This is a genomic window from Bosea sp. (in: a-proteobacteria) (assembly GCF_023953965.1).
Taxonomy (GTDB): Bacteria; Pseudomonadota; Alphaproteobacteria; order Rhizobiales; family Beijerinckiaceae; genus Allobosea.
This window is the reverse complement of sequence record NZ_JAMLIX010000001.1, coordinates 622,876-845,044: the sequence shown is the minus strand read 5'-3', so window position 1 is coordinate 845,044 and position 222,169 is coordinate 622,876. Positions and strand designations below refer to the sequence as shown.

At 67.9% G+C, this 222,169-nt stretch carries 213 protein-coding genes, 1 tRNA gene, 2 pseudogenes and 1 riboswitch (2 of these 217 running past the window's edge); of the genes and pseudogenes, 98 read left to right on the top strand and 118 right to left on the bottom strand.

The features are described 5' to 3' along the window. Positions 1-324, bottom strand: the 5' portion of a protein-coding gene (locus M9917_RS04005; RefSeq protein ID WP_297251062.1) for a heme/hemin ABC transporter substrate-binding protein. Its footprint begins 624 nt before the window's first position; the window shows 324 of its 948 coding nt (coding positions 1-324); it begins with the start codon at positions 322-324; its stop codon lies off the left edge, out of view. A gap of 240 nt (positions 325-564) precedes the next feature. On the opposite strand from M9917_RS04005, the gene hmuQ reads away from it, so the two are divergent. The 3 genes from hmuQ to M9917_RS03990 all read left to right on the top strand — a co-directional run bounded on the left by hmuQ (position 565) and on the right by M9917_RS03990 (position 3,019). Continuing rightward, positions 565-912 (top strand): heme-degrading protein HmuQ, encoded by a 348-nt coding sequence (hmuQ, locus tag M9917_RS04000; protein ID WP_297251060.1) that lies wholly within the window; start codon positions 565-567, stop codon positions 910-912. 10 nt (positions 913-922) lie between these two features. Next, a complete protein-coding gene (hutX, locus tag M9917_RS03995; RefSeq protein ID WP_297251059.1) occupies positions 923-1,444 on the top strand; it encodes a heme utilization cystosolic carrier protein HutX in 522 nt (173 codons plus the stop codon). A 117-nt stretch (positions 1,445-1,561) separates the two neighbouring features. After that, positions 1,562-3,019, top strand: a complete 1,458-nt coding sequence (locus tag M9917_RS03990) for a hypothetical protein (protein ID WP_297251057.1) — start codon at positions 1,562-1,564, stop codon at positions 3,017-3,019. Positions 3,020-3,086: 67 nt separating this feature from the next. On the opposite strand, the gene M9917_RS03985 is transcribed toward M9917_RS03990, so the two are convergent. Continuing rightward, positions 3,087-3,809 carry a fused DSP-PTPase phosphatase/NAD kinase-like protein gene (locus M9917_RS03985; protein WP_297251055.1) on the bottom strand — a complete coding sequence of 241 codons (723 nt, stop codon included), beginning with the start codon at positions 3,807-3,809 and terminating at the stop codon, positions 3,087-3,089. Positions 3,810-3,986: 177 nt separating this feature from the next. Here M9917_RS03985 and ppa point away from each other — a divergent pair, with 177 nt between their 5' ends. The 5 genes from ppa to M9917_RS03960 all read left to right on the top strand — a co-directional run bounded on the left by ppa (position 3,987) and on the right by M9917_RS03960 (position 8,185). Next, complete coding sequence (gene ppa / locus M9917_RS03980) at positions 3,987-4,523, top strand: inorganic diphosphatase (RefSeq protein ID WP_297251053.1); 537 nt, start codon at positions 3,987-3,989, stop codon at positions 4,521-4,523. Positions 4,524-4,737: 214 nt separating this feature from the next. Then, positions 4,738-5,139, top strand: coding sequence for a succinate dehydrogenase, cytochrome b556 subunit (gene sdhC, locus M9917_RS03975; protein WP_297251051.1), 402 nt, complete (start codon positions 4,738-4,740; stop codon positions 5,137-5,139). 10 nt (positions 5,140-5,149) lie between these two features. Further along, complete coding sequence (sdhD, locus tag M9917_RS03970) at positions 5,150-5,542, top strand: succinate dehydrogenase, hydrophobic membrane anchor protein (RefSeq protein ID WP_297251049.1); 393 nt, start codon at positions 5,150-5,152, stop codon at positions 5,540-5,542. 4 nt (positions 5,543-5,546) lie between these two features. After that, positions 5,547-7,379, top strand: coding sequence for a succinate dehydrogenase flavoprotein subunit (gene sdhA / locus M9917_RS03965; protein ID WP_297251047.1), 1,833 nt, complete (start codon positions 5,547-5,549; stop codon positions 7,377-7,379). An 11-nt stretch (positions 7,380-7,390) separates the two neighbouring features. Next, a complete protein-coding gene (locus M9917_RS03960; RefSeq protein WP_297251045.1) occupies positions 7,391-8,185 on the top strand; it encodes a succinate dehydrogenase iron-sulfur subunit in 795 nt (264 codons plus the stop codon). 29 nt (positions 8,186-8,214) lie between these two features. On the opposite strand, the gene M9917_RS03955 is transcribed toward M9917_RS03960, so the two are convergent. From M9917_RS03955 to M9917_RS03945, 3 genes are read right to left on the bottom strand one after another with little or no spacing between them, the layout of a single operon-like run. Then, complete coding sequence (locus tag M9917_RS03955) at positions 8,215-9,456, bottom strand: NAD(P)/FAD-dependent oxidoreductase (protein ID WP_297251043.1); 1,242 nt, start codon at positions 9,454-9,456, stop codon at positions 8,215-8,217. After that, positions 9,453-10,235, bottom strand: a complete 783-nt coding sequence (locus tag M9917_RS03950; RefSeq protein ID WP_297251041.1) for a glutamine amidotransferase — start codon at positions 10,233-10,235, stop codon at positions 9,453-9,455. Before M9917_RS03950 ends, M9917_RS03955 begins: the two co-directional genes overlap by 4 nt. Then, complete coding sequence (locus M9917_RS03945; protein ID WP_297251039.1) at positions 10,235-10,435, bottom strand: hypothetical protein; 201 nt, start codon at positions 10,433-10,435, stop codon at positions 10,235-10,237. Before M9917_RS03945 ends, M9917_RS03950 begins: the two co-directional genes overlap by 1 nt. Positions 10,436-10,459: 24 nt before the next feature. Here M9917_RS03945 and M9917_RS03940 point away from each other — a divergent pair, with 24 nt between their 5' ends. From M9917_RS03940 to obgE, 4 genes are all read left to right on the top strand, one after another. Further along, positions 10,460-11,095, top strand: coding sequence for a TetR/AcrR family transcriptional regulator (locus M9917_RS03940; RefSeq protein WP_297251037.1), 636 nt, complete (start codon positions 10,460-10,462; stop codon positions 11,093-11,095). Between the two features lie 68 nt (positions 11,096-11,163). Further along, a complete protein-coding gene (locus M9917_RS03935) occupies positions 11,164-12,321 on the top strand; it encodes an efflux RND transporter periplasmic adaptor subunit (RefSeq protein WP_297251035.1) in 1,158 nt (385 codons plus the stop codon). A gap of 11 nt (positions 12,322-12,332) precedes the next feature. Beyond that, a complete protein-coding gene (locus tag M9917_RS03930; RefSeq protein ID WP_297251033.1) occupies positions 12,333-15,554 on the top strand; it encodes an efflux RND transporter permease subunit in 3,222 nt (1,073 codons plus the stop codon). A gap of 41 nt (positions 15,555-15,595) precedes the next feature. After that, positions 15,596-16,639: a GTPase ObgE gene (gene obgE, locus M9917_RS03925; RefSeq protein ID WP_297254689.1), complete on the top strand. Its 1,044-nt coding sequence runs from the start codon at positions 15,596-15,598 to the stop codon at positions 16,637-16,639. 3 nt (positions 16,640-16,642) lie between these two features. Here obgE and M9917_RS03920 read toward each other — a convergent pair whose 3' ends face one another. Continuing rightward, the gene (locus M9917_RS03920; protein ID WP_297251031.1) at positions 16,643-17,779 is read right to left on the bottom strand and encodes a DSD1 family PLP-dependent enzyme; all 1,137 of its coding nucleotides are present in this window, start codon (positions 17,777-17,779) and stop codon (positions 16,643-16,645) included. Positions 17,780-17,875: 96 nt separating this feature from the next. Between M9917_RS03920 and M9917_RS03915 the strand changes: the two genes are divergently transcribed. Then, on the top strand, positions 17,876-19,696 hold the full coding sequence (locus tag M9917_RS03915; protein ID WP_297251029.1) for an ABC transporter ATP-binding protein: 1,821 nt from the start codon (positions 17,876-17,878) through the stop codon (positions 19,694-19,696). A 3-nt stretch (positions 19,697-19,699) separates the two neighbouring features. Here M9917_RS03915 and M9917_RS03910 read toward each other — a convergent pair whose 3' ends face one another. The 5 genes from M9917_RS03910 to M9917_RS03890 are packed head-to-tail and all read right to left on the bottom strand — an operon-like array spanning position 19,700 to position 25,431. After that, positions 19,700-20,464 carry a 5'/3'-nucleotidase SurE gene (locus M9917_RS03910; RefSeq protein ID WP_297251027.1) on the bottom strand — a complete coding sequence of 255 codons (765 nt, stop codon included), beginning with the start codon at positions 20,462-20,464 and terminating at the stop codon, positions 19,700-19,702. A 4-nt stretch (positions 20,465-20,468) separates the two neighbouring features. Next, the gene (locus M9917_RS03905; RefSeq protein ID WP_297251025.1) at positions 20,469-21,617 is read right to left on the bottom strand and encodes an MBL fold metallo-hydrolase; all 1,149 of its coding nucleotides are present in this window, start codon (positions 21,615-21,617) and stop codon (positions 20,469-20,471) included. A 10-nt stretch (positions 21,618-21,627) separates the two neighbouring features. Beyond that, the gene (locus M9917_RS03900) at positions 21,628-22,719 is read right to left on the bottom strand and encodes an ABC transporter ATP-binding protein (protein ID WP_297251023.1); all 1,092 of its coding nucleotides are present in this window, start codon (positions 22,717-22,719) and stop codon (positions 21,628-21,630) included. After that, the gene (locus tag M9917_RS03895; protein WP_297251021.1) at positions 22,707-24,419 is read right to left on the bottom strand and encodes an ABC transporter permease; all 1,713 of its coding nucleotides are present in this window, start codon (positions 24,417-24,419) and stop codon (positions 22,707-22,709) included. The genes M9917_RS03900 and M9917_RS03895 overlap by 13 nt, the downstream gene beginning before the upstream one ends. 16 nt (positions 24,420-24,435) lie before the next feature. Continuing rightward, complete coding sequence (locus M9917_RS03890; RefSeq protein ID WP_297251019.1) at positions 24,436-25,431, bottom strand: ABC transporter substrate-binding protein; 996 nt, start codon at positions 25,429-25,431, stop codon at positions 24,436-24,438. A gap of 196 nt (positions 25,432-25,627) precedes the next feature. Here M9917_RS03890 and M9917_RS03885 point away from each other — a divergent pair, with 196 nt between their 5' ends. Beyond that, on the top strand, positions 25,628-26,128 hold the full coding sequence (locus M9917_RS03885; RefSeq protein WP_297251017.1) for a hypothetical protein: 501 nt from the start codon (positions 25,628-25,630) through the stop codon (positions 26,126-26,128). A gap of 117 nt (positions 26,129-26,245) precedes the next feature. Here the strand turns inward: M9917_RS03885 and M9917_RS03880 are convergent, their stop codons facing one another. From M9917_RS03880 to M9917_RS03850, 7 genes are read right to left on the bottom strand one after another with little or no spacing between them, the layout of a single operon-like run. Continuing rightward, a complete protein-coding gene (locus tag M9917_RS03880; protein WP_297251015.1) occupies positions 26,246-26,767 on the bottom strand; it encodes a hypothetical protein in 522 nt (173 codons plus the stop codon). Positions 26,768-26,779: 12 nt separating this feature from the next. After that, positions 26,780-27,724 carry a nucleoside hydrolase gene (locus M9917_RS03875; protein WP_297251013.1) on the bottom strand — a complete coding sequence of 315 codons (945 nt, stop codon included), beginning with the start codon at positions 27,722-27,724 and terminating at the stop codon, positions 26,780-26,782. Then, positions 27,721-28,479: an ATP-binding cassette domain-containing protein gene (locus M9917_RS03870; protein ID WP_297251011.1), complete on the bottom strand. Its 759-nt coding sequence runs from the start codon at positions 28,477-28,479 to the stop codon at positions 27,721-27,723. Before M9917_RS03870 ends, M9917_RS03875 begins: the two co-directional genes overlap by 4 nt. A 31-nt stretch (positions 28,480-28,510) precedes the next feature. Further along, positions 28,511-29,437 carry a sugar ABC transporter substrate-binding protein gene (locus M9917_RS03865; protein WP_297251009.1) on the bottom strand — a complete coding sequence of 309 codons (927 nt, stop codon included), beginning with the start codon at positions 29,435-29,437 and terminating at the stop codon, positions 28,511-28,513. Positions 29,438-29,494: 57 nt separating this feature from the next. After that, on the bottom strand, positions 29,495-30,451 hold the full coding sequence (locus M9917_RS03860; protein WP_297251008.1) for an ABC transporter permease: 957 nt from the start codon (positions 30,449-30,451) through the stop codon (positions 29,495-29,497). A gap of 1 nt (position 30,452) precedes the next feature. Then, the gene (locus tag M9917_RS03855; protein ID WP_297251006.1) at positions 30,453-31,247 is read right to left on the bottom strand and encodes an SDR family NAD(P)-dependent oxidoreductase; all 795 of its coding nucleotides are present in this window, start codon (positions 31,245-31,247) and stop codon (positions 30,453-30,455) included. A 38-nt stretch (positions 31,248-31,285) separates the two neighbouring features. Next, the gene (locus M9917_RS03850) at positions 31,286-32,788 is read right to left on the bottom strand and encodes a xylulokinase (RefSeq protein WP_297251004.1); all 1,503 of its coding nucleotides are present in this window, start codon (positions 32,786-32,788) and stop codon (positions 31,286-31,288) included. Between the two features lie 197 nt (positions 32,789-32,985). Between M9917_RS03850 and M9917_RS03845 the strand changes: the two genes are divergently transcribed. Next, positions 32,986-34,236, top strand: coding sequence for an aminopeptidase (locus tag M9917_RS03845; protein WP_297251001.1), 1,251 nt, complete (start codon positions 32,986-32,988; stop codon positions 34,234-34,236). 86 nt (positions 34,237-34,322) lie between these two features. Here M9917_RS03845 and M9917_RS03840 read toward each other — a convergent pair whose 3' ends face one another. The 3 genes from M9917_RS03840 to M9917_RS03830 form a co-directional block, all read right to left on the bottom strand. Continuing rightward, entirely contained in the window at positions 34,323-35,723 is a 1,401-nt protein-coding gene (locus M9917_RS03840) for a L,D-transpeptidase family protein (RefSeq protein WP_297250999.1), read from the bottom strand. 186 nt (positions 35,724-35,909) lie between these two features. After that, positions 35,910-36,863, bottom strand: coding sequence for an acetyl-CoA carboxylase carboxyltransferase subunit alpha (locus tag M9917_RS03835; RefSeq protein WP_297254687.1), 954 nt, complete (start codon positions 36,861-36,863; stop codon positions 35,910-35,912). 105 nt (positions 36,864-36,968) lie between these two features. Then, positions 36,969-37,736: a class I SAM-dependent methyltransferase gene (locus M9917_RS03830; protein WP_297250997.1), complete on the bottom strand. Its 768-nt coding sequence runs from the start codon at positions 37,734-37,736 to the stop codon at positions 36,969-36,971. 120 nt (positions 37,737-37,856) lie between these two features. Between M9917_RS03830 and gloB the strand changes: the two genes are divergently transcribed. Together gloB and M9917_RS03820 are read left to right on the top strand one after the other, a co-directional pair. Beyond that, positions 37,857-38,621 (top strand): hydroxyacylglutathione hydrolase, encoded by a 765-nt coding sequence (gene gloB / locus M9917_RS03825; protein WP_297250995.1) that lies wholly within the window; start codon positions 37,857-37,859, stop codon positions 38,619-38,621. A 4-nt stretch (positions 38,622-38,625) separates the two neighbouring features. Next, on the top strand, positions 38,626-39,384 hold the full coding sequence (locus M9917_RS03820; protein ID WP_297250993.1) for a GNAT family N-acetyltransferase: 759 nt from the start codon (positions 38,626-38,628) through the stop codon (positions 39,382-39,384). A gap of 9 nt (positions 39,385-39,393) precedes the next feature. On the opposite strand, the gene M9917_RS03815 is transcribed toward M9917_RS03820, so the two are convergent. After that, the gene (locus M9917_RS03815) at positions 39,394-39,849 is read right to left on the bottom strand and encodes a DUF2938 domain-containing protein (RefSeq protein WP_465246363.1); all 456 of its coding nucleotides are present in this window, start codon (positions 39,847-39,849) and stop codon (positions 39,394-39,396) included. A gap of 215 nt (positions 39,850-40,064) precedes the next feature. Here M9917_RS03815 and M9917_RS03810 point away from each other — a divergent pair, with 215 nt between their 5' ends. The 5 genes from M9917_RS03810 (at position 40,065) to M9917_RS03790 (ending at position 47,387) form a co-directional block, all read left to right on the top strand. Next, positions 40,065-41,150 carry an ROK family protein gene (locus tag M9917_RS03810; RefSeq protein ID WP_297250990.1) on the top strand — a complete coding sequence of 362 codons (1,086 nt, stop codon included), beginning with the start codon at positions 40,065-40,067 and terminating at the stop codon, positions 41,148-41,150. Between the two features lie 188 nt (positions 41,151-41,338). After that, positions 41,339-43,933, top strand: coding sequence for a DUF3772 domain-containing protein (locus tag M9917_RS03805; protein ID WP_297250988.1), 2,595 nt, complete (start codon positions 41,339-41,341; stop codon positions 43,931-43,933). 4 nt (positions 43,934-43,937) lie between these two features. Then, positions 43,938-44,447, top strand: a complete 510-nt coding sequence (locus M9917_RS03800; protein WP_297250986.1) for a CAP domain-containing protein — start codon at positions 43,938-43,940, stop codon at positions 44,445-44,447. Positions 44,448-44,606: 159 nt separating this feature from the next. Beyond that, a complete protein-coding gene (locus M9917_RS03795) occupies positions 44,607-46,097 on the top strand; it encodes a hypothetical protein (RefSeq protein ID WP_297250984.1) in 1,491 nt (496 codons plus the stop codon). 90 nt (positions 46,098-46,187) lie between these two features. Beyond that, entirely contained in the window at positions 46,188-47,387 is a 1,200-nt protein-coding gene (locus M9917_RS03790) for a winged helix-turn-helix domain-containing protein (RefSeq protein WP_297250981.1), read from the top strand. Here M9917_RS03790 and mutT read toward each other — a convergent pair. The 5 genes from mutT to M9917_RS03765 all read right to left on the bottom strand — a co-directional run bounded on the left by mutT (position 47,353) and on the right by M9917_RS03765 (position 51,448). Then, positions 47,353-47,769 (bottom strand): 8-oxo-dGTP diphosphatase MutT, encoded by a 417-nt coding sequence (mutT, locus tag M9917_RS03785; protein ID WP_297254685.1) that lies wholly within the window; start codon positions 47,767-47,769, stop codon positions 47,353-47,355. The genes M9917_RS03790 and mutT overlap by 35 nt on opposite strands. Then, positions 47,766-48,251, bottom strand: coding sequence for a carboxypeptidase regulatory-like domain-containing protein (locus M9917_RS03780; RefSeq protein WP_297250979.1), 486 nt, complete (start codon positions 48,249-48,251; stop codon positions 47,766-47,768). The genes mutT and M9917_RS03780 overlap by 4 nt, the downstream gene beginning before the upstream one ends. 17 nt (positions 48,252-48,268) lie before the next feature. After that, the gene (locus tag M9917_RS03775) at positions 48,269-49,198 is read right to left on the bottom strand and encodes a DMT family transporter (protein WP_297250977.1); all 930 of its coding nucleotides are present in this window, start codon (positions 49,196-49,198) and stop codon (positions 48,269-48,271) included. Next, a complete protein-coding gene (gene argJ / locus M9917_RS03770; RefSeq protein WP_297250975.1) occupies positions 49,179-50,429 on the bottom strand; it encodes a bifunctional glutamate N-acetyltransferase/amino-acid acetyltransferase ArgJ in 1,251 nt (416 codons plus the stop codon). The genes M9917_RS03775 and argJ overlap by 20 nt, the downstream gene beginning before the upstream one ends. Positions 50,430-50,590: 161 nt before the next feature. Then, positions 50,591-51,448, bottom strand: a complete 858-nt coding sequence (locus tag M9917_RS03765) for a peptidylprolyl isomerase (protein WP_297250973.1) — start codon at positions 51,446-51,448, stop codon at positions 50,591-50,593. On the opposite strand from M9917_RS03765, the gene M9917_RS03760 reads away from it, so the two are divergent. From M9917_RS03760 to M9917_RS03745, 4 genes are all read left to right on the top strand, one after another. Further along, entirely contained in the window at positions 51,429-51,764 is a 336-nt protein-coding gene (locus tag M9917_RS03760; protein WP_297250971.1) for a hypothetical protein, read from the top strand. The genes M9917_RS03765 and M9917_RS03760 overlap by 20 nt on opposite strands. Positions 51,765-51,809: 45 nt before the next feature. Next, the gene (secA, locus tag M9917_RS03755; protein ID WP_297250969.1) at positions 51,810-54,584 is read left to right on the top strand and encodes a preprotein translocase subunit SecA; all 2,775 of its coding nucleotides are present in this window, start codon (positions 51,810-51,812) and stop codon (positions 54,582-54,584) included. A 107-nt stretch (positions 54,585-54,691) separates the two neighbouring features. Beyond that, on the top strand, positions 54,692-55,354 hold the full coding sequence (locus M9917_RS03750; RefSeq protein ID WP_367273902.1) for an invasion associated locus B family protein: 663 nt from the start codon (positions 54,692-54,694) through the stop codon (positions 55,352-55,354). A 150-nt stretch (positions 55,355-55,504) separates the two neighbouring features. Further along, complete coding sequence (locus M9917_RS03745) at positions 55,505-56,167, top strand: GntR family transcriptional regulator (RefSeq protein WP_297250967.1); 663 nt, start codon at positions 55,505-55,507, stop codon at positions 56,165-56,167. Between the two features lie 9 nt (positions 56,168-56,176). Here the strand turns inward: M9917_RS03745 and M9917_RS03740 are convergent, their stop codons facing one another. Both M9917_RS03740 and M9917_RS03735 read right to left on the bottom strand, forming a co-directional pair. Further along, on the bottom strand, positions 56,177-56,617 hold the full coding sequence (locus M9917_RS03740) for a tripartite tricarboxylate transporter TctB family protein (RefSeq protein WP_297250966.1): 441 nt from the start codon (positions 56,615-56,617) through the stop codon (positions 56,177-56,179). A gap of 84 nt (positions 56,618-56,701) precedes the next feature. Continuing rightward, on the bottom strand, positions 56,702-57,022 hold the full coding sequence (locus M9917_RS03735) for a DUF4286 family protein (protein ID WP_297250964.1): 321 nt from the start codon (positions 57,020-57,022) through the stop codon (positions 56,702-56,704). A 174-nt stretch (positions 57,023-57,196) separates the two neighbouring features. Between M9917_RS03735 and M9917_RS03730 the strand changes: the two genes are divergently transcribed. Continuing rightward, positions 57,197-57,634 carry a carboxymuconolactone decarboxylase family protein gene (locus M9917_RS03730; RefSeq protein ID WP_297250962.1) on the top strand — a complete coding sequence of 146 codons (438 nt, stop codon included), beginning with the start codon at positions 57,197-57,199 and terminating at the stop codon, positions 57,632-57,634. A gap of 132 nt (positions 57,635-57,766) precedes the next feature. Here the strand turns inward: M9917_RS03730 and M9917_RS03725 are convergent, their stop codons facing one another. From M9917_RS03725 to M9917_RS03700, 6 genes are all read right to left on the bottom strand, one after another. Continuing rightward, on the bottom strand, positions 57,767-58,750 hold the full coding sequence (locus tag M9917_RS03725) for a Bug family tripartite tricarboxylate transporter substrate binding protein (RefSeq protein WP_297250960.1): 984 nt from the start codon (positions 58,748-58,750) through the stop codon (positions 57,767-57,769). 44 nt (positions 58,751-58,794) lie between these two features. Then, on the bottom strand, positions 58,795-60,318 hold the full coding sequence (locus M9917_RS03720; RefSeq protein ID WP_297250958.1) for a tripartite tricarboxylate transporter permease: 1,524 nt from the start codon (positions 60,316-60,318) through the stop codon (positions 58,795-58,797). Between the two features lie 4 nt (positions 60,319-60,322). Then, the gene (locus tag M9917_RS03715) at positions 60,323-61,111 is read right to left on the bottom strand and encodes an alpha/beta fold hydrolase (protein ID WP_297250956.1); all 789 of its coding nucleotides are present in this window, start codon (positions 61,109-61,111) and stop codon (positions 60,323-60,325) included. A 12-nt stretch (positions 61,112-61,123) separates the two neighbouring features. After that, positions 61,124-61,900 (bottom strand): alpha/beta fold hydrolase, encoded by a 777-nt coding sequence (locus M9917_RS03710; RefSeq protein ID WP_297254681.1) that lies wholly within the window; start codon positions 61,898-61,900, stop codon positions 61,124-61,126. Positions 61,901-62,055: 155 nt separating this feature from the next. Then, the gene (locus tag M9917_RS03705; RefSeq protein WP_297250954.1) at positions 62,056-63,075 is read right to left on the bottom strand and encodes an aminopeptidase; all 1,020 of its coding nucleotides are present in this window, start codon (positions 63,073-63,075) and stop codon (positions 62,056-62,058) included. Positions 63,076-63,656: 581 nt separating this feature from the next. After that, positions 63,657-64,715, bottom strand: coding sequence for a patatin-like phospholipase family protein (locus tag M9917_RS03700; RefSeq protein ID WP_297250952.1), 1,059 nt, complete (start codon positions 64,713-64,715; stop codon positions 63,657-63,659). Positions 64,716-65,025: 310 nt separating this feature from the next. On the opposite strand from M9917_RS03700, the gene serA reads away from it, so the two are divergent. Next, positions 65,026-66,285, top strand: a complete 1,260-nt coding sequence (serA, locus tag M9917_RS03695) for a phosphoglycerate dehydrogenase (RefSeq protein ID WP_297250950.1) — start codon at positions 65,026-65,028, stop codon at positions 66,283-66,285. On the opposite strand, the gene M9917_RS03690 is transcribed toward serA, so the two are convergent. Then, positions 66,273-66,470, bottom strand: coding sequence for a hypothetical protein (locus tag M9917_RS03690; RefSeq protein WP_297250948.1), 198 nt, complete (start codon positions 66,468-66,470; stop codon positions 66,273-66,275). The genes serA and M9917_RS03690 overlap by 13 nt on opposite strands. A 186-nt stretch (positions 66,471-66,656) precedes the next feature. On the opposite strand from M9917_RS03690, the gene M9917_RS03685 reads away from it, so the two are divergent. Continuing rightward, positions 66,657-67,649 carry an LLM class flavin-dependent oxidoreductase gene (locus M9917_RS03685; protein WP_297250947.1) on the top strand — a complete coding sequence of 331 codons (993 nt, stop codon included), beginning with the start codon at positions 66,657-66,659 and terminating at the stop codon, positions 67,647-67,649. 129 nt (positions 67,650-67,778) lie between these two features. Then, positions 67,779-68,234 carry a Fur family transcriptional regulator gene (locus M9917_RS03680; RefSeq protein ID WP_297250945.1) on the top strand — a complete coding sequence of 152 codons (456 nt, stop codon included), beginning with the start codon at positions 67,779-67,781 and terminating at the stop codon, positions 68,232-68,234. Positions 68,235-68,237: 3 nt separating this feature from the next. Here M9917_RS03680 and M9917_RS03675 read toward each other — a convergent pair whose 3' ends face one another. Next, complete coding sequence (locus M9917_RS03675) at positions 68,238-68,510, bottom strand: GNAT family N-acetyltransferase (protein WP_297250943.1); 273 nt, start codon at positions 68,508-68,510, stop codon at positions 68,238-68,240. A gap of 17 nt (positions 68,511-68,527) precedes the next feature. Next, on the bottom strand, positions 68,528-70,138 hold the full coding sequence (locus tag M9917_RS03670) for an OpgD/OpgG family glucan biosynthesis protein (RefSeq protein ID WP_297250941.1): 1,611 nt from the start codon (positions 70,136-70,138) through the stop codon (positions 68,528-68,530). 274 nt (positions 70,139-70,412) lie between these two features. Here M9917_RS03670 and M9917_RS03665 point away from each other — a divergent pair, with 274 nt between their 5' ends. The 4 genes from M9917_RS03665 (at position 70,413) to M9917_RS03650 (ending at position 75,033) form a co-directional block, all read left to right on the top strand. Then, the gene (locus tag M9917_RS03665; protein WP_297250939.1) at positions 70,413-71,030 is read left to right on the top strand and encodes a glyoxalase superfamily protein; all 618 of its coding nucleotides are present in this window, start codon (positions 70,413-70,415) and stop codon (positions 71,028-71,030) included. A 553-nt stretch (positions 71,031-71,583) separates the two neighbouring features. Continuing rightward, positions 71,584-72,729, top strand: a complete 1,146-nt coding sequence (locus M9917_RS03660; RefSeq protein ID WP_297250936.1) for a type III PLP-dependent enzyme — start codon at positions 71,584-71,586, stop codon at positions 72,727-72,729. 224 nt (positions 72,730-72,953) lie between these two features. After that, entirely contained in the window at positions 72,954-73,481 is a 528-nt protein-coding gene (locus tag M9917_RS03655) for a GNAT family N-acetyltransferase (protein WP_297250935.1), read from the top strand. 115 nt (positions 73,482-73,596) lie between these two features. Next, positions 73,597-75,033, top strand: a complete 1,437-nt coding sequence (locus M9917_RS03650; protein WP_297250934.1) for a homospermidine synthase — start codon at positions 73,597-73,599, stop codon at positions 75,031-75,033. Between the two features lie 54 nt (positions 75,034-75,087). On the opposite strand, the gene M9917_RS03645 is transcribed toward M9917_RS03650, so the two are convergent. The 5 genes from M9917_RS03645 to M9917_RS03625 form a co-directional block, all read right to left on the bottom strand. Further along, positions 75,088-76,461 carry an MFS transporter gene (locus tag M9917_RS03645; protein WP_297250933.1) on the bottom strand — a complete coding sequence of 458 codons (1,374 nt, stop codon included), beginning with the start codon at positions 76,459-76,461 and terminating at the stop codon, positions 75,088-75,090. Continuing rightward, complete coding sequence (locus M9917_RS03640) at positions 76,458-77,129, bottom strand: LON peptidase substrate-binding domain-containing protein (protein WP_297250932.1); 672 nt, start codon at positions 77,127-77,129, stop codon at positions 76,458-76,460. Before M9917_RS03640 ends, M9917_RS03645 begins: the two co-directional genes overlap by 4 nt. Before the next feature lie 18 nt (positions 77,130-77,147). Next, positions 77,148-78,047 (bottom strand): thioredoxin, encoded by a 900-nt coding sequence (gene trxA / locus M9917_RS03635; RefSeq protein ID WP_297250931.1) that lies wholly within the window; start codon positions 78,045-78,047, stop codon positions 77,148-77,150. Positions 78,048-78,129: 82 nt separating this feature from the next. After that, complete coding sequence (locus M9917_RS03630) at positions 78,130-78,660, bottom strand: prolyl-tRNA synthetase associated domain-containing protein (protein WP_297250930.1); 531 nt, start codon at positions 78,658-78,660, stop codon at positions 78,130-78,132. Next, on the bottom strand, positions 78,657-79,904 hold the full coding sequence (locus M9917_RS03625) for an MFS transporter (protein ID WP_297250929.1): 1,248 nt from the start codon (positions 79,902-79,904) through the stop codon (positions 78,657-78,659). The genes M9917_RS03630 and M9917_RS03625 overlap by 4 nt, the downstream gene beginning before the upstream one ends. Before the next feature lie 261 nt (positions 79,905-80,165). Here M9917_RS03625 and M9917_RS03620 point away from each other — a divergent pair, with 261 nt between their 5' ends. Then, complete coding sequence (locus M9917_RS03620; protein ID WP_297250928.1) at positions 80,166-80,879, top strand: orotate phosphoribosyltransferase; 714 nt, start codon at positions 80,166-80,168, stop codon at positions 80,877-80,879. A 77-nt stretch (positions 80,880-80,956) separates the two neighbouring features. Here M9917_RS03620 and hemH read toward each other — a convergent pair whose 3' ends face one another. Continuing rightward, entirely contained in the window at positions 80,957-82,021 is a 1,065-nt protein-coding gene (gene hemH / locus M9917_RS03615) for a ferrochelatase (protein WP_297250927.1), read from the bottom strand. A 294-nt stretch (positions 82,022-82,315) separates the two neighbouring features. On the opposite strand from hemH, the gene ung reads away from it, so the two are divergent. Beyond that, complete coding sequence (gene ung / locus M9917_RS03610) at positions 82,316-83,014, top strand: uracil-DNA glycosylase (RefSeq protein WP_297250926.1); 699 nt, start codon at positions 82,316-82,318, stop codon at positions 83,012-83,014. 13 nt (positions 83,015-83,027) lie between these two features. Here ung and M9917_RS03605 read toward each other — a convergent pair whose 3' ends face one another. Continuing rightward, entirely contained in the window at positions 83,028-86,564 is a 3,537-nt protein-coding gene (locus M9917_RS03605; protein ID WP_297250925.1) for an indolepyruvate ferredoxin oxidoreductase family protein, read from the bottom strand. A gap of 248 nt (positions 86,565-86,812) precedes the next feature. On the opposite strand from M9917_RS03605, the gene M9917_RS03600 reads away from it, so the two are divergent. Together M9917_RS03600 and M9917_RS03595 are read left to right on the top strand one after the other, a co-directional pair. Continuing rightward, a complete protein-coding gene (locus tag M9917_RS03600) occupies positions 86,813-87,454 on the top strand; it encodes a DUF1007 family protein (protein WP_297250924.1) in 642 nt (213 codons plus the stop codon). Beyond that, on the top strand, positions 87,445-88,461 hold the full coding sequence (locus M9917_RS03595; protein ID WP_297250923.1) for a nickel/cobalt transporter: 1,017 nt from the start codon (positions 87,445-87,447) through the stop codon (positions 88,459-88,461). The genes M9917_RS03600 and M9917_RS03595 overlap by 10 nt, the downstream gene beginning before the upstream one ends. A gap of 6 nt (positions 88,462-88,467) precedes the next feature. On the opposite strand, the gene M9917_RS03590 is transcribed toward M9917_RS03595, so the two are convergent. From M9917_RS03590 to M9917_RS03575, 4 genes are read right to left on the bottom strand one after another with little or no spacing between them, the layout of a single operon-like run. Beyond that, the gene (locus M9917_RS03590; protein ID WP_297250922.1) at positions 88,468-88,851 is read right to left on the bottom strand and encodes a nitrile hydratase accessory protein; all 384 of its coding nucleotides are present in this window, start codon (positions 88,849-88,851) and stop codon (positions 88,468-88,470) included. Further along, complete coding sequence (nthB, locus tag M9917_RS03585; protein WP_297250921.1) at positions 88,838-89,497, bottom strand: nitrile hydratase subunit beta; 660 nt, start codon at positions 89,495-89,497, stop codon at positions 88,838-88,840. The genes M9917_RS03590 and nthB overlap by 14 nt, the downstream gene beginning before the upstream one ends. Next, positions 89,494-90,114 carry a nitrile hydratase subunit alpha gene (gene nthA / locus M9917_RS03580; protein WP_297250920.1) on the bottom strand — a complete coding sequence of 207 codons (621 nt, stop codon included), beginning with the start codon at positions 90,112-90,114 and terminating at the stop codon, positions 89,494-89,496. Before nthA ends, nthB begins: the two co-directional genes overlap by 4 nt. A 12-nt stretch (positions 90,115-90,126) precedes the next feature. Then, positions 90,127-91,323, bottom strand: a complete 1,197-nt coding sequence (locus M9917_RS03575) for an amidase (protein ID WP_297250919.1) — start codon at positions 91,321-91,323, stop codon at positions 90,127-90,129. Positions 91,324-91,462: 139 nt separating this feature from the next. On the opposite strand from M9917_RS03575, the gene M9917_RS03570 reads away from it, so the two are divergent. Further along, positions 91,463-91,702, top strand: a complete 240-nt coding sequence (locus M9917_RS03570) for a hypothetical protein (RefSeq protein ID WP_297250918.1) — start codon at positions 91,463-91,465, stop codon at positions 91,700-91,702. 103 nt (positions 91,703-91,805) lie between these two features. Here the strand turns inward: M9917_RS03570 and M9917_RS03565 are convergent, their stop codons facing one another. From M9917_RS03565 to M9917_RS03555, 3 genes are all read right to left on the bottom strand, one after another. Continuing rightward, the gene (locus tag M9917_RS03565; protein WP_297250917.1) at positions 91,806-92,171 is read right to left on the bottom strand and encodes a DUF1850 domain-containing protein; all 366 of its coding nucleotides are present in this window, start codon (positions 92,169-92,171) and stop codon (positions 91,806-91,808) included. After that, positions 92,168-94,303: a TRAP transporter permease gene (locus M9917_RS03560; protein WP_297250916.1), complete on the bottom strand. Its 2,136-nt coding sequence runs from the start codon at positions 94,301-94,303 to the stop codon at positions 92,168-92,170. Before M9917_RS03560 ends, M9917_RS03565 begins: the two co-directional genes overlap by 4 nt. A 103-nt stretch (positions 94,304-94,406) precedes the next feature. Further along, positions 94,407-95,372, bottom strand: coding sequence for a TAXI family TRAP transporter solute-binding subunit (locus M9917_RS03555; RefSeq protein ID WP_297250915.1), 966 nt, complete (start codon positions 95,370-95,372; stop codon positions 94,407-94,409). Positions 95,373-95,595: 223 nt separating this feature from the next. On the opposite strand from M9917_RS03555, the gene M9917_RS03550 reads away from it, so the two are divergent. The 8 genes from M9917_RS03550 to M9917_RS03515 all read left to right on the top strand — a co-directional run bounded on the left by M9917_RS03550 (position 95,596) and on the right by M9917_RS03515 (position 102,439). Then, positions 95,596-97,230, top strand: a complete 1,635-nt coding sequence (locus M9917_RS03550) for an OpgD/OpgG family glucan biosynthesis protein (RefSeq protein ID WP_297250914.1) — start codon at positions 95,596-95,598, stop codon at positions 97,228-97,230. 128 nt (positions 97,231-97,358) lie between these two features. Then, positions 97,359-97,508 (top strand): hypothetical protein, encoded by a 150-nt coding sequence (locus tag M9917_RS03545; protein ID WP_297250913.1) that lies wholly within the window; start codon positions 97,359-97,361, stop codon positions 97,506-97,508. A gap of 8 nt (positions 97,509-97,516) precedes the next feature. Beyond that, positions 97,517-98,245, top strand: a complete 729-nt coding sequence (aztA, locus tag M9917_RS03540) for a zinc ABC transporter ATP-binding protein AztA (RefSeq protein WP_297250912.1) — start codon at positions 97,517-97,519, stop codon at positions 98,243-98,245. A 22-nt stretch (positions 98,246-98,267) separates the two neighbouring features. Then, a complete protein-coding gene (locus M9917_RS03535) occupies positions 98,268-99,143 on the top strand; it encodes a metal ABC transporter permease (protein ID WP_297250911.1) in 876 nt (291 codons plus the stop codon). 35 nt (positions 99,144-99,178) lie between these two features. After that, entirely contained in the window at positions 99,179-100,132 is a 954-nt protein-coding gene (locus M9917_RS03530) for a metal ABC transporter substrate-binding protein (protein ID WP_297250910.1), read from the top strand. Positions 100,133-100,172: 40 nt separating this feature from the next. Further along, positions 100,173-101,135 carry a CobW family GTP-binding protein gene (locus M9917_RS03525; RefSeq protein WP_297250909.1) on the top strand — a complete coding sequence of 321 codons (963 nt, stop codon included), beginning with the start codon at positions 100,173-100,175 and terminating at the stop codon, positions 101,133-101,135. A gap of 14 nt (positions 101,136-101,149) precedes the next feature. Then, entirely contained in the window at positions 101,150-102,157 is a 1,008-nt protein-coding gene (locus M9917_RS03520) for a WD40 repeat domain-containing protein (RefSeq protein ID WP_297250908.1), read from the top strand. Positions 102,158-102,163: 6 nt separating this feature from the next. Continuing rightward, complete coding sequence (locus tag M9917_RS03515) at positions 102,164-102,439, top strand: hypothetical protein (protein WP_297250907.1); 276 nt, start codon at positions 102,164-102,166, stop codon at positions 102,437-102,439. A gap of 88 nt (positions 102,440-102,527) precedes the next feature. Here M9917_RS03515 and M9917_RS21795 read toward each other — a convergent pair whose 3' ends face one another. Next, positions 102,528-103,013 (bottom strand): hypothetical protein, encoded by a 486-nt coding sequence (locus M9917_RS21795; protein ID WP_465246320.1) that lies wholly within the window; start codon positions 103,011-103,013, stop codon positions 102,528-102,530. A 141-nt stretch (positions 103,014-103,154) separates the two neighbouring features. Here M9917_RS21795 and M9917_RS03505 point away from each other — a divergent pair, with 141 nt between their 5' ends. After that, positions 103,155-104,960, top strand: coding sequence for a glucan ABC transporter ATP-binding protein/ permease (locus M9917_RS03505; protein ID WP_297250906.1), 1,806 nt, complete (start codon positions 103,155-103,157; stop codon positions 104,958-104,960). A 9-nt stretch (positions 104,961-104,969) separates the two neighbouring features. On the opposite strand, the gene aroB is transcribed toward M9917_RS03505, so the two are convergent. Both aroB and M9917_RS03495 read right to left on the bottom strand, forming a co-directional pair. Beyond that, positions 104,970-106,088 (bottom strand): 3-dehydroquinate synthase, encoded by a 1,119-nt coding sequence (gene aroB, locus M9917_RS03500; RefSeq protein ID WP_297250905.1) that lies wholly within the window; start codon positions 106,086-106,088, stop codon positions 104,970-104,972. Continuing rightward, the gene (locus M9917_RS03495) at positions 106,085-106,684 is read right to left on the bottom strand and encodes a shikimate kinase (protein WP_297250904.1); all 600 of its coding nucleotides are present in this window, start codon (positions 106,682-106,684) and stop codon (positions 106,085-106,087) included. Before M9917_RS03495 ends, aroB begins: the two co-directional genes overlap by 4 nt. 137 nt (positions 106,685-106,821) lie before the next feature. Between M9917_RS03495 and M9917_RS03490 the strand changes: the two genes are divergently transcribed. Both M9917_RS03490 and M9917_RS03485 read left to right on the top strand, forming a co-directional pair. Beyond that, positions 106,822-107,007 (top strand): histidine kinase, encoded by a 186-nt coding sequence (locus M9917_RS03490; RefSeq protein ID WP_465246319.1) that lies wholly within the window; start codon positions 106,822-106,824, stop codon positions 107,005-107,007. Further along, positions 107,004-107,933 (top strand): site-specific tyrosine recombinase XerD, encoded by a 930-nt coding sequence (locus M9917_RS03485; RefSeq protein WP_297250903.1) that lies wholly within the window; start codon positions 107,004-107,006, stop codon positions 107,931-107,933. The genes M9917_RS03490 and M9917_RS03485 overlap by 4 nt, the downstream gene beginning before the upstream one ends. 3 nt (positions 107,934-107,936) lie before the next feature. Here M9917_RS03485 and M9917_RS03480 read toward each other — a convergent pair whose 3' ends face one another. Then, on the bottom strand, positions 107,937-108,635 hold the full coding sequence (locus M9917_RS03480) for a carbonic anhydrase (RefSeq protein WP_297250902.1): 699 nt from the start codon (positions 108,633-108,635) through the stop codon (positions 107,937-107,939). A 59-nt stretch (positions 108,636-108,694) separates the two neighbouring features. After that, positions 108,695-109,036 carry a DUF167 family protein gene (locus tag M9917_RS03475; protein WP_297250901.1) on the bottom strand — a complete coding sequence of 114 codons (342 nt, stop codon included), beginning with the start codon at positions 109,034-109,036 and terminating at the stop codon, positions 108,695-108,697. A gap of 108 nt (positions 109,037-109,144) precedes the next feature. Between M9917_RS03475 and M9917_RS03470 the strand changes: the two genes are divergently transcribed. Continuing rightward, positions 109,145-110,638, top strand: a complete 1,494-nt coding sequence (locus M9917_RS03470) for an amidase (protein WP_297250900.1) — start codon at positions 109,145-109,147, stop codon at positions 110,636-110,638. Positions 110,639-110,646: 8 nt separating this feature from the next. Here the strand turns inward: M9917_RS03470 and M9917_RS03465 are convergent, their stop codons facing one another. Then, positions 110,647-112,239 (bottom strand): gamma-glutamyltransferase, encoded by a 1,593-nt coding sequence (locus M9917_RS03465; protein WP_297250899.1) that lies wholly within the window; start codon positions 112,237-112,239, stop codon positions 110,647-110,649. Between the two features lie 10 nt (positions 112,240-112,249). Then, on the bottom strand, positions 112,250-112,540 hold the full coding sequence (locus M9917_RS03460) for a YggT family protein (RefSeq protein ID WP_297250898.1): 291 nt from the start codon (positions 112,538-112,540) through the stop codon (positions 112,250-112,252). 121 nt (positions 112,541-112,661) lie between these two features. On the opposite strand from M9917_RS03460, the gene M9917_RS03455 reads away from it, so the two are divergent. Continuing rightward, a tRNA-Ala gene (locus M9917_RS03455) sits at positions 112,662-112,737 on the top strand. Positions 112,738-112,968: 231 nt separating this feature from the next. Here the strand turns inward: M9917_RS03455 and M9917_RS03450 are convergent. Both M9917_RS03450 and M9917_RS03445 read right to left on the bottom strand, forming a co-directional pair. Next, complete coding sequence (locus M9917_RS03450; protein ID WP_297250897.1) at positions 112,969-113,418, bottom strand: hypothetical protein; 450 nt, start codon at positions 113,416-113,418, stop codon at positions 112,969-112,971. 35 nt (positions 113,419-113,453) lie between these two features. After that, positions 113,454-113,669: a hypothetical protein gene (locus M9917_RS03445; RefSeq protein WP_297250896.1), complete on the bottom strand. Its 216-nt coding sequence runs from the start codon at positions 113,667-113,669 to the stop codon at positions 113,454-113,456. Between the two features lie 205 nt (positions 113,670-113,874). Between M9917_RS03445 and M9917_RS03440 the strand changes: the two genes are divergently transcribed. After that, a complete protein-coding gene (locus tag M9917_RS03440) occupies positions 113,875-115,272 on the top strand; it encodes a helix-turn-helix domain-containing protein (RefSeq protein ID WP_297250895.1) in 1,398 nt (465 codons plus the stop codon). 106 nt (positions 115,273-115,378) lie between these two features. Here M9917_RS03440 and M9917_RS03435 read toward each other — a convergent pair whose 3' ends face one another. Beyond that, complete coding sequence (locus tag M9917_RS03435; protein ID WP_297250894.1) at positions 115,379-116,041, bottom strand: 3-oxoacid CoA-transferase subunit B; 663 nt, start codon at positions 116,039-116,041, stop codon at positions 115,379-115,381. Continuing rightward, complete coding sequence (locus M9917_RS03430; protein ID WP_297250893.1) at positions 116,041-116,751, bottom strand: CoA transferase subunit A; 711 nt, start codon at positions 116,749-116,751, stop codon at positions 116,041-116,043. The genes M9917_RS03435 and M9917_RS03430 overlap by 1 nt, the downstream gene beginning before the upstream one ends. A gap of 189 nt (positions 116,752-116,940) precedes the next feature. Here M9917_RS03430 and M9917_RS03425 point away from each other — a divergent pair, with 189 nt between their 5' ends. From M9917_RS03425 to M9917_RS03415, 3 genes are all read left to right on the top strand, one after another. After that, on the top strand, positions 116,941-117,870 hold the full coding sequence (locus tag M9917_RS03425) for a LysR family transcriptional regulator (protein ID WP_297250892.1): 930 nt from the start codon (positions 116,941-116,943) through the stop codon (positions 117,868-117,870). Between the two features lie 172 nt (positions 117,871-118,042). After that, complete coding sequence (locus M9917_RS03420) at positions 118,043-119,035, top strand: ABC transporter substrate-binding protein (RefSeq protein WP_297250891.1); 993 nt, start codon at positions 118,043-118,045, stop codon at positions 119,033-119,035. 19 nt (positions 119,036-119,054) lie between these two features. Beyond that, complete coding sequence (locus M9917_RS03415) at positions 119,055-120,206, top strand: aspartate aminotransferase family protein (RefSeq protein WP_297250890.1); 1,152 nt, start codon at positions 119,055-119,057, stop codon at positions 120,204-120,206. A 62-nt stretch (positions 120,207-120,268) separates the two neighbouring features. On the opposite strand, the gene istB is transcribed toward M9917_RS03415, so the two are convergent. From istB to M9917_RS03400, 3 genes are all read right to left on the bottom strand, one after another. After that, the gene (gene istB / locus M9917_RS03410; protein ID WP_465246306.1) at positions 120,269-121,132 is read right to left on the bottom strand and encodes an IS21-like element helper ATPase IstB; all 864 of its coding nucleotides are present in this window, start codon (positions 121,130-121,132) and stop codon (positions 120,269-120,271) included. After that, positions 121,129-122,628, bottom strand: a complete 1,500-nt coding sequence (istA, locus tag M9917_RS03405; RefSeq protein ID WP_297250232.1) for an IS21 family transposase — start codon at positions 122,626-122,628, stop codon at positions 121,129-121,131. The genes istB and istA overlap by 4 nt, the downstream gene beginning before the upstream one ends. A gap of 78 nt (positions 122,629-122,706) precedes the next feature. After that, on the bottom strand, positions 122,707-123,033 hold the full coding sequence (locus M9917_RS03400; protein WP_297250889.1) for an SDR family NAD(P)-dependent oxidoreductase: 327 nt from the start codon (positions 123,031-123,033) through the stop codon (positions 122,707-122,709). A 368-nt stretch (positions 123,034-123,401) separates the two neighbouring features. On the opposite strand from M9917_RS03400, the gene M9917_RS03395 reads away from it, so the two are divergent. The 5 genes from M9917_RS03395 (at position 123,402) to M9917_RS03375 (ending at position 128,816) form a co-directional block, all read left to right on the top strand. Further along, positions 123,402-124,331: an NAD(P)-dependent oxidoreductase gene (locus M9917_RS03395; RefSeq protein WP_297250888.1), complete on the top strand. Its 930-nt coding sequence runs from the start codon at positions 123,402-123,404 to the stop codon at positions 124,329-124,331. Positions 124,332-124,417: 86 nt separating this feature from the next. Beyond that, positions 124,418-125,410: an ABC transporter substrate-binding protein gene (locus tag M9917_RS03390; protein WP_297250887.1), complete on the top strand. Its 993-nt coding sequence runs from the start codon at positions 124,418-124,420 to the stop codon at positions 125,408-125,410. Between the two features lie 23 nt (positions 125,411-125,433). Then, a protein-coding gene (locus M9917_RS03385) for an IS3 family transposase (RefSeq protein ID WP_297250886.1) occupies positions 125,434-126,662 on the top strand; the annotation gives its coding sequence in 2 pieces (ribosomal slippage) (positions 125,434-125,764 and positions 125,764-126,662; 1,230 coding nt in all). 269 nt (positions 126,663-126,931) lie between these two features. After that, positions 126,932-127,861: an NAD(P)-dependent oxidoreductase gene (locus M9917_RS03380; RefSeq protein WP_297250885.1), complete on the top strand. Its 930-nt coding sequence runs from the start codon at positions 126,932-126,934 to the stop codon at positions 127,859-127,861. A 199-nt stretch (positions 127,862-128,060) separates the two neighbouring features. Continuing rightward, entirely contained in the window at positions 128,061-128,816 is a 756-nt protein-coding gene (locus tag M9917_RS03375) for a FadR/GntR family transcriptional regulator (RefSeq protein ID WP_297250884.1), read from the top strand. A 77-nt stretch (positions 128,817-128,893) separates the two neighbouring features. Here M9917_RS03375 and M9917_RS03370 read toward each other — a convergent pair whose 3' ends face one another. The 3 genes and pseudogenes from M9917_RS03370 to M9917_RS21740 form a co-directional block, all read right to left on the bottom strand. After that, entirely contained in the window at positions 128,894-129,886 is a 993-nt protein-coding gene (locus M9917_RS03370; protein WP_297250883.1) for an ABC transporter substrate-binding protein, read from the bottom strand. Between the two features lie 181 nt (positions 129,887-130,067). Beyond that, positions 130,068-131,006: an MmgE/PrpD family protein gene (locus M9917_RS03365; RefSeq protein WP_297250882.1), complete on the bottom strand. Its 939-nt coding sequence runs from the start codon at positions 131,004-131,006 to the stop codon at positions 130,068-130,070. A 16-nt stretch (positions 131,007-131,022) separates the two neighbouring features. Next, positions 131,023-131,589: pseudogene (locus M9917_RS21740) on the bottom strand (acetyl-CoA hydrolase/transferase C-terminal domain-containing protein); the annotation flags it as partial. Between M9917_RS21740 and M9917_RS03360 the strand changes: the two are divergent. Then, positions 131,506-131,763: a hypothetical protein gene (locus M9917_RS03360; protein WP_297250881.1), complete on the top strand. Its 258-nt coding sequence runs from the start codon at positions 131,506-131,508 to the stop codon at positions 131,761-131,763. The pseudogene M9917_RS21740 and the gene M9917_RS03360 sit on opposite strands and share 84 nt — an antisense overlap. 420 nt (positions 131,764-132,183) lie before the next feature. Here M9917_RS03360 and M9917_RS03355 read toward each other — a convergent pair whose 3' ends face one another. Together M9917_RS03355 and M9917_RS03350 are read right to left on the bottom strand one after the other, a co-directional pair. Further along, on the bottom strand, positions 132,184-133,350 hold the full coding sequence (locus tag M9917_RS03355) for an acyl-CoA dehydrogenase family protein (protein WP_297250880.1): 1,167 nt from the start codon (positions 133,348-133,350) through the stop codon (positions 132,184-132,186). A gap of 39 nt (positions 133,351-133,389) precedes the next feature. Beyond that, complete coding sequence (locus tag M9917_RS03350; protein ID WP_297254678.1) at positions 133,390-134,142, bottom strand: CaiB/BaiF CoA transferase family protein; 753 nt, start codon at positions 134,140-134,142, stop codon at positions 133,390-133,392. A 43-nt stretch (positions 134,143-134,185) separates the two neighbouring features. Between M9917_RS03350 and M9917_RS03345 the strand changes: the two are divergent. The 3 genes and pseudogenes from M9917_RS03345 to M9917_RS21735 form a co-directional block, all read left to right on the top strand. Beyond that, positions 134,186-134,731, top strand: a pseudogene (locus M9917_RS03345) (electron transfer flavoprotein subunit beta/FixA family protein); the annotation flags it as partial. Next, positions 134,731-135,666, top strand: coding sequence for an electron transfer flavoprotein subunit alpha/FixB family protein (locus tag M9917_RS03340; protein ID WP_297250879.1), 936 nt, complete (start codon positions 134,731-134,733; stop codon positions 135,664-135,666). The pseudogene M9917_RS03345 and the gene M9917_RS03340, both read left to right, overlap by 1 nt. Positions 135,667-135,670: 4 nt before the next feature. Continuing rightward, positions 135,671-136,036, top strand: a complete 366-nt coding sequence (locus M9917_RS21735) for a helix-turn-helix domain-containing protein (protein ID WP_367273900.1) — start codon at positions 135,671-135,673, stop codon at positions 136,034-136,036. A gap of 96 nt (positions 136,037-136,132) precedes the next feature. Here the strand turns inward: M9917_RS21735 and M9917_RS03335 are convergent, their stop codons facing one another. Further along, a complete protein-coding gene (locus M9917_RS03335) occupies positions 136,133-137,626 on the bottom strand; it encodes a DUF6538 domain-containing protein (protein WP_297250878.1) in 1,494 nt (497 codons plus the stop codon). 227 nt (positions 137,627-137,853) lie between these two features. Further along, positions 137,854-138,804, bottom strand: coding sequence for a D-2-hydroxyacid dehydrogenase (locus tag M9917_RS03330; protein WP_297250877.1), 951 nt, complete (start codon positions 138,802-138,804; stop codon positions 137,854-137,856). Between the two features lie 242 nt (positions 138,805-139,046). Between M9917_RS03330 and ggt the strand changes: the two genes are divergently transcribed. Beyond that, a complete protein-coding gene (gene ggt / locus M9917_RS03325; protein ID WP_297250876.1) occupies positions 139,047-140,717 on the top strand; it encodes a gamma-glutamyltransferase in 1,671 nt (556 codons plus the stop codon). A gap of 12 nt (positions 140,718-140,729) precedes the next feature. After that, a complete protein-coding gene (locus M9917_RS03320; RefSeq protein ID WP_297250875.1) occupies positions 140,730-141,695 on the top strand; it encodes a 2-hydroxyacid dehydrogenase in 966 nt (321 codons plus the stop codon). A gap of 4 nt (positions 141,696-141,699) precedes the next feature. On the opposite strand, the gene M9917_RS03315 is transcribed toward M9917_RS03320, so the two are convergent. From M9917_RS03315 to M9917_RS03295, 5 genes are read right to left on the bottom strand one after another with little or no spacing between them, the layout of a single operon-like run. Further along, positions 141,700-142,416, bottom strand: coding sequence for an ABC transporter ATP-binding protein (locus tag M9917_RS03315; RefSeq protein ID WP_297250874.1), 717 nt, complete (start codon positions 142,414-142,416; stop codon positions 141,700-141,702). Continuing rightward, positions 142,397-143,161 (bottom strand): ABC transporter ATP-binding protein, encoded by a 765-nt coding sequence (locus tag M9917_RS03310; protein WP_297250873.1) that lies wholly within the window; start codon positions 143,159-143,161, stop codon positions 142,397-142,399. Before M9917_RS03310 ends, M9917_RS03315 begins: the two co-directional genes overlap by 20 nt. Next, positions 143,158-144,150 (bottom strand): branched-chain amino acid ABC transporter permease, encoded by a 993-nt coding sequence (locus M9917_RS03305; protein WP_297250872.1) that lies wholly within the window; start codon positions 144,148-144,150, stop codon positions 143,158-143,160. The genes M9917_RS03310 and M9917_RS03305 overlap by 4 nt, the downstream gene beginning before the upstream one ends. Then, complete coding sequence (locus M9917_RS03300; RefSeq protein ID WP_297250871.1) at positions 144,151-145,014, bottom strand: branched-chain amino acid ABC transporter permease; 864 nt, start codon at positions 145,012-145,014, stop codon at positions 144,151-144,153. Positions 145,015-145,063: 49 nt separating this feature from the next. Next, positions 145,064-146,257 (bottom strand): ABC transporter substrate-binding protein, encoded by a 1,194-nt coding sequence (locus M9917_RS03295; RefSeq protein WP_297250870.1) that lies wholly within the window; start codon positions 146,255-146,257, stop codon positions 145,064-145,066. 286 nt (positions 146,258-146,543) lie between these two features. Between M9917_RS03295 and M9917_RS03290 the strand changes: the two genes are divergently transcribed. From M9917_RS03290 to hemN, 11 genes are all read left to right on the top strand, one after another. Then, a complete protein-coding gene (locus M9917_RS03290; RefSeq protein ID WP_297250869.1) occupies positions 146,544-148,109 on the top strand; it encodes an ABC transporter substrate-binding protein in 1,566 nt (521 codons plus the stop codon). A gap of 115 nt (positions 148,110-148,224) precedes the next feature. Further along, positions 148,225-149,166: an ABC transporter permease gene (locus M9917_RS03285; RefSeq protein ID WP_297250868.1), complete on the top strand. Its 942-nt coding sequence runs from the start codon at positions 148,225-148,227 to the stop codon at positions 149,164-149,166. Between the two features lie 10 nt (positions 149,167-149,176). Next, positions 149,177-150,022 carry an ABC transporter permease gene (locus M9917_RS03280; RefSeq protein WP_297250867.1) on the top strand — a complete coding sequence of 282 codons (846 nt, stop codon included), beginning with the start codon at positions 149,177-149,179 and terminating at the stop codon, positions 150,020-150,022. Beyond that, complete coding sequence (locus tag M9917_RS03275; RefSeq protein WP_297250866.1) at positions 150,022-150,993, top strand: MurR/RpiR family transcriptional regulator; 972 nt, start codon at positions 150,022-150,024, stop codon at positions 150,991-150,993. The genes M9917_RS03280 and M9917_RS03275 overlap by 1 nt, the downstream gene beginning before the upstream one ends. 88 nt (positions 150,994-151,081) lie before the next feature. Next, positions 151,082-151,864 carry a DeoR/GlpR family DNA-binding transcription regulator gene (locus M9917_RS03270; protein WP_297250865.1) on the top strand — a complete coding sequence of 261 codons (783 nt, stop codon included), beginning with the start codon at positions 151,082-151,084 and terminating at the stop codon, positions 151,862-151,864. Positions 151,865-151,984: 120 nt separating this feature from the next. Continuing rightward, entirely contained in the window at positions 151,985-152,974 is a 990-nt protein-coding gene (phnD, locus tag M9917_RS03265; RefSeq protein ID WP_297250864.1) for a phosphate/phosphite/phosphonate ABC transporter substrate-binding protein, read from the top strand. 32 nt (positions 152,975-153,006) lie between these two features. After that, complete coding sequence (gene phnC, locus M9917_RS03260; RefSeq protein ID WP_297254677.1) at positions 153,007-153,816, top strand: phosphonate ABC transporter ATP-binding protein; 810 nt, start codon at positions 153,007-153,009, stop codon at positions 153,814-153,816. Beyond that, positions 153,813-154,616 carry a phosphonate ABC transporter, permease protein PhnE gene (phnE, locus tag M9917_RS03255; protein WP_297250863.1) on the top strand — a complete coding sequence of 268 codons (804 nt, stop codon included), beginning with the start codon at positions 153,813-153,815 and terminating at the stop codon, positions 154,614-154,616. Before phnC ends, phnE (M9917_RS03255) begins: the two co-directional genes overlap by 4 nt. Further along, positions 154,613-155,425, top strand: a complete 813-nt coding sequence (gene phnE / locus M9917_RS03250) for a phosphonate ABC transporter, permease protein PhnE (RefSeq protein WP_297250862.1) — start codon at positions 154,613-154,615, stop codon at positions 155,423-155,425. Before phnE (M9917_RS03255) ends, phnE (M9917_RS03250) begins: the two co-directional genes overlap by 4 nt. Next, a complete protein-coding gene (locus tag M9917_RS03245) occupies positions 155,403-156,308 on the top strand; it encodes a TIGR01459 family HAD-type hydrolase (protein ID WP_297250861.1) in 906 nt (301 codons plus the stop codon). Before phnE (M9917_RS03250) ends, M9917_RS03245 begins: the two co-directional genes overlap by 23 nt. Before the next feature lie 95 nt (positions 156,309-156,403). Continuing rightward, positions 156,404-157,747 carry an oxygen-independent coproporphyrinogen III oxidase gene (hemN, locus tag M9917_RS03240; RefSeq protein ID WP_297250860.1) on the top strand — a complete coding sequence of 448 codons (1,344 nt, stop codon included), beginning with the start codon at positions 156,404-156,406 and terminating at the stop codon, positions 157,745-157,747. A gap of 72 nt (positions 157,748-157,819) precedes the next feature. Here the strand turns inward: hemN and M9917_RS03235 are convergent, their stop codons facing one another. From M9917_RS03235 to M9917_RS03165, 15 genes are all read right to left on the bottom strand, one after another. Next, on the bottom strand, positions 157,820-158,077 hold the full coding sequence (locus M9917_RS03235) for a cytochrome C oxidase subunit IV family protein (protein ID WP_297250859.1): 258 nt from the start codon (positions 158,075-158,077) through the stop codon (positions 157,820-157,822). A 4-nt stretch (positions 158,078-158,081) separates the two neighbouring features. Continuing rightward, a complete protein-coding gene (locus tag M9917_RS03230; protein ID WP_297250858.1) occupies positions 158,082-158,639 on the bottom strand; it encodes a cytochrome c oxidase subunit 3 family protein in 558 nt (185 codons plus the stop codon). Continuing rightward, on the bottom strand, positions 158,636-159,523 hold the full coding sequence (locus tag M9917_RS03225; protein ID WP_297250857.1) for an SUMF1/EgtB/PvdO family nonheme iron enzyme: 888 nt from the start codon (positions 159,521-159,523) through the stop codon (positions 158,636-158,638). Before M9917_RS03225 ends, M9917_RS03230 begins: the two co-directional genes overlap by 4 nt. 61 nt (positions 159,524-159,584) lie before the next feature. Then, the gene (nirK, locus tag M9917_RS03220; protein WP_297250856.1) at positions 159,585-160,712 is read right to left on the bottom strand and encodes a copper-containing nitrite reductase; all 1,128 of its coding nucleotides are present in this window, start codon (positions 160,710-160,712) and stop codon (positions 159,585-159,587) included. Between the two features lie 126 nt (positions 160,713-160,838). After that, positions 160,839-161,123, bottom strand: a complete 285-nt coding sequence (locus M9917_RS03215) for a metal-sulfur cluster assembly factor (protein WP_297250855.1) — start codon at positions 161,121-161,123, stop codon at positions 160,839-160,841. Then, the gene (locus M9917_RS03210; RefSeq protein ID WP_297250854.1) at positions 161,120-161,665 is read right to left on the bottom strand and encodes a DUF2249 domain-containing protein; all 546 of its coding nucleotides are present in this window, start codon (positions 161,663-161,665) and stop codon (positions 161,120-161,122) included. The genes M9917_RS03215 and M9917_RS03210 overlap by 4 nt, the downstream gene beginning before the upstream one ends. Next, complete coding sequence (locus M9917_RS03205) at positions 161,628-163,025, bottom strand: hypothetical protein (RefSeq protein ID WP_297250853.1); 1,398 nt, start codon at positions 163,023-163,025, stop codon at positions 161,628-161,630. The genes M9917_RS03210 and M9917_RS03205 overlap by 38 nt, the downstream gene beginning before the upstream one ends. Positions 163,026-163,050: 25 nt before the next feature. Beyond that, the gene (locus tag M9917_RS03200; RefSeq protein ID WP_297250852.1) at positions 163,051-163,359 is read right to left on the bottom strand and encodes a DUF2249 domain-containing protein; all 309 of its coding nucleotides are present in this window, start codon (positions 163,357-163,359) and stop codon (positions 163,051-163,053) included. Positions 163,360-163,461: 102 nt separating this feature from the next. Beyond that, positions 163,462-163,617, bottom strand: coding sequence for a hypothetical protein (locus tag M9917_RS03195; protein WP_297250851.1), 156 nt, complete (start codon positions 163,615-163,617; stop codon positions 163,462-163,464). An 11-nt stretch (positions 163,618-163,628) separates the two neighbouring features. After that, a complete protein-coding gene (locus M9917_RS03190; protein ID WP_297250850.1) occupies positions 163,629-165,521 on the bottom strand; it encodes a VWA domain-containing protein in 1,893 nt (630 codons plus the stop codon). A gap of 10 nt (positions 165,522-165,531) precedes the next feature. Further along, positions 165,532-166,329 (bottom strand): CbbQ/NirQ/NorQ/GpvN family protein, encoded by a 798-nt coding sequence (locus M9917_RS03185; RefSeq protein WP_297254676.1) that lies wholly within the window; start codon positions 166,327-166,329, stop codon positions 165,532-165,534. Between the two features lie 132 nt (positions 166,330-166,461). Next, a complete protein-coding gene (locus M9917_RS03180; RefSeq protein ID WP_297250849.1) occupies positions 166,462-167,826 on the bottom strand; it encodes a cbb3-type cytochrome c oxidase subunit I in 1,365 nt (454 codons plus the stop codon). 22 nt (positions 167,827-167,848) lie between these two features. Next, a complete protein-coding gene (locus tag M9917_RS03175) occupies positions 167,849-168,301 on the bottom strand; it encodes a c-type cytochrome (protein WP_297250848.1) in 453 nt (150 codons plus the stop codon). A gap of 131 nt (positions 168,302-168,432) precedes the next feature. Next, entirely contained in the window at positions 168,433-169,125 is a 693-nt protein-coding gene (locus M9917_RS03170; RefSeq protein WP_297250847.1) for a Crp/Fnr family transcriptional regulator, read from the bottom strand. A 76-nt stretch (positions 169,126-169,201) separates the two neighbouring features. Then, positions 169,202-170,527, bottom strand: a complete 1,326-nt coding sequence (locus M9917_RS03165) for an MFS transporter (protein WP_297250846.1) — start codon at positions 170,525-170,527, stop codon at positions 169,202-169,204. Between the two features lie 199 nt (positions 170,528-170,726). Between M9917_RS03165 and cyoA the strand changes: the two genes are divergently transcribed. Genes cyoA through M9917_RS03140 form a run of 5 tightly spaced genes read left to right on the top strand, consistent with a single transcriptional unit; the run spans position 170,727 to position 175,480 of the window. Then, entirely contained in the window at positions 170,727-171,755 is a 1,029-nt protein-coding gene (gene cyoA / locus M9917_RS03160) for a ubiquinol oxidase subunit II (RefSeq protein ID WP_465246318.1), read from the top strand. Positions 171,756-171,772: 17 nt separating this feature from the next. Then, positions 171,773-173,773: a cytochrome o ubiquinol oxidase subunit I gene (cyoB, locus tag M9917_RS03155; RefSeq protein ID WP_297250844.1), complete on the top strand. Its 2,001-nt coding sequence runs from the start codon at positions 171,773-171,775 to the stop codon at positions 173,771-173,773. A 2-nt stretch (positions 173,774-173,775) separates the two neighbouring features. After that, a complete protein-coding gene (gene cyoC / locus M9917_RS03150; RefSeq protein WP_297250843.1) occupies positions 173,776-174,402 on the top strand; it encodes a cytochrome o ubiquinol oxidase subunit III in 627 nt (208 codons plus the stop codon). Further along, positions 174,399-174,746, top strand: a complete 348-nt coding sequence (gene cyoD / locus M9917_RS03145) for a cytochrome o ubiquinol oxidase subunit IV (RefSeq protein ID WP_297250842.1) — start codon at positions 174,399-174,401, stop codon at positions 174,744-174,746. Before cyoC ends, cyoD begins: the two co-directional genes overlap by 4 nt. A 50-nt stretch (positions 174,747-174,796) precedes the next feature. After that, positions 174,797-175,480, top strand: a complete 684-nt coding sequence (locus M9917_RS03140; protein ID WP_297250841.1) for an SURF1 family protein — start codon at positions 174,797-174,799, stop codon at positions 175,478-175,480. A gap of 15 nt (positions 175,481-175,495) precedes the next feature. On the opposite strand, the gene M9917_RS03135 is transcribed toward M9917_RS03140, so the two are convergent. The 4 genes from M9917_RS03135 to M9917_RS03120 all read right to left on the bottom strand — a co-directional run bounded on the left by M9917_RS03135 (position 175,496) and on the right by M9917_RS03120 (position 179,636). Then, the gene (locus M9917_RS03135; RefSeq protein WP_297250840.1) at positions 175,496-176,497 is read right to left on the bottom strand and encodes a 4-hydroxyproline epimerase; all 1,002 of its coding nucleotides are present in this window, start codon (positions 176,495-176,497) and stop codon (positions 175,496-175,498) included. A gap of 13 nt (positions 176,498-176,510) precedes the next feature. Next, a complete protein-coding gene (locus M9917_RS03130; RefSeq protein ID WP_297250839.1) occupies positions 176,511-177,752 on the bottom strand; it encodes an NAD(P)/FAD-dependent oxidoreductase in 1,242 nt (413 codons plus the stop codon). An 80-nt stretch (positions 177,753-177,832) separates the two neighbouring features. After that, entirely contained in the window at positions 177,833-178,795 is a 963-nt protein-coding gene (locus M9917_RS03125; protein ID WP_297250838.1) for a dihydrodipicolinate synthase family protein, read from the bottom strand. 130 nt (positions 178,796-178,925) lie between these two features. Beyond that, entirely contained in the window at positions 178,926-179,636 is a 711-nt protein-coding gene (locus M9917_RS03120) for a GntR family transcriptional regulator (RefSeq protein WP_297250837.1), read from the bottom strand. Between the two features lie 201 nt (positions 179,637-179,837). Between M9917_RS03120 and nirK (M9917_RS03115) the strand changes: the two genes are divergently transcribed. The 3 genes from nirK (M9917_RS03115) to M9917_RS03105 all read left to right on the top strand — a co-directional run bounded on the left by nirK (M9917_RS03115) (position 179,838) and on the right by M9917_RS03105 (position 183,825). Then, positions 179,838-181,379: a copper-containing nitrite reductase gene (gene nirK, locus M9917_RS03115; RefSeq protein ID WP_297250836.1), complete on the top strand. Its 1,542-nt coding sequence runs from the start codon at positions 179,838-179,840 to the stop codon at positions 181,377-181,379. Between the two features lie 322 nt (positions 181,380-181,701). Continuing rightward, on the top strand, positions 181,702-182,967 hold the full coding sequence (locus tag M9917_RS03110) for a PAS domain-containing protein (protein ID WP_297250835.1): 1,266 nt from the start codon (positions 181,702-181,704) through the stop codon (positions 182,965-182,967). Between the two features lie 111 nt (positions 182,968-183,078). Next, the gene (locus M9917_RS03105; protein ID WP_297250834.1) at positions 183,079-183,825 is read left to right on the top strand and encodes a sulfite exporter TauE/SafE family protein; all 747 of its coding nucleotides are present in this window, start codon (positions 183,079-183,081) and stop codon (positions 183,823-183,825) included. Here M9917_RS03105 and M9917_RS03100 read toward each other — a convergent pair. Beyond that, positions 183,793-184,725, bottom strand: a complete 933-nt coding sequence (locus M9917_RS03100; protein ID WP_297250833.1) for a hydrogen peroxide-inducible genes activator — start codon at positions 184,723-184,725, stop codon at positions 183,793-183,795. The two genes, M9917_RS03105 and M9917_RS03100, sit on opposite strands and share 33 nt — an antisense overlap. Positions 184,726-184,880: 155 nt before the next feature. Between M9917_RS03100 and katG the strand changes: the two genes are divergently transcribed. After that, positions 184,881-187,046: a catalase/peroxidase HPI gene (katG, locus tag M9917_RS03095; protein WP_297250832.1), complete on the top strand. Its 2,166-nt coding sequence runs from the start codon at positions 184,881-184,883 to the stop codon at positions 187,044-187,046. 59 nt (positions 187,047-187,105) lie between these two features. Here the strand turns inward: katG and M9917_RS03090 are convergent, their stop codons facing one another. From M9917_RS03090 to M9917_RS03035, 12 genes are all read right to left on the bottom strand, one after another. Beyond that, on the bottom strand, positions 187,106-187,873 hold the full coding sequence (locus tag M9917_RS03090) for an SDR family oxidoreductase (RefSeq protein WP_297250831.1): 768 nt from the start codon (positions 187,871-187,873) through the stop codon (positions 187,106-187,108). Next, complete coding sequence (locus tag M9917_RS03085) at positions 187,870-188,859, bottom strand: ABC transporter substrate-binding protein (RefSeq protein ID WP_297250830.1); 990 nt, start codon at positions 188,857-188,859, stop codon at positions 187,870-187,872. The genes M9917_RS03090 and M9917_RS03085 overlap by 4 nt, the downstream gene beginning before the upstream one ends. A gap of 5 nt (positions 188,860-188,864) precedes the next feature. Continuing rightward, positions 188,865-189,614, bottom strand: a complete 750-nt coding sequence (locus tag M9917_RS03080) for an ABC transporter permease (protein WP_297250829.1) — start codon at positions 189,612-189,614, stop codon at positions 188,865-188,867. Beyond that, positions 189,611-190,399 (bottom strand): ABC transporter ATP-binding protein, encoded by a 789-nt coding sequence (locus M9917_RS03075; RefSeq protein WP_297250828.1) that lies wholly within the window; start codon positions 190,397-190,399, stop codon positions 189,611-189,613. Before M9917_RS03075 ends, M9917_RS03080 begins: the two co-directional genes overlap by 4 nt. Further along, complete coding sequence (locus tag M9917_RS03070) at positions 190,389-191,837, bottom strand: acyl-CoA reductase (RefSeq protein ID WP_297250827.1); 1,449 nt, start codon at positions 191,835-191,837, stop codon at positions 190,389-190,391. Before M9917_RS03070 ends, M9917_RS03075 begins: the two co-directional genes overlap by 11 nt. A 5-nt stretch (positions 191,838-191,842) precedes the next feature. Further along, positions 191,843-192,922, bottom strand: coding sequence for a LuxE/PaaK family acyltransferase (locus M9917_RS03065; RefSeq protein ID WP_297250826.1), 1,080 nt, complete (start codon positions 192,920-192,922; stop codon positions 191,843-191,845). Between the two features lie 87 nt (positions 192,923-193,009). Next, positions 193,010-193,140: riboswitch (TPP riboswitch) on the bottom strand. A gap of 49 nt (positions 193,141-193,189) precedes the next feature. Beyond that, complete coding sequence (gene rfbA / locus M9917_RS03060) at positions 193,190-194,065, bottom strand: glucose-1-phosphate thymidylyltransferase RfbA (RefSeq protein WP_297254675.1); 876 nt, start codon at positions 194,063-194,065, stop codon at positions 193,190-193,192. 2 nt (positions 194,066-194,067) lie between these two features. Further along, complete coding sequence (rfbD, locus tag M9917_RS03055) at positions 194,068-194,961, bottom strand: dTDP-4-dehydrorhamnose reductase (protein WP_297250825.1); 894 nt, start codon at positions 194,959-194,961, stop codon at positions 194,068-194,070. After that, positions 194,961-195,518 carry a dTDP-4-dehydrorhamnose 3,5-epimerase gene (gene rfbC / locus M9917_RS03050; RefSeq protein WP_297250824.1) on the bottom strand — a complete coding sequence of 186 codons (558 nt, stop codon included), beginning with the start codon at positions 195,516-195,518 and terminating at the stop codon, positions 194,961-194,963. Before rfbC ends, rfbD begins: the two co-directional genes overlap by 1 nt. Positions 195,519-195,531: 13 nt before the next feature. Next, on the bottom strand, positions 195,532-196,587 hold the full coding sequence (rfbB, locus tag M9917_RS03045) for a dTDP-glucose 4,6-dehydratase (RefSeq protein ID WP_297250823.1): 1,056 nt from the start codon (positions 196,585-196,587) through the stop codon (positions 195,532-195,534). A gap of 88 nt (positions 196,588-196,675) precedes the next feature. Beyond that, positions 196,676-197,704 carry an NAD-dependent epimerase gene (locus M9917_RS03040; RefSeq protein WP_297250822.1) on the bottom strand — a complete coding sequence of 343 codons (1,029 nt, stop codon included), beginning with the start codon at positions 197,702-197,704 and terminating at the stop codon, positions 196,676-196,678. A 36-nt stretch (positions 197,705-197,740) separates the two neighbouring features. After that, entirely contained in the window at positions 197,741-199,159 is a 1,419-nt protein-coding gene (locus tag M9917_RS03035) for a phosphohexomutase domain-containing protein (RefSeq protein ID WP_297250821.1), read from the bottom strand. Between the two features lie 165 nt (positions 199,160-199,324). On the opposite strand from M9917_RS03035, the gene M9917_RS03030 reads away from it, so the two are divergent. Then, the gene (locus tag M9917_RS03030; RefSeq protein WP_297250820.1) at positions 199,325-200,029 is read left to right on the top strand and encodes a thermonuclease family protein; all 705 of its coding nucleotides are present in this window, start codon (positions 199,325-199,327) and stop codon (positions 200,027-200,029) included. Positions 200,030-200,228: 199 nt separating this feature from the next. Here the strand turns inward: M9917_RS03030 and M9917_RS03025 are convergent, their stop codons facing one another. The 3 genes from M9917_RS03025 to M9917_RS03015 form a co-directional block, all read right to left on the bottom strand. Continuing rightward, a complete protein-coding gene (locus M9917_RS03025; protein WP_297250819.1) occupies positions 200,229-201,467 on the bottom strand; it encodes a Zn-dependent hydrolase in 1,239 nt (412 codons plus the stop codon). A 172-nt stretch (positions 201,468-201,639) separates the two neighbouring features. Next, positions 201,640-202,854, bottom strand: a complete 1,215-nt coding sequence (locus M9917_RS03020; RefSeq protein ID WP_297250818.1) for an MFS transporter — start codon at positions 202,852-202,854, stop codon at positions 201,640-201,642. A 155-nt stretch (positions 202,855-203,009) separates the two neighbouring features. Further along, positions 203,010-204,422, bottom strand: coding sequence for a mannose-1-phosphate guanylyltransferase/mannose-6-phosphate isomerase (locus M9917_RS03015; RefSeq protein ID WP_297250817.1), 1,413 nt, complete (start codon positions 204,420-204,422; stop codon positions 203,010-203,012). A 165-nt stretch (positions 204,423-204,587) separates the two neighbouring features. On the opposite strand from M9917_RS03015, the gene M9917_RS03010 reads away from it, so the two are divergent. Next, positions 204,588-206,483: a caspase family protein gene (locus M9917_RS03010; RefSeq protein WP_297250816.1), complete on the top strand. Its 1,896-nt coding sequence runs from the start codon at positions 204,588-204,590 to the stop codon at positions 206,481-206,483. Positions 206,484-206,485: 2 nt separating this feature from the next. On the opposite strand, the gene M9917_RS03005 is transcribed toward M9917_RS03010, so the two are convergent. Then, entirely contained in the window at positions 206,486-206,953 is a 468-nt protein-coding gene (locus M9917_RS03005; RefSeq protein WP_297250815.1) for a hypothetical protein, read from the bottom strand. 145 nt (positions 206,954-207,098) lie between these two features. Further along, on the bottom strand, positions 207,099-207,965 hold the full coding sequence (locus tag M9917_RS03000; protein ID WP_297250814.1) for a LysR family transcriptional regulator: 867 nt from the start codon (positions 207,963-207,965) through the stop codon (positions 207,099-207,101). A gap of 187 nt (positions 207,966-208,152) precedes the next feature. On the opposite strand from M9917_RS03000, the gene M9917_RS02995 reads away from it, so the two are divergent. The 3 genes from M9917_RS02995 (at position 208,153) to htpG (ending at position 211,474) form a co-directional block, all read left to right on the top strand. After that, positions 208,153-208,797, top strand: a complete 645-nt coding sequence (locus M9917_RS02995; protein ID WP_297250813.1) for a Tim44 domain-containing protein — start codon at positions 208,153-208,155, stop codon at positions 208,795-208,797. Further along, entirely contained in the window at positions 208,797-209,507 is a 711-nt protein-coding gene (locus M9917_RS02990) for a 5-formyltetrahydrofolate cyclo-ligase (protein ID WP_297250812.1), read from the top strand. The genes M9917_RS02995 and M9917_RS02990 overlap by 1 nt, the downstream gene beginning before the upstream one ends. A gap of 65 nt (positions 209,508-209,572) precedes the next feature. Next, the gene (gene htpG, locus M9917_RS02985) at positions 209,573-211,474 is read left to right on the top strand and encodes a molecular chaperone HtpG (RefSeq protein ID WP_297250811.1); all 1,902 of its coding nucleotides are present in this window, start codon (positions 209,573-209,575) and stop codon (positions 211,472-211,474) included. A 1-nt stretch (position 211,475) separates the two neighbouring features. Here the strand turns inward: htpG and M9917_RS02980 are convergent, their stop codons facing one another. After that, complete coding sequence (locus M9917_RS02980; RefSeq protein ID WP_297250810.1) at positions 211,476-212,087, bottom strand: TetR/AcrR family transcriptional regulator; 612 nt, start codon at positions 212,085-212,087, stop codon at positions 211,476-211,478. Positions 212,088-212,402: 315 nt separating this feature from the next. On the opposite strand from M9917_RS02980, the gene M9917_RS02975 reads away from it, so the two are divergent. Then, a complete protein-coding gene (locus M9917_RS02975; protein WP_297250809.1) occupies positions 212,403-215,789 on the top strand; it encodes an acyl-[ACP]--phospholipid O-acyltransferase in 3,387 nt (1,128 codons plus the stop codon). On the opposite strand, the gene M9917_RS02970 is transcribed toward M9917_RS02975, so the two are convergent. Continuing rightward, entirely contained in the window at positions 215,786-216,697 is a 912-nt protein-coding gene (locus tag M9917_RS02970; RefSeq protein WP_297250808.1) for a LysR family transcriptional regulator, read from the bottom strand. The genes M9917_RS02975 and M9917_RS02970 overlap by 4 nt on opposite strands. 108 nt (positions 216,698-216,805) lie before the next feature. On the opposite strand from M9917_RS02970, the gene M9917_RS02965 reads away from it, so the two are divergent. Genes M9917_RS02965 through M9917_RS02945 form a run of 5 tightly spaced genes read left to right on the top strand, consistent with a single transcriptional unit; the run spans position 216,806 to position 221,372 of the window. Beyond that, entirely contained in the window at positions 216,806-217,969 is a 1,164-nt protein-coding gene (locus M9917_RS02965) for a M24 family metallopeptidase (RefSeq protein ID WP_297250807.1), read from the top strand. Between the two features lie 44 nt (positions 217,970-218,013). Beyond that, the gene (locus tag M9917_RS02960; protein WP_297250806.1) at positions 218,014-218,784 is read left to right on the top strand and encodes an ABC transporter permease; all 771 of its coding nucleotides are present in this window, start codon (positions 218,014-218,016) and stop codon (positions 218,782-218,784) included. A gap of 35 nt (positions 218,785-218,819) precedes the next feature. Further along, positions 218,820-219,803, top strand: coding sequence for an ABC transporter substrate-binding protein (locus M9917_RS02955; protein ID WP_297250805.1), 984 nt, complete (start codon positions 218,820-218,822; stop codon positions 219,801-219,803). A gap of 3 nt (positions 219,804-219,806) precedes the next feature. Next, positions 219,807-220,622, top strand: coding sequence for an ABC transporter ATP-binding protein (locus M9917_RS02950; protein ID WP_297250804.1), 816 nt, complete (start codon positions 219,807-219,809; stop codon positions 220,620-220,622). Positions 220,623-220,625: 3 nt separating this feature from the next. Then, entirely contained in the window at positions 220,626-221,372 is a 747-nt protein-coding gene (locus tag M9917_RS02945; protein WP_297250803.1) for a maleate cis-trans isomerase family protein, read from the top strand. A 510-nt stretch (positions 221,373-221,882) separates the two neighbouring features. On the opposite strand, the gene M9917_RS02940 is transcribed toward M9917_RS02945, so the two are convergent. Next, positions 221,883-222,169 carry the 3' end of a LysR family transcriptional regulator gene (locus M9917_RS02940; RefSeq protein ID WP_297250802.1) on the bottom strand. 814 nt of this gene lie beyond the right edge of the window, so 287 of the gene's 1,101 nt are visible here — the last part of the coding sequence; the start codon falls outside the window, past its right edge — the gene reads right to left on this strand; its stop codon occupies positions 221,883-221,885.

Below are 222,169 nucleotides of genomic sequence, written 5' to 3'. Positions count from 1 at the left end.
CATGATCAGCGAGGGCTTCAGCGAGAGCACGCCCTCGGCCGAGAGCGCCCGGACATAGCCGACATTGGCTTTGTCCCTCAGCGCCTGCGCCGGGTACTGGCTGGTGGAGTCGACGCCGACGACCCGGTCCTGCAGGCCGAGCGCGTAGATCACCTCGGTGATGACGCCGCCGGCGACGACGATGCGCTCCGGCGCCTGGGCGAAGGCGGCCGGCCGGCCGAGCCCGCCGAGGCTGAGAGCCGTCAGGGCGATGGCGGCCGTAAGCTCGCGGCGGTTCGGCTGCGGGATTGTGGAATGCGCTTGGCGGATGCGCGGGCCGGACATGTCATTACTCCAGATCGGGCTCGAGCCGGCGGGTTTCGCACGGCGTCAGGCCCCGAAAAAAGTCGTGTTCAGTTTCAAGTCGTTCCATTTCAAGTAGTTCTTGTTTTTAATTATTTAAAACAAGAACATCCTTGCGGCGTTGTTGACGGTGATATTAGGCTTTACTACAAGGGGTCAAGGGCGGCGCCTTCGCGCCGCCGGCTCCGCCGTTCCACGGCTCTTCAGATGCAGGGTTTGCCGATGTTCATCGCCATGAATCGCTTCAAGGTCGTCAAGGGCGAGGAGGCTGCCTTCGAGGAGATCTGGTCCTCGCGCAAGACCCGTCTCGACGAGATGGCGGGTTTCATCTCCTTCCACCTGCTGAAGGGGCCGGAGAAGGAGGACCACACGCTCTATTCCTCCCATACCTCATGGGCCACGAAGGAGAATTTCGTCGCCTGGACGAAGTCGGAGCAGTTCCGCGCCTCGCATCGCGGCGCCGGTCAGCCGCGCCCGAAGCCGATCTATCTCGGCCATCCGGAGTTCGAGGGTTTCGAGACCGTGCTGAGCGAGACCAACCCGCATCTGCCCCTCCAGGTGGCCGAGTGAGGCAGCGCCGATGACGAACGCCGATATCGCCACCCGCGATCCGATCGAGCATGCGCGCGCCCTGCTTGCCGCCAAGCCCGATGGCCTGATCGAGGCCGTCGCGCGCGAAGCCGGGGTCTCGACGCGCGTGGCGCTCGAGCTGCTGCCGGCCGGGCAGCGGCTCCCGGTGGAGCCCGAGCGCTTCGAGGAGGTCTGGAAGGAGCTTTCGACCTGGGGCACGGTGCTCTTCCTGATGCACACGCCCGACATCGTGCTGGAATGCGAGGGCTCCCTGCCGGTCGGCAGCTTCGGCCACGGCTACTACAACATCCATGGCGACAGCCCGATCGGCGGCCACATCAAGGCTGAGAACTGCCGGGCGATCTATCTGGTCGATCGCGCCACGGCGCAGGGCCGGCGCGCCTGCTCGGTGCAGTTCTTCAACGGCGTCGGCGAGGTGATGTTCAAGGTCTTCGTGCGGCGCGATGCCCAGCGCGCGCTGCTGCCGGAGCAGCTGGCGCGGTTCGAGGCGCTGAAGGCACGCTTCGCCTGAGCCTTCAAAACGACACGCTCGTTTCATGGATTGTGGCCCATGAAGCCGGGCCAGGAGTGCAATTCACCGATCGTTAACCATGTCGGCGCAGCCTTCGCTGCAGAAGGCCCGCCGATCATGATCGTGCCGCGTGACCGGGTTCTCTCGGATGACGGGGCCGCCCCAGCCGGCGAGAGGCCCTTTGACGGTTCGACGATGGGGCTCGATATGGCTGCGCATGTCACCCTGGAACGGGTTCTCCTGCCGCATGGCCGGCCGACGCTGTCGGTCGCGGCCGGGCGCCGCTTCGTGGAGGAACGGACGCCTGCCCTGCGCTCAGGCCTCGGCTTCGCGATGCTGCTCGGCCTGCGCTTCGTCCAGGCCCGGCTGATCTCGGTCTGGGGGCTGATCATTGCGGCCGCGCTGTGCCCGCCATTCGTCTTCGCCGCCTTCGCGGTCTTCGCCGCCGCTGCGAACCTCGTCTCGGTCGCCGCGCTCCTGCGGTTCGAGGCGGTGTTCTTCCGCAACAGCGACCGTGCTCGGCTCGGCCTCGCCTTCAGGCTCGCCGCCGCGGTCGGGGCCGCCTTCCTCGCCGTCACCGCCCTCGTCCTCGCCGGGCTGGTGCTCGGCGGCTGGATCGCGCCGGCGGTCGCCTTCTTCTTCCTGGTGTCGCTCACGGCGCGCTCGGTGCTGCGCCTGATCTGGTCGGAGGCGACGGCGGAGGGGGATTTCCGTGCCATCGGCAACAGCAATGTCGTGCAGGCGGTGGTCCAGCCGGGGATCATGCTCCTCCTGATCTGGCTTTTCGGGCCGAAGGCGCTGGCGCTCTTCGTCGCGGATGCGCTCGGCCATGTGCTCGCGGCGACCTATCTCCTGCGGCGCCGCTGGGGCGGCGTCGCCGGGCTGGTCGAGCCGGCGCTCTGGTCGTGGCATAGCCTCGTGCGGGCGGCGTCGCGCTGGCGCGACGCGCCATCTGCCCTGCTGCCCTCGGCCCTGCTGGCCTATGGCTTCGCCGCGGCGCCGCTGCTTGCCCTGCCCTATGCCAGCAACACGGTGCTGGCGGCGCAGGTCGCCCTGTCGATGCGCCTGCTCGACATGCCGACGCAGATGTTCGGCACGGTCTCGACCCCGCTCGTGCTGAACGGCCTGCGCGCCCATGCCGGCCGGCACCGGCGCTTCTGGGGGCGGGTCGTCGCGCTTGGCCTGATCGCCGCCGCGACCGTGCTGTTCAGCCTGATCGCCTGCGCTTCCACCCTGGCCGACCATTGGCTGATCGGCACCAAATGGCAGGATCTGGGCGAGGTCGTCGCGCTGATGGCGGCGTTCTACATCGGCATCGCCGTGCTCGCGCCGTTGCAGGAAGTGGCGACGCTTTCGCGCCGGCCCTTCTGGCAGGTCTCGGTCAATGCGGCGGCGCTTGCGGCGATCGTGGCGGCGATGGCGTGGTTCGGCGAGCTCTCGCCGGCCCTGCTGCAGGCGATCGGCGCGATCTCGATCCTGCGGGCGCTGGCGCATGCCCTGTTCGTCTGGCTTCACCTCGACGATCGGGCCGAGGCGGCGCCGGATGGCCTCGCCGCGCCGGTGCCGGCCGGCTGAGCGTTAGAGCATCGGATGCGAAAAGCGGCATCCACTTTTCGGAAAAATCCGATGCCCCAGCGATGATCTATTCCCGGCGGATCAGCCGGTCGGCGATGAGCGAGGACAGCAATCCGGGCTTGAACTCCCGCTCCAGCCGTTCAGGGTCGTAAGTTGTCGCGACCCAGTCCAGGAAGGCCATGCCTTTCGCCTCGCCTTCGCGGCGATAGGCTTCGAAGAAGGCGTCGAGGATGCCGGTCTTGGCGAAGCGGAAATGGCCGTAGCGCAGCGAGAGCTGGCGCATCGCCTCGTCGAGCGGGCGCTTTTCATGGATGATGAGATAGAGCGCCGAGAAGAAGCCGGCCCGGTCGGCGCCGGATTTGCAGTGCGCCAGCACGGGTTCCGCGAGGCTGTCGAAGAAGGCGCCGGCGCCGAGGATGCTCTCGCGCTCCGGCGCCCCGCGCGAGCGCAACACGAAATCGACGAGGCGGATGCCGTGGCGTTCGCAGGCTTCCTTCTGCAGGGGCCAGGAGCCGTGCTCGCGCCCGCCGCGCAGGTTGACGATGGTCTTGACCCCCTTGCGCGCGAAGGCCGCGATCTGGCCGGGCGAAGGCTGGGCCGAGCGCCACAGCCCCGGCGTGACGCGGTGCGCGTTGAGATAGGCGAGCCGGAAGATGCCGTGATCGACGAGGAGCATGTTCGCCCAGGCGCGCAGGCGCTGGCCGCGGCCCTCGATCGGCCGGTCCCAGCGGGCGATGCGGGCCATGCGGCGGGCATAGCGCTCCTCGTCGGGGCGCAGGCGGCTCAGCACGGCCGGGTCTTAGGACGGTTCATGGGCCGCCCGATACAGCATCGGACCGGAAAGTGGAAACCACTTTTCGGGACGATCCGATGCGCGCAGCCCGGCGGCCAGACGATGGAAGGGGTTGGCCTTTCAGCCGCGTGCTTGCATAAGGCGCAAGGACAAGCTCCAGCGACAGGTCCCGCCATGCGCATCGACGCCATCTCCATCGGCAAGAACCCGCCCGAAGAAGTGAATGTCCTGATCGAGGTGGCGATCGGCGGCGAGCCGATCAAGTACGAGATGGACAAGGCGGCCGGCACGCTCTTCGTCGACCGCTTCCTCTATACGCCGATGCGCTATCCGGGGAATTACGGCTTCATCCCGCACACCCTTTCCGAGGACGGCGACCCCTGCGACGTGCTGGTGGCGAATACGCGCCCGCTGGTGCCGGGCTCCTACATCGCGGTCAGGCCGATCGGCGTGATGCTGATGGAGGACGAGGCCGGCGGCGACGAGAAGATCATCGCCGTGCCGGTGCCGAAGCTGACCAAGCGCTACGAGAACGTGCACAACTACACCGACCTGCCGAAGATCACGCTCGACCAGATCCAGCACTTCTTCGAGCACTACAAGGACCTCGAGCCCGGCAAATGGGTCAAGCTCAAGGGCTGGGGCGACGCCGCCACCGCCCGCAAGCTGATCTCCGAGGCGATCGAGCGGGCGAAGGCCGCGAAGGACTGAAGGCCGGCTCGGCCGTGCGGCGCTCGGCCCTCGGACGATGCTCGCTTGCGACGATCGGCGCCGAAGCCCGACAGGAAAATGACGATTTTCAGAATCTGTAACTTCATACGCCGCCTGTTGCGTTGCGGCGCCGTTCCGGTTTCGTTACAGAACCAGACACTCTAGAATGATCCCAAATGGGTCCGCCGCCTCCGACGGGCCGCTTGATCGGAGAATGATATTGGCCGAGGTCAAGCCCGCGGCGCGCCCGCTTTCACCGCATCTGCAGATCTACCGCTGGTCCTGGACGATGGCGATGTCCGTCGCCCATCGCGTCACCGGCACGGGGCTTTACCTCGGCACGGTGCTGATCGCCGCCTGGCTCGTCGCCGCCGCTTCCGGCCCCGCCGCCTTCGGCACGGCGCAGGCCGTCGCCGGCTCCTTCCTCGGCCGGCTCGCGCTCTTCCTCTACAGCTTCTCGCTGATCCACCACATGCTGGGGGGCCTGCGCCATTTCGTCTGGGACATGGGCAAGGGCTTCGAGCTCCAGACGCGCATGAACCTCGCCAAGTTCACGCTGATCGGCTCGGTCGGCCTGACGGTCCTGATCTGGATCGTCGTGCTCGTCCTGCGCTGAGGAGGCCGCCATGCAATCCCATTCCTCGATGCGCACCCCGCTCGGCCGCGTCCGCGGCCTCGGCTCCGCCAAGTCCGGCACCGGCCATTTCTGGCTCCAGCGCGTCACCGCCGCCTCCAACCTGATCCTGACGGTGATCTTCGTCTTCATCGTCATCGCACTGGTCGGAAAACCCTATCCGGCCGCGATTGCGCTCCTGTCGCATCCGCTCGTCGCGATCCTGATGCTGCTCTTCATCCTCTCGGCCTGCATCCATATGCGCATCGGCATGCAGGTCATCATCGAGGACTATGTCCATGGCGAGGGGGTCAAGGTTCTCGCCGTCATGGCCAATACCTTTTTCGCCGTCGCTGTCGGCGCGGCCAGCGTCTATGCGGTGCTGAAGCTGTCTTTTGGAGGCTGATCCGATGGCGATCACAAAATCCCGCCCGGTCCCGGCCTATAACGGCACCGCCTATCCGATCACCGACCACACCTTCGACGTCGTCGTCGTCGGCGCCGGCGGCGCGGGGCTTCGCGCCACCGTCGGCTGCTCGCAGGCGGGGCTTCGCACCGCCTGCGTCACGAAAGTCTTCCCGACCCGCTCGCACACCGTCGCGGCGCAAGGGGGCGTGGCCGCCTCGCTCGGCAACATGGGCAAGGACACCTGGCAGTGGCACATGTACGACACCGTCAAGGGGTCGGACTGGCTCGGCGACCAGGACGCGATCGAATATCTCGTGCGCAACGCGCCGGCCGCCGTCTATGAGCTCGAGCATTGGGGCGTGCCGTTCTCGCGCACCGAGGACGGCAAGATCTACCAGCGCCCCTTCGGCGGCATGACCACCGAGTTCGGCGAGGGCCCGCCGGCCCAGCGCACCTGCGCCGCGGCCGACCGCACCGGCCACGCCATGCTGCACACGCTCTACGGCCAGGCGCTGCGCTACAACACCGAGTTCTTCATCGAGTTCTTCGCCATCGACCTGATCATGGACGAGGACGGCCATTGCCGCGGCGTGATCGCGCTGAAGCTCGACGACGGCACGCTGCACCGCTTCCGCGCCCAGCAGACGATCCTGGCGACGGGCGGCTATGGCCGCACCTATTTCTCCGCAACCAGCGCCCATACCTGCACCGGCGACGGCGGCGGCATGGTGCTGCGCGCCGGCCTGCCCTTGCAGGACATGGAGTTCGTGCAGTTCCATCCGACCGGCATCTACGGCGCCGGCTGCCTGATCACGGAAGGGGCGCGCGGCGAGGGTGGCTACCTGACCAATTCCGAGGGCGAGCGCTTCATGGAGCGCTACGCGCCGTCCGCCAAGGACCTCGCCTCGCGCGACGTCGTCTCGCGCTCGATGACGATGGAGATCCGGGCGGGCCGCGGCGTCGGCAAGAACAAGGACCACATCTACCTGCATCTCGACCATCTCGATCCGAAGATCCTGCACGAGCGCCTGCCGGGCATCTCCGAGAGCGCCAAGATCTTCGCCGGCGTCGACGTGACCCGCGAGCCGATCCCCGTGCTGCCGACGGTGCACTACAACATGGGCGGCATCCCGACGAATTATCACGGCGAGGTCCTGACCAAGGTCGGCGGTGATCCCGATACGGTGGTGCCGGGCCTGATGGCGATCGGCGAGGCGGCCTGCGTCTCGGTGCACGGCGCCAATCGCCTCGGCTCCAACTCGCTGATCGACCTCGTCGTCTTCGGCCGCGCGGCCGGCCTGCGCTGCGCCGAGACGGTGACGGCGGGCGAGAAGCAGCCGGAGCTGCCGAAGGGCTCCTCGGACCTCGCGCTCTCCCGCCTCGACAGATACCGCAACGCGTCCGGCGGCACGCCGACGGCGGTGCTGCGCGACCGCATGCAGCGCACGATGCAGAACAACTGCGCCGTCTACCGCGAAGGCCCGACGCTGGAGGAGGGCCACAAGCTCATCCACGAGGTCTGGGCCGGCATCGCCGACATCGGCACCACGGACCGCTCGCTGATCTGGAACTCCGATCTGGTCGAGACGCTGGAGTTCGACAACCTGATCACCCAGGCGGTCGTCACCATGGATTCGGCGCTGAACCGCCCCGAAAGCCGCGGCGCGCACGCCCGCGAGGATTATCCCGACCGCAACGACAAGGACTGGATGAAGCACACGCTCGCCTGGATCGACGACGGCAAGCGCACGGTCACGCTCGACGACCGGCCGGTGCACACCTACACGATGTCCAACGACATCGAGTACATCAAGCCCAAGGCACGGGTGTACTGAGGATACTTGCGATGGCTGAATTCAATCTCCCGAAGAACTCCCGCCTGACCGAGGGCAAGACCTGGCCGAAGCCTTCGGGCCAGAACGTCACCGCCTTCAAGATCTATCGCTGGAGCCCGGACGACACCGCCAACCCGCGCACCGACACCTACTACGTCGACCGCGACGATTGCGGGCCGATGGTTCTCGACGCGCTGATCTGGATCAAGAACAAGGTCGACCCGACGCTGACCTTCCGCCGCTCCTGCCGCGAGGGCATCTGCGGCTCCTGCGCCATGAACATGGACGGCATGAACGGGCTCGCCTGCACCACCGGCATCGACGAATGCGGCGGCACGGGCAAGCATGCGGGACAGGTCGCGATCTATCCGCTGCCGCACATGCCGGTGGTCAAGGACCTCGTGCCGGATCTGACCCGCTTCTATGCCCAGCACGCCTCGATCGAGCCCTGGCTCCAGACCACGACGCCGGCGCCCGAAAAGGAATGGCGCCAGGCCAAGGACGACCGCGAGAAGCTCGACGGGCTCTACGAGTGCATCCTCTGCGCCTGCTGCTCGACCTCCTGCCCGAGCTACTGGTGGAACGGCGACCGCTATCTCGGCCCGGCCGCGCTGCTCCAGGCCTATCGCTGGCTGATCGATTCGCGCGACGAGGCGACGGGCGAGCGGCTCGACAATCTGGAAGATCCGTTCCGGCTCTATCGCTGCCACACCATCATGAACTGCGCGAACGCCTGCCCGAAGGGGCTGAACCCGGCCAAGGCGATCGCGGAAATCAAGAAGATGATGGTGGCGCGCCAGGTCTGACGCTCGCCGGGCCGGCTAGCGGCCAGCCCTCAGGAAATATACCGCCCCGGCCGGTACGGCGTCGGGTCGATCGGCGGGGGCTCGCCGCAGACCATGGCGGCGATCATCTCGCCGGTGATCGGGCCGGTCGAGAAGCCGACATGCTGGTTGCCGAAGGCGAGCCAGAGGCCGGGATGGCGCGGCGCCTCGCCGATCATCGGCAGCGAATCCGGAAGCGTCGGCCGCGCGCCGCGCCAGGTCTCGCCGACGACGGCGCCCAATGGAAACGCCTCGCGCGCCGCAGCCGTCGCGCTGTCGATCTGGCGCAGCGCATCGGGAGCATCGCGCAAGGACAGGTCGACGCCGCAGGTGACGCGATAGCCCTGCTCCATCGGCGCGATGTAATAGGCGCCGTCGACATCGTAGACCGGCCGCGTCAAGCTGCTGCCGGCCTGCGGCGTGAGATGCCGGTGATAACCACGCTCGACGTCGAGCTTCGGATCGATGCCGAGCGGTTTCAGGAGATCGCCGCTCCAGGGGCCGAGGGCGACCACGGTGATGTCGGCCTCGAAGCCGCCCGTCGCGGTCTCGGCGCGCCAGCCGGCACTGTTGCGGGAAAGCCCGGTGACGGCGGCCTGCACGATGCGCGCGCCGCGTTCGGCGAAGAGGGCGGCATAGGCCGCGGTGACGGCGCCCGGCGAATCGACCGAGCCGACGCTGGGGATCAGGAGCCCGGCCGGGAAGATCGGCTTCAGCCCGGGCTCGACGCCCGAGATGCCCTGCCGGTCGAGGAGGTGCGATTCGATGCCGTGGCGCTTCAGGAAGTCGTGCTCGGCCTGGGCGGCGGCATGGCCGGCCTCGCTGCGCCAGAGCTTGAGGGTGCCGGTCTCGCGCAGACGGTGCGGGATGCCGGCCTCGCCCATCAGGGCGCGGTGGCGCGCGACCGTGTCGGCCGTCAGCGCCTGCAGGGCGGCGATGCGGGCGAGCCCTTGCGAGGGGCGGGCCTCCCAGAGGAAGCGCAGGAGCCAGCCCGGCCGGGTCGAGGCCCGCCGCAGGCTCAGATTGAGCGCCGGGTGGCGGTTGCCGAGATAGCCGGCGATCTTGGCGTAGAGGGCGGGGTTGTTGAGCGGCAGGATCGAGGAGGCGGCGAGCACGCCGGCATTGCCGTAGGAGGTTTCGCGGCCGGGTTCCTTGCGGTCGATCAACGTCACCGCGAGGCCGCGTTTCTGGAGGGCGAGCGCGCAGGAGACGCCGACCATGCCGGCGCCGAGGACGAGAGCCGTACGGGTCACGCAATCCTCCCGGCCGTCGCCGGCTCCTTCAGCCAGTGGTCGAGGAAGGCATCGAGCCACAGCCGGATCGCCGGGTCGTGCTGGAACCAGCCCGGCACATGGGTATGGCCGAGCTGGGCGCCGGGCATCAGCGTGCGCTCATAGCCGCGCACCGACCAGCGATACATCATCGCCGGCGTTACCTCGGGATGGAACTGGACGCCGTAGAGCCTGTTGCCGGCCTGGATCGCCTGCACCGGAAAATCGCCGCCGGTGGCGAGGCATTGCGCCCCTTGCGGGCAGTCGAAGCCGTCGCGGTGCCATTGATAGACCGTGCCCGGCCAGGTGAAGCCGGCGGCCTTGGCATGCCGGCGGCCGGCATCGGTGACCGCGAGCGGGTAATAGCCGACCTCGGCCCGGCCTTCGCCATGGGTATAGACGCGCGCGCCCATCTGCTTCGCCAGCATCTGCGCGCCGAGGCAGATGCCGAGGAAGGCCGCGTCCTCCTTCAGGCAGGTGCCGATCCAGTCGATCTCGGCCTTGATGTAATCGTCCGGGTCGTTCGCGCCCATCGGGCCGCCGAAGATCACGGCACCCGCATGGTCCCGCATCGTCGCCGGCAGGGGATCGCCGAAGCGCGGCTTGCGGATGTCGAGGGCATGGCCGCGCGCCTGCAGGAGGCGGCCGACGCGGCCGGGCGTCGAATGCTCCTGATGCAGCACGATCAGCACCGGCTTGAGGGCAGGCTGGGTGGAACGGGTGCGACGGGCGGGGCGAAAAGGGAAGGCGTGCTCGTTCATCACGGACTTCGAGGTCGCTTGCGCGCGAGGGTCTTCAAGGCCGCGCGAAGCCATGCCAGATCGCCGGCGAGCATGCGGTTCCCCGCGCGGCGAAGCAAGCGATTTATCGGCCGTGCGGTGCTGATCCGGGCCGCGCCTTGCGCGCCTTCCACCGTCGGGCGCTTGACGCCGGCGTCGCGGCCTGCGATGAGAATGAACATTCATTCTCATTCTTCCGAGCTGCAATGCCGCCCTCAGCCGCCGTGCCGACGCCCGTGGTCGCCCTGTCTGAGCGCCATATCCGCATTCTCGATGCCGCGGAGCGGGTTTTCGCGCGCGCCGGCTTCCATGCGGCGACGATGCAGGACGTCGCGGCCGAGGCGGGGATGAGCCCGGGCAATCTCTACCGCTATTTCAGCGCGAAGGACGCGATCATCGCCGGCATTGCCGAGCGCGACCGCAGCCTGATCGCCGCGGATTTCGGCCGGCTCCACCCGCGGAACGGGCCGCTGCTCGACCAGCTCGAGGAACTCGGGCGCCGGCATCTCGTTCAGAAACCACGCGAGAAGGCGGTGATCGCGCTTGAGATCTGGGCGGAGGCCGCGCGTAATCCGCAGATGTCGCGGATGTGCGCCGCCATCGACGGCACGGTGGCGCAGGGCCTCACGGCGGCGATCGCCGATGCCAAGGCCAATGGCGAATTGCCGGCCGGGCTCGACGAGGGCGGCTTCCTGCTCGCGATCACGATGATGGCGGACGGCTTCCTCTGCCGGCGGGCGGTGGACCCGGCTTTCGACGAGGCGGCCGCAGCCGAGACGCTGTTCACCGGCATGCGCCTGCTCGCGCAGACCATGCTCCGGCCCGTGGCGGAGGCGCGCTGATGCCGACCGCTTCCGCCCGGCCCGCTCCGTTTTCGCACCGCGGCATGGCCGCAAAAGGACCCCGTCCGATGTCCCTGCGTTCGATCGTTCCGCTGAAGGCCATGGTCGCCCTCGCCGTGCTCTGCGCGCCGCTGCCCTTGCAGGCCCAGAGCGCCGGCCCCTCCGTCACGGTGACGGGGGCGCAAACTACCGAGATCGTCCGGAGCGTGGTCGTCTCGGGCTCGATGGTGGCGCGCGACGAGGTTCTGGTCGCGCCGGAGGTCGATGGGCTGGCGATCGTCGAGCTTCTTGCCGAGGAGGGCGACAAGGTCGCGCAGGGTCAGGTCCTGGCGCGCCTGAGCCGGGTTTCGCTCGGCGTGCAGAAGGCGCAGAACGACGCCCAGATCGCCCGCGCCGAGGCGGCCGTCGCCCAGGCCAACGCCCAGATCGCCGAGGCCGAGGCCAACCTCACCCAGGCCGACAACGCCTTCGCCCGCACCAAGGCGCTGCGTGACAGCGGCAATGCCTCGATCGAGATGTTCGACCAGCGCGCGGCCGCCGCGCGCTCGGGCCAGGCGCGCGTCACCGCGGCCCGGCAGGCGCAGGCGATCGCCGGCGCCGATCTGGCGCTGGCCCGGGCGCAAGCGCAGGACATCGCCGTGAAGCTCGCCCGCACCGAGATCAAGGCGCCGCGCGGCGGCATCGTCAGCCGCCGCACGGCGCGGCTCGGCGCGACCGCGAGCATGCTGCCGACGACCGAGCCGCTGTTCAGGATCATCGCCGACGGGGCGGTCGAGCTCGAGGCGCAGGTCGCCGAGGTCGAGCTTCCGGGCTTGAGCGCCGGGCAGGCCGTCGCCGTCACCCCGGCCGGCGCGAAGGAGGCGCTCGCCGGCACGATCCGCCTGATCGCGCCCGAGGTCGACAAGGCGTCGCGGCTCGGGCGCGTGCGCGTCGCGCTCGACGGCAATCCCCCGGTCGCGATCGGCACCTTCGCGCGCGGCGTGATCGAGACCGGCCGCAAGCGCGCCGTGACCCTGCCGCTTTCGGCGATCACCTATGGCCGCTCGGGCGCGAGCGTGCAGTCGGTCAGGGACGGCAAGGTCACGACCAGGCCGGTGACGCTGGGGCTCCTCGGCCAGGGCCGGGTGGAGATCGCAAGCGGGCTTGCCGAGGGCGAGACCGTGGTGGCGCGCGCCGGCACCTTCGTGCGCGACGGCGACGTCGTCACGCCGGTCGCGATGAACTGACGGGCACGCCCATGAACGTCAACGTCTCCGCCTGGTCGATCCGCAAGCCCGTTCCGGCGATCCTGCTCTTCGTCGTGCTCTGCGTGCTCGGGCTGCTCGCCTTTTCGAAGCTGCCGGTGACGCGCTTCCCGAACATCGATGTGCCGCTGGTCTCCGTCACGGTGACGCAGTCGGGCGCCGCGCCGGCCGAGCTCGAAAGCCAGGTCACCAAGCGCATCGAGGATTCGGTCGCCAACATCGCCGGCGTGAAGCATCTGATGTCGACGCTGACCGACGGGCAGTCGCAGACGATCATCGAGTTTCGCCTCGAAACCGACACCGACCGCGCCGTCAACGACGTCAAGGACGCCATCGCCAAGGTCCGGGCCGACCTGCCGCGGACGATCGACGAGCCGGTGATCCAGCGCATCGACGTCGAGGGCCAGTCGATCCTGACCTATGGCGCGGCCTCGGCGGGCATGACGCTCGAGCAGCTCTCCTGGCATGTCGACGATGTCGTCGCGCGCGAATTGCAGGGGCTGAAGGGCGTCGGCCGGGTCGAGCGCTATGGCGGCGTCGACCGCGAGATCCGCGTATCCCTCGATCCCGACCGGCTGCTCGCGCTCGGCATCACGGCCGGCGAGGTCAACCGGCAGATCCGCGCCACCAATGTCGACCTGGCTGGCGGGCGCGGCGAGGTCGGCGGGCAGGAGCAGGCGATCCGTACGCTCGCCGGCGCGCGCAGCGTGGCGGAGCTGGCCGAGACCAAGATCACGCTCTCGGGCGGGCGCGAGGTGCGCCTGAAGGAACTCGGCCACGTCGAGGATTCGAACTCCGAGCCGCGCGCCTTCGGCCGGCTCAACAAGAACCCCGTCGTCACCTTCGCCGTGTTCCGCTCGAAGGGCTCGAGCGAGCTTTCGGTCAAGGAGGTGGTGGCCGCGCGCGTGGCGGAGCTGAACAAGCGCTTCCCCGACATCCAGATCACGCCGATCGACGATGCGGTCGCCTATACCCACGGCAACTACAAGGCGGCGATGGAGACGCTGATCGAGGGCGCGGCGCTCGCGGTCATCGTCGTCTTCCTGTTCCTGCGCAACTGGCGCGCCACGCTGATCACGGCGGTCGCGCTGCCGCTTTCAGCCATACCCACTTTCTGGGCGATGGAGCTGATGGGCTTCTCGCTCAACCTCGTCAGCCTGCTCGGCATCACGCTGGTCACCGGCATCCTGGTCGACGACGCCATCGTCGAGATCGAGAACATCGTCCGGCACATGAAGATGGGCAAGTCGCCCTATCGCGCCGCGATGGAGGCCGCCGACGAGATCGGGCTCGCGGTCATCGCGATCACGCTGACCATCGTCGCGATCTTCGCCCCGGTCTCCTTCATGGGCGGCGTCGCCGGCCAGTATTTCCGGCAGTTCGGCCTGACGGTGGCGGTCGCCGTGCTGTTCTCGCTCTTGGTCGCGCGGCTGATCACGCCGATGATGGCGGCCTATCTGATGCGGCCGGTCCGCCATGCCCATCCGAAGGACGGCTGGATCATGGGCGCCTATGTCGGCCTGCTCAAGGCCACGCTGAAGCGGCGGCGCATCCCGTTTGTCCCGCGCTTCGACGGCTCCGGGCGCTGGCGCAGCCTGCCGTTCAACACGGCCTATGCGACGCTCGTCGTCGGCTTCCTCTTCCTCGCCGCCTCGATCCAGGCGACGCAGCTCCTGCCCACCGGCTTCATCCCGGACGAGGACACCTCGCGCGTCGTCGCCTCGGTCGAGCTGCCGCCGGGCTCGACGCTGGAGGATACCCGCGTCACCACCGACAGGCTGGTCGACGCCGTGAAGACGATTCCGGAGGTGCGCGACGTCTTCGTGCTCGGCGGCGCCTCGCCGACCGGCCAGCGCGAGGTGCGCCGCGCCGCCGTCTTCATCCTGCTCAAGCCCAAGGCCGAGCGCGACATCAGGCAGAAGGAGCTCAAGGTCACGATCGCCGGGAAGCTCGCGAGCGTGCCCGATGTCCGCGCCTGGTACGTCAACGAGCGTGGCGAGCGCGAGATGGCCTTCTCGATCCTGTCGAAGGACGGCGAGGCGCTCGATGCGGCGGTCGCGAAGATCGAGGCCAGGATGCGCCGGGTCGACGGCTATCTCAACGTCGCGACCGCGGGCTCCTTGAGCCGCCCGGAGCTGCGCGTCACGCCCAAGCTCGAGGAGGCCGCCGATCTCGGCGTCACGCCGGAGGCGATCTCGGAAGCGGTGCGCGTCGCCACCATCGGCGACGTCGGCGCCAATCTCGCCAAGTTCAACGCCGGCGACCGGCTGGTGCCGATCCGTGTCCAGCTCGACGAGGCGGCGCGCACCGACATGCGCAACCTCGCGGCTTTGCGCGTGACGAGCGCGAGCGGCGTCTCGATCCCGCTGACCGCGGTGGCCGAGATCGGCTTCGGCGAGGGGCCGAGCTCGATCGACCGCTATGACCGCGTCCGCCGCGCCCAGATCGGCGCGGACCTTAAGCGCGGCTTCGAATTGGGCACAGCACAGGAAAAATTCCAGGAGATCGTCAGGGAGGTCGGCCTGCCGCCGGGCGTGTGGATCGCGGCGACGGGCGATGCCGAGATCCAGGGCGAGGTCGTCGCCGGCTTCGTCTCGGCGATGACGACCGGGCTGATGCTGGTTCTGGCGGTGCTGATCCTGCTGTTCGGCTCGGTCTTCCAGCCGATCACGATCCTGCTCTCGCTGCCGCTCTCCTTCGGCGGGGTGGTGATCGCGCTGCTCGCGACGCACAACGCCGTCTCGATGCCGGTCTATATCGGCCTGCTCATGCTGATGGGCATCGTCACCAAGAATGCGATCATGCTGGTCGATTTCGCGGTCGAGGAGGTCGGGCGCGGCAAGGACCGCTTCACGGCGCTGATCGAGGCCGGCCGCAAGCGGGCGCGGCCGATCCTGATGACCACCATCGCCATGGCGGCGGGCATGGCGCCCTCGGCCTATGGCGTCGGCGACGGCGGCGAGTTCCGCGCGCCGATGGCGATCGCGGTGATCGGCGGGTTGATCGTCTCGACCGTTTTGTCGCTCGTCTTCGTGCCGTCCTTCTACATGGTGATGGATGATCTCTCGCGGGCGACCGGCTGGCTCTTCGGCCGCTTCTTCGGCAAGGCCGAGGACGAGAGCGCCTGGGAGCCGATCGAGGAGCATGCCGCGCCTGCGATCGCCACGGCCGAAGCGATGTCGAAGCCCCCGGCACCGCGGCTCGCGGCGGAGTGAGGCGCATTGCCCAGCGGCCGCCATCGGCCTAAAGCGTGAGCATGAAATTCCTCGACCAGGCCAAGATCTATGTGAAGGCGGGCGACGGCGGCGCGGGCTGCGTCTCCTTCCGCCGTGAAAAATTCATCGAGTTCGGCGGGCCCAATGGCGGCGACGGCGGGCGCGGCGGCGACATCGTCGTCGAATGCGTGCAGGGGCTGAACACGCTGATCGATTTCCGCTTCCGGCAGCATTTCAAGGCGAAGACCGGCGAGCACGGCATGGGCAAGGACCGCCACGGCGCGAACTCGCCGCCGGTGGTGCTGAAGGTGCCGCCGGGCACCGAGATCCTCGACGAGGACGGCGAGACCAAGATCGCCGACCTGACCGAGCCCGGCCAGCGCTTCGTCCTGTGCAAGGGCGGCAATGGCGGCTTCGGCAACGCCTATTTCAAGACCGCGACCAACCAGGCGCCGCGCCATGCCAATCCGGGCCTGCCGGGCGAGGAGCGCTGGGTCTGGCTCCGGCTGAAGCTGATTGCGGACGCCGGGCTGGTCGGCCTGCCCAATGCCGGCAAGTCGACCTTCCTCGCCACCGTCACGGCGGCAAAGCCCAAGATCGCGGACTATCCGTTCACCACGCTGCATCCCGGCCTCGGCGTCGTGCGCGTCGACGGGCGCGAGATGGTGCTGGCCGATATCCCCGGCCTGATCGAGGGCGCGCATGAGGGCCACGGCCTCGGCGACCGCTTCCTCGGCCATATCGAGCGCTGCCGCGTGCTGCTGCATCTGGTCGAGGGCACGAGCGAGCATGCCGGCAAGGCCTACAAGACCGTGCGCGAGGAGCTCGAAGCCTATGGCGAGGGTCTGGCCGAGAAGCCGGAGATCGTCGCTTTGTCGAAGGTCGATGCGCTGACGCCCGAGATGCTGAAGGAGCAGGTCGCGCGGCTGAAGCGGGCGGCCAGGCGCATGCCGATCATCCTCTCGTCGGCCTCCGGCGAGGGCGTCGATCAGGCGCTGAGGGCGCTCTTCGCCGTGGTCGAGGAGGCCCGCCGCGATGAGGAGCGCGAGAATGCCCCGGCGCAGGAGAGCGGCTGGCGGCCGTGACCCTCAGGTCAGGGCGCCGCGCGCCGCCACCGGCCAGAGCGCCTCGACATGGGCATCCGGCCCGTGCAGGCCGCGGACGCAAACATACCAGTCGTGCAGGTTGACCGTCGGGTCGCAATGGCCCGGCACCAGCAGGAGCCGGTCGCCGCGATGCGGCATGGCGATCGGATCGCCGGTGAGGACGCCGTGCTCGTCGGAGGGTTTCGTGTAGATCACGCCTTCGCGGCGGAAGGGCACGGGCATGCCGGAATCCACCGCCGCGGCCTTGTGGCCGGCATCGACGACGGCGCGGTCCGGCACCGGCTTGCTGATCACCCCGGCGAGGACGAAAAGCGCGGGCTCGAAGCTGCGGAAGGGCGTGCCGTCGGCCTGGCGGTTGCGGGCATAGTCGGCGTCCATGAAGATGTAGGAGCCGGGCTGGATCTCATTCCAGATGCCGGATTGGGTCTCGAGCTCATAGGTGCCGGTGCCGCCGCCGGTGACGATCTCGCAGGTAAGCCCGGCCTGCTCGAGCCGGTCGCGCGTGTTGCGCGCGGCAAGCCCCGCGCGTTCGATCGCCTCGCGCCGCTCGTCGATGGAGCGCATGTGCTGGGCCGAGCCGTGATAGGCGTGGATGCCGGCAAAGTGAAGGCCGTTGGACCGCGCGACCGCCTCCGCCAGCCGGATCGCTGCCTCGCCGGGCGCGGCGCCGCAGCGCCGGCCGCCGACGTCGATCTCGACATAGACGTCGAGCGTCACCTCGTTGCGGGCGGCGGCCTCGGCCGCCTCGCGCACGCCGTCGGGATGGTCGACACACAGGCCGATCCGCGCGCTGCGGGCGAGCCGCGCCAGCCGGTCGAGCTTCACCGCGCCGACGATCTCGTTGGTGACCAGCACGTCGCTGATGCCGCCCGCGACCAGCACCTCGGCCTCGGAGACCTTCTGGCAGCACTGCCCGACCGCGCCATGGGCGATCTGGCGCAGCGCGATCTCCGGGCTCTTGTGCGACTTGGCATGGGGGCGGAGCCGGATGCCATGGGCCTGGGCGAAGGCGGCCATGGCGACCAGATTGCGTTCGAACGCGTCGAGATCGAGCACGAGGGCGGGTGTGTCGATCTCGGCGAAGCTCTGGCCGGGCTGGGCCGGCGGGGATAGCGGCATGAGGTCTCCTGAGTCGGTTGTGGCCATGGGAGGACAGCTTCGTGTCCGTAGCAAGGCCCACTCGCCACTTGAGGCCGCCCATGTTACGTCGCGCCCATGAAGATCGGCCGCGTCACCGACGACACCCTCGCGCTCTTCGCCCGTGTCTGGCGCGAGCAGATCCGGTCCTATCTGCCGCAGATGCTGATGATCCTCGGCCTCGTCGTGGTGATCGCGGCGACGACGAGCTTCTATCCGCTCTTGATCAAGGCGGCGTTCGACGCCTTCGCCGATCCGCTGACGGCCGAATCGACCGGCTTCGTCCGGCGCATGGAGCGGCTGGTCTCGAAATCGATCGGCTACGAGATCGGCGTGATCAACGCGGTCGCGACCGTCGTGGTGATCGTCACCGCGATCAAGGGCTTCTCGCTGCTCGCCCAGACGGTGATGACCAACAACGTCGTCAGCCGCATCGAGGCGGACATGCAGACGCAGCTCTACGGCCATCTGATCGATGCCGACCTCGCGCAGTTGCAACGCGAGAATCCAGCCTCCCTCACGCAGCGCTTCACCACCGACTTCACCTTCGTCAAGGAAGCGCTGACGCGCATCGTCAACATCGCCATCCGCGACGTGGTGACGGCGATCGCGCTGGTCGGCGCGCTGATCTGGATCGACTGGCAGATGACGCTGGTGGTGCTGCTGATCGCGCCGGTGATCGCCCATCCGATCGGCCGCATCGGGCGCAAGCTGCGTCGCATGGCCAATTCCCAGCAGGAGCAGACCGGGCTGATGGCCAATCTCGTCACCGAGAGCCTGCAAGGCGCGCGCGTCGCCAAGACCGACCTGCTCGAACCTTATCTGAAGGAGCGGGCGGCGGACGCCTTCGAGACGATCCGGGCGCTGAAGATGAAGGCGGCGAACGCGCGCGGGCGGCTCGATCCGCTGCTCGAGGTCGGCGGCGGCATCGCGGTCGCGGGCGTGCTCGCGGCGATCGGCGTGCGCATCACCTCCGGCAATTCGACGGTCGGCGATTTCACCGGCTATGTCTCGGCGCTCTTGCTCGCGGCCCAGCCGATGCGCTCGCTCGGCAATCTCAACGCCATCATCCAGGAGGCCGGGGCCTCGCTGAAGCGCTATTACGCGCTGATCGACGAGAAGCCGCGGGTGCTCGACCGGCCGGGCGCGAAGCCGCTTGCCGTCACGGCCGGCGAGGTCGCCTTCCGCCATCTGCGCTTCCGCTATCGCGAGGACCAGCGCGCGCTGGAAGGCATCGACCTCGTCGCCGAGGGCGGGCGGACCATGGCGCTGGTCGGCCGTTCCGGCTCGGGCAAGTCGACGCTGCTCGCGCTGGTGCCGCGCCTCTACGATCCGAGCGAAGGCCGCGTCGAGATCGACGGGCAGGACCTGCGCGACGTCACGCTGACGAGCCTGCGCCGCCAGATCGGCGTCGTCAGCCAGGATGTCGTGCTGTTCGACGACAGCGTGCGGGCCAACATCGCCTTCGGGCGGCCGGGCGCCTCGCAGGAGGAGATCGTCGCGGCGGCGAAGGCGGCCGCCGCGCACGGCTTCATCACGGCGATGCCCGGCGGCTACGATGCGCCCGTCGGCGAGCGCGGCCACAAGCTCTCGGGCGGCGAGCGCCAGCGCATCGCGATCGCCCGCGCGATCCTCAAGAACGCGCCGATCCTGCTGCTCGACGAGGCGACGAGCGCGCTCGACACAGAATCGGAGCGGCTGGTCCAGCAGGCGCTGGGGCGGCTGATGCGGGGGCGCACCACCATCGTCATCGCGCACCGGCTCTCGACCGTCCGCGAGGCCGATCTGATCGTGGTCATGGACGAGGGCAAGGTCGTCGAGACCGGCAGCCACGACGCGCTGCTCGCGCGCGACGGCGCCTATGCCCGGCTGCACCGGATGCAGTTCCTGGAAAGCTGAGGCTCAGCCCTCCGGCTGCTTCAGCCCTGCGTTCAACGCCGAGGCGAACCTCTCATCGAGCGCGGCGCCGTCGCTCCAGCAATGGCGGACGATGGCGATGCGGCCTGAATCGATCAGGCTGTTCTCGTCGCCCGGCCGGCTGCTGCGCGGGCGCCCGCGCCGGATGCGCCAGACGATCCGCTCCTTCGCCTCGCTGACGATATCGGCGGCGCCGGCGATCTTGTCGCGGCCGATGCCGGCAAGCCCCGCCTCGGCCGGCAGCGCCTTCGGCAGGTTGACGCTGAGAAACGTGCCCTCGCGGACCCACTCCGCACGCATCCGCCAGAGGGCCTCGATCAGGGCCGTGAGCGCCGCGACGTCGCCTTCCTCCGCAGTTCCGCCCTTGGCTCGCGAGAAGCCGATGGCCGGCAGCTTCCAGAAGCTCGCCTCGCGGGCGATCGAGAGCGTGCCGGAATAGGCGGCGTCCTCGGCGGCGTTGCGCCCGTCGTTGACGCCGGCGAGCACGAGGTCGGGTTGGTCGCCGTCGCGGAACAGCACCGTCATGGCGGCGACGACGCAATCGGCCGGCGTGCCGTCGAGCGCGTAGACCTGCGGCTCGCGGCGGGTCAGCGTGAGATCGCGGTCGAAGGAGAGGTGATGGCTCGCGGCCGTCCATTTCCGCGTGGGCGCGACGACCCAGATGTCGGAGGCGACGCGGGCGGCGGCGCGGCGCAGCAGGGCGATGCCGGGAGCGTCGATGCCGTCGTCATTGGCGATGAGGATGCGCATGATCCTAGACCTCGATGGTGTCGCCGGGCGCCAAGCCGGTGACGAGCCCGGGAATGTCGGCGGCGAGCGTCAGCGCGGTTGCGGCATCGCAGGAATGGGCGAGGACGTGGCCTGCGCCGCTCGCCGCCGCGATCGCGACGTTTTCCGGCAGCGTCGGATGGGTCGGAAAGCGCAGCCATTGCGCTTCGCCGGCGGCCAGCATGCAATCGGCCGGGCTGCCCTTGGGGATGCCGCCGGTCAGCAGGACCGGATGCCGGCTCGCTTGCGCCTGCGCGAGGGCGGGTCGGGAGGGGCCTGCCATCCCCATGCCGTCGTCGACGATGAGGGCGGCGGGCGGCAAGGCCTGTCTCTCCTCCCAGATCAGCGCTCCGGCAAGGCGCGCCGACAGGGTGGCGGCGAGGCCCGGCTTCAGCCAGGCGGTCGCGGCGACCTGCCGCTCGAGCGCCTCGCGCATCGCGGGGTGGATCGCGATCGGTGTCTCGATCAGCCCGAGCAGCTCGATGGAACGGCCGGACAAGGGCGTCGGCAGCACGGCGCCCTCAGGGTGGGCGGCAAGCCAGCGCCGGATGGCGGCGCCGCGCTCGGCGGTTGGGATGCGGTCCGCGCCGTATGAGGCATCGAGGAGGATGAGGTCGCAGGGCGGCAGCGGGTCCATGGCGAAGACCGGGCTTTCCGGCACCACGTCGCCGCAATAGCCGAGGCGGCGCCCGCCGGCGCTGAGATGGCACCAGATGCCGCCGACGACATGGCCGGTGCGGCCGGTGCGGATGGCGATCGGGCCGATCGAGAAATCCGCGCCGGCCGCGATGATCTCCACGGCGGCCTGTCGGGCGAGCGCGCGTTCCTCCGGCGTCGCATAGGCGGCAAGCACGGCGTCCGTCTCGGCGGCGGTTTGCGCCGTCATCAGGATGCGGCCGGCAAAGCCGTTCGCGAGGCACCAGCCCAGCGCCGCGACATGGTCCTCATGGGCGTGGGTGACGATGATCGCATCGATCAGCGAAAGCTCGGCGCGGGTCAGCGCCGGATAATATCCCGGGCCGCGCGCGACACCGGTGTCGATGCCGACATCGAGCAGAAGCCGGGTTGCGCCCTGCGCGGCGCCGACGCAGGTCCGGCCCTTCTCGCCGATCCCGCCATGGATCGTGAGCTTCATGCGGCCGGCCTCACGCAGCCTTGTCCAGGGGGCGGCTCTGCGGGATGATCCAGCCGTCGGTGATGGCGATGTGGATGGCGTCGCCCGGCCGGGCCGGCGCGGGCTCGGGCGCGTCGAGATGCAGCACGACGTCCCGGTCGGCGCTGGGGCGTGCCTCCATGCGGAAGAAGCCGCCCTGATAGGACAGGCGCTCGACGGTTGCGGCAAGGCCGCCCTCGCCCGGCCGGGCGATGCCGATGTCGCGGGCGCGCAGGCACAGGCTCGCCTTGTCGGTCACCGGCTGGTCGGGCCGACAGCGCACCACGGCCTCGACGCCGAGCACCGAGACCTTGCAGCGCCCGGCCTCAGGCGCCGACAGGATCGCGGCCGGCAGCACCATGCCGTCGCCGATGAAGCCGGCGACGGTGATGTCGACCGGCTCGCGGTAGAGCGTCGAGGGCGTGGCGAGCTGGATGAGCCGGCCGCGCTCCATCACCGCGATCCGGTCGGCCAGCGCCATCGCCTCGGCCTGGTCGTGGGTGATGTAGACCATGGTGGTGCCGGTGCGCTCGTGGAAGCGGGAGAACTCCTCCTCCATCGAGGCGCGCAAATGCACGTCGAGATTGGCGAGCGGCTCGTCGAGCAGCACCAGAGAGGGCTCGGTGACGAGGCAGCGGGCGAGCGCGACGCGCTGGCGCTGGCCGCCCGAGAGCAGGGCCGGGCGCCGCTCCGCGAAGCCGGTCAGCCCGACGAGGTCGAGCGCGGCGGCGACGCGCTTGCCCCGCTCGGGCTCGCGGACGCCGGCGACGGTGAGGCCGTAGGCGACGTTCTCCGCCACGCTCATATGCGGCCACAGCGCATAGGACTGGAAGACGATGCCGAGCTTGCGGTGCTCCGGCGGGATGTGATGGTCGGGCGAGGAGACCAGCCGCTCGCCGATATGGATCGTGCCGCCGTCGAGCTTGTCGAAGCCGGCGATCTGGCGCAGCAGCGTCGTCTTGCCGCAGCCGGAGGGGCCGAGCACGGCCAGGAACTCGCCATGCTCGACATCGATCGAGACGTCGTCGAGGGCGAGATAGCTGGCGAAGCGCTTCTGCGCCCGCTCGATCGTCAGTCGCGCCATGGCAGGACCCCCTGGGGCAATCTCTGGGCGAAGAGGGTGGTGGAGGCCATCAGGCAGACGGTGACGAGGACGGTGATCGTGGCCAGCGCCGAGGCATAGGTCGAATCGCCGCCCTGCTCGAAGGAGAAGACGACGACGCCGAGCGTCTCCGCGCCGGACGACCAGAGCAGGGCCGAGACGGTGAGCTCGTTGAAGGCGGTGAGGAAGATCAGGAGCGCGCCCGCCACCGCCGCCGGCGCGACCAGCGGGAAGATCACGGTGACGAGCCGCCGCGGCAGGCCGGCGCCGGCGATCTGCGCCGCCTCCTCCAGCGTGCGGTCGACCTGGAGATAGCCGCTGACGACGGGGCGCAGGCCCAGCACGAGGAAGCGGGCGAGATAGGCGAAGAGGATGATCCAGATCGTGTTGTAGAGCGAGACGCCGATCAGCGGCAGCGGCTTGAGGAAGAGCAGGATCGCGGCGATGGCGAGCACGACGCCGGGCATGGCGTAGGGCAGTTCGGCGGCGAGGTTGAGCAGGCGCAGCGCCCGCGACTTCTTCCAGACGATGAAATAGCCGAGCGGCACGCAGATCAGCACGATCGCGGTCGCCGCGCCCGCCGACATCAGGAAGGAGTTGACGAAGGCGCGCTTCGAGGCGGCGTGCTCCATCAGCACATAGGCATAGTTGGCGAGCGTCGCGGTCCTGGCGTTGAGCGGCACGCCGAAGGCCGGGATCAGCGAGGTCGAGACGAGGCCGAAGAAGGGCATGGCGAGCACGAGGATGGCGAAGCTCCACAGCCCGATCTCGACCGGGCGGCGCCAGCGGCCGAGCTCGAAGGGGCGCGCCGCGCTCGAGGTCGTGGTGATGCGGAAGTCGCGGCGGCGCAGCATCAGGTCCTGCAGCAGGATGCCGACCATCGCGATCAGGCCGATCAGCAGCGAGAGGATCGCGACCTCGGAGAGAAGGCCGGGCCCCAGGCCCGCCAGCCGCTGGTAGATCAGCGTCGGCAGGACGAGGAAGTTGCCGGGGATGCCGAGAAAGGCGGGAATGCCGAAATTGCCGAGGCTGGAGACGAAGCACAGCGCGATGCCGGCGACGAGCGGCGGCGTCATCAGCGGCAGGACGACGGTGCGCAGCACGGTGAGCGGGCTCGCGCCCACGGCAAGCCCCGCCTCGATCAGCTCCTTGGGCAGGGCGCGCAAGCCGGCGCGCAGCGTCAGGAAGACCAGCGGCGCATATTGCAGCCCGAGCAGCAGGATGATGCCCTCGCGCGAATAGAGCGGGTTGCGGCTGCCGAGCGGCGGCGCCATGCCGATCAGCTTGAGCAGCGTGCTCGACGGGCCGAAGAGCTGGAGCCAGGCCAGCGCCGTGACCTGCGGGGCGATCATCAGCGGCAGGACGAAGCAGAAGGTGAAGGCGTTGCGGGCGCGGATGTCGGTCAGCGTCGCGAGCAGCGCCACCGTCCCGCCGATCAGCGTGGCGAGCACGGTGGCGCAGATCGCCGTGACCAGGCTGTTGGCGGTCGCCGTCCAGGTCGTCGGGCTCGCCATCACCTTGCCGAGCGCCGTCGCCGAGAGCTGGCCGCCGGGGGCGAGGCCCTCGACGATCAGGCGCCCGATCGGCAGCACCGACAGAAGCGCGACGAGGCCGACGAGCCCCCACAGGAGGCCCGTCTCCTCGACGCGCGTGCGCAGCGTCGCGGCATCGGCGCGGGACATGCGCGATCAGTCCGGCTCAGTTGCCGAACATGGTGGCGAAGCGGGCCTTGTCGGCCTCCGTCGCCTTGACCACGGCCGCGATGTCGGAAGGCATGACGTTGATCTTGGTGCCTTCCGGCAGCCAGGCGGGCGAGCCGATGCTGGGCTTGGCCGGGATGTAGCCCATCGACAGCGCGAGCTTCTGGCCGTCGTCGGAGAGGATGAAGTCGACGAACGCCTTGGCGGCGGCCTCGTTCTTGGTCGTCTTGACGATGGCGACGGGCTCGGTCACGGCCGGCGCGCCCTCCTTCGGGAAGACGAACTCGACCGGCGAGCCCTGCTTCTTGGCGTTGAAGGCCATGAAGTCGACCAGCACGCCATAGGCCTTCTCGCCGGTGGCGACGGATTTCAGCACGGCGCCGTTGCCGCGCACCGCGACGGCCTCGTTCGCCTTCAGCCCCTCGAACAGCTTCCAGCCGAGATCGGGGCGCGCCGTCATGGTCGAGAGCATGATCGCGGCCGCGCCCGAATAGAGCGGGCTCGGCATCGAGATCTGGCCCTTGAGCGCCGGGTTGGTGAGATCGTTCCAGGAGGCCGGCTTCTCCTTGGCGGCGGTGTTGAAGGCGATGCCTGTGGTGATCAGCTTGGAGCCGAAATAGGTCTTGTCCTTGTCGAAGGAGCCTTCCTGCAGCCCGTCGGTCTTGGCGCCGGGATAGGCGAGGAGCTGGTTTTGCCCCTTCAGGATCTCCATGCTCGCGGCGTCCGCGATCAGCAGCACGTCGGCGCCGGGCTGGCCGGCCGAGATCTCGGCGGCGAGCTTGCCCATCACCTCGGTCGTGCCGGAGCGGAAGATCTCGATCTCGACATTGGGATAGGCCTTCTTGAAGGCGGCGGTGGTCTGGGCTGCGTCCTTCTCCGGCTGCGAGGTGTAGAGCACGAGCTTGCCCGACGGGGCCTGGGCGAAGGCGGGCGCGGAAACCGCGAGCGCGCCGCCGACGGCGGCGGCGATCAGGGAACGTCTGGTCTGCGACATGATGGGCTGTCCTCCGTGGAATGATGCCGTCCCGGGCCGGAAGGCGCCGACGGTTTCGTTGAGCTTTGTTGCAGTTCCATGACAGGCGGTGCGATCGGCGCCGCTGTCAACGCCTATGAGACCCTGCGGCCGGCAGGGATGGTGGAACGGGTGAGCCTCTCCCAGGACAAATGTTCTTCGCGGAGAACAAAAGAACATGGCTTACTTCCCGTCAAGCGGACAAATGCCCGGATCGCCCGTCGCGGGCGAGGTGCGACGGATCGTGATGGTGGACCATCCGGCGAAGCCGGGTATCATGGGGCCGGTCCGGCGGCGGCGGGAGGCGAGCGGGAGAAACGACATGGCCAACAACTTCGAGCAGTTCGCGCGCAACTCCCTTGAGTTCCGGCCATCCGACATCCGCCTCATGCTGGAGCGGGTGCATTCCCACGTGGTGAAGCCGCGCATGTCGGCGCAGGAGTTGCGGGAGGTCGTCCGCGGGCTCGGCTTCGAGACGGTCGAGGCGTTCGGCGACCAGATCGGGCTGGAGCGGCGGACATCGCAGAGCTGGGCGCGCTACGGGCTGTCGCGCGATGCGGCGCAACTGCTGCTGGCGCTGTTGAGCTATCGCCGGCGCCTGCTCGACGCGATGGACGATTTCGAGAAGACGACGCAGATCCCGCTGGACGGCTTCTTCGAGAACCAGCAGCTGCCTTAGGAGCCGTGGATAGTTGGCATAGGATTGTCATTCCGGGGCGCGCCGCAGGCGCGGACTCGGAGTGGCGCCCGCCGGGAGTGATCCGGAAACTGTCCACATCGCCCAGGGGGCCGCGCTTCAGCGGCAGAAATCGGCGCAGCCGGCTTCCCAGAACGGCTTGCCGGCTTCGAGCTGCGGCACTGAAGGGCGCGGCTTGCGGCCCGGCAGCCCGGCCGGAACCGGCTTCACCAACTCCCACCAGCCATGGGCGCATTGCGAGCGGAAGGCCATCTCATCGGAGATCGAGGTGCCTTCCCGCGCCAGCACGGCATCGAGCGCGGCGCAGGCCGCGCGTAACGCTGCGTCCTGCGCATCGCCGGGCGCGTTGGCATAGTCGTGGAAGGCTTCCGTGAAGGCCGTCATCTCGCGGGCGATCTGCGGCCAGTCGTCGCGGCCGAGGTTCCAGGCGTCCATCCATTCGCGCACGACAGTCTCGACGGCCGCGGCCCTGGGCTCATCCTTCACCTTGCGGGCGGTGGTCAGCATGTGGCGCATCAGCTCGGCGCGGGCATGGGCGTGGCGGGCGCGCAAGGCCGCCTCCCGCATCGCGGCGACGGCGTCCGCCGCCTCCCGTTGCAGCGCTTCGACGAAATGCGGCATGGCTTTAGTCTCTCAGGGCAGCGTGGCGAGGCGTTCGATCATCCGCTCGAACAGCTCATGGGCCTTCACGGCGGAAACGACATGGGCGTTGGGCGCGCGCTTCAGGCGGCCGTTCCAGTCGATGGTGGTGCGCCCGCGCAGGGGCCCGTCGCCGGTCTCGACCGCAACGAAGCAGTCGCGGCCCGTAAACAGCTCCGGCCAGAGCAGGAAGGCGATGACGCAGGGGTCGTGCATCGGATGGCCGTCGGAGCCGAGCCCGCCGGGGCGCGGGCGGGTCAGCATGCCGTGCACGGCCCGGCCGGCACCGTTGCCGAGCCCGCCGATGCGCTCGACCTGCGCGTGGCTGGCGATGGCCTGGAGCGTGACGCCGAGACCGATCATCACGATCGGCCGGCCTGAGCCCAGGACCACCGCCGCCGCATGCGGATCGACATAGGCGTTGAACTCGGCCGCCGGCGTGATGTTGCCGAGCCCGATCGCCCCGCCCATCAGCACGATGCGCCTGACCTTCGGCAGGATCTCGGGCGCGAGCCGGAAGGCGAGCCCGAGGTTGGTCAGCGGGCCGAGCGGGCACAGCGTGATCCCGTCGGCGGGCGCGGCGCGGCAGAGATCGACGATCGCCTGCACGGCATGGCCGGTTTCCGCCTCGCTTTGGGGCGGGGGCAGCCCGGCACCGGCAAGCCCGTCCGGGCCGCAGACGAATTCGGCGGTTTCGAGCGGCAGGACCAGCGGTCCGTCCGTGCCGCGATGGACGGGGATGTCGTCGCGCCCGGCGAGATCGCGGATGCGCAGCGCGTTAGCGGTGGTTTGCGCCACCGGGACATTGCCGGCGACCGTGGTGATCGCCTTGAGGTCGAGCCGCTCGCGGCTGGCGAAGGCGAGGAGCAGGGCGACCGCGTCGTCCTGGCCGGGGTCGGTGTCGATGACGATGGTCTCGCGCATCAGGCCGTCTTTCATGCCGCCCTGGCGTTACCGGCCATGATCAGATGGGCGATGTCGTCGGCTGAGAGGTCGCCGAGCGGCCGGTCGACATATTTGCGTCCCGCGCCCATGATCACGACGCGATCGGCCAGCGCCACGACGTCGCGCATGTTGTGGCTGATCAGGATGACGGTGCGCCCGTCTGCCTTGAGCTTGCGGATCAGGTCGAGGACGAGCGCGCTTTCCTTGACGCCGAGCGCGGCGGTCGGCTCGTCCATGATGATGATCTCGGCGTTCCAGCGCAGCGCCCGCGAGATCGCGACCGCCTGGCGCTGGCCGCCGGAGAGCCGCTCGACCGGCCGCGTCATGTCGGTGACGGCGGCGGAGAGCTGCGCGAGATAGCGCTGCGATTCCGCGATCATCCTCTTCTTGTCGAGGATGCGCAGGAAGGGCAGCAGCACCGGCTTCGTCAGCTCCGAGCCCATGAAGACGTTCTGGGCGATCGAGAGGCGCGGCGCCAGCGCGAGATCCTGGTAGATCGTCGCGACGCCGTTCTCCAGCGCGTCGTGCGGCGAGGCGAAGGTGACCGGCTTGCCGCGCAGGCTGATCGTGCCGCTGGTCGCCTCCTCGGCGCCGGAGATCACCTTGATCAGGCTCGACTTGCCGGCGCCGTTGTCGCCGCACAGCGCCACCACCTCGCCCGCGAAGATGTCGAGATCGACCTCGCGCACGGCGACGACCGGGCCGTAGGCCTTGCCGATGCCGCGTAGCGAGAGGAGGGGGGTGGTCATCGCCGGATCGCTCGCCTGTCGCCCGATGCCGTCACTTCTTCAGGAACTGCTGGACGTTGTTCTTGTCGACCAGCACGGCGTCCACGAAGAGATAGGGGCCCGGGGTGACGCTCTCCTTCGGCTTCTTGTCGACGGCGATCGCCTGGATCGCGTCGACCGCCTGCTTGCCCATCTCCTCGAAGGGGATCGAGACGGTGGCCATGAAGGTCGAGTTCGGATCGGCGATGCGCTCGTAGCTCTCCTGGCCGCCATCGACCGAGACCATCGGGATCTGCCCCTTCTTGACGCCTTGCGCCTGCAGCAGGTCGTCGATGATGTAGGCCTGGCCGTCGAAGGAGACCCAGATGCCGTTGACCTTGCCCTGATTCTGCAGGAGCAGCGCCTGCATGCCGGCGCGCACGTCGTCGCGCCAGCTCTGGGTGCGGGCCATCGAGAACTTGCCGATCTCCTTCACCGCCTGGTTCTCGGAGAGCACCACGTCGAGGATCTTGCCGCGGATGCGCGAGGCGACGTTGAGGTCGAAGCGGGCGGTCAGGATGTTGCCCTGGAAGCCGAGCTGGCCGAGCAGATAGAGCGCGGCGTCGGCGCCGATCTTGTACTCGTTCGACTGGATGTCGAACAGCGCGTGCGGGCTTGCCCCCGACTGCACGGTGACGACCGGGATCTTGGCGTCCTTGGCCGCCTTGAACTGGGCGTCGGCCTCGACCGGCTTGCCCATGGCGATGATGATGGCGTCGACCTTCTTGGCGATCAGCGCGTCGAACTGCTCGGCGTGCTTGGGCAGCGCGCCTTCCGAGTTCAGCAGCGTGACGTTCCAGCCCCTGGCCTTGGCAGCGGCGGCCGCCGCATTGGCGACGCGCGCATGCGTCTCCGAGGTGAACTGGAAGCCGATGATGCCGACCTCGAAGGCCCCCGCCGGCTGGCCGAGCGCGACGAGCGCGGCGGCGGCCACCAGCATTTTTCTGAAATCCAACATGAAATCCGTTCCCCTCATCCGGTTTGTCGTCTTGAGAATCTAGACCTTGAACGCCGCCTTCTTCATCGCGCTGGCCGAGAAGGCGACCGAGCCGATGATGATCGCGCCGAGCACGATGTCCTGAACGTAATAGGGTGCGCCGAGCAGGACCAGCCCGTTGCCGAGCACCTTGAGCACCAGCGCCGCAAAGACGGTGCCGGGGACGTTGGGCTTGCCGGGCTCGAACATGGTCATGCCGAGCAGCACGGCGGCGATCGCATAGAGCAGGTAGTCGCCCGCCATGTTCGGCGCGGCCGAGGACAGGTTGGCGGCGAGCAGCACGGCCATGAGGCTGGCGAAGACGCCGGCGAGCAGCAGGCCGATGCGCTTCATCCGGGCGGTGGCGATGCCGGCGAGCCGCGCCGCCTCGTCGGCCTCGCCGGTCGCGACCATGTGGGCGCCGGTCTTCGTCCATTTGACGAGGCCCCAGGCGAAGAGGGTCGCGCCCGTCATCCAGAGCACGAGATTGGGGATGCCGAAGCTATAGCCGCGGGCGAGCCCGGTGAAGCCGACCGGCCAGCGCCCGACGAAGGCGACCCCTTGCGTGATCATGAAGGCGAGGCCCTTGGCGATCGCCGCCGTGCCCAGCGTCATGATCAGCGAGGGGATGCGCAGCACGGTGACGCCATAGCCGTTCAGGAGGCCGAGCCCGACGCCGACGCCGAGCGCGGCCATGACCGCGACGGCGGGTGGATATTGCGCATGCACCAGCCAGCCGCAGACGACGGCGGCGAGGCTCGCCATCTCCGCCACCGAGAGGTCGAGCTCGGCGACGGTGAAGGCGAGCGCGAAGCCCAGCGCCAGGATGGCGAGGAAGCTCGTATCCTTCAGTACGTTGACGATGTTGGTCGCGCTGGCGAAGTTTTGCGCGAAGATCAGGAAGAACAGGATCAGCGCAAGCCCGGCGATCGCCGTGCCGTAGCGCCCGATCAGCTCGCGCGGGTCGATGCGGCCCAAATCAGGCTCCCCTGGCGATGGTGGAGATCGGCGAGAGGATCTCGATGCCGCCGGTGATCGGCAGAAGCGCGCCGGTGACGAAGGCTGAGCCGTCGGAGATGAGGAAGGCGATCACGTTGGCGACGTCCTCGGGCCGGCCGAGCCTCCCGAGCGGCGTGCGCACCGCCGCGCCTTCGACCAGCGCGTTGAACTGCTGCGCGAAGCCGTTCCGGACCATCGGCGTGTCGATGATGCCGGGCGCCACCGCATTGACGCGGATGCCGTGCGGCCCGAGCTGCTGGGCCATGCCGTAGGTCAGCGTCGCGACGCCGCCCTTGGCCGAGCCATAGGCGAGATTGGCGCCGCCATTGGCATGGGCGATCGAGGAGATGTGGACGATGGCGCCGCCCTCGCCCTGGGCGATCATCCGGCGGGCGGCGGCCTTGGAGACGCGGAACACGGCCGAGAGGTTGAGGTCGACGAGCCTGTCCCATTCCTCGTCCTCCATCTCGACCATCGGGACGGGGCGCGAGGCGCCGGCGCCGGTGACCAGATGGTCGAGCCGGCCGAAGCGCGAGACGGCGAGATCGATGAGCGCCTGCGCCACGTCGCGGTCGCTGAGATCGCCGGCGAGCATCGCCGTCTCCGCGCCGGCCGCCATGGCATCATTGGCCACGGCCTCGAGCCCGGGCTGGTCGAGGCCCGACAGGACGAGGCGATGCCCGGCCCGCGCCAGGATCACGGCGAGCGCGCCGACGATGCCGCCCGAGGCTCCGGTGAGCAGCGTGACGGGGGCTTCCTGCTTGCGGCCGTTCATCGTCGAATCCGTGGTCTGTCGGTCATGGCATCTGGCTTTTACGGCGCGCGCGCCGCGTTGGCGAGGCCGGGCAGGTGAGCGGTCTCCCGCGCCAGCGCGACGAGCGCGGCCGAGATCGGGGCGAGCGCCGCTTCGCTCTGGCGATAGAGGGCGTAGAGGGCGTTATAGGCCGGGCGGCGCGCCGGGTCGGGCTCGTGGCGCCGGGCGATGCCGACGAGCGCATCCTGCGCGGCGGTGAGCGAGGCGAAGCGGCGCAGGCCCGTCCAGGCGATGATCGCCGCGCCGAGCAGGCCGGGTTCCTTGGCCGCGCCGACGACGATCGGGCGGCCGCAGAGATCGGCCTTGACCTGCGCCCAGACCGGGCTGGCCGCGGCGCCGCCGCCGAAGCGGATCTCGTCGACGCGGGTGCCGAGCGCGCCTTCCGCCCGTTCCAGCACGAGGCGGTTCAGGCAGGCGACGCCTTCGAGCACGGCATAGGCGAGGTCGGTCGGGCCGTGCTGGCGGCCAAGTCCGATGAAGGCGCCGCGCAGGCTCGGGTTCCAATAGGGCACGCGCTCGCCCTGGAGATAGGGCAGGAAGATCAGCGGCTGCGGATGGCGCGTCCCGGCGAGCAGGCGTTCGAGGCTCTCGCCGACCGGGTCCCGGCCGCCGATGAGGCCTGTGAGCCAGGCGGCCGTGTCGGCGCCGTTCTGGCTCGGCCCGCCGAGATGCCAGAGGCCGCGCCAGTCGACTGTGACGAGCCCTTCCGCCTCGGCCTGCTCGGGGCCGAGCACGCCGAGCACTTCGGTAGTGCCGGAGATGTTGTAGGCATAGCCCGGACGCAGGGCGCCGAGCCCGACGACCGCCGCCCAGGTATCGTTGCAGCCGCAGAAGACCGGGATGCCGGAAAGCCGGTCGAACGGCGCGGTGAGGCCGCCCTGGACGGGAGCGACGGCATCGCAGGGTTCGAGGATGGTCGGGATCACGTTCGGCGACAGGCCGATGGCGCCCTCGATGCTCCCGGCGCAGGCGACGAGGCGCGCCAGCGAGACCGCGTCGCTCGCCTGCCGGCCGGTCAGGCGCAGGTTCAGGTAATCCTTGGGCTCGAGCACGCAGACGAGCGCGCGGGCGTTCTCCGGCTCGGCCTCGGCGAGCCAGGCGAGGCGCGCCAGCGGGTGGAAGGCGTTGATGCGATGCGCTTCCGGATGGCCCGCCAGCCTCTCGCGCAGGCGGACGGCGATGGCTTCCGCGCGCGCGTCCTTCCAGGTCATGGCCGGGCGCAGCTCCCGCCCGTCCCGGCCGAGGAAGATTTGCGTGCGGGTGACGCCGCAGATCGCGATGCCCGCGATGCGCGTAAACAGCGCCGGCGCGTCCGCGGCGAGCCTGCCGGCCGCTTCGCCGAGCTGCGCCCACCAGGCCTCCGCACGCACCTCCGAACGGTCGAGATGGTCGCTGAGGATCGGGCCGGGGACGGCGTGCTCGGCTTGCGTGATGCCGCGGTCGTCGATCAGCGCGGCGCGAAAGCTGCTGCCGCCGAGATCGCAGGCGAGGACGACGCTCATCGGGATCCCATGGATTGCAGCGGGCTCGCCATTCCGGACAGGCCGCCGCGGCTTCGGCCCGGCGGCGGTTCATCTGCGGCAACACACTCCAAATCGCGATGAAGTCAAGCAGGCGGGCTCGGCCGCGTCGCGGCGGTTGACCCGGACGCGATTTGGTTGAGCATGGCGCAAATCCCGAATCCGACAGGGCAAGCGTCATGACCGTCCATCAGCATCCCCCCGCCATCGACTCCGCAAGGCTCGACAAGCTGGCTAAGGTCGCGATCCGCGTCGGCTTGAACCTCCAGCCGGGGCAGGATCTGTTCCTGACGGCGCCGGTTTCCGCGCTGCCGCTGGTGCGGCTCATCGCCCGGCATGCCTACGAGGCGGGCGCCGGCCTCGTCACGCCGATGCTCTCCGACGAGGAGGTCACGCTGGCGCGCTATCGCCATGCGCCGGATCTGAGCTTCGACAGGGCGCCGGGCTGGCTCTACGAGGGTGTCGCCAAGGCTTTTTCCGCCAACACCGCGCGGCTCGCCGTGGTCGGCGACAATCCGATGCTGCTCGCGGGCGAGGACGCAGGCAAGGTCGGCCGCGCCAGCAAGGCCAATGCGCTGGCCTATCAGCCGGCGCTGGAGAAGATCGCCGGCTTCGACATCAACTGGAACATCCTGGCCTATCCGAGCGCGGCCTGGGCGCGCCAGGTCTTCCCGGACGAGGCCGAGGAGGCCGCGGTCGGCAAGCTGGCGGAGGCGATCTTCGCAGCCTCGCGCATCGACGAGGCCGATCCCGTCGCCGCCTGGGCGGCTCATAACGGCGCCTTGCGGGCGCGGCGCGACTGGCTGAACGGCCAGCGCTTCGCCGCCCTGCATTTCATCGGGCCGGGCACCGACCTCACGATCGGGCTGGCTGACGGCCATGACTGGCAGGGCGGCGCCTCGCCGGCCAGGAACGGCATCGTCTGCAACCCCAACATCCCGACCGAGGAGGTCTTCACCACCCCCCATGCTCGCCGGGTCGAGGGGCATGTGGCGAGCACCAAGCCGCTCTCCTACCAGGGCTCGCTGATCGACGGGATCCAGGTACGCTTCGAAGGCGGGCGGATCGTCGAGGCCCGCGCCACGCGCGGCGAGGCGGTGCTCGCCAAGGTGCTCGACACCGACGAGGGCGCGCGGCGCCTCGGCGAGGTGGCGCTGGTGCCGCATTCCTCGCCGATCTCGAAGAGCGGCATCCTGTTCTACAACACGCTCTTCGACGAGAACGCCTCCTGCCACGTCGCGCTGGGCCAGTGCTATTCGAAATGCTTCGTCGACGGCGCGAGCCTCGCGCCCGAGCAAATCGCGGCGCAGGGCGGCAACAAGAGCCTGATCCATATCGACTGGATGATCGGCTCGGGCGAGGTCGATATCGACGGCGTCCATCAGGACGGGCGCCGCGTGCCGGTGTTCCGCAAGGGCGAGTGGGCCTGAAAAGCGAAGGCCCCCGAAACGGAGGCCTTCGCATCTGCAAAAAGCAATCCGAATTATCTGCGGTGATGTAACAATTTCATCACAGCTCAACGCTGCGTCGGCTGGCTCGCATAGGCGGCCGTCGACTGGTCGAGCCGCGAGGTCTGGAGGCCGCGGGCCCGGCGCGGCGGCAGCGGCGCGCTGGTGCTCAGCGGCGAAGCGGGAACGACCGAGACCACCGGGGCCGCGGCGGTCGCCACGCCCTGGTCGGCGCTGCCGCCGAAGACCGGCATGAAGCTCAGCGCGCGCTGGAGGAACGGCTTGTCCTCGGCCGGAGCGACCGGGGTTGAGGCGGTGCTCGCCAGCACCGGCGCCTGTGGCGCGGCCTTGGCGAGCTCCGTGGCGGCGGGAGCGGCGGCCGGGCGCGGTGCCGCAGGGTTGGCGGTGGGCTTGGCCTCGAGCTCCTCGACCGGCGGGGCGGCCGCGACGGCGGCGATGATGGCGTCGTCCTCGGCGGAGGCGGCGCGGATCGTCGCCTTGGCCTTGCCCCTGTCGTCGAGCACGACGACGCGCGGGCCGGAAGCGAGCGCGTCCTCGCGGCTGATGCCGACATTCCGCGACCCCCAGGAGGCCGAGCGGTTCAGCGCGTCGCCGCCGCTCGTGGCGAGCGCCTGCTTGAAGGAGGCGTGCTGGTCGCCGTCGTCATAGACCAGCCGGATCGCCGGCGTGCCCTTGGCGACGAGCTGGGCGACCTGGACCTCGTCTTGGTGGCGCTTCTCGGCGACGGCGGCCGGGGCCGTGCCGCCGTTGAAGAGATAGCGGCCGCCGGCGACGGAGACGGGCGGCTCCTCCTTCGTCACCTCGAAATAGTCCGAGCCTTCCTTGAGGTTCTTCCAGAAGGCGATGTTGGGGTCGAGCCGGTGCTTGGCCAGGTTCTGCGCCGTCATCCGGAAGGGGAAGGCCTGCATCTGCACGGCGCGCTGGCCGCCGTTCTGGGCCTCGCGCACCAGGGCGTAGATCTCGCCGATCTGGTCGTCGGTCATCGAATAGCAGCCGGCCGAGGAGCAGGCGCCGTGCACCATCAGATGCGCGCCGGTGCGACCGTGCGCACGGTCATAGGCGTTGGGATAGCCCATGTTGAACGAGACGTAATAGGCGGAGTTCGGGTTCATCTGCTGGGGCGCGATGGCGTAGAAGCCTTCCGGCGCCATGCGATCGCCCTCGCGGATCTTCGGGCCGAGCTGGCCGGACCAGCGGCACATCGGGAAGGTCTTCAGGAGCGCATAGCGCCCGTCGCCCCGGCGCTTCCAGATCTCGAGCTCCGATTCCTTCTTGTAGGAGCGGATCAGGATCGGCTGGTCCTTGCTCATGCCCTTCTCGGACATCAGCGCATAGGTCGCGCCCGGAATCGGGATATAGTGGCGGGAGGCGCTGCGATAACGGTCCTCCTCGCAGGCGGCCAGCGTCAATGCAACAAAAGCCACGAGCGCGAGTTGCTTCAGTGCCACGTCGTCAATCCCATCGAACGGCAGGCCGGGGCGCGACCTGTGACTTCGCAAGACGGCCAAATTGTGCCCGTCGACTCGTTTTAGAAGCGTTAGCCTTGAAGGTTCCTTACCATAGCCGCCCCGATGCTGGCCACATGGTCAACCACCCGTAAACATCCGCTCATGCCGCACCTGCGAGCTCGAGGCTCACAGATTTCGCCCGATCGCCAGGAACTTCTCCGCACGCTGGGCCACGATCTCCTCGCCGCCGAGCCCTGACAGCTCGCCGAGCGCTGCCGCGATGGCCTCGCCTGCGCGGGCGATCGCGGCCTGGCCGTCGCGATGGGCGCCGCCGTTCGGCTCCTGCACGATCCGGTCGATGACGCCGAATTTGAGCAGGTCCTGCGCCGTGATCTTCATGCCGGTGGCGGCGTCCTGCGCGCGGGCGGTGTCGCGCCACAGGATCGAGGCCGCGCCTTCCGGCGAGATCACCGAATAGATCGCGTGCTCCAGCATCAGGACGCGGCTGGCGGCGGCGATCGCGATCGCCCCGCCCGAGCCGCCCTCGCCGATGACCAGCGCCACGCTCGGTGAGCGCAGGCCGAGCCAGGCCTCGGTCGAGCGGGCGATGGCCTCGGCCTGGCCGCGCTCCTCCGCCTCGATGCCGGGATAGGCGCCGGCGGTGTCGACGAAGCTCAAGACCGGCAGGCCGAAGCGGTCGGCGAGCTCGGTCAGGCGCACGGCCTTGCGATAGCCCTCGGGCTTGGGCATCCCAAAATTGTGCCGGATGCGGGTCTCGGTCGAATCGCCCTTCTCCTGGCCGATGACGCAGACCGGCTCGCCGCGGAAGCGGCCGAAGCCGCCGACGATGGCCTCGTCCTCGCCGAAGGCGCGATCTCCCGCCAGCGGCGTGAACTCCTCGATCAGACCGGCGCAGTAATCCTTGAAATGCGGCCGCTGCGGATGGCGCGCCACCAGCGTCTTCTGCCAGGGCGTCAGCACGGCGTAGAGCTCCTTCAGCGCCTGGCTCGCGCGGGCATCGAGCTTGCCGATCTCCTCCGACAGGGAGACACCGTCGCCGCGCGCCTCGAGGGCACGCAACTCGTCGGCCTTCGCCTCCAGCTCGGCGACCGGTTTCTCGAAATCCAGATAGCTGCGCATCGTGATCCAGTTCAGATTGCCCGCCGGGAGCGGGCGCCGCACGCGATTTCCAGCAAAACCGGGGCTTGAAAAGCGGCGGACCTTGGCCGCGCCCCGGCGGAATTGTCAACCCGGTCCCGGCCTCACAGGCGGGTTTGCCGCACGCGGCGTCGGCGCCGGCTGTGGCAGCAGGATGGGTCTCAGCGCGAAGCTGCGCCGCGTCGCGCGCAAGGCTGCGCGCCGGTAGACCTGCTTTGTCGCGTCGATGACGTGGACGCCGGCGAAAGGCAGCGAGAGCCCGCTGCCGATCCGCTCCCAGGCCGGGGCCGAGCGGATCGTCAGCCGCCTTTGCAGCGGCGGGACGTAGAGCGCCTCGATCCAGCGCTCGGGCGAGAATTCGGCGCCGCGCAGCAGGGCGGCAAGCTGCCGGCGGCTGAAGGGGCGGCCCTGGCCGAAGGGCGTGCCGTCCATCCGCGCCCACAGGCCGCGCCGGTTGGGCACGACGAGGATCATCCGCCCGCCGGGGTTGAGCACGCGCGAGACCTCCTCCAGCAGGTCGTCGGGGCTTTCGGTCTCCTCCAGCGCATGGACCAGCACGATCCGGTCGATCGAGGCGGTCGGCAGCGGCATCAGCGTCGGCTCGACCAGGGCGGAGGCGGAGAGGCCGGGCGAAGGCCAGTTCACCACGCCCTGCGCCGCCGGCATGAAGGCGATCACCCGCTCGGCCTCGATGCCGAGCACGGAGAGGTAGGGCGTCGCGAAGCCCAGGCCCAGGAGGCGCTGGCGGGCGCAATCGGGCCAGAAGCGCAGCATCGTCCGGCCGATGAAGCGCCGGGCCACATGGCCGAGCGGGCTCGCATAGAAGCTGCGCAGGTCGACGACGTCGAGAGGCATGGCGCCTGACATGGAACGCGCGGCGCATAAGCGCAAGGGCCGCTTCAGTCGATGCCGGGTTGATCGCAGGCCGGGCTTGGCCCATGCAAGAGGCTTAAAGATCGCTCGCCGGAGGATGCCATGCCGCTCGACCTTCACGTCTTCCGCACGCTCGCCGACAATGCCGGCGCGCTGCTGCACGATCCTGCCAGCGGCGCCTGCGCCGCCATCGACGTGCCCGAGGCCGGCGCGGTCATCGCCGCGGCTAAGGCGAAGGGCTGGACGATCAGCGACATCTTCGTCACCCATGCCCATCACGACCACACTCAAGGCGTCGCCGAGGTGAAGCAGGCGACGGGCGCGACCGTCGTCGGCCCGGCCGATGCGGGGCCGAGCGCGCCGCTCGACCGGGTCATCGCCGAGGGCGACGCCGTCTCCTTCGGTGGCGAGCGCTTCGAGATCTGGCACACGCCCGGCCATTCCGACGGGCATCTGAGCTTCGTCGGGCTGGGCGCCAGGCTCGCCCTGGTCGGCGACGTCGTCTTCGTGATGGGCTGCGGGCGGGTCCAGCCGGGGCAGATGGAGCGGATGTGGACCTCGCTCACGCGCGTCATGGCGCTGCCGGACGACACCCGCCTGCTCGGCGGCCATGACTACACCCTGGCGAACGCCCGCTTCGCCCGTTCGGTCGATCCGGCGAACGAAGCCGTCGCGGCGCGCTTCGCCGAGGCCGAGACGGCCAAGGCCGAGGGCCGCTTCTGGGCGCTGACCACGGTGGCCGAGGAAAAGGCGACGAACCCGTTCTTCCGGGCGGGCGAACCGGCGCTCGCCGCCGCCGTCGGGCTTGCCGGCGCGGCGCCGGGCGCGGTCTTCGCGGCGCTGCGCGAAGCCAAGAACCGGTTCTGACACGATGCCGACGAAGACCGGCGACGACGCCCTCGTGCTCGGTTGCGAGCGGCGGATCGTCAATGCCTGGCCGGCGCTCTCGACGCTCGTCGTCGGCGACTGGGTGCTGCGCTTCGCCAACGGCTATTCCGGCCGGGCCAATTCGGCGACGCCGCTCAACCCTGGCGCCGAGCTCGACGCCGAGATGCTCGACCTGATCGAGGAACTCTACCGCGCCGACGGACTTGCGCCCTGCATCCGCCTGACGCCGCTGGTCGCGCAGGCGACACGCGCGGCGGTGCTGGCGCGCGGCTACCGGGTGAAGGACCGGTCCTTCGGCCAGATCGCGCCGGTCTCGGGCTTCGCGGTTTGCGAGACGCCCGAATGGCAGATCGATGCGCGGCCGAGCCCTGAATGGTGCGCCGGCGTCGCCGCCCTCCAAAGCGGGGCCAAGACGCATGCCGGCAATCTGGCGGCCATCGTCGAGAAGATCAGGCTGCCGGCGGCTTTCGCGAGCTGGCTCGTCGAGGGTGAACCGGTCGCCTTCGGCCTGAGCGTGGCCGAGCGCGGCATGGCCGAGATCGGCCTGATCTGCGTCCATCCCGATCATCGCGGCCACGGCCATGGCCGCAGCATCGTCGCGGGGCTGATGGGCTGGGCCGGGGCGATGGGCTGTCGCGACGCCTATCTCCAGGTCGAGACCGGCAACGCCGTCGCGCTCGCGCTCTATGCCGGCCTCGGCTTCCGCTCGCTCTATGAATACGAGACGCGCGTCCTCGACTGACGGCCTTTGCTAGCGGATCAGCAGCGCCGTGCCGTAGAGCCCGATGGCGAAGATGGTGTGGCTGACGATGTTGAGCAGGCGGGTCCGGCCGGCATTCGGCCGCTTCGAGGCGGCGATGCCCAGCCCCATGCCGGGCTGCAGGATGAACCAGCCGCAGCCGATCGTCGCCCAGCCGACGATCAGCGCCGGCAGGAAGGTCGGGTTGCGGGCCCAGCCGGCGCCCGCGATCACGAGCACGATGCCCGCGAAGGCGATGCCGACGAGATAGTGGCAGATCCAGCCGATCGCGAGTTCGCCGGCGACAGGCTCGGATTTGGCGATGTCGTCGTGCCGGATGCGGCCGCGCGGCAGATGGGCGAACCAGCGCCCCGGCATCGCCCAGTTCGGTTTCGGCAGGCCGAACAGGCGCAAGGCTTGCGCCCACAGATCGGTGAGCGCGGTCGCGCCCGCCCCGATGACGATCATCCGCCAAATCAGCTCCGACACGCTCGATGTCCTCCCCAGCCCGCCGCGATGCGGCCTCCTCCCTGTTGGACCGGTGATCGGGGCGCGGTCAACCGCGCCGGCGAGGCGGCGGCGTAAGGGGCGCACTGCACGCGGCGCATCGCCTGGCCTCGCGGAACCGCGACGGGCCTCGGCGGGTTGCCCCCGCGATGCGCATGCCGACGAGGGGGTGAATCATGGCAACGGCGACCGCCGGGACGTCACGCAAGGCCGCAACCGGGCCGCATGGCTCGGCCGAGCTGCCTTCCGTCACGGTGACGAGCTACAATCTCGAAATCCGCGACGATGACGGCTTCGTCGGCGACAAGGCGAGCCGCGCCGCCTTTGTCGAGCATCTCGACGCGCTGCGCCGTCATCTCGATCGCAGCGGCGACGATCCGCTGAAGGGCAAGACCGCCGAGATCGGCAAGAAGGAGCTCGACGCGCTGCTGATGAAGGGCGATGCCGCCGAGGCCGCGCTGGTGCTCGGCGCCATCGAGGGCTTCGCCCAGTCGCTCGCCTTCGTCATCCGCCGCTTCGCGCGGCTGAAGAGCTGGGCTTCGGTCGAGCGCATCGTCGTCGGCGGCGGTTTCCGCGAGAGCCGCGTCGGCGAGCTTTCCATCGCGCGCGTCGCCATCATCCTGCGCACCGAGGGGCGCGATCTCGATCTCGTGCCGGTCGGCCATCATCCCGACGAGGCCGGGCTCGTCGGCAGCGCCCATCTCGCGCCGAAATGGATCTTCGAGGCTTTCGACAGCCTCGCCGCCGTCGATATCGGCGGTTCGAACATCCGCGCCGGCATCGTCGAGCTCCGGCAGAGGAAGGCGCCCGACCTGAGCAAGGCCCGGGTCTGGAAATCCGAGCTCTGGCACCATGCCGAGGCGGAGCCCTCCCGCGACGAGGCGATCGAAAAGCTCGGGAAGATGCTGCGCGAACAGATCCGCGACGCCGAAAAGGCGGGGTTGCGCGTCGCCCCCTTCATCGGCCTCGGCTGCCCCGGCCTGATCGAGCCCGACGGCGCGATCGACCGCGGCGCGCAGAACCTGCCGGGCAACTGGGAAAGCAGCCGCTTCAACCTCGTCGACAGCGTCCGCGCGCTCGTGCCTGAGATCGGCGGGCACGAGACCGGGGTCGTGATGCACAACGATGCCGTGATCCAGGGCCTGAGCGAGATGCCGGCGATGCAGGATGTCGAGAACTGGGCGGTGCTGACGATCGGCACCGGCCTCGGCAATGCGAGCTATCGCAACAGCGGCAAGCCTTCCGGCAAGCAGCGCGGCTGAGCGAAAGCGGTAGCCCCGCCATCTTCAGGTCGTGTTTTGCAGGGATGAGGCGGCCCGCCCGTTTCCTCCGTAAGCCCGGGAGCTCCTCCGTGCCGGCCGCCCTCGTCCGCTCTTTGTCTTGCCTTGTGCGCCGGGCTGTGCCGAGGCTCGAGGCGAAGCCGAATCAGTCCGGGCAGGGCCGCACCAGCATGGCGATACGCAGGACGCCAGCGTCGTTCCGTGAGCTCAAGCGTTGGCTGGCGGCCTGCCTCGTCCTCGCCCTGGTGGCGTTGGCGGCGGCCGGCCCGGCGCTCGCCCAGGCCACGGCGGATCCCGCCGGCCTGCGGGCCCGGCTGGACGGCCTGCGCACCGAGCTGACGCAGATCGAGACGACGCTGGCCCTGCCCGATCCGGGCGACGACGTGCTGCTGCGGCAGCGGCAGCGTCTGCAGCCCGCGCTCGACCAGCTTCGCGACATCATCGAGGAGCAGACGCCGCGGGTCGACCAGGCCAAGCTCAGGCTCGCCCAGCTCGGCCCGAAGCCCGAGGCCGGCGCGCCGCCCGAAAGCGGCGAGATCGCCCGCGACCGCGAGGCGCGCACCAAGGCCTATGCCGATGCCGACGAGACGCTGAAGATCGCCAGCGCCGCACTCCTCCAGGCGGAGCAGTTGCAGAGCGGCATCGGCGACAAGCGCCGCGAGATCTTCGCCAGGGCGTTGTTCGCCGCCGGCCCCTCGGTGATCAATCCCGAGATCTGGGGCAGTGCCGTCGCCTCGGCGCCGGAGGATCTGCGCGCCTCCCGCTACATCTTCGGCGGCTGGCTGGAGACCGTGAGCGACGCCTTTTCGGGGACGCGCGGCACCGTCGTCGCGCTCGCGCTGATGGGCGCGATCCTGCTCTATCTGGCGCGGGCGCGCTATCTGCCGCGCTTCAAGGCGCGCTACGCCAACATGCAGGACAGCGGCAACCTGCACTGCCTCTACATCGCACTCGCCCATATCGTCGCCGGCGCCGCGCCGCCGGTGCTGGCGAGCTGGCTGATCTACAAGGCGCTGAGCGTGACGGGGCTCCTGCCGCCGCGCATCCAGCCGGTGATCTGGGCGCTCGTCGCGGGGCTGGCCTTCTTCGCCTTCGTGCAGGCGCTGGCGGATGCGCTGTTTGCCCCGTCGAGCCCGCAGCGGCGCCTCGTCAAGGTGATGGATACGACGGCGCGCAGCGTGGTCTGGATCGCCGGGTCGCTGGCGGCGGTGACGGCCGTCGGCAAGGTCTTCGAGGCGTGGCTCCAGGCCATCGCCGCGGGGCTCGCCATCTCGATCATCGTCAAGGCGCTCTTCGCCATCTTGTTCGCGCTCGCGCTCATCGCCGGGCTCTACCGGATCCGCGACGACGACGAGGTCGAGCAGGAGGCCTGCCTCGGCCCCTATGTCCCGCTCGACGGCGCGAGCCTGGGGCCGGTGCGCATCCTCGGCTGGATCATCGGCTTTGCCATCATCGCCGCCGCGCTCGGCGGCTATGTCGTCTTCGCCGCCTTCCTGGCCGAGCAGACGCTGTGGATCGGCATCGTCGCCTGCCTGTTCCTGCTGGCCCACCAGTTCATCGACCTCGGCATCCCGCGGCTTGTCGGCGGCAAGGGCCGCTTCGCGCTGTCGTTGAAGGCCGGCATGGGCCTGCGCGCGGCGACCCTCGACAAGATCTCGGTCATCAGCGTCGGCCTTCTCAAGCTTTTGCTGATCGTGGTGACGATCCTGCTCGTCTTCGCGCCCTGGGGGCTGGAATCGAGTGATTTCCTGGTCTCGCTCAGGGCCGCCTTCTTCGGCTTCCGGGTCGGCGGCGTCACGATCTCGCTCTCGACGATCGTCTTCGGCGCGATCGCCTTCGCGCTCGGCATCGCCGCGACGCGGGCGATGCAGCGCTGGCTCGAGAACCAGTTCCTGCCCACGACCGCTCTCGACCCGGGCCTGCGCAACTCGATCACCACGGCGGCCGGCTATGTCGGCTATATCGCGGCTGTGGCCGTCGCGGTCACCGCGGTGGGCCTGAGCCTGGAGCGCCTGACGCTGGTCGCCTCGGCGCTTTCGGTCGGTATCGGTTTCGGCCTGCAATCGGTGGTGTCGAACTTCGTCTCGGGGCTGATCCTGCTCTGGGAGCGGCCGATCCGCGTCGGCGACCAGGTCGTGGTCGGCGACACCGAGGGCATCGTCAAGCGCATCAACGTACGGTCCACCGAGATCGCGACCTTCGACCGGGCGACGGTCATCGTGCCGAACTCGAACCTGATCTCGGGCGTCGTGCGCAACCGCGTCCGCAACGACCGGACCGCCCGTGTCCTGATCGCGCTGTCGGTGCCGCGCACGCTGGAGGCCGGGCAGGTGCGCAGCATGCTGGCGGAGACGGCCGCCGGCCATGGCGACGTCGCGCAGAAGCCGCCGCCGGCCGTGCTGTTCAGGAAGATCGGCACCGCAACGATGGATTTCGAGCTGGTCTGCGTGGTCGGCGATGTCGAGATCGTCGGGCGCGTCACCAGCGATCTGAACTTCGCGATCCACAAGCGCCTGGCCGAGATGGAGCCGGCGGCCGCCGTCCCGGAGCTGATGGTGCGCGGGCTGGAAGGCGTCGAGCAGTCGCTCGACGGCATCGCCGCGGCGGTCGGACGGGAAGAGCGTGCCCGCAGCCGCGCGAAGCCGGCCGCGCCCGCCCCGGCGCGCCGCCGGCGCCGGCCGGTCGAGGCCGGGGAAACCGAGGACGCCGGGGAGGCGAAGCCCGCTCCGGCGCCCGAACCAGCCGGGGACGACAGCAAGGAATGATCGGATGCCCAACCTCCCGCGCCGCGCCATGACCTGCCCGGCGGCGCTTGCCGGCGCGCTCGCTCTTCTCGGCATCGCCGGCTGCGCCGAGCCGCAGCGCGAGCGCCAGCCCGCCTTCTACCGCGATCTCGCCTCGGCCTCCGCCAAAGTCGACGCCGGTGAGGCGCGCGCGATGATCTCGGCCTATCGCCTCAATGCGGGCTTGGGCCCGCTCGTGCTCGATCCCGTGCTCGTCGCGGCGGCTGAGCGTGAAGCAGCCGCCATGGCAGGCTCGGACAAGCCGGCCCAGGCGGACGCGGTCAAGGCGCGGCTCGCCCGGGAGGGCCAGCCCGGAGCGGAGGTCAATCTCTCGGCCGGCTACCGGCGCCTCGCCGAAGCCTTTTCCGGCTGGCGGGATTCACCCCAGCACGACCGCGTCATGAAGGATGCGAAGGCCCGGCGCATGGGCATCGCCACGGCCTATGCCCCCGGCTCGAAATATCAGGTCTACTGGGCGCTGATCGTCGCGCCTTAGAGCCTCCCGATCTCTGCGAAGCCACGGAATGACGGACGGTGGCATGGTCAAAGTTCTTTATGCAACTTCAGATTGCGCATTTACGGTTGCTCAACCATATGCAACTTATCCTTGCGCCCTGTTCAGTGTTTCCCGTTGTGGGACGTTCTGGGGGTGCCGATGTCACGCGGTCCGCTTCTGTTTGCCCTGGTCGCCGTCGTTCTGCCCGGAGCGGCCAAGGCCCAATCCGCCTCGATCGATGTCTGCACCGGGCTCAGCGTCGATCTTCCCGTGCTCCAGCCGGTGGTGGGCGTGGCGTCGGGGCTCCTGGCAGGCCTGCTCGATCCGGTGCTGAACGGCATCGTCGGGGATGTGAACGTCAACCTGCGCAATGCGCTGAGCGGCCAGAACATCGGCCTGACCCTGCGCGACCAGAACGGCAATCTCGTCAGCCTGCCGGGCGACTGCAATGTCAAGGTGGACGGCCTCACGGTCGATGCGCCGGGCGGCATCGCCATCGGCGGCGGCGAGGTCACCGGGCTCGGCGGCACGGCGAATGCGAAGGCGAGCGCGGGGGATGCGAACGCCATTGCCTTCGGCAACGGCGCCACGACCTCCGCCACTGCGACGGGCGCGGTCGCGATCGGCCTGCGTGGCGCGGTCACGGCGGCCGACGGGGTCGCGATCGGGCGCGACAGCGTGGCCTCGGCCGCGGGCGGCATCGCGCTGGGGGCCGGATCGCTCGCCCAGCGCGGCGGGCTTTCCGGGGCGGCGGAAGCCTTCAGCGGGGTCGCCGTCGCCTCGACGCAAGGGGCGCTGTCGGTCGGCTCGGCCGGAAACGAGCGCCAGATCACCAATGTCGCCGGCGGCACCCAGGATACCGATGCGGTCAATCTGCGCCAGCTCCGCTCGGTCGCCGACAACACGGCCTCGGCCCTGGGCGGCGGCGCCGGTTTCGATGCGAATGGCAGCTTTACCGGGCCGAGTTACACCCTGCGCGGCAGCGTCTACACCAATGTCGGCGATGCGCTCGCCGCGCTCGACCAGCAGAACGGCGTCATCGCCGGCGACAACACCGGCGGCCATGCGCCCGCCTCCGCCAGCGGCGACGATGCGCTCGCCGCCGGCTATGGCGCCCGGGCCGAGGGCCGGCGCTCGGCCGCCATCGGCACCCAGGCGCGGGCCAGCGGCGACGAGAGCGTCGCGATCGGTGCCGGCGCCGTCGCCACCCGTCCCCGGCAGGTGGCGATCGGCACGGCGGCCAGCACCTATACGCTGCCCGGCATCGCCTCGGCGGGAAGCCGCGCGGCGCAGAGCGGCCCGACCCAGGTCGTGACGACCGATGCGGCCGGCAATCTCGCGGCGATCCCCGTCGATCTCGGCGCCCTCGACCAGCGCATCGACGGTGTCGCAGCCTTCGCGCGCGACAGCCGGCGCGAGGCCCGCCAGGGTATCGCCGCCGCGATGGCGATGACGGGCGCGCCGCTGCCCTCGCGCCCCGGCAAGACGAGCTGGGCCGGCAACACCGCGGTCTACAAGGGTGAATGGGCGGCGGGCTTCGCCGTGGCGCACCGGCTCGACGTGGCGATCCCCATCGCGATCAATGCCGGCGTCAGCCTGACCGGCAACAGCTTCGGCGGCGCCCGCTTCGGCCTGAGCGGCGAATTCTGAAAGCGCCGGGGCACGCTCCCGCCAGCCCCTGTCAGCGGCGATGCGTCCGGGCTCTTAACCGATGGCGTCCGGGCGGCTAGCCTGCGCGTCATGCCGCCGCGCCAGCCGCTTCCCCTCTCCGTCGCACAGGCCCGCCGCCTCTGGCTCCGCGCCCAGCGGCTCGACCGGCGCGAGCCCTTCGGCGCCGGGCCTGAAGCCGCGCGTGCCGCGGTCGAGCATCTCGGCTATGTCCAGATCGACACGATCAACGTGATCGAGCGCTGCCACCACCACATCCTCTACGCCCGCATCCCGGCCTATCGCCGGGCCGATCTCGCCTATCTGCAATCGGTCGGGAAGAGCGTCTTCGAATACTGGACGCATGCGCTGGCCTATGTCCCGACCCGCGACATCCGCTGTTTCCTGCCGGCGATGAGGGCGCATCGCGAGGAGCCGAAGCGCTGGTCGGCGGTCGGCTCGCGCGAGGAGACGCGCAAGCTCCTCACCCGCATCCGCCGGGACGGCGCGCTGACGATCCGCGACATCGCGGAGGAGCCGGTCGAGAAGGCGCATCTCTGGGCCAGCCGGAAGCCGTCCAAGGGCCTGCTGGAGCGCGCCTTCTACGATGGGGAGCTCGCGATCGCGGCGCGCTCCGGCATGGTCAAGACCTATGAGCTGTTCGACCGCCATTTCCAGTGGGAGAAGAAGCCGACGCCCGCGAGCGAGCGGCAGGTCAGCGCCTATACGCTCGACCGGGCGCTGAGGGCGCAAGGCCTCGTCAGCCTCGATTCTGCCTGCCATCTCGACGCGCCGCGCAAGCGCGAGCTGGCCGGGCTGATCGCCGCCCGCGTCAGGCGCAAGGAGCTCGTTCCCGTCGCCGTGGAGGGCGCCGGCAAGATGCCGCACTGGGCGCATCCGGACGCGCTCATGCCGCTGCCCGAGCCGGACGGGACGCTGATCCACATCCTCTCGCCCTTCGATCCGCTGATGATCCAGCGCAGGCGGGCGAAGCTCTTCCTCGATTACGCCCATGTCTTCGAGGCCTATCTGCCGAAGGAGAAGCGCGTCTATGGCTATTTCGGCCTGCCGGTCATGGCGGGCGAGCGCGTCGTCGCGGTCATCGACCTCAAGGCCGACCGGGCGGCGGGCCGGCTGCTGATCCAGCAATGGACTTGGCGCGAGGGCTGCGAGAGCCCGGCGCTCAAGGTCGCGATCGAGGAGGAGCTGCAGCGCTTCGAGCGCTTCCAGCTCGGCCGCGACGAGGACATTGCCGAGGTTATGCCCCCAGGAGATCGATCAGCGCCGGGATGAGCGGCTCGTCGGCGGGCGGCATCGAAAGCTCGCGCAGCTTGCCGGGGCGGATCCATTTCAGCGCCTGCCCCTCGCGCGAGGCGGGCGTCCCCTCCCAGCGCCGGCAGACATAGAGCGGCATCAGCAGGTGGAAATCGGGATAAGCATGGCTCGCGAAGGTGAGGGGGGCGAGGCAGGGCTCCTTCACCGTGATGCCGAGCTCTTCCGCGAGCTCGCGGATCAGGGCAGGCTCCGGCCGCTCGCCGGCCTCGAGCTTGCCGCCGGGAAATTCCCATAAGCCCGCCAGCGCCTTGCCTTCCGGGCGCTGGCTGACGAGGATGCGGTTGTCGGCATCGATCAGGGCGCAGGCGACGACGAGGACGAGTTTCACGGGATCACTCAGTTGCCGGAGAGGATGACGTGGACGGGCTCGGTTTCCCGGCCCGTCAGCGTGACGAGGTCATAGACCGAGCCGCCCTCGCGGGTGAAGGCGGCCTCGTCGCCCCAGATCACCTGGGTGGTGAGGAAATAGCTGCCGGGCGCGACCTTGTCGAAGCTGAAGCGGCCATTGGCCTCGGCCTTGGTGGTGCGGGTGTATTCGGCATAGGCGGGATCGATGGCATCGTCGCGGGGATAGGCGCCGTGGGGCACGTATTTCCGCTGGCCGTAGAGATTGGCGAAGCGCTCGCGCGCGAAGGTTGTGGTGGGGACGAGGCGCACGACCTGGCCCGCCGCGTTGACGACCGCGCCGCTCGGCTTGGTGCGGAAGGCGTGGCCGGTGATGGTTCCGCTCCCGGTCTTCTTGACGAAGGCGGCCTCCTCGGCCGAGAAGGCGACGCTCGCAGGCTTGCGCTCGACGCAGCCGGCCAACAGGATACCGGCCAAGACAGCGATCCCGATCCTCATGCCGCCCCCGTTCTGCGCGGCGCCATCGTCACCATGAAGACGCCGGTAAGGATGATGCAGCCGCCGAGAAGCTGGTGCAACGCGAGTCTCTCGTGCAGGACGATGACGCCGAGGACGACCGCCACCGTCGGCACGAGATAGCCGGTCATCGCCGCCCGCGTCGGCCCGGCGGCCCGGATCAGGCGCATGAAGGCGACGACCGGGATCGCGGTGGCGAAGACGCCGAGCGCCAGCATGGCCGGCAGATGCCCGCCGAACGGCCGGAAGGCTACGGGGCCGAGCACGGCCAGCGCCAGCGTCGTGGCGATGGCGCCGGAGAACATCTGCTGGCCCAGCGCCAGCCGGGCGGGGTTCCCGGCCGCGGCGGGCAGGGTGCGGACATAGAGGTTGGCGGCGGCGTAGCTCAGCGCCGAGCCGAACATGGCGACGAGGCTGAACGCGGTGCCGCCGCCCTCGAACAGGCGCGGGCCGATCAGCAGGGCGACGCCGGCGAAGCCGAGCAGGATGCCGCCGAGGCGGCGCCCCGTCAGCCGCTCCTCGGCGAAGGCGAGATGAGCGGCGAGCGCCGTGATCAGCGGGCTCGCCGCCTGGATCATCGCCGCCGGGCCGCTGGAAAGCTCGATCAGCGCGTAGCTCACCAGCACGTTCGGCAGCCAGCCATTGGTGGTGCCGAGCACGATCCAGGGCAGGATCTCGCCCCGGCGCGGCAGGGGGCTGTGCCCGCGCGCCAGGCTCCATAGCGCGAGTGTCGCGCCGCCCAGGAGGCCGCGGCTCGCCGCGATCGCCAGCGCCGGCACCTCGCCCGTCATCAGCTTGATGAACAGATAGCTCGAGCCCCAGAGCACGGAGCAGACGATGAGGTTGACGGCGATGAAGCCGCTGCTCGGCCCGGCCGGCAGCTGTCCGTCAGGAGCGATAGTCGCCATTGATCTCGACATAGGCCTTGGTCAGGTCGCAGGTCCAGACCGTGGCCTTGCCGCGCCCCAGCCCGAGATCGGCGGTGATGACGATGGTGTCGCCCTTCATGTATGCGGAGACCGCCTCCTCGTCGTAGCTCGCGGCGCGCGCGCCCTGCTGCGCCACGAGGATGTCGCCGAAGCCGATGTCGAGCCGGTCGCGGTCGGCGGGCTCCCCGGCCTTGCCGACGGCCATGACGACGCGGCCCCAATTGGCGTCCTCGCCGGCGATGGCGGTCTTGACCAGCGGCGAATTGGCGATCGAGAAGGCGACGCGCCTGGCCGAGCGGGCGGAGACCGCGCCGGTGACGCGCACCTCGACGAATTTGCGCGCGCCCTCGCCGTCCTTGCAGACGAGATGGGCAAGCTCGAGCAGGATCGCATTCAGCGCCCGCTTGAAGCCGGAGAGCCTTGCGTCATTGACCTCGGTGATCTCGGGAACGCCCCGCGCGCGCGCCTTGCCCGTGGCGAACAGCATCAGCGTGTCCGAGGTCGAGGTGTCGCTGTCGACCGTCATCGCGTTGAACGAGCCCTTGACGCCCTTCGACAGCAGCGCCTGCAGGACGGGCGCGGCCACGGGAGCATCGGTGAAGACGAAGGAGAGCATCGTCGCCATGTCGGGCGCGATCATGCCGGCGCCCTTGGCGATGCCGGCGATGACGACCTCCTTGCCGTCGATCTTCGCCTTGCGGGTCAGCGCCTTCGGGAAGGTGTCGGTGGTCATGATCGCCCGGGCGGCGTCGATCCAGGGGCCGTCCTTGGCGCGCCAGGCGCAATCGTCGAGCACGCCTTTGAACTTGGTCGCGTCGAGCGGCTCGCCGATCACCCCGGTCGAGGCGATGAAGACCTCCTGCGGCTTGCAGGCGGCGGCCCTGGCGGCGATCTCGGCGGTGAGCGCGACCGCCTCGCGGCCCTTCATGCCGGTAAAGGCGTTGGCGTTGCCGGAATTGACGACGATCGCCCGCGCCGAGCCCTGCTTCAGGTTCTCGCGGCACCAGTCGACCGGGGCGGAGGGGCATTTCGAGCGGGTGAAGACGCCGGCGGCCTCAGTGCCCTCGTCGAGCAGCGCGAACCAGACGTCCTGGCGGCCCTTGTAGCGGATGCCGGCCTCGGCGGTGGCGAAGCGCACGCCCGGCACGGCTGGAATCCTGGGCTGGCGCTTGGGCGCGAGCGGGGAAACGGGAACATCCTTGCCGGCCATCGGGACTTCCTCCTGCGGAGCACGGCTTTGCGGCGGCGAATCGTTCGCCCGCCGGTCCGCGCGCCTTGATCCAGCAGCCTCTGCCGCAGGCCGGGGACGAAAACAAGCAGGGCGGCCGCAAGGGCCGCCCTTAAAAATTCGCCTGATCCGGAGCGAGGCGCTCAGTTCTTCTTCGGCTCGGCCGGCTTGGCCGCGTCCGGGGCCGGGGCGGCGGGCGCCGCCGGCTTGTCGAGGCGCTCGATCTTGGCCTTCTCGCGCATGGCGAGGACGAGGTCCTGCTGGGCCTTGCGCTCGAGATACTGGTCGATCTGCGCCTTCACCGCGGCGAAATCCGGCAGCGGCTTGGAGCGCTTGTCCTCGAGCTTGATGATGTGCCAGCCGAACTGGCTCTTCACCGGCTCGGAAACCTCGCCCTTGTTGAGCTTGAATGCGGCCTCGGCGAATTCCGGCACCATGCGGTCCTTGGTGAACCAGCCGAGATCGCCGCCCTCCTTGCCGGAGCCGGGGTCCTTGGAGAGCTCGGCGGCGAGCTTGGCGAAGTCCTCGCCCTTCTTCAGCCGCTCGGCCGCAGCCTTGGCCTGCGCCTCGTCCTCGATCAGGATGTGGCGGGCATGGACCTCCTCCTCGGGCGTCATCGCCTTGGTGGTGTCGTCGTAGAGCTTCTGGGACGCCTCGGGCGTCACGGCCTTCTTGCCCTCGCGGGTCAGATATTCGTCGAGCAGCACCTTGTCGCGGTAATAGGCGAGGCGGGCGGCGAAATCGGGGCTGTCGGCGATCTTCGCCGCGACGGCCGCCTTGGCGCCGAGCTTGAGGTCGACAAGATAGTTGATGACCTCGTCGCGCTTGCGCTCCTCGGGAAGCTGGGCGAGGCGCTCGCCGAGATCCTCGGTGGCGAGCTTGATGTCCTGCTCGGTGATCGCGACGCCGTCGACCCTGGCGACGACCTTGTCCGCCTGGGCGAAGGCCGGGCCCGCCAGCAGCGTAAGGCCGAGGATGGCGATGAAACGGGCTGAGTTCATGAAGGGCGGCCTTTCGTCGGAAAATCCGGATGTTCCGGCGGCTGCACTGCCAGTTGAACGCGGCAAAGGCAAGGCGGCTCAAGCGATTCCGCCGGCCGATCACGCGGCTTTGTGCTGCCGCGATGCCGCTGCGTCGCGCGATCTCGCCGCGGGCTCTTGGAAGCGGGCCGGAAAAACCCCACATCGGGAGCCGAATTCACTTGCCGTTTCGCCGCCGATGGGGGCAAACGCGCGCTGGACCCTGCCCGCGCACGCGTCTAAACACGCGGTCGCAATTCAAGAATACCGGGCCTTACGCTTCGCGCGCGACACGTGACCGAGCGCGAAGCGCGGCTCCAGAACACCATCTGAAAGGCCCAACATGCTTGGCGCGCTCGCAAAGAAACTCTTCGGCTCGTCGAACGACCGCCGCGTCAAGGGCTATCAGCCCCGCGTCGCCGCGATCAACGCCCTCGAGAAGGAGCTCGCGGGGCTGAGCGACGAGGCGCTGAAGGCGCGCACCGCCGAGTTCCGGCGTGAGATCGCCGACGGCAAGAAGCTCGACGACCTGCTGGTGCCGGCCTTCGCCACGGTGCGCGAGGCGGCCAAGCGCGTGCTCGGCCAGCGCCCCTACGACGTCCAGCTGATCGGCGGCATGGTGCTGCACGAGGGCGCCATCGCCGAGATGAAGACCGGCGAGGGCAAGACGCTGGTCGCGACCCTGCCGAGCTATCTCAACGCGCTCGAGGGCAAGGGCGTCCATGTCGTCACCGTCAACGACTACCTCGCCCGGCGCGACGCCGAGTGGATGGCCAAGCTCTACAACTTCCTCGGCCTGACCGTCGGCATCATCGTGCACGGCCTCGACGACGAGGAGCGCCAGCGCGCCTATGCCTGCGACATCACCTACGGCACCAACAACGAGTTCGGCTTCGACTATCTGCGCGACAACATGAAATACGACGTCGCGCAGATGAGCCAGCGCGGCCACCATTTCGCGATCGTCGACGAGGTCGACTCGATCCTGGTCGACGAGGCGCGCACGCCGCTGATCATCTCCGGCCCGCTCGACGACAAGTCGGACCTCTATGTCTCGATCGACAAGGTGCTGCCGGGCCTCGTGCCCACCGACTACGAGGTCGACGAGAAGCAGCGCACGGTCGCGCTGACCGAAGCCGGCAACGAGCATATCGAGGAGCTCTTGCGCGAGGCCGGCATCCTGACCGAGGGCGACCTCTACGACGCCCACAACGTCACGCTGGTCCACCACGTCAACCAGGCGCTCAGGGCGCACACGCTCTTCACCCGCGACAAGGACTACATCGTCCGCAACGACGAGGTCGTGATCATCGACGAGTTCACCGGCCGCATGATGCCGGGCCGGCGCTATTCGGAAGGGTTGCACCAGGCGCTGGAGGCCAAGGAGCGCGTCACCGTCCAGCCCGAGAACGCGACGCTCGCCTCGATCACCTTCCAGAACTATTTCCGCCTCTATGCCAAGCTCGCCGGCATGACCGGCACGGCGGCGACCGAGGCCGACGAGTTCTTCCAGATCTACAAGCTCGAGGTCGTCGAGATCCCGACCAACGTTCCCGTCGCCCGCAAGGACGAGGACGACGAGGTCTACCGCACGTTCGAGGAGAAGGTGCGCGGCGTCATCCGCGAGATCCAGACAGCGCAGGCCAACGGCCAGCCGCTGCTCGTCGGCACCACCTCGATCGAGCGCTCGGAGCTGATCGCCGAGATGCTGCAGAAGGAGGGCTACAAGCTCCTCGACTTCACCGATCCGACGGCGCTGGAGCCGGTCTACGCGGCGGCCCGGCAGGGCAAGACGCTCAAGGCCTTCGCGGTGCTGAACGCCCGCTTCCACGAGCAGGAGGCCTATATCGTCGCCCAGGCCGGCGTGCCGGGCGCGATCACCATCGCCACCAACATGGCCGGCCGCGGCACCGACATCCAGCTCGGCGGCAATGCCGATATGCGCATCGCCCACGACCTCGCCGGCATGGAGGAGGGTCCCGAGCGCGACGCGAAGGCCGCCGCCATCCGCGCCGAGGTGGGTGAGTTCAAGCAGCGCGTGCTCAAGGCCGGCGGGCTCTACATCGTCGGCACCGAGCGCCATGAGAGCCGGCGCATCGACAACCAGCTGCGCGGCCGCGCCGGCCGCCAGGGCGACCCCGGCCGCTCGAAGTTCTTCCTGTCCCTGCAGGACGACCTGATGCGCATCTTCGGTTCCGACCGGATGGACGGCATGCTGACCAAGCTCGGCCTCAAGGAGGACGAGGCGATCGTCCATCCCTGGATCAACAAGGCGGTCGAGAAGGCGCAGGGCAAGGTCGAGGCGCGCAATTTCGACATCCGCAAGAACATCCTCAAATACGACGACGTGATGAACGATCAGCGCAAGGTCGTGTTCGAGCAGCGCCGCGACTTCATGCGCCAGGCGAGCGTGCGCGAGACCATCGACGACATGCGCCAAGGCGTGGTCGAGGACGTCGTCGCCCGCCATATCCCCGAGGAAGCCTATCCCGAGCAGTGGGACACCCCCGGCCTGAAGCAGGAGGTGCTCCAGCATCTCAACCTCGACCTGCCCGTCGACGAATGGGCGAAGGAGGAGGGCATCGCCGACAGCGAGATCCGCGAGCGTATCCGCAAGCTCGCCGACGAGGACTATGCCGCCCGCATCCAGCGCAACACCGACGAGGTCATGACCTATGTCGAGAAGCAGGTGCTGCTGCAGTCGCTCGACCATCTCTGGCGCGAGCATCTCGTCACGCTCGACCATCTGCGCCAGGTGATCGGCTGGCGCGGGCTTGCCCAGCGCGATCCGCTGCAGGAGTACAAGCAGGAGGCCTTCGAGCTGTTCGACGGGCTGATCGGCCAGCTGCGCCAGCAGGTCACCGGGCATCTCTCACGCGTCGAGGTCCGCTTCGACCAGCCCGAGGACCAGGCGCCGATGCAGGCTGAGGACGGCGCCGGTTCGGGCTTCGGCGGCTATGGCGGCGGCGGGGTGCAGCTTGCCGCGGCGGAAGCCGAGACCGCCCTGCTCGACCGCAACCCGGCCGATCCGGAAAGCTGGGGCAAGGTCGGTCGCAACGAGCCCTGTCCCTGCGGCTCGGGCAAGAAATACAAGCACTGCCACGGCCAGTTCGCCTGAGGCGCGAAGCTTCCTCGATCTCTTCCGATGCCCGGCCAGGTGCCGGGCATCGTCGTTTTTTGGCGACCCTTGTCATTCCGGGTTCTTCGCTGACGCGAAGCCCCGGGATGACAATAGGGTTTGGGCATCGTCCGCATCGCCGCACCGGCCGGAAACCGTGCTGCGCCGGATCGACGCACGAATTATCCGGGCCTTGTTTACGCCTCGGTAACGCTTTCCTTTCCAGTTTGGCCGCGATGAAAGGAGATGAGACCATGTTCAAGATCACGCTTTCGGCTGCCTGCCTCGCCATGCTGGCGAGCACGGGCGTAGAGGCGGCAAGCCCAAAATCCCTCGGGCAGTTCGGCAACTGGAGCGCGGCCTCTTACGCAAAGGGAGATCTCACGCGTTGCTTCATCATGAGCAGACCTTCCTCGGAGGAACCTTCGAATTTGCGTCATGGCGAAGTCTTCTTCTTCGTGCAGACCGGCGAAAAGGGTTCGGATACGGAATCGAGCTTCCAGGCCGGCTATGACTTCGCCCGCAACTCGGTCGTCACCGTGACGATCGGCGACGACAGCTTCCGCATGCTGACCGAAGGCGGCAACGCCTGGCTCGAACGGCTGGAGCGCGAGCCTGCTTTGCTCGCCGCGATGCGGGCCGGCAACACCATGACCCTCGAAGCGCGCTCGCTGCGGGGCAACGCAACCAGCTACACCTTCTCGCTCTCGGGCGTGACGGCGGCGTCGCGCCTGCTGGAGCGCTGCAATCCGCAGGCGACGCAGAGCTGACGCCGGCGCCGAGGTGCGGCTTCCGCCGGCATTTCCGGACTGGTATGGTCCGGCGAAACGCTTTCCGGGAGGCGGACTATCTCGACTGAAGCAGAGGACCCAGCGCCGACCGACATCGACGGCCGCTCGCTGGCGCGCGCGCAGGCACTGGTGCAGCGCATCGTCGCCGAGCGGCATGACCGGCCCTCCCTGGTTTCACGCATCGCGATCGAGGTGGGCGCCGAGATCATCGAGGGCATCAGGCAGCCCGGCGACGATTTGAACTCGGTCGAGCTCTCCAAACGCTACCGCACCAGCCGCACGCCCATCCGCGAAGCGCTGATGCTGCTCGAAAAGGAGGGGCTGGTCGATGTGCCGCCGCGCAAGCGGCCCCGCGTGGCCTCGCCCGACATCGAGGAGATTCGCGAGATCTATCGCGCCCGGGCAACGCTCTTTGCGATGATCGCCGGCGAGACCGCCCGCTCGCTCGATCGGGACAGGCTGGAGCGGCTGAGGGCCGGCCTGCGCGAGATGAAGCAGGCTTACGACGCCGGCGATCTCAACGCCTTCGTCTGGGCCAATGTCGATTTCTATGAACTGAGCACGCAGCTCGCCGGCAACCTGACGGTGAAGCGCATCCTCGATTCATTGCTGCTGCGCACGGCCCGGCTGCGCCGGCTAAGCCTGGCGCGTCCCGGCCGGATGGCGCGCTCCTATGACGATCACGCCAGGCTGATCACGGCCTATGAGGACCGCGACGCGCAGCTTGCCTCGGCGCTGATCCAGTCCAACCACATCAATGCGCTGGCGGCCCTCGAGAGCTATCTCGTGTGAGGCTGCGGCTCAGATGCCGAAAACGCCGGTCGGAAGCGGCATATCCGCAAAATAGACGAAGATGAAATAGAACCCGGCCGTTGAAACAGCCCCGGCAAACAGCGTCGGCAGCAGCTTGCGCCGCCCGGCGAGAAGGAAGGCCGCGACGAAGAAGACAAACGTCGCGATCGTATAGCCCAGCCACGGCATGATGGCCGCATAGGCGCTGAGAGCGATGGTGAAGCTGACGGGAGCGAGGTTGCCCTCGCCGGCGGCCGCGTTCGTCGACCGGCTCAGGCTGATCACAAGGCCGCAGAAAGCGATCAGGGCCCCGATCAGCATGCCATAGCGGTCGGGCCCCAGAAAATCGAAGACGCTCGTCGCGCGCTCGTTCTGCCCGAGCAGCCAGCCATCCCAGATCATGACGGCGCCGATGATCGTCAAGCCCACACCCCACAGGCGGTCGCTCATGACAGGATCCTTCTTCCTTCCCGTTTCACACGCGCCGGAGACATATCCGTCCCCCGCGGGCCGACAGTGTATTGTCGGTGCAGGTCAATGTTCGGGCCTGGTCAATTCGGAATAGAGGTGACGTGTGGAACGATAGTGCTGCTTCATCCGGACAGTCCAGGGCGAAGGGTTGTTGTAGGCATGCTTGTATTCCGGCGTCTCCAGCGCGTCGGCGCTCGCGAGCTCGTAGATCGCAAGATATTTGGGCTCGCCCATTTTGGCGATGAAGCGGCGGGCGCTGATAAACCCGGGCAGCGCGAGGCGTTCGGGAACGTGCTCTTCCCAGTACCAGCGGTTGAATTCTTCCTCATGCGCGGGATCGACATCCATCATCACATGTAACATATGGCGCGGTTGCTCAGTCATCGCTTGAATTCCATGACATCCATTGAAAATATATTTTTACGTGATACAGATGAAATCTGTCTCACACGCATCAGCAGCGAGAATCATATGGCCCGCATACCCTATCGCCAGGAAGAGGACCTTCCGGAATCGCATCGCGACTTGTTCGCGGACCTCCGAAAGAAGCAATCCGCGGTGAACAATTTGACGCGGGCCCTCGCGCATGTGCCGCAGATCCTCGAGGATCGGTTCGTCTACAGCCGCAGCCTGCGGAAAAACACGCTCCTCGATCCGCGCTACAGGGAGCTTGCGATTCTCACCGTCGGCAAGATCACCAGGGCACCTTACGAGGTTCATCATCATACGGGTCCGGCGCTCAAGGCTGGTCTGTCGCAAGCGCAGATCGAGGCGATCGAGGGTTTCGAGACCTCCGATCTGTTCGACGACAGGGAGCGCGCGATCATCCGGTTCGCCACCGAGCTGACGCGCGACGTCTCCTGCCGCGACGAGACATGGGCGGCGTTGTCGCGCTTCCTCTCGGTTCCCGAGCTGGTCGAGCTGACGCTTCTCGTCGGCTGGTACAACCAGACCGTGCGTGTGCTGGCGGCATTGCAGATCGACATCGAGGCGTGAGGCCGCATCGGCGGTGGCGAAGGGAGATGGACCTTCGAGCACCGCCGCCGGCGCGACCAGGCCGCCCCCGTTGGAACGCCTGGCGTTCCAACGGGGGCGGGCCTCCGATTCCGAGGGCCTGTCATCGGACGGTCAGGAGGCCCACAGGCTCTCGACGTTCTTCTTCTCGCTCTCGACCATCGCCCGGACCTTCTCCGCCGGGTGGACATAGGGCACGTTGCCGATCTTCTGCAGCGTTTCACGGACCTTCGGATCGGCGGCGATGGCGGCGATGGCCTCGTCCCAGGCCTTGACCACGGGAGCAGGCAGGTTCGGCGGCCCCGAGACGCTGAACCAGAACATGACCTGGACGGAGGGATGGCCCACTTCCTCCGTCGTCGGGGTCTCGGGAAGCAGGGGGAAGCGTGTCGGCGCGGCGACCGCCAGGGCGCGCAGCTTGCCGCTCCCCAGAAGCGGCGAGACCGAAGCCCATGAACCGACCCCGAGCGTGACGTTGCCGCTCGCCGTCATGATCACGGCTTCGTTGCCGCCCTTCGATGCGACCGGGCGGGTCTTCCTGACATCCACGCCGATGGAGTGGAACAGGCGCCGGAACGCGTAGTCCGGCGCGCCCGCGCCGCCCAGGGACGTCCAGCTGAATGTCGAGGGATCCTTGCGGGCCTGCTCGATGGCGTCGGCCATCGTCTTGATCGCCGAATCCGGCGATACGACGAAAATGAACGGCGCCTGGGAGATCATGCCCATGAACGTTCGATCCATCGACTGGAACGGAAGGTTGCGCACGACCACCTCCAGCATGGAGCTCGAGGCGGGCGAGTCGGCGAGGAGGCTGTAGCCGTCCGGGTTGGCGCGCATCACCTCGCTGACGGCCGGCACCGTGTTGCCGCCGGGCTTGTTGATCACGCGCACGGGCACTTTCCAATGCGCTTCCAGCGCCGGCGCCACCACGCGCGCGGTCAGATCCGTGGCCCCGCCCGGCGCGAAAGGCACGATCAGCTCGATCGCGCGGCTGGGATAGGCCGCCTGCGCGAAAGCTTCGCGGGTACCCAGGCGGTTGAGTGTCAGGTCGGCTCCCAGTGAAGCCGCCCCGAGAAGTAGCGTTCTGCGTCCGAGCATCGTCTTGTCCTCCCTGAATGATCCGGTTGTCGGCATAGGCTGTGTCACACCTCGTTCGTGCTTTCGGCGATCAGAGTGCCGACCGCGCGCGAGCGCCGCCGCAGCCAGGTCGTCGCCGCGACGACGAGGAAGGCGGCCAGGAAAAGCGAAACGGCGATCGGCCGGTCGATCATGAACAGCAGGTCGCCCCCGGATTGCGCCAGCGACTGCCGCAGCGATTGTTCCAGCATCGGCCCGAGCAGGAAGCCCAGCACCAGCGGCGCCAGCGGCATGTTGAACCGGCGCATGAGATAGCCGAGCACGCCGAAGCCGATGGCGACCCAGACGTCGAACATCGTATTGCGCGGCGCATAGGCGCCGAGGACGCAGACGGCCAGGACGACCGGGCCGAGGATGCTGTAGGGAATGCGGCTCACCTGCGCCCAGAGGCCGATCAGCGGAAGATTGAGGATGACCAGCATCGTGTTGGCGATCAGCATGCTGCCGATGATGGTCCAGACGAAGGTGCCCTGCGTCTGGAACAGCATGGGCCCGGGCGTGAGCCCGTTGATCATCAGCGTCCCGAGAATGATGGCGAGCGACGGGCTCGTGGGGATGCCGAGCGAGAACAGCGGGATGAAGCCGGCCATCGCGGTCGCGTTGTTGGCGGCCTCCGGCGCCGCGACGCCCTCGATCATGCCGTTGCCGAACTCCTGCGGCGTCTTGGAGAGGCGCTTCTCCACATCGTAGGAAAGATAGGCCGTGAGCGCGGGCAGCATGCCCGGAAGCAGCCCCAGCACGAATCCGCCGACGGTGCCGCGCACGGAGGCGGCCAGGCCGCGCCATAATTCGCGCCCCCGCGGGAACATCGACCAGACCGAGCCGAGCTTTCCGGAGAAGATCTGCTGGACGTTCTGGCTCATGCTGGTGAGGACCTCGCCGATTCCCAGCAGGCCCACGAGAACCGGCACGAGATCGAAGCCCTTCGACAGCTCGATCGTTCCGAAGGTCAGGCGCTGCGCGCCCGTCAGGGGATCGACCCCGACGCAGGCGAAGCCCATGCCCAAGGCCGCGATGCCCAGCCCCTTGATGAAGGAGTTGCCCGCGAAGCTGACCAGCGCGGTCATGCTGAACAGCACGAGCCCGAAATATTCGGGCGGCCCGAACTTCAGCGCCAGATCGGCGACGAAAGGGCCGATGAAGGAAATCGCCAGCGCGCCCGTGATCCCGGCGAGATAGGAGCCGATCGCCGCGATCGCCAGGGCCTGGCCGGCCCGTCCCTGGCGCGTCATCGGAAAGCCGTCCTGCGCGGTGACGATCGATGCGGCTTCGCCGGGGACGTTCATCAGGATGGCGGTGGTCGAGCCGCCATACATGGCCCCGTAATAGACGCCCGACATGATGATGATCGCGCCTTCGGGAGGCAGGCTCAGCGACATCGGCAGCAGGATCGACATGACCGAGGCCGGCCCCAGGCCGGGCAGCACACCGACCAGCGTTCCGAGCAGGCAGCCGATGAAGGCAAAGACGACGTTCGACCACGTCAGCGCGGCCCAGACACCTTGGATGACGCCAGCGTCCATCGCCATCGGATCAGGTCTCCGTATCGCGGTCTGTAGCGCGCACGAAAGCCCTGACGGCGTCGGCACAGGCCGCCGGCGCCTGGTAGGGCGCGAAATGGGCGCCTCGCTCCACCCATTGGACCGATGCATTCGGCAGCATGCCGGCGATCTCGTCGACGACATCGGCGCGATTGATGGTGTCGAGGCGCCCCGCGAGCAGGAGCACCGGGCGCCGGATCTCGCCGGCGATCGCGCGGATGTCCTTCTCGATCAGGCCCATGATCGTCCGCTGATAGCCGAGCGGATCGGTCTTCATCAGGATCTCGTCGCGGTAATGCACATAGCGCTCGTCATGCGCAAGCTCGCCGAAGGCGCGCGCCACCGCCGCCTCCGCGATGGCCTGCATGCCGCCGGCCATGACCTTCGCGGCGCGCTCGGTGTTCGTCACCGGATGGGCGCCCATGGTCGGATTGACGAAGATCACGGACTTCACCCGCTCCGGGTAGCGATGGGCGTAGAACAGCGCGATGACGCCGCCGACGGCCGTGCCGACGATCGTCATCCGCTCGATCATCGCCGCTTTCCGGACCTGCTCGACATCCGCGACATGCTCGTCCATCGTCCATTTATGCGGCGGCACCGGCGAATGGCCGTGTCCGCGCTGGTCGAAGCGTGCGATCCGGAACTCCGACCCCATCTCCGCGATCATCGCATCCCAGAATCCGAGATTGGCGCCGAGAGCGTGCAGGAGCATGACGGCGGGGGCGCTCGTGGAGCCGGACACACGGAAGTTGAGATCGGTCGCGTCATGCGTGCCCATGGGATGGATCTCCTACTTCCGCGCCGCTTCGACGCCATCGATGAAGTCGACGACCGCGCGATTGAAGACTTCCGGATTCTCGATGTTGCTCAGATGACCCGCGTCCGGAACGAGGCAGCTGCGCGCGCCGGGGATGCGCTTCGCCTCGGCGAGCATCGCCTGCGGCCTTAAGCCGTCTTCCGCGCCGGAGACGAGCAGGACCGGGGTTTCGATGGCTTCGAGGGCGTGCGTGTAATCGAACGCCTGAAGCGCGTTGGCGCAGCCTTCGAAGCCCGGCGGCGGCGTCGTCTGGAGCATGGCGCGGACGCGCTGCAGCGCCGGGGATTGCGTGGCGAGGGCCCGCTTCGAGAACCAGCGCGCGAGCGTCGGCTCGACGAGGGCATCGAATCCCGCAGTCCGGATCACGGCCAGCCGCTCTTCCCATGCGGCGGCGCTGCCTGAAACGGCCGCGTCGCAGATGGTGAGCGAGTGCAATCGCTCCGGGCAGGTGAGGGCGAGCTCCCAGCCGGTCACGCCGCCCATGGACATGCCGACGAAATGCGCCCGCGCGATGCCGGCGCTGTCCATCAGCATGGTCACGTCGCTCGCGAGTTCCGCGAAGCTGTAGGGCGCGGGCGGCACGATGGACTTGCCGTGGCCGCGCTGATCGTATCGCAGGATCCGATAGCGGGGACTGAGCGCCGGAACCAGATCGTCCCACAAGGAGAGATTCGTTCCGATCGCATTGCTCAGTACGACCCAGGGCGCGTCCGGCGCACCCTCGATCCGGCAGTTGAAACCGTTTACCATCTGCATCAAGGCTCAGGATCCCGACTGGCGCGAAGCGGTACCGAAGGCATGGCGTCGACGATGCCGCGGGCCAGGCTGTTGCGAGCACGCGCGACGTGATCCGCCCCTGCGGCGGCGCCTGGCCTCATGGCATTCCTCCCCATCGCCTGCCCGGCTCAGCCCTCGATGTCGACGAGGAAGCGGCCGTCCTCGATGCGCTTCACCCCGTCGACATAGAGCGTCGGATGCAGGATCACGCCGTCCATGTGGATCTTGGAGAAGATCGACCCGCCGACATCGACATTGGTGCCGAGGCCGAAATGCATCGTCCCCATGATGTTCTTGTCCTCGCGCTGGACGCCGCGGATCACCGCTTTCGCATTCACGCCGACAGAGGCCTCGGCCGGGCACATATAGGCGTTCTCGTCGCCATAGGCCTCGAGGAAGTCGCGCAGGATGCGGGCATCGGCGCCTCCGTCGATCCGTACCACCCGGCCCTTCTCGATGCTGAGCTCGATCGGGCTCGAAAGCCGGCCGAGATGGTGCATCGTCAGGTCGATGACCAGCTTGCCCTCGGCGGTGCCTTCATGCGGGGCCACGTTGAACTCCCCGGTCGGGTAGAGATAGTAGTAGAGCTTGCCGGCCGGGCGGTTCTCGTCCTTCTGGAAGTTGACGATCTTGTAGGGGTCGTAGTCCGGCTTCGGCAGCGGCGGAATCCAGATCTGCCCTGCGACGCTGTAGGTGAAGTCCGTGCCGTGGCGCGAGGTGACGCGGCAGGTCTTGGCGTTCGCCCCGAAGACGCGCTCGCCGACATAGTGCTTGCGCACCGCGATCTGGCGCATGTCGTCGGCGATGGCGCCGGACTGCAGCCATTCGAGCCGCATGCCGCCGTCCAGGCAGATCGAGGGAATGCCGGCCTCCATCGAGCGCAGGCTCGCCGCGCAATGCAGCATGCCGGTCGAGGCGATCAGGACATTGGCGTCCGATTTCAGCATCGCCTCGCAGACGGCGGCCGGCGGATCGTAGTAATCGGCCGGGCGCCGCTCGAACAGCGCGACGGTGGTGTCGGCGCCGATCTCCTGCAGGATGCTCATCACGGCCTGCCAGACGCGCGGATCGTGCTCGGTGTCGGACAAAACCAGCACCTTGTCGCCCGCCTTGATGTTGCGCACGAGCGGGCGGCGCAGATGCTCCATGCTCCCTGTCATCAATGAACCTGCCGACACGTCGACCTCTCACGATTTCTGCGGGGATTATCGGCCCGCGCTCCAAATATGTCGACACTTAATCATATCGGATGAATTTCGTGAAGCTTTTTCGTGCCGGTATTTCCCATAAGTGTCTACATTCGACATCGGCCGGCGCATCGGCATGGGGGCGGGCTTGAACATCGCCGTCGTCGTGATCGCGCTCGGCGTCCGCGTCGTCCCGCAATGCCAATGAGTCGCGCTCGTCGAATTGGTCCACCCTGAAGCATGCGATCCGTTCCATCGGCGTCACGGAAGCGAGCTGTTACTGCCGGCGCCGTGAGCGCGGCGGCCTGAAGTCTGATCAGGCTGAAGCGGACGAGGCAGCTTGAGGCCAAGAACGCCCGGCTCCGGTGCGCCATCGCGGACAGAGCAGGCTCGGTCGATCTGAACCGGTTCGGAGCTTTTGGTCGGAGGGTTCCAGCCCTGATGATGCCGCGGTCGGGATTGGTTGCAGACAGGCGTCATCGGACTGAGGCCACGCCCCAGCCGGCATCCCATCCAGAAGATTGCGGCTTAACAGGAAATTGCTATCTCCAAAAAGCCAGCATCTCGGCTGCGTCGGCCAAGCCGCGATCCCTTCCATTGGCTAGGCAGGGGGCAATCCATCTTGGATTCATGATGCTGTCCACGCGCTCGACACCAGGGACGAGACCTACGATTTTTAGCGCGACCTGCGTGCCTTCGGCCTGCAACTGCTGCACTTCTTGACTCAGGGTATTGGGCAGGCTGGAGGCCCGCAAGCCCAACTTTACCGCAACGTCGGTGCCATCCGTCAGCGAGATGACCAGCGCCTTCTTGACCCCGGCAACCACGTCGCAATGTGTGCTGCTCTCGGAAATCCCGCCGTCCATGCAAAGACGGTCCTTGAGCCACGTCGGCCCCTGCGATCCAGGCAGAGACGAACTGGCGGCGCAACCGTCGTTTACCTGAAGCCCGTCAGCCTGCGAAACGATTATCCGCTCGCCCGTGAAGCAATCAACAGCGGTCGTGTAAAGCTTCTCCGAGGGCCAGGCGGTCATATTGAGAAAGTGCTCCAGTGCGACAGGGTACTCCGTCGGACCGGCAGGATTCCTTGCCGCCATCGCGGCCCGGCCGATCGCCTGGATGGTGGCGCTGTCGGCCAGCCGTGCCGTGTTCGCAAGCTCCCGCGCGCGCAACTGGCTGGCCGTTGGCGGTGTCGGAGGCACAAATTTCGCGAATTCCTCAGGCTTCTTTGCCAGTTGCTGGAGGGTCTCGTGCAGCTGGACCAATCTTCCTCCGGCCAATGCGGCGCCTACCAGCGACCCCGCTGACGTACCGACGATGATATCCGCCTGGCCGACATCTATTCCATTCTCCGCCAGGGCCGTGAAGTATGCGACCATCCAGGACGCCAGATAGATCCCGCCCCCGCCCAAAACCAGGCCCCTCGTCCGACCCGTACCGGCAACCGAACGATAGGGAACAGGATGAGCAAGACCATCATCCCGACTCGCTTGCGACGAGGGAGATGGGCCTGCCTGTGCTGCAGCTGAACTGGCCGTTGCGATTGGAGCAAGCGACGCCGCCCCAGCAAGAAAGAAGAAGTCGCGTCTGTTCGCTGCCATATCGGGTCTCCTGCCGGCGGATCTTAGAGCTGATGAGAGTAAATTTTTGACTTAACTTCCCGGCAGTCATGAGCTCGACCCCTGGGTCGACCGGTCCGACATCGTCCGCTGCTGGAAACCATCGGTCACGTGCCCCGGCGGCGCCGAAGACCATGTTCGATGCGCAGCCATCACAAGGCGGCTCAAACAGAATGCCTTCCACTGAGGCGCCCGCCGCAACCCGCGCTTTTTCCGCGGTCGTGTCGTGCCAGGACGTTGGCCTCACGCGCTGCGGGGATTATAGCAACCGCTCCCGACACGAGCGACCTTCATGACCACCGCCAGCGACCGCCTCTCCCTTCCCAAGGACCGCATCAAGGTCCTGCTGCTGGAAGGCATCAACGATTCCGCCGTAGAATTGCTCGAACGGGCCGGCTATAGCCAGCTCGAAAGGCTGCCGAAGGCGCTGGGCGGCGACGGGCTCGTCAAGGCGCTCCAGGGCGTGCACGTGCTCGGCATCCGTTCGCGCACGCAACTGACGGCCGAGGTGCTGGCGGCGGCCGACCGGCTCTTCGCCGTCGGCTGCTTCTCGGTCGGCACCAACCAGGTCGATCTGGAAGCGGCGCGCCAGCGCGGCGTGCCGGTGTTCAACGCGCCCTTCTCGAACACCCGCAGCGTCGCCGAGCTCACCATCGGCGAGATCGTCATGCTGCTCAGGCGGATCCCGGACCGCTCGCGCGCCGCCCATGACGGCGGCTGGGACAAATCCGCCGTTGGCTCCTACGAGGTGCGCGGCAAGACGCTCGGCATCGTCGGCTACGGCAATATCGGCAGCCAGCTCTCGACGCTCGCCGAGGCGATGGGCATGCGCGTGATCTATCACGACCACACCGATCGCCTTCGCCACGGCAACACCGAGCCGGCGGCGAGCCTCCGGGCCCTGCTCGGCGCCGCCGACGTCGTCTCGCTGCATGTGCCCGAGACGCCGCAGACGGCGGGCATGATCGGCGCGGCCGAGATCGCCGCGATGAAGCCGGGCGCCTGTCTCATCAACAATTCGCGCGGAACCGTCGTCGATCTCGAGGCGCTCGCGGCGGCGCTGAAGAGCGGCCATCTGGCGGGCGCGGCGATCGACGTCTTCCCGGTCGAGCCGGCCTCCAACGCCGAACGCTTCGCCTCCCCGCTCCAGGGCTTGCCCAACGTCATCCTGACGCCGCATGTCGGCGGCTCGACCGAGGAGGCGCAGGAGCGCATCGGCGCCGAGGTCGCCCGCAAGCTCGTCGATTATTCCGATGTCGGCTCGACGGTGGGCGCGGTCAACTTCCCGCAGGTCCAGCTCCCGGCGCGATCCGTCGGCACGCGCTTCATCCATGTCCAGCGCAACGTGCCGGGCATGCTGCGCCGCCTCAACGACGTCTTCGCCAGCCGGCAGGTCAACATCGCCGCGCAGAACTACCAGACCGACGGCGAGGTCGGCTATGTCGTGGTCGATGCCGACGGCGTCTCGGGCGCCGATGCGCGCGCGATCCTGCGCGAGATCCGCGCCCTCGAGGGGACGATCCGCGCCCGGCTGCTCTATCAGCGCGATTGAGCCGGCTTCTTCGTTTTGGCACCGGGCTTGATCGGCGTCTGCGCCGCGATCGGGTCGCTCGCCGGAAACGTCTCCTTCAGGGCCTCGTCGAGCTTGGCGTCCTTGCCCTGCTCGCGCGCGGCCTTGCGCTGCTCCTTCTGCTCCTTGCGCAGGCTTTCCCTGGCCGGATTGGCGGTTGTCGTCATGGCCGTTCCTTTCGCGGTCGGTGGGCTTGCGCGATGAACGCGGCAGCGCCTTCGCCGTTCCGCCAGAACGCCAGCGCATGCCATGCTGAAGCCCGCGGCCTCTGGACCCGGCGGGCGCGCTCCCCCATCTGGTGAGGCGACGTCATCCCGCCGGCATTCGCCGGCTCGAAGCCAGCAGGGGCCGCCATGGTCGCGCTCTCCATTCTCGATCTCGTCCCCGTCGTCGAAGGGGAGGGGCCGCGCGACGCGCTCATGAAATCGATCGATCTCGTCCGCCATGCCGAGGCGCTCGGCTTCACGCGCTACTGGGTGGCCGAGCATCACAACATGGTCGGCATCGCCTCGGCCGCGACCTCGGTGGTGATCGGCCGGCTCGCCGCCGCGACGACGACGATGCGGATCGGCGCCGGCGGCATCATGCTGCCGAACCACGCGCCGCTCATCATCGCCGAGCAGTTCGGCACGCTGGAGGCGCTCTTCCCCGGGCGCATCGACCTCGGCCTCGGCCGCGCGCCGGGCACCGACCAGCTGACGCTGAGGGCGCTGCGCCGCAGCCCGATGGCGGCCGACAGCTTCCCCCAGGACGTGCTCGAACTCCAGGCGCTGTTCGCGCCTGCTGCGCCCGACCAGGCGATCCGCGCCGTGCCGGGAGAGGGGCTGAACGTCCCGCTCTGGATCCTCGGGTCGAGCCTGTTCGGGGCGCAACTCGCAGCCGAGCTCGGCCTGCCCTACAGCTTCGCCTCGCATTTCGCGCCGGACGCGCTGATGCAGGCGCTTTCGGTCTATCGCGCGCGCTTCAAGCCGTCGGCGCAGCTCGCGGCGCCCTATGCGATGCCGGGCATCAACGTCGTCGCCGCCGAGACGGACGAGGAGGCGCGCTATCTCGCGACCTCCCTGCAGCAGCGTTTCGTCGGCATGGTGCGCGGCCGGCGCGGCAAGCTGCAGCCGCCGATCGACGATATCGAGGGCTACTGGTCGCCGGCCGAGAAGGCGCATGTCGCGCAGATGCTGCGCTATGCCTTCATCGGCTCGCCGGCGACGCTGAAGCGCGCGCTCCGCGCTTTCATCCACGAGACCGGCGCCGACGAGATCATGATCACGGCGCCGATCTTCGACCATGAGAAGCGCAAGCGCTCCTACACGCTGGTGGCGGAGCTCGCGGCGGATCTGCGGGCATAGCGGGATCGGGGTGGCACTGCGGGTGCCTGATTTATTGCGATGAAGTCTTATTAGCAATAATCATGCAAATGAGAGTTATTTTCATCTAGCGGTTTTTGCAATCACGCGCCGGCATTGCTATGGCAGGGCATGAGCGAGACCGACCGGCGCATCGCCATTTTCGAGAGCCAGCTGAAGGGGGCCGGCCTGCGCATGACGCAGCAGCGGCGGCTGATCCTGCGCGTGCTGGCCGAGGCCGACGACCACCCCGATGCGAAGGGGATCTTCACCCGCGCCTTCGCGCTCGATCCGACGCTGTCGCTCTCGACCGTCTACCGGACGATGAAGGTGCTCGAATCGCAGGGCGCCATCGAGCGCCACGCCTTCGAGGACGGCATCTCGCGCTACGAGCACGCCGACCAGGAGCATCACGACCACCTGATCGACGTCGATTCGGGCGCGGTGATCGAGTTCTCCTCGGACGCGATCGAGGAGCTGCAGCGGCGGATCGCGGCCGAGCTCGGCTATGAGCTCGTCCGCCATCGCCTCGAGCTCTATGGCCGCAAGAAGCCGCCGGCGCGTCGCAGCGGACGCAAGGCTTCCTGACGTTCAGCCCTCGACCACGTCGCCGTATTCGGGATGCTTCGCGATCCAGCCCTGCAGGAACTCGCAGCGGATTTCGGCCTTGCGCCCGCTCGCCCTGAGCTGTTCGAAGACGCCCTTCGCCAGCCGCGAGCCGACGCCCTGCCCGGCGAACTGCGCCGGAACCTCGGTATGGTCCAGCACGAGCCGGCCGCCGTCGCGCCGATAGTCGACGAAGGCGGTGCCCCCGTCGAGCGGCAGTTCGAAACGGTTGCCTCCGGCGTTGTCGACGACGTCCATGGTGCAGGCTCCTTCGGTCACTCTTGCGCGTCGGCGCGCCAGGGATAGCTCCAGGTTTCGGTCAGCGCCTTGCCGCCGCTCCTGAGGAAGGCGCGCATCTCGGCGAGCTGGCCGGGCTCGACCACGATGTCGATGAAGGCGCGGAAACCCTCGGTCTTGCGATTGGGCACGATGAAGGCACGGTCGATCCGGCCATAGGCGATCGAGGGCACGATCTCGACCTTCTCCGGCTGCTTCAGATGGTAGTCGAGGTCGCCGCCGGCGAAATCGACGATGAAGCGGCGCGAGCCCGCCGTCACCGGCTCGCCCGAGCCCAGCGCCTTGGGCTTGGCCTGATAGGTGTTGATCACGCGCCCGCCGGGGTGGAGGTCGCTCGAATCGAGCATCGCGGTCAGCCGATAGCCGAAGGAGAATTCCTTGCCGGGCTCCAGCGGCGTCTTCGGAGCCCAGAGCGCGACGATGTTGTCGTTGGTCTCGTCGCTGGTCGCCATCTCGATCAGCTCGACGACGCCCTCGCCCCAGTCGCCCTGCGGCTCGATCCAGTAGGAGGGCCTGCGCTCATAGGCGAGGTCGAGGTCCTGATAGTGCTCGAAGGCGCGGTCGCGCTGCATCAGGCCGAAGCCGCGCGGATTGTGCTCGACGAAGGAGGAGACGGCCTGCTGCCTCGGGTTGCGCAAGGGGCGCCAGATCCATTCGCCGCTGCCGGAATGGATCATCAAACCGTCCGAATCATGCAGCTCGCTGCGGAAATCGTCGAAGAAACGGCGGTCGTTCTCGCCGGTGAAGAACATCGAGGTCAGCGGTGCGAGCCCGAGCTTCTCGACGGCTGTGCGTGGATAGAGCGTTGCCGCGACCTCCACGACGGTGTCGTGGTCGGGATAGATGGTGAAGCGATAGGCGCCGGTCACCGTGGCCGAATCGAGCAGGGTGTGGATGACGATGCGCTCGGCGCCGGCCGCCGGCGCCTCGACCCAGAATTCGCGGAAGACCGGGAACTCCTCGCCCGCCGTGCCGGCGCCGAGGGCAAGCCCCCGCGCCGAGAGCCCGTAATGCTGGCCACGCCCGAGCACGCGGAAATAGCTCGCGCCGATGAAGGAGATCAGCTCGTCGAAGACGCGCGGGTCGTTGAGCGGGTAGTGCAGCCTGAAGCCGGCGAAGCCGAGATTGACCGGCAGCGGCTTGTCGAACTTGACCTTGCCGTAGTCGAACAGGTTCGCCGCATAGGGAACCGGCGTCGGCACGCCGTCGCGCACGACGTTCACCGTGACCGGCCGGGTGAAGAGGAAGCCCGGATGGAACATCTGCATGCGGAAGAGCGAGCCGTTCTGCGCCAGCAGCGCCTTGTCGGGCCGGAAGCGGATGTCGCGCCAGGAATCGAAGTCGAGCTTGGCCAGAGCCTCCGGCAGGGGCGCGATCGGCTCATAGGGCACGGCGGCGATCTCGCGGGCGCGTCGCTGCACGTCCTCGAAGCCGAATTTGGGCTGCGGCGCGGCGTTTTGCGGTGCCGGTGGCGCCGGAGGAGGCCCTGGCGGCTTCGGTTGCTGGGCGAGCAGGACGGAGGGCGCCGCCGAGAGGCACAACGCGGCTGAAACTCCGCCCAGGACGCGGCGGCGGTCTGTCGTGGTCATGCCTGGTCCGTCTTCCCTCGCAAGCCGCGAAATAGCCGCGGCGAGCGTGACTTAACGCCATCGAATGAGGCCGGTCTAGGGCAGGCGCCATTGACAGGAGATGAACATCCCGCAACCTTCGCCATCGGCCGGATGCGGCCGGCCGCTCGCGCCCCTAAGGGCAAGGTGAACGCATCTTTAAAGAAGTCCCTGTCCCGATCCCGATCGACCCGTGGACGTAATATCGGCAAGGCGAGCCCCGATCCCACCGTCCCGAGCGAAAAGGATCACGACGATGCGCGATTTCCGCGATGCGAAGCTGATGGCGAAAAGCCTGCGCGAGGCCATGGCCGCAAGGCAGGTGCCGCTCTCCCACGCCGAAACCCTCGAGATCGTGGCGCGCCAGCTCGGCTGCGACGACTGGAACGTGCTGGCGGCGAGGATCGGCAAGGCTGCGCCGGAGGGCGAGGCGGTGCGCCTGCAGATGGGCATCCCCGTCCTGCGGATCTTCGACGAGGCCAAGGCGAAGGAGTTCTATCGCGACTTTCTCGGCTTCGGGCTGGACTGGGACCATCGCTTCGGGCCGGGCATGCCGCTCTACATGCAGGTCTCGCGCTCCGGCCTGCAGCTCCATCTCTCCGAGCATCACGGCGACGCCAGCCCCGGCTCGACCGTCTTCGTCTGGATGGAGGGGATCGACGCGCTCCAGGCCGAGCTCCTCGGCAAGCGCTATCCCTATTCACGCCCGGGCATCGAGGAGGACGGGCCGGGCGGGCGCACCCTCCAGGTTCCCGACCCCTTCGGCAACCGAACCGCTTCTGCGAGAGGCGCGCCTGAGCCTGCTTCAAGCCCGCCGTCCCGGCGTCGCTGCGCGCGCAACGACGCCGGAGGGCAGCCTGATCTAACTCCATAGCCGGCCAAGCGAATCCGGTGATTTTCCGCTGCCGGCCGCTCTCATAAAAAAATGCGGCTCCGGGTCCAGAAAACACTTGTGATCCGGGGCGAGCGTCCGTATATCGCGTTCACCCAATTCGCACGTGCCTGTGGCCGCGTGCCGGTCGGTGGGCATCCGGACAAGAGGCCGGACAGCCGCCAGGGGTCGGAAGACGGATGGAGGGGATGGATATCCCTCAAATCACGCTTCCCAGTCTCCGCGAGGAGGCTGCTCCCCGACACAGACCGGCAGCCGGAGGCGAAACCGGCGAACCCCGAATCTCCACGGGGGACGCAGCTTAAAGCAACGACGGAGCGGGCTTTTTTGGTCTCGCCGGCTTTCCACAGGCCGGCACCGAAGAGGCTTGTCCATCATTGCCGGCCGTGCGGGGTCTTCCCCAAGCGAACGGTGTTTCGGGTCCGGACGGTTCGTCCGCTGTAGCCCGGCGTCTCCACAGCGCCGCGCGATAGCGACGTCTCATCCGGCGATACATCGCATCGACGCCGCTTGCGTCGCAGGGGAGTCGTGTCTCATGACCGACCGCATCCGTGAGTTTCTGCGCACCCGCCGCGACGACGGGCCGTGCGTCGTCATCGACACCGAGGTCGTGCGCGCGAACTATCATGCCTTCGCCCGTGCCCTGCCCGACACCCGTGTCTTCTACGCGGTGAAGGCGAACCCGGCGCCGGAGGTGCTGGCGCTGCTCGCCAAGCTCGGCTCCTGCTTCGACTGCGCCTCGGTCGTCGAGATCGAGCTCGCGCTCGCCGCCGGCGCCACCGCCGACCGCATCTCCTTCGGCAACACCATCAAGAAGGAGCGCGACGTCGTGCGCGCCATGGAGCTCGGCGTGCGCCTCTTCGCCGTCGACTGCACGGCCGAGGTCGAGAAGGTCGCCCGCTCGGCGGACAGGACCGGCGTGAAGGATGCGCGCATCTTCTGCCGCATCCTCTGCGACGGTGCCGGCGCCGACTGGCCGCTCTCGCGCAAGTTCGGCTGCGTGCCCGAAATGGCCGCGGACGTGCTCGAGCACGGCCATCGTCTGGGCCTTCACGCCTATGGCATCTCGTTCCATGTCGGCTCGCAGCAGGCCAACGTCAACGCCTGGGATTCGGCGCTGGCCTCGGCCTCGGCGATCTTCAAGGAATGCGCCACCCGCGGGATCGGCCTGTCGATGGTCAATCTCGGCGGCGGCTTCCCGGCGCGCTACCTGAAGCCGATTCCGGGCGTGCCCTCCTATGGCGACGCGATCTTCCGGGCGCTGTCGAAGCATTTCGGCAACCAGCTCCCCGAGACGATCATCGAGCCGGGCCGCGGCATGGTCGGCGAGGCGGGGCTGATCGAGGCGGAGGTCGTGCTGATCTCGAAGAAGGCCGAAACGGACGAGGTCCGCTGGGTCTATCTCGACATCGGCAAGTTCAACGGTCTCGCCGAGACCATGGACGAGGCGATCCGCTATCCGATCCGCACGGAGCGCGACGGCGACGCGACGGTTCCTTGCGTGCTCGCCGGCCCGACCTGCGACTCGGTCGACGTCCTATACGAGAAGACCCCGTACATGCTGCCCTTCTCGCTGGAGATCGGCGACAAGGTGCTGATCGAGGGCACGGGCGCCTATACGACGACCTATTCGGCCGTCGCCTTCAACGGCTTCCCGCCGCTGAAGCAATACGTCATCTGACGTGACCGGGGCGGCTTGCCGCCGCCCCGATGCCGATCGGGTCCGGCGAAGCGCCCTGTGAAAGCAGGCCGTCCGGCGCTAAGCCGGGCGGAGCGTCCGCCTCTCCAGAACGGAGCGCGCGGGCGTGGCTCCCGCCGGACCCCCTTCCACACAACCCATCCGTTTGTGGCCGCGTCCGCGCGGCGCCGGAGCCCGCTGAGGCGCTCCGGCAGGAGGTTTGCGTCATGATCACGATCCGCGACGAGATCGCCGCCGACATCCCCGCTCGCGAGGCGCTGCTCGACCGTTGCCTGGGCGAGCGCCGCACCGCCAAGTCGAGCGAGCGCCTGCGCGAGGGCCGCCTGCCGGCCGAGGGGCTTTCGCTCGCCGCTACGCATGACGGCGCGCTTTTGGCGACCGTGCGCCTCTGGCATGTGGAAGCCGGCGGCGTGCCGGCGCTGCTGCTCGGCCCGCTCGCGGTTGCGCCCGCATCGCAGGGCGAGGGGCTGGGCCAGGCGATGATGCGCGAGGCGCTGCGGCGTGCCGCCTGCCTTGGGCACGGCGCCGTCATCCTCGTCGGCGACGCGCCCTATTATGCCCGCTTCGGCTTCGACGCGGCGCTGACGCAGAGCCTCGCCATGCCGGGCCCCGTCGAACGCGAGCGCTTCCTCGCGATCGAGCTGCGCGAAGGCGCGCTTTCCGGCGCGCGCGGCATCCTGACCGCGACCGGCGCCACCGCTCCAACCGTGGAGGCGGCGGCACGCGCCGCCTGATCCTTCGCCGTCCCGCTCGCCGCGCCGTCGATCGCCTGGCGATTGACGGCGCGATTTTGCGCCCATACCAGCTTTTCGATCCCCTTTTGATCCAGGAACCCAGGAGTTTGGAAGAATGACGAATTGGCCCGTCTACGGCGAGATCACCGGTCCGGTCGTGATGATCGGCTTCGGCTCGATCGGCCGCGGTACGCTGCCGCTGCTCGAACGGCACTTCAAGTTCGACAAGAGCCGCTTCGTCGTCATTTCTCCGGACGATACCAACCGCCACCTGCTCGACGAGCGCGGCATCCGCTACATCCAGGAGGCGCTGACGCCCGCGAACTACAAGGCGATGCTGGAGCCGCTGCTGACCGCCGGCGGCGGCCAGGGCTTTTGCGTGAACCTTTCCTGCGACACCGGCTCGCGCGACATCATGGAGTTCGTCTCCAGCCTCGGCGCGCTTTACATCGACACGGTGAATGAGCCCTGGCTCGGCTTCTATTTCGACGAGAGCAAGGGGCCGGCCGAGCGCTCGAACTATGCGCTGCGCGAGATGACGCTCGCCGCCAAGCGGGCGCGCCCGGCCGGCACGCCGACGGCGGTCTCCTGCTGCGGCGCCAACCCCGGCCTGGTCTCGTCGCTGGCCAAGCGGGCGCTGATGAACATCGCCGCCGACATGCGCCTCAATGCGCCCGAGCCCGCGACCCGCGAGGAATGGGCGGCGCTGATGCAGCGCGTCGGCGTCAAGGGCATCCATATCGCCGAGCGCGACACGCAGCGCTCGAAGAATCCCAAGCCGCCGGGCGTCTTCGTCAACACCTGGTCGGTCGAGGGCTTCATCGCCGAGGCGGTGCAGCCCTCCGAGCTCGGCTGGGGGACCCATGAGAAATGGATGCCGCCGAACGCCCATGGCTACGAGACCGGCTGCCAGTCGGCGATCTACCTGATGCAGGCCGGCGCCGAGACCAAGGTCAGGAGCTGGTGCCCGACGCCGGGCCCGCAATACGGCTTCCTGGTGACGCACAACGAATCGATCTCGCTCTCCGACTACTTCACCGTGCGCGACGAGAGCGGAAAGGCGCTCTACCGGCCGACCTGTCACTACGCTTATCATCCGCCGAACGACGCGGTGCTTTCGCTGCACGAGATGTTCGGCAATGCCGGCCGCCCGCAGAGCGAGCACCACATCCTCGAGGAGGGCGAGCTCGTCGACGGCATCGACGAGCTCGGCGTGCTGCTCTACGGCCATGAGAAGGGCGCCTACTGGTTCGGCTCGCAGCTCTCGATCGAGGAGGCGCGGGCGCTCGCCCCCTACCAGACCGCGACCGGCCTGCAGGTGACCTCCTCCGTGCTCGCCGGCATGGTCTGGGCGCTGGAGAACCCGCGCGCCGGCATCGTCGAGGTCGAGGAACTCGATTACAACCGCTGTCTCGAGATCCAGGGGCCCTATCTCGGCCCGGTGAAGGGCTACTACACCGACTGGACGCCGCTCGACGGCCGCCCGGGGCTGTTCCCGGAGGAGATCGACGAAAGCGATCCCTGGCAGTTCAAGAACATCCTGGTGCGCTGACCACAGTCATTCCGGGTTCGGCCCTTCGGGCCGCCCGGAATGACGGGGGCTCGCTCATCCGGCCCGCCGGACCTTCACGCCCGCCAGGAGCCACGCGCCTGCCAGGAAGAAGGCGATCAGCACGGCAAGCCCCGCGCGCTGGCTGGCGAAGACCGTCGTCGCCAGCGCGACCAGCGTCGGCCCCATGAAGGAGGTGACCTTTCCCGACAGCGCGAACAGCCCGAAGAACTCGCCGATGCGGCCTTCGGGTGCGAGCCTCGCCATCAGGCTGCGCGAGGCCGCCTGCATCGGCCCGGCGACGAGGCCGATCAGCAGGCCCAGTCCCAGATAGATCCGCTCCGGCAGCGAGGCGAAGAGGCCGTCGCCCGGCGCGGCCGGCGTCGCGGGAATGACGAAGAAGACGCGATCGGCACCGAGCGAGAGGATGCCGAGGCAGGCGAAGGTGAGGCAGGCGATCGAGCCGAGCACCACCGGCTTGCCGCCGACGCAATCGTCGAGCTTGCCGCCGGCCCAGGCGCCCAGCGTGCCGGTGACGGTGAGCAGGATGCCGAAGATGCCGAGCTCGATGGTCTGCCAGCCGAAGACGCCGGCCGCATAGATTCCGCCGAAGGCGAACAGCGCGACCAGCGCATCCTGATAGATCATGTTGGCGAGCAGGAAGCGCCCGAGCGAGGGCAGCCTCGGCAGCGCGGTGAGCGTGTCCCTGAGCCGCCCGACGCCGCCCCTGGCCGCCTCGGCGAGGCTGAGGCCCGTGCGGCTGGAATCCGGCGTGAGCAGGAACATCGGCGCGACGAAGACGATAAACCACAGCGCCGTCAGCGGGCCGGAGAAGCGGTCGCCTTCGCGGGCTGCGGCGTCGAGCCCGAGGATCGGCGCGATGCCGGCAAGCGTCCTGCCCGTCTGCGGATCGGCCGCGAGCAGGCCGAGCGTGATCGCCAGCGAGATGAGCCCGCCGAGATAGCCGACCGCCCAGCCCGTGCCGGAAAGCCAGCCCAGCCGCTCCGGTGGCACCAGCCGCGTCATCATCGCATTGTTGAAGGTGGTGGCGAATTCGGCGCCGATCGTGGCCATGACGAAGCCGGCAAGCGCGATCGGCACCGCCGCCGCGGAGCCGGGCACGGCAAACCAGAGCGCGCCCGAGCCGATGACGAGCAGGCCGCCGAAGGCGGCGATCCAGGGTTTGCGCGGCCCGGTCCGGTCGGCGATGCCGCCGAGCAAAGGCGAGAGCAGGGCGATGCACAGGCCTGCGAAGCCGGTGGCATAGCCCCACAGCGCCTGACCGGAGGCTGCGTCCGCCGCCAGCGCCGAGGCGAAGAAGGGGGCGAAGACGAAGGTGGTGATCAGCGTGAAGAAGGGCTGTGCCGCCCAGTCGAAGAACAGCCAGGCGGTGACGGCGCGCCGCGGCGGCCAGACGGCGGGCGGGCTCACTGCAAGGTCGTGTCCGGGTCGCCGCCGCCGCGGGCGAGCTCGATCTCGGTGATCGCGATCAGAACCTCGGCCCGCTCCTTCAGCGTGCGCGCCTCCAGCAGCGCCTGCTTCTCGCGCGGCCCGAACGGGCACATCATCGAGAGCGCGTTGACCAGCGCCTCGTTCGGCGCCTCGTTGACGCCCTTCCAGTCGATCTTGAGGTCGTTCGCCTTGGCGAAATCGCGCAGCGCCTTGATCAGGCCCTTGCGGTCGACCTCCTCCTCGCCGGTGCGGGCGACGAAATCGGCGGCGAATTCGTCATAGCCGACGCGAGCCTGCCGATAGGGCGTGGCGACGGACAGTTCGTCGATCAGCCGGAAGCGGCTGATCCCGGTCAGCGTGACGATGTAGCGGCCGTCGCCGGTCTCGGCGAACTGGGTGATGCGGCCGAGGCAGCCGACCTTGAGCAGCGGCGGGATCTCGGGCTGGCGGCCGGTTTCCGGCTCGGGCTGGATGATGCCGATGACGCGTTCGCCCCTGAGCGCGTCGTCGATCATGGCGAGATAGCGCGGCTCGAAGATGTTGAGCGGCATCTGGCCGCGCGGCAGGAGCAGCGCGCCGCCCAAGGGAAAGAGCGGGATCGTCTCCGGGCAATCCTTGGCCCCCTCGTAGACGGCGTTCATGCCCATGCGCGCCCCTTTCCCCGGTCAGGAGAACAGCAGGGTCGAAAGCTTGCGGCGCCCGGCGACGCTCGCCTCGTCCATCGGACCCCAGGCTTCGAAGAACTGGAGAAGCTGCTTGCGCGCCCCGTCCTCGTTCCATGTCCTGTCGGCCCTGATGATGGCGATCAGATGGTCGACCGCCTCCTCGCGCCGATCGCGGGCGTTGAGCGCCAGCGCCAGGTCGAAGCGGGCCTGGTGATCCTTGGGGTTGGCCGAAAGCTTCGCTTCGAGTTCGGCGGTGTCGCCGAGCGAGGCCGCCTGCTCGGCAAGCTCGATTGCGGCGCGCAGCGCGGCGATCGCTGGGTCGGCGGCCTTGTCCGCAGGCGCCATGCCCAGAATGCCCTTGGCGCCCTCGATATCGCCGGTGTCGAGATGCAGCCGCCCGAGCCCGGCGATTGCCGCGAGGTTGTCGGGCTCCATCTCGAGCGCGCCGGCATAGAGCTCGCTCGCCCCGGCGGGATCGCCGGCGGCGATGGCGGCCGCCGCGGCCTCGATCAGCTCGTCTGCCGCGCCCGGGCCCACCGGCCCGACCAGCCGCTCGATGAAGGCCTTGATCTGGCTTTCCGGCTGGGCGCCCATGAAGCCGTCGACCGGCTGGCCCTGCTTGAAGGCGATGACGGCGGGAATCGACTGGATGCCGAGCTGGCCCGGGATCTGCGGATGCTCGTCGATGTTCATCTTGACGAGCTTGACCTTGCCGCCGGCCGCCTTGACCACCTTCTCAATGACCGGGGTGAGCTGCTTGCACGGGCCGCACCAGGGCGCCCAGAAATCGATCAGCACCGGCTGCTTCATCGATTCGGCGATGACATCCTCGCGGAAGCCCTGGGTCGTGGTGTCCTTGATCAGGCCGGGTTGATCGGCCGCCGCGCCATTGACCAGCATGGGTCGTCCTTCGTCATGTGTCGCAAGAGGCGCGAGGCCGCCGTTTCGGCCGCCCGCGCGGTCGCCTCATAGATGGGGTGCTTCAGGCGTTCTGTCCATCGGGCGGGACGGGCAAATCGACGATCAGCGGCTCGTGGCCGGTGCGGCGCAGGAAGGCGAGGAAATCGTCGCGGCCGATACGCAGCGTCGCCGTGTTGATGAGCGGGTGGAAATTGACGTCCTCGCCCGTCGTCAGCGCCGCGTCCAGCACCATGGTCACCTCGCCGGCGCGGTCGTTGATCACGGCGAAGGCGGTGACGGAGCCCGGCGTGACGCCGAGCTTCTCCATCAGTTGCTCGGCCGAGCCGAAGGAGAGCCGCCCGCTGGCGCCGATCCGCTCGTGCAGGCGCTTGAGGTCGATCGGCGCATGCGCCTGCGCCGACACCAGGAAGAACCGCCCCTTCTTGTCCTTCAGGAACAGATTCTTGGTGTGGAGGCCGATCATCTCGTCGCGGTGCGGCGCCGTCTCGGCGACGGTGAACACGGCCGGATGATCGGTGCGGTGGAAGGCGAGGCCCTGCTCGGCGAGATAGGCGCAGAGCGCGTCGGGCGTGACGGGGGAGACGTCTTTCATTCCAGTTCGGCGCCGCGTTTTTCGGGGATGAGGAGCCACATCGCCAGGATGTCGAGGACGTAGAGCGTGGCGAGCAGCGCGATGGCGGTCTGGAAGCCGTAGGCCGCCGCGATCGCGCCGACGACGACCGGGCCGAAGCCGCCGACGCCGCGCCCGATGTTGAACAGCACGTTCTGGGCTGTGGCGCGCGCGACCGTCGGGAACAATTCGCTGATCAGCGCGCCATAGCCGCCGAGCATGCCGTTGACGAAGAAGCCCATGACGGCCCCGCCGACGAGCAGCTGCATCGGGTCGGTCAGCCGCGAATAGACCACGACCATCACGGCGGCGCCGAGCATGTAGCCGAAGAAGGCCGGGCGGCGCCCGATCCGGTCGGCGATATGGCCGAAGGCGAAGATGCCGAGCGCCATGCCGCCGATCGTCACCGCCGTCCACAGCGCCGACTGGGTGAGCGCGAAGCCGAACCGCGAGGCGAGGTAGTTCGGCAGCCAGATCATCACGCCGTAATAGCCGAAGTTCTGGACCGAGCAGAGGATGACCATGCCCAGGCTGAGCCTCGCGGTCTCGCGGTCCTTGACGAGCAGGTGCAGCGCCGATTGCTTCGGCTGGTCCCTGGAGCGGGCGACGAAGATCTCCGGCTCGTGCAGCGTGCGGCGGATGAAATAGGCGGCGAATGCCGGCAGGATGCCGATGGCGAACATGCCGCGCCAGCCGATCGAGGGCAGCAGGAGCGGCGTGGCGAGCGCCGCCATGAGCACGCCGACCTGCCAGCCGAGCCCGACATAGGAGGAGGCGCGCGCCCGCTTCGAGGCCGGCCAGGCTTCGGCGACCAGCGCCATGCCGATGCCGAACTCGCCGCCGAGCCCGAGCCCGGCGATGGTGCGGTAGACAAGCAGGTCCCAATAGCCCTGCGCCAGCGCGCACAGGCCGGTGAAGACGGCGAAGAGGACGATGGTCCAGGTCAGCACGCGCACGCGCCCGATCCGGTCGGAGAGCATGCCGAAGCCGATGCCGCCGAGCACGGCGCCGACCAGCGTCGCGGTGACGAGCGAGGCGGCCTGTGCCTGGCTGAGCCCAAGATCGGCCGAGATCGCCCTGAGCATGAAGCCGAGGATGAGCAGGTCGAACCCGTCCATCGCATAGCCGATCGCGGCGCCCCACAGCGCCTTGCGGGCCTTGTCGTCCACCTCGACCGGGCCCGCGCCGCCGATCACAGCCGATGATGCCGCCTGCTGCCCGCTCATGGAAACCGCCCCGCTTGTCCTGTCCCCGCATGTCAATGCGCCGGGCCATGCCCGCTGTCGAGACCGTGCGGCCGCCGGCACCGCTTCAGCCTGTGGATGCCGGCCGGTCCGGCGCGGCGGGGGACGGTGGAAATTCCGGTGGGGAGGGATTGACCTGCCGTGCGCGCGCGATCAGAAGAGGCCGTTTGCCAATTCGACCAGATCGCCGCGCCTTGCCGTTTCCGGCGAGCGGCGCCGCTCAGCCCGGAGAGACCGCTGCCCATGTCCAACCTGTTCACCCCCACCGACAGGGCCGTGATCGCGCGCGAAGCGGCCAAGATGCTGCTCGAGATCAAGGCAGTGCACTTCTACAGCGACAAGCCCTTCTTCTTCACCTCGGGCTGGGCGAGTCCGGTCTATATCGACTGCCGCAAGATCATCTCCTACCCGCGCCTGCGCTCGACGCTGATCGATTTCGCCGCCACCACGATCGTGCGCGACATCGGCTATGAATCGCTCGACATCATCGCCGGCGGCGAGACGGCCGGCATCCCCTTCGCCGCCTGGATCTCGGATCGCCTGGCGCTGCCGATGCAATATGTGCGCAAGAAGCCGAAGGGTTTTGGCCGCAACGCCCAGATCGAGGGCTCGGTCGTCGAGGGCGCGCGCACGCTGCTCGTCGAGGACCTCGCCACCGACGGCCGCAGCAAGGTCAATTTCGCCGAGGCGCTGCGCAATGCCGGCGCCGACGTGCAGCACTGCTTCGTGCTGTTCTACTACGACATCTTCCCGAAAAGCCGGGAGCTGATGGCGGATCTCGGCGTCAGCCTGCACTATCTCACCACCTGGTGGGACGTGCTCGCCGTCGCCAGGGATAGCGGCCATTTCGAGCCCAAGATCCTGGCCGAGGTCGAGAGCTTCCTGAACGACCCGGCGACGTGGTCGTCGAAGCATGGCGGCATCTCGGCCTTCGGCGAGGAGAAGAAGCCGGCCTGAGCCGGCTCCCCTTGCCCTACCCCTGTCATTCCGGGTTCGCGCCTATGGCGCGCCCCGGAATGACAACGTGGGCGCGCTCAGAGCCAGCCCATCAGCTCGCGCTGCACCACCGCGGCGATGACGTCGATGCCTTCGGGCGAATCGTTGAGGCAGGGCAGATAGGCGAATTTCTCGCCGCCATTGTGCAGGAAGATCTCGCGGTTCTCGCCGTCGAGTTCCTCCAGCGTCTCCAGGCAGTCGGCCGAGAAGCCCGGCGCGACGATCGCCATCGACTTCCTGCCGGCGCGCGCCAGCGCCTTCACCGTCTCGTCGGTATAGGGCTGCAGCCATTCGTCGGGCCCGAAGCGCGACTGGAAGGTCAGCGGGAAGCGCTCCTCCGAGAAGCCGAGCTCGGCCCTGAGCAGGCGCCATGTCTTGACGCATTGGCAGTAATAGGGGTCGCCCTTCAGCAAATAGGCCTTCGGCATGCCGTGGAAGGAGCAGAGGATCACCTCGGGCTCGAAATCGAGCTTGGCGAGGGAAGCGCGCATCGAGCGGGCGAGCGCGCCGATATAGGCCGGGTCATCATGATAGGGCGGGCAGACGCGCACCGTCGGCTGCCAGCGCATCTGCATCAGCGCGCGGAACGCCTGGTCGCAAGCCGTGGCCGAGGTCGGTGCGGCATATTGCGGATAGAGCGGCACCAGCAGGATGCGGTCGCAGCCCTGGTCGAGCAGCGCCTTGAGCCGGCTCTTCACATCGGGCAGGCCGTAGCGCATCGCCCAGTCGAAGACGACGCGCTCGCCCGTGAGCGGCTTCAGGCGCTCGGCGAGCTTATCGGTCTGCGAGCGGGTGATGGTCTTGAGCGGGCTTTCGTCGCGCTCCTTGTTCCAGATCGAGGCATAATCCTTGCCTTTGCGGCCGGGCCTTGTCGTCAGCACGATCAGGTTGAGGATCGGCCACCATTTCCAGCGCGGCTCCTCGATGACGCGCCGGTCCGACAGGAACTCCTTGAGATAGGCGCGCATCGGCCGGTAGCCGGTGCCTTCCGGCGTGCCGAGATTCATCAGCAGCACGCCGATGCGGCCGTATCTGGCTTGCGGGTGGTCCGGCGGCAGAGCAGCGGCCTTAAGGGCCTTCGCCGCGGCGATGTCGGCAGTCATGGGCTGAAGCCCTCCTTGCGCCTGTGATTTAAACGAGTTCGCGGCTTCGTCCAGTCTTCAGGCTTTCCGAAAGGCGAGGTGCGACACTGCCGGCAACGGCGCGCCCGCTCGGGCGGGAGCCCGGCCAGCGCGCGGCGCATGCTGCTGGATCATCGCGCGTCCTACCGGACGCGGTAACGGTGATCTATCTCATTGTCGGAGCATCGGAATTTTTCGAAAAGTGGATTCCACTTTTCGCATCCGATGCTCTAGCCTTGCGTCCGCTCTCCCGCTCGTCAGGAAACCGCGCCGCCCATGTCCTGCCGGAACGCTCTCGCCGCCTTCCTTGCTTCCCCATCGGCCGCGGGCTGGCGCGATCTGCCGGTCTTCGCCGAAGGCGCCGAGGCCGCCCGCGCCTGCGCGGCGGCCGATGCCGAGCGGGCGGCCGGGCATATCGTGGCGCCGGCGCCCGAACGCATCTTCGCGGCGCTCACGCTGACGCCGCTCGACGCGGTCCGTGTCGTCGTCCTGGGGCAGGACCCCTATCCGACGCCGGGCCACGCCAACGGGCTCGCCTTCTCCTATGCCGGCCCGCCGCCGCTGCCGCGCTCGCTCACCAACATCTACAAGGAGCGGACGGCGGATCTGGGCCAGGCGCCGCCGGCCGATGGCGACCTGGCCGGCTGGGCGAAGCAGGGCGTGCTGCTCCTCAACACGGCGCTGACCGTGCGGGAAGGGGCGAGCAAGGCCGGCTCGCATCTGTCGCTCGGCTGGGGAAAGGTGACGGATGCGGTGATCGCGGCGGTCTCGCGCGAGCGGGCCCATGCCGTCTTCCTGCTCTGGGGCGCGCCGGCGCAGGCGAAGCGGCCGCTGATCGATGAAAGCCGCCATCTGGTGATCGCCAGCGCGCATCCCTCGCCGCTCTCGGCCCGGCGCGGCTTCTTCGGCTCGAAACCGTTCAGCCGGGCCAATGCCTGGCTCGAGGCGCAAGGGGAGCGGCCGGTCGACTGGTGAAGGCTCGCGCGCCTTACTCCGCGGCCCGGGGCAGGCCGGAGGATGCGGGCGCACCCTCACGCAATTGATCGAGCAGCGCCGCCTCCTCGGCCTTCGCAGCCTGAAGATGGCGCGCCTTGACGTGGCCGAAGCCGCGGATCTTCTCCGGAATCGCGGCGAGTGCGACCGAGAGCGCGTGATTCTCCGATGAAAGCCGCGTCAACAGCTCGTTCAGCAGCGCTTCGTAATCCGCGATCAGCCGGCGTTCGGTGCGGCGTTCCTCAGTGTAGCCGAAGAGGTCGAAGGCGGTGCCGCGCAGGCCCTTCAGCTTCGCCAGCACGGTGAAGGCGCCCATCATCCAGGGGCCGAAACTGATCTTGCGCGGCAAGCCGCTGGCGGGATCGCGCCGCGCCAGCAGCGGCGGGGCGAGGTGGAATTCGTAGCGGAGCTTCTGGCCCTCGGCCTCGAAGGTGGCGGCGAGCTGCCGGCGGAAGGTGCCGTCGCTGTAGAGGCGCGCCACCTCGTATTCGTCCTTGTAGGCCATCAGCTTGAACAGGTTGCGGGCGACGGCCTCGCTCAGCGCCGCGCTGCCCGGCACGGCCGCGGCCTCGCGCGTCTGTGCGCGGGCGACGAGATGGCGGTAGCGCGCGGCATAGGCCGCGTTCTGATAGGCGGTGAGGAAGGCGACGCGCCGCTCGATGATCTCGTCGAGCGTCTGCGAGAGCCTGCGGGCCGGCGTGGCCGCCCGGCTCTGCGCCAGGAGATCGGCGAGCGCCTGCGGGTCATGGGCGGCGCGGCGGCCGAGCTCGAAAGCGCGGCCGTTCATCGCGACCGCCTCGCCGTTGAGCTCGATCGCTTCGAGCAGGCTCGCGCGCGAGAGCGGCACGGCCCCGAGCTGCCAGGCATGGCCGAGCATGAACATGTTGGCGGCGATGGCATTGCCGAGGAAGGCGGTCGCCGCCGCGGTCGCGTCGATGAAATGCGTCCTTTCGCGGCCGGCCGCCGCGAGGATCGCGCGCTTCAGCCGCTCCGTCGGCAGCGAGAAATCGGCGTTGCGGGTGAAATCGCCCGGCAGGCTCTCGGCGGTGTTGACGATGGCCCTGCCGCGATCGGGGCGGATCGCGCCGACGACCTTCTTCGAGCCGGTGACGGTCAAGTCGCAGCCGAGCACGAGATCGGCCTGGCCGGCGGTGACGCGGATCGCGTGGATGTCGTCGGGACGGGGCGCGAGCTTGACGTGGCTGAAGACGGCGCCGCCTTTCTGGGCGAGCCCGGCCATGTCGATCATGCCGCAGCCCTTGCCCTCGAGATGGGCGGCCATGCCGAGGATCGCGCCGATGGTGACGACGCCGGTGCCGCCGACGCCGGTGACGATCACCGCGAAGTCGCGCTCGAGCGCCGGCACGTTGGGCTCCGGCAGCGCGTCCTCGCCGAGCGTGGAGGCGTCGAGCCGGGGCGGATCGGCCTTCTTCGGCTTCGCGCCATGCACCGTGACGAAGGACGGGCAGAAGCCCTTCACGCAGGAAAAATCCTTGTTGCAGTTCGACTGGTCGATCTGCCGCTTGCGGCCGAATTCGGTCGCCAGCGGCTGCACCGAGACGCAGTTCGACTGCACGCCGCAATCGCCGCAGCCCTCGCAGACGAGCTCGTTGATCAGGATGCGCTTGTCGGGGTCGGGATAAGCGCCGCGCTTGCGCCGGCGGCGCTTCTCGGTGGCGCAGGTCTGGTCGTAGAGCAGGAGCGAGACGCCGGATGTGGCGGCAAGCTCGCGCTGGACGGCATCGAGCTCGTCGCGGTGGTGCAGCGTCGTGCCCGGCGGCCATTGCGTGCTGGCTGTATATTTGCCGGGCTCGTCCGTGACAACGGCGATGCGCCTGACGCCCTCGGCCGCGACCTGCCGGGCCATCTGGTCGGGCGAGAGATGGCCTTCCGCCTGCTGGCCGCCGGTCATCGCGACCGCATCGTTGTAGAGCAGCTTGTAGGTGATGGTGGCGCCAGCCGCGACCGCCCAGCGGATCGCGAGCGAGCCGGAATGGGTATAGGTGCCGTCGCCGATGTTCTGGAACACGTGGCCGCGCTTCGAGAACGGCGCCTCGCCGATCCAGTTCGCGCCCTCGCCGCCCATCTGGGTGAAGCCCGCTGTGTCGCGGTCCATCCACTGCACCATGTAGTGGCAGCCGATGCCGGCATAGGCGCGCGAGCCTTCCGGCACGACGGTCGAGGAATTATGCGGGCAGCCCGAGCAGAAATAGGGCGTGCGCCGGGCGATCTCCTGCGCCTCGGCGAGGCGGCCCTGTGCCTGCGCGATCTCCGTGAGCCGGACGCGCAGGGCGGGATCGTCGCGGTATTGCATGAGGCGCGCGCCCAGCGCGACGGCGATGTCGTTGGGATCGAGCGCGCCATGGACGGGGAAGAGCCAGTCGCCCTTTTCGTCCTTCTTGCCGATCACCATCGGCTGATGCGCGGCGCCGTAGAGTTCCTCGCGGACCTGCACCTCGATCAGCGAGCGCTTCTCCTCGACCACCATGATCAGGTCGAGCCCGGCGGCGAAGGTTTTCAGCTCGGCTGCGTCGATCGGCCAGGGGCAGGCGAGCTTGAACAGGCGGATGCCGAGATCGTTGGCGCGGACCTCGTCGATGCCGAGATCGGCCAGCGCCTGGCGGGTGTCGAGATAGGACTTGCCGACGGTGACGATGCCGATGCGCGGCTTCGTCCCGCCATGGGTGACGATGCGGTTGAGCTTGTTGGCTCTGAGATAGGCCAGCACGGCATCGCGCTTGTGAAGATGCATCCGGCGTTCCTGCTCGACGAAATCGAGCTCGCGGCGGATGCCGAGGCCGCCGGGCGGCGGGGTGTAATCCGTCGGGGCGACGATTTCGACGCGCTCGAGCGAGCCGTCGACGGAAGCCGTCGATTCGATGTTGTCCTTGACGCATTTGATGCCGACCCAGACCGAGGCGAAGCGCGACAGCGCGAAGCCGTGCAGGCCGTAATCGATGATCTCCTGCACGCCGGCCGGGTTGAGGATCGGCATCATCCGGTCGACCAGGACGAATTCGGTCTGGTGGGCGTTGGTCGAGGATTCGGCGGTGTGGTCGTCGCCCATCAGGCAGATCACGCCGCCCTTCGGATCGGTGCCGGCCATGTTGCCGTGGCGCAGGACGTCTCCTGAGCGGTCGACACCCGGCCCCTTGCCGTACCAGAGCGCGAAGACGCCGTCATGCTTGCCTTCGCCGCTCAGGCCCGCCTGCTGCGAGCCCCAGACGGCGGTCGCGGCGAGGTCCTCGTTCAGCCCCGGCTGGAAGACGATGCCGGCCGCCTCCAGCGCCGCGCTGGCGCGCATGAGCTGCTGGTCGAGCCCGCCGAGCGGGGAGCCGCGATAGCCCGTGACGAAGCCGGCGGTGTCGAGCCCGGCGCGGCGGTCGCGCTCGCGCTGCATCAGCAGCATGCGGGTGACGGCCTGCGTGCCGGTGAGGAAGACCTCGCGCTTGCCGAGATCGTATTTGTCGCCGAGCGCGACGCTGCGCAAGCGTCCCGTCGCGGAGCCGGATGGGCGCGCTGTCTCGGCCATGGCGGCCTCCCGGATCGTTCCCACGGCAAATATGTCAGCAATGCTGACATAACGACCGGGGACGGTCAATCGATCTGGTATCATTCCAGTTTTCGGGCCGCGGTCCAGCGCTTTGCGGAGATGGCCGGTGCGGGCGCCGCGATTTAGCCCGGTTTGGCGCCGATGGCTGTCGGGAGCTGCGCCCGTTGAGGATCGGTTAACCACAATCGGCTCAAGCCTGCCGGATGCTAGGAGGATTTTCGCCGGTGATGCGACGCGCTTGTCCGACGGCCCTGTGCGGGCTCCTGCTCGCCGTCATCGGCGCAGGCGCGGCCAGCGCGCATCCCCATGTCTTCGTCGAGGCGAAGGCCGAGATCCTGTTCGCTCCGGACGGCGTGGTGCAGGCGATCCGGCATCGCTGGAGCTTCGACGAAGCCTATTCGGCCTATATCACGCAGGGACTCGACAAGAACGGCGACGGCAAGCTGAGCTCGGACGAGCTCGCCGAGCTCGCCAAGATCAACGTCGAATCGCTGCCGGACGTCGAGTTCTTCACCGCCGCCAAGCTCAACGGCCGCAAGCAGGAATTCGGCACGCCGGGTGGTGAGGTCATGTCCTTCGACGGCAAGATCCTGACGCTGACCTACACGCTGCCGCTGAAGAACCCGGCGAAGGCGCGCTCCTTCGGCATCGAGATCGGCGATCCGACCTATTTCGTCGCCTTCAATATCGTCGACGCGCCCGACGCAGTGGTCACGACCGGCGCACCGGAGGGCTGCCTGGTGCGGGTGAGCCGCCCGCCGAAGCTCGACGACGACACGCAGAAGCGGCTCGCCGAGGCCGACATCACCGCGACGCCCGACGTCAGCGGGCTCGAGATCACGACGCGGGCGCTGGTGGCATGTCCGTGACGGCCGCCCCCGTGGAGACGGCGAGGCCGCTGCTGGCGCGGATCGCCGTCGCGGGGCTGGCGCTGCTCGTGGTCGCGGGCGCGGCGAGCCTTCTCGCCCTGCTGGTCGCGAGCGTCAGCCCGCCGCCGCCTCCCGCCCCGCGCAACCCCTTCGGCATGGCCCTGCCGCGCGAGGCGCTGCCCTCCGCGACCGGCATCGGCGCGCTGCTGATCGCCTGGCAGGCGAGCTTCTACCGCGAGTTGACGGCGGCGCTGAAGGCGATCGCCACCGTGCCGGGGGCGCTCTGGGGGCTGCTCGGGCTCTCCTTTGGCTACGGCGTCTTCCATGCGGCGGGCCCCGGCCACGGCAAGGCGGTGATCTCCGGCTATATCCTCGCCGACAACCGCAGCCTGAAGCGGGGGCTGGCCTTGAGCTTCGCCGCCGCCATCCTGCAGGCGCTGGTCGCGATCGCGATCGTGGCGGTGGCGACATTGCTGCTGCGGACGACGGCGATGCAGATGAACGCCGCGACCGGCGTGATCGAGCAGGGCAGCTTCCTGCTGGTGGCGCTGGTCGGCCTCCTGATGCTCTGGCGCAAGGCGGGCGCGCTGGTCGCGCTGGGCGGCGGCACCGCGCATGATCCGGGGACTTGCGACCATGTCCATCTGCCCGATGCCGAGCGGGTGGCGCGGCTTTCCGGCTGGCGCGACATGGCCGGCGTGGTGCTGGCGGCGGGCTTGAGGCCCTGCGCCGGGGCCTTGATCATCCTCGTCTTCGCCGCCTCGCAGGGGCTGTTCGGGGCCGGCGTCGCCGCGACCTTCGCCATGGCGCTGGGCACGGCGCTCACCACCGGGGCGCTCGCCGCCTTCGCGGTCTTCTTCAAGTTCGCGGCGCTGAAATTCGCAAGCGGCGGGGGCTTGCGCGCCGCCCGGCTGATCGCCGGGCTCGAACTCCTCGCCGCCGCCTTCGTCGCCGTGCTGGGCGCGGCGCTGTTCACCGGCCTCTGGCTCGGCGGGATGGGAAGCTGAGCCGCGTCAGCCCCGGAGCGGGTCGTTCTCCAGCCGGATCGGCTTGCCGTGGGGCGTCGCCTCGGCGGCGCGCGCCCAGGAGGCGGCGAGGGCATCGAGCCCGTCATGCGAGGCGAGCCCCTTGGCGATCAGGAGATGCTCCAGCGCCTCGCACCAGCGCTCGTAATAATCCGAGCCGTCGCGGCAGCCGCCGCTGCTCAGCGCCTCGCGGATCTCGGCGCCGAGCGCCTGCGCCCATTCCTGCGCCGTGAAGACGCCCCTGTTCTGCAAGGCGACGGTGAGCGCGAAGGCCTGCGCCTGCCAGGGCTCGGCGAAGACCGGGCCCTCGGCATCGCGCGGGATCGGCGTCCCGGCGGCGAGCGCTGCCAGATCGAGCTCAGGCCGGCTCAAGATAGCTCTCCCAGGCTTCGATGCTGACGGTGGAGGCCGGGTCGCCGTCGCGGCCCCAGAGCTCACGGCCGTCGAAGACCACCGTGTAGAGCCATTGCGCCGTCTCGGGCAGCCCCTGCGCGCCCGTATCCGGGAAGACGTGGCAGCCGGTGACGCGCTCGATCACGCCCGCCTTGCCGCGGGCATAGCGCGGCAGGCGGGTGTGGTGCTGCGGGTGCATCACGATCGTCCGCACCCGGTCCCCGACCTTGAAACGTGCCGGCGCCTCGGCTTTCCGCTCATAGGGGAAGCCGCGGGCGAGCACGCCGGCGATCTCCTCGCCCTTGAGCACGCGCTTCGGCTCGCGGCGTTGCGGGCCGGGCTTGCCGCTGGCGAGCTCGTCCGGCGTCAGGAAGCCGTGCCCGACCAGCACCTTGTCGAGCGCCGCGAGCCAGATCTCGTAATAGCTTGCGGAGAGGTACTGCGCCGGCGGCAGGCTTTCGCGGGCATGGCGGATCTCGTCGATCGTCCAGGCGCCCATGGCGCCGGCGGCGACGTTGATCGCGAGCACGCGCTTTTCCCAGTCGCCGTGGAAGGCCGGCTCGTCCGGCTCCGGCACGACCGGGCCGAAGCCCATCTGGCCGCCGAGGTCGTGGGCGCTGTTCATGGCGCGTCCTCCGGCCGGGGCAGGCCGGTACCGATCATCGAATCGCGCGAGACGATGCTCGCCAGCTTCTCCTCGCTCCAGCCTTCGGTGCCGGCGGGCCGCATCGGGATGACGATGAAGCGGGTCTCGGCCGTCGAATCCCAGACGCGGATGCGCTGGCCCTCCGGCAGGGTCACGCCGAAATCGGCGAGCGTGCCGCGCGGGTCGATCACCGCCTTGGCGCGATAGGGCGGCGATTTGTACCAGACCGGCGGCAGCCCCAGCACCGGCCAGGGATAGCAGGAGCACAGCGTGCAGACGATCAGGTTGTGCTCTTCGGGCGTGTTGAAGCAGGCGACGATGTGCTCGCCGCCGCGCCCGCCATAGCCGAACTCCGCCACGGCCGCCGTGCCGTCCGCCTTCAGCCGCTCGGCGAAGGCCGGATCGGTCCAGGCCCTGGCGACGATGCGGGCGCCGTTGCGCGGGCCGATCTTCGTCTCGTAGGTGTCGATGATGGCGTCGAGCGCGGCCGGATCGACATAGCCCTTCTCGACCATCAGCGTCTCGAGCGCCTTCACCCGCGCCTCGACGGCGGTGAAATGGTTGTCGTGGGCGTGGTCGTGGTGGTGTCCGCTCATGGCGGGGTCCTCTCAGGCGATCCGGATGCGCTGGGCGCGCTCGTAGCGCACGGCGAAGGCGGTAAGCGAGCGGTCGGAGCCCTTCGGCCCGATCAGCGACAGGCCGAGCGGGGCGCCTTCGCGCTGCGCCACGGGAATCGTCACCTGCGGGAAGCCCGTGAGCCCGGAAAGGCAGAGCAGCCGCAAGGCCCGGTTGCGGAAATCCTCCAGCTCCGATTCGGGCGTCGCGATCAGCGGGGCGATGTCCGGCATGGTCGGCAGGATCACCACCCCGTCCCGGCCGAGGAGGCGGGCAAGCTTCGTGCGGACGGATTTCCGCACCGCCTCGCCCGCGGCATAGTCGGCCGCCGTGACGGTCTTGGCGAAGGCGAAGCGCTCCCTGACGCCCGGCCCGAGCGGCGGGTCGAAGCGCTCGATCATGGCACCGTCGGAGGCCCAGGCCTCGCGCCCCTGGATGCGGCGGAAGGCCCAGTAGAGGGCGTCGTGATCGCGCGCGAGCCGGACGCTTTCGGGCTGGCCGAGCGCGGGCACCGCTCGCTGCACGACATTGCGCAGGATCGTCTCCGCCTCGGGCACGGCCTCGGCGAACATGTCGTCGGCGATGATGAGGCGCGGCGCCTCGGGCAATTCCGTCTTGTCCGGCCCGAACAGCACGTTGGCGACGCGTGCGAAAACCTCGCCGTCGCGGGCAAACCAGCCCGGCGTGTCGAGGCTTTCCGCCAGCGGCCAGACGCGCTTCAGCGAGAGCCGGCCATGGCTCGGCCGGATGCCGAACAGGCCGCCATAGCTCGCCGGCGCGCGCACCGAGCCGCCGGTGTCGGAGCCGAGCGCGATATCGGCGAGGCGCCCCGCCACCGCCGCCATCGAGCCGCAGGAGGAGCCGCCGGCGATGCGCTCCGGCGCGGCCGGGTTGATCGGCGCGCCGAAATGCGCGTTCTGGCCATTGAGCGAGAAGGCGAGCTCGTCGGTATGCGTCTTGCCGACGAAGCGCGCTCCGGCCTTGAGCAGATCCTTCACGATCGGCGCCGTCTTGTCCTTGATGCCGGATTGCGCCATGACCAGCGGCGAGCCCGCCCCGGTCGGATAGCCCTTGACGTCGAACAGGTCCTTCACCGCCAGCGTCAGCCCGGCGAGGGGCCCCGCCGCGGCATGCCTGACAGGCGCGTCGGGATAGGGGATGAAGCAGCGGAACGGGTCGTCGAAGGTCATCTGGCGTCAGGTCCCCTGGCGTCGCCGCCTCATGGGCGGCCGCTGCCGAAGCGCGATTTTGTTGCATGGAGCGGCAGGCTCCGCTAGAGGCATGGCCGGCGCGACGCTCCTCTGGCGGAGCAGGCCAGGGAAGGACAGCATGGCCGGACGGCACACCAACTGGCGCAACCTGATCATGGTCACCTCCTTCGGGATCCTGATCGCCGTCGAGCTCTTCGGCGTGGCGCTGGCGGCCGGCTGGGCGCTGGCGGGGCTGTTCGATCTCGGCGCCATCTTCGAATACATCATGATGGCGATCTTCTCGGTCTTCGCCGCCTACGGCATGGTCAACCTGATGCGCCGCATGCTCAAGATCGAGCATCTGACCGAGGTCGACTGAGCCTGGAGCGATTCCGCGATTCTCCGAATCGCGAAATTGCTCCAGGTCCTTGTTTATCGCATTTTCTTCACGCGAACCGGTGTCCACTTCGCTCGAAAATGCTCTAGTCGCAGATCTTGAGCGTGACCGGGTCGGCATCGGCCGGCAGGTAGTCGCCCATCGGCCGGCAGCCCGATGCCGCGCACAGGCGCCAGTCGGCGGTCGCGCCCGAGCGGCGCATCACCACTTCCTGCAGCGGCGGCAGCGCCGGATGCCAGCGCCAGAAGCCGGCGACGAGCCTGGCGCCCTCGGGCGGGTCCATGCCGGCGCCCGAGCCTTCGATCCGCGCCTCGACGATCTCGAGCCCGGCGGGGGTCTGCCGCCAGACCTCCTCCCACAGCGTCTTCTGCACCGAATGGCGCCAGCCCAGCGTGATCTCGCTGTGGCCGAGCGCCACGACGAGCGCGCCGGCCGCAAGGCACAGGCTCATGCCGGCTGGACCTCAGCCTTGCGCATCGAAAACCAGTGCCGCGCCACGATCGCGGCGGAAAGCGCGTAGCCGAGCGGGTCGCTATAGGCGAACTCGCCGAAGAGCAGCACCGCCGCGCCGAAGCACAGGATACGCTCGAGCGCGGAGAGTCTGCCGAACAGCCAGCCGATCGCGACCATGCCGAACAGGCCGATGGCGATCGCCGCCTTGAAGGTGGCGTAGACCACCGCCGGCCAGAAGCCGACGATATCCGCCACCGGATCGCCCGGCTGGAGCATCAGCGCCGGCGAATAGACCGCGATGAAGGGGATGACGTAGCCGGCGAGCGCGACGCGCATCGCCTCCCAGCCGATCTTGTCGGGATTTTCCTTGGCGATCGGCGCGGCCGCCAGCGCGGCGAGCGCCACCGGCGGCGAGAGATCGGCCATGATGCCGTAGTAGAAGGCGAACATGTGGCTGACGATCAGCGGCACGCCGAGCTTCTCCAGCGCCGGTGCTGCGAGCGCCGCGACGATGATGTAGGTCGGAATCGTCGGGATGCCGGTGCCGAGCAGGATCGACAGGATCATCGTCAGGATCAGCGCCAGGAACAGGCTGGACTGGCCGAGCCCGATGATCCAGGCGCCGAAGGTGGTGCCGATGCCGGTCTGCGTCATCAGGCCGATGATGGTGCCGACGATGGCGCAGGCGATGCCGACCGGCAGCGCCGTCTTGGCGCTGTCGGCGAGCGCGTCGCGGCTGATGGCGAGCGTCGCGCGCCCGCCGAGCGTGAAGGCGTTGGCGAGGATCAGCACGGCGATCAGCCCGGCGACGATGCGGATGTCCATGCCCTCGCGCAAGAGCGCGGCGGAGGTCAGCCCGAGCCCGACCCAGAAGATGATGCGCAAGGTCTGCGTGCTGAAGCCGGCGGTGATGCCGGCGCCGAGCAGGAGGCCGACCGTCAGCGCCAGGCCCATCGTGCCGGCGAAGAGCGGAGTGAAGCCGTGGAACAGCATGAAGACCAGGACGGCGAGCGGCAGGGCGAGGTACCAGCGCTCGCGCAGGGCCTTGAGCGGGCTCGGCAGCATGGCGCGCTCGATGCCCTTGAGGCCGTACTTGCCGGCTTCCAGATGCACCATCCAGAAGGCCGAGGCGAAATAGAGGATCGCCGGGATCGCGGCCGCCTTGACGATCTCGGCATAAGGCACGCCCAGCGTCTCGGCCATGATGAAGGCGACCGCGCCCATCACCGGCGGCATGATCTGGCCGCCCATCGAGGCGGTCGCCTCGACGCCGGCGGCGAAGGCGCGCCGGTAGCCGAACTTGATCATCAGGGGAATCGTGAACTGGCCGACGGTGACGACATTGGCGACGCCGGAGCCCGAGATCATCCCCATCATCCCCGAGGAGACGACGGCGACCTTGGCCGGGCCGCCGCGCGCGCCGCCGAAGATGCCGAGCGAGACGTCGTTGAACAGGTGGATCATCCCGGCCTTCTCGAGGAAGGAGCCGAAGACGATGAACAGGAAGATATAGGTCGCGGAGACGTAGATCGGCGTGCCGTAGAAGCCTTCGGTGCCGAAGGAGAGATGGCCGATGATCTGGTCGAAGCCGTAGCCGCGATGGTTGAAGGGCGCGGGCAGGTACTGGCCGAGGAACCAGTAGAGCAGGCAGATGCCGCACATCACCGGCAGGGCGTTGCCCATCAGGCGCCGCGCCGCCTCGAAGATCAGCACGATCAGGAGCGTGCCGACGACGAGGTCGAGCGTCGAGGGGTCGCCGTCGCGCAGGATCAGGTCGGCATAGAAGATCCACTGGTAGACGCCGACGCCGAAGCCGAGGATGCCGAGCCCCCAGCCCAGCAGCCGGCCCGGCGTGTCCTTGGCCCGGAAATTGGCGACGAGGCCGAAGGAGAGCAGCAGCAGGAAGCCGACATGGACGCCGCGCGCCGCCTGGCTCGGCAGGAAGTTCCAGGCCGAGATCGCGATCTGGAAGGTGGCGAAGGCGAGCCCCAGCCCATAGGCGAAGACGCCCCAGCCGCCGGGGCCGAAGCCCGAGGGAAAGCCGTGCTCGAAATTGTCGAGGTCGGCATGCTCGACCTCGCCCGGCCTGGCGCCGGAGAGGGCTTCCAACTGGTCGGTTTCCTGGGTCATGGCCGTGCCTTGAAGCTTGCGTCGTCAAACGCGCCGGCCGTCCCGGGCGATCGCTGGCGAGCCCGGGACGGCCGGCGCTTCTCCGGAAGCGCGAAGCGTCCTGCTAGGAGCCGGTCTTCAGGCCCTTTTCCTTGAGATAGCGCGCCGCGCCCGGATGCAGCGGCACCGGCATGCCGTCGAGCGCGTTCTCCAGCTTGATCTGCTTGCCGGCGGCGTGGGCGGCGGCGAGCTCGCCGAGGTTCTCGAAGACGTTCTTCGTCATCTGGTAGACCAGCTCGTCCTTCACTCCCTCATGGGTGACGAGGTAGTTGACCACCGCGGCCGTGTTCACCGCCTCGGTCTGGCCGGTATAGGTGTTGGCCGGGATCGGGGCGCTGATGAAGGGCGGGCCGGCCTTGTCGATCACGGCCTTGGGCACCTCGACGACGTTGATCTCGACCGAGGTCGCGAGGTCGCGCAGCGAGGCGACGCCGAGGCCCGCCGATTGCAGCGTGGCGTCGAGCTGGCGGTTCTTCATCAGCTCGACCGATTCGGCGAAGGGCAGGTACTCGACCTTGCCGAGATCCTTGTAGGAGAGCCCCGCCGCGGCGAGGATCGCCCGCGCGTTGAGCTCGGTGCCTGATTTCGGCGCGCCGACCGAGAGGCGCTTGCCCTTTAGATCGGCCAGCGTCTTGATGCCGCTCTCCTTCGAGGCGACGATCTGGACATAGTTCGGATAGATCGCCGTGATGCCGCGCAGCTTCTTCAGCGGCGCCTTGAAGCCGGCCTCCTCGTCGCCCTTCCAGGCGGCGTCGAGCGAATCGCCGAGCGTGAAGGCGATCTCGCCGCGGCCCTGCTGGAGCAGCACGAGGTTCTCCACCGACGCCTTGGTCGCCTGCACGGTCGGCCGGACGTTCGGGATCTTCTCGCCATAGATCTTCGAGAGCGCGACGCCCATCGGATAATACACGCCCGACGTGCCGCCGGTCAGGATGTTGATGAACTCCTGTGCGCTAGCGGCAACGGGCGCGACGGCGAGCGCGACGGCGGCGGCGAAGCCGGCGAGGCGGCCGCGGAACAGCGTTTTCATGGTCTCTCCCTGTCGATGCGCTCCGGCTCGAACGACCGGTTGGTCGCGTTTTAGAGCATGCCGAACCGCAAAGGGAAAGCGCCAGGCGGCAGCCTTTCCTCCGCCTTTAGCCCAAGGCCGGGGCTGGTTTCGCCGCAATCGAGCACCTATCTGCGGTTTTGCGGCCGTCTCCGCCTCTCCCGGCGGAACGGCCGCATCTGCTGAACCAACGACCGGGAACCGCATGGACGACAGCGCCTCGCAGGGCAGCCACCGCAGCCTTAGCCTCGATCGACGAACTCTCCTGGCAGGCGCGGGCGCGACGGCGACGCTCGCCGCGCTCGGCTTCACGCCCGATGCGCTGGCCCGGCAGGGGCTGAAGCTCGGCGAGGCGCAAGATTTCGACTTCGAGGCGCTGAAGGCGCGGGCGAAGGCGCTTGCCGCCGAGCCCTATCGGGAGCCGCCCAGTCCGCGCCCCGAGGTGATCCAGCGGATCGACTACGACGCCCATGGCAAGATCAGGTTCAAGCCGCAGGAGGCGCTGTGGGCTGACGGCCCCTCGCCGTGGCCGGTGACCTTCTTCCATCTCGGCCGCTTCTTCTACAAGCCGGTCAGGATGCATGTCGTCGCGGACGGCAGGGCGCGCGAGATCGTCTACGAGGCGGACGAGTTCGAGATGCCGGCCGATTCGCCGGCGCGCGACCTGCCGGCCGGGGCGGGCTTCGCCGGCTTCCGCTTCCAGGAAAGCCGCAGCGGCCATCCCGGTCGCGACGGCAAGCCCCTCGACTGGAAGACGAACGACTGGGTCGCCTTCCTCGGCGCCTCCTATTTCCGCGCCATCGGCGAGCTCTACCAGTATGGGCTGTCGGCGCGCGGCATCGCGATCGATCCGGCGGTTGCGGGCAAGGCCGAGGAATTTCCCGATTTCACCCATATCTGGCTCGAGACGCCGCAGGCGGGCGCCGAATACGTCGTGGTCTACGCCCTGCTCTCGGGACCGAGCCTCGCCGGCGCCTATCGCTTCCGCATGCACCGCGGCAAGGGCGTCACCATGGAGATCGAGACCGCGCTTCACCTGCGCAAGGACGTCGCGCGTCTCGGCATCGCGCCGCTGACCTCGATGTTCTGGTACTCGGAAACCGCGAAGCCGACGGCCATCGACTGGCGCCCCGAGGTGCATGATTCCGACGGGCTTTCGCTCTGGACGGGGCCGGGCGAACGGGCCTGGCGCCCGCTCAACAATCCGCCGCAGACCATGGCCTCGGCCTTCGTCGACGACAATCCGCGCGGCTTCGGGCTGATGCAGCGCGACCGCGACATCGGGCATTATCTCGACGGCGTGTTCTACGAGCGCCGGCCGAGCCTCTGGGTCGAGACCAAGGGGGGCTGGGGCCGGGGCTCCGTCCAGCTCGTCGAGATCCCGACCGACGACGAGATCCACGACAACATCGTCGCGATGTGGGTGCCGGAGGCCCCCGCGCGCGCCGGCAACGCCTACGCATTCCGCTACACGCTGCACTGGCTCGACGACGAGCCCTTTCCGACCGAGCTCGGCCGGGTCGTCGCGACGCGGCTGGGCAATGGCGGCCAGCCGGGGACGTCGCGCCCCGAGGGCGTGCGCAAGTTCATGGTCGAGTTCCTCGGCCCGGCGCTGACGACGATTCCCTTCGGCGCGAAGCCCGAGGTGGTGCTTTCGACCTCGCGCGGCAGCTTCTCCTACGTCTTCACGGAAGCGGTGCCGGACGATGTCCCCGGCCATTGGCGGGCCCAGTTCGACCTCACCGTCGCCGGCAGGGAGCCGGTCGAGATGCGTTGCTATCTCAAGGCCGGCGACACGGTGCTGACCGAGACCTGGCTCTACCAGTACCTGCCGTTCTGAGAGCCAGCCCTCGTCATTGCGGGGCTTCGCGTCAGCGAAGAACCCGGAATGACGCATGATGCGCATGATCGGCGGAGGCTGCGGAATCGCGCTTGCTCCGGCACGTGCGTAACATTATATCGTTTCTCATGGCCCATGCGCACGCCCATCACACGCATCGCGCCGCCCCGGACGGGCCGGGGTGGTCGCTCCTGCGGCTGTCGGCGGGGGCGCGGCTCGGGCTCGCCGCCGCCGTCGTCGCCCTCATCTGGCTGGCGACGCTCAGCGTGATCCTGTGAGGAGCGTCATGCCCGCCATCCGCCTGACCGACCTGACGCTGGGCTATGACCGCCACCCGGCGGTGCATCATCTCTCCGGCGGGATCGAGGCCGGCAGCCTGACGGCGGTCGTCGGGCCGAACGGGGCCGGCAAGTCGACCCTGCTCAAGGGCATCGCCGGCGCGCTTTCGCCGCTCTCGGGCAGCATCGCGCTCGGCCGGGGCCAGCGGCTCGCCTACCTGCCGCAATCGGCCGATCTCGACCGCTCCTTCCCGATCCATGTCTACGATCTCGTCGCGATGGGCCTGTGGAACCGGGCCGGCATCTTCGGGCGCATCGGCGCCGCTCACAAGATCGAGCACGCCATCGCGGCGGTCGGGCTGACCGGCTTCGAGCGCCGGCCGATCGGCACGCTCTCCGGCGGGCAGATGCAGCGGGCGCTGTTCGCGCGGCTCTTGCTGCAGGACGCCGACGTGATCCTGCTCGACGAGCCCTTCACCGCCATCGATGCGCGCACCACCGCCGACCTGCTCGAACTGGTGCGGCGCTGGCATGGCGAAAACCGCACGGTCATCGCCGTGCTGCACGATATCGAGACGGTGCGGCAAGCCTTTCCGCAGACCCTGCTCCTGGCGCGCGAGGCCATCGCCTGGGGCGAGACCGGCGCGGTGCTGACGCCGGAGAACCTGCTCAAGGCACGGCGCATGGTCGAAGCCTTCGACGGCCACGCCGCCCCCTGCCGGCGCGAGGCCGCCTGACCCCGCCACCCAGGCAAGGCCGATGCTCTACGACCTCCTCATCGGCCCCTTCGCCGAATTCGACTTCATGCGCCGCGCGCTCGTCGGCGTCGCCGCGCTCTCGGTCTCGGGCGCGCCGATCGGCGTCTTCCTGATGCTCCGGCGGATGAGCCTGACCGGCGACGCCATGGCGCATGCGATCCTGCCGGGCGCGGCGCTGGGCTATCTCGTCGCCGGCTTCTCGCTGCCGGCGATGACCATCGGCGGGCTTGTGGCGGGTTTCGCCGTGGCGCTCGCCGCGGGCGCCGTGGCGCGGGCGACGGTGCTCAAGGAGGATGCCTCGCTCGCCGCCTTCTACCTGATCTCGCTGGCGCTCGGCGTCACCATCGTCTCGCTGCGCGGCTCGGCGGTCGACCTGCTGCACGTGCTGTTCGGCAACGTGCTCGCGCTCGACGACCAGGTGCTGATCCTGCTCGCCGGCGTCGCCACCGTCTCGCTGCTGACGCTGGCGGCGCTTTACCGGCCGCTGGTGCTCGAATGCGTCGATCCCGGCTTCCTGCGCTCGGTCAGCCGCTCCGGCGGCGTCGTGCATCTGACCTTCCTCGCGCTGGTCGTGCTCAACCTCGTCGCCGGCTTCCATGCGCTGGGAACCCTGCTCGCCGTCGGCATGATGATGCTGCCGGCCGCCGCCGCGCGCTTCTGGACCGCCGACATCACCCGCCTCTTGCTGCTCGCGGCCGGTTTCGGCATGGCCTCCGGCTATGGCGGGCTCGTCCTGTCCTTCGCGGCGGGCTCGAGCCTGCCCGCCGGGCCCTCGATCATCCTCGCCGCCGGGGCGGTTTATATCGGCTCGCTCCTGTTCGGCACGCAGGAGGGGCTTGCGCGCCGCCTCTTGCCACGCGCCCATCTCCAGAGATAGAAACGTTATATCGTTTCAATTTATGGAGCCCGCTCATGCCGGATCGTCGTGCCCTCGTCGTCGGTCTCGTTCTCGGACTGGCCGCGATTGCCGGGCCTGCCGGCGGCGTTTCCGCCCAGGAGAACGCGCAAGCGAAGCTGCCGGTGGTGGCGAGCTTCTCGATCCTCGCCGATTTCGTGAGGCAGGTCGGTGGCGACCGTGTCGGCGTGACCTCGCTCGTCGGGCCCGATGGCGACGCCCATGTCTATTCGCCGACGCCCGCCGACGCGAAAGCGCTCTCCGCGGCGAAGCTCGTCTTCATCAACGGCCTGCATCTCGAAGGCTGGTTGCCGCGGCTCGTCAAATCCTCCGGCACGAAGGCTGCGCTCGTGACCGCGACCAAGGGCATCGAGCCGATCGAGGCGGCCGAGCAGGAGCACGCGGGCAAGGGCGGCCATGGCCACGCCCACGGCCATGACGATCCGCATGCCTGGCAGAGCATCGCCAACGCCAAGGTCTACGTCGCCAATATCCGCGATGCGCTCGCTGCCGCCGATCCGGCCGGCAAGGCGGTCTACGATGCCAATGCGGCGGCCTATCTCGCCAGGCTCGACGCGACGGAAGCGGAGGTGAAGGCGGCGGTCGCGCGCATTCCGGCGCAGCGGCGCAAGGCGATCACCACCCACGACGCCTTCGGCTATTTCGTCAAGGCTTACGGCATCGAGTTCCTGGCGCCGCAGGGCGTCTCGACGGAAGCCGAGGCCTCCGCCAGGGACGTGGCGCGCATCATCCGCCAGATCAAGGCGCAGAAGGTGCCGGCGGTGTTCCTGGAGAACATCACCAATCCGCGCCTGATCGAGCAGATCGCCAGGGAGAGCGGCGCCAGGATCGGCGGCGAGCTCTATTCCGACGCGCTCTCCGCCGCTTCCGGGCCGGCGGGGACTTACATCGACATGATGAAGCACAATATAAGCGAGATCGAGAAGGCGCTCGCCGCCGGCCCGGCCTGACCGGGCCGCGTCCTCCCCGCGCTGTCAGCAAGGTCGAGACATGTCCGAAAAGATCCCCGTCACGGTGCTCACCGGCTATCTGGGCGCCGGCAAGACCACGCTCCTCAACCGCATCCTGACCGAGGACCACGGCAAGAAGTTCGCCGTCATCGTCAACGAGTTCGGCGAGGCCGGCATCGACGGCGACCTGATCGTCGGCGCCGACGAGGAAATCTTCGAGATGAACAACGGCTGCATCTGCTGCACCGTGCGCGGCGACCTGATCCGCATCCTCGACGGGCTGATGAAGCGCAAGGGCAAGTTCGACGCGATCATCGTCGAGACCACCGGCCTCGCCGATCCCGCCCCGGTCGCGCAGACCTTCTTCGTCGACCAGGATGTCGGCGACGCCACCCGCCTCGACGCGGTCGTCACCGTCACCGACGCGAAATGGCTGAAGGACCGGCTGAAGGACGCGCCCGAGGCGAAGAACCAGATCGCCTTCGCCGACGTCATCGTCCTCAACAAGACCGATCTGGTGACGGCCGAGGAACTGACCGAGGTCGAGGCCGCGATCCGTGCCATCAACCCCTATGCCAAGCTGCATAGGGCGCAGCGCTGCGACGTCGACATCGCCGGCCTGCTCGACCGCAACGCCTTCGACCTCGACCGCATCCTCGACATCGAGCCGGATTTCCTCGAGGCCGGGCATCATCACCACCATGCCGAGGACGTCCGCTCGATCTCGCTGACGGTGCCGGGCGATGTCGATCCCCATAAGTTCATGCCGTGGATCAACGACGTCGCCCAGATCCAGGGGCCGAACATCCTGCGCTCCAAGGGCATCCTCGCCTTCAAGGACGAGCCGCGCCGCTTCGTCTTCCAGGGCGTGCACATGATCCTCGACGGCGACCTCCAGCGCGACTGGAAGGCCGGCGAGACGCGCGAGAGCCGCCTCGTCCTGATCGGGCGCGGCCTCGACGAGGATGATCTGCGCAAGGGGTTTGAAGCCTGCGCGGCCTGAGGTAAAGCCGCGCCATGACCACGATGACCCAGCCCGTCTCGCTGCGCGAGCATGTCACTCCGATCGCCGCCGGCACGCATGTCGTCGCCGCGCGCTGGCTGAAGCAGGGGCTCGCGCTCGCGCTCGCCGACGGGCGCGTGCTGCGCTGGCGCGACGGCGCGGCCGATATGGTCGAGGCCCATGCCGGCGGCCTCCTCTGCGCCAGCGGCGACGGCGAGCGCCTGATCTCGGGCGGCGACGACGGGCGCGTCGTCGTGACGCGCTTCGAGGGCGCGCCCGAGGAGCTGGCGAAGGACGGCAAGCGCCGCTGGGTCGACGCGATCGTGCTCTCCGCATCCGGCAACCTCGCCTGGAACAGCGGCAAGAGCGTCACGGCCCGCGACGAGAAGGGCCGCCTGCGCACGCTGGAGGTGGCGAGCACGCCACAAGGTCTCGTCTTCGCGCCGAAAGGCTATCGCCTCGCCATCGCCCAGATGAGCGGCGTCCTGCTCTGGTATCCCAACACCGAGGCGAAGCCGGAATTCCTGGAGTGGAAGGGCGCGCATGTCGACGTGACCTGGTCGCCGGACGGGCGCTTCGTCGTCTCCTCCATGCAGGAGAACGCGCTGCATGGCTGGAAGCTCGGCGACAAGCCCGGCCATATGCGGATGACCGGCTATCCGGCCAAGCCCCGCTCGCTCTCATGGTCGCATGACGGGCTCTGGCTTGCCTCGAGCGGGGCGGACGGCGCGATCGTCTGGCCGTTCCAGGGCGACGGGCCGCAGGGCAAGGCCCCGCGCGAATGCGGCGTGCGCCGCGCCCGCGTCACCCGCGTCGCCTTCCATCCGGGCGCGCTGGTCCTGGCGATCGGCTATGACGACGGCTGCGTCCTGCTGGTCAGGCTGACCGACGGCTCCGAACTGCTGGTGCGGCCGGCCGAGCGCGGCAGCGGCATCAGCGCCTTCGCCTGGGACAAGGCCGGCAAGCGCCTCGCCTTCGGCGCCGAGGACGGCGCCGCCGGCGTGCTCGCCCTGCCGGGCTGAGACGGCATGCGCTTCGGTCTCTTCGGCGCGGGCGAGGCGCGCAGGCGCGGTGAGACGAAGGCCCTGGCCGAGCGGCTGAAGGGACAGGTCAGGGATCTACTCGGCCTGTCCGGGACGGCGGCGGTCGCCGTCAACGAGATCATCTGCGCCGATCCCGCCTGCCCGGGCAGCGAGACGGTGATCCTGGTGATGAAGCCCGGCGCGAAGACGCAGGCCTACAAGCTGCCGATGGCGCTGGCCGAGGTGACGGCGGAGGCGCTGGCGGAGGCGCTGCGTACTTAAGGCTTGAAGCCGTTCGGCAGCGGCGGCGCCTCGGCCTTCAGCACGATGCCGACGCGGCGGTTATAGGGCAGGTAGGGATTGTCCTTGATCAGCGGCTCGGTGTCGCCCCGGCCGGGCTTCCGAGACCTCGGCCAGGACGTTGCGCGAGACCTCGGCGATCTCGGGCATGTCGCGCAGCGCCTGCCGGAGCGAGGCGGCGGCGAGAGCGAAGCCGCGCTCGAAGGTCGCCGAGAGCAGCCCGTCGTCCTTCTGGTTGTGCCGGCTCGGGCCCGGCGTGTCGGTCGAGCGCGACCGGCCCGCTCTTGCGCGCGATCTCGGCGACGCGGGTGATCTCGTCGATCAGCTCGTGGGGATGGCTCGCGCTCATGGTGAAGGCGAAGCGCGCGCCCACCGGCAGGCCGTGCAGGATGACGGAAAAGGGAAAGCGAATCATGGTCGCGGCGGTGGCGCCGCCGAAGATCACGATCACGGCGTGGACGTCGTAATAGGCCTTGAAGTTGCCGCCATCGAGCATGATCAGGCCGACGAGCACGCCGATGCCGGCAAACAACCCGACGCCCGTGGCAAGATCCATGACACCTCCTCGACGCCGTAACCGTCCTGTCATGCGCAGCCGCCAAGCGGGTTTTGGAAACGACGATACGGACCAGCCCTTGAAGGAAGCGTTAAGGTTGACGATTTGCGCGGCGCGACGGTTCCGCTAAAGCTCGGCGCGATGTCTCTGCTCTCGCTCTATGCCCGCGTCCTCGGTGAGCTCGGCCCGGAAAAACGGCTGGGCGCCGTCCTGGCGCTCGCCAATGTCGTGCTGGCTGCGGTCGCCTTCGCCGAGCCGATGCTGTTCGGCGCGCTGATCGACAGGCTGACCGGCATCCAGGCCGCGGGCGGGACCGTGACCTGGTCCGGCATCAACCTCCTGATCGCCGCCTGGGTCGGTTTCGGGCTCGCCAATATCGCGCTCGGCGTCTTCGTCGCGCTGCAGGCCGACCGGCTGGCGCATCGCTCGCGGCTCACGATCATGGCGCGCTATTTCGAGCATGCGCTGACGCTGCCGCTCGCCTACCATACCCAGACGCATTCCGGCCGCGTGCTCAAGGTGATGCTCGACGGCACCAACGCGCTGTGGGCGCTGTGGCTCTCCTTCTTCCGCGAGCATTGCGCCTCGGCCGTGGCGCTGTTCGTGCTCCTGCCCTTCACGATCTGGAAGAACTGGCAGCTCGGGCTCCTGCTCGTCGGCCTCGTCGTGCTGTTCGGCTCGCTCACCGCCTTCGTGCTGCGCAAGACCGACCGGCTGCAGCGCAATGTCGAAACCTACCATTCCAACCTCGCCGAGCGGGCCTCCGACGCGCTCGGCAACGTGCCGGTGATCCAGAGCTTCACCCGCATCGAGGCGGAGGTGCGCGGCCTGCGCTCGACCATGGCCAATGTGCTGGCGGCGCAGCTGCCGGTCCTGTCCTGGTGGGCGGTCGCCAATGTCGCGACGCGGGCCTCCGCGACGCTGACCGTGCTCTTGATCTTCATCGTCGGCACCTGGCTCCTGATGCATGGTGAGACCACGGTCGGCGAGATCGTCACCTTCATGGGCTTCGCCACCATGCTGGTCGGGCGGCTCGAGCAGATCGTCGGCTTCGTCAACTTCATCTTCATGCAGGCGCCGAAGATGCGCGAGTTCTTCGAGGTGCTCGACACGCTGCCGAGCGTACGCGACCTGCCCAATGCCAAAGATCCGGGCCGGCTCGAGGGTGCCGTCGCCTTCGAGGACGTCTCCTTCTCCTATGACGGCAAGCGGGCGGCAGTGCGCGACGTCTCCTTCTCGGTGAAGCCCGGCGAGACGATCGCCGTCGTCGGCTCGACCGGCTCGGGCAAGTCGACGACGCTGGGCCTGCTGCACCGCGCCTTCGACCCGCAATCGGGGCGGATCACCGTCGACGGCAGCGATATCCGCGAGATCTCGCTGTTGGCCCTCAGGCGCAATATCGGCGTCGTCTTCCAGGAGCCGATGCTGTTCGCCCGCTCGATCCGCGAGAACCTCACCGTCGGCAAGCCGGATGCGACCGACGCCGAGATGATGGAGGCGCTCGAGCGCGCGCAGGCCGCCGAGGTGATGGCGCGCCAGCCCGACGGGCTCGATACGCTGGTCGGCGAGCGCGGCCGCACGCTCTCGGGCGGCGAGCGCCAGCGCTTCTCGATCGCGCGCGCGCTCCTCAAGAACCCGCCGATCCTGATCCTCGACGAGGCGACCTCGGCGCTCGACGCCGCGACCGAGGTCAAGCTGCAGAAGGCGCTGGAGGAGGTGATGAAGGGCCGCACCACCTTCGTCATCGCGCATCGCCTCGCGACGATCCGCAACGCCGACCGCATCCTCGTCTTCGAGCAGGGTGAGGTCGAGGAGATGGGCAGCTTCGACGAGCTCGTCGCCAGGGGCGGGCGCTTCGCGGCGCTGGCGCGGGCGCAGTACCTCGTCAGCGACAAGCCGGCGGAGAACGCGCCGAGCCCGCTCGCCGAAAAGATCGCGTCGGCGTGAGGGCGGGCTTCAGCCCGCCAGCTCCGCCTCGATGAAGCCGCGCACCTCGTCTGCGGGCACGCCCGGCGCGATGAAGCTCTGGCCGATGCCGCGGGCGAGGATGAAGGTCAGGACGCCCCGCCGGACCTTCTTGTCCTGCGTCATCGCCTCGACGATCGCCTCGGCGCCGCCGGCGCCGCCCGGCACCTGCTGCAGCCGGCTCGGCAGGCCGACATGGTCGAGATGGCGCGATACGCGGACGGCGTCCTGGCCCGAACAAAGCCCCAGCCGCTGCGAGAAGCGGAAGGCGAGGGCGAGCCCGATCGCGACCGCCTCGCCATGGACGAGGCGGCTGGAATCGTAGCTGGTCAGCCGCTCCAGCGCATGGGCGAAGGTGTGGCCGAGATTGAGCAGCGCCCGGTCGCCCTCCTCGCGCTCGTCGCGGGCGACGATCGCAGCCTTCGCCCGGCAGGAGACGGCGACGGCATGGTCGCGCTCCGGGCCGCCCGCGATGACGCGGCTCCAGTTCGCCTCGCACCAGTCGAAGAAGCCGGGATCGTCGATCAGCCCGTATTTCACCACCTCGGCATAGCCGGCCTTGAACTCGCGCTCGCTCAGCGTGTCGAGCAGCGCCGTGTCGGCGATCACCAGCGCCGGCTGGTGGAAGGCGCCGATCAGGTTCTTGCCGTGCGGCGAGTTGATGCCGGTCTTGCCGCCGACCGAGGAATCGACCTGGGCGAGCAGCGTGGTCGGCACCTGCACGAAGCGCACGCCGCGGCGCAGCACCGCCGCCGCGAAGCCGGTGAGATCGCCGACGACGCCGCCGCCGAAGGCGATGACGAGGTCGTTGCGCTCGATCTTGGCCGCCAGCAGCGCATCGCAGAGCGCGACGAACTGGGGATAGGATTTGGACGCCTCGCCCGGCGGGATCGTGATGCGCGTCGCGGCGACGCCTTGCTGTTGCAGGGCGCTCTCGAAGGCCGCCCCGTGCAGGGCGGCGACGCTGTCGTCGGTGACGAGGGCTGCCCTGGCGCCCGGCGCGAAGGCGGCGATCAGCGCCGCCGCCTCGCCGAGCTGGTGGCGGCCGATATGGATGTCGTAGGCGCGGCCCTCGAGCGCGACGGGCACGACGATGCGGGCGCCGGTCATGATGCGGCCACCCCGGCCGCGAGCCTGAGATGCTCGCCCAGGGCGGCGATGGCGTCGCCGACCACGACCTCGTGCGGCTCGTCGCGCGACTGGATGGTGATGTCGGCGAGCGCATAGACCGGCTCGCGCTCGGCCAGCATGCGGCGCAGCGTCGTTTCCGGATCGTCGGTGTGGAGCAGCGGCCGGTTCGAGCGCTTGCGCACGCGCCGCATCAGCACCTCGGGCTCGGCCCTGAGCCAGACCGAGATGCCGAGCTCCTTCACGCGCTCGCGCGTCTCCGCGTTCATGAAGGCGCCGCCGCCGGTCGCCAGCACCAGCGGGGCCCGCGTCGTCAGCACGCGGCCGATGACCCGGCGCTCGCCCTCGCGGAACTCGGCCTCGCCGCGCTGGGCGAAGATCTCGGGGATGGTCATCTGCGCCGCCGTCTCGATCTCGGTGTCGGCATCGACGAAGGGCAGGCCAAGGCGCGCCGCGAGCCTCCGGCCGACCGAGCTCTTGCCGGAGCCCATCATGCCGACGAGCACGATCGCGCGCGGGCCGAGCGCTGCGCGCAGCTCGGACGTGTCGGGTGGGGAAATCGAAGCGGCGGCGGTCATGTTTCAAATCCTCGGCACGGCTGTAGCATGCGCCCCGCGGCCGCGTCATGCCCCTGAAGCGCGCTTTGCAAGGGCGCTGTGCCCGGCCGGCCCTTGGCGGGCGGGCCGCGATCGGGGATAACGGGGCCGGCGCCGGGATGGCGCGCGCCCCAAGCGATTGCGAGAGTCCGCCCGACGTGCCGACGCTGTTCCGTTTCCTGGCCTTCATCGCGCTCGTCGCCGGGCTGATCTTCGGAGGGATGATCGCGCTCGTCACCTTCGTCCAGCCGGTCCAGCGCGAGATGATCGAGATCGTGCCGCCCGCGAAGCTGCAACCGAAATGAGCCGGCCGGCGCGCCAGCGGCTCGCCGCCTTCCTCGACATGCTGGCGGCCGAGCGCGGCGCGGCGCGCAACACCCTCGAAGCCTATGAGCGCGACATCGCCGATTATCTCGAATGGCTCGGCGGCACGGCGCCGGACGAGGCGAGCGCCGCCGATATCCGCGGCTGGCTCGCCGATCTCGCCGCGCGCGGCCTCAAGGCGTCCTCGGCGGCCCGAAGGCTTTCCGCCGTGCGCCAGTTCCATCGCTTCCTCTACACGGAGGGGCTGGCTGGCGGCGATCCTTCCGCCGCCATCGCCGGGCCGCGGCTCGGCCAGCCCCTGCCCAAGGTGGTGACGGTCGCCGATGTCGACCGGCTGCTGGAGGCGGCGCGGGTGCCTTGCGAGCGGGAGGGTGCGACGAGGCCCGAGCGGCTCAAGGCGCTGCGCCTGCGCTGCCTCGTCGAGATGCTCTATGCCACGGGCCTTCGCGTCTCCGAGCTGATCGCGCTGCCCTTGTCGGCGGCGACGACGCGCGAGCGCTTCCTGATCGTGCGCGGCAAGGGCGGCAAGGAACGGCTGGTGCCGCTGAACGACGCCGCCCGCCAGGCGGCCCGCGACTGGCTGGAAGCCCTGAAGGAGGCGGGCGGGGGGGATGGCCGCTGGCTCTTTCCCTCGGATGGCGAGAGCGGCCATCTGACGCGCCAGGTTTTCGCGCGCGAGCTCAAATCACTGGCGGGGGCGGCAGGGCTTCCGGCGGCGGGCTTGAGCCCGCACGTGCTGCGCCATGCCTTTGCCAGCCACCTCTTGCAGAACGGCGCCGATCTCAGGGTCGTGCAGGAATTGCTCGGCCATGCCGACATCGCGACGACGCAGATCTACACCCATATCCTCGACGAGCGGCTGAAGAGCATGGTGCGCGATCTCCACCCGCTGGCGGATGACGAGTGAGACTCACGCCTCGGAGCAGCGGATCTGCTGGACGCGCTTGGGCATCTCGCCGACGGCGGGGATGAACTGCCCGGTCGCGGGATCGAGAATCATCAAGACGCCGGTGGCGACGGCGAAATGGGCGCCGTGCAGGTGCAGCTTGCCCTTGCTTTCCAGGATCTGCACACAGGGGAAGGTGCGCAGGTTGACGAGCGATTGCTGGATCGAGGCCAGCTCCAGCCGGTGCAGATAGTCGGCGAAGTTCTCGTGCCGGCCCCGCCCGCCGGTGCGCTCGGCCGCCGGGCCGATCAGCGTGATCCACTTGCCGATGAAGTCGCCCGGAGAGAGCGCCTGCTGGCTGTCGTCGGCGAAGGCGCGGATGCCGCCGCAGCGGCCATGGCCGAGCACGACGATATGCGCCACCTTGAGCGCCTGGATGGCGTATTCGAGCGCCGCCGAGGTGCCGTGGAGCTGGTCGTCCGGCTGGAAGGGCGGCACCAGATTGGCGATGTTGCGGGCGACGAACATCTCGCCCGGCCGCGCATCGAAGATGATCTCCGGCGAAACGCGCGAATCGCAGCATCCGATCAGCATGATCCCGGGCGTCTGGCCGTTCTCGCCGAGATCCTCGTATCGGCTCTGCTCGCGGGTGAAACGATCGTCGAGGAAGGCGCGGTAGCCTTCCCTCAGGCGCTGCGGGAACGGTTCTGCAGGCTTTTCCATGATGTTGTCGAACAGGAAACCGAGGTCTGCGTCAAGCGGATGTTGCGGTGCGACAGTGCTCAATCCGCCTGCCGGCTTCCGCCCAGCCGACCTTCGAGCATGGCCGCCAGGGGCCCGGATTCGCCGCGCAGCGCCACGCTCTTCAGCCGGGCGGACGCGCCGGAAACGATGGCGACCTGCGAGCGGGAGAGCCCGAATTCCCGCGCCAGCAGCCGGATCAGGGCGTCGTTCGCCTCGCCCCCGGTCGGCGCGGCGCGCACGCGCGCCTTGAGCACGGCGCGCCCGTCCGCGAGCGTCTCGATGCCGTCCAGCGCGTCGCGCCCGCCGCGCGGGGTGAGCCGGACATCGAGCGCGATCCCCTCCTTCGTCGGCCGCCAGGGCCAAGGGGCCTGGCCGCTCATCGCATCTGCCGCCCGAATATGGACATATCGGCTTCGCCGCCTAGTCTGGATGGATCGCCCGGCGGGCATAGCGCCCGCGCGGGGATGTGTGCAACGGAGACCGCCGCCTTGACCGAACCCTGCGATCTCAGCGCCGTCGCGGCGCGGGCCCTGATCGGCGCCCGGAAGCTCTCGGCGCGCGAGCTTCTCGAAAGCTGCATCCGCCGCATGGACGCGGTCGACCCCGCCGTCAACGCGATGGTGGCGCGCGACGACGCGGCGGCCCGCAAGGCGGCGGCCAAAGCCGACGAGGCGACCGCGCGCGGCGAGGCGCTCGGCGCCCTGCACGGCCTGCCGGTCGGGATCAAGGACCTCGACGACACCGCGGGCTTGCGCACCACCTATGGCAGCCCGCTCTATCGCGATTTCGTGCCGCGGGAGGACGACCGCGTCGTCGCTGCGCTGCGCGACGCCGGCGCGATCGTTGCCGGCAAGACCAATACGCCGGAATGGGGCGCCGGCGCCAATACCCGCAACGCTGTCTATGGCGTGACCGGAAATCCGTTCGATCCCGCCAGGAGCGCGGCCGGCTCGTCGGGCGGCTCGGGCGTCGCGCTGGCGACCGGCATGGTGCCGCTCGCGACCGGCTCCGACATGGGCGGCTCGCTGCGCAATCCGGCAGCCTTCAACGGTATCGTCGGCTTCCGCCCGACGCCCGGCCTCGTGCCGAGCGAGAAGCGGCTGCTCGGCTGGTCTGCGCTGTCGGTGCTCGGCCCGATGGCGCGCAACGTGCCGGATCTGTGTCTGCTGCTCTGCGCCATGGTTTCGGACGACAAGGCCGATCCGCTCGCGACCACGATCCATGGCAGGCGCGTGCGGCGGCCGGAGGATTTCGCCCGTCCCGAGGCAATCGACCTCGCCTCGCTCAAGGTCGCGCTGACGCCGGATTTCGGCTTCGCGCCGACCGAGCGGGTGATCCGCGAGAGCTTCGCCGACAAGGTGAAGGCCATCGCTCCGCTCTTCCACGCGGCGGAGGAGGCGACGCCCGATTGCGCGGGCACCGACGAGGTCTTCGCGATCCTGCGCGCCGTCAGCTTCCTCGCCAGCCATCTCGACAAGGTGCGCGACACGCCGGAGATGGTCGGGCCGAACGTGCGCGCCAATGTCGAGGAGGGCTTGGGCTATCGCGCCCTCGACGCGGCGCGGGCGATGCGGCAGCAGACGGCGATCTACCAGCGCTGGCAGCACTTCTTCGCGCGCTACGACGTCATCCTCTCGCCGGCGGTGACGCTGAGCCCGCGGCCCTGGAACGAACTCTTCCCCGCCATGATCGACGGCAAGCCGACCCGCAGCTATTTCCACTGGCTGGCGCTGGCCTATGCCGTCACCATCGTCGGCCACCCGGCGCTCTCGCTGCCGGTTGGGCTCGATCGCAACGGCATGCCCTTCGGCCTGCAGATCGTCGGCCCGCGCGGCGGCGACGCCAAGGTGCTGGCGGTGGCGGCGGCGCTGGAAGCGGCGCTCGCGGGCGACCCGCTGACGGCGCGCCCGGTGCCGGACCTCGCCAGGCTCGCCACGGCCCGGCCGATCGCCGAAAGCCCGAATTTCCTGGGCTTCGGCTGAGAGGCGCGTCAGCGCCGGGCGGCCACCGCCGCCGACCAGGGCGAGGCGGCGTCGCTCGAGCCTTCCGCGCCGTCGCGGTCGACGCGCACGAAGTTCGGGCAGGCGAAGTTGATCGGCATCACGCCGTGCTCGACGATGTCGGTCGGCCCGGCTTCCTCCAGCGCTGTAAGCGTCGCGGCCGGCAGGCGCAGATCGGCGCTGGTCGAATCCGGCCCGGAGACGTCGATGCGCGGCTGGTGTGCCGTCGCCTCGGTGCCCATGCCGAAGTCGAGCTGCCAGGCCAGGGTCTGGTAGATGCTGGCGAGGATGCGCCGCCCGCCGGAGGAGCCGAGCGCGAGCCGCGGCCAGCCGCCGTCCTTCGGCGTGACCACGGCCGGGCACATGTTGCAGAGCGGGCGTGCGCCCGGCGTGATCGCATTGGCGCTGCCGGGGCGCGGATCGAACCACATCATGCCGTTGTTCATCAGCACGCCGGTCGCGGGCAGCACGACGCGGCTGCCCATCGAGGAGAGCAGCGTCGTGGTCACGGTGACGAGGTTGCCTTCGCCGTCGACCGCGGTGAGGTGGGTGGTGCAGGTGTCGCCCGCCTCCTTCGCCGCGACCGCGGCGCCGAGGCCGGCGAGCCGGTCCTCATAGGCCTGCCGCATCACCCGCGAGAGCTGCGCGAACCAGAGAGCGGAGGGGCCGTCGGCGTCGAGCGGCGCATCGGCCATGCCGGCGACGACGCGCTCCAGCGTCGGCGCGGCGGTGAGGCCGCCGGCGGTATGGACGAGGTGGCTGCCGCGCCAGTCGATCACCGGCGCCTCGCGCAGCTTGGCCTTGCAGCCGGTGAGGTCCTGCTGGTCGACGATGCCGCCCATGGCCGCGATATCCGCCGCGATGCGGGTCGCGACATCGCCGCGATAGAAATCGTCGAGCCCGGCCTGCGCCAGCCGCTCGATCGTGTCGCCGAGCCGTCCGAGCTTCATGAAGCCGGGCGTGCCCTGATAGGGCGCCACCGGCGGCAGGCCGTTCGGCAGATAGATGCGCGCGCTCTCGTCGTAGAGGCGCAAGATCGCGGCCGAGGAGGCGATCTTCAGCGTCGTGTACCAGTCGGCCGGCAGGCCGCGCCGGGCGAGCGCGAGGGCGGGCGCCAGGATATCGGCGAGCGGCAGCTTCGAGCCGAAGGCGTCCTTGAGCTTCGCATAGCCGGCGACGGCGGAGGGTGTGACGAAGGAGAGGGGCCCGTGGATGTTGCGGTCGCCGACCACTTCCGGCCAGGTGAAGAGGTCCTTCTTGATCGCCCCGGTCAGGGGGTAGTCGGCCGGGTCGGCGCGACGCGGCGCGACCGGGCCGAAATCGACGACCTGGGCGCGGCTCTCCCCGGCCTCGAGCACGACGGCGAAGCCGATGCCGCCGAGCCCGCTGTTCCAGGGCTCGACCGCGGCGAGCGCGAAGCAGGCGGCGACTGCGGCGTCGGCGGCATTGCCGCCCTGTTCGAGGATCGCGGTTCCGGCTTCCGCCGCCTCGCGGCTCTGCGAGACGACGATGCCGTGCTTGCCGCGCGCGGCGGGTTTGGCCAGGGCCCAGTTCTGGCTGCGATAGGGGGCGGCAGTGGCCATGCGGCGGTCTTCAGAACACGTTGGGGTAGATGTAGTGGATGATCACGCTTTGGATGAAATAGATGATCAGCAGCACGATGATCGGCGAGATGTCGATGCCGCCGAGATTGGGCAGGCGCTGGCGGATCGGCCGCAGCACGGGCTCGGTGATGCGGTAGAGCACGTCCCAGACGGTGGCGACGAACTGGTTGCGCGTGTTGATGACGTTGAAGGCGATCAGCCAGCTCAGCACTGCCGACGCGATCAGGATCCAGATATAGAGGTTCAGCACGATCATGATGACGTCGAGAACGGCACGCATCGATCTTCCCTTGGCGCCTGTGCGGAAATGTGACGCGGAATATCGCCTGCACGCGCCACGATTTCGGGTGGCGGAAGTGATTGACATCCACGCGACGCACAGCCTAGAAGGCCAGCGCCTTGGGGCTGTAGCTCAGATGGGAGAGCGCTGCAATCGCACTGCAGAGGTCAGGGGTTCGAATCCCCTCAGCTCCACCAAGGCTTTCATGCGAAAAATACGTTAGCATAATCAAAGCCTTGGAGGAAGGGGCAGGCGGGTCGTGTACCCAGCGATGTACCCATTCGTGTCCCCAAAAAATGGCCTCAACCGGCTGGTCGAAGGGTGCGTTCCAAAGGACCGGCTCTCCAATCCATTGCGCTCCCGAGAGCCGTTCCTCCATCGGGAGGCAATTTTTCTGGCATTGCGGCGTTGCAGGCTAGCGGAAGTCGCTAAAGCCAAAGCCGCCCCCAGGGCTTGATGCTCGCCCACCATTCGACCGGCGTCATGATTCGGATCGGCAGTATTCTGGTGAGAGTGTCGCGCTTGCTGACGATTGTGCGCCTGTCGCACGTGCAGAACGCATCACATTCGTAACCCACGGCGTTGCCGATCAGCTCCCTGTCATTTTCGTCTGGAAGGGCGGCCATGAAGGGTACTTCGACCAGACGCTGTCCCAGGCGCGAGGCGTGCCCGCTTTCTTCGCCGAGGAGTTCCGCCAGCCCAAGAGCGTAGTCGCGCAACCGGCTCCTCACGTCTTCGTCCGGTGTCCGGTCGAGTTCGTCTAGGGTTTTCCGGGAGACAACGCGCCGCGACCGGCTATCCAGCCGCGCATCCGCGTTGGTGTTGATCTCGATAAGGCGTCCTGCCGAGCATCGGCGTGACACGCGCGGATCATGCATCGTGACCGCTGGTGCCGTTCGCGCAGCCGGTCCGCTTAGGCGTCGTACCCGTGCGCGAGCTCGTTGATCACGATCACCGGGACCTTTGACAAATCCACTTGAGGGGCGTCGACTTCATTGAAGTGCCGCTGGGAGGCAAAGACATCCAGTAGCCGCCGCATGGCCTCTTGGGTCGCCGGCGATTGCTCGTTCAGACCGAGGGGCTTGAGGCAGCTCTCGATGATCTCCCGCGGACTTTGATGCTTGGTCATCGGATTTCTCCTGTACCGTCGTAGGGGGTGCGATTGGGCGAGGGAGATTGCAAACCTCAGTTGCTCACCTCCACGCCTATCGCGGCTTGACCGGCATGTTGACAGGATGGTCCGGCGAAGCAAGAATTGCTTGTAAATCAACGTGTTAACCTGAAAACGCCTGTCAATTTTTGCGTTGATTGAGTCAATAGTGTAAAGGTCTGAAGTGCAACCGACGAATGTTCAGATTGGCGGCCGGATCAAGCGGCTGAGACGGCAACGCAAAATCAGCCAGGCCGCCTTGGCAGAGGCGCTTGGAATATCCCCGAGTTATCTCAATCTGATCGAGCACAACCGACGGCGGATGACGGTTGCGCTCCTTTTCAAAGCGGCGAGCTATTTCGGCGTTGAGCCAGGCGAATTCGCGGAAAGCGAAGAGCCCCGCCTGGCCGGCGACCTGATGGAACTGTTCGGCGACGACCTGTTTGCCGATTGCGATCTGACGAACCAGGACATTGGCGACCTCGCCACGTCCAATCCCGCGGTTGGTCGAGCGGTGATGCGCCTTTACGATCGGTACCGGTCGCTCAATAGCGTCAGCAGCCCCGCCAAGGCGCAGATCGAAACCGGAGATTCGGTCACTACCGACGCCGTTTCCGACTTCCTGCAGGAGAAGGCGAACTATTTCCCAGACCTCGAGGTCGCTGCCGAGCGAATCCGCAGGGACATCGACTCTGCGTCGGATTCGTTCGAACACGGCTTGCGGACTTATCTGCACAATGTTTTTGGGCTGCAGTGGAAGCTCGCTTCTCTCCCCCCGGGTATGACCCGAAAGGTCGACGCCGATCATGGAGAGATTCTAACGACGGATCTCTTGCCCGCTGAAACCGCGGCCTTCACTGTTTCCCAGCATCTCGGGCGGCTCGCGGCAGGAAATGCGATCCAACAGTTGATCGCCGAGGCTTCATTGCCCGAAGAAGCAGAACCCGTAGCTCGCAACGCCCTGTCGGCCTATTTTGCCGCTGCGCTAATGATGCCATACGAGCCGTTTCTGCAAGCATGCAAAGAGACACGTTACGACATCGAGCGGATTAGCCGGCGTTTCCGTGCGAGTTTCGAGCAGGTCTGCCATCGAATGACGACGCTCCAACGCCCTGGGCGCACCGGTGTCCCGCTCCACCTGGTTCGTACCGACATCGCTGGGAATATATCGAAGCGCTTCTCGCTATCGGGGATACACATCCCGCGTCATTCGGGAGCCTGCCCCCGCTGGAATGTCTACGGGGCCTTTCTCAATCCTGACCGCATCAACGTACAAATCAGCCAAATGCCAGATGGACAGCGATTCTTCTGCATCGCGAAAGCAGTGACGAAGGGAGGCTACCGTCACAACGAGCCAAAACGTCATCTATCAATCGGCTTGGGATGCCACATCTCTTTTGCGGGCGAGCTAGTGTACTCGGATGGCGTGGACGTCGCCAACATGGACCTCGCGGTCGCGATCGGAGTCGGCTGCCGAATTTGCTCTCGCACTGGATGCGCGCAGCGGGCCCATCCCGTTGCCGGCCACCGGATGACTATCAACGAGAGCGAACGGTCGGAGAATTTCTACGCGAACACGTGACCGTTTGAGTTCGCGCTTCGCGGAATTGACGTTTCAGGTCTGGCCGCGTCGGAGAACGCGGCCAGCATCGCCTGGTTTGCCGCCGGCCGCGAGCGGAGGAGCCCGCTCACGCGGCCTTGGCGAGGCTCGGCGCGACCGTGAAGGCTGCCGCCGTCTTGGCCTTGACCTCGTCGAGCGTGACGCCGGGCGCGAGCTCGATCAGGGTGAGCCCGCCGCCCTTCTCCTTGTCGCAGCTCATGACGCAGAGGTCGGTAATGATGAGATCGACCACGCCGGCGCCGGTCAGCGGCAGCGAGCAGCGCTCCAGCACCTTGGATTCGCCGGCCTTGTTGGCGTGGTCCATCACGACGATGACCTTCTTGACGCCGGCGACGAGGTCCATCGCGCCGCCCATCCCCTTCACCATCTTGCCCGGAATCGTCCAGTTGGCGATGTCGCCATTGGCCGACACTTCCATGGCACCGAGGATGGTGAGATCAATATGGCCTCCGCGGATCATCGCGAAGGAGTCAGCCGAGGAGAAGAAGCTGGAGCTCGGCAGGATGGTGATCGTCTGCTTGCCGGCATTGATCAGATCGGGATCGGCCTCGCCCTCATAGGGAAACGGACCGATGCCGAGCAAGCCATTCTCGGATTGCAGCGTCACGTTCACGCCTTCAGGAATGTAATTCGCCACCAGCGTCGGGATGCCGATGCCGAGATTGACGTAGAAGCCGTCCTTCAGTTCCTTGGCCGCGCGCGCAGCCATCTCCTCGCGGGTCCAGGCCATCAGGTTGCCTCCCTCTTGCGCTCGGTGAGCTTCTCGATGCGCTTCTCGTTGATCGTGCTCTTGATGACGCGGTCGACATAAATGCCGGGCGTGTGGATCGCCTCGGGATCGAGCGAACCGACCGGCACGATCTCCTCGACCTCGGCGACGGTCACCTTGCCGGCGGTCGCCATGTTCGGATTGAAGTTCCGCGCCGTGCGCCGGTAGATCAGATTGCCGGCGGTGTCGGCCTTCCAGGCCTTGACGATGGCGAGATCGGCACGCAGCCAGGTCTCGCGGACATAAAGCCCGCCCTCGAATTCCTCGACCGGCTTGCCTTCGGCCACGACGGTGCCGACGCCCGTCTTGGTGTAGAAGGCCGGGATACCGGCGCCGCCGGCGCGGATGCGCTCGGCCAGCGTGCCTTGCGGGTTCAGTTCCAGCTCCAGCTCGCCGGCCAGATACTGCTGCTCGAACAGCTTGTTCTCGCCGACATAGGACGCGATCATCTTCCTGATCTGCCGGCTCTGCAGCAGCATCCACAGGCCGAAGCCGTCGGCGCCGGCATTGTTCGAGATCACGGTGATGTTCTTCACGCCGGAATCGCGAATCTCGGGGATCAGGCTCTCGGGATTGCCCGACAGGCCGAAGCCGCCGGACATGATCGTCATGCCGTCGAACAGCAGCCCTTCGAGCGCGGCGGCTGGACTGTCGAAAAGCTTTCCTGTCATCAATTTTTTCTCATCTAGCGCGGTCGGACCATAACGGTGGACTATCTGCCCAGAGTAAGCGAAAATGGCAAGACCATTTTCCGGCTCTTCAGGGTCGCTTTGCCTTAAGGGTCCTCCACAGCGCGTCGGCTGTCCAGGCACGCAAAACTTGAAAGTATGAGATTGCGAAAGACCCACGCCGAAGCTGATATGATCGAGCTGCGGGAACTGAGGAATTTCATACGCGTCGCGGAGCTAGGCAGCATCAGCGCCGCCGCTGTTTATTTACACATGGCTCAGCCGGGACTTTCCCGCCAAATTCGATTATTGGAAACCCGACTGGGAACCGACCTTTTTGTTCGAAACGGAAGGGGGGTTGTTCTAACTCATGCCGGAGAGCGTTTGAAGAACGACGCTTCGGAGCTTATTGAGAAGCTCTCTTCGTCTATCGCAGATATTCAGAACAATATCGACACCCCATCAGGTGAGGTCAGGCTTGGAATATTGCCAAATCTCGGCGCTAAGTTCTATGCCGATATCTTAACCAAAGCGAAGCAGAGATACCCTCTCGTCAAGATCATCATGTTTGAAGGCTATAGTCATGACATTGTGGGCTGGCTGAAGCGTAAAGTCATTCACGCCGGCCTCGTGTATGAGCCCGGGAACTATCCTGAAATGCGTCCTGATTTCACCTTCGTCGAGCGGGCGGTTTTGGCATCGAAAGAGGGACTTTCCTCCCCGTGCAAGCGCGTGAGCTTCTCCCAGGTTGTCGAGCTACCATTGATTGTTCCGTCAGAACTCGGGCTTACGCGGCATAAAATCGATCAGGCTGCCCGCCTTGCGGGCAAAAGTATCCGCTGTGAGATGGAAGTCGACTCATATGCAGTCACCGCGCAGCTTGCGATGGCTGGCAATGGGTATGCTGTGTTTCCCCGCTCGTTCATATGGCATGAAGTTGAACAGGGCTTCCTGCAAGCCGTCGAAATTTGCGATCCAGAAATCCAATATTCTCTCTCGCTCCTCGTCGGAGCTGGAACCGCGCAGCGCCTAGCTTTGAGCCGAGTGGCCGGTCTGATCAAAGAAACCGTCGCGGATTATCGCGATCGCGGGCGCTGGGGTGGAAATTTCAGTCACTCCTGACATCGAGGGCGCCTCGTGCGATTTCGAGCGACGATCGCTGCCATAACTTCCAAAGCATAGCTGATAGATTTTTTAACTCAGTACCCAAGGCATGGCGCCCCCTGCTGAATTCCCCACGTCCGAGTGAGCCGCCTGGCCTGCGCTGACCAAGCAATACGAAAGGGGATTCAACATGCTGAGAAGAAACTTCTTGTCCGGACTGTGTGCTATCGCGGCCGTCCAAGGAATCGGCGAACGTACATCGGCTCAGGAGGGGGCGAGTGTACCCATAGCACTTCCCTCGACGAGCCTAGGCGGGTCCCTTATTCGGATCGCCGAACCTCTTGGACTGTTTCAGAAGCAGGGTTTGGTTCCCAAGTTTACCGTGATGGAGAGCGCTAACATCGCTTCCACCGCGATAATTTCGCGTTCAACCCCCGCCGCGATTAGCGGTACTAGTGAGCTATTGTTCGCCCACCTACGTGGGCAGGAACTGGTCATTATAGCCAACACGTTTTCGGGGTTCGGTGCTACGCTCGTTCTGTCAAAGCAGGTCGCGGGCCGAATAGGTATCGATTCCAGCGCTCCGGTTCCTGACCGGCTCAAAGCGCTAAATGGTCTGATGATAGCGTCGCCGAGTGCTACTTCGGACTACACCTTCTCATTCCGCGGTGCAGCGCGGGCCGTTGGCGCGGACGTCCGATTCACATTTCTCGATCAGACGACCATGGCTGCGGCCCTTCAGTCTGGAGCCATCGACGGTTATGTCGCGTCCGCTCCAAATTGGGTTCCGCCTGTCCTGTCGGGGGTTGGCATAATTTGGTTGAGCGGCCCCAAGAGCGATTTGCCCTCCAACTTTATGCCACGCAGCTCATCGAGCTTGCAGATGAGGCGTGACACCGCCGTAGGGAACCCAGAACTCGCTAGGAAGCTTGCTGCCGTTCACGCCGATCTTGTTCGCGCTATCGACGAGAGGCCTGACGACGTCAAGACCGCGATTCTGAAGTTCTGGCCCAATCTGAGCCCGCCGGCGTTGGATCTGATCTATTCATCGGAAGGCGCTTCCTGGAAAGCCAAAGCACTGATGCCCGATGATATAGCGCACGATATCGAGTTTCTCAAATCAACCGGTGCGAAACTCGACGGTGTCGAGAAGATAAATTTGGAATCTCTCATTGTGCGCTAGATATGTCAGGGACGAAATAATGTCGAATACCGATAAAATAGCCGGTGCGCCTGCTATGGCCGAACGACGGAACTCCGAACTGCAGGAAGATCAATCGTTTTTGATACCCAATACGAAGATGCTTCCGATTATCACAAGAGGGGAGGGAGCGGTCGTTGAGGATGACTATGGTCGCTCATACATTGATTTGGAGGCCGGGCCGGGGGTCGTTTCAGTAGGCCACTGTCACCCTAAAGTTGTTTCCGCAATCCGGGAGCAGGCTGGAAAGCTTCTCCAAGGCCCGGGGTCCTTTCACAGTAAGCTTTCTCTTGATCTGGCTTGCAGACTATCGAGTCTTACACGCGACCATAATCGGAGGGTTTTTTTCACAAATAGCGGTGCGGAATCCAACGATGGAGCCATTAAGCTCGCTGTAAAAGATGCTTGGAGGAGGGGGAAACAAGGATTCGGGGTAATCGCGCTTGAGTATGGCTTCCACGGCCGTTTGTCGCTGCCGCTTTCGCTGACTGGCATTGCTAATCGAAAAAAAGGCTTCTCTCCCTATCTGACATTTCCATCGGTAATCCATGTTCCAGCCCCGTACTTCTATCGGAACCCGTTCCGATGCGACAACGAAAGCGAATTCGCAAAGATCTGCGTTTCCCAGATCGAGGAGGCAATGAAAACGCGAGCGCCGGGGGAGTTCGCGATCATGATCGCCGAGCCAATTCTCGCGGTCGGGGGCGTTATCGTTCCCCCCGTCGACTATTGGCCGAGAGTCCGCGAACTCTGCGACAAATATGGCATCACCCTTATATTTGATGAGGTTTTCACAGGCTTCGGCCGGACAGGCAGGACGTTCGCCCATCAGCACTCTGACATCCAAGCGGATGCGGTGACTTTTGCAAAAGCAGTCGGCGGCGGAGTGCCGTTAGGTGGTTTTATGGCAACCGAAGCACTGGGGACCGCATTTGAAGACGCGGACCATTTCACGACCTTTGGATCGAACAATCACATCGGCCTCGCCGCTGGGATGGCAGTGCTAGACATTCTCGAACAGGAGAAGCTCGCTGAGAGAGCTCGTGTCTTAGGCGACCGCCTTGTGGGCGGCCTGAAGGAGCTTCAGAGAGCTGTCAACGGCGGTCGGATTCCAGGCCAGCGTGGCGGAGTAAAAGCAGGCCACTGGCGTTGAGGGTGGCGGATATGGCAGGGGCCCCGATCGGGGCCCCTGCCATATCGCGCTGTCGGGATTGATCAGGGGATGATCTCGCCGGTTTCTGGATCGGCTTCGTTGGCGGTGGTCTGTTTTTGCCCCGCCGCGGCGGAGGCGCGCCGGCGGCCGGCCGATTGTTTGAGGCGGTAGCTGTCGCCGTTCATGGCGAGGATGCTGACGTGGTGGGTCAGGCGATCGAGCAGCGCGCCGGTGAGGCGCTCCGATCCCAGGACGGACGTCCAGTCCTCGAAGGGCAGGTTCGAGGTGACGATGGTTGAGCCGCGCTCGTAGCGTTGCGAGAAGATCTCGAACAGGAGCTCGGCGCCGGTCGGCGACAGCGGCACATAGCCGAGCTCGTCGACGATCAGCAGCTTGACCGCCTGCAACTCGCGCTGGAGCCTGAGCAGGCGCTTCTCGTCGCGGGCTTCGAGGAGCTGGTTGACCAGCGAAGCCGCCGTCGTGAAGGCGACGGAGAAGCCCTTCTGGCAAGCGGCCAGCCCGAGCGCGAGGGCGACATGGGTCTTGCCGGTGCCGCTGTTGCCGAGCGCGATGATGTTCTCCCGGCGCAGGATGTAGCCGCAGCGCGCCAGCTCCAGCACGAGCATCTTGTTCAGGCTCGGGATCGCCGTGAAGTCGAAGGTGTCGAAGCTCTTCACCGCTGGGAAGCGCGCCGCCCGGATCCGCCGCTCGACCGTGCGCCGCTCCCGGTCGATCAGTTCGAGCTCGACCAACCGTAGCAGGTAGCGGGGATGATCGACGCCGTCGCGGGAGCATTCCCGTGCCACCTTGTCGTACTCGCGCAGGACGGTTGGCAGCTTCAGTTGCTTGAGGTGGTGCGCCAGCAGGACCTGCGGCGTTCCAGCGGTCGTGCCCGCCGGCATCGTCTCTTTCCCCGAGCCCGTCATGCCGCGGCTCCCGGCAGGAGCACGGCGTAATCGGCCGCCGAGGTCGTCTTCACCGTAGTCCTCGGCAGATACGGATAGGCCGCCAGATCCAGACGGGCCGGGCGCCGTTCCAGCCGCGCCAGCGCGATCAGCTTCACCGCATCGAAGCCGATCGCGCCCAGCCGGATCGCCTCGCCGACGGCGAAGCTCACGACCTCGCGCGGCAAGGCCTCCAGCAGCCGCAGCACCTGGATGAACTCGCGCTTGCCGCGATTGCCCATGCGCGCTTCCAGGAGATGGCGCAGGTGCTGGAAGGCCTCGGGCAGGTCCCAGCCCTGCAAGGCCGCGGCCTGGTCGAGGGCGTTCGGCTTCTCCTCGATTAGCGCCAGATAGTGCAGCGGATCGGAGACGAACACGCCCGTCCCGTAATTGCGGGGATGGCGGGCAATCTCCTCGCCCCGGCACAGGATCACGACCTCCTCGACGAAGCCCTTCACCACCACGTCCTGGAAGCCATAGGCCGTCGGGACCGAGTAGTCGTTCGACCGATATCGGACCAGCGCCGTCGACGAGACCCGCGCACCACGCTTCTCGCACGGCTCCAGCGGCACTGCCGGCAAAGGGCGCAAGACCCCGAGATCGGCAACAAGCCGCTCTCCGATCGTCTGGGCATGCCGGCCGGCCCGCTCGTCCTGTCGCCGGCGGCAGCGCTCGGCCAACATCGCGTTCAGTTCGGCGAAGCTCGCCGCCAAAGGGATCGGCGTCATGAAGTTCGAGCGGGCATACTTCACCAGCCCCTCGACCTTGCCCTTGTCATTGCCCTTGCCCGGGCGCCCGAACCGATCCCGGAACAGATAGTGGCTCACCAGCTCCGTGAAGGCCCGCGTCCGCTCGCGCCGGCCATCGCCGCAGATCTTCGCCACCGCAATGCGGGTGTTGTCATAGAGGATCGACAGCGGCACACCGCCGAAGAAGCCAAAAGCCGAGACGTGACCGTCCAGGAACGCTTCCGTCGTCTCGCGCGGATACGCCTTCACGAAGCAGGCATCCGACTGTGGCAGGTCCAGGCAGAAGAAGTGGATCTTCTGCCGCACGCCGCCGATCACCGCCAGCGCCTCGCCAAAATCCACCTGGGCGTGACCGGGCGGATGGGCCAGCGGAACGAAGGTCTCGCGGCCCCGCGCCCGGCAGAGCCGCACATGGTCCTTCACCACCGTGTAGCCGCCGGCAAAGCCGTGCTCGTCCCGCAGCCGCTCGAAGATCCGCTTCGCCGTATGGCGCTGCTTCACCGGAGACGCCCGGTCTCCGTCCAGGATCGCCTCAATCACCGGCAGCAGCGGACCGAGCTTCGGCTTCTCGACCGGCTTCGTGCGCGTGTAGCCCGGAGGGATCGAGAACCGGCACATCTTGGCGATCGTTTCGCGGCTCAGCCCGAACACGCGAGCCGCTTCCCGTCGGCTCTGCTTCTGATTGAAAACGAAATCGCGAACCGCCGCGTAGACCTCCACAGCGAACATCCCCGCCGACCCCGAAAGGGATCAGCCTATCCAGTGGACGACTTTTACGCCGCCCGCGCCCGCACAAACGCAGGCGCTTCACTGGATGGTTTTCTCACCGCCCTGCACAATCGTGCCGTCGCTACGCCCGGAGCCGCCGGCGACATTACAAAGCACGTTCAGCTTTCCGAACGCTCTGGTTGCCTCGCCAACGGCCTTCTTCACGCTATCTGGATCACCCACGTCACAGTGAATGGAAATGGCATGCCCATTTGCGTTAGCAGCAACCCATTCACTTACGGCTGCCGAGTTCACATCGCTCGCTGCCACACGGCCACCCTCCTGAACAAAACGTTCGCAGATTGCCCGGCCAATGCCGCCTGCCGCGCCGGTTACAAACGCGACCTTACCCTCAAGCCTTCCCATGATGCGCTTTCCTTTCGAAGGTCCTGTTGGCGACAAACAGCTCTAACATCGGACCTTTGATGCATTGTGGCCCTTGCCGGCCTGTCGTGATTTTGGGCCGCGGCGGCAGTAAATATCGGTCTCGCTGCTGAAGAGCCTTGGCAGCTCGCCGCGCAATATGGTACGTCCATTTATAAGAAGCAAACAAGATTCAGGTGCCGCCGCAAGACAGCGCCTGTTGGAGGTCGAACCAGGGAGTAGGCGAGGCTGGTACGTCGGGTCAGTGTTGTCCCGTGCCTGGCTGCGTTTGTGCCTCAGCTTCGTACTTCAAACTCCCGAGCGACATTTCGTTGACCGTGCAGCAGCACGAAAAAGGCAGGAGAGCGGAGATGAAGATTGGATTCATCGGCCTAGGGACGATGGGCCGCGGCATGGCAGCCAATCTGCTTAAGACTGGCCATCCGGTTGTCGTTCACGATCTCTTCCCAAAGGCAGCCGAGAAGCACATCGAAAACGGCGCTCAATGGGCTGATACCCCGAAGGCACTTGCCGAGCAGTCTGATGTCGTTTTTACATCGCTCCCTACTCCGGCGGACGTTGAGGCTGTGGTGCAGGCAGAGAATGGCCTCGCCGCAGGGCTTCGAAGCGGATCGGCCTGGTTCGATCTGTCCACGAACTCAGTGGACGTTATGCGGCGCCTTCACGCCAGCTTGAGCGAGAAGGGGGTTAGTGTCTTCGACGCCCCTGTAAGCGGCGGGCCTGCCGGCGCTGCCAGCGGGCGAATGGCCATCTGGGTTGGTGGGGATCAAGAGGTCTTCGAGAAGTTCAAGCCCATTCTTGATGCGATGGCAGACCAGATACTTCTCATTGGGCCTATCGGCGCCGGAACAATCGCGAAGCTCGTCCACAACTGTGCAAGCGCGGCGATGAGCGCCGTTCAAGTGGAAGTGTTGTCGATGGGTGTCAAAGCAGGTCTGGATCCACTCCCGCTGTGGGAGGCTATCCGACAGGGTGCGATAGGCCGACAGCGCACATTCGAAAAACTGGGAACGAGGTTCCTTCCGGGAAAATTTGACCCGCCAAGCTTTGCGCTCAAGCTGGTGCACAAGGACATCATGCTCGCTCTGCAGATGGGCCGCGAGTTCAACGTACCGATGCGTCTTTGCAATTTGGTTGGGCAGGAGATCACTGAGGCCCTGAATCGCGGTTGGGGCGATCGCGATGCCCAATCCTTCATGCTGCTTCAACAGGAGCGGGCGGGCATCCCTTACATCGAAGTGCCGATGGAGAAGATCAAGGCGGTGATGGAGAAATCCTGATCCGGTAATTTGGCAGGCCTGACTTAAGTGCCCCGAGAGCGAGAGAACTCGCGGGGCATGCCTCGGTAAATGCTAAGGATAGAGAGATGTCTTTCTTAAGGTGGCTCACCGCGTGCGTGGTGATCTCTATTCCGCTGACTGCGAGTGCACAAAACGCTGCGCCTGCACTCCAAGAAATCGTTATTGGATTGGCATCGAACGCGCTGGGGACCGCAGGTCCGAGGTTGGCAAATGAGCTTGGAATTTTTGAGCGAAAGGGGCTCAGCGTCCGCTTCGTGAGCATGGATAGCGCAAACGCCGCCACGACCGCTCTGATCTCTGGATCTATGAAGATCGTGATGTCTGGACCCGGTGAGCAGGTAGCCGCTCAAGGCCGCGGGCAAAAGGTCGTCGCCATTGCGAATACCTTTGGAGGGATGGGTGGGTCGCTCGTCGTCTCTAAGGCCGCGATAGAAAAGCTTGGAATTGCGCCAGATGCTCCGGTAGCTCAGCGGCTCAAGGCACTCGACGGCCTTTTGATCGCCTCGCCAAGCGCCACCTCGGCTTACACGATCAGTTATCGCGGAGCACTGAAAGACGTCGGCGCGAACGTGCGATTTACCTACATGGCTCAGCCCACCATGGCTGCCGCCTTGGAAAGCGGCGCTATTCAGGCATATATCGCGAGTGCGCCGTTTTGGGCCGGGCCCGTCGTGCGCGGAGCTGGCATGCTTTGGATCAGCGGCCCTCGCGGTGACTTGCCAGCCCAACTCACTCCATCGAGCTCGGGAACGATGCAGATGATGCGCGACACCGCGGAGGCTAACCGCGATTTGGTCGCCAAGCTGAATGACGGTCTCGCGGAGTTTCAGGTGGCGCTTAACGAGCGTCCGGAAGCGGTCCGGAACGCACTTGCAAAGCTCTATCCCGACCTTGACGCCGCAACGTTGGACTTGCTGTTCAAGGCAGAAGCGCCCGGTTGGAAAACCCGCCCGCTGACTGCGCAAGACATGGACCGCGAAATTGCGTTCGTGAAGGCCAATGGCGTCCCATTTGAAACGGCCCCCGAATTCCCCGGACAGGTCTCACCCTTAAAATAAGGGTTGGGAGTAATGTCGTGTCTATGACTGGTTCTTATCCGAAGGTTGAGGTCCTGACCGGGCCTGAGCGGCGTCGCCGGTGGTCGGTTGCGGAGAAGTTGGAGATCGTCGCGCAGACGCGCGAGGCGGGTGTCACGGTCAGCCTTGTGGCACGCCGGTGCGGCGTGTCGCCGAACCAGCTTTTCACGTGGCGGCGGCTTGCCGAGCAAGGGGCGCTGACCGCGACGGCGGCCGAGGAGGAAGTGGTCCCGGCCTCCGCCTTCCGGGAGCAGCAGGAGCAAATCCGCGAATTGCAGCGGCTCCTGGGCAAGAAGACCCTGGAGGTGGAAATCCTGAAGGACGCCCTCGAACTGGCGGAGGATATAAAAAAACGGAGATTGCGGTCGCTGTCGCTGCCCAAGGACGGTTTGCCATGAACACCGTCGCCGCGACGCTGGACGTGGCCCGTTCGCATCTCGCCGCCCGGCTGGCGCAGCGGACGGCCGGGCGCTCTCCCCAGCGCAGAGGCCGTCCGCCCCTGCCGGAAGAGGCGCTCCTGGCCGAGATCGAGACGGTCATCGAGGACATGCCAACCTACGGCTATGCTCGCGTCTGGGCCAGATTGCGCCGCAAAGCCCTGACCGAGGGCCGTGCGCCCGCCAATCGCAAGCGCGTCTATCGGGTGATGAAGGTCAACGGCCTTCTGCTCGAACGCCATGCCGGTGGGGTCGAGCGCCGTCACGACGGCCGCATCGCCGTCGAACGCTCCAACCTGCGCTGGTGCTCGGACGGCTTCGAGATCGGCTGCGACAACGGCGAAAAGGTCCGCGTCGCCTTCGCGCTCGATTGCTGCGACCGGGAAGCCATTGGCCATGTCGCCACCACCGAGGGCATCAAGGGCGAAGATGTCTGCGACCTCATGGTCACCGCCGTCGAGCACCGCTTCGGCAAGGTCAACCGCCTGCCGCAGACCATCGAATGGCTGACCGATAACGGCTCCTGCTACATCGCAGGTCCGACCCGCCGCTTTGCCCGCGATATCGGCCTGGAGCCGCTCACAACTCCGGTCCAGAGCCCGCAGAGCAACGGCATGGCCGAAGCCTTCGTGCGAACCTTCAAGCGCGACTACGTCTCGGTGAATCCCATCCCCGATGCCAAAACCGTCATGCTCGCCCTGCCGGAATGGTTCGACCACTACAACGAGCTTCACCCGCACAGGTCGCTCGGATATCGTTCACCCCGCGAGTTCATCGCGGCCCATGCAGCACCGTGAGAAATGTCCGGGCTTTTGGGGGCTACAACACCATTGCCGCAAATCGACGCGATTGAACCCTCATCGCTACTGTTTCCGTAGTCTCAGTCTGCATTCGCGGGGCTGTTCGTCTGAGTCCGGTCGGGTGCACGCGATGCAGACCCAGAATCTCAATCAAACAAGCTTTTTGCGGGATTCGATGAGCGAACCGCAATTCAAGGCGCGTCCCGGAGCTTTTCGCATTCTGACGAATAGGCCTCTTGGATCGCGCAAAGGCTCGGAGAAGCGTCATGAAGGTTGGTTTTATCGGCTTGGGTGCGATGGGCCGCGGCATCGCGGCGAATATTCGAAAAGCGGATTACCCGCTTGTCGTTCACGATCTGAATGCCGAGTCTGCCGATGCAGTTATAAAGGCTGGGGCAGTATGGGCCTCGAGCCCCGCCGAGGTCGCCAAATCAGCCGATGTTGTCTTCACCTCGTTGCCTATGCCCGCGGACGTCGAGGCGGTGGCGTACGGCGACAAGGGTCTCCTGTCTGGCCTCCGAAAAGGCGCGGCATGGATCGACGTTTCCACCAATTCACTGGAGGTTGTTAAGCGGCTCGACGCCGCGACCACCGAACGAGGCGGGCACTTTATGGATGCCCCTTTGGGGGGTGTGCCCACTAACGCGGCGGCAGGAACCTTGACGATTTGGGTCGGGGGCGAACAGGCTCAGTACGAAAAGCACAAGCCTTTGCTCGAAGCGATCAGCGACCGAACGGTTTATATGGGTTCGGCCGGCGCGGCGACGATCACCAAGTTGGCTCAGAATATGGCCTCATGCGCCATCAACTCCGTCATCCTTGAGATCCTGACGATGGGAGTAAAGGCGGGCGTCGAACTCCTGCCACTGTGGGAAGGGCTGCGGTCGGGAAAGCTGGGCCAAAGCCGGCCGTTCGACAACATCGCGCCTCGCTTGCTCCCTGGGAAATTCGACCCGCCAAGCTTCCAGCTTCGTCTTGTCCAGAAGGATATCAATCTGGCTCTCCAGCTTGGTCGTGAAAGCAATGTCCCCATGCGGATCTGCAACATTGTCGCCCAGGATATTGCTGAAGCGATGAACCGCGGCTGGGCCACTCGTGATGCCCAAAGCTTCCTATCGATCCAGCCAGAGCGGGCTGGGCTTCCTCCATTTGAAGTTCCCATGGATCAAATCCAGGCTGTCCTGGATCGCAGTTGATCATTTCAAGCTGACATTGAACCGGCCCGATCGCTATGGTGACTGGGCTGATTAAAACTCCGAGTCGGGCCCCGATAGATGCGCCTTAGACGTGAGCTTTGCGCGGCCCAAAACAATCGCTTTCAACCAGGCGACAGAACATTAAATGGTCTGCTATAATGTCTGACGTTAAAGTGACGCTGCCGCCTTGGAGCGATAGATGGACTTGAGTAAGCCGAGCGAACTTACCGACGAGCATGAAGCGAAATCCACGTCGGTAGCGGACACGCTAGCGGGCAATTTGCAGAGAGCAATCTTAAAAGGCGATTTCGCTGTGGGCAGCTCTTTGCCCAGCGAGCGAGAACTGATGGCGAATTTCGGTGTCAGCCGAACGACGGTGCGCGAGGCCCTGCGGATTCTGGGCGCGCACGGATTGGTGGAAGTCCGTCGTGGCCGGCGAGGGGGGTCCTATGTATCGAACGAGCGATCAAATTCGCTCCTGAAGTCCTTGGATCTCTTTATCAAGAATCAGGACATTCGCTTTATCGACCTGGTATTCGCTCGTGAGGGCATCGAACCGGCAGCTGCAGCTCAGGCCGCTATCACCTGCACAAGGGAGCAGCTCGCGGATTTGAAGTTTCACAGCGAGGAGTGCGAACGACAGTGCGAAGATTTCGCGGGTTTCGTTGAGGCCAACCTTAAATGGCACACGTCAGTTGCGCGGGCGAGCAACAATCCTTTGTTTCTGGCGATTTTAACGTCACTAACCACCGCTCTTCACACGGCTACGAACCGCGAAGATTTCGACGTTGCGACCCGTCGCGCGGTCGTTGGTGTTCACTGGCAGATTTACGAGGCAATTCGAGCAGGGGACCCTAATGCAGCCCGGCGGAGAATGGCTCGGCATATTACTGCCTACCGCGAAAAGCTCTCTGCATCCAATCTCGAGGATCGGGATCCTGACTATGCCGCTTGAGCTATAGCGGCCACTAAATCTAAAAATGAAAAACGGGGTGAGTCCAGCTTTGGACTCACCCCGTTCGCTTTAAAAACTCAGTTCGCTTTGGTTTGGAAGATCATCGCTGCGGGATCGAGGGTGTCGATGTTAGGCAGCGGGACGCCGCTGGCCTTGGTGAACTCGATCTCCCGCTTCATATCTTCAATGGTCACGGGGCGTCCGTGAAAGCCCTGCGCTTCGCTGGTGTAGAGAACATCAAGGAGCTTGGCATCAAGCGTGGGGAAAATTGCTGCTATGGCAGTTTTTACGTCGGCAGGCCGCTCATCCAACGCTTTGGCGAAATCCTCAAATGCGGCGATGACGCGCTTAACGACGTCCGGATTGGCTTTAGCGAATGCGCTGGTGGTGCTGAGCACCGACGCTGCCGCGGGAGCATAGTCAAACTCGCCCTTGACGCCGCTGATCCAGACCACTCCAGTGCCATTGACTGTGGGCTGAGCGTAGAACGGCGCGCTAGCTACGAAGCCCTGGATCGCCCCGCTTTCCAAAGCCACCACCATTGCTGATTGTGCCATGTACGTGAAGCGCACCTTGGCGCCGGCCTGCTTGGCTGGAGCAAGGACCGCCGTATAGGACGATGTCGGTCCAGGCGAAGCGATTAGCAGGCCGTCCAGGGCCTTCAGCCTGTCGTTAAGGGACGCCTTAGCCGTATCAGGCAGCTTGCCAGCGGCCGCCTTCGAGAGGACCAGAACGCCAGCAAAGTTGCTGTAAACGGCCCGCAGAGCCACGATATCGAGATTGCGTGAGCGACTTACAACAATCTGGTTGCCCGCCGTCGACACGAACTGAAGCGAGCCCGCAAGCATTCCCGACACGGCTATGGTGTCATTCTCCATCGGGATGACGGTCGCGTCGATCCCGTGCTTCTCGAAGAAGCCCATCTGCTTGACAAGCCGGGCGGCTCCACCGGGAAGGCTCGCAGAGGCCAGACCAATTGAGATCTTTTGCTGAGCGAGCGCCAAGCTAGATGATAAAAGCAGGCCGATAGCCGTGACGATGCCCAGCTTTACCGAGCTACGTGCGTTCATATGATCCTCCCGGAATACCGCCGGCTTTTAGCCGTTTTGCAGATCTCGCCCGTCAAGGCCCCGTAAACTCGACGATAGGCCCAAATTGCTTTGACGTTCTTGGTGACAGGAAGCTCACATCAGAGCTATCCCGAGTCAACAAAAATGTCGTACCAAATAAGGGCAGAGTCGCCAGTCGTCGTTATCGTTGAGGACAGGCCATTTCGGCGATGCGGCAACCAACCTCCTCTAGATGGATTACATTCCGAGCAAGATTGCGGAGTTCGGCAGCCTGAGCGGAGCCTAGAACCGGCTCAGCTTGAGCGGTGAACTTCTGATCGATCTCCTCATCAGACATCGGTCGGTTGGCGCTCCCCCTGGCGAACTGGATGTAGGCTGCAAAGCTGTGTCCGCTCTCATAGGTCACGTCGGCATGCGCCTGTCCCTGACCAATTGAATCATCCGCGACGATCTCCACCATATCGCGCAGCTTCTGAATTCGTGGGTCAAACAGGCAGGCGGGCTTTGTTTCAGCTATCCCCGCCTTGCCCAGAAGAAGCGCCGTCGCGACCCAGTGGTAGATACTGACGTGCGACTCCAATGGAGTCTTTGGCGATCGCACTCCGGTTAACTTGAGAGCCAGCGGATTCGCTCGGATGGTGACTTTCGCCGGAGCGCCCTCGGCGTTTGCATCAGTTCTGATAGCCAAGCATGCATCGATCGCGGGGTGTATCACGATCCCACAGGGATAGGGCTTATAGCTGTTGTTCAACAGCTCAAACTCAGTGCCTAATCCATCGATCGCGAACGCCAGGTTGGCTTTCGATGTGAAAACGTCGAAGAAGCCTTTGCTGCCTTCAAGTGCGTCTTCCGGGCCGTCGAAGTTCTTGGCAGCTAGCAGTGCCGCCCAGACGCCGGCCTTGGTCGCGTGGCCTGGGCGGAAATGCGCCGTCATTGTCCCGTGTGTGCCTCTGAAGCCAGAGGATTGCGATGCAGCCAGCCCCATGGCCCAAGCAAGTTGTTGCTCGTTGAGCCCAATCAAGTTTCCGACTGCGACAGCAACGCCTATGGGTGCAGTGAGGCCACTCACATAGAAGCCGGTATTGAACTGCGCGGGCGGAATCAGGAGGGCATTGCTCATCCGCGTCACCTGCGGTTCCTGTCACGGCATGAGGCATATCAAGTGATGCAACAATTCCGGGAGAATGCCCTGGCTGGCTGACTGCCCGAACCGCGATGATTGAGGTTCCCCCTTCACTATCGAGGGCGCCTCTGGCGAAATCCGGAAGACCACCTGGACTAGCTACCAGCTTTCCCCCGCTTCCTTCCGCACTGGATTGGCCAAACAGGTCGACTTGGAGCACCGAATTGATCGCAGTGAAACGCTCGATCGAAGAGATGACCCGGTGGCTATGAGTGTGTCGTACGGCTCGGAAGGAGAAACGGTCATTCTTCGATAGCGCGTCATAGAAACTGGTGGTCCCAACCGCGGTCCCGGTGACGATCGGAACACTGCTGTCGAGCGCTCCGCTCTCTTCCAGGATCAAAATGTTGTCGTCGACGACGCCCGAGTGGACGCGAATCTCGTGGTGACCACTTAATCGAGCAATGACTTGGCTAGGAATCTGGCCGAGCCCAAATTGAACCGTCGCACGATCAGGCACTATGGCCGCGATTTGTTCGGCTATGGCAGCCGAGATGTCGTCGGCTGGGCGCTGCGCCATTGTTGGCAGCGCCACGTCGTAATCGACCACACTGGCAAGCGCTCGGTAGCTGATCAAGGCATCGCCAGATGTTCGAGGCATCCGAGGATTGATGAAGCCTATGAGATTGTCGACGCGACCTGCGAAGCTGGGGAGAAAGTCGGTTTGCACGCCGAGGCTGCATTCCCCATTTGAGTCAGGCGGCGAGAGCATCACCATCGCTGTGTCGAAACGGTCCGCCGAGCTCAGCCAGCGATCGATATTTCGATACCGCCAAGGGCAGTATTCGACGAGCCCAAGGGTCAGATGCTTCTTAAGTTCCCGCGTCAAGAAAAAGCTGCGAACTCGACGGCCTGTCTCAGGGTCTGCGTAAGAGCGATGATTGATAATCGGGCTAAAGATGCCAGTCGCCACGGCACTTGATGGCGAATGCCGTTGAAGCAGCTCAGGTGCGTCCGCTAGTTCTGCAGCGCATGCGGAAACATAAATGTTCTTGGCCGCGGACAGAACTGAACCAGCGCTAGGACGGGCGAGTGTAAAGGTCATGGGCTCGAACAGCCTCGCGATCGAATATTTGCGAAGCGACGCAGATATTGCTGCGCCGAGGGACGCCTGCTAGTAGCTCTTGGGCATTCCAAGAACTTTTTCGCCGATAAACGAAAGAATAAGCTGCTCGGAGATTGGTGCCAAACGGGTTAGAATGACTTCACGGTATAGCCGCTCGACATGATATTCTTTGGCGTAGCCCAAGCCGCCGTGTGTGAAGACCGCCCTTTCACATGCTTGGTGTGCGGCTCTTGCGCCCAACAATTTTGCCGCGTTCGCCTCGGGAGCGCATGATTTTTTATTGTCATATAGCCAAGCGGCCTTCCGAACCATTGTAAAGGCGGCCTCAAGCTCCATCCAGCTCTCCGCTAGGGGAAATTGAATCGCTTGATTCTTGCCGATTTGCCGATTGAAAACGACCCGCTCACAGGCATATCGAGACGCGCGCCGAAGGGCGTCCTGCCCAATACCGATTGCTTCGGAGGCAACCAGAATGCGCTCCGGATTTAGGCTGTGAAGTAGGTAGGAGAAGCCTTTGCCCTCCTCGCCGATACGATCCTCTTCCGGGACGAAGAGATCGTCGATGAAGATCGAATTTGAGTCGACCGCTTTTCGGCCCATCTTGGGGATGCGGGTGACTGCGATCTTGGCCCTATCCAAATCTGTGTAGAAGACGGTGATGCCGTCGGTCGGCTTCTTGCAGTCCTCGTAAGGGGTCGTTCGGGTTAGGAGGAGGATCTTGTTGGCAACCTGCGCGGTCGTCGTCCAGATCTTCTGGCCTCTGACGACATATCCGCCGTCTGTCCTTTTAGCGAAAGTGCGGATGCGGGTCGTATCTAGCCCCGCGTCGGGCTCCGTTACGCCGAAGCAGACTTGATCCTCACCGGACACCAACCTTGGAATCCAACGCTTTTTCTGAGCATCGGTCCCATAGACAATGATCGGATGTGGCCCAAACAGATTGATGTGTACAGTCGAAACGGAGGCCATCCCCCCGCCATGCTGGGCGATTTCGTTCATCATGATAGCGGCTTCAGACACTCCCAAGCCTGATCCGCCATATTCCTCCGGCATGGTGATCCCGAGCCAGCCGGCCTCCGCCATCGCTCGGTGAAACTCGAACGGAAATTTACCGTCCTCATCCCTGGCTAGCCAATAGCTGTCGTCGAAGCGTTCGGCGACTGCACGAACACCCTCCCGGATAGCCCTCTGATCATCGGTTTCTTCGAAGCTCATGCGAAATCTCCAGATCTGGAAAGAACAGCTTTGCTGTCCTCAGAAGGCGCCTTCAGCGCGCAGGCTTTCGAATTCGTCCGCGGTCAATCCAAGCCATCCCTGGAAGATGTCGGCATTGTCCGCACCGATCCCTTTGCTCGGAGCGATCTCGCGCGTTTCGGACCCCTCAAAGCGCAGCGGGCCGGTGGTTAGAACGACATTGCCAAGGTCAGGGTGATCAACCTTCTGCAGCGTCCCCCGCTCGTGCATGTGCGGGTCATTGACGACTTCGTCGATCTCGCGAACCGGAGCGCAAGGGACACGCAGGCGATGCAGAATGCCGAGAAGCTCGGATTTTGAGTGGCGCCCGGTCCACGCTGCGATCAGCGCATCGAGCTCATCCATGTTGCTAACGCGGTCTTTGAGCGTAAGGAACCGGGCATCCTGCGGGAGATCAGGCATCTCCATGGCAGTTGCCAAGCCAGAGAAGTGGGCGTCACTCACACAGAACAGTGCCACCCAGCCGTCGCTTGCCGGGTAAACGTTGTAAGGCGATTCAGCCATGCCGTTATGGCGATTGCCAGTCCGCGGGGGCGATTGATTCCCGAGCGCGTGATAGAGTCCTAGCGGCGAGCTCAGCGTTGGAAAAACCGCCTCAAGCATCGCCACTTCAACCACCCGGCCTTGCCCGGTGCGCTGAGCCTCGAGGAGAGCAGTCACGGCGGCACCGTAAAGGTGCGTGCCCCCGAAGAAGTCACAAAGGGCAGCGCCTGCTTTAACTGGAGGGCGATCGGGAAAGCCCGTGCAGGCCATCACACCTGACATCGCCTGGACGGTAAGATCCATGGCGAGGTAGGCCGCCGAGACGATCCGCACAGGTCTCGCCATGGGCGCCGACCGCGGCATCCTGGTCAAGGTCGACGGCGTGGTCGAGCCGCTAGCGGTCGCCAAGCTCCTCAAGAAGGTAGTCGAGCAGGAGGCTCCCGGCCTCGTCATCCTCGGCAAGCAGGCGATCGACGACGACGCCAACCAGACCGGCCAAATGCTGGCTGCGCTGCTGGGCTGGCCGCAGGGCACCTTTGCCTCCAAGGTCGAGCTGGCCGCGGATCATGTCGACGTCACCCGCGAGGTCGATGGCGGCCTGCAGACGGTTTCCCTGAAGCTGCCGGCGATCGTCACCACGGATCTGCGCCTCAACGAACCGCGCTATGCCTCGCTGCCCAACATCATGAAGGCGAAGAAGAAACCGCTCGACGAGACCTCGGCCGAGACGCTCGGCGTCGATGTCGCGCCCCGCCTCAAGGTGCTGAAGACGGCCGAGCCCGCCGGCCGCTCCGCCGGCATCAAGGTGGCGAACGCCGCCGAACTCGTCTCCAAGCTCAAGACCGCCGGGGTGATCTGATGACCACGCTGCTGATCGCCGAACACGACAACGCCTCGATCAAGGACGCCACCGCCAAGGCGCTGAGCGCCGCGGCCCAGCTCGGCGCACCCGTGCATATCCTCGTCGCCGGCCAGGGTGCCAGGGCCGCGGCCGATGCCGCCGCCAAGCTCGCCGGCGTCGAGAAGGTGCTGCTCGCCGATGACGCGGCTTACGGCCATGCGCTGGCCGAGCCGCTCGCCGCGCTCATCGTCAAGCTCGCCGGCGGCTACGACGCCTTCGTCGCCCCCTCCACCACGACCGGCAAGAACGTGCTGCCGCGCGTCGCCGCCCTGCTCGACGTGATGCAGGTCTCGGACGTGATGAAGATCGTCTCGCCCGACACCTTCGAGCGCCCGGTCTATGCCGGCAACGCCATCCAGACGGTGCAGTCGAGCGATGCCAAGAAGCTGATGACCATCCGCACCGCCTCCTTCCAGGCGGCGGGCGAAGGCGGCTCGGCCGCGGTCGAGGCGGTTTCCGCCGCTGACAATCCAGGCAACTCCGCCTTCAAGGGCGAGGAGGTCGCCAAGTCCGACCGTCCCGAGCTGGCCTCGGCCAAGATCATCATCTCGGGCGGGCGCGCGCTGGGGTCCGCCGAGAACTTCGGCAAGGTGATCGAACCGGTCGCCGACAAGCTCGGGGCTGCGATGGGCGCCTCGCGCGCCGCGGTCGATGCCGGCTACGCTCCCAACGACTGGCAGGTCGGCCAGACCGGTAAGGTGGTCGCTCCCGAGCTCTACATCGCCGTCGGCATCTCCGGCGCGATCCAGCATCTCGCCGGCATGAAGGACTCCAAGGTCATCGTCGCCATCAACAAGGACGAGGAAGCGCCGATCTTCCAGATCGCCGATTACGGCCTCGTCGGCGACCTCTTCACTGTCCTGCCGGAACTCGACGCGGAACTGGGGGGCTAGAGTAATGTCTTTTCGCCACGAGCGCCGGTACCGTTACATCGATCCAGGCCTGCCATGCCGTGCTACTCGCCCCGCGCAGATGCGCATGGCTATCCCGAAGGCTGACGTTTTTTTCGACCCAGAGAGCGATTTTGAGCAGAAGCTTGCCACGCTTAGTCCGGCACAATTACAAGTACTTACATTGATCACCAGCGGGTACTTGAATAAGCAAATCGCTGCGATGCGAGGTTTGGCTGAGGCCACCATCAAAGCGCACCTATCAGAGATTCTAAGACGCCTTGAGGTGCGCTCTCGAACTCAAGCGGCGGTAAAATTCGCTATCTACTGTGAGCGGATGCGAACTCAGCGAGATTGCGTAGCTGCGAGCTGACGAGGAGTACGCCTGCCGGATTTGCCTAAAGGCAACTCAGCGCGGCGCCTCATTGTCATGTCGCTTTGCCGAGGCGATCTCAGAAGGCATTGCCGGTCATGAGTTTTCGACGTCCTCCTCTAATTGGCGCCGCTGCTTCTTCGGACTGAGTTCCGTATCGTAGACATTCACACTTTCCGGGTCCGGCACATATTCATCCGTATCCGGCGGTATGGGCAGACGAGAAATGTACTCGGCGGCCAGTTTGAAGCGCGGCCCGGTCCAGCGGTAGCAATCATCGGTAACATTGCCATGGCTATGGCCAACCAAGGCCCTCACCATGTCCAAAGGCGCGTCCATGCGCATGTGGCTGATGAACCATCGCCGGAACGAGTGAAAATTCACCTTTGAGCGGCGGTCGCCGGCGTAAACTTCGTCGACACCGCAGGACTTGCGATACTTCGTGAACGCATTGCTGGCCTTGAAGGAGCGCTCTCGCATGCTGCCCTCCTTCTTCGGGCCCGGCCAATCAGGGAACACGTCATCTTTCGGGGCTTTACCCGCGATACGCCGCTCCAGAATTGGTCGCAGAAGCGGGTGGATCGGCACAAAGCGACTCCGAACCTCCTTCTTGCGCTTCCCAAATTTGATCCGGTCCGGGAAAATGTCTTCGACCTTCAACCGTATGATGGCTTCGAGCCGGGCGCCGGTCAGCATTCCGATCATCATCACATCGCGGAGCTTGACGGACGGATTGCCTCTCAAAAGCCGACGGATTTCATCCATTTTGAACGCCCGCTCCAGACGCTCCTCGTCCTTGATCGGCACCCTGATTTTCTGATTGGCCCAAACGTTCTCGGCGACCAGACCCTTGTTCTCTAAGTGCTGCCAAAACACGGTTAGGCGGTTAAGATATTTCGCGCGGGTCACTTCCTGCAGGCCGCCCGACATGGCTTCGAAACCTTCCACGAACTCGTACGCCATAACCCTGGTGAACTGCCGGACTTCGATGGGGAAGTTGCGAGCTCGGCACCAATCCTTCCAATAGCGCAGAGCGCGCCGGTCATCCGCCTTGGTTCGCTCGGTCAGATCTTTCATATGCGTCTTGAGCCATTCCTCGTGAATGGCATCGAGGCTGCTTTCCGCATCTGGAAGAGCGTTCGAGAGAAAGGCCTGCGCGTTGGCCTCCCGAATTGGGTCATAGATCGGAACTTCGATCTCCTCGTCGTCGTCGCCGATAACATACTCGTAGCCGATAGGGCGCCCCAGCAGGCCACTGTGCTCCAGGTCGATATCCATACGGGCTGACTGGCGCCCTTCGTGATCTTGATTGGGATCGGCGAGAAGGGCGTGAAGAAGCTTCGCCTTGTCCTCTGCCGTGCCTCGTTCAAGCCTGATCTTGGCTCGCTCCAACTCGACCATATCGTCGAAGCGACCGATGACCTTTCCCTTGAGCCGGTTCGCCTTCCGCAGGTCACCGGTGCCAAGTGATTCCTTGAGACGCTTTTTTCCGAAGCGTCTCTGAAGCTCTTTCGGGATCGGATAGGTGACCCGATATGTGGCGCCATGCTTCTCAAGATAGCTCGGCGCGGAGCCGTTAACGGCAGACATGGAGATTGCTCCGATTACACACCCGTGTACCCAAGCATGTCCCCTACGAAGAGCCAGTTAGGCCCGTAGAATCAATTGCTTCAATCCTTGCAAGGATTTGACGGCAAAGGCTCCAGAGATTCCCCTCAGCTCCACCAAGGCTTTCATGCCTTGGTGGGTGATTTTCCCCCGATAGCATCGACATCTCCGGCCCGGCGGCTGGCCGGGCCCGGATGGATCTCGTTCCGTCAGACGACGTTGCGCGGCTGCCCCTGGACGAAAGCGTCGACATTGTCGATCAACTGGTCGGCGAGAGCTTGCTGTGCCTCGACCGACGACCACGCCGTATGCGGCGTGACCACGACATTCGGCAGCGCGGCGAGCCGCATGAAGCTGCCGCCCGGGGGCGGAGGCTCCGGCAGGGTCACGTCGAGCGCGGCGCCGGCGACCAGCCCGCCCGTCAAGGCCTCGTAGAGATCGTTCTCGACGATCAGCCCGCCCCGGGCGGTATTGATCAGCAGCGGCTTCTTCTCCATCCGCCGGAATTGCGCGGCGTCGATGATGCCGGCCGTTTCCGGGGTCAGCGGACAGTGCAGGGTGATGACGTCCGAGGTGCGGATGAGTTCGGCCAGCGGCACCAGGCTCGGTGTCGGCGCCGCCGGCTTCGGATCGTATACCACGACATCCATTCCGAAGGCCCTGCCCAGTTCGGCGACGCGCGTGCCCAGAACCCCGCCGCCGATCACGCCGAGCCGCTTGCCGGCCAGATCGAAGATCGGAAAATCGAAATAGCAGAACTGGCCGGCTTCCTGCCATCGGCCGGCGCGCACGGATTGATGATAGGGCACGATCGCGCGCGACAGCGAAAGGATCAGCGCGAAGGTGTGTTCGGGCACCGTCGTCTTGGCATAGCCACGGATATTGCAGACGGCGATACCGCGTTCCCGGGCGGCCGCGACGTCGATGCAGTCATAGCCGGTCGCGGCGACCGCGACGAGTTTCAGCCGGGGCAGTTTCGCCAGCAGGTCGGTGCGAAGATCGACCTTGTTGGTGATGATGATCGTCGCATCCTCGGCCCGTTCCAGGATCTGGCCGGATGACGATTTTTCATGCTCCTGCCAGACATGCTCGAAAGCCGGTCGGCGAACGACGACCTGCGGGGCTATTGTCCCGCGGTCAAGAAAGACGATGCGATGCATGTGACCTCCAGCAGCCGTGCCGGTCGCTCGGATGCCGAGCGGGGATTTCCAGGGCGTGTCCGGCTTCGCGCGCGAAGCCGTTGCCTTCCTATGGCCTAAACGGTGTGTCGTCCATTTCGCCGGCCGGGAGCGGCCCCGCATGCTTCGGGGGTGCCGCATGCAGGCGATGCGGTCTATCGTCGGTGAGCGTGCCCAGGTGCCGCTCCCGCCTCGCCACCCGTTTCGCCGCCAGGATCCCGGCCATGAACGCTCCCGCCCCGCGCATCGCGCGCTTCGCCTGCGAGAAGGCGCCGGCGACCGGCTCGCGCGGCATGGTCGTCACCAATCATCCGCTCGCCTCGGCGGCGGGCGCGCAGATGCTGCTCGCCGGCGGCAATGCCGTCGACGCGGCGGTGGCCGCGCTCTTCGCGCTGACGGTCGTCGAGCCGATGATGGTCGGCATCCTCGGCGGGGGCTTGAGCCATATCCGCCTCGCCGAGGGGCGCCATGTCGTGATCGACAATCTTTCGACCGCGCCGGGCAGGGCGACGCCCGACATGTACGATTGCCTCTCCGACGAGATCGGCCGGCAGCGCGACACCCGCGACCGCGAGAACGTGGTCGGCGCCAGGGCGGTCGCGGTGCCCGGCGCCCTCAAGGGCTGGTGCGAGGCGCTTTCCCGCTTCGGCGCGCTCACGCTCGCCGAGGTGCTGCAACCGGCGATCGGGCTCGCCGGGCGCGGCTTCGTGGTCACGCCCTATCTCGCGAACTGCATCGCCGACAACGTCGTCGATCTCGCCCGCGATCCCGGCCTTGAGGCGATGCTGCTGCCGGGCGGAAAGCCGCTTCAGCCCGGCATGCGGCTGGTTCAGCCCGATTATGCCGAAAGCCTGAAGCTGATCGCGGCCGAAGGCCCGCAGGCGCTCTATGGCGGGCGGCTGGGACGGGCCTTGAGCGACTATATGGCCGCCCATGGCGGGCTGATCGACGAGGCCGACCTCGCCCGATACCGCGTCGTGCTGCGCCAGCCGATCCGGGGGGCCTATCGCGGCTACGAGATCCTCGGTCCCCCGCCGCCTTCCTCCTCGGGCGTGCACATCGCGCAGATGCTCAACATCCTCGAAGGCTACGATATCGGCGCGCTCGGCTTCGGCGCGACGGATGCGGTGCATCTCTTGGCCGAGGCGCTGAAGATCGCCTTCGCCGACCGCGCCGTGGCGACCGCCGATCCGGCCTTCGTCGAGGTCCCGGTCGAAAGGCTGATCGACAAGGCTTATGCCGCCGAGCGGCGCGCCCAGATCGCGATGGACCGGGCGAAAAGCTGGACGGCCGGGCTCTCCGGCGGCGAATCCGCCGATACCACCCATGTCACCGTCGCCGATGCGGCCGGCAACGTCGTCAGCGCGACGCAGACCGTCAACGGGCTGTTCGGCGCCTGCCTCCAGATCCCCGGCACCGGGATGATCGCCAACAACTACATGTTCAATTTCGATCCGCATCCCGGACGGGCGCTCTCGATCGCGCCGGGTAAGCGGGTCTTCACCTCGATGGCGCCGATGATGGTGCTGAAGGAGGGCAGGCTTTGCTTCGCGCTCGGCCTGCCGGGCGCGCTGCGCATCTTCCCCTCCGCGCTTCAGGCGATCGTCAACCTGATCGACCATCGGATGACCCTTCAGGAGGCGGTCGAGGCGCCGCGCATCTGGACCGAGGGCGGCGTGCTCGAGCTCGAGGAGGCTTTCCCCGAGGCGGTGGCGCAGGCGCTCGCCGCCCGCGGGCACGGCGTCATACGCTCGCCGCGCGTCGCCGGCGGCATGAACGCCATCGCCTTCAACCCGGACGGCACCATGACCGGCGCCGCCTGCTGGCGCGCCGACGGCACGCCCGTCGCCATCTCCGGCGGGCTCGCCCGCGCCGGGGCCCGCTTCACCATCTGACCGGACCATCTTATGCCCGAGACCATCGTCCTGCTCGACATGATGGCGCCCGAGCGCGCCGAGCGCCTGCGCGCGCTGCTGCCGCCCGGCTTCGTGCTGACCCATGGCACGGCACGCGGCGACGCGCATATGAAGGAGATCATCGCCGAGGCCGATTATGCGATCACCGGCCAGGTCGGCGTCTCCGGCGACGTGCTGCGCGCGGGCAGGAAGCTGAAGCTCCTGCACAAATGGGGCGTCGGCTACGACAATATCGACATCGCGACCGCCAAGGAGCTCGGCATCACGGTCGCGCGCACGACCGGCTCCAACGCCGTGCCCGTCGCCGAATTCACGATCGGGCTGATGCTGTCGGCGCTGCGCCACATCGCCTATGGCCATGCCGAATTGAGGAAGGGCCATTGGACGACCGGCAGACTGCCCGGCGAGACCTATACGCTCTCCGGCAAGACGGTCGGCATCGTCGGCCTGGGGATGATCGGCAAGACCGTCGCGAAGCTGCTGAAGGGTTTTGGCTGCCCCATCCTCTACAGCAAGCGCACGCCGCTCGATGCCGCCGAGGAGGCGGCGCTCGGTGTCAGGCATGCGCCGCTGGCGCAGCTCCTGGCTGAGGCCGACGTGGTCTCGCTGCATTGCCCGCTGACGCCGGAAACGGCCGATCTGATCGACGCGGCGGCGTTCAGGGCGATGAAGCGGACGGCGGTGCTGGTCAATGCCGCGCGCGGCGGCGTCGTCAAGGAGCAGGATCTGGTCGTGGCGCTGCGGGACGGGGAGATCGCGGGCGCGGCGATGGATGTCTACGCGACCGAGCCGCTGCCGGCCGCAAGCGCGCTCCTCACCCTCGACAATCTGGTGACCACGCCGCATCTGGCCGCGCTCTCCGCCGACGGTTTCGTGCCGACCGTGAAGCGGATGTTCGCCAACATCCAGCGCGTCTCGCGCGGCGAGCCGGTGCCGCCGCTCGATCTGGTGGTGTGACGCCTCAACGCAGGCCGCCGACGCCGAGATGGCGTTCGATCAGCTCCGCATCGGCCCTGAGCGCGCCGGGACTGCCCGACCAGACGATGCGTCCGCGTTCGAGGATGACGACCGCCTCGGCGAAGGCGAGCGCGCTTTCCAGCCGCTGCTCGACGAGGAGGATGGTCGTCGCCCCGCTCGCCGCGAGCCGGGCGAAAGCCTCCATCAGCATGTCGCAGATGATCGGGGCCAGGCCCTCCAGCGGCTCGTCGAGCAGCAGCACGGACGGTTGGCCGAGGATGGTGCGCGCCGTCGCCAGCATCTGCTGCTCGCCGCCGGACAATTGCGCGCCGAGATGGCGGCGGCGCTCGTAGAGGCGCGGGAACAGGCCATAGGCTTCCGCGATCGCCGGCCGCGGCCGGCCTTTCAGCCCGGTGAAGAGGTTCTCCTCCACGCTCAGGCCCCGGAACACCTCGCGGGCCTGGGGAACGAGGCCGAGGCCGGCGAGCGCCCGCTCCGCCGTGCCGAGCGCGGTGATGTCGCGGCCGTCGAGCCCGATGCTGCCGGCATAGCGGCGGGTCAGCCCCATCAGGCTCGCCAGCAGCGTGGTCTTGCCCATGCCGTTGCGGCCGAGGATGGCGAGCCGCCCGCCGGCGGGCACGCGGAAGGAGACCTCCTCCAGCACATGGGTCCGGCCGTAGCCGGCGCTTAAGGCCCGGACGTCAAGCGCGGCGGCCGGCATGCGCATAGCTCCCGAGATAGGCTTCGCGGACGCTTCGGTCCCGGGCGACCTCGGCCGGGGGGCCCTCGAAGATGATCTCGCCCGCGGCCATCACCGCGACGCGCCTGGCGAAGCGGAAGACGAGGTCCATGTCGTGCTCGATCATCAGCACGGTAAGCGAGGCCGGCAGGCGGGCGAGCGCCGCCTCGATCAGCGGCGTGTCGGCGGCGGGGACGCCGGCGGCGGGCTCGTCGAGCAGCAGCACCTTCGGCCGCTGCGCCAGCGCGATCGCGATCTCGGTGAGGCGCTGCTGGCCATAGGCGATTGTCCCGACCCTGCGGCGCGCGACTTCGGCGAGCCCGAGCTCCGCCAGGATCGCGGCGGCCTCGTCGCGCGCGGCGGGGTCGCCGCCGAAGCGGGCGAAGATGCGCGTCGCCCGGCCGAGCCTTTGCAGCACGGCCATGACGACATGCTCCTCCGGCGTCATCTCGGGGAAGAGGCGGGTGACCTGGAAGCTGCGCACCAGGCCCGCCCGCACACGCCCGACGGCGCTCAAGGTGGTGATCTCCTCGCCGGCGAGACGGACGTGGCCTGCGTCGGGCGCGATGCGGCCGGTGGCGATCTCGACGAATGAGGTCTTGCCGGCGCCGTTGGGGCCGATCAGGGCGAGCCGCTCGCCCTCGGCCAGCGCGAGCGAGATGTCGCGCGCGACCGTGATCCCGCCGAATGCCTTGGAGAGACGGCTGACCGCGAAGACCGGGTTCATCGGCCGGGCTCCGGGGGCCGGCGCGTGAGCAGCCGGGCGGCCTCGTCCAGCGTGCCGGAGAGCCCGCGCGGGGCGAAGAGCACGATGGCGATCAGCACGGCGCCGACCAGCGTCATCCAGTGGAAAGGGTCGATCGCGGCGATGACATGCTCGAGCGCCATGAAGATCACGGTGCCGATCAGCGCGCCGTGGAGATGGCCCATGCCGCCGACCACCAGCATGACGAGAGCATTGGCCGAAATCTCGAAACTGATGCTGTCGAGCCCGACGACCTGGGTCGCGATCGCCGAAAGCGCGCCGCCCATCCCTGCGACCGCGCCGGAGATCGCGAACATCCGCAGCAGCACCGGGAAGGCGCGGATGCCGAGCGCGCTGATCCTGAGCGGGTCCTCCTTCAGCCCGCGGCAGACCATGCCGAAGGGCGAGCGCGTGACGAAGCGCAAGCCGGCGAAGACCAGGATCAGGAGGCTGAGCCCGAAGAGATAGGCGCTGCGGCCCCACAGGTCGAAGGCGAAGACGCCGAAGAGCGGGGCGGGCTCGAGGCCCGAGAGCCCGTCGCTGCCGCCGGTGATCGAGGAGGCCTTGTTGGCGGCCTCGTGCAGGAGCTGGACGATGGCGATCGAGAGCACGAGCTGCGGCAAGCCATGGGCGCGCAGCATGACGGCGCCCATGGCGAGCCCCGTCAGGGCGCCGGCGGCCGCGCCGATCAGGACGAGCAGGACGGGATCGTCGAGGCCGGCGAGGCAGGCGATGCCGGCGGCATAGGCGCCGGCGCCATAGAGCGCGCCCTGGCCGAGCGAGGCGATGCCGCAATAGCCGACGATCAGGTCGAGCGAGAGCACGAGCAGCGAAATCGAGATCAGGCGCGTCAGGAAGGCGAGGCTGTCGGGAAAGAGCCAGTAGCCGGCAAGCCCCGCCGCCGCGATCAGGGCGAGGCCGGCAAGGTCGCGCCCGAGCACGGCGGAAAGCGGGGGCGGCGCCTCGGCCATCTAGGGAGCCCGCCCCATCAGGCCGCGCGGGAAGGCGCAGACCACCAGGATCACCGCGAGATAGAAGAAGAAATTGCCGAAATCGGGCAGGAGATAGCGCCCGGTCACATCGATGGCGCCGAGTAGCAGGCAGGCGGCGAGCGCGCCGGGGATGGAGCCGGCGCCGCCGACCGAGACCACGACGAGGAAGGTCACCATGTAGCGCAGCGCGTAATAGGGCTCGATCGGCAGGAATTCGGCGCCGACCACGCCGCCGAAGGCGGAAAGCCCGATGGCGAGCGCGAAGCTTAACGCATAGACGGTTTCGGTGCGGATGCCGAGCGCGCGCGCCATCGGCGCGTTCTCGACCGCGGCGCGCAAGTGGACGCCGAAGCCGGTACGCGCGACCAGGAACCAAAGGCCCCCCGCGACGGCAAGGCCGCTCACGATGACGAAGAGGCGATGCCCGCTGATGCTGCGGAAGCCGAGATCGATCGGCTGGGCGAGCGCGGCCGGCAGGGGAATCGTCTTCAGGCTCGGCCCGAAGAGATAGTTGGTGAGGCCGATGACGCAGAAGGTGAGGCCGATCGTCATCAAGAGCTGCGTGAGTTCGCTGCGGTCGTAGATGCGGCGATAGAGCAGGCGCTCGAGCGGCACCGCGATCATCACCGTGCCGGCGATCGCCAGCGCGATCCCGAAGCCATAGCCGAGGTCATGCTCGCGCATCGCCCAGGAGGCGATATAGCCGCCGATCATGGCGAAGGCGCCATGCGCGAGGTTCACCACCCGCATCAGGCCCATGGTCAGCGACAGGCCGATGCAGATGATGAACAGCGCCATGCCATAGGCGAGCGCGTCCATGGCGATGCTCAGCGCGGTCAGCATCGGCCGGCTTGCCCCGTTCGGGCGGGTTGCGCGTCGCGCGTCGCGTCGCTCACTTGATCGGTCCGGGGTCCTTCTGCTCCGGCACGCCGGCGATCTCCTTGTTGATCCAGCGGCCCTGCGCGTCCTTCGCCACCTCGCGCAGATAGATCGTCTGGGTGACGTGGCGCGTCTCGGGGTCGATCCTGACGGGGCCGCGCGGGCTTTCCCAGCCGAGCCCCTTCACCGCCTCGACCGCCTTCTCGGCGTCCTGCTTGCCGTCGGTCGCCGCGATCATCTTCGAGATCACGAACATCCCGTCATAGGCGCCGACCGCCGGGAAGGAGACGAGGTCCGGCGCGCCGATCGCCTTCTCGGCGGCGGCGACGAAGCGCTTGTTGAGCTCGGAATCGTGCGAGACCGCATAATGGTAGGAGGTGATCAGGCCCTCCGCCGCCTCGCCCAGCGCCGGCAGGTCCGATTCCTGGGTGAGGTCGCCGGTGGCGAAGAACTTGACGCCCGCCTTCTTCAGGCCGGTGTCGCTGAAAGCCTTGACGAAGCCGAGCGTCGGCGGGCCCGACGGCAGGAAGGCGAAGAGCCCCTCGGCGCCTGAATCGCGGATGCGCTGCATGATCGGGCTGAACTCGGTCGTGCTGAGCGGGATGCGGATCGCTTCCTTCACCGTGCCGCCGGCCGCCTCGATCGCCTTCCGGAAGGCGCCCTCTGCATCGATGCCGGGGCCGTAGTCGCTGACGACCGAGACGAAGCTCTTCACCCCGCGCTCCACCGCCGCCTGGCCCAGCGGCGTCGCCGTCTGCCCCATGGTGAAGGAGGTGCGCACCACCAGCGGCGAGGAGGCCGTGATCGCCGAGGTCGCGGCGTTGAAGATCACCAGCGGGACGTTGCCCTGCTTCAGCAGCGGGGTGATCGCCATGGCGTCCGGCGTGAAATAGATGCCGCCGAGATACTGCACCTTGTCGCGCACGATCAGCTCCTGCGCGAGCGCGCGCGCCTGCTGCGGGTTGGCCGTCGGCAGGTCGCGATAGATCAGCTCGATCTCGTGGCCTGCGACGTTCTTGCCGTTCTGCGCGAGCCAGGCTTCGGCGCCGGCCTGGAAGTTCTTGCCCTGCAGCGCGAAGGGGCCGGAGAACGGGCCGATGATGCCGACCTTGATCGTGTCCGCCGCGGCGGAGGCGCCGAGCGCGAGCGCGCCTGCGAGCGCCAGCGCACCGGCGGGCAGCAATCTGTTCCAGAATCCCTTGCTCATCCATCGTCTCCGATCTTGCGGGCGCAATGCGTGGCTCGAAGCTCTAGAGCACTTCGGCGCTTCTGCGAAACACGGAAACTGCGAAACGCCGCCGCTCCGGCAGGGTAGGGAATTAAATTACATGAATGGGGGAAGCCCTCGGAGATCAGTAGCCTTATCAGCGGTGTTCCATGCGATAAGGGTGGATTTCTAGCGGATTCCGGTTGCCTTGATGCCTCGATTGCGGTAAGTTTCCGGTAATAAAATTTCATAACGCCGCGAATGGCGGCTTTTCCGGGGAGTGACCATGCAGAACGATTCTCTTTCGCGCACCGGTTTGACGCGCCGTGGCCTGGGCGGCCTTGCCGCCGGTCTTGCGGCTTCGACGATGCTCGCGCCCGCGGCCGGGCTGGCACAGGGCGCTTCCAGCGCCAATCTCGCCATGGTCGGCGAGCCGCAGTCGCTCGATCCGATGGCCTCGACCGCCGATCTCGTCGGTACGATCATGCAGCATGTCTACGAGCCGCTGTTCACCTTCGACGCCAACTGGGCGACGCAGCCGATGCTGGCGGCTTCGCTGCCGGCGATCTCGGCCGACGGCAAGACCTATGGAATCGAGCTGCGCAAGGGCGTGAAGCTCCATAACGGCCGCGATCTCGACGCCGAGGACGTGGTCGCCTCGCTGAAGCGCTGGCTCGAGATGACCCCGCGCGGCAAGGGCCTCGCCAAGAGCGTCGCGAGCCTGACCGCCAAGGGGCCGTCGAGCGTCGAGATCGTGCTGAACAAGGTCGAGCCCGCGCTGCTCGCGCATCTGGCGCTGCCGTCGGGCTTCGCCGCGATCATGGCCAAGGAATCGATCGCCAATCCGCTGACCGAGTTCGTCGGCACCGGCCCCTACAAGTTCCGCGAGCGCAAGCCCGACCAGTTTGTCGTGCTGGTCAGGCACGACGGCTATGCTTCGCGCAGCGAGCCGACCTCCGGCTATGCCGGCAAGCGCGAGGCGAAGATCGACGAGCTGCGCTTCATCCCGGTGCCGAACGCCAATACCCGCCTCGAGGGCGTCATCGCCGGCCAGTACCAGTTCTCCGACCAGCTCCCGGTCGAGAGCTTCAAGAAGCTGTCCGCGTCCAGCGCGGCCAAGGCCGTGCTGACCATGCCCTTCGGCTTCCCCTATTTCCCGACCAACACCAAGCAGGGGCCGATGGCCGATCTGAAGGTCCGCCAGGCCTTCCAGATGGCGCTCGACCTCGAAGAGGTGCTGATGGCGGGCTTCGGCGAGCCGAAGTTCTTCGCGCTCGCGCCCGCGCATTTCCCCAAGGGCTCGCCCTTCTTCTCCGAGGCCGGCAAGGACAAGTACAGCCGCGCCGACGTCGCCGGCGCCAAGAAGCTGCTCGCCGAGGCGAAATACGACGGCACGCCGATCCGCATCCTCAACTCGAAGCAGTACGACTTCCACCACCGCATGGCGCTGGTGATGGCCGAGCAGATGAAGGCGGCCGGCTTCAAGGTGCAGCTCGACGTCGTCGACTGGGCGACGCTGATCCAGCGCCGCGGCGATCCGGCGCTGTGGGACGTCTACATCACCCATTCCGCCTTCCTGCCCGAGCCGATGCTCTCGCCGCCGCAGCTCGGCGACGGCGCGCCCGGCTGGTGGTCGACCCCGGCCAAGGAGGCGGCGCTCACCGCCTTCAACGCCGAGCCCGATCCGGTGAAGCGCGGCGCGCTCTGGGGCAAGGTCCAGCAGGTCATCTTCGACGAGGTGCCCTATATCCGCGCCGGCAACTTCGCCGCGCTCTCCGGCGCCTCGGCCAAGATGAAGGACTTCACGGCGATGCCCTGGCCGTCGTTCTGGAACGTCGATCTCGACAAATGATATCGGACGGGTGATCCCGTAGGATCGCCACCGTCCCTGACATATCGTCGGCGCGGCTTCGGCCGCGCCGCATCGTGTCCCGCCACGCCTGCCTCCAGCCAACGGAGCGTATCCGATGCTCGCGCATCTCGGACGCCGGTTCGCCGGTCTGCTGCTCGTGCTTTTCATCGTCGCCGCGATGGTCTTCTTCCTGACGCGGCTGGCGCCTGGCGATCCGGCCGCGCTGATGCTCGGCGATCAGGCCACGGCCGAGGACATCGCCAAGCTGCGCATCGCCTACGGCCTCGACAAGCCGCTGCTGGTGCAGTTCGTGCTCTGGCTGAAGGAGGTGGCGAGCGGCAATCTCGGCCAGTCCATCTTCCTCCAGCGGCCGGTGACGCAGGCGCTGCTCGAGCGCGCCGAGCCGACCTTCTTCCTGGCGATGTTCTCGCTCGCCATCGCTGCGGCGATCGGCGTGCCGGCCGGCATCGCCTCGGCGGTCTGGCGCGGGCGCCCGCTCGATCAGGTGGTCAGCGGCCTTGCCATGCTGGCGGCGAACATCCCGAGCTTCTGGCTCGGCCTGATCTTCATCCAGTTCTTCGCGGTCAAGCTCGGCTGGTTCCCGGTCGCGGGCTACGGCTCGCCGGATGCCGGTTTCGCGGAGCGGCTCCAGCATCTGCTGCTGCCGTCCGCCGTGCTCGGCCTGGTCAATTCGGCGCTGATCACCCGTTTCACCCGCGCCAGCATGCTCGACATCCTCAGCGCCGATTTCCTGCGCACGGCCCGCGCGAAGGGCCTGTCCGAGCGGCGCGTCCTGCTGGAGCATGCCTTCCGCAACGTGCTGGTCCCCGTCATCACCGTGCTCGGCCTGACGCTGGCGCTGCTGATCGGCGGCGCGATCGTCACCGAGACGGTGTTCGGGCTGCCCGGCATCGGCAACCTCGTCGTCTCGGCGGTGCTGCGGCGCGACTATCCCGTGATCCAGGGGGCGTTGCTCGCGGTCGCGGGGATCTACGTCCTGGTCAACCTCGCCATCGACCTGATCTACACGCTGGTCGATCCGCGCGTGCGCTACTGAGGAGGCGGCGATGAACTCTCCCGTCCTCGCCTTCTTCCGCGCCCTGTTCCGGCGCAGGCTCGTGCTGGTCGCGGCGCTGGTGCTCCTGGTCGCCTTCGTGCTGGCGCTGTTTGCGCCCTGGCTCTCCCCCTTCGACCCCGGCGCGATGCGCGTGGTCAGGCGCCTGCGCCCGCCGGGCGAGGTCAACTGGTTCGGCACCGATGAGCTCGGCCGCGACATCTTCTCGCGCGTCGTCTGGGGCGCGCGCGCCTCGCTCGGCATCGGCTTTTCGGTGGTGGTGATCTCGATCACGGCGGGCGCGGTGCTCGGCCTGCTGGCGGGCTATTTCAAGCGCCTCGACGGGCCGATCATGCGCCTCGTCGACGCGCTGATGTCGCTGCCCGACATTCTGCTCGCGATCTTCCTCGTCGCGGTGCTGGGCGCCTCGGCCGGCAACGTCGTCCTGGCGCTGTCGATCGTCTACACGCCGCGCGTGGTGCGCGTCATCCGCGCCTCGACGCTGGTGGTGCGCGAATTGCCCTTCGTCGAATCGGCCCGCTCGATCGGCGCCTCGACGGCGCGCATCCTCTCGATCCATCTGCTGCCCAACATCGCCTCGCCGGTCCTGGTGCAGGCGACCTTCATCTTCGCCTATGCGGTGCTGGCGGAGGCGGGGCTTTCCTTCCTCGGCGCGGGGGTGCCGCCGGAGACGCCGACCTGGGGCACGATGATCGCGTCGGGCCAGCAATATGCCGACGACGCCTTCTGGCTCGTCGTCTTTCCGGGGCTTGCCATCGTGTTCGTGGCCCTGTCGCTCCAGGTCGTCGGCGACGGCCTGCGCGACATGCTGGATCCGCGCCTCAGGAAGGAGCTGTGATGGCCGCCGGGCAGGCTCAGCCCGCTGCCGGGCCGGAGGAACCGGTCGGAGCGTCGGATATCCTCAGCGCCGTGCGGGCCGGCCTCGGCACGATGTCGGAGAGCCAGCGGCGCGTCGGGCGGCTGATCCTCGACGAGCCCGGCTGGGTGGTGAAGGCGAATGTCGAGGAGATCGCGGCCCGCGCCGGCGTCAGCGCGCCGACCATCGTGCGCTTCGCCCGCGCCGCCGGCTGCGAGGGCTTGCGGGACCTGAAGCTGAAGCTCGCCGGGGCGCTGGCGCTGGGCGCGCCCTTCCTGCACCGCTCGGTGCGGGTCGGCGAGGCCGCCGCCGACGTCGTGCGCAACGTCACCGGCAGCATGACCACGGTCATCGCCGAATGGCAGCGCCGGCTCGACCCGGCCGAGCTCGACCGGGCGGCGGCGGCGATCACGCGGGCGCGCCGGATCGACTGCCTCGGCACGGGAGCGACCTCGCATTTCCTGGCGCAGGACCTGCAGGCGCGGCTGTTCCGCCTCGGCCTGACCGCGAACGCCTTCTCCGACGCGCATTTCCAGCTCGTCGCGGCGGCGACGCTGACCTCGGCCGACGTGCTGGTGGCGATCTCCTTCGTCGGGCGCATGCCGGCGCTGCTGCGCGCCGTCGAGGTCGGGCGGGCGCGCGGCGCGACGGTGATCGCCCTGACGCAGGCCGGCACGCCGCTGGCCGGGCTCGGCCATATCGTGCTGCCGATGGACGTGCCGAGCGACGCGACCATGCTGGTCGGCACCGACGCCTATGTCGTGCAGCTCATCGCGATCGAGGTCCTGATGATCCTCGTCGGCCTGCGCCAGGGGCCGGGGCTGATCGCGCGCATGAACGATCTCCAGCACGTGCTCAACAGCTACGGCGTCGACCGCGAGGACCCCTCCGTGCTGCATGCCGGCTGGCGGCAGATGCTGGAGACCGGGGACGGCGGGCCCGGCACCGGCTGAGGCGCCGCGCTTGCATTTCGCGACGGGCCGCTATGATGCGCGCGACGGGAGCAGCCTTCGCTCCCGAGGCCCCCGGCACGGAGACGCGATGAGCCCTTCCGCCCCCGATCTCGCGACCCTGACGCCGCGCCAGCGGCGGATCCTCGACGTGGTGCAGGAGCTCGGCTTCACCACGATCGAGACGCTGGCCGAGCGCTTCGGCGTCTCGGCGCAGACGGTCCGACGCGAGATCATCCGCCTCCAGGCCGGCAACTTCCTGCAGCGCTTCCACGGCGGCGCGGGGCTCGCCTCCGGCGGCATCCGCCCGGCCTATGCGCAGAAGCTCACCGTCTCGCCGCGGGGCAAGGAGCGGATCGGTGCCGCCGTGGCGCGGATCGTGCCGCCGGGCGCCTCCGTCTTCCTCGATGTCGGCACCACGGTCGAAGCGGCGGCGCGCGCCCTCATCAACAAGCCCGGCCTCAGGGTCGTGACGGCGAGCGTCTGCGTCGCTCAGATCTTTTGCAGCCACGGCGTCTTCGACGTGGTGGTGACCGGCGGCACGACGCGCGGCGCCAACGGCGCCCTCGCCGGGCAGGCCGCGATCGCCAGCATCGCGGGCTTCCGCTTCGACTACGCGATCCTCGGTCTCGGCGGCTTCGACGACGACGGCGCGCCGATGGATTTCGACCTGGAGAAGATCGCGGTACGCCAGGCCGCGATGGGCCGCGCCCGGCAGAGCCTCGCGCTCGCCGACCACAGCAAGTTCGAGCAGACCGGCACGGCGCGGCTTGCGCCGCCCGAGGCGCTGAGCCTGTTCGTGATCGATGCCGAGCCCGGCCCCCGCCTGCGCGCGGGCTGGGAGCGTGCCGGCGCGCGCTGGCTCGTGGCCTGAAGCGGCTCTTCCTCCCGCCAATTCTTAGCCGGCGCTCTTGCGTCGATGCGCGCTTTTGATCAGGATGGAAGAAATCTTACACGAGCGCTGCTCACGGGCGCCGGTTCCAGGGAGGTTGCCATGCTGCGCGTCAAGATCGCGTCCCTTTGCCTCATGGCTTTCGGCCTCGGCTTCGCCGGGCAGGCCGAGGCGCAGGACTGCCCCAATCGCGGCACGCTCGACGCCCGTTATTGCGACGCCAACCGCGATCTGCTCGCCGACACCCCGACCGATCCAGCCAAGCAGAAGGACCCGGACACGCTGATCTTCTCCTATACCCCGGTGGAGGATCCGTCCGTCTACGAGAACGTCTTCGCCGGCTTCCTCGATCATCTGAGCAAGGTGACGGGCAAGAAGACCAAATGGTTCGGCGCCGAATCCTATGCCGCGCAGGTCGAGGCGCTACGCTCCGGGCGCCTCCACATCGCCGGCGTCGCCAGCGGCCCGACGCCGTTTGCGGTCAATCTCGCCGGCTTCGTGCCGATCGTCGCCATGGCCAAGAAGGATGCCTCGATCGGCTATACGCTCCAGCTGATCGTGCCGAAAGACTCGCCGATCAAGACGATCGCCGACCTCAAGGGCAAGCGCGTCGCCCATGTCGCGCCCTCCTCGAATTCGGGCGACACGGCGCCACGCATCCTGTTCAAGGAGAAGGGCATCGAGCCGGGCAAGGATTACGAGGTGCTCTATTCCGGCAAGCACGACAATTCGATCATGGGCGTGGTCAACAAGGACTACGACGCCGCCCCCGTCGCCTCCAGCGTGGTCGAGCGCATGGCGGAGCGCGGCATGTTCAAGCGCGACGACATCCGCATCGTCTATGAATCGAGCCCCTTCCCACGCACCGCCTTCGGCATCGCCCATGATCTCAAGCCCGAGCTCCAGGCCAAGATCAAGGAAGCCTTCATGACCTTCGACTTCGTCAATTCCGCGCTGGGCAAGGAGTTCAAGGACACCAAGGGCTTCAAGGAGCTGAGCTACAAGGACGCCTGGGGCGACATCATCCTGATCCAGAGCAACAGCGGCATCACCTATACCCAGGACGGGCTGTCCAAGCTGAAGGGCGATTGATGTCGGCAGTCTCCGCGGGCGCCGGCGCGCCGCTGCTGGCGGTTACGGGGCTCACCAAGGTCTATCCGACCGGCAAGAAGGCGCTGGGCGGCGTCGACGTCGTCATCGACCGGCCGCAGCTCGTGGCGGTGATCGGCTCGTCGGGCGCCGGCAAGAGCACCTTCATCCGCTGTATCAATCGGCTGGTCGAGCCGACCTCCGGCAGCGTGAAGCTCAACGGCGACGATATCGTCGCGCTCGACCGCAAGGGCCTGCGCGCGGTGCGGCGCCGGATCGGCATGATCTTCCAGGAATACAATCTGGTCGAGCGGCTCTCGGTGATGCAGAACGTGCTCTCGGGGAGGCTCGGCTATACCGGGCTCCTGGCCTCGCTGCGCTACCGTTTCCCGCCGCAGGACATCCAGGCCGCCTTCGCGCTGCTCGACCGCGTCGGGCTCGACGGCTATCACGACCAGCGGGCGGACGCGCTCTCCGGCGGCCAGCGCCAGCGCGTCGGCATCGCGCGCGCCCTGATGCAGCGGCCGGACCTGCTGCTGCTCGACGAGCCGACGGCGAGCCTCGACCCCAAGACCTCGCGCCAGATCATGCGCCTCGTGCGCGAGCTCGTCGCCGAGCGCCAGACGCCGGCGATCATCAACATCCACGACGTCGAGCTCGCCCGCGCCTATGCCGACCGCATCATCGGCATGAAGGACGGGCTGATCGTCTTCGACGCGGAGGCTTCCGCCCTGACCGACGCGGCGCTGACCGAGATCTACGGCGAGGAGGACTGGTCGGCCGCGCTGGACGAGGACGACGAGGCTTCCCCCGTGGCGGTGACCGCGCTCGGCGCCACGTCATGACCACGGCCGCCACTTATCCGAGCCGCTGGCGCGCGCCGAGCATCTTCGGCAGCCCGGGCCGGCGCCTCGCTTTCTGGGCGGTGGTCTGCGCCTATCTGGTCTGGTCGCTTTCGACGCTCAACGTCGATACGGCGCGCGTGCTCGCCGGGCTGCCGCGCGCCTGGACGATTCTGGTCAGGATGGTCCCGCCGGATTTCGGCCGCTGGCAGCTCCTGCTGACCGGCATGGTCGAGAGCGTGCAGATCGCCATCGCGGCGACGATCATCGGCGCGGTTTTGTCGATCCCGATCGGCATCGCGGCGGCGGCCAATCTCGCGCCGCGGCCGCTCTATCTCCTGGCGCGCGCCTTCATCGTCACCGGCCGGACCTTCCACGAGGTCATCATCGCGATCTTCTTCGTCAAGCTCTTCGGCTTCGGCCCGGTGGCGGGGCTGCTGACGCTCGCCTTCTCCTCGTCGATCTTCCTCGGCAAGATGCTGGCCGAGGATATCGAGAACATGAAGCCCGGCCCCGTCGAGGCGATCCGCGCGACGGGGGCGAGCTTCGGCCAGACCTTCTTCTACGCGGTCGTGCCGCAGGTGCTGGTCAAGACGCTGGGCGTGCTGATCTACCGGCTCGATTCCAACCTCAGGCATTCGACCGTGATCGGCATCGTCGGCGCCGGCGGCATCGGCCAGACGCTCTCGGCCTCGTTCTCGCGCTACGATTTCGACTTCGCCAGCGCGATCCTCCTGACGATCGCGGCGATGGTCGCCTTCGGCGAATGGTTCAGCGACTGGGCGAGGCGGAAGCTGAGATGACCGCGCACCAGCCCCCGCGCCATTATCCCGACCGCTGGGAGCGCTATTCGCCGCGCCAGCGCCTCGTGCACTGGCTCTGGCTCGGCGGCATCGCGCTCGCCGCGGCCTGGTCCGTCTCGGCGCTCGACATCGAATGGGCCTTCTTCGCCGACGCCCACGAGCAGGCGGCCGACCTGATCGGGCGGATGTGGCCGCCGCGCTGGTCCTATCTGCCGCGCATCGTCCAGCCGCTGATCGAGACGCTGCACATCGCCACGCTCGGCACGATGATCGCCATCGTCTTCGCCCTGCCGGTCGCGTTCCTCGCGGCGCGCAACACCACCTGGAACCAGGGGAGCTGGCTCGTCGGCCGCGCCATCCTGGTGATGTCGCGCTCGATCAACACGGTGATCTGGGGGCTGGTCTTCGTCGCGATCTTCGGGCCGGGGCCGGTCGCCGGCATCTGCGCGGTCGCGGCGCGTTCGGTCGGCTTCATCGCCAAGCTCGTCGCCGAGGCGATCGAGGAGGTCGATGCCGGCCAGATCGAGGCGGTGGAGGCGACCGGCGCCAGCACGCTGCAGGTCTACGGCGTCGCCATCCTGCCGCAGATCCTGCCGGTGCTGATCGGTACCTCGATCTATCGCTGGGACATCAATGTGCGCGAATCGAGCGTGCTCGGCTTCGTCGGCGCCGGCGGCATCGGGCTTCTGCTCTACGCCTCGATCAACCAGTTCGCCTGGTCGCAGGCGATCGTGATCCTGATCGCCATTCTCGGCATCGTCGTCGTCAGCGAAGCATTGTCCGCCTATGTCCGCTCCCGCATCGTCTGAAGCCTGGGCGCAGACCGTCTTTCCCGGCGGGCTTGGCGCATTGGCGGACCGCTATGACGGCTTCCTCCTCGACCAATGGGGCGTGCTGCATGACGGCACGCGGCCCTATCCCGAGGCCGTCTCCTGCCTCGAAAGGCTCAGGGCGGCCGGCAAGGCGGTGATCATCCTGTCCAATTCGGGCCGCAGCGGCGCCGCCAACGAGGCCGTCCTCGCCGGGATGGGCTTCCCCCGCGAACTCTACGACCGCGTCGCTTCGGCGGGCGACGATGCGCGCGATGCGCTGCTGCAGCGCTCCGAGCCCGCCTATCGCGATCTCGGCCGGCGTTGCCTGCTGCTGGCGCGGCCGGGCGAGGAGCATCTGGCGGCCGGGCTCGGGCTGACGCTGACCGACGCCCCCGAGGAGGCCGATTTCGTCTTCGTGATGAGCATGGATTCGCAGCGCCAGTCGGTAGCCGGCTGGAAGCCGGTTCTGGAGCAGGCGCTACGGCGCGGCCTGCCGATGATCTGCGCCAATCCCGACCGCTACCGCGTCCATGCCGATGGCACGCTGCACGAGGCGCCGGGGCTCGCCGCGCTCGCCTATGAGGAGATGGGCGGCAGGGTGCATTACCACGGCAAGCCATATCCGCGGATCTACCGCAGTTGCCTGCGCTTCATGGACCGTCCGGCCGGGCGCCTGCTCGCCATCGGGGATTCGCTTGAGCACGACGTCGCCGGCGCGGCGCGGGCCGGGATCGACTCAGCCTTCATCGCCGGCGGCATCCATCGCGGCGACCTCGACTGGACCGGGGAGGGCGCGGTCGACCCCGAGAGCTGCCGCCGGCTGTTCGCGCGCGAGGGGCTTCATCCCCGCTACGGCCTGTCCTGGTTCGCCTGGGGCTGATCGGGGCGCTGTTTGCCTCTGATCAAGGAAGCGGCGGCCGGTTGCGGCTAGAGAGCGGCTTGTCCTCGCGACACCCTCCGGCCCGGAGCTGACAGATGCAGGCTGCGCAATACCGAGACGAGCGGCTTCCGCGCTACACCAGCTACCCGACCGCGCCGCATTTCAGCGGCGCCGTCGATGCGGGCGCCTATGCCGGCTGGCTGCGGGGGCTCGATGCGGGCACCGCCGCCTCGCTTTACCTGCACGTGCCGTTCTGCCGCTCGATGTGCTGGTATTGCGGCTGCCACACCACGGTCGCGCTGCGCGACGGGCCGATCATCGATTATCTTAAGGCGCTGCGGGGCGAGATCGCGCTGGTCTCGGGCCATCTTTCCGCTCCGCTCGACGTGCGCCACGTCCATTTCGGCGGCGGCACGCCGACCATCCTGGAGCCTGCGGATTTCGTCGGGCTGGTCGCGCTGCTGCGTCAGCGTTTCGCGCTGCACCCGGACGCGGAGATCGCGGTCGAGATCGATCCGCGCCGGCTCGGGCCCGGCATGATCGCCGCGCTCGCCGAGGCGGGGGTCAACCGGGCGAGCCTCGGCGTGCAGAGCTTCGATCCGGACGTCCAGAAGGCGATCAACCGGATCCAGAGCGTCGCGCAGACGGCCGCCGTGGTCGAAGGCCTGCGCGGCGCCGGCATCGCTGCGGTGAGCTTCGACCTGATCTACGGGCTGCCGCGGCAGACGCTCCGCTCCTGCCTCGACACCGTCGAGCAATGCCTGGCGCTGCGCCCCGACCGCTTCTCGATCTTCGGCTATGCCCATGTGCCGGAGTTCAAGAAGCACCAGCGCCGCATCGTCACGGCCGAGCTGCCGGACGGCGAGGCGCGCCACGAACAGGCCGAGGCGATGGCCGGGCGCCTCGTCGCAGCCGGCTATGTCCGCATCGGGCTCGACCATTTCGCCCGGCCGGAGGACGCGATGGCGCGCGCCTTGTCGCAAGGCTCGCTCCATCGCAATTTCCAGGGCTACACCACCGACCGCTGCGAGGCGCTGATCGGTTTCGGCGCCTCGGCGATCGGCCGGCTGCCGCAGGGCTATGTCCAGAACGAGGTGGTGATCGGCCGCTATGCCGAGCATGTCGCGGACAATGTCCTGCCGACGGCGCGAGGCTATCGCCTGACGGCGGAGGATCGCCTGCGCGCCGAGCTGATCGAGCGGGTGATGTGCGATCTTTCGGTCGATATCGACGCCGTCTGCGCCCGGCATCGGGCCGACCGGCGCATCCTCGACGCCTCGCTGCGCCAGCTCGACCAGTTGGCGCGGGAGGGCGTGGTGCGCTTCGAGGGCGGCCGGGTCTTCCTGCCGGACGAGGCGCGCCTGATGGTGCGCAAGGTCGCATCGGCCTTCGACGCCCATCTCGATGAGCCGCAGCGCCAGTACAGCCGGGCGGTGTAGCCATCCCTGTCATTCCGGGGCGCGCCATAGGCGCGAAGCCCCGGAATGACAGGGGGTGGCTGCGATCAGGTGCTACCCGGCGATCACGATCCTCAGCCCCGTCAGCGTGCACAGCAGCGCCGCATAGCTCAGAAGCGCGATCATGAGCGGGCGGCTTGCGCGATGCAGGCGCATGAAGCCGAGCACGACGAGCCATGCCTTGACCACGCCGAGCCCGGCGATGGCGAAGCCGCGCGGGCCGGCGGGCAGGAACATCGCGGCGACGAGGCTCAAGCCGGTGGCGAAGATGAGCGCCAGCAGGGTCTCGGTGAGGGGAAGGTCGCGCGTCATCGTCTCAGGCCAGATAGACGACCGGCAGGATCATCAGCCAGACGAGGTCGATCAGGTGCCAGATCGTGGCGACCGTCTCGACCGGCCGCGGCTTCGGGCGCCAGGCGACAACGATGAGCAGGACCGCGACGAACGCCACATGGGCGAGGTGAAAGCCGGTGATCAGCAGATAGAGCTCGGACAGCCGGCTTTCAGCGGCGGTGAACGCCGGCAGCTCGTGGAAGAAGGCGATGATCTTCAGCGCGCAGAAGGCGAAGCCGCCCAGCGCCGCGAGAACGAGGTTGCGGCGGGTGTTGCGCCCCGCTGCCGCGAGCGCCGCGAAGAAGCCGCTCGTCAGCAGCGTCGCGGTCGCGATGCCGGCCAGCCCCGGGTCGAGCCCGTCGTGGAAGGCTGTCAGCGCCGGCCGGTCGATGAGCCCGATCAGCAGGAATGCGCCGAGCAGTGCGCCGAAGACGATAAGCTCGCTCCAGACCAGGACCCAGAGCAGGAGCTCCATGCCGCCTTCGGAGGGCGAGACCGGCTGCGCGCCCTTCAGGCTGCGGCTCTCGACCGCGATGGTCATGCCGGCAGGAGCCGGCGCAGGCCCTCCGGCAGCCGGTCGCGCCAGCTCTGCTCGCGCACCAGGCGGAAGCCGAGATTGTCCGGCGGGGTGCCGACCGAGCAGCCGCCGCTCTTGGGGTTGCGGATGAAGAAGGTCATCATCGCGCGGTGCTGGCCCTCGACCACGTAGATGCCGCAATTGCCGGTCTCGCCGATCGTGGTTCCGGCGGCATCCTGCGTGACGCGGCGCAGGCAGGTCCTGGTCCATTCCCAGACATTGCCGGCGATGTCGTGGACGCCGTGCTCGTTGGCGCCGAAAGAGCCGATGGTCCGCGGCGCGGGGTCGCTCGCAGCCTTCCGGTTGGCCTCGCGCTCATAATCGGCGAGCCAGCGCTGGGCCGGGTTGGTGGCGTCGGGATCGAAGCCGCGCGCGTCGTCGACGAAGCGCGAGCCCGCGGCATGGGCCCATTCGCGGTCGCTCGGCAGGCGCCAGACCGCACCGGTCTCGCGGCTGAGCCAGGCGGCGTAGTCGGTCGCGTCGGTATGGCTGACGCCGGTCACGGGCAGATCGCCGCGCGGCGCCGGGCTGTCGAGGCGCTTGCAGGCCCCGGCCGCGACGCAGCGCGCATAATCGGCGGCCGTCACCTGATAGCGCATGATCTCGAGCGGTGCGCCGATCTTGACCGTGACGCGGGGCGCGTCGATCGGGCGGCCGGCGCGGCTGTACTCGCCGTCGAGGCGGTGCACGAGCGTCGCGGGCGGCACGATCGTCGTCTGCGGCAGGGGAAAGGCGGGGGCGGGCCGGCGGGCCGGCGCGGCCAGCAGGAGGGCGGCGGCTCCGGCGAGGAAGAGGAGGCCGAGCGAGGTCGTCAGCCCCGGCAGCGAGAGGCGCAGCGTGGTGGCCATGATCGGAAACTCTGTCGGAGAGCAGGGCCTCCCCGCCGGGCGGCGGGGAGGCTGAGGTCGCTCAGATGCCGGCCGGGGCCAGGACCTGCTTCATCAGGTCGTCGTTCCATTCGCCCTCGACCTTGAAGTGGCCGGCGGCACCGAGCTCGAACGCCTCGATCAGGTTATGGTTGACATAGGCGTAGATGCCCGGCTGCAGGAAGGTGTAGATCGCCGCTCCCGCGCAGCCGCCGGGGATGAACCAGGTCTCCAGGTCGCGCTCGGGCGGGTTGCGGAACTTGCCGGTGGCCCAGACATAGTCGCCATGGCCGCCGATCAGGTGGGGCCGCGTGTCGCGGTTGGCCTGCGAGTGCACGATCAGCACGGTCTCGCCGACCTTGGCGGTGAGCGCGTTCTTGCCTGTCAGGGCGCCGACCTTGCCGTTGAAGACGATATGGGTCGGGGTCAGCGTCCGCATCGCCTTGATCACGTCCTCATGGGCTTCGCCGGCACTCTCGTAGCGCTTGAACTTGCCGTTCTCGTCACGCGGGACGTAGAAGTCCTGCTCGCCGACATAGTAGACCTTGTCGTACTTCAGGGACTTGCCCTGATGGTCCGTCAGCCCCTCGCGCGGCAGCACCATGATGGCGCCGTTCATACCGGCGGTGACGTGCCAGGGCACCATGCCCGGAGGGGCGCAGTGGTAGACGAACACGCCCGGCCGGGTGGCCTTCCAGCGCAGCACGACCTTCTCGCCGGGGTTGACCTCGGTCAGCGCCCCGCCGCCGAGCGCGCCGGTCGACGAATGGAAGTCGATATTGTGCAACAGCTCGTTGGTCTCGGCGTTGATCATCGTGAGTTCGACATAGTCGCCCTCGTGCACGACCATCAGCGGGCCCGGAACCGTGCCGTTGAAGGTGAAGGCGAAGGTCTCGGTGCCGGCATCGTCGAGGACGATCTTCTTCTCATGGATCGTCATCTCGAATTCGACGACCTTCGGCCCGCCGGTGGCAATCTGTTCATGCGCATGCACGAAGGGGGGATCGACCAGCTTCGGCTTGACGCGCGGCAGCTTGGCGATGTCGGCGGCGCTGGCCTTGGTCATCACGCCTTGCGCCTGCGCCGGCGTGGATGCGGCCTGGACGAGCGCCCCGGTTGCCGCCGCTCCCGCCAGAATGCTGCGGCGGGTCAGTTTGAGCTCTTCGCCCATGGCTTGTCTCCTTGCCGTTCGACCGGAGTTCGACCGGTCATGAAGACTTTAGGAGACCGAAGAAAGCCGTCTTTGTTGCAGCACAACATCTTTGACGATTGCGCTGCAAAAAGAGCGCCGGGGCGCTCACCCGGCCGCGATCATCGCCGGCTCCCAGGCCGGCTCGTAGGTCAGCGTCACCGTGACGGTGGCGACGCCCTCGACGGCGCCTGCGGCCATCGCCACGGCTTCCCTGAGGAAGCCGGCGAGCGGGCAGCCGCGCGTGGTCGTCGTCATGGTAATGGCGACGGTGCCGTCGGGTGCCGCCGTGATCGCGTAGATCAGGCCCAGATCGACGACGCTGCGGCCCATTTCGGGGTCGAGCACGTCGCGCAGCGCGATCTCGACCAGCCGCTCCAGACCGGCGCTCATCCCTGGGTACCTCCGCCGCCATGGCGCACGAGCAGGCGATAGGCCGTGCCCGACGCGTCGAAATTGCCGGCCCATTCGTGCTGGCGCTTCGCCAGCTCGGGGAACAGGAAGAGCGGCTCGCGGGACAATAGCGCAAACAGCACCTCGCCGGGCCGAAGCTCCTCCAGCGCCTCCAGGATGCGCACCATCGGCTCGGGCGGCTCGAGGTCGACGAGGTCCAGCTCCTCCACCGGATCGCCCCAGAGGGCGGCGAAGGGGCTCGATCCGGCGGCGAGCCCGGCTTCCGCCTTGATTCCGGCATCGATCGGCGAGAACACCACCTCCCAGTCGCCGCCCTCGAGCGGGCGGTCGCTGGCGGAAAAGCCGTGATTGGCCATCACCGAGAACAGCGGCACCGGCCGGAACGGCGCGATGAGGCGCAGGCGCTCGCCCGGCGCGAGCGCGCCGACCGCCGCCATGATCGCCTGGAACGGCTCCTGCCCGGCTTGCAGCAGCGGGCGGACGTCAAGCTCGCGGATGGGCGATGCTTCCGGTGTCGACATGGGAAGGTTTCCTTTCCTCGGGTCGCGCTGAGAAGAGCCGTGGACGTTCATGCGCCGGTGGCCGCTCCGCGGCCTTGATCTGCGACAAGCGGCGGATGCTGACGATCTCGGCGGCAAGGCCGGCGGTGCCGGCAAGGCAGATCGCCATGGCGAAGCGGAAGCCCCCGGCCGTTCCCACGGCGAGAGCGGCGGTGCCCAGCGCCGCTCCGCAATCATAGATGACGAACCAGCGCCCGGTGCGCGGCATCGCGACGAGATCGCCGACGCGCGGTGTGGGCCCACGGCCGAGCCGGGGCGCGAAGGTTTCGAGCCAGGTCACGAAGGAGACGATCTTCACAAGCTGGGCCAGCGTCAAGCCGCCGAGCCAGCCGAAGGCGATCAGGAAGGTCAGCGCCGCGACCGGGCCGTCCCCCGTGCCGGTGAGGACGGCGACCGGCAGCAGCGTAAGCCCGAGACCGAGCGCCACGAAGGCCGGGATCGAGGCGAGCATGTTGATCTCGAGCGCCTTGCGCCGGCGGGTGCGGTAGAGGCTCGCCATGTCCCGCCCGTAGAACAGGCCGGACAGCGAAAGCACGGCAAGCACCGCCGCGATCCAGACGGGGCCCGGCTCGAGCCCGGCGAAGGGAGCGGCAAGCCCGGCGAGCGCGAGCGCGAGCGCGAGCGCGGCGAGGACGAGCACCGGCCGGACCCGGCGCGCCGGCGGCTCCGGCGCCATCATGAACATGACGAACAGGCGATAGCTGACGCCGAAGGCGATCAGCCCGAGCCAGCCGCCGAGACCGAGCAGGGCATGGAAGGGCAGGCCGTAAGGCAGGAGCGCGACATCGCCGAGCCAGTCGCCGTGCCCGGAGAGGATCGTCGTGAAGGCCGCTCCGCCCAGCGCCGTGGCGGCGAGGCAGGCGAGGCCGACAAGGACGAAGCGGGCGAACAGTGCCACGGGCCGCGCGCTGACGAGCGTCGCCGCCAGCATCAGGCCGAGCAGGCAAAAGCCGCAGATCAGGAAGACGGCGCCCAGCGGCATGAGGTCGAGCGAGGCGTTGATCCAGCCGGCGAGGGCCGCAAAGCCCGCGCAGAGCATGAGAAGGCCCACGATGAGCGTGGCGAGCGCCGGCAGGGCGAGCTGCGGGAAGGCGAGCGGCCGCGAGACCAGGACCGGCACGAATTGCAGCAGCGCGCCGGCCATGGCGAGGCTCAGCCAGCCGATTGCCACGAAATGGACGAGGATGAGGGTTCCCGGCTCGGCGAGTCCGTTGGCGGGAAAGCCGATGCCGGCGACGGCGAGCGCCTCGGCCGCGACGAGGAAGGCGAGCGCGGCCGCGAAATAGCTCATCGTCCAGCGGGACAGCGATGCCATCGGCATGGCCGCGATCTCCCGGTCTGGCGGCTCAGTGGCCGCAGGTGCAGGACTGGCCGTCCTCATGGCCGCCGCAATCGGCGGCGTGCTCCGCGCTGCCTGCGGCATTGCGGCCGATCTCGACCTGCCAGATCTGCGGGCCTTGCACGACATAGGCCCAGGAATAGGCGCCGGGATAACGCGCCTCGATCTGGCGCCTGAGCGGCGCGGGATCGTGGTCGTTGACGATGCTGAAGGCGTCGCCGGGCTCCAGGCGCTCCAGGATGCCGAAGATCGTGGCATGGCGCACGACCGGCGGGATCGTGCGCACGTCGAGCGGTTCGAGGGGCAGGGTGGTCATGGTGCGGCTCCGGTTGCGGGCCCGATGCGGGCAAGTTTTCAACCTAGCGGCTGCATGGCTGCGGCAATTTGCCAAAACGCAAACAGCCTGCCGTTGCCCGCCTCACTGTTCGAGGAAGAGCAGGGCGGCGATGGCGAGCGACATCAGGATGGCGGCGGCGACGCCGCCCTTCTGCAGCACGCCCATCCGGTAGAGCAGCAGCGCCATCACGATGATGGCGGGGGTGGCGACGGCAAGGCCGGTCTGGGCGTCGGTCATGGCGGTCGTCCTTAAGCCGCGAGCACGCGATAGATCGCCGGCAGGGCCGCCGGCAGGCGCTCCAGCTTCGAGACCACGGCGTGGCCGTTGCGGCCGAAGAGATGCGGGATATAGGCGCGCGACTCGCGGTCGACGGTGACGGCGAAGACGCAGATGCCGGCGCGGCGCGCCTCGATCACCGCCATGCGGGTATCCTCCATGGCGAAGCGGCCCTCGTAATGGTCGATGTCGTTGGGCTTGCCGTCGGTGAGGACGATGAGGAGCTTGCGCCGGTCGGGGCGGGCTTTCAGCCCGGCCGCGGCATGGCGGATCGCGGCGCCGATGCGGGTGTAGTGGCCGGGCGTCAGCGCGGCTATGCGTGCCTCGACCGCCGGCCCCATCGCCTCGTCGAAGCGCTTCACCGTCTCGATGCGGACCCAGTCGCGCCGGCGCGAGGTGAAGGTCAGGATCTCGTGGCGGTCGCCGCAGGCGGCAAGCCCATGGGCGAAGACGGTGAGCGCCTGCTTCTCGACGTCGAGCACGCGCAGATCGTCGAACCAGGAATCGGTCGAGAGCGAGACGTCCATCAGCGTCGTCACCGCGAGATCGTAGGCTTGCGGCCGGCTCGCCAGATGGATGCGGTCGCTGCCGGGGCCGCCGGCGGCGAGATCGGTCTGGCGGCGCACCACCGCGTCGAGATCGAGGTCGGGGCCGTCGATCTGGCCACGCTGCGGCTCGCGCAGCGGGCGCAGCGCCTCGAAGCGGCGGCGCACCTGGCGCACCAGCGCGCGCGTCGCCGCGTCCTGTACCGGCGGGGTGAGCTCCTGGCGCGCCATGGCGGCGAGCACCCGGCAATGGTCCTCGCGGTAGCTTGCGCTGCGGAAATCCCATTCCGGATAGGTCAGGGCGCCTGTGAGCGCGGTCTCGTCCATCGCCTCCGGCGGCAGGTCGAGATCGAAGCGGAAGCGCGAGGCGGGACGGCCCTTGCGCTCGCTCAGCACCATGTCGTCGAGCTCGTCGGCGGCTTCCGGGTCGTGCTCCTCGCTGTCGTCGGCGGGGCGGTCGACCGCGACCATCTCCGACATCGCCAGGATCTTCTCGAAACGGTTGAGGATGAAGGGGCTGCGCTCGCGCCATTCCTCGGCCGTCTCGTCGCGGCTGGCGGCATAGGCCTTGGTTTCGTCCCCGGCCTTGGCCGCGGCCGGCGGCGGCTGGTCCTCGTCGCGCCGGCGCGTGCGGGCCGGCGGGGCCGCGCTCGCCAGTGGCCAGAGCGGTACGCCGAGCGCCGGCAGATAGCCCGGCGGGGCCTTGTCCGGCCAGCCCGTGGCGGCGAGCTCGATGGTCTCGCCCGCGAGCAGGGCGCGGATCAGCGCCTCGACCTTGGCCTCGGTCGCGGGCAGGCCCTCGCGGCGCCGGCCCGCGAGCAGGGCCTCGGCCAGCCGGCGGTAGATGCAAGCGAGGCCGGGAAAGGCGCCAAGCACCTTCGTCACCAGCCGTTGCGCGGCGTCGATCAGGGCGAGGTCGCGCCTGAGCGGATCGGCTTCCGCAAGCGGGCGGGCCGGCATCGCCGCCATGCAGGCGGCAAGCCAGACATAGAGCGCGCGATTGAGCTCGGCCTCCGGGAAGAGCGCGATCCGCGCCGGCAGCTGCAGGCTGTCGGGCGTGCGCAGCGCCTGCGCCAGCCTTTCCTCGCCGAGGCCGACGCGCTGGCGCAGGTTGAGCCTGTGCCCGGCGGCGCGCTCGCGCGCCGGCACGATCCGGACGCCGGGCTCGCCGCCGAAGCCGCGGAAGCAGACGGAAAGCGTCGGCGCCATGGCGGCGAGCGTCACCGCGGCCTGCGGGTGATGCGGCAGGCTTCCCGTGTCGCCGACCAGCCGGTGCCAGAAGCGCCCGACCGTCTCTTCCAGCTCGAGGAAGTCCAGCATCGCCGCGTCCCTAGCCGAGGACCGCGCGGGAAACCTCGACGAGCCCGGCCCTGACCTCCGGCTCGTCGGTCAGGGGCTCGATCATCGCCGCCATCACCGCCTCCTGCCGGGGAAGCCCGGCGGAGATCAGGCTCGCCGCATAGACGACGAGGCGGGTCGAGACGCCCTCCTCGATGTCCTGCCCCTTCAGCGTGCGCAGGCGGCGCGCAAGGTCGACGAGCGGCGCGACGGCCGCCTCGTCGAGCCCGCTCTCCTGGGCGACGACCGCGATCTCCTGCTCGCGCGGCAGGAAGTCGAAGCTGATCGAGACGAAGCGCTGGCGGGTCGAGGGCTTCAGGTTCTTCAGGAGGTTCTGGTAGCCGGGATTGTAGGAGACCGCGATCATGAAGGAGGCCGGCGCGGCCAGGACCTCGCCGGTGCGTTCCAGCGGCAGGATGCGGCGGTCGTCGGTGAGCGGGTGCAGCACCACGGCGACGTCCTTGCGGGCCTCGACGATCTCGTCGAGATAGCACAGCCCGCCCTCGCGCACGGCGCGCGTCAGCGGCCCGTCGACCCAGACGGTTTCGCCGCCCTTGAGCAGGTGGCGGCCGGTGAGGTCGGCGGCGGAGAGATCGTCATGGCAGGCGACGGTGAAGAGCGGCAGGCCAAGCCGCGCCGCCATATGGGCGATGAAGCGGGTCTTGCCCGAGCCGGTCGGCCCCTTGAGCAGGAGCGGCAGATGCCGCTCCCAGGCCTTCTCGAACAGGAAACGCTCGTTGCCGGAGGTGGTATAGGCGGGGATGTCGATAGTGTCGGCGGCGGGCGCCATCACGGGTGGGTGCGGGATCATGTTCATCGCGAAATCCTTGGGAGCGGGGGCGGTCGCCCGCCGGTTTCGGTCCGATGCTGAAACAAGGGCTGGATCGCCATGCATCCGCCGGGACGCATGGCGATCCGGGCGTCATTCCGCCGGCTGGGCGATGGCGAAGGGATCCTCGGCGCGCTCGCGGCCGGGCACCAGCACGGCCCAGACGAACATCAGTGCCGAGACCACCACCACCACGCCGGAGCCGAGCCGGAACCAGTAGAACAGGGCGAGCTGGTCCTGCACGTCCATGAAGCCCTGGCCGAGCACGCGCTGGAGATGAATCTGGACCACGCCGGCGAAAGTCAGGGCGAAGGTCATCACCGACATCGCGGTCACCATCAGCCAGAAGCTTCCGATCGAGAGCCACTGGTTGTAGGGCGCCCGCCCCTTCAGCTCGGGGATCGCATAGGCCATCACCGCGAGGTTCAGCATCACATAGGCGCCGAAGAAGGCGAGGTGCCCGTGGGCGGCCGTCATCTGCGTGCCATGGCTGTAGTAGTTCACCGAGGACAGCGTGTGCAGGAAGCCCCAGACGCCGGCGCCGAAGAAGGCCATCACCGAGCAGCCGATCGACCAGAGCAGGGCGGCCTTGTTGGGGTGGTTGCGCCCGGCCTTCCAGGTCATGTGGAAGGTGAAAAGCACCATGGCGAAGAAGGGCGCCACCTCCAGCGTCGAGAACAGCGAGCCGATCCACTGCCAGTATCCGGGCGCGCCGATCCAGTAGTAGTGGTGGCCGGTGCCGAGGATGCCGGAGAACAGGGCGAGCCCGACGATGACGTAGAGCCATTTCTCCACGACCTCGCGGTCGACGCCGTTGAGCTTGATCATCAGATAGGCCAGCACCGAGGCCATGATCAGCTCCCAGACGCCCTCGACCCACAGATGGATGACGTACCACCAGTACATCTTGTCGAGCGCGAGGTTGGCCGGGTTGTAGAAGGCGAAGAGGAAGAAGATCGCCAGCCCCCACAGGCCGAAGAGCAGGATGTTGGTGACGGTGGTCTTGCGGCCCTTCAGCGAGGTCATGGTGATGTTGAACAGGAACATCAGCACGACGACGACGATGCCGACCTTGATCGCGAAGGGCTGCTCGAGGAATTCGCGGCCTTCATGGATGCGGAAGAGATAGCCGACGACCGCGACCCCGGCGGCAATGAAAAACAGCCAGAACTGGATGACCGCGAGCTTGCGGCTGTAGAGCTCGGTCTGCGCCTCCTCCGGCAGGAGGTAGTAGGTCGCGCCCATGAAGCCGAGCAGGAGCCACACCACCAGCGCGTTGGTGTGGATCATCCGCACGATGTTGAAGGGCAGGACCACCGAAAGCGTGTTGGGCAGGACATAGATCAGCCCTGCGACGACCCCGAAGGTCACCTGCGCGATGAAGAGCGCGAGCGCCCCGTAGAAATAGAGCATCGCGACGCTCTGGCTCTCATATCTCGTCGTGTTGTAGCCTGGCATGGCTCTCTCCTGTCGCGACGTTTCAGCCGGCATCGTTGGGCGGCCAGTTCTGGGTCTTGATCCGGCTCGTCCATTCGAGGAAATCGGCGAGATCGTTGAGTTCCTGATCGGTCAGGTTGAATTGCGGCATCTGGCGCCGGCCCTCGATCCCGGTCGGCTGGGCCTCCATCCAGGCCTTGAAGGCGTCGCGCGCCCCGCCGGGGTCCTTGTCGCCGCCATAGCGCTTCCAGACATTGCCGAGCTCGGGCGCGAAATAGGCGCCTTCGCCGAGCAGCGTGTGGCAGTTGATGCAGGAGTGGCGCTCCCAGATGTGCTTGCCGCGGGCGACGGCGGGCGTCAGCGTCGATTCGTCGGTCGAGACGTTGCGCATGTACCAGTGGCTGTGGGCGGTGAGCCCGACGAATATCGCGAAGAAGAAGATCGATCCGCCGTAGAAGACATTTCGGGCTCCCGCCTTTGTCAGACGTTCGGCCATGCGTTCACCCTTCCGTTTCCGTGTGTGGCGGGAAACCCCCGCATGCGGATGGCGAGGGTGAGATCGTGATAGCGGGGCGGCGGGGGCGTTTCTTTGCGCTTTGGCAAAGACGCAGGCGGCAGGCCGCGCCGTCAGGCTTCGGCCGTCGCCAGGCGCGTCAGGGCGGGGATGTCCCGGACCAGGAGCGTGCGCCGGCCGCCGGTGATGAGCCCGCCCCGCTCCCAGCGCGTCAGGATGCGCGAGACATTGTGCAAGGTGGTGCCGGTGAGCGCCGCGAGATCCTGCTGCGAGAGCGGGAAATCGATGCGCATGCCGCCGGCCTCCTGCCGGCCGGCCCGCTCGATCAGGCGCAGCACCGCATGGGCCAGGCGCCGCGGCACGTCGAGCGAGGCGATCTCGAGGAAGCGCCCCTGCGTCTCGGCGAGCTCGAGGCCGAGTTGCTGGACGAGCCCGAGCGGCAGGCCCGGCACCTCGCGCAGCAGCCGCTGCCAGGATGCGGCGGGCCAGACCGCGAGCGTCGAGTCGCGCAGCGCGCTCGCCGTCGCGTCATGCCGGTGCGGCGGCGGGCCGTGGCCGAGGTCGAACAGCTCGCCGGGGTGGACGATGCGCAGGATCACCGCCTCCCGGCCCCAGCTGATGCGCGCGAGCTTGAGGCAGCCCGACAGCAGCAGGAAGATCTCGTCGATCGGCTCCCCTTGCGCGAAGGCGCAGACCCCGGCGCCGAGATGGCGCAGGTTCGCGCTGGCGGCAACGGCCTTCCGCCCGGCCGCCCCGAGCGATGCGAAGAGAGCTTCCTCGCGCAGAAGATCGGGATCGATGCTCATGGTCGTATGCGCAAGCTTAAGCGCAAACCGGCCGGCCCTGTTTGCACAAGGTCAAACAAGGCGTCGAAAGGCGGCCTCAGCCGTAGCGGCCTTCCAGCCGCCGGTCGATCCACAGGGCCGCGAGCGTGCCAAGCGCGCCGGAGAGCAGATAAAGCCCGACCCAGGCGAGCCCGAAGCGGCTCGACAGCGTCAGCGCGACCAGCGGCGCGAAGCCCGCCCCGATCAGCCAGGCGAGGTCGGAGGTGAGCGCGGCGCCGGTGTAGCGGTATGGCGGCCGAAAGCTCGATGCGACCGCGCCCGCCGTCTGGCCGTAGGAGAGGCCGAGCAGGCCAAAGCCGATGATCACATAGATCGTCTGCCCGGCCAGGCTGTCGCCGAAGAGGAGCGGGGCGACGATGCTCGACAGGCTGAACAGGGCGATCATCCCGCCGGCGAGCAGCAGCGTGTTGCGCCGCCCGATCTGGTCGGCGATCAGGCCGGAGGTCACGATCGCGCCGGCGCAGACCACCCCGCCGGCGCCCTGCACCAGCAGGAACTCGGAGACCGAGCGGTCGGTGAACAGGTTGATCCAGCTCACCGGGAAGATGGTGACGAGGTGGAACAGCGCGAAGCTCGCCAGCGGCACGAAGGCGCCGATGACGAGGGTCGCGCCGTGCGCGCGCACGAGCTCGGCGAGCGGGACCGGCATCAGCTCGCGCGTCTCCATCAGCGCGGCGAATTCATGGGTCGCGACCATGCGCAGCCGGGCGAAGAGCGCGACGACGTTGATCGTCAGCGCGACGAAGAAGGGATAGCGCCAGCCCCAGCCGAGGAAATCCTGCTTCGACAGCGCGCCCTCGAAATAGGCGAAGAGCCCGGCCGCCAGGATGAAGCCGAAGGGGGCGCCGAGCTGCGGCAGCATCGCATACCAGCCGCGGCGTTCCGGCGGCGCGTTCAGGGCGAGCAGCGAGGACAGCCCGTCCCAGGCGCCGCCGAGCGCGATGCCCTGCAGCAGGCGAAAGCCCGCGAGGATGACGATCGACCAGACGCCGATCGTCGCGTAGCCCGGCAGGAAGGCGATCGCCGCCGTCGAGCCGCCGAGCAGGAAGAGCGCGACCGTGAGCTTGCTCACGCGGCCATAGCGGCGGTCGAGGGCGAAGAACAGGACCGAGCCGATCGGGCGGGTGACGAAGGCGAGCGCGAAGATGCCGAAGGCGTAGAGCGTGCCGGTGAGGCGCTCGGCGAAGGGAAAGACGAGCTCCGGGAAGACCAGCACGCAGCCGAGGCCGAAGACGAAGAAGTCGAAATATTCGGAGGTTCGCCCGATGATGACGCCGAGCGCGATATCCGCCGGCGAGACATGGTCGCGGCCATGCGCATCCGCCGGATGGCTCGATGAACGGTTCGCCGCGTCAGCGCTCATGAGCGCGCCTTCCTCGTTGGCGGACTTGCCCCCGCCTCATACAAATGGATACGGTGGATAGATGCCACTCGTCAAACCAGCGCAATGGAACAGATTGTCTGCCATGCGTTATGAGGGAACGGGAATAGAGAACGGCGGTTCCCGGATCGGGGAGGTCTCGAGTCTCTTGAGAATCTTTCGAATTCTACGGATCCTTCCCGTGATTACGCTGCTCGGCGGCTGCCAGATGGTGCTGCTCGGGCCCTCCGGCGACGTCGCCCTCCAGCAGCGCAACCTGCTCATCGCCGCGACCGCCCTGATGCTCCTGATCATCGTGCCGGTGATGGCGCTGACGGTCGCCTTCGCCTGGCGCTACCGCGCCTCGGCCAAAGCGGGCTACGATCCCGACTGGAACCATTCGCTGCCGCTCGAGGTGGTGATCTGGTCGGTGCCGCTGCTGATCATCATCGTCATCGGCGCCATGACCTGGATGGGCACGCATCTGCTCGATCCCTATCGCCCGTTGAACCGCATCAGCGCGGCTAAGCCGGTGGCCGAGGCGAACGCACAGCCGCTCGTCGTCCAGGTCGTGGCGCTCGACTGGAAATGGCTGTTCATCTATCCTGAGCAGGGCGTCGCCTCGCTCAACGAGGCGGTGGCGCCGGTCGACCGGCCGATCGAGTTCCGCATCACCTCGTCCTCGGTGATGAACTCGCTGTTCATTCCCGCGCTCGCCGGCCAGATCTACGCCATGCCCGGCATGCAGACGAAGCTCAACGCCGTGATCAACCATCCCGGCGAATTCGAAGGCTTCTCGGCCAATTACAGCGGCGCCGGCTTCTCCGACATGCGCTTCAGCTTCCGCGGCGTCGACGAGAAGGGCTTTGACGACTGGGTGCAGGGCGCGCGCGACAAGGGCGCCCCGCTCGGGCGGGCGGAGTATCGCGTGCTGGAGCGCCCGAGCGAGCGCGAGGCGGTCCGCTACTTCCGCGACATGCCGGCCGATCTCTTCGATGCCGTCCTCAACCGCTGCGTCGATCCGCTGCGGATGTGCACGCGCGACATGACGGCGATGGACGCCAGCGGCGGCGGCGGCCGGGAGGGCATCAACCTCGTCGCGCGGCTCGAAGGCGCCGAAACCGCGCGCCGGGGCGGGCGGCCCGTTCCGGCGCTGCCCTTCGTGACGGCGATCTGCACGCCGGCCGATGTCTACGGCACCGCGGGGATCAGCGCCCGCGGCACCGACTGAAGAGGGGCGAGGGACAAATGACCTCCTATCCCGACTGGTGGAAGCTCTTGTTCGGGCGCTTCACGCTCGAGGCGATCCCCTATCACGAGCCGATCCTGATCGGGACCTTCGCGGTTGTCGTCCTCGGCGGGCTCGCGCTCGTCGCGCTCGTCAGCCGCTACCGGCTCTGGGGCTATCTCTGGCGGGAATGGTTCACCAGCGTCGACCACAAGAAGATCGGGATCATGTACATGATCCTCGGCGTGATCATGCTGCTGCGCGGCTTCGCCGACGCGCTGATGATGCGCGGCCAGCAGGCGATCGCCTTTGCCGGCAGCGATGGCTACCTGCCGCCGCATCATTACGACCAGATCTTCACCGCCCACGGCGTGATCATGATCTTCTTCGTGGCGATGCCCTTCGTCACCGGGCTGATGAACTATGTCGTGCCGCTCCAGATCGGCGCGCGCGACGTCGCCTTCCCCTTCCTCAACAACTTCTCGTTCTGGATGACTGTGGGCGGCGCCGTGCTGGTGATGGCCTCGCTCTTTGTCGGCGAATTCGCCAGGACGGGCTGGCTCGCCTATCCGCCGCTGTCGGGGGCCGCCTTCTCGCCCGGGGTGGGCATGGACTATTATCTCTGGGCGCTGCAGATCGCCGGCGTCGGCACGACCTTGTCCGGCGTCAACCTGATCGCGACCATCGTCAAGATGCGTGCGCCCGGCATGGACTTGATGAAGATGCCGGTCTTCACCTGGACGGCTTTGTGCACCAACATCCTGATCGTCGCGACCTTCCCGATCCTGGCGGCGACGCTCGCGCTTTTGACGCTCGACCGCTATGTCGGCACCAATTTCTTCACGGCCGATCTCGGCGGCAACCCGATGATGTACGTGAACCTGATCTGGATCTGGGGCCACCCGGAGGTCTACATCCTGATCCTGCCGATCTTCGGCGTCTATTCCGAGGTCGCCGCGACCTTCTGCGGCAAGCGCCTCTTCGGCTATGCATCGATGGTCTATGCGACGGTGGTGATCACCATCCTGTCCTATCTCGTCTGGCTGCACCATTTCTTCACGATGGGCTCGGGCGCCAGCGTGAACTCCTTCTTCGGCATCACGACGATGATCATCTCGATCCCGACGGGTGCGAAGATCTTCAACTGGCTGTTCACGATGTATCGCGGCCGCATCCGCTTCGAGCTGCCGATGATGTGGCTCGTCGCCTTCATGCTGACCTTCGTCATCGGCGGCATGACCGGGGTGATGCTGGCGGTGCCGCCGGCCGATTTCGTGCTGCACAACAGCCTGTTCCTGGTCGCCCATTTCCACAACGTCATCATCGGCGGCGTGGTCTTCGGCGTCTTCGCGGCGATCGCCCACTGGTTCCCGAAAGCCTTCGGCTTCAGGCTCGACCGCTTCTGGGGCGTGCTCTCCTTCTGGTTCTGGGTGATCGGCTTCTACGTCGCCTTCATGCCGCTCTATGTGCTGGGCCTGATGGGCGTGACGCGGCGCTTGAGCCGCTTCGAGGACCCCTCGCTGCAGATCTGGCTCGTGATCGCGGCGTTTGGCGCGGTGCTGATCGCGCTCGGCATCCTTTGCTTCATCATCCAGATCGGCGTCAGCATCCTGCGCCGCGAGGAATTGCGCGATGTGACCGGCGACCCCTGGCAGGGGCGCACGCTGGAATGGTCGACCTCCTCGCCGCCGCCGGCCTATAATTTCGCCTTCACCCCGATCACGCATGAGCTCGACGCCTGGGACGACATGAAGAAGCGCGGCTACAGGCGCCCGCTCGGCGGTTTCCGGCCGATCCACATGCCGAGGAACACCGGCGCGGGCGTGGTCATCGCAGGCCTTGCGACGCTTAGCGGCTTCGCGCTGATCTGGTATGTCTGGTGGCTCGCGGCGGCGAGCTTCGTCGGCGTCGTCGCCGCCGCGATCCTCCACAGCTTCGACTACGACCGCGACTTCCACATCCCCGTTGACGCGATCCTGCGGGAAGAGGAAGCCCGCAGCCGGCAACTCGGGCGGGCCTGACTATGGCGAGGGCGAAAGCACAAGCCGCAAGCGTTCCGGCGTTCTACGTCACGCAAGAAGAGCACGCCCATTCCGGCGGCGCCACCATGCTCGGCTTCTGGCTCTATCTGATGAGCGACTGCCTGGTCTTCGCGGTCCTCTTCGCGACCTTCGGCGTGCTCGGGCGCAATTACGCGGCCGGGCCGTCCGGCGCCGACCTGTTCGACCTCAGGCTGGTGGCGGTCAACACCGCCATGCTGCTGTTCTCCTCGATCACCTATGGCTTCGCCATGCTGGCGATGGACAAGGGCCGGCAGGCGGCGATGCAGGGCTGGCTGATCGTCACCGGCCTCTTCGGCCTCGCCTTCCTGGCGATCGAGCTCTACGAGTTCGCGCATCTGATCGGCGAGGGCGCGACGCCGATGCGCAGCGCCTTCCTGTCCGCCTTCTTCACGCTGGTCGGCACGCATGGGCTGCACGTCACCTTCGGCCTGATCTGGCTCACCGTGCTGATGGTGCAGGTCTCGCAGCGCGGGCTGATCGCGGCGAACCGCCGGCGCCTGCTGTGCCTGAGCCTGTTCTGGCACTTCCTCGACGTCATCTGGATCGGCGTCTTCACCTTCGTCTACCTGATGGGCGTGCTGAAATGAGCGAGAACGGGAACCACACCGATCAGCTCCCGCATGGCAGCCTCGGTGGCTACGTCACCGGCTTCCTGCTCTCGGTCGTGCTGACCGCGATCCCGTTCTGGCTGGTCATGAACGACGTGCTCGGCAGCGCGACGCTGACCGCGTTTGCGATCATGGCTTTCGCGGCCGTGCAGATCGTCGTCCACATGGTATTTTTCCTGCATGTGAACGGCCGCTCCGAGGGCGGCTGGAACCTGATGGGGCTGATCTTCACCCTCGTCGTCGTGGGGATCGTGCTCGCCGGCTCGCTATGGGTGATGTACCACCTCAACGCCAATATGATGCCGGAGATGCACCGGATGTGAGTCGGGCCGTGTCGCCGGAGGCGGGCGGAGGCTTAGCCCGGCTCGCCTTCGTGAGCGGGCTCTGTCTCTGCGCGGCGCTGTTTGCCGGGCTCGGCCTCTGGCAGCTCGAACGGCGAAGCTGGAAGCTCGACCTGATCGCCCGTGTCGAGGCGCGCATCCATGCCCCGCCCGTCGCCGCGCCCGGGCCAGCCGCCTGGGGCGGGATTGGCGCAGCCTCCGACGAATACCGCCGCGTCGCCCTGCAAGGCCGCTATCGCGATGCACCCGAGACGCTGGTGATGGCGGTGACCGAACGCGGACCGGGTTTCTGGGTGCTCGCGCCGTTGCTGAGCGATTCAGGCTTCACCGTCATGGTCAATCGCGGCTTCGTGCCGGAGGCCGAGCGTGCGCCCGCGCTGCGGCGCGAGGTTGCCGGCGAGCCGGCGCGGGTGGTCGGGCTCATGCGGTTGAGCGAGCCCGGCGGCGGCTTCCTGCGCGCCAACGATCCGGCCGGCGGGCGCTGGTATTCGCGCGACGTCGCGGCAATCGCCGCCGCGCATGGGCTCGGCACGGTCGCGCCCTATTTCATCGATGCCGATGCGGCGACGGAACCCGGCCCGCTGCCGCAGGGCGGCATGACGCAGGTCGCTTTCCGCAACGCGCATCTGGTCTACGCGCTGACCTGGTTCTGCCTCGCACTGATGAGCGCAGGCGCCGCGCTCTTCCTGATCCGCCGGGAGCCCGGCGCCGACTGACGGGCGCGCTTGCCCTCAGGCGACGACGAAGCCGTGGGCGAAGGGGTCGCGGTCGTCGATGAAGATGGTGTTGTAGCCGGTCATCCGCGCCCAGCCGGCGATGGAGGGGATGATCGCCGGGCGGTCCGCCACGGTCGCCGCCGCCTCGACGCGGCCCTTGAACAGCGAGCCGATGATCGATTCGTGCACGAACGCGTCGCCGACCGCGAGCTTGCCCTTGGCGGCGAGCTGGGCCATGCGGGCCGAGGTGCCGGTGCCGCAGGGCGAGCGGTCGATCGCCTTGTCGCCGTAGAACACCGCGTTGCGGGCATGGGCCTCAGGCTTCGTCGCTTTGCCGGTCCACTGGATATGGCTGAGCCCCTTGATCTCGGGGTGCTCGGGGTGGACGAATTCGTATTTCGCGTTGAGCGCGGCGCGCAGCTTCGGCGACCAGCCGATCAGCTCGCCGGCGGTATGGTCGGCCATGTCGCGGAAATTCTTCTGCGGCTCGACGATGGCGTAGAAATTGCCGCCATAGGCGACGTCGACGACGATCTCGCCGAGCCCCTCGACCTCGGCCGTCAGCCCCTCGGCATGGAGGAAGCCCGGCACGTTGGTCAGGCGCACCTCCTCGACGAAGCGGCCCTCCTGGCGATAGCTGATATCGACCTTGCCGGCCGGCGCGTCGATCGAGAGCCGGCCTGGCTCGCGCGGGGTGATCAGCCCGTTCTCGATGCCCATGGTGATGGTGCCGATGGTGCCGTGGCCGCACATCGGCAGGCAGCCCGAGGTCTCGATGAACAGCACCGCGACGTCGCAGTCGGGCCGTGTCGGCGGGTAGAGGATCGAGCCCGACATCATGTCGTGGCCGCGCGGCTCGAACATCAGCCCGGTGCGGATCCAGTCGAACTCGCGCAGGAAATGCGCGCGCTTCTCCAGCATGGTGGCGCCTTCCAGCCGCGGTCCGCCGCCGGAGACCAGGCGCACCGGATTGCCGCAGGTGTGCCCGTCGATGCAGGAGAAGGTATGGCTGGCCATGGCTTGACGCCTCTCAGAAGCGCTGGGGGGAAAAGGCTGCGATGTCGATGGCGGGCGCCCGGCCGGTCAAGAGGTCCGCGACGAGGCGGGCGGTGCCGGCCGCTTGCGTCAGGCCGAGATGGCCGTGGCCGAAGGCGTGGACGACGCGCGGCGTCGCCCGCGCCCGTCCGATCGCCGGCAGGCTGTCCGGCAGCGAGGGGCGAAAGCCCATCCACTGCACGCCGCCCTCGGGCTTCAGGCCCGGCAGGAAGGCGCGGGCCTTGGCCAGCATCGCCTCCGAGCGGCGGAAGTTCGGCGGCAGCTTGAGCCCGCCGAGCTCGACCGCGCCGCCGACGCGGATGCCGCTCGACAGCCGGCTGACGACGAAGCCGTGGCCGCCGAAGGTCACCTGCGTCCTCAGGTCGAAGGCGTCGGGCGGCAGCGTCGTGTTGTAGCCGCGCTCGGTTTCGAGCGGGATGCGCTCGCCGAGGCTCAGCGCGATGCGGTGCGAGAAGGCCCCGGCGGCAAGCACGATGCGCCCCGCCTCCCGCGTGCGGCCGTCATGCGTGCCGAGCGCGATGGCCTCGCCGCGCGGCGCAAGGCTCACGACCTCCGCCTGCTCGATCGTGCCGCCGCGGGCGCGGAAGGCCTCGGCGAGGGCGAGCGTGTAGAGCTTCGGATCGGCGATCGAATACCAGCCGGGGGTGAAGGTGCCGTGGGTGAAGCGCGGCGCGAGGCCGGGCTGGATCTCGGCCATGCCGGCGGCGTCGAGATGGCGGAAGTCGATGCCGTGCTCCTCGCGGGCCTGCCAGCCGGGGAGCGACGCCTTCAGCTCGGCCTCGCCTTCATAGACCTGGAGGTTGCCCTCCTTGCGCAGCATGGCGAAGGTGCCGGTCTCGTGCAGGAAAGGCTCGAGCTCGGCCTTGGACAGATCCATCAGCGCGGTCTGGGCCGCGGTCGACTGCGCCACGCGGGCGGGCGAGCAGGCCCGCCAGAAGCGGAACATCCAGGGCGCGATGCTGAGCGCATAGGCCGGCGGCACCGAGAGCGGCCCGAGCGGGTCGAGCAGCCATTTCGGCGCCTTGCGCAGGATGCCGGGCGAGGCGAGCGGCAGGATGTCGGTGAAGGCGAAGGCGCCGGCGTTCCCCGCCGAGGCGCCCGCCGCCGGTCCCTCGCGATCCACGACGGTGACCGTGAGGCCGCGCCCCTGCGCCGCGATCGCGGCGGAGAGGCCGACCACGCCGGCGCCTATGACGATGACATCGGGAGTGGCCATCAGCGGTTACGCTTCGCAGGGTTTCGACCCGGGCCGGGGAATCGGTCCGGGATCAGGCGTCATGGCGGATGCCGCCGCGATCAGGCGGCGTGCTTGCGCGCGGCGTCCGCCTCTTTCGACCAGTCGGCATACCAGGCGTCGAACAGCTTGAGCTGGGCTTCGCAATAGCCGCGCTGGCTGTCGGTCAAGGCATCGGTCTCGTTGAAGTGCAGGGTGTATTCCTTGTCGCCCTTCATCACCATCATATGCTTGAAGTAGAGGACGAGGTCAGGGCCCGCATCGAAGGAGGAGAGCACGCCGAGCGCCTGCTCCAGCTCCAGCGCGCGGCGGCGCGCGGTGGCGTCGCCGGCGGCTGCGGCCACCGACAGCGCGCACAGATGCAGCACTTCCTTCGGCAGCACGTTGCCGATGCCGGTGATCGCCCCGGTCGCGCCGCAGTTGACGTAGCCGTGGACGACGGTGGTGTCGATGCCGATCATCAGCGAGACGTCGTCGTCGCGGCTGGTGATGTTCTCGGCCGCGTAGCGCATGTCGTCGGCGCCGCCGAACTCCTTGAAGCCGATCAGGTTCGGGTGCTCGGCGCGCAGCGCGAAGAACAGGTCGGCGCGGGTGGCGTAGCCGTAATAGGGGCTGTTGTAGATCACCGCCGGCAGATCGGGGGCGGCGGAGAGGATCGCCTTGAAGTGAGCCTTCTGGGCGGCGACGACGGTTGCGCGCGAGAGGACGCGCGGGATCACCATCAGGCCCTGGGCGCCGACCTTCCGGGCGTGCGCGGCATGCGCCACGGCCACGGCGGTGTTGACCGCGCCGGTGCCGACGATGACCGGGATGCCGGCCTTCACCAGTCGCTCGACGCCTTCCATGCGCTCCGCGTCGGTGAGCAGCGGCCAGTCACCCATCGAGCCGCAATAGACCACCGCGGACATGCCCGCCGCGATCAGTTCCTTGCCCTTGCGCACCAGCCCGTCGAAATCGGGCGTGCGGTCCGCCTTGCAAGGGGTCATCAGCGCGGGGATCACGCCGGAAAAAATCTTGGCCTTCATCTTGCCTCTCCTTCTGGCTGTCGTTGCTGCGGAGACCCCGCCGCCTCTGCGATGGCGATGCGGCGCGCTCCCTCCCGAGCTTGTTATAGCGCGCTGCATATTATTTGTCGACAAGAATTACGCAAGAATCTCAGAGGGCGATGTCGAGCCTTTCCTCGCCGAGCATAAGCTTCTGGATCTGCTGGATGATCTGTTCGGCGTGGGCTTTGCCGAGGCTGTCGGCGAGCGCGGTGTCGCGGGCCACGATCGCGGCGATCATCGCCTCGTGCTCGTCGACGAAGCGCTGCGGCAGCCGGTCGTCATAGGACTGGTAGTAGAGCCTGAGGAAGCGGCGGCCCTCGTCGAGGAGGCGGCTGAACAGGCCGTTGAAATAGGGGTTGCGCCCGGCCTCCGCGATCGCGGCATGGAAGGCGGCGTTGGTGGCGATCATCGCCAGCGCGTCCTGCGCCTTCACCGCGGCGGCGAATTCAGCCTGCCGGGCCCGGATCGCCGCCAGATCCTCCCGCCTGTGGTTCTGTGCGGCGAGCTGGGTCGTCACCCGGTACATCAGCGTCAGCGCGTCGAAGAAGGGCGCCATGTTGAGGAAGTCGAGACTGGCGACCATCGTCGAGCGGTTCGGCAGCGTGTCGATCAGCCCCTCGCCCGCCAGCCTGACCAGCGCCTCGCGGATCGGGGTGCGCGACATCTGGAAGCGCTCGGCGAGCTGGACCTCGTCGATCGGGCTGCCGGGCGGCAGGACGAGATCGAGGATCTCGTCGCGCAGCAGATCGTAGACGAACTTCACCCCCGAGCCGCGCCTGCGCTCTGGGATGGCGGTTGCCGGGGTCTTCACGGTGGCCATGCGGAATCCTCTTGTCGACAAGAGGAATACGGGGCGCGCGCGGCCGGATCAATTGGCGTTGCAACGCTTCCGGCAGCCGGCTAGCCTGCCGGTCGGGACCCGCCGCTATTTTGCTCTAGCGCAAATTACGCCCGGCCGACGGCTGTAGAGAAGGCCTCGGACCTCCGCTTTCGGAAAAATGGTCAGGGAGACGATATCGGCATGAAAAGCACACCGCGACACGCAAGCCCGGGCTTCAGGAACAGCCTGCGCTTGGCGACGATGGCGATCATCGCGTCGTTCGGCATCGCGACGGCCTTCGCGCAGGGGCATGGCGGGCACGGCGCGCGCGCCCCGGCCCCCGCCAAGGCGCCGGTCGCCCAGGCGCCCGCCCCCGCCCAGGCGGCTCCCGCTCAGGCAGCGCCTGCCCAGGCGGCGCCCGCTCCGGCAAGGCCGGGCACCCCGACCGCGAGCACCGGCACCAGCTACCATACGCCGCATACCTTCACGCTCAAGACCGGCATCGCCGGCGGCCGCATGGTCTATATCGGCGTCGGCGGCGACATCGACGGCAAGGTCAATCCGGACCTCAACGTCCATGAGGGCGAGCTCATCCAGATCAACCTGATCAACGGCGAGGGCGCCGAGCATGACATCGTGATCGACCAATATGCCGCGCGCTCGTCGATCGTCGTCGGCAAGAACGCCTCCTCGACCTTTTCGTTCACCGCGCAGAAGGCCGGCGAGTTCGCCTATTTCTGCTCGATCGCCGGCCACCGTGCCGCCGGCATGGAGGGGCTGGTCAAGGTCTCGGTCGGCTCGCGTGAGGCAGCGGCCTCCGATGGCGCCGACATCGTCCGCGATCCGGCCGATCTGCCGGGCCCGATCGGCCAGCGGCCGCCCCGGGTCGTCCGGGTCGATCTCGAGACCGCGGAGCTCGTCGGCACGCTCAACAACGGCGCCACCTACACCTACTGGACCTTCAACCACAAGGTTCCGGGGCCGTTCGTGCGCGTGCGGGTCGGCGACACGGTCCAGGTTCATCTGAAGAACCCCGAGAACAGCGTGATGATGCACTCGGTCGACTTCCATGCGGCGACCGGCCCCGGCGGCGGCGCCCATGCGACGCAGACCGAGCCCGGCAAGGAGACCATCGTCACCTTCAAGGCGCTCAAGCCCGGCATCTATGTCTATCACTGCGCCACGCCCAGCGTCGCCCACCACATCACCAGCGGCATGTACGGCCTGATCTTGGTCGAGCCGGAAGGCGGTCTGCCGCGCGTCGACCGCGAGTTCTACGTGATGCAGGGCGAGCTCTACACCGTCGATGCCTTCGGCGGAAAGGGCGAGCAGGAGATGGATTACGACAAGCTGATCTCCGAGAAGCCGGAATATTTCGTCTTCAACGGTGCCGTCGGCTCGCTGACCAAGACGCATCCGCTCTACGCCAATGCCGGTGAGACCGTGCGCATCTACTTCGGCGTCGGCGGCCCGAACTTCACCTCGTCGTTCCACGTCATCGGGGAGATCTTCGACAGCGTCTACACCTTCGGCAGCGTGACCTCGCCGCCGCTGACCAATGTGCAGACCGTCACGGTTCCGCCCGGCGGCGCGACGATCGTCGATTTCAAGATCGACCGCGGCGGCCAGTATGTCCTCGTCGATCACGCGCTGTCGCGCGCCGAGCGGGGCCTCGCCGGCTATCTCAACGTCGACGGCCCGGAGAACGACGACATCATGCATGAAGGCCCCGCCAAGCAGTAAGGCAGAGCCGACAGGCACAACGACGATCGAGAGGGCGCCCGGTCCGGGCGCCCTTTCGCATGTTCGGTCATGGGTCGGTGGTGGCGGCCGAGGCAATGCTGGCCCGGCCGATGCGGCGCCAAAAATTGCGACGCGCAGATCATTCTTAAGCAATGGTAATTATTGTTTATACAACGTTAATTATCAACGGCGCAATCCTGTAAATACACCATAATCCGCGGCGGCGCATCTAGCTTCCCATTACGAAACCAGAGCGATTCGGTTCCTGGCGATGCGTTTTCCTGCGTCGCTCCCCGGGCTGCTCTGTCCAGGGGGGCGGAGCATGGATACAGAAAACGTCGGGACGCGCCCGAAGCTGCCGGTCGTCGATGCCGAGGTTCCCTTCGCATTCGAGGAGCTGTTCTTCTCGCGGACCGATTGGCGCGGTGTCATCCAGGCTGGCAACACGGTGTTCCAACGGGTCAGCATCTATGACTGGAACGAGCTCTTCCAGAAGCCGCACAATGTCATCCGGCACCCCGATATGCCGAAAGCCGTGTTCTGGCTGCTCTGGGACATGATCAAGCGCGGCGAGCCGGTCGGCGCCTATGTGAAGAACCGGGCGAAGGATGGCCGCTATTATTGGGTCTTCGCGATCGTGACGCCGATCGAGGGCGGCTATCTCTCGGTGCGGTTGAAACCCAGCAGCCCGATCTTTACGGCAATCGTCCAGGAATACGCGTCGCTGCTCGCGGCGGTCCCCGACAGCAAGGCCGGCGCCAAGGCCGGCGTCGAAGTCCTGTCGCGGCGGCTTTCCGCCCTCGGCTTCGATGACTACGCTTCCTTCATGGCCGCGGCCTTGAGCCAGGAGATCGCCGCGCGCGATCAGCGCCTGGGCCGTCGGCCGGATGCCGCGATCGCCTGTTTCGACGAGTTGCTGACGGCGGCGAAATCGCTCCTGAAGCAGGCCGATCTGATCTTCGAGGCTTATGCCCGCAGCGAATACGTGCCGATCAACCTGCGCGTCCAGGCCGCCCATCTCGGCCAGTCCGGAACGGTCATCGACACCATCTCCAGCAACTACAACCTGATTTCGACCGAGATCCGGAACAACATGGATCGCTTCATCGCGTCGGCTGCGAGCGTGCTCAAGACGATCAACGACGGGCTGTTCCTGCTCTGCACCGCGACGATCCAGCGTGAGGCGGAGGAGCAGTTCCGCCGGGAGATCGCGCTGTCGCAGGATGCCGGCGGGGGAGATCGCGACGCGGAAATGCGGCTTCTCGAAGCCCAGCGGAGCCATTATCGCGAGAAGACGATCGATGGCCTCGCCGCCATCAACGATCGGGCCGGGAGCTTCCGGCGCGACTGTGCCGAGATGAAGCGCCTCGCCGCCGGCCTCGAGGTGACGCGGATCATGGGCAAGATGGAGAGCGCGCGCCTGGCCGTCGTCAAGGACGGGTTGAACGAGCTGATCGACGACCTGGAAGCGTTCCAGACGACGATCACCGAGAACCTGAAGGAGATCGACACCAACAACCAGAATATCCAGGTGAAGGCGCGCAAGCTCGCCACGCTGGTGGATGGGCTCGCCATAGAGGCCGCCTGAAGGGTTCCGGTTATCGAGGATGACGACGAACGCCGGGCGGCCTCGCCACGGCATGCCCGATGAGGCATATGGCGGGCCGGGCCGCAATCGAGGCCCGGCTCGGGTGGTCTCATGGAATCGAACATCGTTCTCGTCGTCGCGGGTCTGGCAGCCGGAGCGCTGAATGCCGTTGCCGGAGGCGGCACCTTCCTGTCCTTCCCGGCGCTGGTCTGGATCGGCGTGCCGCCGATCACGGCCAACGCCACCGCGACGCTCGCGGCGCTGCCCGGCTATGTCGGCAGCGCCTGGGGCTTCCGGAAGGATATCCGTGCGGGTGGCCCGATCGGCATGGGCTGGACGATCGCGATGGCCGCGCTCGGCGGGCTTCTCGGCGCGCTCCTGCTGCTGGTGACGCCGAAGGAGACGTTCTCGGCGCTGGTGCCCTGGCTGCTGCTGGGGGCGACCGTGGTCTTCGCCGCCGGCCCCGCTTTGGTGCAGCGCGTGTTGCGGCAGGGCGGCGGCCTGCCGATGCTGCCGGCGTTGCTGCTGTTGCTCGCCGTGTCGATCTATGGCGGCTATTTCAACGGCGGCCTCGGGATCATGCTGCTCGCCGCCTTCGGCTTCGTCGGCCTCACCGACCTGCACGAGATGAACGGGCTGAAGAGCCTGATGTCGGCGGTCCTGTCGACCGTCTCGGTCGCGACCTATGCCGCCGCCGGGCTGATCGAGTGGCGCTCCGCCCTCGTGCTCGGGGTGTCCTGCGCGCTCGGCGGCTTCATCGGGGCGCAGCTGGCGCGGCGCATCACCAACATGCTGGCGCTGCGCATCTTCATCACGCTCGTCGGGCTAGGGATGGCGGCCGCCTTCTTCCTCGCCTGAGGCGCGGCCGTCGCGCAGGGCGTCGTGCTCCTGGCCGATGATCTCGCTGAGCGCGACGAAATGCTCGGCGAGCGGATTCGTCCTGCGCCAGACCAGGCCGATGCGGCGCGACGGGCGCGGTGCCGCGAGCCGGGCGATGTCGACCTCCACGGCCGCGGTTTCCGCCTTGACCGCCATCTCCGGGATCAGCGTCACGCCCATGCCGGCGCCGACCATGCGCACCAGCGTCGCCAGCGAAGAGCCCTCCATCGGGTCCTGCGACAGGCCGGGGCTCATCTTGCAGAAGGCGAGCGCCTGGTCGCGGAAGCAATGGCCTTCCTCGAGCAGCAGGAGCCGCATCGCGCTGAGGCTCTCGGCGCCCGGCGGCGGCCTGTGCCGGTCGGTGAGCGGCCGGACCAGGACGAACTCCTCGTCGAAAAGGGGGTGTTCCTGCAGCGCGGGCTGCGATGTCGGCAGCGCCATGACCGCGACGTCGAGGCCGCCATTGATCAGGTCCTCCGTCAGCTTGCCGGTCACCGCCTCGCGCGGACGCAGCTCGACCGCCGGGAAACGCTCGCTCAGCCGCCGGATCACCGCCGGCAGCAGATAGGGCGCGACCGTCGGGATCATGCCGATGCGCAGCCGCCCGGTGAGCGACGGGCCCGACGCCCGCGCCAGATCCATCAGCTCGTCCACCGAGCGCACGATCTGCTGCGCCCTGTCGGCAAAGGCCTCGCCGAGGCTCGTGAGGTGGAGCTGCCGGTGGTCGCGCTCGACCAGCTGCGCGCCGAGCTGCTCCTCCAGATCCTTGATCTGCAAGGACAGAGCGGGCTGGCTGATCGCGCAGGCATCGGCGGCGCGGCCGAAATGCCGGTGCTGTGCCAGCGCCGCGAAATAGCGCAGGTGCCGGATTGTTATCATTTGAAAAAATTATCACTCTGATTTGAAAATTCAAGTTCTCTTTATGATGGTGATTGCCTAGAAGGTTTCCAATCGAGCGGCGCGACCTTCGTTCGCGACGATGGGGGATGCCCTGGAGGCATCCGGTTTCAGCAGGTTTCCGAAGGGGGAAAGTCATGGACGGTGTTGACGTGAAGACGACCGGAAAATGCCCGGTCATGCATGGCGGGATGACCCGGACCGGCAGCTCCGTCACCAATTGGTGGCCGAATGCGCTGAACCTCGACATCCTCCACCAGCACGACACCAAGACCAATCCGCTGGGTGCTGGCTTCAACTATCGCGAGGAGCTGAAGAAGCTCGATGTCGCGGCGCTGAAGCGCGATCTGCGCGCGCTGATGACCGACAGCAAGGCGTGGTGGCCGGCCGACTGGGGCAGCTATGTCGGCACCATGGCCCGGATGAGCTGGCATGCCGCCGGCACCTACCGCATCTCGGACGGGCGCGGCGGCGCCGGCACCGGCAACCAGCGCTTCGCGCCGCTGAACTCCTGGCCGGACAACGCCAACACCGACAAGCCGCGCCGCCTGCTCTGGCCGATCAAGAAGAAATACGGCAACCGCGTGAGCTGGGCCGACCTGATCGCGCTCGCCGGCACGATCGCCTATGAGGTCGCCGGCCTGAAGACCTTCGGCTTCGCCTTCGGCCGCGAGGACATCTGGCATCCCGAGAAGGACATCTACTGGGGCGACGAGAAGGAGTGGCTGGCGCCGAGCGACGCCCGCTATGGCGACCTCGCCGACGCCAAGACGCTGGCGAACCCGCTCGCCGCCGTGCAGATGGGCCTGATCTACGTCAATCCGGAAGGCGTGAACGGCAAGCCGGACCCGCTGAAGACCGCCGCGATGATGCGCGAGACCTTCGCCCGCATGGCGATGAACGACGAGGAGACGGTGGCGCTGACCGCCGGCGGCCACACCATCGGCAAGGGCCACGGCAACGGCACCGCCGCTTCGCTGAGCCCCGCGCCGGAGAGTGGTGCGATCGAGGACCAGGGCCTCGGCTGGCTGGTCCAGGGCAAGCGCGGTATCGGCCGCGACACCATGGTCAGCGGCATCGAGGGCGCCTGGACCACCCATCCGACCCGCTGGGACAACGGCTTCTTCGAGATGCTGTTCGGCCATGAATGGGAGCTGCGCAAGTCGCCGGCCGGCGCCTGGCAGTGGGAGCCGGTCGCGATCGCCGACAAGGACAAGCCGGCGGATGTGGAGGATGAGTCGATCCGCCACAACCCGATGATGACCGACGCCGACATGGCACTGAAGGTCGATCCGGTCTATCGCGAGATCTCGCTGCGCTTCCTCAACGATTTCGAGGCGTTCTCCGACACCTTCGCCCGCGCCTGGTTCAAGCTGACCCATCGCGACCTCGGGCCGAAGTCGCGCTATCTCGGCCCGGATGTCCCGGCCGAGGAGCTGATCTGGCAGGATCCGGTCCCGGTCGGCCGCAGCGACTACGACGTCGCCGCCGTCAGGGCGAAGATCGCCGCGAGCGGGCTTTCGACCGCCGATCTGGTCGCGACCGCCTGGGACAGCGCCCGCACCTTCCGCGGCTCCGACAAGCGCGGCGGCACGGACGGCGCCCGCATCCGCCTCGCGCCGCAGAAGGACTGGGCCGGCAACGAGCCGGCGCGGCTGGCGCGCGTGCTCGCGGTGCTGGAGCCGATCGCGGCGGAAAGCGGCGCGAGCGTCGCCGACGTCATCGTGCTCGCCGGCAATCTCGGCGTCGAGCAGGCGGCGAAGGCGGCTGGCTTCACGGTGAGCGTGCCCTTCGTGCCCGGCCGCGGCGACGCGACCGATGCGCAGACGGATGCGGCCTCCTTCGCCCCGCTGGAGCCGCTGGCCGACGGTTTCCGCAACTGGCAGAAGGAAGAATATGCAGTCACGCCCGAGGAGATGCTGCTCGACCGGGCGCAGCTTCTCGGCCTGACGGCGGCGGAGATGACGGTGCTTCTCGGCGGCATGCGCGTGATCGGCACCAACCATGGCGGCACGAAGCACGGCGTGTTCACCGACCGCGTCGGCGCGCTGACCAGCGACTTCTTCGTCAACCTAACCGACATGAACTACGCCTGGGTCCCGACCTCCTACGGCCTCTACGAGATCCGCGACCGGGCGACCGGCGCGGTGAAGTGGACCGCAAGCCGCGTCGACCTCGTCTTCGGCTCGAACTCGGTGCTGCGCGCCTATGCCGAGGTCTATGCCCAGGACGACAACGCCGGCAAGCTGGTCGACGATTTCGTCGCCGCCTGGGCGAAGGTGATGAACGCCGATCGCGCCTGAGGCGATCCGAAACCGGTTCCGCAAGCTTGCCCCGCCGGCCTCGCCGGCGGGGTTTTTCGTCAGGCCATCACCAGCCCGCCATCGACATGCAGGATCTGCCCCGTGACGAAGCGGCTCCAGTCGCTCGCCAGGAACAGGACCGGCCCGGCCACGTCCTCCGGCGTCGCGATGCGGCGCAGCGGCGTCTGCGCGCTCAGCATCTCGCGCACCTCTTCGGGCGTGTCCGCGCTCGCCTGTGTCGGATAGACCAGCCCCGGCGCGACTGAGTTCACCCTGATGCCGAGCGGCCCGAGCTCGGCCGCGAGGTTGCGGCTGAAGCCGACGAGCGCGGCCTTCGCGGTGGTGTAGTCGTGATAGGGAATGCTCGGGCGCGTCACCAGATCGCTGGCGATATTGACGATCGCGGCGCCGCTGCGGCGCTGGAGCAGCGGCAGCATGGCGCGGCTGACCGTATAGGCCGCCTTGACCGCGCCCTCGAACTGCTGGCCGTAAGACTCCCAGGGCGTCTCCCAGAAGCGGGCGCGCTTGTCCGGATCGAAGCGATAGGGCGCGAAGGCGTTGTTGACGACGACGTCGAGCCGGCCGACCTCCTCTGAAATCCGCGCGGCCATGGCGGCGACCGCGTCGGGGCAGGTGACGTCGGCGGCGATGGCCAGCGCCTCGCCACCGAGCGCGCGGCACTCGGCGGCGACGGCCTCGGCTGCGCCTGTGTCCGTCCGGTAGTTGACGATGACGATTCCGCCCTCAGTGGCGAAGGCCCGCGCGATCGCAGCCCCGATGCCGCGGCTCGAGCCGGTGACGAGGATCGCCCGGTCGCGAAATTTCACGGCGCGCCGTCCTTTTGCGGGATGAGGTCGCTCTTCACGACAGCCTTCATGTCGAGCCGGCGGGCGATCAGGCCGAGGCTGCGGAAGCTGTCGGCGCCCTTCTGCAGGGCTTCGAGGTCGAACCGGCCGAGCCCCTCGCGCTCGGTCGTGGCCGAGACGCTGGCCGCGTTGCGCAGCCTGATGATCGCGAGATTGACCGCCTCGTCGCGCCCGTTGATGGCGCGGGTGACGGCGAGGCGCGCGGCCTCCTCGGGGCTGGCGATCATCCAGGCGGCGGAATCGCGATAGGCGGCGAGGAAGCGCTTCAGCAGCGGCTTGTTCTGCTCGTAATAGGCTTCCTTCACCACGAAGATGTCGCTCGGCAGGTTGAGCTGGTCGCGGACCTCGATGACGGTGGCTTCGCCAAGGCCCTTGGCGCGGGCGACGAGCAGGCCGGTATCGGTCGCGGCGGTGGCGTCGACGGCGCCCTGCATCAGCGGCCCGAAGTTGAGCAGGCCGGTGGGCTGGATCTCCACGTCCTTCTCGCCGAGCCCGACCTGATGCAGCAGCACGAGCAGGTTCTGGTAGGTGCCGCTGGCGAGGCTGTAGACGCCGATGCGCTTGCCCTTGAGATCGGCGGCGGTGCGGATGCCGCTGCCCGCGCGCGCGACGACGTTGAAGACGTTCTGCGGATAGATGTTGTAGATCGCGACGAGCTTCTCGCCCTTGTCGAGGGCGAGATAGAGCGCGGCCGGGTCGGTGAAGGCGATGTCGGCCTGGCCGGCGATCAGGGTCTGGAGCGCCGCGCCGCCGCCATTGCCGGGCAGGTAGTCGAGCGCGATGCCCTTCGCCTTGAAGAAGCCCTTGTCCGGCTCGGCCAAGAGGTTGGTGATCTCGCTGATCGGCTGGCTCCAGCCGGCGACGGCGACCTTGTCGGGGGCTTGCGCAGAGGCCGGGGCGGCGAGCCATGACAGGGCGAGGATGAGGAGGGTGCGGAGCGCGGACATGGGGTCTAGCCTTTCGAGAAGCGGTGCAGGACGCGGCGCTCGATCAGGCGCACGGCCTCGTAGAGCAGCATCCCCAGAGCGGTGATGACGATGAAGAGGGCGAAGATCAGGCCGGAATCCATCACGCTCTGCGCCGCGATGATCGAGGCGCCGAGCCCGCTGCGCCCGCCGATGAACTCGCCGACCACCGCGCCGACGAGCGCGAGCACGACGGCGACGCGCAGGCCCGCCATGATGACGGGTAGCGCCGCTGGCAGCTTCAGCCGCAGCAGGGTCTGGAGGCGGCCTGCGCCCAGCATGCGGAAGAGTTCGCGTCTCGCCGGATCGACCTCACCGACGCCGGTCAGCGTGGTCTCCATCACCGGGAAGAAGCAGATCAGCGCGGTGATGACGACGGTCGGCGTCATGCCGAAGCCGAACCAGATGATGAAGAGCGGTCCGAGCGCGAGCTTGGGCACGAGCTGGCTCGCCAACACATAGGGGCGCAGGAGCCGGCCGAGCGCCGGCAGCTCCGCCAGCAGGATGCCGACGCCGAGCCCGACCGCGGCGCCGATCCCGAGACCCAGCGTCATCTCGGCGGCGGTGATGGCGAGATGCGGCCAGAGCCTTCCGGTGGAGACCTCGCTCCACAGCGTCGCCAGCACGGCCGAGGGCGGCGGCAGGACGAGGGCCGGAACGCCGCCGAGCCGGCACCAGGCTTCCCAGAGGGCGAGCAGGGCGAGGAGCAGGAAGAGGGAAGGCAGGCGCGCGCTCATGCCGCCGGCCTCCGGCCGAGCGTGCCGGCCTCGCCCTCCATGGCGTCGCGCAGGGCCCGGCAGGCGGCGGTGAAGGCGGGCGCATAGCGCATGTCGCGATGGCGCGGCCGGGCGAGCGTGATCCGGCGTGTATGCGTCAGCCGGCCTGCCGACATCACCGCGACCGTGTCGGCGAGATAGACGGCCTCGCCGATGTCGTGGGTGACGAAGAGGGCGGTGGTGCCGCCCTGCGCGCAGAGCCGCAGCAGGTCGTCCTGCAATTCCTCGCGCGTCAGGGCGTCGAGCGCGGCGAAGGGCTCGTCGAGCAGGAGCAGGTCCGGCTTGCCGATCAGCGCGCGGGCGACGGCGACGCGGCTCTGCTGGCCGCCCGAAAGCGCGGCCGGCCGGCGTGCGGCGAAGTCCGCCAAGCCGACGCAGGCGAGCAGGTCGAGCGCCGCCTGGCGGTCGGCGCCGGACGGGCGGCGCTTCAGCGAGACCGGCAGCAGGACGTTGTCGATGACGCTGAGCCAGTCGAGCAGCGTCGGCGTCTGGAAGACGAAGCCGGCGCGGGGGCCCGGGCCGCAGAGCGCCTCGCCGCCGATGCGGATCGTGCCCGCGCTCGGCATGAGCAGGCCGGCGGCGAGCTTGAGCAGCGTGGTCTTGCCGCAGCCGCTGCGGCCGAGCAGGCAATGGATCTCGCCGCGCGGGATCGTCCAGTCGACGCCGTCGACGATGGCGGGGCCGGTCGCGTCATAGCGCTGGCTGACCCGCTCGATCGCGACGAAGCCGGGGCTTTCAGTCGACATAGGGGGCAAACCCTTCCGCCGCGGCCTCCGCAGCCTGCTCGATCTCGGTCAGGGTGACGAGGTCGAGCAGGCTGAAGCGGCCGTCATGGTGCCAGCCGGCCTCCGGCGCGCTCATGCGGCCGAGCGGGGCGATGCGGCTGACGCCGGCAGCGCCCAGCGCCTCCGCGAGCCGGAACAGCCGCTCCGGCGCGGCCGCGACGCCGGCCGTCTGGAGGAAATGGCGATGGGGCGCGACCAGGGCGGGGACATCGTCGAGGCTGTCGACCGAAACCAGTTTCAGCGAGCGATTGAGGCCGGTCGGAGCGAGGGTTTCGGGCGCCTCGACATGGAGGATGTTCCAGCCATCGCCGGGTTCGCCCAGCAAGCTGGCGCCGCCCTCCAGCGCGCGCATCTCCTGCGCGCCGCGCCATGCGGCGACCGATGCGGCCTCGCCCGGCGAAAGGGCGCGGCGCGGGTGGCGGTGGCCGAGCGCCGCAAGCTCCTGTGCGAGATAAAGGGCGAACTCGGCCGGCCCGACCCGCCCGCCGCGCTCGACGAAGAGCATCTGCGGCGAATAGCAGCCCTGTTGCTCGTAGCGGACGACGTCATGGGCGGTAAGGCGCGCCAGCGCCGGGGCTTTCCGGCTGTCGAGCGCCTCGCGTGCGATCACGCCGAAGCCGATCCTGTGGCCGTGCGGCAGGAAGCGGGTGGTGACCGGCAGCTTTTCGCGCAGCGCCGTCAGCGTCTCGTTGCCGCCATAGGCCATCACGGTGTCGGCCTCGCGCAGGAAAGCGGCCTCGGCCGCCGCCTCGCCGCCCTTCCACCAGACGATGGCGAGGCATTCGCCGATCTCCGGATCGATCTCGGCGATCAGGCTTGCGAACCAGCCCGCCGTCAGCGGCTCGGCCGAGGCGAGCTTGCCGACGCTGCCCGCCTTGACCAGAAGGCCGCAGATCAGGCTCCAGAGCGAGAGCGCCGGCACGTTGCCGGCCCAGACATGCAGCAGCAGATCCGGCCCGCGGGCGCTGAGATAGCCGCCCTTGGGCGTCGGCTGGAAGCCGTCGAGCAGGGCCGGATTGGCGAAATCCTCGGCCAGGAAGCGCAGGAGCTGCGGGCGCCGGAAGGTCTTGAGATAGCCGGTCAGGCCGAGCCGGACCGTCTCGCGGTCATAGCCGGTGACGACCGGCAGGAGCTCTTCGGCCTTGCGCCGCAGCGGATGGTCGCGGTCGAGCAGCCTTGCGGCGGCGGCGTCGATCGCCGCGACGATGCGGGCGACGGGCATCCGCTTCAGCCGGGCGCGGGCCTGATCGCGCACATGCGCGCAGAGCTGCGCGGCCTGCGCCGCGTCGAGCTCCGGCAGCGCGATGGCGACGCTCCCGCCCCAGGCGTCGTAGCCGACCTCGCGCCAGCGCAACGCCTCGCGAGGGAGACCCGGCAGATGGCCCGCCTGTTCGATCATGAGCGTCAGCCTCGCGCCGCCGCCAGAAATTCGGCGACCGCGACCGAGCAGCCTTTCGAGGCTTCTCCGTCGACCCGGCCGAGCAGCCTGAAGCCACCGGGCACGATCTCGCCGGCATCCTCGGTCAGGATCGCCGAGACGCAGTTGAAATGGGCGAGGTCGTGATGGACGATCACGCCGCGCTGGCCTTCGGGCAAATCCGCGCCGGAGAGCGGATCGACGACGCGGCTGCGGATCCAGTGCGGGCCGGACTTCACGGACGGGCAGACGGCATTGCCGTCGTCATAGAGCTGCGAGCTGAGCTCCGTCATGCCGTACATGTTGATGCAGGCCGAGCGCGGCACACTGAGGGCGGCGGAAAGCCCGTCGTAGAATGCGTCCGGCTCGAGCTCGCGCGACTGGCCCTTGAAGCCGCCGGTGTCGAGGATGCGGCTGCCCTCCGGCAGGGAAAAGCGCCGCCCGCTGGCGGCGAGCGCGTCGATGAGCGGCACGAAGGCATAGCTCGCGCCGAGCAGCGCATAGGGCTCGCCGCCGGCCTGCGCCTCCGCGAGCGCCGTGAGCAAGCGGTCGAGATCGAGGCCGGCGGGGCCGATGAAAACGGCGGAACCGGGCGCTCCGCATTCGCGCCGGGCGAGGGACAGATAATGCGCGAGCGAGGAGTTCGGCAGCTTCGCCTCGTCAGGGAAGAGGATACCCATGCGGATGCGCTCGCGGCCCTGCATGAAGCGCTCGCGGAAGGCGCGCAGCATCGAGCGGTCCCAGACGGCGAGCGTCGGGTGGTGGCTGCGGCCGCGTATCCCTTGCGTCGTGCCGCTCGTCATGAAGACGCGCTCGGCCGTTTCCGGCGGCGTGCAGCTCAGCGTCAGATCCTTGAAGGCGGTGATCGGCACGGCGGGGATGTCGCGCCAGCCGCGCACCGAAAGCGGCGTGCGGCCGCGTTGCAGGCAAAAACGCTTGTAAGGCTCGTTGTTGCGGAACTGCCAGGCGAATAGCTTCAGCGCCATCGCCTCGAATTCGGCTTCCGACGCCTGGGGAAGCGCGATGAACGCCAGCAGCGCCTCGACGATCTCGGCTTGCGTCGCCATGGTCCACTCCGTCCGGACGCCGCACGGCCAGGCCGGCAGCATCGATCGCAACAGGGATCACGGGCGCAAGTTGGAATCAGGGCCTCGACGGCGCCATGTCCCGCATCCCTACGCCGGTATGACCCGGATCAGGTTCGGAGGGTCACCGCGTTGCCGGGCCTTGGCAGGCCCCGCCGGCGGAATCTCAGCCTCCTAGCGAGGCCCCCCTGGGAACGGGATGCAGATGACGGGCAGCGGGGCTCGCTGTCAAGCGGTAAGGAGGCCGGCTCAGCCGCCGAGGTCCCGCGCGGTGCGCAGGAGGTACTGGCCGTAAGCGCCCTTGGCGAGCTTTTCGCCAAGGGCGGTGAGTTCTGGCACCGAGATCCAGCCCTGCCGCGCGGCGATCTCCTCGGGGCAGGCGATGTGCAGGCCCTGGCGGGTTTCGAGCGTGCGGACGAATTCGCTGGCCTCCAGCAGGCTGTCGGGCGTGCCGGTATCGAGCCAGGCGAAGCCGCGCCCCATCGATTCGACCGAGAGCTTGCCGCGTTCGAGATAGATCCGGTTGACGTCGGTGATCTCGAGCTCGCCACGCGCCGAGGGCTTCAGCGCGCGGGCGATCTCGACGACCTCGGCATCGTAGAAATACAAGCCCGTGACGGCCCAGTTCGACTTGGGAACCTTCGGCTTCTCCTCGATCGAGACCGCCTTGCCGGCTTGGTCGAAGGCGACGACGCCGTAACGCTGCGGGTCGCCGACATGATAGGCGAAGACGGTCGCGCCGCTGTCGTGCGCCTGCGCCCGCGCCATCATCCCGGGCAGCGAATGGCCGTAGAACAGGTTGTCGCCGAGGATGAGGCAGGAGGGTTGTCCGGCGACGAATCCGGCGCCGATCAGATAGGCCTGCGCGAGCCCGCCGGGATGGGGCTGCTCGGCATAGGTCAGGCTCATGCCCCAGTCGGTGCCGTCGCCGAGCAGGCGCTTGAAATGCGGCAGGTCGTGCGGGGTCGAGATGATCATGACCTCGCGGATGCCGGCGAGCATCAGCGTCGAGAGCGGGTAATAGATCATCGGCTTGTCGTAGACGGGCAGGAGCTGCTTCGACATCGCCAGCGTCATCGGGTGCAGCCGCGTGCCGGAGCCGCCGGCCAGGATGATGCCCCTCATCGTCATCTCTGATCCTCGATAAGCCGTTCGACGCAAGACCTGAGCGAACTATGCCATTCCGGCAGCCCGACGCCGTGGACGCGGGCGAGCTTGCCGCAATCGAGCCTGGAATTCACCGGCCGCCGCGCCGGCGTCGGATAAGCGGCGCTCGTGATCCGCCTGACCCGGACCGGCTCGCCGCCCAGCCGCTCGCGCTCGGCGAAGATCGCTTCGGCGACATCGGCCCAGACCGCCTCGCCCGCCGCGCTCATATGGAAGACGCCGCGCAGGGAGGCGTCGTCCGCCCGCCCGGTCAGGTTCTGCGCGACGGTGAAGATCGCATCGGCGATGTCGAGCGCGCTGGTCGGCGAGCCATGCTGGTCGGCGACGACGCCGACCTCGCCTTGCGTCTCGGCGAGCCGCAGCATCGTCCTGACGAAGTTCTTGCCGAAGGGGGCGTAAATCCAGGCCGTGCGCAGGATGGCGTGGTTTGCGGTCGCGGCGGCGACCGCCCGCTCGCCGGCGAGCTTGCTCGCGCCATAGGCCGAGATCGGCCCGGTCGCATCGTCCTCGCGATAGGGCCGGTCGAGCCCTCCGTCGAAGACATAGTCGGTCGAGAGCTGGATCACGGGGATGCCGAGCGCGGCTGCGGCGCGCGCCGCCTCGCCGGCGGCCTCGCCGTTGACGCGCATGGCGAGCGCGGGCTCGCTCTCGGCCTGGTCGACGGCGGTATAGGCGGCGGCGTTGACGATGACGTCGGGCCGGGCTGCGCGCAGCGCCGGCGCGACCGTCCTGGGGACGGCGAGATCGAGCTCGGGGCGGCGGATCGCGATGACCTCGACACCCGTGGGCACGCGCTCCAGCATGGCGCGGACGATCTGGCCGGCCCAGCCGGTGACGGCGATGCGCAGGCCCATCAGTCGAAAAACCGCGGCATCGCGTCGAGGCGCGGGTGCTTGCGGTCCTTCTCTGAGAGGGTGAGCGCGGCGAGCGGCAGGCGCCAGTCGATGCCGAGCGCCGGATCGTCGAAGGCGAGCCCATGGTCGCTCTGCGGCGCATAGGGCGCCGTCACCTTGTAGAGCACTTCGGTATCCGGCTCGAGCGTGACGAAGCCATGGGCGAAGCCCGCCGGCACGAGGAGCTGCTTCCAGTTCTGCGCCGAGAGCTCGACCGCGACATGCAGGCCGAACGTCGGGGAGGAGGCGCGGATATCGACCGCGACGTCGAGGATGGCCCCGCGCGTGACCCGCACCAGCTTGTCCTGGGCGAAGGGCGGCGACTGGAAATGCAGGCCGCGCAGCGTGCCGGCCGGGCCCGAGAGCGAGTGATTGTCCTGGACGAAGTCGAGATTAAGCCCGGCCGCGGCGAAGCTCTCGCGGCTCCAGGTCTCGGAGAAGAAGCCGCGGTGGTCGCCGAGCCGCTTCGGCGTGACGATCTTGACGGCGGGGATCGCCGTATCCTCGAGGTTCGGCATCTCGTCCTCTGCTTCAGGCCGCGCCGAGGCGTTCGCCGCGATAGACGCCGGAGCGGATGTCGCCCCACCAGCGCGGATTGGCGAGATACCAGGCGACGGTGCGGCGCAAGCCCGTCTCGAAGGTCTCCTTCGGTGCCCAGCCGAGCTCGCGGCCGATCTTGCCGGCATCGATCGCGTAGCGCGCATCATGGCCCGGCCGGTCGTCGACATGGGTGATCAGGCGCTCGCGGCTCCCCTTCGGATCGGGCCTCAGCTCGTCGAGGATGGCGCAGATCGTCTTCACCACTTCGAGATTGGTCCTCTCGTTGTGGCCGCCGATATTGTAGCTCTCGCCCGTCTTGCCGGCGGTGGCGACGGTGATCAGCGCCTCGGCGTGGTCGTCGACATAAAGCCAGTCGCGCACGTTGAGCCCGTTGCCGTAGACCGGCAGCGGCTTGCCTTCGAGCGCGTTGATGATCATCAGCGGGATCAGCTTCTCCGGGAAGTGATAGGGCCCGTAATTGTTCGAGCAGTTGGTCATCACCACCGGCAGGCCATAGGTGTGGTGCCAGGCGCGCACGAGATGGTCGGACGCGGCCTTGGAGGCCGAATAGGGCGAGTTCGGCTGATAGGCGCTGTCCTCGCGGAAGAGGCCCTCGGGCCCCAGCGAGCCGAAGACCTCGTCGGTCGAGACATGGTGGAAGCGGAAGCGAGCCCGGCGCTCCCCCGTCAGGCTGCGGAAATGGCGCAGCGCCTCCTGCAGCAGGGTGAAGCTGCCGACGACATTGGTCTCGATGAAGGCGGCCGGCCCGTCGATCGAGCGGTCGACATGGCTCTCGGCCGCCAGATGCATCACGATATCGGGCTCGAAATCGGCGAAGATCGCCTTCATCCGCTCACCGTCGCCGATATCGGCCCGCTCGAAGCGATAGCGGTTGCTGCCCGAAACCGGCGCGAGCGAGGCGAGGTTGCCGGCATAGGTCAGCTTGTCGACGACGCAGACCGCGTGCTCGTGCTCTCCGATCAGCTTGCGCACCACGGCCGAGCCGATGAAGCCCGCGCCGCCGGTCACGAGGAATCTCAGGGTCATCGGTCCTCTTCCATCCTTCGGGGCCGGCAGGTAGCACGAACCCGCTTCGGACCAAAGCAAGGCGAATGAAGGGCCGCCTCCGCGCCGCTCAGATGCGGTAGAAATCGCGATACCAGGCGACGAAACGGGCGATCCCCGCCTCGATCGGCGTATCCGGCCGGAAGTCGACGCGGGCCGTAAGCTCCGCGACGTCGGCATAGGTCGCCGGCACGTCGCCGGGCTGGGCCGGCAGGTGCCGCTTGGTCGCCTTGCGGCCGCAGGCCTCCTCGATCGCCGCGATGAAGCGGTCAAGCCGCACGGGCGTGTGGTTGCCGATATTGTAGATGCGCCAGGGGGCGGCGGAGGTGGCGGGGTCCGGCGCCGCCCCGTCGGCATCCGGGGCGGGCTGCGGCGGCAGGCCGGCCAGCCGCACGATCGCCTCGCGGATATCGTCGACATAGGTGAAGTCGCGGCTCATCGCGGCTTCGTCGTAGACCTCGATCGGCCTTCCTTCGAGGATCGCCTTGGTGAACTTGAAATAGGCCATGTCCGGCCGGCCCCAGGGGCCGTAGACCGTGAAGAAGCGCAAGCCCGTCGTCGGGATGCGATAGAGATGCGCGTAAGCATGCGCCATCAGCTCGTTGGCGCGCTTGGTCGCGGCATAGAGCGAGACCGGATGGTCGGCGCCGTCATGCTCGCTGAACGGCACCTTGGCATTGGCGCCGTAGACCGAGCTCGACGAGGCATAGACGAGGTGGTCGACCCGGTTGTGCCGGCAGGCTTCGAGGATCGAGAGGAAGCCGTCGAGATTGGAGGCGGCGTAGGCGCGCGGGTTCTCCAGCGAATAGCGCACGCCGGCCTGCGCCGCGAGATGGATCACGACCTGCGGGCGAAACGCCGCGAAGGCGGCCTGCACCGCGTCGTAGTCGGATATGTCGATCTGCTCGAAGGAGAAGCCGTCGCGGGCGAGGAGGCGGTCGAGCCGCGCCTGCTTCAGGGCCGGGTCGTAATAGGGCGTGAGGTTGTCGATACCGAGGACCGTCACGCCCCGGTCGAGCAGGGACTGCGCGACATGGAAGCCGACGAAGCCGGCCGCGCCGGTCAGGAGCACGCGCTCGAAGGAAAGGTCAAGGTCCACTGTGAGGTTCTGCCGAAGCCGGTTTCGAGGGAAGGTTCAGCGCGTCTGCGCCGCTGCGAAGGCGAGATTTTCGGCGAGCAGCGTCTGCGCCCCCTCCGGCGTCGCCGCCTCGACATAGACGCGCAGCTCCGGCGCGTTGCCCGAGGCGCGGAAATGCACGGTCGCGCCGTCACCGAGCGTCAGGCGCAGGCCGTCGCGCCGGTCGCGGGCCGCGACCCCGCCATGGGCGGCGAAGACTGTGTCGCGCAAGCCCGGACCCTCGGCATCGAGCCGTGCGATCAGCGCCGCGCTCCTCTCCTGCGGGGTCTCCGGAAGGCGGTCCGACAGGGCGGCGGCGAAGCGCGCCTGCGCCGCGACGGCGCTCAGCGGCCGGTGTTCGCTGCGTGCCAGCGCCAGCGTCGCCAGGATCGGCAGCATGGCGTCGCGCGTCGGCAGGGCCTTAAGGCGCCGCCCGTCGCGCGTGACGTCCGAGCCGAGCAGCACGCCGCCATTGGCCTCGAAGCCGACGACGATCCCGGCGCCCTCGGCGCTCGCCTGATCCATGCCGGCGATGACATGGGGGGAACCGACGCGGGTGCGGATCACGGTGCCGAACGCGCCGGGGCGGTCGAGCGCCGAATTCGAGGTCACCGGCGTCACGATCGCATCGGCGCCGAGGAAGCGCGCCGTCAGCGCCCCGACCAGGTCTCCGCGCAGGAAGCGGCCGGTTTCGTCGGCGACGAGCGGACGGTCCGCGTCGCCATCGGTCGAGACGATTCCCGCGAGCGCCAGCGCGCCGGCCCAGTTCCGCGCCTGCGCCTCGTCCTCGGGGCGCAGGGCCTCGGTGTCCACGGGAATGAAGGTCTCGCTGCGGCCGAGCGCGACAGGCGTCGCGCCGAGCGCCGCCAGCACCGTGCAGAGGAGGTCGCGCCCGACCGACGAATGCTGGTAGACGCCGACGATGAGCCCCTCCAGGGCGCGGCCGAAGAAATCGATGTAGCGGGCACGGTAGCCGGCGGCGATGTCGCGCTGCTGCGGCCGGGCCGTGACCTCCGGCATGGCGGCAAGCGCCAGCGCCTCGTGCCGCGCGAGGATGCGGGCCTCGTCGGCCTTGTCGATCTCCCCCGTCGCGCGGTAGAATTTCAGGCCGTTGCGGTCGTCGGGGATGTGGCTGCCCGTCACCATCACGGCGGGGCTGCCGGCGGCCATGGCCGCCAGCGCGAGCGCCGGCGTCGGCACGGCGCCGCAATCCACCGGTATAAGCCCGGCATCGGCGATGGCCTGCGCGCATTGCGCCGCGATCAGCGGGCTGGAGGAACGCAGGTCCCGCCCGATCAGCATCTCCCCGGCCGGTCCCGCCGCCCGGTCCTCCCGCAGCACGGCGCAGAAGGCGCGCAGGTGCGCATAGGCCGGCAGGCCGGTAAGCTCCGTGACGAGGCCGCGCAGGCCGGAGGTTCCGAATTTCAGGCTGCTCATGACGGGAATAAGCTACCCAGTGCGGCAGGCGAAGTCACGCGCCGGCCGCAGCGGGGCGGTGCATCGTCGCGCGCCATTGCGCTGCCCGGCGCCGGGGGCGAAGATGAAGGCCGTGAGAGGCTTTGCGCGTGAGATGAATCAGCCGGTGCTCGCCGAGGGACGGCCATGAGGACGCCGCTGTTCGTCTACCGTTTGCGCAGGCGGCTGCGCCGGCTCGATGTCGCGCTGCTTGCCCTGTCGCTGGGGATAGCCCTCACCGGAGCGGCGGGCCTCGTGCTCTTCGCGGAAAGGCAGTCTGGCTTGGCCCCCGGCGCCGATCCGACGGCGCCCGTCGTCGCGAGCGAGGCTGAGGATCCCGCCCCGGGGTCGCAGGGCTCGAAGCTGGCGGTCAGGATGGAGGCGGCCGTGGTCGAGGAGATGCGGCAGCAGCCCGATGCCGATCTGAGCGGCCTGCCGCCGATGGAGCTGCCGCCGCCGCTGCACTCGATCGACGGCAGCCGCTTCCGGCGCGGCGAGGAGGTGATCCGCCTCGACCGCATCGCCGGGCCACGGACGGGCGATGTCTGCCTCGACGGAGCGCAGCGCTGGGCCTGCGGCCTGCAGGCGCGCGCCGCCCTGCACAATCTCGTCGCGGGCCGCAGCCTGTTCTGCCAGCCGCGCCGGGCCCTGGCGGATGGCGGCATCGCCGCCGACTGCCGCCTCGAGGCGAAAGGCACGCTGCCGGCGGGCGATGTCGCGCATCAGCTCGTCCGGCTGGGCTGGGCGCGGCCCGTGCCGGAGGGCGCGCCGGAATTCGCCGCCGAGATGGCGCAGGCACAGGCGGCGGGGGCCGGCTTGTGGCGCGGCGGATGGCAGCTGTCGGCGCCTTAGGCGGGGTGGGCAATTGCGGGATCAGAGCCACCGCTCGCCATTCCGGGGCCCGCCGCAGGCGCGAACCCGGAACCCACGATTGCGTGAGGCATCCGACACCCGGTGATGAGCCGCTCGCCCGGTCGTGGGTTGCGGGTTCTTCGCTGACGCGAAGCCCCGGAACGACAACCGGTCGTGCGCAAGAATCGTCGAGGCCCGCTCAGCCCGCGTCGAGCAGGCGCACGGTCTCGGCCAGCACGCGCGCGCCGTCGCCGGCCTGCTCGGGCGTGATCGATTCCTCCGGCGCATGGCTGCGCCCGTCGAGGCAGGGCACGAAGATCATCCCGACCGGGCCGGTCCGGGCGACCTGGACGCCGTCATGGCCGGCCCCGCTCGGCAAGTCGCGCGTGGCGAGGCCGAGCGAGGCGGCCGCCCGGGCGATCGTCTGCCGCACCAGCGGCGCGCAGGCCGTCGGCGCGACATGGCTGATCGGCGCGACCGCGATCGTCAGCCGCAGCGCCTCCAGCGCGGGCCGCAGGTCCCGCGCCAGCGCCGCGCCGAAAGCCGCGGTCGCCGCCTCGTCGCCGGAGCGGACCTCCAGCGTCAGCACCGCCTCGCCCGGCACGGCGTTGGCGGCGTTGGGGCTGACTTCGATATGCCCGAAGGTGGCGACGAGCGGCTGGTTGCCGCGCGCGCTCGCCAGCGCCCGTTCATAGGCGGCCTGGATCAGCTTCGCGGCGCCGACCAGGGCATCGGCGCGCAGCGGCATCGGCGTCGCGCCGGCGTGGTCGGCCCGGCCGGTCACGGTGATGCGCTCGCGGTGGATGCCGGCGATGTCGGTGACGATGCCGATCGGAATGCGTTCGTTCTCCAGCACCCGGCCCTGCTCGATATGCACTTCGACATAGGCCGCGATGCCGTCGGCGGGCCGCTTGACAGAGGCCAGTTCGTCCGGGTGGCCGCCGACATAGGCGATGCCTTCGCGCAGCGTCATGCCGTCGGGGCGGGTCAGGGCGAGATGCTCCGCGTTCAGGGTCCCGGCGAGCGCGCGGCTGCCGATGCAGGACAGCCCGAACTCGCTCGGCTCCTCCGCCAGGAAGTCGACGACCTCCAGCGGATGGCGCGGCCGTTCGCCGCGCTCGACAAGGTCCTGCGCGACCTCGAGCGCGGCGAGCACGCCGAGGATGCCGTCATAGCGCCCGCCCGAGGGCACGGTGTCCGAATGCGAGCCGATCAGGATCGGCTTCAGCGCCGGATCGGCCCCGGCGAGCCGGCCGATCAGGTTGCCGGCCGCGTCGATCTCGGTTTCCAGCCCGGCGGCGCGGAATTCCGCCGCGAGCCAGGCCCGGCCCTCGAGGAAGCGCGGGGTGAAGGAACGGCGCGTCCAGGGGCGCTCGGGATCGGTGATCCGCGAGAGCGTCTCGATGCGCCGCCAGAGACGGTCCTGATCGATCGCCATGGCGGTCACGCCGCCGGACGCAGGAGAGGGCCGTAGCCGGCGGTGTCGATCGTCGGGAAGCGTCTCATCGGCCGGCTTCGTCCCATCTCGGTTGAGAACAGCGCCGGTCGTCGCCGGCATGAGGGCGAACTTAGAGCAGCGGAGCGGAAAGTGGAAACCGCCCTCCGTCCGCTCAGTCGCGTCGCAGGCGGCGCGTGAGGTACCACAGCGCGAAGGCACCCGACGCCGCGATCTGGCCCGCGACCAGGAGGAAGGGCCAGTCGAAACCGCCGGTCCAGTGCGCGATGACCGCGAAGATCAGCGGTCCGCAGATCGAGCCGGCGAAGCCGAACAGGCTCGCTCCCGACGTCACGTCGCCGATCAGCGTAGGCGGCGAGACCCGCGCCAGCTCGGCCATGTGGACGCCGTTCCAGCCCATCGCGGTGGCCCCGATCAGCGCCATGCAGAGATGGAGCAGCCAGGCAGGCGCGCCGCCCGCCGCGATCATCAGGGCGATCGCCGTGCCGGTCACCGGGGCGAGCACGCAGAGCAAGCGCAGCCCGCCGCCGAGCCTGTCGGCCAGCCAGCCGAGGAAGATCCGCGAGAAGGTGCTCGCCACGAGCAGCGTCGCGACGAGATGGCCGGCCTCGGCCAGGGTCTTGCCGTGCTGGGTGACCATATAGGTCGCGGTGAAGGCGTTGACGCAGGCCTGGGTCATCGAGAACGAGACCCCGAGCGCGGCCAGCATCGGCAGCGAGGCATGGGAGCCCAGCACGCGGGCCGAGCGCGTCAGCGACGAGGGTGACAGGAACATCCGCGCCCAGGCCGGGTTGCGCGGGCCTTTCTCCAGGTCGAGGCTCGCGCGGAAGGCCCGGACCAGCATGGCGCTGGCCAGGACGATGGCGGTCATGGCCCAGATCGTGCCGGCGAAGCCGAGCCCCAGGACCATCGGCGCGACGACGACGCCGGCGATCGCGCCGCCGAGCGGGACGCCGGCCTGCTTGATCGAGAAGACCAGCGTGCGGTGCGCGGGCGGCGCCGTGCGCATCAGGATCTGGCTGCCGGCCGGCGTGTTGGGGGCGAGGCCGAGCCCCACCAGGAGCGCGCCGGCGAGGCCGAGGAGGCTGAAAGGCTGGGACAGGAGCACAAGCCCCGCCGCGATCGAGAAAAGCCCGATCTGGAGCGCCCGGGCCGGGCCGTAATGGTCGAGCATCGGATTGCCGCAGGCGAGGAACCAGCAGATGCCGACCGAGACGACCGCCGAGACATAGCCGATGCTTTCGGGCGTGAGGCCCCAGCGCAGGGTCAGGAGCGGGCCGAGAAGGGGAATGACGGCCGCGGCGAAGGAGCTCACGACCTGGACGAGGAGGGTGGCGCCGAGCGCGCTTCCCCACACTGGCAGCTTCAAGGTGGATTCTCCGGTCCCCTCGCCGCGCGCTCGTCCCGCTTGAAGAGCCGGGCGGGAGATCGCGGCGCCGGATTGTTCTTCCGGCAAGGCCGGCGAACGGTCGAGATGGATTGATGGATTGGCGGGGCTGCGCCGGAAGCATGCGGCCCGCAGGGTCACACGCGGCGATAGACGTCCTCGATGCGGATGATGTCGTCCTCGCCGAGATAGGACCCGACCTGGACCTCGATGATCTCGAGCGGGATCTTGCCGGGATTGGCCATGCGGTGGACGCAGCCGATCGGCAGGTAGATCGATTCGGTCTCGTGCACGGTGATGGTCTCGCCGTCGCGCGTCACTTCGGCGGTGCCGCGCACCACGACCCAGTGCTCGGCGCGGTGGTGGTGCTTCTGCAGCGAGAGCACGCCGCCCGGCTTCACGGTGATGCGCTTGACCTGGTAGCGCTGCCCCATGTCGACGGAGAGATATTTCCCCCAGGGGCGCTGGATCTCGCGGTGGACGCCGGCTTCCGATTCGCCGTGGGCGGTGATCAGGGCGACCATCTCCTTGACCTTGCCGGCCTCGCCCTTCGGCGTCACCAGCACGGCGTCGCGCGTCGCGACGACCGCGACGTCGGTAAGGCCGATCACGGCGACGAGCGCGTCCTCCGAGCGCAGGAGGTTGTTCGCGCCGCCCAGCACATAGCCGCGCCCTTCGATGACGTTGCCCTCGGCGTCCTTCTGCGACAACTCCCAGACCGCCGACCAGCCGCCGACATCCGACCAGCCGAAATGGCCGGCGACGACGGCGGCCTTGCCGGTGTGCTCCATCACCGCATAGTCGATCGAGATGGTCTTCGCCCGGCCGAAGGCCGTGGCGTCGAGCAGCAGGAAGTCGAGATCGGGCCTTGCCTGAGCGACGGCCTCGGCAACCGGCGCCGCGACCTCCGGCGCGAGCGCCTGAAGTTCGGCCTGCATGGTCGCGGCGTCGAAGATGAAGTTGCCGGAATTCCAGAGATAGCCGTCGAGCAGATACTGCGCCGCGCGCTCCGCATCGGGCTTCTCGACGAAGGAGGCGATCCGGCGGGCGCCGTCGGCGATCTCTTCGCCCGGCCGGATATAGCCGTAGCCGATGGCAGGCGATGTCGGCGGAATGCCGATCGTGACGATGTTCCCCTGCGCGGCGACGGTGCCGGCCCGCCGGCAGGTCTCGACGAAGAGCCGGCTGTCCTGGACGACGTGGTCGGCGGCGAAGACGCCGACGATCGCCTCAGCGTCGCGCGCCAGCGCCAATGCGGTTGCGGCGGCGACCGCGGCGGCCGAATCGCGCCGCACCGGCTCGAGCACGATCTGGGCGCTCGTCCCGCTGGCCTGGAGCTGCTCGAGCACCGTGAACCGGTATTCGATATTGGTGATCACGATCGCGGGCGCGAAGACTTCCGCGTCCGACAAAAGCCGCATCGTCCGCTGGAAGGTCGAATCCTGGCCGAACAGCCCGATGAACTGCTTCGGCATGGTATCGCGCGAAACCGGCCACAGCCGGGTGCCTGCTCCCCCGCACATCACGACAGGTATGATCTTCGAAGGCATCGGCGTCAGACCTGCACGGCTCCCGGCTCAGCCTTTCGATAAAGCATCTCGGGCGCCCGTTCCATGGATCATGAACGGGCCCGGCCGCATTTCGGCAGGGTGCCGGCTGGCCAATGGCGTTTCGGCCGGGTAGCGTGGCCGCGGTGGAATCGGCTGGAGGGCGCGATGTTCGTTCGGACGCTCGCTTGTGCGGTCCTTCTGCTGGCGCTCGCCACGACCGCGGGCGTCGAGGCCCAGTCGCCCGCCGGGATGGCCGCCTGCGCGGACGAGCGCGTGAAGACCACGGCGCTGACGATCGATCAGCTCGCCGCCGCGGAAGCCCGATGCAGCCAGGTGCTGGCTGGAGCGCCCGGCCCGGCCGACCAGCAGAAGGCGCTGTTCTATCGCGGCCTCATGCGGTTTCTGCGGGCCGTCCAGACGGGGGCGGCCGCGGCGAGCAAGCCCGACGGCTCGATTGCCTATTCCGGCCCCTCCCTGGCGCAAATGCAGGCGGCGCTCGCCGATATCGAGGCGGCGATCGCCTCCGATGGCCCGATGAAGGGCGAGGCGCTTGCGCTGCGCGCCACGGTCAACCAGGTGACCGGGCGCAGCTCCGAGGCGCGGGCCGATATCGCCGAGGCCATGCAGGCGGCGCCGAAAGACGCGACGCCCTTCGTCCAGCGTGCGCTGGAAAACGAAAACGCCGGAGACGTCAATGCGGCGCTCGCCGACCTGAACCAGGCTCTCGAGCTCGACCCCGGCGCGGGGACGGCGCTGTTCGCGCGCGGAAGCCTGATGAGGCGATTGGGCCGGCTCGAGCAGGCGAGGATCGATCTCGCCGCCGCCGCGGCGCTCGGCCCGCCCTTTCGTCGCGTCGCGCTGACGTCCAAATCGCAGCTGGAGCTGCGGGCCGGCGATCTGCGCGCGGCCTATGACGATCTCGTGGCGGCCTCGCGGGAGACCGGCGACATGCCGAAGGCCGAGGCCGCAGCCCAAAGCGCGGAGCTGTTCGTCAGGGCGGGCGACCTGGCGCTCTTTACGCTGAAGGATCCCGATACCGCCGAGAGGCTCTACAAGGAGGCTGCCCGCCTTGTGCCCAAGAGCTGGGGCCCGGCGCTCGGGCTGGCGCGGATCGAGGAGGCGCGGGGCGCCAACGACAAGGCGATCGCCATCTACAAGCGCATCGTCGCGGCGACACGGTCGACGCCGAACCTGTACGAGCGCATCTGGGCCTCCCAGCGGCTGAAGGCGTTGACGCAGCCGGGGTCGCGTCCGCGCTCGGGGCCCTTTCGCCAGGGGACGGATACCGGGCTCGGGCCGGGCAAGGCCTCGCCCGACGGGCTGAAGCGGATCGCCTTCGTCATCGGCTCCGGCGACTATGCCGAACTGGCGAGCCTGCCCAATGCCCGCCGCGACGCCGCCGTCATGGGGCACGCTCTGGCGGATATGGGCTTCGAAACCGTCGAGGTCGCAGAGAACCTCGCGAAAGCGGATCTGCGCGGCGTTCCCGCCTATGTCGCCGAGAGGGCGGCCGAGGCCGATATCGTCGTCGTCTTCTACGCCGGCCACGGCGTCGAGACGGGGGGCGTCAACTACGTCGTCCCGGTCGATGCCACGCTGGAGAGCGACAAGGAGCTTCAATCCGGCGCGCTTGCGCTCAAGGAGCTGACGGCGGCGGCGAGCAAGGCGCGGCGCGGCGCGCTCGTCATCGTCGATGCCTGCCGCGACGATCCCTTCGTCGAAGCGCGGGCGGTCGCGGCCTCGCGGGGCACCGGGGCCGGGCGAGGGAGCCCGCTGCCCGACAGGCTGCACATGGGCCTTGCGGCGACGCCGCTGCCCCCGCCCAACAACGTGGTTCTCCACTCCACCCAGCCGGGCCAGACCGCAGCCGACGGAGACGGGCTGGACAGCCCCTTCGTACGCTCCCTGCTCGAGACGCTCTCCACGCCCGGCAAAGGCCTGGAAGAGGTCGTGCGCGACACCGCAAGGCGCGTCGCCGAGCGCACTGAGGGGCGCCAGCTGCCCGCCGCCTACGGCACGGCGCCCGCCGTGCCGCTGCTGCCGCGAAACGTCGCCCGGTAGCTCTACTTCGCCGCTTCGATCGTCAAGGTCATGCGGCCGCGCCCGATGCGGCCTTCCTTGTCGGTCGCTTCCACCAGGATGACGTGCCTGCCCGGCGGCGCCACCACTGCCGGCGCTTCGATCCCGTCGGCGGTGATGAAGGGCTTGACGCGCGCCGTCAGGTCCACGGCGGGCTGGCGGTCATAGGTGACCCGGACGCTGGCGGGGTCGATGGCGACCCCGTTGCGCGGCTTGAACTTCACGGCGAAACGGAATGCGCCGTTCACTCCGATCGCGGGCGGGGCGAGCGCATCGATGCCCGGGCCGCGGGTCATGTTGCGTTCCTGCCCGCTCGCGGCGGTGGCCGCCGGCAGGCCGGCTTCTTCCGGCGTGATCAGGCGGACCGGCTCGGCGGCGCGGGCGGTGAAGCAGAATGCTGAGACGAAGCCGGCGGCGAGCGCGAGACGGCGGGCGTTCGGGGAGCGTGTCATCGAGACAATCCTGGAAGACCTGCGAAAAAACCGGTCACCGCGAATATCACCGTACCGGTCGCGACGACAGTCAACCCGATCACCTCGAGCCTGTCCATCGGCATGCTCTCGTCCACGGCCGCAAGCCCCTCGCGCAAGCGGCCTCTCAAGGCGCCTTGTCGTCCCTGTCGGCGGCCGCGATGCGGCGCAGGCCCTGCAGGGCGAGCTCGATCAGTTCGTCATCCGCACGCGCCGAGCAGACCGCATAGATCGGGTAGAAGAAGCTCGGCGCGCCAGGGACGAGATGCAGCCGCCCGGCCGCGACATGCGGCGCGACGATCCGCTGGCGGAAATAGCCCGAGCCGCCCGCCTCGAGCACATAGTTCAGGGCGAGCGGCCCGAGATTGACATAGAGGCCCGGATTGCTGTCGTCGGGAAAGCTGAGCTCGTGGTGCTGCGCGAAATCATGCCCCCAATCGACATAGACGTAGTCGCTGCGCTCCTCGCCGCCGTGGCCGGGCGTGCTCGTGCTGACGAGGACGAGCTTCTCCTCCATCAGGAGCTCGATGCGGGCGCCCGGCCGGTATTCCGGCTGGTACATCACGGCGATGTCGAGGGCGCCGCTCGAAACCTGCCCGGTCAGGCTTTCCGGCAGCCCGGCCTCGACGCGCAGCGCCACGTCCGGCGCCGTCTGGCGCATCCAGCGCAGCCAGTCGGTGAGCCAGGGATGCCACAGGCTGAGCTCGCCGCCGATCGCGAGCACGGCGCGCCGGCCCGGCGGCACCGCGACCTGGTGGCGGGCTCGCTGCCAGAGCTGAAGGAAGCTCGGCGCGTAGCGCAGGAACTGCTCGCCGGCGGCGGTCAGCGTCGCGCCCTTCTTGTTGCGGACGAACAGCGGCCGGCCGAGGCGTTCCTCGAGCGCCCGGATCCGGGCGCTGACGGCGGTCTGGCTGATATGGAGCTGCTCGGCGGCGCGCACGAAGCTGCGCGTCCTGACGGTCTCCAGGAAGGTGCGTGCGAGCTCGGTATCCATGCGGGCCTCCGATGCATTCAATAGCATCTTTATTGCATTGAAAGCGCCATTAAATTCGTTTGATTGCAGGAATTCTCCAGGCACAATGCCAGGGCGGCCGCGCGCCGACATGGGGCCTGTGCGGAACCGCCCGGCGGTTCGGGCCTGGCATCCGGCGCGCCGGCTCGGAGATGGGACGGCATGGACAATGCCTCAGGACGCTGACGCTGCCGGGCTGGTCTCGCTGATCTGGCTCGCCTGCATCTACTGGAACCTCTACTGGTGCCTGGAGCGCATGGGCGCGGCCGGGCAGGCGGGCGAGGCCGAGGCTCCCGGCGAGGCCGCCGGCATCGCGGCCCCTGCCGCGAGCCGCCCGCCCATGGACGCGAGGGCCCTGCCGCCGGCGCTCGCGGGAAGGGTCGAGGCCATCCTCTCCCGCGACGGGGCACAAAGCATCGAGCTTTTCCTCCGGGACCGGCTGGCGAGCTACGAGGCGGTGGTGGCCGCCTTCGACGCCGGCGACCGTGACGCCCTGCGCTGGCTGGTTTCACCGGAAGTCCTCGAGACCTTCGGCACCGCGATCGACCTGCGCGAGATCCGCGGGCAGCGCATCGAGACCGCCTTCGCCTGGATCGAGCCCTCCGATATCGTCGAAGCCCGGATCGACGCGACGCGGATGGAGATCGCGATCCGGTTCGCCGGCGCCTATTTCGAGTTCTCGCGGGATTCCATCGGCCTGCTGGCCAAGGGGGCGCCGGCCATGCGACGCTGCCGCGATGTCTGGACCTTCGCGCAGACCCTCGCGCCGGGAGGGGGCGGCTGGCGCGTCGTGGCGACGGAGGCCGATGCCTGATGGGTGGCGATGACGACGAGCCGGCCGGCTATGCTTCCCCGCCCTGCTTCCTGCACGAGGTCGACCCGGCCTGGTCCGGCCTCGCTCCCGCGCCTGACCCGAGCCCGGCGGCGTGGCGGCGGGCCGAGCGCGAGCGCCTGATCGCGGCCCGCCTCGCGCTGCCGGCCGCCACGCGAACCGCCTTCGCGCAGAAGATCGCGGGCCATCTCGACGCGCTGATCGGCGATCCGGCGGGCGTCCTCGTCAGCGGCTACTGGCCCTTCCGCGGCGAGCCGGACCTGCGCAGCTGGCTGGGCGGCCTCGCCGCACGCGGCGGCCATGCCGCCTTGCCCGTCGTGGTCGCGCGCGGAGAGCCGCTGCTGTTCCGGCCCTGGCGCGCCGGCGACCGGCTGGAGCGCGGCGTCTGGAACATTCCGGTGCCGGCGGCGGGCGAGCCGGTCTTCCCGCGGATCGTCGTCGCGCCGCTGGTCGGCTTCGACGCCGAAGGCTATCGGCTCGGCTATGGCGGCGGCTTCTTCGACCGCACGCTGGCCGCCCTGCCGCCGTCTGCCATCGCGATCGGGGTGGGCTACGAGATGGCGGCGATGGCGACGATCCGCCCGCACGGCTTCGACATCCCGATGCGCTACATCGTCACCGAAACCGGCATCAGATCCTGCCGTGGCGAGCGCGGCAGCCGGCACTGCGAAGCGCTGTTGCGCACGCCTTGAAAGAACCGGCCCGGTTTGCCATGTCCCGTGGCGTCTTCCCCAACGCCGCGACCTGAAAAGCCACGATGACACAGACCCCCGAAAGCCTGAGCTTCGAAGCCGACGTCTCCCGCCTCCTGCATATGATGGTGCACTCGGTCTATTCCGACCGGGACGTGTTCCTGCGCGAGCTGATCTCCAACGCCGCCGACGCCTGCGAGAAGCTGCGCTACGAGGCGATCGCCAGGCCCGAACTCCTCGGCGACGAGCCCAGGCTCGCGATCACCGTCGCGGCCGATCAGGAAGCCGGCCGGCTTTCCGTCGCCGACAACGGCATCGGCATGAGCCGCGACGAGATGATCGAGGCGCTGGGCACCATCGCCCGCTCCGGCACGCGCAGCTTCATGGAGCGCGTCGCGGCGGCGCAGGGCGGGGAGGGCGCCAGGGAAGACGCCAGGGAAGGCGCCAATCTGATCGGCCAGTTCGGCGTCGGCTTCTATTCGGCCTTCATGGTCGCCTCGCGGGTCGAGGTCGTCAGCCGGCGCGCCGGCAGCGAGGAAGCCTGGATCTGGTCCTCGGACGGCAAGGGCGCCTTCACGGTGGCGCCGGCGGCGCTGGAGGAGGCCCCGGCGCGCGGCACGCGGGTGACGCTGCATCTGATGGACGACGCCGGGATCTATGCCGAGCGCTGGACGCTGGAGCGCATCGTCAAGGAGCAGTCCGGCCATGTCCCGGTGCCGATCGCGCTGATCGAGAAGCCGGGCGCCGAGCCCGCCGCGCTCACCGAGGGGGCCGCGCTGTGGACGAAGCCGAAAAGCGGGATCGGCAAGGAGGAATACGCCGATTTCTACCGCAGCGTCGCCGGGCAATATGACGAGCCGGCCGCGACCATCCATTTTCATGCCGAGGGCCGGCATGAATATACCGCGCTCCTCTTCGTGCCGGGCGGCCGCCCGTTCGACCTTTTCGACGCCGACCGCAAGGGGCGCATCAAGCTCTATGTGAAGCGCGTCTTCATCACCGACGAAGCCGAGCTGATGCCGCGCTATCTGCGCTTCGTGCGCGGCATCGTCGATACCGCCGACCTGCCGCTCAACGTCTCGCGCGAGATGATCCAGGACAGCCCCCTCACCGGCGCGATCCGGAAGGGTGTCGCCAACCGGGTCCTGTCCGACCTCGCCAGGCTGGCGGAACAGGAGCCCGAGGCCTTCACGAAGATCTGGGAGAATTTCGGCGCGGTCATCAAGGAAGGGCTCTACGAGGATGTCGAGCGCCGGGCGCAGCTTCTGAGCCTCGCCCGTTTCCGGACGACGGCCTCGGCCGAGGGCTGGCGCAGCTTGAAGGACTATGTCGCCGCGCTGAGGGAGAACCAGACGGCGATCTACTACCTCGCCGGCGACGAGGCCGGCCGGATAGCGGCCTCGCCGCAGCTCGAGGGCTTTCGGGCGCGCGGCATCGAGGTCCTGCTCCTGTCCGATCCGATCGACAGCTTCTGGGTCGCGACCGCGCCCGATTTCGAGGGCAAGCCGTTCAGGTCGGTGACGCAAGGGGCGGCCGATCTTGGCCTGATCCCGCTCATCGACGGCAAGGCGCCGCCGGCGACCGAGACGAGCGCGGAGGTCGCCGCCCTCATCGCCGCGATGAAGACGCTTCTCGCCGATCAGGTCAGCGATGTCCGGCCATCCGAGCGCCTGACCGACAGCGCGGTCTGCCTCGTCGCGCCCGATGGCGGGCCGGACCGGCAGTTCGAGCGCATGCTCGGCGCCATCGGCCGCATCGGTGGCGCGGGCAAGCCCGTCCTCGAGGTCAACCCGCATCACGGCCTGGTCGCGGCCTTCGCCGGCGCCCGTGACGAGGCGCTGCGGGGGGATGTCGCCCATCTCCTGCTCGACAGCGCCCGCCTGCTCGACGGCGAGCGGCCGGAGGATGCGAAAGCCTTCTCCGAGCGGCTGAACCGGCTCATCGCCCGCAGCCTGGGCCCGGCCTGACTCAAGCCCCCGCGGCGAGGCCGCGGCAGGCGAGGCGCACCAGCTCCTCGATCTGACGGTCGAGCGCGCGGCGCGGCACCGCGACGAGCTTCTCCTCGAGGCCGATCGCGACCACGCCGTGGACGGCCGAGAACAGCGTCCGGCCGAGCAGGTTGCGCTCCTCCTCGTCGCGCTCGGGCGCGAGCAGGCGAAGCGGCCCGAGGATGTGCCGGAACAGCGTCATCTGCTCCGACACGGCCCAGTCGGGCATGACCGCGCCTTCGGCCATGCGGTGCTCGAAGAGCACGCGCCAGAGCCGCAGGTTCTCGCGGGCGAAGGCGCTGTAGGCGAGGGCGACCGCGACCAGCGCCTCGACGGCCTCGGCCTGCGACGCGGCCGGTTTCGGCGCCGCGCTCAGTGCCGCATCGAGCCGGGCGAGCGTGCGCGAGCCGACGCGCAGGATAAGCTCGTCCATATCCGCGACGAGATTGTAGATCGCGCCGAGCGAGCAGCCGATCTCGCGGGCGAGCTCGCGCGCCTTCAGGCCGGCGAGGCCCTTTTCGGCGATGGCCCGCTCCGCCGCATCGATCAATCGCTCGCGCTGGCTCTCCCGCCGCGCCGCCGTGCCGGTCATTGTTTCACGCCCGCCCCGCCATGGATGCTTTCTCTTTGAACCATGTTCAAAATATGTCTTGAACATGGTTCAAAAATGCGCTACCCCTTGCCTTGTGAACGATGTTCATAGCAGGGCAAGGCCGATGTTCAAATTGTTTCCGAAGCCTCGCGCGCGGCGACGACCGATCGAGCCCGGCGGCCTGAACCACCGCTGTCGTTCCGGGTTCTTCGCTCCGCGAAGCCCCGGAATGTCAATGGGATTGCAAGCATCGACAGCCTCCAGACCCTGCCCACCCACGAGACCGAATCTCTCCCGAACCCTCGCGAGCGCATGATGATCGACACCTTGTTGCTGAAACGGCGCTTCGCGCCGCTGTTCTGGGCGCAGTTCTTCTCCGCCTTCAACGACAACTTCCTCAAGAATGCGCTGGTCTTCATCATCCTCTACCGGCTCGCCGGCGCGCGTGGCGAGGCGCTGGTGACGCTCGCCGGCGGGCTCTTCATCGCGCCCTTCTTCCTGCTCTCCGGCATCGGCGGGCAGATGGCCGACCGCTTCGACAAGGCGGTGATGGCGCAGCGGCTGAAGCTCGGCGAGATCGGCGCGGCCGCCGTCGCGGCACTCGGTTTCACGCTCCACTCCGTGCCGATGCTCTTCGTCGCGCTCTTCCTCTTCGGCGTCATCGCCGCCCTGTTCGGGCCGATCAAATACGGTATCCTGCCCGATCATCTGAAGCGCGAGGAGCTGCCGGCCGGGAACGCGCTGATCGAGGGTGCGACCTTCATCGCCATCCTGCTCGGCACCATCGCCGGGGGCCTGACTGCGCGGGAAGGCGGGGACGCCGCCCAGCTCAGCCTGCTGATCATGGTCTTCGCCTTTGCCTGCTGGGGCGCGACGCTGTTCATCCCCAGGACCGGCCCGGCCGCGCCCGACCTTGCGATCGACCGCAACATCCTGCGCTCGACCCGCGACCTGCTGAAGGACCTGTGGGCCGACGCGCGGCTGTGGCGTACCGGCGTCATGGTCTCGATCTTCTGGCTGATCGGCGCGGTGGTGATGGCGCTGCTGCCAGCGCTGGTGAAGAACGGCATGGGCGGCACCGAGATGGTCGTCTCGGCCTATCTCGCCACCTTCGCCATCGCCATCGCGGTCGGTTCGGGCGTCGGCTCCTTCCTGGCGAGCGGGCGCATCGTGCTCCTGCCCGTGCCGGTCGCCGGCGTGGTGATGGGCCTGTTCGCGCTCGATCTCGGCTGGGCGGTCTCCGGCCTCGTCGCGCATCAGCCGGCGCAGGATATCGGCGCCTTCTTCGCCGAGGCTTCGGCCTGGCGCGTCGGCATCGATCTCGCCGGTCTCGCTGTCGCCGGCGGCGTCTTCATCGTGCCCTCCTTCGCGGCGACGCAGGCCTGGGCGCCGGCCGAGAAGCGGGCGCGCATCGTCGCCGCCGTCAACGTGCTCTCGGCCGCCTTCATGGTCGCCGGTGCCGCCGTGGTCGCCCTGCTCCAGGCGGCGGGGCTGACGCTCAGCCACCTCTTCCTGCTGATCGGCGCAGCGACGCTCGCCGCGTCCGTCTGGATCTTCCGGACGCTGCCGACCAATCCGCTGAGCGATTTCCTCTCGATCCTGTTCCGCGCCTTCTACCGCGTCGAGGTCACGGGCTGCGAGAACATCGCCAAGGCCGGCGACAACGCCATCATCGCGCTGAACCACGTCTCCTTTCTCGATGCGGCGCTGGCGCTGTCGATCCTCGACAGGGAGCCGGTCTTCGCCATCGACCACGGCATCGCCCAGCGCTGGTGGGTGAAGCCTTTCCTGAAGCTGACGCGCGCCATGCCGCTCGATCCCGCCCGCCCGCTGGCGACGCGCTCGCTGATCAATGCGGTGAAGGGCGGCGAGAGCCTGGTGATCTTCCCGGAAGGGCGCCTCACCGTGACCGGCAGCCTGATGAAGGTCTATGACGGCGTCGGCATGATCGCCGAGAAATCGGCGGCGAAGATCGTGCCGGTCCGGATCGAGGGGCTGGAGGCGACGATCTTCTCGCGGCTGACCCGCGAGCAGGTGCGCCGCCGCTGGTTCCCCAAGGTGCGCGTCACGGTGCTCGATCCGGTCACGCTGACCGTGCCCGGCGAGCTCAGGGGCAAGCCGCGGCGTCAGGCGGCGGGGGCGGCGCTCTACCAGATCATGTCCGACCTGATCTTCCGCACCACCGATATCGACCGCAGCGTCTTTTCGGCCGTGGCGGAGGCCGCGAGGCTCCATGGCAAGAACCGCGTCGCGGTCGAGGACCCGCTCGCCGGCACCCTGACCTACAAGCGCCTGCTGATTGGAGCCGAGGTCATCGGCCGCAAGCTGATGACGCTGGCGGGCAAGGGCGAGGCGGTCGGCGTGATGCTGCCCAACGCCAACGGCGCGGCGGTGACGCTGCTTGGCCTGATGTCGGCGGCGCGCGTGCCGGCGATGATCAACTTCACCGCCGGCGCCGGCAACATCGCCGCCGCCTGCAAGGGGGCTGAAATCCGCACGATCGTGACCTCGCGCGCCTTCGTCGAGAAGGGCCGGATGGGGCCGCTGGTCGAGGCACTCTCGAAGGAGGTGAGTATCGTCTATCTCGAGGACATTCGCGCCACCGTCTCGACGGGCGACAAGCTCAAGGCGCTCTGGCGCCACGGCACTCCGATCGAGGCCGCGAAGGGCTCGGATCGCGCCGCGATCCTGTTCACCTCGGGCTCGGAGGGCGCGCCCAAGGGCGTCGTGCTCAGCCACGCCAATATGCTCGCCAATGCGGCGCAGGCGGCGGCGCGCATCGATTTCGGCCGGCGCGACAAGGTCTTCAACGTGCTGCCGGTGTTCCACTCCTTCGGCCTGACGGCGGGGCTCGTCCTGCCGCTGGTCTCGGGCGTGCCGGTCTATCTCTACCCCTCGCCGCTGCACTACCGGATGGTGCCGGAGCTGGTCTACGGCGCCAACGCGACGATCCTGTTCGGCACCGACACCTTCCTCTCCGGCTATGCCCGTGCCGCCCATCCTTACGATTTGCGCTCGCTGCGCTACATCGTCGCCGGCGCCGAGCCGGTGAAGGACACGACGCGGCGCACCTATATGGAGAAGTTCGGCCTGCGCATCCTCGAAGGCTACGGCGTGACCGAGACCGCGCCGGTGCTGGCGCTGAACACGCCGATGTTCAACCGCTTCGGTACCGTCGGCCGGATCATGCCGGGCATGGAGGCCAGGCTCGAGCCGCTGCCGGGCGTCGCGGAGGGTGGCCGGCTGCATGTGCGCGGCCCCAACATCATGCTGGGCTATCTGAAGGCGGAGAACCCCGGCGTGCTCGAGCCCCCGCCCGAAGGCTGGCACGACACCGGCGACATCGTCGCGATCGACGCGGACGGCTTCGTCACCATCAAGGGCCGGGCCAAGCGCTTCGCCAAGATCGCCGGCGAGATGGTCTCGCTCGCCGCGGTCGAGGCGCTCGCCGCCGAATGCTGGCCGGGCGCGCTCTCCGGCGTCGCGAGCCTCCCCGATGCCCGCAAGGGCGAGCGGCTGGTGCTGGTGACGCAGCAGAAGGACGCGACCCGCGCCGCCTTCCAGGCTTTCGCCAGGGGCAGGGGCGCGGCGGACCTGATGATCCCGGCCGAGGTGATGGTGGTGCCGGCCGTGCCGGTGCTCGGCTCCGGCAAGCTCGACTTCGCCGGCATCGCCCGGTTGGTCAGGGAGCGCGCCGCCTAACCGATATTGCGATAAGTGTCGCTGAGTTTCGCGTCGAGATGGGCGCGCAATTGATCGGCGAAGGATCGCGTCAGTTGCGGTATGGGCCAATGCTCCGGCCAGGCCAGGCTCAGATTGAAGGACATCGCGGGGCGGAACCGCCGCAGCTGCTGGAGGCCGCCGGGAATGCGCGAGGCGGTCAGCCGGTCCACGACGGAGATGCCGACCCCGCGCATCACCAGCTCCATCGCCAGGGACGTCCAGAAGACCTGGACGCGCCGGCGCGTGTAGATCTGCTGCTCGTTGAGCAGGGCCTCCAGCCAGAGCTGCGTGCGGTCGAGATGGTCGTAGGTTATCAGGTCGCGCCCGTTGAGGTCGCTCAGCTCGACGATGTCCTTGCTTTCGAGGGGGTCGCCGGGAGGCACCGCGCAATAGAGCTCCAGATCGATGAGCGGCTCGATCGTGACGCCCGGCAGCTGCGAAAAGCAGAAGCATATGCCGAGATCGACCTGATGCGCCGCCACCCATTCCATGATGCGGGCGGAGCTTCGCGTCTGCATCGCGATGGAGACGGAAGGGCGCTCTTCCAGGAAACCGGCGATGAATTCCGGCATGGCCGTGAGCGACAGCAGGGGAAGGCAGGCGACGGCCAGATGCCCGCGCCTGTTCCCGGCCAGATCCTTCATGAACTGATCGAGCTCGGTGAGGCCGGAGAACAGGCGCTCGACCTGCCCGTAGAGCGCCGTTCCCTCGGGCGTGGGCGCGAGGCGGCCGCCCTTGCGCAGGAACAGCGGCAGGCCGAGCCGGCGCTCCAGCTGCCCGATATATTTGCTGGCCGCCGGCTGTGATATCGTCAGCCGCTCCGCTGCCCGGGAGATCGAGCCTTCGGTCATGACGGCGCGGAAGATTTCGATTTCGCGGATGTTCATCTGCGCCCCCGTCATAGCTTCGCGGTTATGACGTCCCTGAAAATAGCTATTAGGAAGTTATGTAGACAACCGCTACCCCTATTCCGGAAACTGCTTTCGGAGGTTTTCGTGGCCAGCTCCTACGCGCCCATGCAGCTTGCGTTCCCGCCCGATGTCTATCGGGCGAACCTCGCGCTCGTTCAGGCCGATCTGCGCGCCGGCGACCTCGCCGCGGTGACCCTCTTCGATCCGGAGAACATCTATTGGCTGACGGGCTATCGCTCGATCGGCTATTTCACCTTCCAGTGCGTCGTGGTGCTGCCGGAGGGCGCGCCGATCATGGTGTCGCGCCAGGTCAACCACGCCGTCGCCCTGGCCAATGCCAATATCGGGACCTTCGTCGCGATCCAGGATACCGATGATCCGGTCGATATCCTCGCGGGCTTTTTCCGCGAGCGCGTCGCAAGCGCCGGGCCGATCGGCCTGGAGACGGCCTCCACCTATCTCAGCGTGCAGTCCTACCGGAAGCTCGAGGCCGCGCTGCCGGGCCGGCTGGTCGACTGGGGCGGCGTCATCGAGAAGGCGCGCACCATCAAGTCGCCCGATCAGCTCGCCTTCATGCGCCAGGCCGCGAAAGCCGCCGTCGCCGGGCTCGATGCCGCGGTGAAGGCCGTCCGTCCGGGCTGCACCGAGAACGATCTCGCGGCGGCGATGCTGCACGGGGCGACCAAGGCCGGCAGCGAATATACCCGGGTGCCGCTGGTCGTGACGGGGCAGGCGACCGGCGTGTGCTTCACCACCTGGGAGCGCCGCGAGGTCAAGCGCGGCGACGTCGTCTTTCTCGAGGCGGCGGCGAACATCAACCGCTACCATGCGATGATCGCGCGCAACTGCATCGTGGGCCCGGCCACCGCCGAGCACAAGTTTCATGCCCAGGTGGTCATCGACGCGCTGAACCGGGCGATCGACGCCATCCGCCCGGGCGTTACCTCCGGGGCGGTCGATGCGGCCTGCCGGGCGGTCTTCGAGAAGGCGGGGCTCGGCCACTACTTCGACCATCGCACCGCCTACGGCATCGGCATCGGCTTTCCGCCCAACTGGGCCGAGGGGCGCTTCCTGGCGCTGAAGCCCGATGACCCGACGCCGCTGCAGCCGGGCATGACCTTCCATCTCGTGCCCTCGATTTTCATGCCGCAGTTCTGTTTCATGACGAGCGAGAGCGTCGTCGTGACCGAGGACGGCTGCGAGGTCCTCACCGACTATCCGCGCAAGCTGATCGAGCTCGACGTCTAGGGGGCTGTCGGTGATGTCGGCTTCAATCCTGCCGGGGGGCTGAGATGGGAACGAACTGGATCTATCCCACGGTGGCGATCCTGTGCTCGATCGTCCTGTGGCAGCTCTGTGTCACGCTGCTGGCGATGCCGGCCTATCTGCTGCCGCCGCCGCTGGGCGTGCTCGAGCGCCTGGCGAGCGATTTCCGGTTTCTCCTCTATCACTCCTGGATCACGACGCTGGAGACGCTGGGCGGCTTCTTCCTGAGCATCGTCATCGGCATTCCGCTCGGCATCCTGCTGGTCTGGTCGCGCGTGCTGGAGCGGGCGATCATGCCGCTGCTGGTTGTGTCGCAGGCCTTCCCCAAGGTCGCCGTCGCGCCGCTGATCATCATCTGGTTCGGCCTGGGCCTCCTGCCGAAGGTGCTGATCGCCTTCTCCGTCGCCTTCTTCCCCATCGTCGTCAGCACGGTCGCGGGGATGCGCTCGGTCGAATCCGATCTCAACGATCTCGCCCGCTCGATGCAGTCCTCCGCCCTCAAGACGTTCCTGAAGATCAGGCTGCCCTTCGCGATGCCCTATATCTTCTCCGGCCTCAAGGTCGCGATCGCCTTCGCCACCGTCGGCGCCGTGGTCGGCGAATGGGTGGGCGCCGAGAGCGGGCTCGGCTATCTTCTGCTCTCCGCCAACGCCAACCTCGACACCACGCTGCTCTTCAGCGTCCTGGTCGCGCTGATGGTGATCGGCCTGGTGCTTTATTACGCAGTCGAGTTCGCCGAGAGGCTGACGATCCCCTGGCACATCAGTGTCCGGGGGGACGAATTCACCGCACGATGATGACGACGAACGCCAACAGAGGGGAGAAAATAATCATGAAGTTCGGTCTACTGAAAGCGGCCATCGCCGCAACCGCCGCCATCGCGATGAGCGCTGCCGCCCATGCCCAGGACAAGCTCAGCTTCCGGCTGGACTACAGCCTCTACGGCACCCACGCTCCGTTCTTCCTCGGGATCGACAGGGGCTACTACAAGGCCGAGGGGATCGACCTCCAGCTCGGCGAGGGCAGCGGCTCCAGCAATACCGCGAAGCTGATCGCCCAGGGCACCGATCCGATCGGATTCCTGGACTACGGCACCATGGTGAAGGGCATTGCATCCGGCATGCCGCTCAAGGGTGTGTTCGGCGTCCATCAGCGCTCGCCGATGGTCATCATCAGCCATGCGGACGCCCCCATCAAGACGCCGAAGGACCTGGCCGGCAAGGTGCTCGCCATGAGCCAGGCCGAGTCGACCGCCCAGATGTTCCCGGTGCTCGCCGCCGTCGGCGGGCTCGATCCCGCGCAGGTCAACGTGATCTCGCCGGCCGTCGGCGCCAAGACCGCGCTCTTCCTCCAGAAGCGGGCCGACGCGATCACCGGCACCGCCTATTTCCACATCCCGCCGCTCGAGGCACAGGGCGCCAAGATCAGCTATTTCTACTATGCCGATTTCGGCGTCAGCGCCCAGGAAGGCGGCATCGCCGTCAATACCGACTGGCTGAAGACCAATGCCGATCTCGCCCGCCGCTTCATCCGCGCGACAGGCAAGGCGTTCGCTGCGGCGAAGGCCGAGCCGGCGGCCGCGGTCGACGCTCTGGTCAAGCAGCGTCCCGATCTCGTACGCAACCGCGATCTCCTGCTGAGCCAGCTGAAGCTGTCGATGGAGGCGACGTCCACCCCCAACACGCAGGGAATGCCGTTCGGCAAGATGTCCGAGAAGGACTGGCAGGCGATGGTCGACCAGCTCGTCGAGTCCAAGCAGATCAGCGCGAAGCTGCCTCTGGACAAGCTCTACACCAACGAATTCATCTCCGAGTAAGCCATGCCGGACGCCGGGATCGCCCGTGACGAGGCTCATCGGGAAGCGGGCGCGCCCGCTTCCCGTCCCGCCATCGACATCGCCGGAGTGACGCAAAGGTTCGGGGACCTTCTGGCCCTCGATACGATCGATCTCGCCATCCCGGAGGGTGAGTTCCTCTCGGTGCTGGGTCCCTCCGGCTGCGGCAAGAGCACGCTGATGCGCGCGGTCGCCGGGCTCGTCCCGCCGAGCACGGGCACGATCAGGATCGCCGGCGAGGTCGTGACGAAGCCGCATCCCGATGTCGGCATCGTCTTCCAGAAGGCGACGTTGCTGCCCTGGCGCGACGTCGTCGGCAACATCACGCTTCAGCTCGAGATGCGGGGCAAGCGCATCGAGGACTACCGCAGGCGGCTCGACGAGCTGATCGCGCTCACCGGCCTTGCCGGCTTCGAGCGGTCGCTGCCGCACCAGCTTTCCGGCGGCATGCAGCAGCGCGTCGCCCTCTGCCGCGCCCTGATCCACGATCCGCGGATCCTGCTGATGGACGAGCCCTTCGGCGCGCTCGACGCGATGACGCGCGAAACCATGAACCTGGAGCTCCAGCGGGTCTGGCTCGAAAGCCGCAAGACGGTGATGTTCATCACCCACTCGATCTCGGAGGCGGTCTTCCTCTCGGACCGGATCGTGGTGATGAGCAAGCGCCCCGGCCGCATCGCCACCGTCATCGATGTCCGCCTGCCGCGCCCCCGCAACTATACGATGGTGGGCGATCCCACCTTCATCGAGGCCGTGACCCATATCCGGGAGTGCTTCGATGCCGCTGGCATGACGGAGTGAGACATGTCCTTCGATAAACTGCGTTTCGACGACGGGCCTTACCCCCGCGCGCGGCTCGGCTTCGTCGCGGTCGCCAATGCGGGCCTGACGGAAGGCGACATGTTCGCCATGTGCCCGCCGGGCGTGGGGCTGAGCTTCACCCGGGTCCGGATGCAGACCGCCTGCACCGTCGCCAGCCTTTCGGGCATGGAGCGCGACCTCGGCGACGCCCTGGCGACGCTGTCGCCGGGCCGCCAGGACCTCGACGTGTTGTGCTACAACTGCACCGCGGGCAGCTTCGTCATCGGCGAGGACAAGATCATCGCCATGATCGAGGCGACAAGGCCGCAGGGGCGTGCCACCACCTTGCTGTCGGGGGTGCACGCCGCCTTGCGGGCCGTGGGCGCGCGGCGCGTGGCCATGGCCACCGCCTATACAGACGATATCAACGAGCTGGAAAAGGCCCATTTCACCCGGCAGGGCTTCGATGTCGTCAATCTGGCGGGGCTCGGCCTGCTCACCGATGTCGAGATGAACCGCGTTTCGCCCGATTGCCTGATGGATTTCGCGCGCCATGTCGATCGGCCCGAGGCCGATGCCCTCTTCATCAGCTGCGGGGCCCTGCGTTCGACCGGGATCGTCGAGACGCTGGAGCGCGAGCTCGGCAAGCCCGTGATCGGCAGCAATCAGGCCAGCATGTGGAATTGCCTGCGCCTGGCCGGTATCCGGGACCGCATGGCCGGCTTCGGATCCCTGTTGCGCGATCATTGAGTCGTTCGCGTCGCCCGTGAGACGGCGCCGACGCCTTCCCCGGCGGTATGAAGGAATTTCATATCTGCGACGGCTCATGACTTCAAAGAGATGGCAAGGGCGTATCCCGGTCCGCTATCGTTACGGAAGTAACGCGTTCCAGGGATCGTCATGAGTACGTCGCAAATATCTACTAATGTAGATACGAGTTTGTACTTCGCGCATCGCTGCCGGGTCTGTAAGATTATCTATTTCGACACTTTACAGGAAACAAGCTCAACTAGAACATGTGTCGGATGTGATCGCCCCTTGCAACCCCCCTTCATCTCCGGCGTTGAGGCCGGGGCCACGGGGCGCGGCGGCAGGGCCCCGGGCGACCCCGGCATCCGCACGACGAAGCCATGACCTGGGGGGCCGGTCCGATATTCTAGATCATCGCGCGCCCTGCCGGACGCGATAACGATGCTCTATCTCATTGCTGGAGCATCGGATTTTTCCGAAAAGTGGATTCCACTTTTCGTATCCGATGCTCTAGCGCGAGGCGGGAGGAGCCTGCCGCGTGTCCCGTGCTTCCGGCAGGCCCTCCTGGCGATAGAGCTGCGTGAGGCGCTGGCGGATCCGCTTATGGGCGGTCTCGTTCGTGCGCGTGCGCAGCCAGGTCATGAACAGCGGCGACGGCTCCGCCGGCACGGGGCAGTCGAGGACGCGCAGCGGCAGGTTGCGCGCATAGAGCGCGATGTCCTCGCGATAGCCGGTGCCGACATGGTCGCTCTGGCTGGCGACCAGCGCCGCATGGAAATGCGTATGGACGCGCGCGC

What these genes read in the sequence shown, in the direction of transcription:
- M9917_RS03700 (WP_297250952.1), bottom strand. Translation starts at nt 64,715, where the DNA reads ATGGCAGCGAACAGACGCGACTTCTTCTTTCTTGCTGGGGCGGCGTCG.
- M9917_RS03175 (WP_297250848.1), bottom strand. Translation starts at nt 168,301, where the DNA reads ATGGCCGAACGTCTGACAAAGGCGGGAGCCCGAAATGTCTTCTACGGC.
- M9917_RS03890 (WP_297251019.1), bottom strand. Translation starts at nt 25,431, where the DNA reads ATGTCGCAGACCAGACGTTCCCTGATCGCCGCCGCCGTCGGCGGCGCG.
- M9917_RS03365 (WP_297250882.1), bottom strand. Translation starts at nt 131,006, where the DNA reads ATGAGCAATGCCCTCCTGATTCCGCCCGCGCAGTTCAATACCGGCTTC.
- M9917_RS03620 (WP_297250928.1), top strand. Translation starts at nt 80,166, where the DNA reads ATGTCCAACCTGTTCACCCCCACCGACAGGGCCGTGATCGCGCGCGAA.
- M9917_RS03895 (WP_297251021.1), bottom strand. Translation starts at nt 24,419, where the DNA reads ATGTCCCGCGCCGATGCCGCGACGCTGCGCACGCGCGTCGAGGAGACG.
- M9917_RS03315 (WP_297250874.1), bottom strand. Translation starts at nt 142,416, where the DNA reads ATGCCGGCCGCCGCGCTTGACGTCCGGGCCTTAAGCGCCGGCTACGGC.
- M9917_RS02995 (WP_297250813.1), top strand. Translation starts at nt 208,153, where the DNA reads ATGCCTCAGGACGCTGACGCTGCCGGGCTGGTCTCGCTGATCTGGCTC.
- M9917_RS03650 (WP_297250934.1), top strand. Translation starts at nt 73,597, where the DNA reads ATGACGAATTGGCCCGTCTACGGCGAGATCACCGGTCCGGTCGTGATG.
- ung (WP_297250926.1), top strand. Translation starts at nt 82,316, where the DNA reads ATGTCCTGCCGGAACGCTCTCGCCGCCTTCCTTGCTTCCCCATCGGCC.
- M9917_RS03520 (WP_297250908.1), top strand. Translation starts at nt 101,150, where the DNA reads ATGACCACGATGACCCAGCCCGTCTCGCTGCGCGAGCATGTCACTCCG.
- rfbD (WP_297250825.1), bottom strand. Translation starts at nt 194,961, where the DNA reads ATGGGCCTGCGCATCGCCGTCACCGGCTGGGCCGGCCAGATCGTCCGC.
- M9917_RS03085 (WP_297250830.1), bottom strand. Translation starts at nt 188,859, where the DNA reads ATGTCCGCGCTCCGCACCCTCCTCATCCTCGCCCTGTCATGGCTCGCC.
- M9917_RS03960 (WP_297251045.1), top strand. Translation starts at nt 7,391, where the DNA reads ATGGCTGAATTCAATCTCCCGAAGAACTCCCGCCTGACCGAGGGCAAG.
- M9917_RS03820 (WP_297250993.1), top strand. Translation starts at nt 38,626, where the DNA reads ATGCCGACGAAGACCGGCGACGACGCCCTCGTGCTCGGTTGCGAGCGG.
- M9917_RS03165 (WP_297250846.1), bottom strand. Translation starts at nt 170,527, where the DNA reads ATGAGCGCTGACGCGGCGAACCGTTCATCGAGCCATCCGGCGGATGCG.
- phnE (WP_297250863.1), top strand. Translation starts at nt 153,813, where the DNA reads ATGACCACGGCCGCCACTTATCCGAGCCGCTGGCGCGCGCCGAGCATC.
- hemN (WP_297250860.1), top strand. Translation starts at nt 156,404, where the DNA reads ATGCAGGCTGCGCAATACCGAGACGAGCGGCTTCCGCGCTACACCAGC.
- M9917_RS02950 (WP_297250804.1), top strand. Translation starts at nt 219,807, where the DNA reads ATGCCGGACGCCGGGATCGCCCGTGACGAGGCTCATCGGGAAGCGGGC.
- M9917_RS03935 (WP_297251035.1), top strand. Translation starts at nt 11,164, where the DNA reads ATGTCCCTGCGTTCGATCGTTCCGCTGAAGGCCATGGTCGCCCTCGCC.
- M9917_RS03870 (WP_297251011.1), bottom strand. Translation starts at nt 28,479, where the DNA reads ATGACCACCCCCCTCCTCTCGCTACGCGGCATCGGCAAGGCCTACGGC.
- M9917_RS03480 (WP_297250902.1), bottom strand. Translation starts at nt 108,635, where the DNA reads ATGGAAAAGCCTGCAGAACCGTTCCCGCAGCGCCTGAGGGAAGGCTAC.
- istA (WP_297250232.1), bottom strand. Translation starts at nt 122,628, where the DNA reads ATGTTCGCTGTGGAGGTCTACGCGGCGGTTCGCGATTTCGTTTTCAAT.
- nthA (WP_297250920.1), bottom strand. Translation starts at nt 90,114, where the DNA reads ATGAGCGGACACCACCACGACCACGCCCACGACAACCATTTCACCGCC.
- M9917_RS03425 (WP_297250892.1), top strand. Translation starts at nt 116,941, where the DNA reads ATGATCGAGCTGCGGGAACTGAGGAATTTCATACGCGTCGCGGAGCTA.
- M9917_RS03430 (WP_297250893.1), bottom strand. Translation starts at nt 116,751, where the DNA reads ATGACAGGAAAGCTTTTCGACAGTCCAGCCGCCGCGCTCGAAGGGCTG.
- M9917_RS03130 (WP_297250839.1), bottom strand. Translation starts at nt 177,752, where the DNA reads ATGGCCACTCCCGATGTCATCGTCATAGGCGCCGGCGTGGTCGGCCTC.
- M9917_RS03950 (WP_297251041.1), bottom strand. Translation starts at nt 10,235, where the DNA reads ATGAACGAGCACGCCTTCCCTTTTCGCCCCGCCCGTCGCACCCGTTCC.
- M9917_RS03775 (WP_297250977.1), bottom strand. Translation starts at nt 49,198, where the DNA reads ATGGCGACTATCGCTCCTGACGGACAGCTGCCGGCCGGGCCGAGCAGC.
- M9917_RS03490 (WP_465246319.1), top strand. Translation starts at nt 106,822, where the DNA reads ATGGCGCGCGCCCCAAGCGATTGCGAGAGTCCGCCCGACGTGCCGACG.
- M9917_RS03450 (WP_297250897.1), bottom strand. Translation starts at nt 113,418, where the DNA reads ATGCATGATCCGCGCGTGTCACGCCGATGCTCGGCAGGACGCCTTATC.
- M9917_RS03185 (WP_297254676.1), bottom strand. Translation starts at nt 166,329, where the DNA reads ATGGCGCCCGCCGCCGACACTATCGACATCCCCGCCTATACCACCTCC.
- M9917_RS03400 (WP_297250889.1), bottom strand. Translation starts at nt 123,033, where the DNA reads ATGGGAAGGCTTGAGGGTAAGGTCGCGTTTGTAACCGGCGCGGCAGGC.
- M9917_RS03285 (WP_297250868.1), top strand. Translation starts at nt 148,225, where the DNA reads ATGCTCGCGCATCTCGGACGCCGGTTCGCCGGTCTGCTGCTCGTGCTT.
- M9917_RS03845 (WP_297251001.1), top strand. Translation starts at nt 32,986, where the DNA reads ATGACCGTCCATCAGCATCCCCCCGCCATCGACTCCGCAAGGCTCGAC.
- M9917_RS03660 (WP_297250936.1), top strand. Translation starts at nt 71,584, where the DNA reads ATGACCGACCGCATCCGTGAGTTTCTGCGCACCCGCCGCGACGACGGG.
- serA (WP_297250950.1), top strand. Translation starts at nt 65,026, where the DNA reads ATGACCACCGCCAGCGACCGCCTCTCCCTTCCCAAGGACCGCATCAAG.
- M9917_RS21795 (WP_465246320.1), bottom strand. Translation starts at nt 103,013, where the DNA reads ATGGATCTTGCCACGGGCGTCGGGTTGTTTGCCGGCATCGGCGTGCTC.
- M9917_RS03915 (WP_297251029.1), top strand. Translation starts at nt 17,876, where the DNA reads ATGAAGATCGGCCGCGTCACCGACGACACCCTCGCGCTCTTCGCCCGT.
- M9917_RS03735 (WP_297250964.1), bottom strand. Translation starts at nt 57,022, where the DNA reads ATGACTGAGCAACCGCGCCATATGTTACATGTGATGATGGATGTCGAT.
- M9917_RS03335 (WP_297250878.1), bottom strand. Translation starts at nt 137,626, where the DNA reads ATGTCTGCCGTTAACGGCTCCGCGCCGAGCTATCTTGAGAAGCATGGC.
- M9917_RS03800 (WP_297250986.1), top strand. Translation starts at nt 43,938, where the DNA reads ATGCCCAACCTCCCGCGCCGCGCCATGACCTGCCCGGCGGCGCTTGCC.
- M9917_RS03855 (WP_297251006.1), bottom strand. Translation starts at nt 31,247, where the DNA reads ATGAACGGCCGCAAGCAGGAAGCCCCCGTCACGCTGCTCACCGGAGCC.
- M9917_RS03475 (WP_297250901.1), bottom strand. Translation starts at nt 109,036, where the DNA reads ATGAGCGGCCAGGCCCCTTGGCCCTGGCGGCCGACGAAGGAGGGGATC.
- M9917_RS03170 (WP_297250847.1), bottom strand. Translation starts at nt 169,125, where the DNA reads ATGAGCATCGATCCCGATCTTCTGCGCGAGGAAGCTCTCTTCGCATCG.
- M9917_RS02975 (WP_297250809.1), top strand. Translation starts at nt 212,403, where the DNA reads ATGATCGACACCTTGTTGCTGAAACGGCGCTTCGCGCCGCTGTTCTGG.
- M9917_RS03460 (WP_297250898.1), bottom strand. Translation starts at nt 112,540, where the DNA reads ATGCGTGCCGTTCTCGACGTCATCATGATCGTGCTGAACCTCTATATC.
- M9917_RS02960 (WP_297250806.1), top strand. Translation starts at nt 218,014, where the DNA reads ATGGGAACGAACTGGATCTATCCCACGGTGGCGATCCTGTGCTCGATC.
- M9917_RS03120 (WP_297250837.1), bottom strand. Translation starts at nt 179,636, where the DNA reads ATGGCCACCGTGAAGACCCCGGCAACCGCCATCCCAGAGCGCAGGCGC.
- hemH (WP_297250927.1), bottom strand. Translation starts at nt 82,021, where the DNA reads ATGACTGCCGACATCGCCGCGGCGAAGGCCCTTAAGGCCGCTGCTCTG.
- cyoC (WP_297250843.1), top strand. Translation starts at nt 173,776, where the DNA reads ATGGCGAGGGCGAAAGCACAAGCCGCAAGCGTTCCGGCGTTCTACGTC.
- M9917_RS03550 (WP_297250914.1), top strand. Translation starts at nt 95,596, where the DNA reads ATGGACGACAGCGCCTCGCAGGGCAGCCACCGCAGCCTTAGCCTCGAT.
- M9917_RS03570 (WP_297250918.1), top strand. Translation starts at nt 91,463, where the DNA reads ATGGCCGGACGGCACACCAACTGGCGCAACCTGATCATGGTCACCTCC.
- nirK (WP_297250856.1), bottom strand. Translation starts at nt 160,712, where the DNA reads ATGGGCGAAGAGCTCAAACTGACCCGCCGCAGCATTCTGGCGGGAGCG.
- M9917_RS03485 (WP_297250903.1), top strand. Translation starts at nt 107,004, where the DNA reads ATGAGCCGGCCGGCGCGCCAGCGGCTCGCCGCCTTCCTCGACATGCTG.
- M9917_RS03305 (WP_297250872.1), bottom strand. Translation starts at nt 144,150, where the DNA reads ATGGCCGAGGCGCCGCCCCCGCTTTCCGCCGTGCTCGGGCGCGACCTT.
- hmuQ (WP_297251060.1), top strand. Translation starts at nt 565, where the DNA reads ATGTTCATCGCCATGAATCGCTTCAAGGTCGTCAAGGGCGAGGAGGCT.
- M9917_RS03790 (WP_297250981.1), top strand. Translation starts at nt 46,188, where the DNA reads ATGCCGCCGCGCCAGCCGCTTCCCCTCTCCGTCGCACAGGCCCGCCGC.
- trxA (WP_297250931.1), bottom strand. Translation starts at nt 78,047, where the DNA reads ATGCTGGTCAATGGCGCGGCGGCCGATCAACCCGGCCTGATCAAGGAC.
- M9917_RS03940 (WP_297251037.1), top strand. Translation starts at nt 10,460, where the DNA reads ATGCCGCCCTCAGCCGCCGTGCCGACGCCCGTGGTCGCCCTGTCTGAG.
- M9917_RS03905 (WP_297251025.1), bottom strand. Translation starts at nt 21,617, where the DNA reads ATGAAGCTCACGATCCATGGCGGGATCGGCGAGAAGGGCCGGACCTGC.
- M9917_RS03625 (WP_297250929.1), bottom strand. Translation starts at nt 79,904, where the DNA reads ATGAGCGGGCAGCAGGCGGCATCATCGGCTGTGATCGGCGGCGCGGGC.
- M9917_RS03300 (WP_297250871.1), bottom strand. Translation starts at nt 145,014, where the DNA reads ATGCTGACCGCGCTGAGCATCGCCATGGACGCGCTCGCCTATGGCATG.
- nthB (WP_297250921.1), bottom strand. Translation starts at nt 89,497, where the DNA reads ATGAACAGCGCCCACGACCTCGGCGGCCAGATGGGCTTCGGCCCGGTC.
- M9917_RS03210 (WP_297250854.1), bottom strand. Translation starts at nt 161,665, where the DNA reads ATGTCGACACCGGAAGCATCGCCCATCCGCGAGCTTGACGTCCGCCCG.
- M9917_RS03355 (WP_297250880.1), bottom strand. Translation starts at nt 133,350, where the DNA reads ATGAGCTTCGAAGAAACCGATGATCAGAGGGCTATCCGGGAGGGTGTT.
- rfbB (WP_297250823.1), bottom strand. Translation starts at nt 196,587, where the DNA reads ATGACCCTGAGATTCCTCGTGACCGGCGGCGCGGGCTTCATCGGCTCG.
- M9917_RS03505 (WP_297250906.1), top strand. Translation starts at nt 103,155, where the DNA reads ATGTCTCTGCTCTCGCTCTATGCCCGCGTCCTCGGTGAGCTCGGCCCG.
- M9917_RS03015 (WP_297250817.1), bottom strand. Translation starts at nt 204,422, where the DNA reads ATGCCTTCGAAGATCATACCTGTCGTGATGTGCGGGGGAGCAGGCACC.
- M9917_RS03075 (WP_297250828.1), bottom strand. Translation starts at nt 190,399, where the DNA reads ATGTCGACTGAAAGCCCCGGCTTCGTCGCGATCGAGCGGGTCAGCCAG.
- M9917_RS03125 (WP_297250838.1), bottom strand. Translation starts at nt 178,795, where the DNA reads ATGAAGGCCAAGATTTTTTCCGGCGTGATCCCCGCGCTGATGACCCCT.
- M9917_RS03765 (WP_297250973.1), bottom strand. Translation starts at nt 51,448, where the DNA reads ATGAACTCAGCCCGTTTCATCGCCATCCTCGGCCTTACGCTGCTGGCG.
- aztA (WP_297250912.1), top strand. Translation starts at nt 97,517, where the DNA reads ATGCCCGCCATCCGCCTGACCGACCTGACGCTGGGCTATGACCGCCAC.
- phnD (WP_297250864.1), top strand. Translation starts at nt 151,985, where the DNA reads ATGCTGCGCGTCAAGATCGCGTCCCTTTGCCTCATGGCTTTCGGCCTC.
- M9917_RS03100 (WP_297250833.1), bottom strand. Translation starts at nt 184,725, where the DNA reads ATGATAACAATCCGGCACCTGCGCTATTTCGCGGCGCTGGCACAGCAC.
- htpG (WP_297250811.1), top strand. Translation starts at nt 209,573, where the DNA reads ATGACACAGACCCCCGAAAGCCTGAGCTTCGAAGCCGACGTCTCCCGC.
- M9917_RS02990 (WP_297250812.1), top strand. Translation starts at nt 208,797, where the DNA reads ATGGGTGGCGATGACGACGAGCCGGCCGGCTATGCTTCCCCGCCCTGC.
- M9917_RS03370 (WP_297250883.1), bottom strand. Translation starts at nt 129,886, where the DNA reads ATGAACGCACGTAGCTCGGTAAAGCTGGGCATCGTCACGGCTATCGGC.
- M9917_RS03725 (WP_297250960.1), bottom strand. Translation starts at nt 58,750, where the DNA reads ATGCTCGGACGCAGAACGCTACTTCTCGGGGCGGCTTCACTGGGAGCC.
- M9917_RS03110 (WP_297250835.1), top strand. Translation starts at nt 181,702, where the DNA reads ATGGATACAGAAAACGTCGGGACGCGCCCGAAGCTGCCGGTCGTCGAT.
- M9917_RS03280 (WP_297250867.1), top strand. Translation starts at nt 149,177, where the DNA reads ATGAACTCTCCCGTCCTCGCCTTCTTCCGCGCCCTGTTCCGGCGCAGG.
- cyoB (WP_297250844.1), top strand. Translation starts at nt 171,773, where the DNA reads ATGACCTCCTATCCCGACTGGTGGAAGCTCTTGTTCGGGCGCTTCACG.
- M9917_RS03525 (WP_297250909.1), top strand. Translation starts at nt 100,173, where the DNA reads ATGTCCGAAAAGATCCCCGTCACGGTGCTCACCGGCTATCTGGGCGCC.
- M9917_RS03515 (WP_297250907.1), top strand. Translation starts at nt 102,164, where the DNA reads ATGCGCTTCGGTCTCTTCGGCGCGGGCGAGGCGCGCAGGCGCGGTGAG.
- M9917_RS02955 (WP_297250805.1), top strand. Translation starts at nt 218,820, where the DNA reads ATGAAGTTCGGTCTACTGAAAGCGGCCATCGCCGCAACCGCCGCCATC.
- M9917_RS03885 (WP_297251017.1), top strand. Translation starts at nt 25,628, where the DNA reads ATGGCTTACTTCCCGTCAAGCGGACAAATGCCCGGATCGCCCGTCGCG.
- M9917_RS03715 (WP_297250956.1), bottom strand. Translation starts at nt 61,111, where the DNA reads ATGGGCACGCATGACGCGACCGATCTCAACTTCCGTGTGTCCGGCTCC.
- M9917_RS03575 (WP_297250919.1), bottom strand. Translation starts at nt 91,323, where the DNA reads ATGACCTTCGACGACCCGTTCCGCTGCTTCATCCCCTATCCCGACGCG.
- M9917_RS02945 (WP_297250803.1), top strand. Translation starts at nt 220,626, where the DNA reads ATGTCCTTCGATAAACTGCGTTTCGACGACGGGCCTTACCCCCGCGCG.
- M9917_RS03310 (WP_297250873.1), bottom strand. Translation starts at nt 143,161, where the DNA reads ATGAACCCGGTCTTCGCGGTCAGCCGTCTCTCCAAGGCATTCGGCGGG.
- M9917_RS03710 (WP_297254681.1), bottom strand. Translation starts at nt 61,900, where the DNA reads ATGGTAAACGGTTTCAACTGCCGGATCGAGGGTGCGCCGGACGCGCCC.
- M9917_RS03705 (WP_297250954.1), bottom strand. Translation starts at nt 63,075, where the DNA reads ATGGAGCATCTGCGCCGCCCGCTCGTGCGCAACATCAAGGCGGGCGAC.
- M9917_RS03025 (WP_297250819.1), bottom strand. Translation starts at nt 201,467, where the DNA reads ATGGCGATCGATCAGGACCGTCTCTGGCGGCGCATCGAGACGCTCTCG.
- M9917_RS03235 (WP_297250859.1), bottom strand. Translation starts at nt 158,077, where the DNA reads ATGACGCGCGACCTTCCCCTCACCGAGACCCTGCTGGCGCTCATCTTC.
- M9917_RS03685 (WP_297250947.1), top strand. Translation starts at nt 66,657, where the DNA reads ATGGTCGCGCTCTCCATTCTCGATCTCGTCCCCGTCGTCGAAGGGGAG.
- M9917_RS03065 (WP_297250826.1), bottom strand. Translation starts at nt 192,922, where the DNA reads ATGGCGACGCAAGCCGAGATCGTCGAGGCGCTGCTGGCGTTCATCGCG.
- M9917_RS03445 (WP_297250896.1), bottom strand. Translation starts at nt 113,669, where the DNA reads ATGACCAAGCATCAAAGTCCGCGGGAGATCATCGAGAGCTGCCTCAAG.
- M9917_RS03340 (WP_297250879.1), top strand. Translation starts at nt 134,731, where the DNA reads ATGACCACGCTGCTGATCGCCGAACACGACAACGCCTCGATCAAGGAC.
- M9917_RS03350 (WP_297254678.1), bottom strand. Translation starts at nt 134,142, where the DNA reads ATGGCCTGCACGGGCTTTCCCGATCGCCCTCCAGTTAAAGCAGGCGCT.
- M9917_RS03595 (WP_297250923.1), top strand. Translation starts at nt 87,445, where the DNA reads ATGTCCGTGACGGCCGCCCCCGTGGAGACGGCGAGGCCGCTGCTGGCG.
- M9917_RS03990 (WP_297251057.1), top strand. Translation starts at nt 1,562, where the DNA reads ATGATCGTGCCGCGTGACCGGGTTCTCTCGGATGACGGGGCCGCCCCA.
- M9917_RS02980 (WP_297250810.1), bottom strand. Translation starts at nt 212,087, where the DNA reads ATGACCGGCACGGCGGCGCGGCGGGAGAGCCAGCGCGAGCGATTGATC.
- M9917_RS03945 (WP_297251039.1), bottom strand. Translation starts at nt 10,435, where the DNA reads ATGTTCATTCTCATCGCAGGCCGCGACGCCGGCGTCAAGCGCCCGACG.
- M9917_RS03865 (WP_297251009.1), bottom strand. Translation starts at nt 29,437, where the DNA reads ATGCTGGTGGCCGCCGCCGCGCTCGTCGCGCTCGGCCAGCCGGCGGGG.
- M9917_RS03420 (WP_297250891.1), top strand. Translation starts at nt 118,043, where the DNA reads ATGCTGAGAAGAAACTTCTTGTCCGGACTGTGTGCTATCGCGGCCGTC.
- M9917_RS03805 (WP_297250988.1), top strand. Translation starts at nt 41,339, where the DNA reads ATGGCGATACGCAGGACGCCAGCGTCGTTCCGTGAGCTCAAGCGTTGG.
- M9917_RS03105 (WP_297250834.1), top strand. Translation starts at nt 183,079, where the DNA reads ATGGAATCGAACATCGTTCTCGTCGTCGCGGGTCTGGCAGCCGGAGCG.
- M9917_RS03920 (WP_297251031.1), bottom strand. Translation starts at nt 17,779, where the DNA reads ATGCCGCTATCCCCGCCGGCCCAGCCCGGCCAGAGCTTCGCCGAGATC.
- gloB (WP_297250995.1), top strand. Translation starts at nt 37,857, where the DNA reads ATGCCGCTCGACCTTCACGTCTTCCGCACGCTCGCCGACAATGCCGGC.
- M9917_RS03415 (WP_297250890.1), top strand. Translation starts at nt 119,055, where the DNA reads ATGTCGAATACCGATAAAATAGCCGGTGCGCCTGCTATGGCCGAACGA.
- rfbA (WP_297254675.1), bottom strand. Translation starts at nt 194,065, where the DNA reads ATGAGGGGCATCATCCTGGCCGGCGGCTCCGGCACGCGGCTGCACCCG.
- hutX (WP_297251059.1), top strand. Translation starts at nt 923, where the DNA reads ATGACGAACGCCGATATCGCCACCCGCGATCCGATCGAGCATGCGCGC.
- M9917_RS03900 (WP_297251023.1), bottom strand. Translation starts at nt 22,719, where the DNA reads ATGGCGCGACTGACGATCGAGCGGGCGCAGAAGCGCTTCGCCAGCTAT.
- M9917_RS03380 (WP_297250885.1), top strand. Translation starts at nt 126,932, where the DNA reads ATGAAGGTTGGTTTTATCGGCTTGGGTGCGATGGGCCGCGGCATCGCG.
- M9917_RS03495 (WP_297250904.1), bottom strand. Translation starts at nt 106,684, where the DNA reads ATGACCGCCGCCGCTTCGATTTCCCCACCCGACACGTCCGAGCTGCGC.
- M9917_RS03690 (WP_297250948.1), bottom strand. Translation starts at nt 66,470, where the DNA reads ATGACGACAACCGCCAATCCGGCCAGGGAAAGCCTGCGCAAGGAGCAG.
- M9917_RS03135 (WP_297250840.1), bottom strand. Translation starts at nt 176,497, where the DNA reads ATGGCCAGCCATACCTTCTCCTGCATCGACGGGCACACCTGCGGCAAT.
- M9917_RS03850 (WP_297251004.1), bottom strand. Translation starts at nt 32,788, where the DNA reads ATGAGCGTCGTCCTCGCCTGCGATCTCGGCGGCAGCAGCTTTCGCGCC.
- M9917_RS03230 (WP_297250858.1), bottom strand. Translation starts at nt 158,639, where the DNA reads ATGACCATCGCGGTCGAGAGCCGCAGCCTGAAGGGCGCGCAGCCGGTC.
- M9917_RS03395 (WP_297250888.1), top strand. Translation starts at nt 123,402, where the DNA reads ATGAAGATTGGATTCATCGGCCTAGGGACGATGGGCCGCGGCATGGCA.
- M9917_RS03270 (WP_297250865.1), top strand. Translation starts at nt 151,082, where the DNA reads ATGAGCCCTTCCGCCCCCGATCTCGCGACCCTGACGCCGCGCCAGCGG.
- M9917_RS21735 (WP_367273900.1), top strand. Translation starts at nt 135,671, where the DNA reads ATGTCTTTTCGCCACGAGCGCCGGTACCGTTACATCGATCCAGGCCTG.
- M9917_RS03005 (WP_297250815.1), bottom strand. Translation starts at nt 206,953, where the DNA reads ATGACACGCTCCCCGAACGCCCGCCGTCTCGCGCTCGCCGCCGGCTTC.
- M9917_RS03630 (WP_297250930.1), bottom strand. Translation starts at nt 78,660, where the DNA reads ATGAAAGACGTCTCCCCCGTCACGCCCGACGCGCTCTGCGCCTATCTC.
- M9917_RS03435 (WP_297250894.1), bottom strand. Translation starts at nt 116,041, where the DNA reads ATGGCCTGGACCCGCGAGGAGATGGCTGCGCGCGCGGCCAAGGAACTG.
- M9917_RS03600 (WP_297250924.1), top strand. Translation starts at nt 86,813, where the DNA reads ATGCGACGCGCTTGTCCGACGGCCCTGTGCGGGCTCCTGCTCGCCGTC.
- cyoD (WP_297250842.1), top strand. Translation starts at nt 174,399, where the DNA reads ATGAGCGAGAACGGGAACCACACCGATCAGCTCCCGCATGGCAGCCTC.
- M9917_RS03000 (WP_297250814.1), bottom strand. Translation starts at nt 207,965, where the DNA reads ATGGATACCGAGCTCGCACGCACCTTCCTGGAGACCGTCAGGACGCGC.
- M9917_RS03665 (WP_297250939.1), top strand. Translation starts at nt 70,413, where the DNA reads ATGCGCGATTTCCGCGATGCGAAGCTGATGGCGAAAAGCCTGCGCGAG.
- M9917_RS03740 (WP_297250966.1), bottom strand. Translation starts at nt 56,617, where the DNA reads ATGAGCGACCGCCTGTGGGGTGTGGGCTTGACGATCATCGGCGCCGTC.
- M9917_RS03565 (WP_297250917.1), bottom strand. Translation starts at nt 92,171, where the DNA reads ATGAGCCTGTGCCTTGCGGCCGGCGCGCTCGTCGTGGCGCTCGGCCAC.
- M9917_RS03010 (WP_297250816.1), top strand. Translation starts at nt 204,588, where the DNA reads ATGTTCGTTCGGACGCTCGCTTGTGCGGTCCTTCTGCTGGCGCTCGCC.
- M9917_RS03080 (WP_297250829.1), bottom strand. Translation starts at nt 189,614, where the DNA reads ATGAGCGCGCGCCTGCCTTCCCTCTTCCTGCTCCTCGCCCTGCTCGCC.
- M9917_RS03750 (WP_367273902.1), top strand. Translation starts at nt 54,692, where the DNA reads ATGACAATAGGGTTTGGGCATCGTCCGCATCGCCGCACCGGCCGGAAA.
- istB (WP_465246306.1), bottom strand. Translation starts at nt 121,132, where the DNA reads ATGACGGGCTCGGGGAAAGAGACGATGCCGGCGGGCACGACCGCTGGA.
- M9917_RS03880 (WP_297251015.1), bottom strand. Translation starts at nt 26,767, where the DNA reads ATGCCGCATTTCGTCGAAGCGCTGCAACGGGAGGCGGCGGACGCCGTC.
- sdhC (WP_297251051.1), top strand. Translation starts at nt 4,738, where the DNA reads ATGATATTGGCCGAGGTCAAGCCCGCGGCGCGCCCGCTTTCACCGCAT.
- M9917_RS03795 (WP_297250984.1), top strand. Translation starts at nt 44,607, where the DNA reads ATGTCACGCGGTCCGCTTCTGTTTGCCCTGGTCGCCGTCGTTCTGCCC.
- M9917_RS03655 (WP_297250935.1), top strand. Translation starts at nt 72,954, where the DNA reads ATGATCACGATCCGCGACGAGATCGCCGCCGACATCCCCGCTCGCGAG.
- argJ (WP_297250975.1), bottom strand. Translation starts at nt 50,429, where the DNA reads ATGGCCGGCAAGGATGTTCCCGTTTCCCCGCTCGCGCCCAAGCGCCAG.
- M9917_RS03760 (WP_297250971.1), top strand. Translation starts at nt 51,429, where the DNA reads ATGAAACGGGCTGAGTTCATGAAGGGCGGCCTTTCGTCGGAAAATCCG.
- M9917_RS03910 (WP_297251027.1), bottom strand. Translation starts at nt 20,464, where the DNA reads ATGCGCATCCTCATCGCCAATGACGACGGCATCGACGCTCCCGGCATC.
- M9917_RS03190 (WP_297250850.1), bottom strand. Translation starts at nt 165,521, where the DNA reads ATGCTGGACTTCCTCGAGCTGGAAGAGACGGTCGGGCGCTTCTGGCAC.
- M9917_RS03030 (WP_297250820.1), top strand. Translation starts at nt 199,325, where the DNA reads ATGAGGACGCCGCTGTTCGTCTACCGTTTGCGCAGGCGGCTGCGCCGG.
- M9917_RS03180 (WP_297250849.1), bottom strand. Translation starts at nt 167,826, where the DNA reads ATGCCAGGCTACAACACGACGAGATATGAGAGCCAGAGCGTCGCGATG.
- M9917_RS03640 (WP_297250932.1), bottom strand. Translation starts at nt 77,129, where the DNA reads ATGGGCATGAACGCCGTCTACGAGGGGGCCAAGGATTGCCCGGAGACG.
- M9917_RS03680 (WP_297250945.1), top strand. Translation starts at nt 67,779, where the DNA reads ATGAGCGAGACCGACCGGCGCATCGCCATTTTCGAGAGCCAGCTGAAG.
- ppa (WP_297251053.1), top strand. Translation starts at nt 3,987, where the DNA reads ATGCGCATCGACGCCATCTCCATCGGCAAGAACCCGCCCGAAGAAGTG.
- M9917_RS03070 (WP_297250827.1), bottom strand. Translation starts at nt 191,837, where the DNA reads ATGATCGAACAGGCGGGCCATCTGCCGGGTCTCCCTCGCGAGGCGTTG.
- M9917_RS03545 (WP_297250913.1), top strand. Translation starts at nt 97,359, where the DNA reads ATGGCCCATGCGCACGCCCATCACACGCATCGCGCCGCCCCGGACGGG.
- M9917_RS03035 (WP_297250821.1), bottom strand. Translation starts at nt 199,159, where the DNA reads ATGAGCAGCCTGAAATTCGGAACCTCCGGCCTGCGCGGCCTCGTCACG.
- M9917_RS03670 (WP_297250941.1), bottom strand. Translation starts at nt 70,138, where the DNA reads ATGACCACGACAGACCGCCGCCGCGTCCTGGGCGGAGTTTCAGCCGCG.
- M9917_RS03535 (WP_297250911.1), top strand. Translation starts at nt 98,268, where the DNA reads ATGCTCTACGACCTCCTCATCGGCCCCTTCGCCGAATTCGACTTCATG.
- M9917_RS03215 (WP_297250855.1), bottom strand. Translation starts at nt 161,123, where the DNA reads ATGAGCGCCGGTCTGGAGCGGCTGGTCGAGATCGCGCTGCGCGACGTG.
- M9917_RS03720 (WP_297250958.1), bottom strand. Translation starts at nt 60,318, where the DNA reads ATGGCGATGGACGCTGGCGTCATCCAAGGTGTCTGGGCCGCGCTGACG.
- M9917_RS03530 (WP_297250910.1), top strand. Translation starts at nt 99,179, where the DNA reads ATGCCGGATCGTCGTGCCCTCGTCGTCGGTCTCGTTCTCGGACTGGCC.
- M9917_RS03815 (WP_465246363.1), bottom strand. Translation starts at nt 39,849, where the DNA reads ATGATCGTCATCGGGGCGGGCGCGACCGCGCTCACCGATCTGTGGGCG.
- M9917_RS03375 (WP_297250884.1), top strand. Translation starts at nt 128,061, where the DNA reads ATGGACTTGAGTAAGCCGAGCGAACTTACCGACGAGCATGAAGCGAAA.
- M9917_RS03830 (WP_297250997.1), bottom strand. Translation starts at nt 37,736, where the DNA reads ATGCCTCTCGACGTCGTCGACCTGCGCAGCTTCTATGCGAGCCCGCTC.
- M9917_RS03320 (WP_297250875.1), top strand. Translation starts at nt 140,730, where the DNA reads ATGCCCGAGACCATCGTCCTGCTCGACATGATGGCGCCCGAGCGCGCC.
- M9917_RS03195 (WP_297250851.1), bottom strand. Translation starts at nt 163,617, where the DNA reads ATGACCGACGCCCAGACCGGCCTTGCCGTCGCCACCCCCGCCATCATC.
- M9917_RS03835 (WP_297254687.1), bottom strand. Translation starts at nt 36,863, where the DNA reads ATGCGCAGCTATCTGGATTTCGAGAAACCGGTCGCCGAGCTGGAGGCG.
- M9917_RS03810 (WP_297250990.1), top strand. Translation starts at nt 40,065, where the DNA reads ATGGCAACGGCGACCGCCGGGACGTCACGCAAGGCCGCAACCGGGCCG.
- secA (WP_297250969.1), top strand. Translation starts at nt 51,810, where the DNA reads ATGCTTGGCGCGCTCGCAAAGAAACTCTTCGGCTCGTCGAACGACCGC.
- M9917_RS03390 (WP_297250887.1), top strand. Translation starts at nt 124,418, where the DNA reads ATGTCTTTCTTAAGGTGGCTCACCGCGTGCGTGGTGATCTCTATTCCG.
- sdhD (WP_297251049.1), top strand. Translation starts at nt 5,150, where the DNA reads ATGCAATCCCATTCCTCGATGCGCACCCCGCTCGGCCGCGTCCGCGGC.
- M9917_RS03560 (WP_297250916.1), bottom strand. Translation starts at nt 94,303, where the DNA reads ATGACCCAGGAAACCGACCAGTTGGAAGCCCTCTCCGGCGCCAGGCCG.
- M9917_RS02970 (WP_297250808.1), bottom strand. Translation starts at nt 216,697, where the DNA reads ATGAACATCCGCGAAATCGAAATCTTCCGCGCCGTCATGACCGAAGGC.
- phnE (WP_297250862.1), top strand. Translation starts at nt 154,613, where the DNA reads ATGACCGCGCACCAGCCCCCGCGCCATTATCCCGACCGCTGGGAGCGC.
- M9917_RS03205 (WP_297250853.1), bottom strand. Translation starts at nt 163,025, where the DNA reads ATGCCGATGGCATCGCTGTCCCGCTGGACGATGAGCTATTTCGCGGCC.
- M9917_RS03465 (WP_297250899.1), bottom strand. Translation starts at nt 112,239, where the DNA reads ATGGCCACTGCCGCCCCCTATCGCAGCCAGAACTGGGCCCTGGCCAAA.
- M9917_RS03290 (WP_297250869.1), top strand. Translation starts at nt 146,544, where the DNA reads ATGCAGAACGATTCTCTTTCGCGCACCGGTTTGACGCGCCGTGGCCTG.
- rfbC (WP_297250824.1), bottom strand. Translation starts at nt 195,518, where the DNA reads ATGCCGAACCTCGAGGATACGGCGATCCCCGCCGTCAAGATCGTCACG.
- obgE (WP_297254689.1), top strand. Translation starts at nt 15,596, where the DNA reads ATGAAATTCCTCGACCAGGCCAAGATCTATGTGAAGGCGGGCGACGGC.
- M9917_RS03275 (WP_297250866.1), top strand. Translation starts at nt 150,022, where the DNA reads ATGGCCGCCGGGCAGGCTCAGCCCGCTGCCGGGCCGGAGGAACCGGTC.
- M9917_RS03330 (WP_297250877.1), bottom strand. Translation starts at nt 138,804, where the DNA reads ATGCATCGCATCGTCTTTCTTGACCGCGGGACAATAGCCCCGCAGGTC.
- M9917_RS03295 (WP_297250870.1), bottom strand. Translation starts at nt 146,257, where the DNA reads ATGAGCAAGGGATTCTGGAACAGATTGCTGCCCGCCGGTGCGCTGGCG.
- M9917_RS03245 (WP_297250861.1), top strand. Translation starts at nt 155,403, where the DNA reads ATGTCCGCTCCCGCATCGTCTGAAGCCTGGGCGCAGACCGTCTTTCCC.
- ggt (WP_297250876.1), top strand. Translation starts at nt 139,047, where the DNA reads ATGAACGCTCCCGCCCCGCGCATCGCGCGCTTCGCCTGCGAGAAGGCG.
- M9917_RS03605 (WP_297250925.1), bottom strand. Translation starts at nt 86,564, where the DNA reads ATGGCCGAGACAGCGCGCCCATCCGGCTCCGCGACGGGACGCTTGCGC.
- M9917_RS03200 (WP_297250852.1), bottom strand. Translation starts at nt 163,359, where the DNA reads ATGACCACCCTGCCCCTCGAACCGCTCGACGTGCGCACGATCCCGCCG.
- M9917_RS03555 (WP_297250915.1), bottom strand. Translation starts at nt 95,372, where the DNA reads ATGAAAACGCTGTTCCGCGGCCGCCTCGCCGGCTTCGCCGCCGCCGTC.
- katG (WP_297250832.1), top strand. Translation starts at nt 184,881, where the DNA reads ATGGACGGTGTTGACGTGAAGACGACCGGAAAATGCCCGGTCATGCAT.
- M9917_RS03225 (WP_297250857.1), bottom strand. Translation starts at nt 159,523, where the DNA reads ATGGCCACCACGCTGCGCCTCTCGCTGCCGGGGCTGACGACCTCGCTC.
- aroB (WP_297250905.1), bottom strand. Translation starts at nt 106,088, where the DNA reads ATGACCGGCGCCCGCATCGTCGTGCCCGTCGCGCTCGAGGGCCGCGCC.
- sdhA (WP_297251047.1), top strand. Translation starts at nt 5,547, where the DNA reads ATGGCGATCACAAAATCCCGCCCGGTCCCGGCCTATAACGGCACCGCC.
- M9917_RS03875 (WP_297251013.1), bottom strand. Translation starts at nt 27,724, where the DNA reads ATGAAAGACGGCCTGATGCGCGAGACCATCGTCATCGACACCGACCCC.
- nirK (WP_297250836.1), top strand. Translation starts at nt 179,838, where the DNA reads ATGAAAAGCACACCGCGACACGCAAGCCCGGGCTTCAGGAACAGCCTG.
- M9917_RS03675 (WP_297250943.1), bottom strand. Translation starts at nt 68,510, where the DNA reads ATGGACGTCGTCGACAACGCCGGAGGCAACCGTTTCGAACTGCCGCTC.
- M9917_RS03930 (WP_297251033.1), top strand. Translation starts at nt 12,333, where the DNA reads ATGAACGTCAACGTCTCCGCCTGGTCGATCCGCAAGCCCGTTCCGGCG.